The 225,478-nt window shown below is 66.8% G+C and carries 213 protein-coding genes and 1 tRNA gene (1 of these 214 cut by a window edge); 120 read left to right on the forward strand and 94 right to left on the reverse strand.

Features of this window, described 5'->3' with window-relative positions:
- Positions 1-123: 123 nt before the first annotated feature.
- A complete protein-coding gene (locus AC5P68_RS08325; protein ID WP_414497946.1) occupies positions 124-1,341 on the reverse strand; it encodes an MFS transporter in 1,218 nt (405 codons plus the stop codon).
- A 75-nt stretch (positions 1,342-1,416) separates the two neighbouring features.
- Between AC5P68_RS08325 and AC5P68_RS08330 the strand changes: the two genes are divergently transcribed.
- The 15 genes from AC5P68_RS08330 (at position 1,417) to map (ending at position 14,213) form a co-directional block, all read left to right on the forward strand.
- Positions 1,417-1,866 (forward strand): winged helix-turn-helix transcriptional regulator, encoded by a 450-nt coding sequence (locus AC5P68_RS08330; RefSeq protein WP_005408672.1) that lies wholly within the window; start codon positions 1,417-1,419, stop codon positions 1,864-1,866.
- Between the two features lie 73 nt (positions 1,867-1,939).
- Positions 1,940-3,067 (forward strand): metallophosphoesterase, encoded by a 1,128-nt coding sequence (locus tag AC5P68_RS08335; protein WP_049433037.1) that lies wholly within the window; start codon positions 1,940-1,942, stop codon positions 3,065-3,067.
- A gap of 131 nt (positions 3,068-3,198) precedes the next feature.
- On the forward strand, positions 3,199-3,882 hold the full coding sequence (locus AC5P68_RS08340) for a response regulator (protein WP_049404780.1): 684 nt from the start codon (positions 3,199-3,201) through the stop codon (positions 3,880-3,882).
- Positions 3,879-5,258, forward strand: a complete 1,380-nt coding sequence (locus AC5P68_RS08345) for a sensor histidine kinase (RefSeq protein WP_231522556.1) — start codon at positions 3,879-3,881, stop codon at positions 5,256-5,258. Before AC5P68_RS08340 ends, AC5P68_RS08345 begins: the two co-directional genes overlap by 4 nt.
- Before the next feature lie 79 nt (positions 5,259-5,337).
- Positions 5,338-6,174 (forward strand): alpha/beta hydrolase, encoded by an 837-nt coding sequence (locus AC5P68_RS08350; RefSeq protein WP_049404776.1) that lies wholly within the window; start codon positions 5,338-5,340, stop codon positions 6,172-6,174.
- Position 6,175: 1 nt separating this feature from the next.
- Positions 6,176-6,535, forward strand: coding sequence for an EamA family transporter (locus AC5P68_RS08355; protein ID WP_111109013.1), 360 nt, complete (start codon positions 6,176-6,178; stop codon positions 6,533-6,535).
- Positions 6,532-6,930, forward strand: a complete 399-nt coding sequence (locus AC5P68_RS08360; protein ID WP_005408666.1) for a DMT family transporter — start codon at positions 6,532-6,534, stop codon at positions 6,928-6,930. Before AC5P68_RS08355 ends, AC5P68_RS08360 begins: the two co-directional genes overlap by 4 nt.
- Before the next feature lie 10 nt (positions 6,931-6,940).
- Positions 6,941-8,143 carry a DegT/DnrJ/EryC1/StrS family aminotransferase gene (locus AC5P68_RS08365; protein ID WP_049404773.1) on the forward strand — a complete coding sequence of 401 codons (1,203 nt, stop codon included), beginning with the start codon at positions 6,941-6,943 and terminating at the stop codon, positions 8,141-8,143.
- Positions 8,144-8,317: 174 nt separating this feature from the next.
- The gene (locus AC5P68_RS08370) at positions 8,318-9,034 is read left to right on the forward strand and encodes an MtnX-like HAD-IB family phosphatase (protein WP_005408664.1); all 717 of its coding nucleotides are present in this window, start codon (positions 8,318-8,320) and stop codon (positions 9,032-9,034) included.
- Between the two features lie 63 nt (positions 9,035-9,097).
- On the forward strand, positions 9,098-10,498 hold the full coding sequence (locus AC5P68_RS08375; RefSeq protein ID WP_005408663.1) for an aspartate aminotransferase family protein: 1,401 nt from the start codon (positions 9,098-9,100) through the stop codon (positions 10,496-10,498).
- A gap of 29 nt (positions 10,499-10,527) precedes the next feature.
- Positions 10,528-11,592, forward strand: coding sequence for a GNAT family N-acetyltransferase (locus tag AC5P68_RS08380; protein ID WP_164208163.1), 1,065 nt, complete (start codon positions 10,528-10,530; stop codon positions 11,590-11,592).
- Positions 11,593-11,595: 3 nt separating this feature from the next.
- On the forward strand, positions 11,596-12,480 hold the full coding sequence (locus tag AC5P68_RS08385) for an arginase family protein (RefSeq protein ID WP_231522557.1): 885 nt from the start codon (positions 11,596-11,598) through the stop codon (positions 12,478-12,480).
- 300 nt (positions 12,481-12,780) lie between these two features.
- Entirely contained in the window at positions 12,781-13,140 is a 360-nt protein-coding gene (locus AC5P68_RS08390) for a bleomycin resistance protein (RefSeq protein WP_024958234.1), read from the forward strand.
- Positions 13,141-13,207: 67 nt separating this feature from the next.
- Positions 13,208-13,420 (forward strand): ParD-like family protein, encoded by a 213-nt coding sequence (locus AC5P68_RS08395; RefSeq protein ID WP_005412680.1) that lies wholly within the window; start codon positions 13,208-13,210, stop codon positions 13,418-13,420.
- A gap of 10 nt (positions 13,421-13,430) precedes the next feature.
- Positions 13,431-14,213, forward strand: coding sequence for a type I methionyl aminopeptidase (map, locus tag AC5P68_RS08400; RefSeq protein ID WP_181453457.1), 783 nt, complete (start codon positions 13,431-13,433; stop codon positions 14,211-14,213).
- On the opposite strand, the gene AC5P68_RS08405 is transcribed toward map, so the two are convergent.
- Entirely contained in the window at positions 14,210-14,824 is a 615-nt protein-coding gene (locus AC5P68_RS08405) for a LysE/ArgO family amino acid transporter (RefSeq protein WP_049404764.1), read from the reverse strand. The two genes, map and AC5P68_RS08405, sit on opposite strands and share 4 nt — an antisense overlap.
- Before the next feature lie 106 nt (positions 14,825-14,930).
- Here AC5P68_RS08405 and AC5P68_RS08410 point away from each other — a divergent pair, with 106 nt between their 5' ends.
- From AC5P68_RS08410 to AC5P68_RS08430, 5 genes are all read left to right on the forward strand, one after another.
- Positions 14,931-15,827 carry a LysR family transcriptional regulator ArgP gene (locus AC5P68_RS08410; RefSeq protein WP_012479551.1) on the forward strand — a complete coding sequence of 299 codons (897 nt, stop codon included), beginning with the start codon at positions 14,931-14,933 and terminating at the stop codon, positions 15,825-15,827.
- A 78-nt stretch (positions 15,828-15,905) separates the two neighbouring features.
- Positions 15,906-17,306, forward strand: coding sequence for a TolC family protein (locus AC5P68_RS08415; RefSeq protein ID WP_049404762.1), 1,401 nt, complete (start codon positions 15,906-15,908; stop codon positions 17,304-17,306).
- Positions 17,299-18,312, forward strand: a complete 1,014-nt coding sequence (locus AC5P68_RS08420) for an HlyD family secretion protein (protein WP_033834499.1) — start codon at positions 17,299-17,301, stop codon at positions 18,310-18,312. The genes AC5P68_RS08415 and AC5P68_RS08420 overlap by 8 nt, the downstream gene beginning before the upstream one ends.
- On the forward strand, positions 18,297-19,484 hold the full coding sequence (locus AC5P68_RS08425; RefSeq protein ID WP_033834498.1) for an ABC transporter permease: 1,188 nt from the start codon (positions 18,297-18,299) through the stop codon (positions 19,482-19,484). Before AC5P68_RS08420 ends, AC5P68_RS08425 begins: the two co-directional genes overlap by 16 nt.
- Positions 19,481-20,608, forward strand: a complete 1,128-nt coding sequence (locus tag AC5P68_RS08430) for an ABC transporter permease (protein ID WP_111109007.1) — start codon at positions 19,481-19,483, stop codon at positions 20,606-20,608. The genes AC5P68_RS08425 and AC5P68_RS08430 overlap by 4 nt, the downstream gene beginning before the upstream one ends.
- Positions 20,609-20,736: 128 nt before the next feature.
- Here the strand turns inward: AC5P68_RS08430 and AC5P68_RS08435 are convergent, their stop codons facing one another.
- Both AC5P68_RS08435 and AC5P68_RS08440 read right to left on the reverse strand, forming a co-directional pair.
- A complete protein-coding gene (locus AC5P68_RS08435) occupies positions 20,737-21,105 on the reverse strand; it encodes a glycine zipper 2TM domain-containing protein (protein WP_032965667.1) in 369 nt (122 codons plus the stop codon).
- A 165-nt stretch (positions 21,106-21,270) separates the two neighbouring features.
- A complete protein-coding gene (locus tag AC5P68_RS08440; RefSeq protein WP_231522601.1) occupies positions 21,271-23,493 on the reverse strand; it encodes a methyl-accepting chemotaxis protein in 2,223 nt (740 codons plus the stop codon).
- Between the two features lie 280 nt (positions 23,494-23,773).
- On the opposite strand from AC5P68_RS08440, the gene AC5P68_RS08445 reads away from it, so the two are divergent.
- Entirely contained in the window at positions 23,774-24,133 is a 360-nt protein-coding gene (locus tag AC5P68_RS08445; protein WP_033834496.1) for a barstar family protein, read from the forward strand.
- Positions 24,134-24,162: 29 nt separating this feature from the next.
- On the opposite strand, the gene AC5P68_RS08450 is transcribed toward AC5P68_RS08445, so the two are convergent.
- Positions 24,163-25,155 (reverse strand): glycosyltransferase, encoded by a 993-nt coding sequence (locus tag AC5P68_RS08450; protein ID WP_049404756.1) that lies wholly within the window; start codon positions 25,153-25,155, stop codon positions 24,163-24,165.
- Positions 25,155-26,432, reverse strand: coding sequence for an O-antigen ligase family protein (locus AC5P68_RS08455; protein ID WP_033834494.1), 1,278 nt, complete (start codon positions 26,430-26,432; stop codon positions 25,155-25,157). The genes AC5P68_RS08450 and AC5P68_RS08455 overlap by 1 nt, the downstream gene beginning before the upstream one ends.
- Before the next feature lie 226 nt (positions 26,433-26,658).
- Here AC5P68_RS08455 and mutS point away from each other — a divergent pair, with 226 nt between their 5' ends.
- The 4 genes from mutS to AC5P68_RS08475 all read left to right on the forward strand — a co-directional run bounded on the left by mutS (position 26,659) and on the right by AC5P68_RS08475 (position 33,826).
- Positions 26,659-29,328 carry a DNA mismatch repair protein MutS gene (gene mutS / locus AC5P68_RS08460; RefSeq protein ID WP_414497944.1) on the forward strand — a complete coding sequence of 890 codons (2,670 nt, stop codon included), beginning with the start codon at positions 26,659-26,661 and terminating at the stop codon, positions 29,326-29,328.
- Positions 29,329-29,566: 238 nt separating this feature from the next.
- Complete coding sequence (locus AC5P68_RS08465) at positions 29,567-31,285, forward strand: wall associated protein (RefSeq protein WP_288418434.1); 1,719 nt, start codon at positions 29,567-29,569, stop codon at positions 31,283-31,285.
- Positions 31,286-31,465: 180 nt separating this feature from the next.
- On the forward strand, positions 31,466-33,109 hold the full coding sequence (locus AC5P68_RS08470) for a catalase (RefSeq protein ID WP_005408605.1): 1,644 nt from the start codon (positions 31,466-31,468) through the stop codon (positions 33,107-33,109).
- A gap of 108 nt (positions 33,110-33,217) precedes the next feature.
- Positions 33,218-33,826 carry a DUF937 domain-containing protein gene (locus AC5P68_RS08475; protein WP_049404750.1) on the forward strand — a complete coding sequence of 203 codons (609 nt, stop codon included), beginning with the start codon at positions 33,218-33,220 and terminating at the stop codon, positions 33,824-33,826.
- 38 nt (positions 33,827-33,864) lie between these two features.
- Here the strand turns inward: AC5P68_RS08475 and AC5P68_RS08480 are convergent, their stop codons facing one another.
- Both AC5P68_RS08480 and AC5P68_RS08485 read right to left on the reverse strand, forming a co-directional pair.
- Positions 33,865-34,272 (reverse strand): RNA-binding S4 domain-containing protein, encoded by a 408-nt coding sequence (locus tag AC5P68_RS08480; RefSeq protein WP_005408603.1) that lies wholly within the window; start codon positions 34,270-34,272, stop codon positions 33,865-33,867.
- A 9-nt stretch (positions 34,273-34,281) separates the two neighbouring features.
- The gene (locus tag AC5P68_RS08485; RefSeq protein ID WP_005408602.1) at positions 34,282-34,521 is read right to left on the reverse strand and encodes a hypothetical protein; all 240 of its coding nucleotides are present in this window, start codon (positions 34,519-34,521) and stop codon (positions 34,282-34,284) included.
- A gap of 62 nt (positions 34,522-34,583) precedes the next feature.
- On the opposite strand from AC5P68_RS08485, the gene AC5P68_RS08490 reads away from it, so the two are divergent.
- Complete coding sequence (locus AC5P68_RS08490; protein ID WP_231522583.1) at positions 34,584-36,044, forward strand: MATE family efflux transporter; 1,461 nt, start codon at positions 34,584-34,586, stop codon at positions 36,042-36,044.
- Positions 36,045-36,113: 69 nt separating this feature from the next.
- Here the strand turns inward: AC5P68_RS08490 and AC5P68_RS08495 are convergent, their stop codons facing one another.
- From AC5P68_RS08495 to ffh, 10 genes are all read right to left on the reverse strand, one after another.
- The gene (locus AC5P68_RS08495) at positions 36,114-36,521 is read right to left on the reverse strand and encodes a DUF1801 domain-containing protein (protein WP_033833379.1); all 408 of its coding nucleotides are present in this window, start codon (positions 36,519-36,521) and stop codon (positions 36,114-36,116) included.
- Positions 36,522-36,559: 38 nt separating this feature from the next.
- Positions 36,560-36,994, reverse strand: a complete 435-nt coding sequence (locus AC5P68_RS08500; protein ID WP_062606757.1) for a DUF1801 domain-containing protein — start codon at positions 36,992-36,994, stop codon at positions 36,560-36,562.
- An 80-nt stretch (positions 36,995-37,074) separates the two neighbouring features.
- A complete protein-coding gene (locus tag AC5P68_RS08505; protein ID WP_062606755.1) occupies positions 37,075-37,455 on the reverse strand; it encodes a DUF6404 family protein in 381 nt (126 codons plus the stop codon).
- Positions 37,456-37,537: 82 nt separating this feature from the next.
- Positions 37,538-37,939: a 50S ribosomal protein L19 gene (rplS, locus tag AC5P68_RS08510; protein WP_005408597.1), complete on the reverse strand. Its 402-nt coding sequence runs from the start codon at positions 37,937-37,939 to the stop codon at positions 37,538-37,540.
- 154 nt (positions 37,940-38,093) lie between these two features.
- The gene (trmD, locus tag AC5P68_RS08515; RefSeq protein ID WP_024956747.1) at positions 38,094-38,852 is read right to left on the reverse strand and encodes a tRNA (guanosine(37)-N1)-methyltransferase TrmD; all 759 of its coding nucleotides are present in this window, start codon (positions 38,850-38,852) and stop codon (positions 38,094-38,096) included.
- Positions 38,853-38,860: 8 nt separating this feature from the next.
- Entirely contained in the window at positions 38,861-39,373 is a 513-nt protein-coding gene (rimM, locus tag AC5P68_RS08520; RefSeq protein WP_231522585.1) for a ribosome maturation factor RimM, read from the reverse strand.
- A gap of 44 nt (positions 39,374-39,417) precedes the next feature.
- A complete protein-coding gene (rpsP, locus tag AC5P68_RS08525; protein ID WP_005408594.1) occupies positions 39,418-39,678 on the reverse strand; it encodes a 30S ribosomal protein S16 in 261 nt (86 codons plus the stop codon).
- A gap of 97 nt (positions 39,679-39,775) precedes the next feature.
- On the reverse strand, positions 39,776-40,588 hold the full coding sequence (locus AC5P68_RS08530; RefSeq protein ID WP_231522586.1) for an aminotransferase class IV family protein: 813 nt from the start codon (positions 40,586-40,588) through the stop codon (positions 39,776-39,778).
- Positions 40,585-41,661, reverse strand: a complete 1,077-nt coding sequence (locus AC5P68_RS08535) for an NAD(P)H-dependent flavin oxidoreductase (RefSeq protein WP_111109002.1) — start codon at positions 41,659-41,661, stop codon at positions 40,585-40,587. Before AC5P68_RS08535 ends, AC5P68_RS08530 begins: the two co-directional genes overlap by 4 nt.
- A 91-nt stretch (positions 41,662-41,752) precedes the next feature.
- Entirely contained in the window at positions 41,753-43,129 is a 1,377-nt protein-coding gene (gene ffh, locus AC5P68_RS08540; protein WP_005408591.1) for a signal recognition particle protein, read from the reverse strand.
- 122 nt (positions 43,130-43,251) lie between these two features.
- On the opposite strand from ffh, the gene AC5P68_RS08545 reads away from it, so the two are divergent.
- Positions 43,252-44,046 carry a cytochrome C assembly family protein gene (locus tag AC5P68_RS08545; RefSeq protein WP_059033588.1) on the forward strand — a complete coding sequence of 265 codons (795 nt, stop codon included), beginning with the start codon at positions 43,252-43,254 and terminating at the stop codon, positions 44,044-44,046.
- A 100-nt stretch (positions 44,047-44,146) separates the two neighbouring features.
- Here the strand turns inward: AC5P68_RS08545 and AC5P68_RS08550 are convergent, their stop codons facing one another.
- The 4 genes from AC5P68_RS08550 to radA form a co-directional block, all read right to left on the reverse strand.
- Positions 44,147-44,611, reverse strand: a complete 465-nt coding sequence (locus tag AC5P68_RS08550) for a YbjP/YqhG family protein (protein ID WP_231522587.1) — start codon at positions 44,609-44,611, stop codon at positions 44,147-44,149.
- A 92-nt stretch (positions 44,612-44,703) separates the two neighbouring features.
- Positions 44,704-47,010 (reverse strand): tetratricopeptide repeat protein, encoded by a 2,307-nt coding sequence (locus AC5P68_RS08555; RefSeq protein WP_231522588.1) that lies wholly within the window; start codon positions 47,008-47,010, stop codon positions 44,704-44,706.
- Positions 47,011-47,058: 48 nt separating this feature from the next.
- Positions 47,059-48,915 carry an ATP-binding protein gene (locus AC5P68_RS08560; protein WP_231522589.1) on the reverse strand — a complete coding sequence of 619 codons (1,857 nt, stop codon included), beginning with the start codon at positions 48,913-48,915 and terminating at the stop codon, positions 47,059-47,061.
- A gap of 121 nt (positions 48,916-49,036) precedes the next feature.
- Positions 49,037-50,413 (reverse strand): DNA repair protein RadA, encoded by a 1,377-nt coding sequence (radA, locus tag AC5P68_RS08565; protein ID WP_231522590.1) that lies wholly within the window; start codon positions 50,411-50,413, stop codon positions 49,037-49,039.
- 150 nt (positions 50,414-50,563) lie between these two features.
- Between radA and AC5P68_RS08570 the strand changes: the two genes are divergently transcribed.
- Entirely contained in the window at positions 50,564-52,621 is a 2,058-nt protein-coding gene (locus AC5P68_RS08570) for a putative bifunctional diguanylate cyclase/phosphodiesterase (RefSeq protein WP_231522591.1), read from the forward strand.
- 494 nt (positions 52,622-53,115) lie between these two features.
- On the opposite strand, the gene cyoD is transcribed toward AC5P68_RS08570, so the two are convergent.
- From cyoD to cyoA, 4 genes are read right to left on the reverse strand one after another with little or no spacing between them, the layout of a single operon-like run.
- Complete coding sequence (gene cyoD, locus AC5P68_RS08575; protein ID WP_005408584.1) at positions 53,116-53,457, reverse strand: cytochrome o ubiquinol oxidase subunit IV; 342 nt, start codon at positions 53,455-53,457, stop codon at positions 53,116-53,118.
- Entirely contained in the window at positions 53,457-54,095 is a 639-nt protein-coding gene (gene cyoC, locus AC5P68_RS08580; RefSeq protein ID WP_005408583.1) for a cytochrome o ubiquinol oxidase subunit III, read from the reverse strand. The genes cyoD and cyoC overlap by 1 nt, the downstream gene beginning before the upstream one ends.
- Positions 54,092-56,089 (reverse strand): cytochrome o ubiquinol oxidase subunit I, encoded by a 1,998-nt coding sequence (cyoB, locus tag AC5P68_RS08585; protein ID WP_005408582.1) that lies wholly within the window; start codon positions 56,087-56,089, stop codon positions 54,092-54,094. Before cyoB ends, cyoC begins: the two co-directional genes overlap by 4 nt.
- Positions 56,090-56,091: 2 nt before the next feature.
- Positions 56,092-57,132, reverse strand: coding sequence for a ubiquinol oxidase subunit II (gene cyoA, locus AC5P68_RS08590; RefSeq protein WP_049454086.1), 1,041 nt, complete (start codon positions 57,130-57,132; stop codon positions 56,092-56,094).
- Positions 57,133-57,485: 353 nt separating this feature from the next.
- Between cyoA and AC5P68_RS08595 the strand changes: the two genes are divergently transcribed.
- Genes AC5P68_RS08595 through AC5P68_RS08605 form a run of 3 tightly spaced genes read left to right on the forward strand, consistent with a single transcriptional unit; the run spans position 57,486 to position 58,831 of the window.
- A complete protein-coding gene (locus tag AC5P68_RS08595; protein WP_033833370.1) occupies positions 57,486-58,097 on the forward strand; it encodes a GyrI-like domain-containing protein in 612 nt (203 codons plus the stop codon).
- Between the two features lie 39 nt (positions 58,098-58,136).
- Positions 58,137-58,481, forward strand: a complete 345-nt coding sequence (locus AC5P68_RS08600) for a hypothetical protein (protein WP_111173107.1) — start codon at positions 58,137-58,139, stop codon at positions 58,479-58,481.
- A gap of 23 nt (positions 58,482-58,504) precedes the next feature.
- Positions 58,505-58,831: a hypothetical protein gene (locus tag AC5P68_RS08605; RefSeq protein ID WP_005408578.1), complete on the forward strand. Its 327-nt coding sequence runs from the start codon at positions 58,505-58,507 to the stop codon at positions 58,829-58,831.
- A gap of 75 nt (positions 58,832-58,906) precedes the next feature.
- Here AC5P68_RS08605 and AC5P68_RS08610 read toward each other — a convergent pair whose 3' ends face one another.
- From AC5P68_RS08610 to AC5P68_RS08630, 5 genes are all read right to left on the reverse strand, one after another.
- Entirely contained in the window at positions 58,907-59,266 is a 360-nt protein-coding gene (locus AC5P68_RS08610) for a TonB family protein (RefSeq protein ID WP_033833369.1), read from the reverse strand.
- A complete protein-coding gene (locus AC5P68_RS08615; RefSeq protein WP_395760179.1) occupies positions 59,267-60,217 on the reverse strand; it encodes an RHS repeat-associated core domain-containing protein in 951 nt (316 codons plus the stop codon). It abuts the gene before it with no gap.
- A gap of 280 nt (positions 60,218-60,497) precedes the next feature.
- Positions 60,498-60,573, reverse strand: a tRNA-Thr gene (locus AC5P68_RS08620).
- A 50-nt stretch (positions 60,574-60,623) separates the two neighbouring features.
- Positions 60,624-61,628 carry a 2-hydroxyacid dehydrogenase gene (locus tag AC5P68_RS08625; protein WP_414497943.1) on the reverse strand — a complete coding sequence of 335 codons (1,005 nt, stop codon included), beginning with the start codon at positions 61,626-61,628 and terminating at the stop codon, positions 60,624-60,626.
- A gap of 97 nt (positions 61,629-61,725) precedes the next feature.
- Positions 61,726-64,596: an autotransporter outer membrane beta-barrel domain-containing protein gene (locus AC5P68_RS08630; protein ID WP_049404728.1), complete on the reverse strand. Its 2,871-nt coding sequence runs from the start codon at positions 64,594-64,596 to the stop codon at positions 61,726-61,728.
- Between the two features lie 255 nt (positions 64,597-64,851).
- Here AC5P68_RS08630 and AC5P68_RS08635 point away from each other — a divergent pair, with 255 nt between their 5' ends.
- From AC5P68_RS08635 to AC5P68_RS08655, 5 genes are read left to right on the forward strand one after another with little or no spacing between them, the layout of a single operon-like run.
- The gene (locus tag AC5P68_RS08635) at positions 64,852-65,361 is read left to right on the forward strand and encodes an RNA polymerase sigma factor (protein WP_080052359.1); all 510 of its coding nucleotides are present in this window, start codon (positions 64,852-64,854) and stop codon (positions 65,359-65,361) included.
- Entirely contained in the window at positions 65,358-66,326 is a 969-nt protein-coding gene (locus AC5P68_RS08640; RefSeq protein WP_111173106.1) for a FecR family protein, read from the forward strand. Before AC5P68_RS08635 ends, AC5P68_RS08640 begins: the two co-directional genes overlap by 4 nt.
- A gap of 14 nt (positions 66,327-66,340) precedes the next feature.
- Positions 66,341-69,127, forward strand: coding sequence for a TonB-dependent receptor domain-containing protein (locus tag AC5P68_RS08645; protein WP_414497941.1), 2,787 nt, complete (start codon positions 66,341-66,343; stop codon positions 69,125-69,127).
- A gap of 46 nt (positions 69,128-69,173) precedes the next feature.
- Entirely contained in the window at positions 69,174-70,130 is a 957-nt protein-coding gene (locus AC5P68_RS08650; protein WP_414497940.1) for a hypothetical protein, read from the forward strand.
- Complete coding sequence (locus tag AC5P68_RS08655; RefSeq protein ID WP_414497939.1) at positions 70,127-70,846, forward strand: hypothetical protein; 720 nt, start codon at positions 70,127-70,129, stop codon at positions 70,844-70,846. Before AC5P68_RS08650 ends, AC5P68_RS08655 begins: the two co-directional genes overlap by 4 nt.
- Before the next feature lie 82 nt (positions 70,847-70,928).
- Here the strand turns inward: AC5P68_RS08655 and AC5P68_RS08660 are convergent, their stop codons facing one another.
- The 7 genes from AC5P68_RS08660 to murJ form a co-directional block, all read right to left on the reverse strand.
- Entirely contained in the window at positions 70,929-71,594 is a 666-nt protein-coding gene (locus tag AC5P68_RS08660; protein ID WP_414497938.1) for a lysoplasmalogenase, read from the reverse strand.
- Entirely contained in the window at positions 71,591-73,474 is a 1,884-nt protein-coding gene (locus tag AC5P68_RS08665) for a M61 family metallopeptidase (RefSeq protein WP_414497937.1), read from the reverse strand. Before AC5P68_RS08665 ends, AC5P68_RS08660 begins: the two co-directional genes overlap by 4 nt.
- Positions 73,475-73,697: 223 nt before the next feature.
- A complete protein-coding gene (gene ispH / locus AC5P68_RS08670) occupies positions 73,698-74,648 on the reverse strand; it encodes a 4-hydroxy-3-methylbut-2-enyl diphosphate reductase (protein ID WP_005408565.1) in 951 nt (316 codons plus the stop codon).
- Positions 74,649-74,675: 27 nt separating this feature from the next.
- Complete coding sequence (gene lspA, locus AC5P68_RS08675) at positions 74,676-75,200, reverse strand: signal peptidase II (protein ID WP_005408564.1); 525 nt, start codon at positions 75,198-75,200, stop codon at positions 74,676-74,678.
- The gene (ileS, locus tag AC5P68_RS08680) at positions 75,200-78,031 is read right to left on the reverse strand and encodes an isoleucine--tRNA ligase (RefSeq protein ID WP_495216948.1); all 2,832 of its coding nucleotides are present in this window, start codon (positions 78,029-78,031) and stop codon (positions 75,200-75,202) included. Before ileS ends, lspA begins: the two co-directional genes overlap by 1 nt.
- On the reverse strand, positions 78,028-78,975 hold the full coding sequence (locus tag AC5P68_RS08685) for a bifunctional riboflavin kinase/FAD synthetase (RefSeq protein WP_049404718.1): 948 nt from the start codon (positions 78,973-78,975) through the stop codon (positions 78,028-78,030). Before AC5P68_RS08685 ends, ileS begins: the two co-directional genes overlap by 4 nt.
- A gap of 75 nt (positions 78,976-79,050) precedes the next feature.
- Complete coding sequence (gene murJ / locus AC5P68_RS08690) at positions 79,051-80,655, reverse strand: murein biosynthesis integral membrane protein MurJ (protein WP_032965638.1); 1,605 nt, start codon at positions 80,653-80,655, stop codon at positions 79,051-79,053.
- A gap of 117 nt (positions 80,656-80,772) precedes the next feature.
- Between murJ and rpsT the strand changes: the two genes are divergently transcribed.
- On the forward strand, positions 80,773-81,042 hold the full coding sequence (rpsT, locus tag AC5P68_RS08695) for a 30S ribosomal protein S20 (RefSeq protein WP_005408560.1): 270 nt from the start codon (positions 80,773-80,775) through the stop codon (positions 81,040-81,042).
- A 215-nt stretch (positions 81,043-81,257) separates the two neighbouring features.
- On the opposite strand, the gene cgtA is transcribed toward rpsT, so the two are convergent.
- The 3 genes from cgtA to rplU all read right to left on the reverse strand — a co-directional run bounded on the left by cgtA (position 81,258) and on the right by rplU (position 83,078).
- Positions 81,258-82,310: an Obg family GTPase CgtA gene (gene cgtA, locus AC5P68_RS08700; RefSeq protein ID WP_164208177.1), complete on the reverse strand. Its 1,053-nt coding sequence runs from the start codon at positions 82,308-82,310 to the stop codon at positions 81,258-81,260.
- Positions 82,311-82,487: 177 nt separating this feature from the next.
- Positions 82,488-82,751 carry a 50S ribosomal protein L27 gene (gene rpmA / locus AC5P68_RS08705; protein WP_005408558.1) on the reverse strand — a complete coding sequence of 88 codons (264 nt, stop codon included), beginning with the start codon at positions 82,749-82,751 and terminating at the stop codon, positions 82,488-82,490.
- A gap of 18 nt (positions 82,752-82,769) precedes the next feature.
- On the reverse strand, positions 82,770-83,078 hold the full coding sequence (gene rplU, locus AC5P68_RS08710; protein ID WP_005408557.1) for a 50S ribosomal protein L21: 309 nt from the start codon (positions 83,076-83,078) through the stop codon (positions 82,770-82,772).
- Between the two features lie 318 nt (positions 83,079-83,396).
- Here rplU and uvrA point away from each other — a divergent pair, with 318 nt between their 5' ends.
- The 3 genes from uvrA (at position 83,397) to AC5P68_RS08725 (ending at position 87,620) form a co-directional block, all read left to right on the forward strand.
- The gene (uvrA, locus tag AC5P68_RS08715; RefSeq protein ID WP_024957497.1) at positions 83,397-86,390 is read left to right on the forward strand and encodes an excinuclease ABC subunit UvrA; all 2,994 of its coding nucleotides are present in this window, start codon (positions 83,397-83,399) and stop codon (positions 86,388-86,390) included.
- Positions 86,390-86,797 carry an acyl-CoA thioesterase gene (locus AC5P68_RS08720; protein WP_033833359.1) on the forward strand — a complete coding sequence of 136 codons (408 nt, stop codon included), beginning with the start codon at positions 86,390-86,392 and terminating at the stop codon, positions 86,795-86,797. Before uvrA ends, AC5P68_RS08720 begins: the two co-directional genes overlap by 1 nt.
- A 97-nt stretch (positions 86,798-86,894) precedes the next feature.
- Positions 86,895-87,620 carry a hypothetical protein gene (locus AC5P68_RS08725; RefSeq protein ID WP_033833358.1) on the forward strand — a complete coding sequence of 242 codons (726 nt, stop codon included), beginning with the start codon at positions 86,895-86,897 and terminating at the stop codon, positions 87,618-87,620.
- Between the two features lie 70 nt (positions 87,621-87,690).
- Here the strand turns inward: AC5P68_RS08725 and AC5P68_RS08730 are convergent, their stop codons facing one another.
- The gene (locus AC5P68_RS08730) at positions 87,691-88,137 is read right to left on the reverse strand and encodes a copper chaperone PCu(A)C (RefSeq protein ID WP_033833357.1); all 447 of its coding nucleotides are present in this window, start codon (positions 88,135-88,137) and stop codon (positions 87,691-87,693) included.
- Positions 88,138-88,171: 34 nt separating this feature from the next.
- Here AC5P68_RS08730 and AC5P68_RS08735 point away from each other — a divergent pair, with 34 nt between their 5' ends.
- From AC5P68_RS08735 to AC5P68_RS08750, 4 genes are all read left to right on the forward strand, one after another.
- Entirely contained in the window at positions 88,172-88,948 is a 777-nt protein-coding gene (locus tag AC5P68_RS08735; RefSeq protein ID WP_033833356.1) for an enoyl-CoA hydratase/isomerase family protein, read from the forward strand.
- 140 nt (positions 88,949-89,088) lie between these two features.
- Positions 89,089-89,997, forward strand: a complete 909-nt coding sequence (gene tesB / locus AC5P68_RS08740; protein WP_033833355.1) for an acyl-CoA thioesterase II — start codon at positions 89,089-89,091, stop codon at positions 89,995-89,997.
- Between the two features lie 4 nt (positions 89,998-90,001).
- Positions 90,002-90,508 carry a pathogenicity-like protein gene (locus AC5P68_RS08745; RefSeq protein WP_495216952.1) on the forward strand — a complete coding sequence of 169 codons (507 nt, stop codon included), beginning with the start codon at positions 90,002-90,004 and terminating at the stop codon, positions 90,506-90,508.
- Between the two features lie 106 nt (positions 90,509-90,614).
- Positions 90,615-91,832, forward strand: a complete 1,218-nt coding sequence (locus AC5P68_RS08750) for an RNA polymerase sigma factor (protein ID WP_033833353.1) — start codon at positions 90,615-90,617, stop codon at positions 91,830-91,832.
- Between the two features lie 51 nt (positions 91,833-91,883).
- On the opposite strand, the gene AC5P68_RS08755 is transcribed toward AC5P68_RS08750, so the two are convergent.
- Positions 91,884-92,444, reverse strand: a complete 561-nt coding sequence (locus AC5P68_RS08755; RefSeq protein WP_033833352.1) for an EF-hand domain-containing protein — start codon at positions 92,442-92,444, stop codon at positions 91,884-91,886.
- A 156-nt stretch (positions 92,445-92,600) separates the two neighbouring features.
- On the opposite strand from AC5P68_RS08755, the gene AC5P68_RS08760 reads away from it, so the two are divergent.
- Together AC5P68_RS08760 and AC5P68_RS08765 are read left to right on the forward strand one after the other, a co-directional pair.
- Positions 92,601-93,356, forward strand: a complete 756-nt coding sequence (locus AC5P68_RS08760; RefSeq protein ID WP_005408547.1) for an arginyltransferase — start codon at positions 92,601-92,603, stop codon at positions 93,354-93,356.
- 38 nt (positions 93,357-93,394) lie between these two features.
- Positions 93,395-94,609 carry an endonuclease/exonuclease/phosphatase family protein gene (locus AC5P68_RS08765; protein WP_164208179.1) on the forward strand — a complete coding sequence of 405 codons (1,215 nt, stop codon included), beginning with the start codon at positions 93,395-93,397 and terminating at the stop codon, positions 94,607-94,609.
- 72 nt (positions 94,610-94,681) lie between these two features.
- Here the strand turns inward: AC5P68_RS08765 and purT are convergent, their stop codons facing one another.
- Positions 94,682-95,869, reverse strand: coding sequence for a formate-dependent phosphoribosylglycinamide formyltransferase (purT, locus tag AC5P68_RS08770; RefSeq protein WP_231522633.1), 1,188 nt, complete (start codon positions 95,867-95,869; stop codon positions 94,682-94,684).
- Positions 95,870-96,006: 137 nt separating this feature from the next.
- Here purT and AC5P68_RS08775 point away from each other — a divergent pair, with 137 nt between their 5' ends.
- From AC5P68_RS08775 to AC5P68_RS08795, 5 genes are read left to right on the forward strand one after another with little or no spacing between them, the layout of a single operon-like run.
- Positions 96,007-96,888, forward strand: a complete 882-nt coding sequence (locus tag AC5P68_RS08775; RefSeq protein WP_005408544.1) for an SPFH domain-containing protein — start codon at positions 96,007-96,009, stop codon at positions 96,886-96,888.
- A gap of 45 nt (positions 96,889-96,933) precedes the next feature.
- On the forward strand, positions 96,934-97,113 hold the full coding sequence (locus tag AC5P68_RS08780) for a type II toxin-antitoxin system antitoxin (RefSeq protein WP_005408543.1): 180 nt from the start codon (positions 96,934-96,936) through the stop codon (positions 97,111-97,113).
- On the forward strand, positions 97,110-97,289 hold the full coding sequence (locus tag AC5P68_RS08785; RefSeq protein WP_049431768.1) for a DUF4177 domain-containing protein: 180 nt from the start codon (positions 97,110-97,112) through the stop codon (positions 97,287-97,289). The genes AC5P68_RS08780 and AC5P68_RS08785 overlap by 4 nt, the downstream gene beginning before the upstream one ends.
- Positions 97,290-97,292: 3 nt before the next feature.
- Positions 97,293-97,886 carry a PH domain-containing protein gene (locus AC5P68_RS08790; RefSeq protein WP_024956285.1) on the forward strand — a complete coding sequence of 198 codons (594 nt, stop codon included), beginning with the start codon at positions 97,293-97,295 and terminating at the stop codon, positions 97,884-97,886.
- A gap of 9 nt (positions 97,887-97,895) precedes the next feature.
- Entirely contained in the window at positions 97,896-98,705 is an 810-nt protein-coding gene (locus AC5P68_RS08795; RefSeq protein ID WP_495216955.1) for a M15 family metallopeptidase, read from the forward strand.
- 368 nt (positions 98,706-99,073) lie between these two features.
- Here AC5P68_RS08795 and AC5P68_RS08800 read toward each other — a convergent pair whose 3' ends face one another.
- From AC5P68_RS08800 to AC5P68_RS08815, 4 genes are all read right to left on the reverse strand, one after another.
- Positions 99,074-99,445 (reverse strand): DUF423 domain-containing protein, encoded by a 372-nt coding sequence (locus AC5P68_RS08800; RefSeq protein ID WP_033833348.1) that lies wholly within the window; start codon positions 99,443-99,445, stop codon positions 99,074-99,076.
- Positions 99,446-99,548: 103 nt separating this feature from the next.
- The gene (locus AC5P68_RS08805) at positions 99,549-100,622 is read right to left on the reverse strand and encodes a polyketide cyclase (RefSeq protein ID WP_111188054.1); all 1,074 of its coding nucleotides are present in this window, start codon (positions 100,620-100,622) and stop codon (positions 99,549-99,551) included.
- A gap of 234 nt (positions 100,623-100,856) precedes the next feature.
- Positions 100,857-101,498 carry a response regulator gene (locus tag AC5P68_RS08810; protein WP_005408537.1) on the reverse strand — a complete coding sequence of 214 codons (642 nt, stop codon included), beginning with the start codon at positions 101,496-101,498 and terminating at the stop codon, positions 100,857-100,859.
- Entirely contained in the window at positions 101,498-102,694 is a 1,197-nt protein-coding gene (locus AC5P68_RS08815; protein ID WP_005408536.1) for a sensor histidine kinase, read from the reverse strand. Before AC5P68_RS08815 ends, AC5P68_RS08810 begins: the two co-directional genes overlap by 1 nt.
- A 150-nt stretch (positions 102,695-102,844) precedes the next feature.
- Between AC5P68_RS08815 and AC5P68_RS08820 the strand changes: the two genes are divergently transcribed.
- From AC5P68_RS08820 to AC5P68_RS08840, 5 genes are read left to right on the forward strand one after another with little or no spacing between them, the layout of a single operon-like run.
- Positions 102,845-103,441 (forward strand): GNAT family N-acetyltransferase, encoded by a 597-nt coding sequence (locus AC5P68_RS08820; protein WP_005408535.1) that lies wholly within the window; start codon positions 102,845-102,847, stop codon positions 103,439-103,441.
- Positions 103,387-104,232 carry a septum site-determining protein MinC gene (minC, locus tag AC5P68_RS08825; protein ID WP_049403214.1) on the forward strand — a complete coding sequence of 282 codons (846 nt, stop codon included), beginning with the start codon at positions 103,387-103,389 and terminating at the stop codon, positions 104,230-104,232. Before AC5P68_RS08820 ends, minC begins: the two co-directional genes overlap by 55 nt.
- Before the next feature lie 37 nt (positions 104,233-104,269).
- Positions 104,270-105,079, forward strand: a complete 810-nt coding sequence (minD, locus tag AC5P68_RS08830; protein ID WP_005408533.1) for a septum site-determining protein MinD — start codon at positions 104,270-104,272, stop codon at positions 105,077-105,079.
- A gap of 2 nt (positions 105,080-105,081) precedes the next feature.
- A complete protein-coding gene (gene minE, locus AC5P68_RS08835) occupies positions 105,082-105,342 on the forward strand; it encodes a cell division topological specificity factor MinE (RefSeq protein WP_005408532.1) in 261 nt (86 codons plus the stop codon).
- A gap of 46 nt (positions 105,343-105,388) precedes the next feature.
- Entirely contained in the window at positions 105,389-105,868 is a 480-nt protein-coding gene (locus AC5P68_RS08840; RefSeq protein ID WP_049430359.1) for a hypothetical protein, read from the forward strand.
- Between the two features lie 87 nt (positions 105,869-105,955).
- Here AC5P68_RS08840 and AC5P68_RS08845 read toward each other — a convergent pair whose 3' ends face one another.
- The 3 genes from AC5P68_RS08845 to AC5P68_RS08855 form a co-directional block, all read right to left on the reverse strand.
- A complete protein-coding gene (locus tag AC5P68_RS08845) occupies positions 105,956-107,185 on the reverse strand; it encodes a DUF819 family protein (protein ID WP_005408530.1) in 1,230 nt (409 codons plus the stop codon).
- 141 nt (positions 107,186-107,326) lie between these two features.
- Positions 107,327-109,405 (reverse strand): alpha/beta hydrolase family protein, encoded by a 2,079-nt coding sequence (locus AC5P68_RS08850; RefSeq protein WP_049430360.1) that lies wholly within the window; start codon positions 109,403-109,405, stop codon positions 107,327-107,329.
- A gap of 225 nt (positions 109,406-109,630) precedes the next feature.
- Positions 109,631-111,595 carry an OPT family oligopeptide transporter gene (locus tag AC5P68_RS08855; RefSeq protein WP_005408528.1) on the reverse strand — a complete coding sequence of 655 codons (1,965 nt, stop codon included), beginning with the start codon at positions 111,593-111,595 and terminating at the stop codon, positions 109,631-109,633.
- A gap of 277 nt (positions 111,596-111,872) precedes the next feature.
- Here AC5P68_RS08855 and AC5P68_RS08860 point away from each other — a divergent pair, with 277 nt between their 5' ends.
- The 3 genes from AC5P68_RS08860 to AC5P68_RS08870 all read left to right on the forward strand — a co-directional run bounded on the left by AC5P68_RS08860 (position 111,873) and on the right by AC5P68_RS08870 (position 115,487).
- Positions 111,873-112,415, forward strand: a complete 543-nt coding sequence (locus tag AC5P68_RS08860) for a hypothetical protein (RefSeq protein WP_224481830.1) — start codon at positions 111,873-111,875, stop codon at positions 112,413-112,415.
- An 89-nt stretch (positions 112,416-112,504) separates the two neighbouring features.
- Entirely contained in the window at positions 112,505-113,653 is a 1,149-nt protein-coding gene (locus AC5P68_RS08865; protein ID WP_033833345.1) for an acetyltransferase domain-containing protein, read from the forward strand.
- A gap of 79 nt (positions 113,654-113,732) precedes the next feature.
- Complete coding sequence (locus tag AC5P68_RS08870; protein WP_033833344.1) at positions 113,733-115,487, forward strand: peptide MFS transporter; 1,755 nt, start codon at positions 113,733-113,735, stop codon at positions 115,485-115,487.
- Positions 115,488-115,542: 55 nt separating this feature from the next.
- Here AC5P68_RS08870 and AC5P68_RS08875 read toward each other — a convergent pair whose 3' ends face one another.
- Positions 115,543-117,510, reverse strand: coding sequence for an alpha/beta hydrolase family protein (locus AC5P68_RS08875; protein ID WP_242899264.1), 1,968 nt, complete (start codon positions 117,508-117,510; stop codon positions 115,543-115,545).
- Positions 117,511-117,677: 167 nt separating this feature from the next.
- On the reverse strand, positions 117,678-118,313 hold the full coding sequence (locus AC5P68_RS08880) for a LysE/ArgO family amino acid transporter (RefSeq protein WP_033833342.1): 636 nt from the start codon (positions 118,311-118,313) through the stop codon (positions 117,678-117,680).
- 138 nt (positions 118,314-118,451) lie between these two features.
- Here AC5P68_RS08880 and AC5P68_RS08885 point away from each other — a divergent pair, with 138 nt between their 5' ends.
- From AC5P68_RS08885 to AC5P68_RS08945, 13 genes are all read left to right on the forward strand, one after another.
- Positions 118,452-119,357, forward strand: coding sequence for a LysR family transcriptional regulator ArgP (locus AC5P68_RS08885; RefSeq protein WP_005408522.1), 906 nt, complete (start codon positions 118,452-118,454; stop codon positions 119,355-119,357).
- Between the two features lie 169 nt (positions 119,358-119,526).
- Complete coding sequence (locus AC5P68_RS08890) at positions 119,527-119,973, forward strand: GNAT family N-acetyltransferase (RefSeq protein WP_288416747.1); 447 nt, start codon at positions 119,527-119,529, stop codon at positions 119,971-119,973.
- A gap of 229 nt (positions 119,974-120,202) precedes the next feature.
- Complete coding sequence (gene mqo, locus AC5P68_RS08895) at positions 120,203-121,891, forward strand: malate dehydrogenase (quinone) (protein ID WP_414497857.1); 1,689 nt, start codon at positions 120,203-120,205, stop codon at positions 121,889-121,891.
- 364 nt (positions 121,892-122,255) lie between these two features.
- On the forward strand, positions 122,256-124,448 hold the full coding sequence (locus AC5P68_RS08900; RefSeq protein WP_495216956.1) for a TonB-dependent siderophore receptor: 2,193 nt from the start codon (positions 122,256-122,258) through the stop codon (positions 124,446-124,448).
- Between the two features lie 190 nt (positions 124,449-124,638).
- Positions 124,639-126,282 (forward strand): malonate decarboxylase subunit alpha, encoded by a 1,644-nt coding sequence (gene mdcA, locus AC5P68_RS08905; RefSeq protein WP_149500797.1) that lies wholly within the window; start codon positions 124,639-124,641, stop codon positions 126,280-126,282.
- 10 nt (positions 126,283-126,292) lie between these two features.
- Positions 126,293-126,613, forward strand: a complete 321-nt coding sequence (gene mdcC, locus AC5P68_RS08910; protein WP_014646339.1) for a malonate decarboxylase acyl carrier protein — start codon at positions 126,293-126,295, stop codon at positions 126,611-126,613.
- Positions 126,610-127,518 (forward strand): biotin-independent malonate decarboxylase subunit beta, encoded by a 909-nt coding sequence (locus tag AC5P68_RS08915; protein WP_288415912.1) that lies wholly within the window; start codon positions 126,610-126,612, stop codon positions 127,516-127,518. The genes mdcC and AC5P68_RS08915 overlap by 4 nt, the downstream gene beginning before the upstream one ends.
- Positions 127,519-127,520: 2 nt before the next feature.
- Complete coding sequence (gene mdcE / locus AC5P68_RS08920; RefSeq protein WP_288415919.1) at positions 127,521-128,225, forward strand: biotin-independent malonate decarboxylase subunit gamma; 705 nt, start codon at positions 127,521-127,523, stop codon at positions 128,223-128,225.
- Positions 128,218-128,859, forward strand: a complete 642-nt coding sequence (mdcG, locus tag AC5P68_RS08925; RefSeq protein ID WP_033833336.1) for a malonate decarboxylase holo-[acyl-carrier-protein] synthase — start codon at positions 128,218-128,220, stop codon at positions 128,857-128,859. The genes mdcE and mdcG overlap by 8 nt, the downstream gene beginning before the upstream one ends.
- 35 nt (positions 128,860-128,894) lie before the next feature.
- A complete protein-coding gene (mdcB, locus tag AC5P68_RS08930; protein WP_111173088.1) occupies positions 128,895-129,710 on the forward strand; it encodes a triphosphoribosyl-dephospho-CoA synthase MdcB in 816 nt (271 codons plus the stop codon).
- Entirely contained in the window at positions 129,707-130,627 is a 921-nt protein-coding gene (mdcH, locus tag AC5P68_RS08935; RefSeq protein WP_033833334.1) for a malonate decarboxylase subunit epsilon, read from the forward strand. The genes mdcB and mdcH overlap by 4 nt, the downstream gene beginning before the upstream one ends.
- Positions 130,628-130,731: 104 nt before the next feature.
- Positions 130,732-132,099 carry an SLC13 family permease gene (locus AC5P68_RS08940; RefSeq protein WP_288415917.1) on the forward strand — a complete coding sequence of 456 codons (1,368 nt, stop codon included), beginning with the start codon at positions 130,732-130,734 and terminating at the stop codon, positions 132,097-132,099.
- Between the two features lie 105 nt (positions 132,100-132,204).
- A complete protein-coding gene (locus tag AC5P68_RS08945) occupies positions 132,205-132,924 on the forward strand; it encodes a GntR family transcriptional regulator (RefSeq protein ID WP_005408509.1) in 720 nt (239 codons plus the stop codon).
- A gap of 71 nt (positions 132,925-132,995) precedes the next feature.
- Here the strand turns inward: AC5P68_RS08945 and AC5P68_RS08950 are convergent, their stop codons facing one another.
- Positions 132,996-133,328 (reverse strand): hypothetical protein, encoded by a 333-nt coding sequence (locus tag AC5P68_RS08950; protein WP_049430377.1) that lies wholly within the window; start codon positions 133,326-133,328, stop codon positions 132,996-132,998.
- Positions 133,329-133,771: 443 nt separating this feature from the next.
- Positions 133,772-134,167, reverse strand: coding sequence for an SMI1/KNR4 family protein (locus AC5P68_RS08955; RefSeq protein ID WP_049430378.1), 396 nt, complete (start codon positions 134,165-134,167; stop codon positions 133,772-133,774).
- Between the two features lie 342 nt (positions 134,168-134,509).
- Between AC5P68_RS08955 and AC5P68_RS08960 the strand changes: the two genes are divergently transcribed.
- The gene (locus tag AC5P68_RS08960) at positions 134,510-135,457 is read left to right on the forward strand and encodes a nucleoside hydrolase (protein WP_049430380.1); all 948 of its coding nucleotides are present in this window, start codon (positions 134,510-134,512) and stop codon (positions 135,455-135,457) included.
- Between the two features lie 4 nt (positions 135,458-135,461).
- Here AC5P68_RS08960 and AC5P68_RS08965 read toward each other — a convergent pair whose 3' ends face one another.
- The 6 genes from AC5P68_RS08965 to AC5P68_RS08990 all read right to left on the reverse strand — a co-directional run bounded on the left by AC5P68_RS08965 (position 135,462) and on the right by AC5P68_RS08990 (position 141,390).
- Positions 135,462-136,721: an MFS transporter gene (locus AC5P68_RS08965; protein ID WP_288419820.1), complete on the reverse strand. Its 1,260-nt coding sequence runs from the start codon at positions 136,719-136,721 to the stop codon at positions 135,462-135,464.
- Between the two features lie 78 nt (positions 136,722-136,799).
- Positions 136,800-137,813 carry a hypothetical protein gene (locus AC5P68_RS08970; RefSeq protein WP_288419821.1) on the reverse strand — a complete coding sequence of 338 codons (1,014 nt, stop codon included), beginning with the start codon at positions 137,811-137,813 and terminating at the stop codon, positions 136,800-136,802.
- A gap of 125 nt (positions 137,814-137,938) precedes the next feature.
- Positions 137,939-139,252, reverse strand: a complete 1,314-nt coding sequence (locus AC5P68_RS08975) for a sensor histidine kinase (protein WP_288419822.1) — start codon at positions 139,250-139,252, stop codon at positions 137,939-137,941.
- Positions 139,249-139,989 carry a response regulator gene (locus AC5P68_RS08980; protein WP_111108434.1) on the reverse strand — a complete coding sequence of 247 codons (741 nt, stop codon included), beginning with the start codon at positions 139,987-139,989 and terminating at the stop codon, positions 139,249-139,251. The genes AC5P68_RS08975 and AC5P68_RS08980 overlap by 4 nt, the downstream gene beginning before the upstream one ends.
- Positions 139,990-140,046: 57 nt before the next feature.
- Entirely contained in the window at positions 140,047-140,592 is a 546-nt protein-coding gene (locus tag AC5P68_RS08985; protein WP_288419823.1) for a redoxin family protein, read from the reverse strand.
- A 3-nt stretch (positions 140,593-140,595) separates the two neighbouring features.
- Entirely contained in the window at positions 140,596-141,390 is a 795-nt protein-coding gene (locus AC5P68_RS08990) for an alpha/beta fold hydrolase (RefSeq protein ID WP_049453220.1), read from the reverse strand.
- A 341-nt stretch (positions 141,391-141,731) separates the two neighbouring features.
- On the opposite strand from AC5P68_RS08990, the gene AC5P68_RS08995 reads away from it, so the two are divergent.
- From AC5P68_RS08995 to AC5P68_RS09015, 5 genes are all read left to right on the forward strand, one after another.
- The gene (locus tag AC5P68_RS08995) at positions 141,732-142,376 is read left to right on the forward strand and encodes an HvfX family Cu-binding RiPP maturation protein (protein ID WP_033833325.1); all 645 of its coding nucleotides are present in this window, start codon (positions 141,732-141,734) and stop codon (positions 142,374-142,376) included.
- A gap of 95 nt (positions 142,377-142,471) precedes the next feature.
- A complete protein-coding gene (locus tag AC5P68_RS09000; RefSeq protein ID WP_033833324.1) occupies positions 142,472-142,948 on the forward strand; it encodes an HvfA family oxazolone/thioamide-modified RiPP metallophore in 477 nt (158 codons plus the stop codon).
- 56 nt (positions 142,949-143,004) lie between these two features.
- Positions 143,005-143,850, forward strand: a complete 846-nt coding sequence (locus AC5P68_RS09005) for an HvfB family MNIO-type RiPP peptide maturase (RefSeq protein ID WP_231522624.1) — start codon at positions 143,005-143,007, stop codon at positions 143,848-143,850.
- Positions 143,843-144,577, forward strand: coding sequence for an HvfC family RiPP maturation protein (locus tag AC5P68_RS09010; RefSeq protein ID WP_495216958.1), 735 nt, complete (start codon positions 143,843-143,845; stop codon positions 144,575-144,577). Before AC5P68_RS09005 ends, AC5P68_RS09010 begins: the two co-directional genes overlap by 8 nt.
- 115 nt (positions 144,578-144,692) lie before the next feature.
- Positions 144,693-145,331, forward strand: coding sequence for a ferric reductase-like transmembrane domain-containing protein (locus tag AC5P68_RS09015; protein WP_005412581.1), 639 nt, complete (start codon positions 144,693-144,695; stop codon positions 145,329-145,331).
- 55 nt (positions 145,332-145,386) lie between these two features.
- Here the strand turns inward: AC5P68_RS09015 and AC5P68_RS09020 are convergent, their stop codons facing one another.
- The 5 genes from AC5P68_RS09020 to AC5P68_RS09040 all read right to left on the reverse strand — a co-directional run bounded on the left by AC5P68_RS09020 (position 145,387) and on the right by AC5P68_RS09040 (position 149,696).
- Positions 145,387-146,523 (reverse strand): metallophosphoesterase, encoded by a 1,137-nt coding sequence (locus tag AC5P68_RS09020; protein ID WP_033833320.1) that lies wholly within the window; start codon positions 146,521-146,523, stop codon positions 145,387-145,389.
- A 134-nt stretch (positions 146,524-146,657) separates the two neighbouring features.
- Positions 146,658-148,196 carry a TerC family protein gene (locus AC5P68_RS09025; protein ID WP_024956986.1) on the reverse strand — a complete coding sequence of 513 codons (1,539 nt, stop codon included), beginning with the start codon at positions 148,194-148,196 and terminating at the stop codon, positions 146,658-146,660.
- Positions 148,197-148,238: 42 nt separating this feature from the next.
- Positions 148,239-148,463, reverse strand: coding sequence for a helix-turn-helix domain-containing protein (locus AC5P68_RS09030; RefSeq protein ID WP_005408494.1), 225 nt, complete (start codon positions 148,461-148,463; stop codon positions 148,239-148,241).
- Complete coding sequence (locus AC5P68_RS09035; RefSeq protein WP_005412578.1) at positions 148,463-148,930, reverse strand: DUF2975 domain-containing protein; 468 nt, start codon at positions 148,928-148,930, stop codon at positions 148,463-148,465. The genes AC5P68_RS09030 and AC5P68_RS09035 overlap by 1 nt, the downstream gene beginning before the upstream one ends.
- Before the next feature lie 184 nt (positions 148,931-149,114).
- Positions 149,115-149,696 (reverse strand): NMCC_0638 family (lipo)protein, encoded by a 582-nt coding sequence (locus AC5P68_RS09040; protein ID WP_012479409.1) that lies wholly within the window; start codon positions 149,694-149,696, stop codon positions 149,115-149,117.
- 129 nt (positions 149,697-149,825) lie between these two features.
- On the opposite strand from AC5P68_RS09040, the gene AC5P68_RS09045 reads away from it, so the two are divergent.
- Complete coding sequence (locus tag AC5P68_RS09045; protein WP_005408491.1) at positions 149,826-150,137, forward strand: ArsR/SmtB family transcription factor; 312 nt, start codon at positions 149,826-149,828, stop codon at positions 150,135-150,137.
- 24 nt (positions 150,138-150,161) lie between these two features.
- On the forward strand, positions 150,162-151,556 hold the full coding sequence (locus AC5P68_RS09050) for a DUF2867 domain-containing protein (protein ID WP_414497856.1): 1,395 nt from the start codon (positions 150,162-150,164) through the stop codon (positions 151,554-151,556).
- Positions 151,557-151,594: 38 nt separating this feature from the next.
- Here AC5P68_RS09050 and AC5P68_RS09055 read toward each other — a convergent pair whose 3' ends face one another.
- Positions 151,595-152,026, reverse strand: a complete 432-nt coding sequence (locus tag AC5P68_RS09055; RefSeq protein WP_005412573.1) for a pyridoxamine 5'-phosphate oxidase family protein — start codon at positions 152,024-152,026, stop codon at positions 151,595-151,597.
- 284 nt (positions 152,027-152,310) lie between these two features.
- On the opposite strand from AC5P68_RS09055, the gene AC5P68_RS09060 reads away from it, so the two are divergent.
- Both AC5P68_RS09060 and AC5P68_RS09065 read left to right on the forward strand, forming a co-directional pair.
- Complete coding sequence (locus tag AC5P68_RS09060) at positions 152,311-152,745, forward strand: hypothetical protein (protein ID WP_033833318.1); 435 nt, start codon at positions 152,311-152,313, stop codon at positions 152,743-152,745.
- A 35-nt stretch (positions 152,746-152,780) separates the two neighbouring features.
- Complete coding sequence (locus AC5P68_RS09065) at positions 152,781-153,287, forward strand: PaaI family thioesterase (RefSeq protein ID WP_414497854.1); 507 nt, start codon at positions 152,781-152,783, stop codon at positions 153,285-153,287.
- Between the two features lie 9 nt (positions 153,288-153,296).
- On the opposite strand, the gene AC5P68_RS09070 is transcribed toward AC5P68_RS09065, so the two are convergent.
- The 4 genes from AC5P68_RS09070 to AC5P68_RS09085 all read right to left on the reverse strand — a co-directional run bounded on the left by AC5P68_RS09070 (position 153,297) and on the right by AC5P68_RS09085 (position 158,542).
- Positions 153,297-155,039 (reverse strand): GGDEF domain-containing protein, encoded by a 1,743-nt coding sequence (locus AC5P68_RS09070; RefSeq protein WP_414497853.1) that lies wholly within the window; start codon positions 155,037-155,039, stop codon positions 153,297-153,299.
- Between the two features lie 162 nt (positions 155,040-155,201).
- A complete protein-coding gene (locus AC5P68_RS09075; protein ID WP_288419834.1) occupies positions 155,202-156,227 on the reverse strand; it encodes an AI-2E family transporter in 1,026 nt (341 codons plus the stop codon).
- Positions 156,228-156,334: 107 nt separating this feature from the next.
- Entirely contained in the window at positions 156,335-157,387 is a 1,053-nt protein-coding gene (locus AC5P68_RS09080) for a sensor domain-containing diguanylate cyclase (protein ID WP_288419835.1), read from the reverse strand.
- A 147-nt stretch (positions 157,388-157,534) separates the two neighbouring features.
- The gene (locus AC5P68_RS09085) at positions 157,535-158,542 is read right to left on the reverse strand and encodes a LacI family DNA-binding transcriptional regulator (RefSeq protein ID WP_414497852.1); all 1,008 of its coding nucleotides are present in this window, start codon (positions 158,540-158,542) and stop codon (positions 157,535-157,537) included.
- 95 nt (positions 158,543-158,637) lie between these two features.
- Between AC5P68_RS09085 and AC5P68_RS09090 the strand changes: the two genes are divergently transcribed.
- The 5 genes from AC5P68_RS09090 to AC5P68_RS09110 are packed head-to-tail and all read left to right on the forward strand — an operon-like array spanning position 158,638 to position 163,270.
- A complete protein-coding gene (locus AC5P68_RS09090) occupies positions 158,638-159,690 on the forward strand; it encodes a sugar phosphate isomerase/epimerase family protein (protein ID WP_024956976.1) in 1,053 nt (350 codons plus the stop codon).
- Positions 159,691-159,717: 27 nt separating this feature from the next.
- Positions 159,718-160,935: a nucleoside permease gene (locus AC5P68_RS09095; RefSeq protein WP_049453200.1), complete on the forward strand. Its 1,218-nt coding sequence runs from the start codon at positions 159,718-159,720 to the stop codon at positions 160,933-160,935.
- Between the two features lie 12 nt (positions 160,936-160,947).
- The gene (locus AC5P68_RS09100) at positions 160,948-162,072 is read left to right on the forward strand and encodes a Gfo/Idh/MocA family protein (RefSeq protein ID WP_033833421.1); all 1,125 of its coding nucleotides are present in this window, start codon (positions 160,948-160,950) and stop codon (positions 162,070-162,072) included.
- Between the two features lie 19 nt (positions 162,073-162,091).
- On the forward strand, positions 162,092-162,955 hold the full coding sequence (locus AC5P68_RS09105) for a sugar phosphate isomerase/epimerase family protein (RefSeq protein WP_111108443.1): 864 nt from the start codon (positions 162,092-162,094) through the stop codon (positions 162,953-162,955).
- Positions 162,956-162,973: 18 nt separating this feature from the next.
- Positions 162,974-163,270, forward strand: a complete 297-nt coding sequence (locus tag AC5P68_RS09110) for a c-type cytochrome (RefSeq protein WP_005412561.1) — start codon at positions 162,974-162,976, stop codon at positions 163,268-163,270.
- 30 nt (positions 163,271-163,300) lie between these two features.
- Here AC5P68_RS09110 and AC5P68_RS09115 read toward each other — a convergent pair whose 3' ends face one another.
- The 5 genes from AC5P68_RS09115 to AC5P68_RS09135 all read right to left on the reverse strand — a co-directional run bounded on the left by AC5P68_RS09115 (position 163,301) and on the right by AC5P68_RS09135 (position 168,036).
- Positions 163,301-164,059 (reverse strand): 3-keto-disaccharide hydrolase, encoded by a 759-nt coding sequence (locus AC5P68_RS09115; protein WP_049403331.1) that lies wholly within the window; start codon positions 164,057-164,059, stop codon positions 163,301-163,303.
- Complete coding sequence (locus AC5P68_RS09120; protein WP_049403241.1) at positions 164,059-164,634, reverse strand: gluconate 2-dehydrogenase subunit 3 family protein; 576 nt, start codon at positions 164,632-164,634, stop codon at positions 164,059-164,061. Before AC5P68_RS09120 ends, AC5P68_RS09115 begins: the two co-directional genes overlap by 1 nt.
- Complete coding sequence (locus tag AC5P68_RS09125) at positions 164,634-166,319, reverse strand: GMC oxidoreductase (RefSeq protein WP_231522620.1); 1,686 nt, start codon at positions 166,317-166,319, stop codon at positions 164,634-164,636. The genes AC5P68_RS09120 and AC5P68_RS09125 overlap by 1 nt, the downstream gene beginning before the upstream one ends.
- Before the next feature lie 27 nt (positions 166,320-166,346).
- The gene (locus AC5P68_RS09130) at positions 166,347-167,252 is read right to left on the reverse strand and encodes a hydroxypyruvate isomerase family protein (RefSeq protein WP_033833417.1); all 906 of its coding nucleotides are present in this window, start codon (positions 167,250-167,252) and stop codon (positions 166,347-166,349) included.
- A gap of 202 nt (positions 167,253-167,454) precedes the next feature.
- Entirely contained in the window at positions 167,455-168,036 is a 582-nt protein-coding gene (locus AC5P68_RS09135; RefSeq protein ID WP_024956969.1) for a single-stranded DNA-binding protein, read from the reverse strand.
- Positions 168,037-168,328: 292 nt separating this feature from the next.
- On the opposite strand from AC5P68_RS09135, the gene AC5P68_RS09140 reads away from it, so the two are divergent.
- The 4 genes from AC5P68_RS09140 (at position 168,329) to AC5P68_RS09155 (ending at position 174,868) form a co-directional block, all read left to right on the forward strand.
- Entirely contained in the window at positions 168,329-169,360 is a 1,032-nt protein-coding gene (locus tag AC5P68_RS09140; RefSeq protein WP_019337078.1) for a LacI family DNA-binding transcriptional regulator, read from the forward strand.
- Positions 169,361-169,491: 131 nt separating this feature from the next.
- Positions 169,492-170,394 carry an ABC transporter ATP-binding protein gene (locus AC5P68_RS09145; RefSeq protein ID WP_057502649.1) on the forward strand — a complete coding sequence of 301 codons (903 nt, stop codon included), beginning with the start codon at positions 169,492-169,494 and terminating at the stop codon, positions 170,392-170,394.
- A 12-nt stretch (positions 170,395-170,406) separates the two neighbouring features.
- Complete coding sequence (locus AC5P68_RS09150) at positions 170,407-173,991, forward strand: ABC transporter permease/M1 family aminopeptidase (protein WP_231522618.1); 3,585 nt, start codon at positions 170,407-170,409, stop codon at positions 173,989-173,991.
- A gap of 475 nt (positions 173,992-174,466) precedes the next feature.
- A complete protein-coding gene (locus AC5P68_RS09155) occupies positions 174,467-174,868 on the forward strand; it encodes a hypothetical protein (RefSeq protein WP_111188036.1) in 402 nt (133 codons plus the stop codon).
- Positions 174,869-174,895: 27 nt separating this feature from the next.
- On the opposite strand, the gene AC5P68_RS09160 is transcribed toward AC5P68_RS09155, so the two are convergent.
- From AC5P68_RS09160 to AC5P68_RS09185, 6 genes are all read right to left on the reverse strand, one after another.
- Positions 174,896-175,198 (reverse strand): hypothetical protein, encoded by a 303-nt coding sequence (locus AC5P68_RS09160; RefSeq protein ID WP_049403246.1) that lies wholly within the window; start codon positions 175,196-175,198, stop codon positions 174,896-174,898.
- The gene (locus tag AC5P68_RS09165) at positions 175,195-175,659 is read right to left on the reverse strand and encodes a GNAT family N-acetyltransferase (RefSeq protein WP_414497849.1); all 465 of its coding nucleotides are present in this window, start codon (positions 175,657-175,659) and stop codon (positions 175,195-175,197) included. The genes AC5P68_RS09160 and AC5P68_RS09165 overlap by 4 nt, the downstream gene beginning before the upstream one ends.
- 150 nt (positions 175,660-175,809) lie before the next feature.
- A complete protein-coding gene (locus AC5P68_RS09170) occupies positions 175,810-176,196 on the reverse strand; it encodes an SseB family protein (RefSeq protein ID WP_049403248.1) in 387 nt (128 codons plus the stop codon).
- 121 nt (positions 176,197-176,317) lie between these two features.
- Positions 176,318-178,033: an alpha-amylase family glycosyl hydrolase gene (locus tag AC5P68_RS09175; protein ID WP_414497848.1), complete on the reverse strand. Its 1,716-nt coding sequence runs from the start codon at positions 178,031-178,033 to the stop codon at positions 176,318-176,320.
- Positions 178,033-179,520 carry an MFS transporter gene (locus AC5P68_RS09180; RefSeq protein ID WP_414497847.1) on the reverse strand — a complete coding sequence of 496 codons (1,488 nt, stop codon included), beginning with the start codon at positions 179,518-179,520 and terminating at the stop codon, positions 178,033-178,035. Before AC5P68_RS09180 ends, AC5P68_RS09175 begins: the two co-directional genes overlap by 1 nt.
- Positions 179,517-181,709 (reverse strand): glucosidase family protein, encoded by a 2,193-nt coding sequence (locus AC5P68_RS09185; RefSeq protein WP_495216961.1) that lies wholly within the window; start codon positions 181,707-181,709, stop codon positions 179,517-179,519. The genes AC5P68_RS09180 and AC5P68_RS09185 overlap by 4 nt, the downstream gene beginning before the upstream one ends.
- 237 nt (positions 181,710-181,946) lie before the next feature.
- Between AC5P68_RS09185 and AC5P68_RS09190 the strand changes: the two genes are divergently transcribed.
- Together AC5P68_RS09190 and AC5P68_RS09195 are read left to right on the forward strand one after the other, a co-directional pair.
- Positions 181,947-183,998: a glycoside hydrolase family 97 protein gene (locus AC5P68_RS09190; protein WP_414497846.1), complete on the forward strand. Its 2,052-nt coding sequence runs from the start codon at positions 181,947-181,949 to the stop codon at positions 183,996-183,998.
- A 216-nt stretch (positions 183,999-184,214) separates the two neighbouring features.
- Positions 184,215-186,968, forward strand: coding sequence for a TonB-dependent receptor (locus AC5P68_RS09195; protein WP_414497845.1), 2,754 nt, complete (start codon positions 184,215-184,217; stop codon positions 186,966-186,968).
- A 249-nt stretch (positions 186,969-187,217) separates the two neighbouring features.
- Here the strand turns inward: AC5P68_RS09195 and AC5P68_RS09200 are convergent, their stop codons facing one another.
- A complete protein-coding gene (locus tag AC5P68_RS09200; RefSeq protein ID WP_414497844.1) occupies positions 187,218-188,831 on the reverse strand; it encodes an alpha-glucosidase in 1,614 nt (537 codons plus the stop codon).
- A 214-nt stretch (positions 188,832-189,045) separates the two neighbouring features.
- Between AC5P68_RS09200 and AC5P68_RS09205 the strand changes: the two genes are divergently transcribed.
- Entirely contained in the window at positions 189,046-190,044 is a 999-nt protein-coding gene (locus AC5P68_RS09205) for a polyprenyl synthetase family protein (protein WP_005415617.1), read from the forward strand.
- 145 nt (positions 190,045-190,189) lie between these two features.
- Here AC5P68_RS09205 and AC5P68_RS09210 read toward each other — a convergent pair whose 3' ends face one another.
- On the reverse strand, positions 190,190-190,981 hold the full coding sequence (locus AC5P68_RS09210; protein ID WP_414498096.1) for a dienelactone hydrolase family protein: 792 nt from the start codon (positions 190,979-190,981) through the stop codon (positions 190,190-190,192).
- A gap of 133 nt (positions 190,982-191,114) precedes the next feature.
- Between AC5P68_RS09210 and AC5P68_RS09215 the strand changes: the two genes are divergently transcribed.
- Positions 191,115-191,708: an SMI1/KNR4 family protein gene (locus AC5P68_RS09215; protein WP_414498095.1), complete on the forward strand. Its 594-nt coding sequence runs from the start codon at positions 191,115-191,117 to the stop codon at positions 191,706-191,708.
- Between the two features lie 94 nt (positions 191,709-191,802).
- Here AC5P68_RS09215 and murD read toward each other — a convergent pair whose 3' ends face one another.
- From murD to AC5P68_RS09230, 3 genes are all read right to left on the reverse strand, one after another.
- A complete protein-coding gene (murD, locus tag AC5P68_RS09220) occupies positions 191,803-193,212 on the reverse strand; it encodes a UDP-N-acetylmuramoyl-L-alanine--D-glutamate ligase (protein ID WP_049430426.1) in 1,410 nt (469 codons plus the stop codon).
- Positions 193,193-194,545, reverse strand: a complete 1,353-nt coding sequence (gene murL / locus AC5P68_RS09225; RefSeq protein ID WP_049430434.1) for a UDP-N-acetyl-alpha-D-muramoyl-L-alanyl-L-glutamate epimerase — start codon at positions 194,543-194,545, stop codon at positions 193,193-193,195. The genes murD and murL overlap by 20 nt, the downstream gene beginning before the upstream one ends.
- 70 nt (positions 194,546-194,615) lie before the next feature.
- Positions 194,616-197,210, reverse strand: coding sequence for a bifunctional aspartate kinase/diaminopimelate decarboxylase (locus AC5P68_RS09230; protein ID WP_049430435.1), 2,595 nt, complete (start codon positions 197,208-197,210; stop codon positions 194,616-194,618).
- Between the two features lie 75 nt (positions 197,211-197,285).
- On the opposite strand from AC5P68_RS09230, the gene AC5P68_RS09235 reads away from it, so the two are divergent.
- On the forward strand, positions 197,286-198,158 hold the full coding sequence (locus tag AC5P68_RS09235) for a PhzF family phenazine biosynthesis protein (protein WP_049430436.1): 873 nt from the start codon (positions 197,286-197,288) through the stop codon (positions 198,156-198,158).
- Between the two features lie 131 nt (positions 198,159-198,289).
- On the forward strand, positions 198,290-199,168 hold the full coding sequence (locus tag AC5P68_RS09240; protein WP_005408444.1) for a PhzF family phenazine biosynthesis protein: 879 nt from the start codon (positions 198,290-198,292) through the stop codon (positions 199,166-199,168).
- A gap of 158 nt (positions 199,169-199,326) precedes the next feature.
- Here AC5P68_RS09240 and AC5P68_RS09245 read toward each other — a convergent pair whose 3' ends face one another.
- On the reverse strand, positions 199,327-199,758 hold the full coding sequence (locus AC5P68_RS09245) for an OsmC family protein (RefSeq protein WP_005408443.1): 432 nt from the start codon (positions 199,756-199,758) through the stop codon (positions 199,327-199,329).
- Between the two features lie 372 nt (positions 199,759-200,130).
- Between AC5P68_RS09245 and AC5P68_RS09250 the strand changes: the two genes are divergently transcribed.
- The 4 genes from AC5P68_RS09250 to AC5P68_RS09265 all read left to right on the forward strand — a co-directional run bounded on the left by AC5P68_RS09250 (position 200,131) and on the right by AC5P68_RS09265 (position 202,394).
- The gene (locus AC5P68_RS09250; RefSeq protein WP_005408442.1) at positions 200,131-200,529 is read left to right on the forward strand and encodes an HU family DNA-binding protein; all 399 of its coding nucleotides are present in this window, start codon (positions 200,131-200,133) and stop codon (positions 200,527-200,529) included.
- Between the two features lie 295 nt (positions 200,530-200,824).
- Entirely contained in the window at positions 200,825-201,133 is a 309-nt protein-coding gene (locus tag AC5P68_RS09255; protein ID WP_005408441.1) for a DUF3861 family protein, read from the forward strand.
- Positions 201,134-201,184: 51 nt separating this feature from the next.
- A complete protein-coding gene (locus tag AC5P68_RS09260; RefSeq protein ID WP_231522613.1) occupies positions 201,185-201,715 on the forward strand; it encodes a hypothetical protein in 531 nt (176 codons plus the stop codon).
- A gap of 82 nt (positions 201,716-201,797) precedes the next feature.
- Positions 201,798-202,394, forward strand: a complete 597-nt coding sequence (locus tag AC5P68_RS09265; protein WP_049430438.1) for a YceB family lipoprotein — start codon at positions 201,798-201,800, stop codon at positions 202,392-202,394.
- A gap of 38 nt (positions 202,395-202,432) precedes the next feature.
- Here the strand turns inward: AC5P68_RS09265 and AC5P68_RS09270 are convergent, their stop codons facing one another.
- Positions 202,433-202,975, reverse strand: coding sequence for a type 1 glutamine amidotransferase domain-containing protein (locus AC5P68_RS09270; RefSeq protein ID WP_033835569.1), 543 nt, complete (start codon positions 202,973-202,975; stop codon positions 202,433-202,435).
- A gap of 162 nt (positions 202,976-203,137) precedes the next feature.
- Entirely contained in the window at positions 203,138-203,605 is a 468-nt protein-coding gene (locus AC5P68_RS09275; RefSeq protein WP_012479369.1) for an SET domain-containing protein, read from the reverse strand.
- 208 nt (positions 203,606-203,813) lie between these two features.
- On the opposite strand from AC5P68_RS09275, the gene AC5P68_RS09280 reads away from it, so the two are divergent.
- The 6 genes from AC5P68_RS09280 to AC5P68_RS09305 are packed head-to-tail and all read left to right on the forward strand — an operon-like array spanning position 203,814 to position 209,445.
- Complete coding sequence (locus AC5P68_RS09280; RefSeq protein ID WP_005408436.1) at positions 203,814-204,269, forward strand: SUF system Fe-S cluster assembly regulator; 456 nt, start codon at positions 203,814-203,816, stop codon at positions 204,267-204,269.
- Between the two features lie 17 nt (positions 204,270-204,286).
- A complete protein-coding gene (gene sufB, locus AC5P68_RS09285; protein WP_005408435.1) occupies positions 204,287-205,762 on the forward strand; it encodes a Fe-S cluster assembly protein SufB in 1,476 nt (491 codons plus the stop codon).
- Positions 205,759-206,163 (forward strand): hypothetical protein, encoded by a 405-nt coding sequence (locus AC5P68_RS09290; RefSeq protein WP_049430440.1) that lies wholly within the window; start codon positions 205,759-205,761, stop codon positions 206,161-206,163. Before sufB ends, AC5P68_RS09290 begins: the two co-directional genes overlap by 4 nt.
- 2 nt (positions 206,164-206,165) lie before the next feature.
- Positions 206,166-206,930 carry a Fe-S cluster assembly ATPase SufC gene (sufC, locus tag AC5P68_RS09295; protein WP_033835567.1) on the forward strand — a complete coding sequence of 255 codons (765 nt, stop codon included), beginning with the start codon at positions 206,166-206,168 and terminating at the stop codon, positions 206,928-206,930.
- Positions 206,930-208,192 carry a Fe-S cluster assembly protein SufD gene (sufD, locus tag AC5P68_RS09300; RefSeq protein ID WP_231522612.1) on the forward strand — a complete coding sequence of 421 codons (1,263 nt, stop codon included), beginning with the start codon at positions 206,930-206,932 and terminating at the stop codon, positions 208,190-208,192. Before sufC ends, sufD begins: the two co-directional genes overlap by 1 nt.
- Entirely contained in the window at positions 208,189-209,445 is a 1,257-nt protein-coding gene (locus AC5P68_RS09305; protein WP_033835565.1) for a cysteine desulfurase, read from the forward strand. Before sufD ends, AC5P68_RS09305 begins: the two co-directional genes overlap by 4 nt.
- Here AC5P68_RS09305 and AC5P68_RS09310 read toward each other — a convergent pair.
- On the reverse strand, positions 209,376-210,089 hold the full coding sequence (locus tag AC5P68_RS09310) for a transposase (protein ID WP_231522611.1): 714 nt from the start codon (positions 210,087-210,089) through the stop codon (positions 209,376-209,378). The genes AC5P68_RS09305 and AC5P68_RS09310 overlap by 70 nt on opposite strands.
- Before the next feature lie 229 nt (positions 210,090-210,318).
- Here AC5P68_RS09310 and AC5P68_RS09315 point away from each other — a divergent pair, with 229 nt between their 5' ends.
- From AC5P68_RS09315 to AC5P68_RS09375, 13 genes are all read left to right on the forward strand, one after another.
- Positions 210,319-210,858: a GNAT family N-acetyltransferase gene (locus AC5P68_RS09315; RefSeq protein WP_231522610.1), complete on the forward strand. Its 540-nt coding sequence runs from the start codon at positions 210,319-210,321 to the stop codon at positions 210,856-210,858.
- Positions 210,855-211,187: a non-heme iron oxygenase ferredoxin subunit gene (locus AC5P68_RS09320; protein ID WP_005412525.1), complete on the forward strand. Its 333-nt coding sequence runs from the start codon at positions 210,855-210,857 to the stop codon at positions 211,185-211,187. The genes AC5P68_RS09315 and AC5P68_RS09320 overlap by 4 nt, the downstream gene beginning before the upstream one ends.
- 201 nt (positions 211,188-211,388) lie before the next feature.
- The gene (locus AC5P68_RS09325) at positions 211,389-211,793 is read left to right on the forward strand and encodes a hypothetical protein (RefSeq protein WP_005408427.1); all 405 of its coding nucleotides are present in this window, start codon (positions 211,389-211,391) and stop codon (positions 211,791-211,793) included.
- 152 nt (positions 211,794-211,945) lie between these two features.
- On the forward strand, positions 211,946-214,252 hold the full coding sequence (locus tag AC5P68_RS09330; protein WP_005408426.1) for a TonB-dependent receptor: 2,307 nt from the start codon (positions 211,946-211,948) through the stop codon (positions 214,250-214,252).
- Between the two features lie 68 nt (positions 214,253-214,320).
- Positions 214,321-215,040, forward strand: a complete 720-nt coding sequence (locus AC5P68_RS09335) for a tetratricopeptide repeat protein (protein WP_227415301.1) — start codon at positions 214,321-214,323, stop codon at positions 215,038-215,040.
- Positions 215,041-215,050: 10 nt separating this feature from the next.
- Positions 215,051-215,728: a Fe2+-dependent dioxygenase gene (locus AC5P68_RS09340; protein ID WP_231522609.1), complete on the forward strand. Its 678-nt coding sequence runs from the start codon at positions 215,051-215,053 to the stop codon at positions 215,726-215,728.
- Positions 215,729-215,892: 164 nt separating this feature from the next.
- Positions 215,893-216,291 (forward strand): hypothetical protein, encoded by a 399-nt coding sequence (locus AC5P68_RS09345; RefSeq protein ID WP_005408423.1) that lies wholly within the window; start codon positions 215,893-215,895, stop codon positions 216,289-216,291.
- A 146-nt stretch (positions 216,292-216,437) separates the two neighbouring features.
- Positions 216,438-218,858 carry a TonB-dependent receptor domain-containing protein gene (locus tag AC5P68_RS09350; protein ID WP_231522608.1) on the forward strand — a complete coding sequence of 807 codons (2,421 nt, stop codon included), beginning with the start codon at positions 216,438-216,440 and terminating at the stop codon, positions 218,856-218,858.
- Positions 218,859-219,088: 230 nt separating this feature from the next.
- Positions 219,089-219,727, forward strand: coding sequence for a PepSY-associated TM helix domain-containing protein (locus AC5P68_RS09355; RefSeq protein ID WP_099529796.1), 639 nt, complete (start codon positions 219,089-219,091; stop codon positions 219,725-219,727).
- Between the two features lie 26 nt (positions 219,728-219,753).
- On the forward strand, positions 219,754-220,272 hold the full coding sequence (locus AC5P68_RS09360) for a DUF2271 domain-containing protein (protein WP_005408420.1): 519 nt from the start codon (positions 219,754-219,756) through the stop codon (positions 220,270-220,272).
- Between the two features lie 122 nt (positions 220,273-220,394).
- The gene (locus tag AC5P68_RS09365) at positions 220,395-221,198 is read left to right on the forward strand and encodes a DUF4198 domain-containing protein (protein WP_005408419.1); all 804 of its coding nucleotides are present in this window, start codon (positions 220,395-220,397) and stop codon (positions 221,196-221,198) included.
- A gap of 53 nt (positions 221,199-221,251) precedes the next feature.
- Positions 221,252-222,223: an FAD:protein FMN transferase gene (locus tag AC5P68_RS09370; RefSeq protein ID WP_033835582.1), complete on the forward strand. Its 972-nt coding sequence runs from the start codon at positions 221,252-221,254 to the stop codon at positions 222,221-222,223.
- The gene (locus AC5P68_RS09375) at positions 222,220-223,824 is read left to right on the forward strand and encodes a sulfite reductase subunit alpha (protein ID WP_231522607.1); all 1,605 of its coding nucleotides are present in this window, start codon (positions 222,220-222,222) and stop codon (positions 223,822-223,824) included. Before AC5P68_RS09370 ends, AC5P68_RS09375 begins: the two co-directional genes overlap by 4 nt.
- A 193-nt stretch (positions 223,825-224,017) precedes the next feature.
- On the opposite strand, the gene AC5P68_RS09380 is transcribed toward AC5P68_RS09375, so the two are convergent.
- The 3 genes in view from AC5P68_RS09380 to AC5P68_RS09390 are tightly spaced (at most 34 nt apart) and all read right to left on the reverse strand, a layout consistent with a single transcriptional unit that may run on beyond the window.
- On the reverse strand, positions 224,018-224,626 hold the full coding sequence (locus AC5P68_RS09380; RefSeq protein ID WP_231522606.1) for a HutD/Ves family protein: 609 nt from the start codon (positions 224,624-224,626) through the stop codon (positions 224,018-224,020).
- A gap of 34 nt (positions 224,627-224,660) precedes the next feature.
- Positions 224,661-225,386 (reverse strand): murein L,D-transpeptidase catalytic domain family protein, encoded by a 726-nt coding sequence (locus tag AC5P68_RS09385; protein ID WP_231522605.1) that lies wholly within the window; start codon positions 225,384-225,386, stop codon positions 224,661-224,663.
- A 17-nt stretch (positions 225,387-225,403) separates the two neighbouring features.
- Positions 225,404-225,478: the final stretch of a L,D-transpeptidase gene (locus AC5P68_RS09390; RefSeq protein ID WP_087803688.1), read on the reverse strand. The gene runs 1,011 nt beyond the window's last position; only the last 75 of its 1,086 coding nucleotides appear in the window; its start codon lies beyond the right edge, outside the window; the stop codon is at positions 225,404-225,406.

The raw sequence follows: 225,478 nt of genomic DNA on the forward strand, positions 1-225,478 counted from the left end.
ACTATGGACGGTCAAACGGGCATTTTTATGGTGGTTCATCCGGGCTCTTTGGGGTCTGGAGAGGTGTGGTAACCACCATTTTCCAAAGATGTCCCGGATGAACAACGTACAGAGAGATCACAACTAACAGTCGACTCTACCGGTTCGCGCGCCAGCCGATGCATTGAACGCCCCCACCCGCCACGCTGCCCACCACAGCAGCGCCAGCAACGCGATGCCAGCCCCCAGCAGGCACACAGCGGGCCAGCCATGCCGCACCTGCATCCAGGGCCCCGCCGCCGCTCCCGCACCGCTGCCCACCGCATAGAACAGCATGTACAACGCCACCAGGCGCCCATGCTGTTCTGCCGGTGCACGCAGCAACGATGCCTGGTTCGAGACATGCAGTGCCTGGCCGCCCAGGTCGAGCACGACCACACCCAGCAACAGCAAGGACAGCGAATACGGCAGGCCCAGCAGCGGCCACCACGCGACCAGCATCAACAACAGCGCGCCGAGGCTGACCCGATGCGCGAAACCACGGTCCATCCAGTGTCCGACCCGCGCCGCCATCAGCGCACCGACCACGCCGGCCAGGCCGAGCGCGCCGATGGTTGCGGTCGACCAGTGCAGCGGCGGTGCCGACAGCGGCAAGGGTGCCGCCGCCCAGAACACATTGAGGCCGGCAAACAGCAGCAATGCCAGCGGCCCGCGCTCGCGCAGCGTTCGATCGCGGCGCAGCATGCCCAGCATCGAGCCCAGCAGCTCGCGCCAGCGTGGAGGGACCGACGGCACCGGTACTGCGGGCAGGCGCCGCCACAGCAGCGCCGCCAACGCTGCCATCACCACCGCTGACAGCAGGTAGACCCTCTGCCAGCCAAAGGCCGCCGCCACCGTACCGGACACCACGCGCGCCAGCAGCAGGCCGATGAACACGCCGCCCTGCACCACACCGACCACGCGACCGCGCTGCTCGGGCCGTGCCAGCATGGCGGTATAGGCAATCAGGCCCTGGGTCAGCGCGGTGCCCAGCAGGCCTGCCAGCAGCATGCCCGACAACAGCCAGCTCGCCGTGCGTGACGCCGCCAGCCACAACAGGGCCAGCACCAGCGCGATCAACTGCAGCCGCAGCAGGCGTCGCCGGTCGCCGCGGTCCGCCAGCGGCAGCAGGCCAAGCAACGCCAGCACGCTGCCGGCCTGGGTGGCAGCCAGCACTGCGCCGGCCACGGCCCGGTCCATCGCAAAGGCGCGTGCAAGCTGATCCAGCAGCGGCTGCGCGTAGTAGACGTTGGCGACGCTGGCGCCGGCGGCAGCCGCAAGCAGGACCAGCAGCGGGCGGGGAAGCGATGTGGCACTCATCATATGGTTGCAATTTGAAACCAGATGCAGGCTATCGCCATTGGTTTTAAACTGCAACCACATTCGGAGATACCCAGCATGCACGCCGACAGCCCCTGCCCTGTAGCCCGCAGTGCCGACCTGCTCGGTGACCGCTGGGCATTGCTGGTGATCCGCGACGCCTTCGACGGCATCACCCGCTTCGGTGATTTCCAGCGCAGCCTCGGCGCGGCGCGCAACATCCTCAGCGACCGCCTGCGCCGGCTGGTCGAGGCCGGCATCCTGCAGCTGCAGCCAGCCTCCGATGGATCGGCCTACCAAGAGTACGTGCTCACCGCCGCAGGCCTGGAACTGTTCCCGCTGCTGGTCGCACTGCGCCAGTGGGGGGAGCGCCATCGCTTCGGTGCAGGCGAAGCCCATTCGCAGCTGATCGAATTGGCGACGCGGCGGCCGCTGCCCTACATGCAGCCGCGCGGGCGCGATGGCCAGCCGCTTCAGCCCACTGCCACCCGTGTGCGCAAGCTCAAGGACGACGGGCGCGACACCTGATCCGCCCATTCGCGCACACCGACGGACGCCCGCGCCGGTTAGCATCGGATCTTTCCGCCGCTGGATGCCGCCGATGTCGCGCTGTCGCCCTTCCCTGCTGACCGCCCTGCTGTTGCCGCTGCTGGCCTGCGCCACAGCAACCACGCAGGCCCGTGAGGTTGCCGCGCCCGCCGACCACGTGCAGGCCGATGGCCCCTATGTGTTCCGCCAGGGCAACCAGCTGCAGGCCAGTTGGATCTGCGACGACAAGGTCGAGTCGCACACACTTGCCACGCAGGCCGCAGGCGCCGACATCGCCCCGCGTTGTGGCTACGAACACAGCGTGCACGTGGCCGCCCCGAATGCGCCTTCGGTCTCCGTGCTGCCGGCCGTGCCGCGCATCGTGGCGCTGTCCGACATCCACGGCCAGTACGGGCTGCTGGTGCGCCTGCTGCGTGCCCACCAGGTCATCGACGCACAGGACCGCTGGGCGCTGGGCAAGGACACCCTGGTCATCGCCGGCGATGTGTTCGACCGCGGCCCGCAGGTAACCGAAGCCTTCTGGCTGCTGTATGGCCTGCAGCAGCAGGCGGCCGCCGCCGGCGGCGCGGTGCACTTCGTGCTCGGCAACCACGAGACCATGGTGCTGTACGACGACCTGCGCTACGTCAACCCGAAATACCTGCGCAGCGCCCAGCTGCTCGGTCGCAGCTACCCGCAGCTGTATGGCGCCGACTCGGTAATCGGCCAGTGGCTGCGCACCCGCCCGGTGCTGCTGAAGATCGGCGATAGCCTGTTCCTGCACGGCGGCATCTCGCCCGAGGCGGTGCAGCTGGCGCTGGACCCGGCACGCACCAACGCGGCCTATCAGGCCTCGCTGGGCCTGCCCAAGGCCGAAGTGAAGGCCGACCCGGCCACCGCACCGCTGTACGACGGCAAGACCAGCCCGATCTGGTACCGCGGCTATTTCGATGGCCGCCTCGACACCGCGGGTGTGCAGGCTGTGCTCGACCGCCTGCAGCTCAAGCGCATCGTGGTTGGCCATACCTCGATGCCGCACGTCAGCAGCTTCCACGGCGACCGCGTGATCGCCATCGACAGCAGCATCAAGAACGGCGAGAACGGCGAACTGCTGTTCATCGAGGGTGGCAAGCTCAGCCGTGGCCTGCTGGATGGTTCGCGGGTGCCGCTGGCGCTCGGTGAGCCGGGCCTGCAGGACTGAATGGAGGGACAGCGCGACGGTGCCGGGAGGTGCCGACGCGCTCCACCTGCAGCCGGTTTGCGGCTACCCTCGGCAGCCGAGAGGCCCACCCCGTCCATCCGGTGGGCCTGACCGTTACAGGAGCCCCGCGCATGCGCGTTCTGATTGCTGAAGACGACCCGGATATCGCCTCCGGCCTGTGCGCCTCGCTGCGCCGGCAGGGGCACGTGGTCGACCACGTCGACAACGGTGCGCACGCCGATGCTGCATTGGGCTCGACGCAGTACGCGCTGCTGGTGCTGGACCTGGGGCTGCCGCAGCTGGATGGCCGCGACGTGCTGCAGCGCCTGCGCCAGCGCGGTGATGGCCTCGCAGTGCTGGTGGTGACCGCCCGTGACGGCCTGGCCGAGCGCGTGCGTGTGCTCGACCTGGGTGCCGATGACTACCTGGTCAAGCCGTTCGCGCTGGACGAGTTCGAAGCGCGCGTGCGCGCCCAGCTGCGCCGGGTCACCAGCAATGGCAACCCGGACCTGCGCATCGGCCGCCTTCGCATCGACCTGGCCGGGCATCGGGTGTGGATCGACGACCAGTCGCTGGAACTGACCGCACGCGAGTTCGGCCTGCTGTCGGCACTGGCAGTGCGCGCCGAGCGCATCGTGTCACGCGCGCAGTTGGTGGAAGCGCTGTGCGACTGGGGCCAGGACCTGACCGACAACGGCCTGGACATCGCCCTGCACCGCCTGCGCCGCAAGCTGCAGCCCGGCGGCATGGGCATCCGCACCGTGCGCGGGCTGGGCTACATGCTGGAAGACGCGCAGGACAACAGCACCCCGTGATCAGTGGACCGCCCAGCCTGCGCCGGCGCCTGCTCGCCTTCCTGGCGCTGCCGATGCTGGGTCTGCTCACCTTCAACACGATCCTGGCCTATTACGTTGCGCTGGACTATTCCAACCGCATCCACGACCGCAACCTGATCGACGACACGCATTCGTTCGCGCAGATGCTGAGCACCATGCCGGTGACCAGCGACCTGTCGCCGCAGGCGCGCTTCCTGATCGAGTACGACCCCGACGGCCATCGCTACTTCAACGTCGACAGCAGCCGCATGGGGACGCTCAGCGGCAATGCCGACTTCAGCCCGTATGCCCCTTCGCAGGACTGCACCGGCGTGCATCCGGCCCTGTACGACGGCAACCTCAATGGCCAGCAGGTGCGCATGGCCACGGTCTGCACGCAGGCGATGAACGATCCGCAGGACCAGCTGGCGGTGACCGTGGCCGAGAGCATGGCCGACCGCCGACAGCGCGCGCGCGAGATCCTGATGATCATCATCCCGCTGATGACCATGCTGGCGCTGGGCACCGCAGCGCTGGTCTGGTTCGGCGTGACCTACGGCCTGCGCATCCTCACGCCACTGAGGACCCGCCTGGCGCAGCGCCGTGGCGAACTGGCACCGATTTCCGATGCCGACGTACCGGAAGAGATCCAGCCACTGATCAGCACCATCGACGATCTGTTTGCCCGCCAGGCGGAAATGATCACCCTGCAGAACCGCTTCATTGCCGATGCCGCGCACCAGCTGCGTTCGCCGCTGGCGGGCATGGCCCTGCACGTGGACCAAGCTCTGGCACACGGTGATCCCGATACGGTGCGCGAGGCGCTGCAGCACATCCGCCGGCTCAACCAGCGCACTGCCCGGGTCAGCACCCAGCTGCTGGCGCTGAGCCGGGCGCAGACCGTGCCCGATACCGTGGAAGCACTGGACCTGGGCGAGCTGGTGCCGCAGTGGGTTGGCATGCGCGTGCCGGAAGCGATCCGCGATGGCATCGACCTCGGCTACCGCGGCAGCCCCCGTCCGCTGCGTGTGCTCGGCAACGGCGCCATGCTGCAGGAGGCCCTGGACAACCTGATCGACAACGCCCTGCGTTATGCCGGCCGCAATGCCACCGTCACGGTGGGCGTGCATGCGCTGGACGACAATGATGTCGAACTCTATGTGGAAGACAACGGCCCCGGCGTGCCCGACGACGTGATGCCACGGCTGGGCGAGCGCTTCTTCCGGGCGCCGGGCACCGCTGCCAGCGGCACCGGCCTCGGCCTGGCCATCGCGCACGAGGCGGTAGAGCACTTCGGCGGCCGCCTGAGCTTCCTCAACCGCCCGGGCGGGGGGCTCAAGGTCGCCATCACGCTGCCGCTGCTGAAGGCCCCCTGACCCGGCCCGGCGCGCTGAAAGGCTGGTGAAAATCGCGCTTGCGATCCTGCCATCCCCACTGCCGTCCCGGAGCCGCCAGGTGACCGAATCGCACGACTTCTTCCTCCCCGGTGGCCCCCAGGGCGTGCTGCTGGTCCATGGCCTGACCGGCACCCCGGCGGAAATGCGCATGCTGGGCAAGGGGCTGAACAATGCCGGCTTCACCGTCCACGGCGTGCAACTGCCCGGCCATTGCGGCACCGTGGATGACCTGCTGGCGACCACCTGGGAACAGTGGTACCAGGGCGTGGAAGATGCGGCGGCCGCCCTGCGCGGCAAGGTCGACCAGCTGTTCGTGGGTGGCCTGTCGATGGGCGCGGTACTCTCGCTGGCGTTGGCGGCACGTCGCCCGGAGTGGGTGTCCGGCGTGGGCGTGTACGGCGCCACTTTCCGTTACGACGGCTGGAACATTCCCGCCGTGGCCCGCTTCTCGTTCCTACTGCCGTGGTTCAAGCGCTTCAACATCGGCCGCGACCGCATGTTCATGGAAGAACCGCCGTACGGCCTGCGCGACGAGCGCCTGCGCGCGCAGGTCAGCGCCGCAATGCTGTCCGGCGACAGCGCGGCTGCCGGCCTGCCGGGCAACCCCTGGCATGCGCTGGCCGAGATGCGTGCGCTGAGCAACTGGACCCGCCGCCACCTGCACCAGGTCATCGCACCGTGCCTGGTGATGCACGCCCGCGAAGACGATGTGGCCAGCATGGGCAACGCTGAGCTGGTGATGTCGCGGGTCAGCGGCCCGAAGGAACTGGTGGTGCTGGAAGACAGCTATCACATGATCACCATCGATCGCGAACGCCGCGATGTGATCCGTCGCAGCGCGCGCTTTTTCACCGAGATCGGTGAACGCACGGGCGTGCTCAAGGCGGTGGCCTGAGATGGGGGTACTCGCCACCCTGCTGTGGCTGGCCAATGTGGTACTCGATACCGGTGGCCAGCTCGCCTTCAAGGCCGCCGCCAGCGATCCGCAGGAAGGCGAAGGACTGCAACGCTGGAAACACATGCTCAGCCGCCCTTGGCTGTGGATCGGCATCGCCTGCTACGTGCTCGAGTTCGTGGCCTGGATTGCGTTCCTGTCGCTGGTGCCGCTGTCCAAGGGCGTGCTGCTGGGCTCGATCAACATCGTTGCGTTGATGATCGCCGGTCGTTTCCTGTTCCGCGAGAAGCTCACGCCGCTGCGGGTGGCCGGCATGCTGCTGGTCACCGCGGGCGTGGCGGTGGTGGGGGCCGGCTCATGAGGCGCCTGTATGTGATCGGTTTCCCGCTGCTGATGGCCTTCGACACGCTGGCCCAGCTGTGCTTCAAGTACGCCGGTGACGCCGCGCTGCCGGTCGAGGCCAACACCGCCTGGCTGCTGCGCGTGCTGTCGCAGCCGTGGGTGTACGGCGCCATCCTCGGCTACGTGGGCGCGTTCTTCACCTGGATGAGCCTGCTGCGCCATGCGCCGATCGGCCCCGCGTTTGCCGCCTCGCACCTGGAAGTGATCAGCGTGCTGCTGCTGTCGGCGTGGCTGTTGAACGAGCCGCTGACCCTGCACCATCTGTTAGGTGCGGTACTGATCGTGGCCGGCATCGTCTGCCTCGGCCGCGCTGAAGCGGACGACCCGCACAGTCCCGCCGAAAGCGCGTCGTGAGCGGGCTGCGATGAGCCTGTTCGCGCGCGAACTGCCACCTACCGCTGGCCTGCCGATTCAGGCCAGCGATTTCCTGCCCGGTGGTGGCGACCTGCGCGAAGTCCTGGCCAGCCAGCTCGCCACACCGCCACTGCAGCTGACCTGTTCCGGCACGCACGCGCTGCTGATCGCGCTGCGTACGCTGCGCAAGCGCGCGCCAAGGCGCGACACCGTGATCATGCCGGCCTATACCTGCCCGCTGGTGCCGATCGCGGTGCACAGCCTGGGCCTGCGCGTGCAACTGTGCGATACCCGTCGTGGTCACTTCGACTTTGATCCCGGCCAGCTCAGGCGTCTGGCCGATGCGCGCACGCTGGCGATCCTGCCGACCCACCTGGGCGGGCGCATCGCCGATGTCGAACTGGCCTGCGAAGTCGCCCGCAACGCCGGCGCCTGGGTGATCGAGGACGCCGCACAGGCACTCGGCGCACGGGTCGGCAACAGCAGTGTCGGCCTGCGTGGCGATATCGGATTCTTCAGCCTGGCTGCTGGCAAGGGCCTGAGCCTGCATGAAGGCGGCCTGCTGGTCAGCCGTGACGACGAACTGCGTGCCGGGCTGGCCGAACATGCCGTCCAGCACGTTCGCCCCAGCCTGCGCTGGGAGCTGCTGCGCAGCGTGCAGTTGATCGGCCTTGCTGCCTGCTATCGCCCTTCGCTGCTGTCGCTGGTGTATGGCAATCCATTGCGCAGTGCGCTTCAACGCGACGATCTGGAAGAAGCGGTCGGTGACATTTTCCCGCTTGATATACCGCAGCACCGGGTCAGCCACTGGCGGCAGAACATCGGCGCGCGTGCCGCGTGGCGCTTGCCGGCGTTCCTGCAGGCCGGTCGCCTGCGTGCGTTGCAGCTGCGCGTGCAGCTGGCACAGCTGCCAGCCGTTGAGGTGGTCGACGGCCTCGCCGGCAGCGGTGGCACCTGGCCACTGCTGATGCTGCTGCTGCCCAGCCAGCGCGCCCGCGATGCCGTGCTGAAGGACCTGTGGCCACGTGGTCTCGGCGCCAGCCGCATGTTCATCCATGCCCTGCCCGGCTACGCGTACCTGCGCGGCATCGTGCCGCAGGACGACATGCCCAATGCACGCGACTTCGCCGCACGCATGCTGACCCTTGGCAACAGCGCCTGGCAGACCCGCGAAGAGACTGCCGAAATACTGCAGGTCCTGGCCCGCGCCTGACCCGAACGTGCACGCGTGGCCTGCCCTCCGCGCATTCATCCGTGCACCTTCCTGAACGTTTTCCCAGCCTGTCAGAAGAGCCTTTCAACAGGAAAGGAACGAGAAAGGCGGCCTGCCTACATTGAGCCTGCCCCGGCATCGGGCCGGGCGTTTCTTTCATCGACGGACCTGCCCATGCACTGGAGCATCCTGTGTGACTTCGACGGCACCATCAGCCTCGAAGATGTCATCGACTCGCTGCTGGAAAAGTACGGCCAGCCGGGCTGGCAGGAACTGGAAGACCAGTGGAAAGCGGGAAAGATCGGCTCGCGTGAATGCATGCAGGGCCAGGTGCGGCTGCTGAAACTGGACCCGGCCACGCTCGACGCCCATCTGGACCAGGTACAGATCGATCCGGGCTTCGCCGCCTTTGTCAGCCGTGCCGAACAGCTGGGCCTGCCGCTGCGGATCGTCAGTGACGGCCTGGACTATGCGATCCACCGCATCCTGGCCAACCACGGCCTGTCGCAGCTGCCGGTGGTGGCCAACCACCTGCGCTGGTGCGAAGACCATTGGGAACTGGAGTCGCCCTACCAGGCCGAAGGCTGCCGCAGTGGCACCTGCAAGTGCACCTGCGCCGCGCAGGCGCGCGCCAACGAAGCACCGCGCGTGCTGATGATCGGTGACGGCAGCTCGGATTTCTGCGTGTCCGAAGACGCCGACTTCGTGTTCGCCAAGCGCCGCCTGATTACCCATTGCACGAATGCCGGCATCGAGCATGCCGCCATCGACACCTTCCACGATGCAGTCGCACTGTTGCCGCGCCTGCTCGATGGCAGCCTGCTGCAGCCACGTCGCATCGACGCCCGCCCGCAGCCCGCCGCACTGCCCCCACTGCTGGCCACCGCCTGAGCACTCCCTCCAAGCACGCTCCCCCGTCGCCCCTTTCGAACGTCCTTCACGGAACCGAACTGCATGAACATTTTTGACAAGAACGCCGACGCCGCTGCCTCCGACGCGCAGCTGCTGGCCGACGAAGCCCGCTACAGCTCCTTCGGCGATACCGTCCACTACGTCGACCCGCCGAAGATCTTCCAGCGCGGCGAAGGCAGCTACATGTTCGACGGTGCGGGCGTGCCCTACCTCGATCTGCAGATGTGGTACTCGGCCTGCAACTTCGGCTACAGCAACAAGCGCCTGAATGACGCGCTGAAGGACCAGATCGACACCCTGCCGCAGGTCGCCAGCCAGTACCTGCATCCGACCCGCGTGCAGCTGGCCAAGACCATTGCCGTGGACATGCACGAAAAGTTCGGCCTCGACGGTCGCGTGCATTTCAATGTCGGCGGCGCGCAGGCCATTGAAGACTCGCTGAAGATCGTTCGCAACGCGCGCGGCGGCAAGAGCCTGATGTTCGCCTTCGAAGGCGGCTACCACGGCCGCACCCTGGGTGCCTCGTCGATCACCTCCAGCTACCGCTACCGCCGCCGCTACGGCCACTTCGGCGAGCGCGCGATGTTCATCCCGTTCCCGTACCCCTTCCGTCGCCCGAAGGGCATGACCCCGGACGAGTATTCCGACCACTGCGTGTGGCAGTTCGAGCGCCTGTTCGAAAGCGAGTACAACGGCGTGTGGGACCCCAAGGTCGGCCAGGCCGAGTACGCCGCGTTCTACGTCGAGCCGATCCAGGGCACCGGCGGCTACGTCATTCCGCCGCGCAACTTCTTCACCGGCCTCAAGCGCGTGCTGGACAAGTACGGCATCCTGATGGTGGTCGATGAAATCCAGATGGGCTTCTGGCGTACCGGCAAGCTGTGGTCGATCGAGCACTTCGGCGTGACCCCGGACGTGCTGGTGTTCGGCAAGGCGCTGACCAACGGCCTGAACCCGCTGTCTGGCCTGTGGGCACGCGAAGAGCTGATCAACCCGACCGTGTTCCCGCCGGGTTCCACCCACTCCACCTTCAACTCCAACCCGCTGGGCACCCGCCTGGGCCTGGAAGTGTTGAAGCTGGGCAAGGAAATGGACTACGAGCGCACCGTGCCGGAAAAGGGCGCATACTTCCTCGACGGCCTGCGTGGCCTGCAGAAGCGTCACCCGGAAATCGGCGACGTCGACGGCCTGGGCCTGGCCCTGCGCGCCGAAATCTGCCAGGCCGACGGCTACACCCCGAACAAGGAACTGCTGGACCGCATGGTCGACATCGGCCTGGCCGGTGACCTCCTGCACGACGGCAAGCGCATGGGCCTCGTGCTCGACGTAGGTGGCTGGTACAAGAACGTGATCACCTTCGCGCCGTCGCTGGACATCAGCTACGAAGAGATCGACCTGGCGATCACCCTGCTCGACCAGGCGCTGACCAAGGCCAAGGGCTGAGACTGGATGGGCTGCCGGTTCCCGTGCCGATGGAGATGACGTCACGCGCATCCAGCACCGCGCTGGAACCGGCCGCGCTGCTGGAGGGCTTCCTGGCCCACCCGCCGCTCGGATTCGAGGCAGGCCGCCTTCCCAGCGGCCTGCCGACGTTCCGTGCGCCGCTGGACCTGACCACCACGATGGACGACGCGCTGCGCAGCAAGCTGCTCGGCCTGCCTCTGTCGCGCCTGTGGCGGCCTTGGATCACCTGGAAGACCCGCTTCGTCGGTGCCACCAGCACCGAGTACACCCCGCTGCCGGCGCACGTGGCGCCGGAGGCGCTGGCCGAGGACGTGACGCGTCACGCGATCGGCGATACCCGGCTGCTGGTGGTCAAGGACCTGGCCATCGATTCACCGCTGCTGGACGACGCGGCCAATGCGCACAGCGCGGCGTTCCTGCAGGCCTTGCTGGCGCGCGGCTTCGTTGAACTGGAAGGCATGCCGCTTGCCTGGGTGGCGATCGATTTCGATTCGCTCGATGGCTACCTCGGCCGCCTGTCGCCCTCGCGCCGCAAGAACATCCGGCGCAAGCTCCGTTCGCGTGATGACCTGCAGATCGACTGCATCGCCACCGGTGATCCGGCCCTCGCCGACCCGCAGCTGCAGGCCGAACTGTATGCGCTGTACCTGGGCGTGTATGCGCAGAGCGCGGTGCATTTCGACCAGCTCGACCTGCCCTACTTCCAGCATCTGCTGGCCGACAACCAGGGCCAGGGACGGATGTTCCTGTATCGCCACCAAGGGCAGCTGATCGGCTGGAACCTGTGCTACATCCACACCGGAAAGCTGGTGGACAAGTACATCGGGCTGGCCTATCCGCAGTCGCGCGAGCACAACCTGTACGCGGTCAGCTGGATGCACAACCTTGAGTACGCGCTGCAGCACGGCCTGAGCCACTATGTGGCCGGCTGGACCGACTCGCGGATCAAAGCCGAGCTGGGCGCCCGCTTCACCTCCACCCGGCACGCGATCCACGCCCGTTCCCCGCTGCTGCGCGCTGCCCTGCGCAAGCTGGCGCCGCATCTGCAGGGCGAACCTGATGGAGGCGGCTGAGCGATGCCGTTGCGTTCTCCGTTGATCCTCGACCTGGACGGTGGCGTGCTGCCGCTGCCCCAGGCGCAGACCCTGGCCCTGCCGCAGTGGCACGACCCTCTGCGCTTCGCCTGCAGCAATGCCACCCTGCACCGTTTCGCCGCCGAAGTGCTGGCGCCGCTGCCCGCGCAGCTCGGCACCGTGATGCTGGGCAGTGGCGACTTCCATCATCTCAGCCTGCCGCTGTTGCGCCGCATGCGCACACAGGCGCCGTTCCAATTGGTGGTGCTGGACAACCATCCGGACAACATGCGTTTTCCGTTCGGCATGCATTGCGGCTCATGGGTGAATGCCGCCAGCAAGCTGCCGCAGATCTCGCACACCCATGTGCTCGGCATCACCTCCAGCGACATCGGCCTCGGCCATGCCTGGGAGAACCACTGGCGCCCGCTGCTGGGCGGTCGCTTGACGTACTGGTGCATGGACGTGGATGTCAGCTGGGGCCATCGCCTCGGCATGGGCCACGCGTTCCGCCGCTTCGAGCACCCCGAAGCGCTGGTGGCCGCGTTCGCTGCCGAACAGGCCAAGTCGCCGCAGCCGGCCTACCTGTCGATCGACAAGGACGTGTTCGCCGAGGACGTCGCGCGCAGCAACTGGGACCAGGGCCGATTCCAGCTGGAAGACGCACTGGTGGTGATCGAGGCGCTGCGTGCCGGCGGCCTGGTCGGCAGTGACATCACCGGGGAAGTGTCGCTGGCCAACTACCAGAGTCGCTTCAAGCGCTGGTTGTCGTCGCTGGATGGCCAACCGGACATCAGCGCCGAAGATCTTCCTGCCTGGCAGGCGCGTCACCAGCAGGTGAACCGCGAACTGCTGGCGGCAATCGCCGCCATACCAACGGCCTGCTGATCGCGCCGGTCGTGCCAGCCGCTGGCCGGCATGGCTTCGGTAGTGCCAGCCATTGGCCGGCATGGCTTCGGTAGTGCCAGCCGTTGGCCGGCATGGCTTCGGTAGTGCCAGCCGTTGGCCGGCATGGCTTCGGTAGTGCCAGCCGTTGGCCGGCATGGCTTCGGTAGTGCCAGCCGTTGGCCGGCATGGCTTCGGTAGTGCCGGCCGCTGGCCGGCAATGCCAACCAAGGTTGGCATCTACCGGACCAATGCCGGCCAGCGGCCGGCACTACACTGGACTCCCGTCCCGGAGCCCTCGTCATGCCCCAGACCGTCATTCCGCAGCTGCGCATGCGCCACGCCGACACCACCCTGCCGTTCTACGTGCAGGGGCTGGGCTTCGTGGTCGACTGGGAACACCGCTTCGAACCCGGCTTCCCGCTGTTCGCCCAGCTCACCCGCGACGGCCAGACGATCTTCCTTACCGAACACAGCGGCGACTGCGAGGTCGGCGGCGCGGTGTACTTCATCGTTGACGACGTCGACAGCCTGCACCGCGCCTTCGGTGCCGCCAACGTCCCAATCGAGCAGCCCCCGCATGACACCGAATGGGGCAGCCGGGAAATGCTGCTGCGCGACCCGGATGGCAACCGGCTGCGCTTCGCCACCCACACCGACTGAATGACGTTGGCTTGAGATGGACATACGAAACATATACGATTCGTATATTCATACTTCGAGGCCATCCATGGGCATCGTCAACATCGATGACACCCTGCACGACCAGCTGCGCCGTGCCTGCACCGTCTCCAGCCGCTCGATCAATGCCCAGGCCAACTTCTGGATCCGGGTCGGCATGCTCTGCGAGCTGAACCCCACGCTGAGCTTCCAGGACATCGTCGCCAGCGAGCTGCGCGCGGCCGGTGTGCAGCCGCCGCTGCTGCCCCCGGGCCAGGTCTGAGCCGATGGGCATCATCAAGCGCCCCGACGAGATCGCGCTGATGGCCGAATCGGGTCGCCTGCTGGCGCAGGTGTTCGCCGCACTCGACCAGCTGCCGCTGCAGGGCCGCAGCACGATGGAGGTCAACGATTTCGTCGAACGCATGATCGTCGATGAACTGCAGGCGCGGCCGGCCAGCAAGGGCCAGTACGGCTTTCCCTACGTGCTCAATACCTCGATCGACAACGTGATCTGCCACGGCGTTCCCAGCACCACCGACGTGCTGCGCAACGGCCAGATCGTCAACCTCGACATCACCCTGGAGAAGAACGGCTACATCGCCGACTCCAGCACCACCTACCTGGTCGGTGAGGTCGACTACGCCGCGCGCAGGCTGGTGCAGGCCGCCTACCAGGCGATGTGGAAAGGCATCGCCGCGGTGCGCCCGGGCGCACGCCTGGGTGACATCGGCCACGCCATCGCCCGCCACGCGCGCAGCCACGGCTACAGCGTGGTGAAGGAATACTGCGGCCACGGCATCGGCCAGGAAATGCACGAGGAACCGCAGATCCTGCACTACGGCCACCCCAACACCGGCATGGTGCTGGAAGAAGGCATGGTGTTCACCATCGAGCCGATGCTCAACCAGGGCAAGCCGGCCATCCGCCAGCAGCCGGACGAATGGCCGGTCTACACCCGCGACGGCAAGCTGTCGGCGCAGTTCGAACACACCGTGGCGGTCACCGGCAGCGGCGTGCGCGTGCTGACCCTGCGCCCGGGCGAAACACCGTTGTGCGCGGTGGATGCCGCCTAGAGCGGGCGCAACAGCAACAGCATGGCAAGGCAGAGCATGAACATCGCCACGCCTGCATCCAGCACCCGCCACGCAGACGGCCTGCGGAATACCGGCTGCAGCAGCCGCGCGCCATAGCCCAGTGCACAGAACCAGATCACGCTGGCTGCGCAGGCGCCGGCTGCAAACGCCCAGCGCAGATCGCCCGGGTAGCGCGTGGACAGGCTGCCCAGCAGCACCACCGCATCCAGGTAAACGTGCGGATTGAGCAGAGTGAAGGCCAGACAGGTCAGCAGCACCTGCCGTCGATCGCCACCGTCCACGTCACCCGCCGCCAGTGCACTGCCACCGCGCCACGCACGCATCCCGGCCTGCAGGCCATACCAGAGCAGGAAGACCGCACCACCGATGCGCAGCACCTGCAGCAGCAACGGCCACTGCAGCACCAGCGCGCCCATGCCGCCCACGCCGGCCAGGATCAACGCGATATCCGCGCCGGCGCAGGCCAGCACCACCCTGCCCACATGACGTTGTTGCAGGCCCTGGCGCAGCACGAAGGCATTCTGTGCGCCGATGGCGATGATCAGGCCGGCGCCCGCGAAGAGGCCGGCGACGGTAGCGGCAATCCACATCGGGACAGGCCAGGCAGCGAGGGGACGCGCAGGGTGCGGCCAACAGCCTTGTTTAGACAAACTGATTTTTCTTTATCCTGTGCAGGAAAACTGAAGAGGCACCGGCATGGACCTGGTACACCCGCAACTGGCCGCGTTTGCCGCGGTGCTGGAGGAAGGCAGCTTCGAGGCTGCGGCACGCCGCCTGTCGATCAGCCCATCAGCACTGTCGCAGCGGATCAAGGCTCTGGAAGACCGGCTCGGGCAGGTGCTGGTGGTGCGCCAGGCGCCATGCCGCCCCACCGCCGCCGGTGAGGCGCTGCTGCGCCGGGTGCGACCGATGCAGGCGCTGGAGGCCGAGGCATTGGCCGAGCTGCTACCCGAGCGTGGCAGCAGCGACGCTGCGCGCACCCCGATCCCGCTGGCGGTCAATGATGATTCGCTCGATACGTGGTTCGTGCCGGCCATCGCCGACCTGCACCAGCGCCATGGTTACCTGTTCGACCTGCGCATGGACGACCAGGACCACACCCTGCGGTTGCTGCGCGACGGCAGCGTGCTGGGTGCGGTCACCGCCGAAAGCCAGCCGGTGAAGGGCTGCAACGTGCACCCGCTCGGCGCCATGCGCTACCAAGCGATTGCTTCGCCCGGCTTCGCCCGCCAGTACTTCAGCGATGGCATGGACGCCACGGCACTGGCACGCGCGCCGATGCTGGTGTTCAACCGCAAAGATGAACTGCAGTGGCGCTTCGTGCGTCGCCTGACCCGCGCGCGGCTGCAGCCGCCGCTACACTACCTGCCCTCCTCCACCGGTTTCGTCGAAGCCGCCGCGTGCGGACTCGGCTGGGGCCTGGCCCCGGAAACCCTGGCCGCGCCCGCTGTGCGCGCCGGCCGCGTGGTGGTACTGGAACCCCGCCGCTGGCTCGATGTGCCGTTGTACTGGCAGCATGCCGCCGTGCGCTCAAGCACGCTGCAGCACATCACCCAGGCGCTGCGTACTGCGGCCAGCGGCACCCTTCGTTGAGGAAAGACCGATGACCGCAGACCCGGGCTTCACACCATGCGCACTACCGTTTGCGCACTTCTTTACCACTGGGACGGCATGGGCGTGATCGGCCGACGTACAAGGATGCACAGCGCGAAAGTCGCGTTGACCCTGGCAGCCTGCCTGCCGCTTGCGGCGGCAGCGCAGAGCAGTGCCGATGCACCCGCACTGGACTGGGAACAGGCGCGGCAACGCCTGGAGCAGGTCTCCGATGCGCTGGCCGCTGCCGATGCAGCCGTTCGCAACAAGCAGGACCTGCAGGACGCCACCCGGCTGCTGCGCCTGCCGGAGATCACCGGCGAAGTGCGCCGCCTGCAGTTCCAGAAGACGCTCACTCTGCCGCTGGGCTCACTGGCGCCGGTGGCTGAAGCCTTCGGCATCGATTCGCCGCTGTCGTTCACCGAGCGCGACTGGCGCACCCGTCCAGTGGTCACCGCGGTGCTGCCGCTGTACACCGGCGGCGTGATTCCGGCCGCGCAGCGTGCGGCCAGTGCCGCCCACGAACAGGCCAGCGCCGAGCGCGAAGCACAACGTCAATCGCTGATCGTGCAGCTGGCCCAGGCCTACTTCGGGCAGCGCCTGGCCGAGCAGGCGGTGGACGTGCGCCGTGACGTGCGCGATGGCCTCAACCGCCACCTGTCCGATGCAGAGAAGCTGGAACGCGAGGGTTTCGCCACCCGCGCGCAGCGCCTTCAGGCCACCGTGGCCCGCGACAAGGCCGAGCGCGAATACCAGAAGACAGTGAACGACCTGGCCACGCTGAAGGCCGCGCTGGCCACGCTGCTGCGCAGTGGGGGCGAGGTGCAGCCGGTTTCGCCGCTGTTCGTGCAGCGCGTGCCGCTGGAACCGGTAGCCAGCTTCGAGCGTACTGCGCAGGCGCGCCAGCCGCAGATCGCACGCCTGCGGGCCATGGTGGCGCAGGCCGAACAGGGCGTGCGCGTGCAGCAGGCCAAGCTGAAACCGCAGATCTTTGCCTTCGGCCAGTACGACTTCCGCCGCCGCGACGAAATGCTGACCGATCCGGACTGGGCGTTTGGTATCGGCCTGAAGTACACCTTCCTGTCGCCGAACTCGCGGCCGGCACAGATCAGCGCCGCGCGCGCGCAGCTGGACCAGGCCGAAGCGGGCCTGCGCGAGGCCGAGAACCAGGTCGCGCTGGGCGTGCGCAAGGCCTGGAACGAACTGGAGACCGCGCGCCAGCAGTACGTGCTGCTCGACAGCAGCATCACCCAGGCACAGGAAAACCTGCGCCTGCAGGAGCTGGCGTTCCGCGAGGGCCAGGCCACCTCGCTGGATGTGATCGACGCGCGGCTCGGCCTGGGCGGTGCCCGTGTAGAGCGCGCACAGGCCGCCTACCAATACGATATTGCGCTGGCGCAGTTGCTGGAGGTCAGTGGACAGATGGACCGTTTTGAAGAATTCCGGCGCCGTGCGGACGAGGTGATCGACCATGAGTGATGTGCTGCACGACGATGCGACAACACCCCCGGCCAAGCGCCGCCTGGGCCCGATCCTGGTAGTGGTGCTGCTGGTCGCGGTGGTGCTCGGCCTGTGGCTGGCCTGGCGCAGCCCGGCCGACCAGATCCAGGGCATGGCCGACGCGGACACCATCAACGTGGCCGCCAAGATCACCGCGCGCGTGGCGGAGTTGAAGGTGCGCGAGGGCGACCGCGTGCAGCCCGGGCAGGTGCTGTTCCTGCTCGACAGCCCCGAAGTGGCCGCCAAGGAACAGCAGGCCCACGGCGCGTTGGCCGCCGCACAGGCGGTGGCCGACAAGGCCGACGAAGGCGCGCGCAGCGAAGACATCCGCGCCGCCGAAGCGAACTGGAAGCGCGCCGAAGCCGGTGCAACGCTGGCCGAAGCCACCTACCAGCGCGTGCAGAACCTGTTCAACGAAGGGGTGATGACCCGGCAGAAGCGCGATGAAGCGCATGCCCAGGCCACCAGTTCGCGCGAACTGGCCCGTGCCGCGCGCGCGCAGTACGACATGGCGTTGGCCGGCGCACGCGAGCAGGACAAGCGTGCCGCGCAGGGCCAGGTGCAGCAGGCGCAGGGCGCGGTGGCCGAAGTCAACGCCGCCCGTGCCGAAGTCGAAGGACGCGCGCCTGTGGCGGGCGAGATCAACAAGCGCATGGCCGACCCGGGCGAACTGGTGCCGGCCGGCTACCCGGTATTCACCCTGGTCGACATCGATCGCATGTGGGTGGCGATGAACCTGCGCGAATCACAGATGCAGGGCCTGAAGATCGGCAGCAAGCTGCAGGGCAACGTGCCGGCACTCGGCCTGGACGGCGAGTTCGAGGTCTACTTCATCAACCCTGCCGGCGACTATGCGACCTGGCGTACCACCCGCCAGTCGTCCGGCTACGACGTCCGCAGTTTCGAGGTGCGGGTGCGCCCGGTACGCCGCATCGAGGGCTTCCGCCCCGGCATGAGCGTGCTGTTTGCATGGCCCCAGCACTGAGCCCGGACCGCAACGGCTTCGCTGCTTCGTGGCGGCGCGAGCTGCAGTCGCTGCGCGGCAACCGTGCCGACCTGCTGCTGGTCACCGTGCTGCCCCTGCTGATGCTGGCGGTGATGGCGTGGATGTTCTCGCCGTCGGTGATGCGCGACATCCCCATTGCCGTGGTCGACCTCGACCACAGCAGTGACAGCCGCCTGCTGCTGCGCATGCTCGATGCCAGCCCCGGCGTACGCATCGCCAGCCAGCCGGCGGACCTGGAGGACGCGCGTTCGCAGCTGCGCAGGCTGGACGTGTTTGCCATCGTACTGGTGCCGCGCGATGTCACCCGGCAGGCGCTGCGTGGACGCCAGGGCACGGTGTTCGCCTATTACAACGCCACCTACATGACCACCGGCCAATCTGCGTCGCGCGATATCGGCGACGCAGTCTCGGCCTGGAACGCACGCCTGCTGCGCGAACGCATCGGCCTGCAGGTCGGCCCCGGCAAGCTGCGTGCGGCACCGATCGCGGTGCAGTCGGACATCCTGTACAACCCTGCGCGCAGCTACGAGTTGTTCCTGCTACCGCTGATCTTCCCAGCCGTGCTGTCGCTGGTACTGGCACTTGCGGTGGCCGGCAGCCTCGGCCGCGAGATCCGCGACGGCACCCTGCCCGCCTGGCTGGGTCGAACGCCGTGGTCGGCGATTGCCGGCAAGGTCGCGCCGTACATCCTGCTGTTTTCGCTGTATGGCGCGCTCGGCATCGGTTACCTCGCCTGGCTGCGCGGCGATGGTGTGGCCGGCAGCGTGCTCCTGCTGCTGCTCGCACAGCCACTGTTCTACCTGGCCACGGCCGCCTACGCGTTGTTCTTCGTCGGCGTCACCCGCGACATGGGTACCGCGCTGTCCGCGGTCGGCCTCAGCATCGGCACCGCACTGGCGTTCTCCAGCGCTACCTTCCCAGTGCTGGATGGCCCCCTGTTCACCCGCATCTGGCATCAGCTGCTGCCACTCAGCGCCTACATCAAGCTGCAGACCCAGCAGCAGTTCATCGGTTCGCCGCTGCAGGTTTCGGTGTGGCCGTTGGCCACATTGCTGCTGATGGCGGTGGTGGCAGGAGGCATTGGCGGCCTGCGCCTGATCGCCTTTGCGCGCACGCCGAAAGCCGCGCAGCCTGCGGGAGCTGACGCATGAGCGTGCTCTGGCGCAGCCTGCGGCAGACCCTGATGGCGGTGCTGTGCGACCGCTACGCGATCGTGGTGATGGTCGGTGCGGTGATCCTGTATTCGTTCTTCTATCCAGCCGCCTACCGGCACCAGGTGGCCGGCAACCTGCCGGTGCTGGTGGTGGACGAAGACCATAGCGCGACCAGCCGCGAACTGCTGCGCAAGCTCGATGCGCTCCGCGTCGCACACGTGGTCGGGCAACCGGCGGACATCGACAGTGCGCGTCAGCAGCTGGAAGCCGGCCATGCCGAAGGCATCGTGCTGATCCCGGCCAACCTGGAGCGCGACATCCTGCGCGGCCACCCGGCCAAGCTGGTGCTGCTCGGCAACGGCGCCTACCTGGGCCGTGCCAGCTGGGTGCTGGGCAGCGTGGCCGATGCACTGGGCGCGTTCGGGCGTGACGCCGTGGTCGGCCAGGCCGCCTTCATGGGCGCGCCACAGGCGCCGCCGGTCACCCTGGTGCAGCGCCCGCTGTACAACACCCAGGAAGGCTATGGCAGCGCCATCGTGCCCGGTGTGGCTGAGCTGATCGTACACCAGACCCTGCTGATGGGCATCGGCGTGCTGCTCGGTGGTCGTCGTCTTGCACTCGGCCGGCGCCTGCGCTTCGACCTCCCGACCCTGGCCGGCATGGCGATGGGCTTCGGCCTGATCGGCCTGTTCGGCCTGTTCTGGTACGCCGGGTTCACCGCCTGGGTGCAGGACTATCCGCGCGGCGGGAACCCACTGGGCCAGCTGCTGGGCGGCACCCTGTTCATCGCCGCTACCGTGGTTTTCGGTCTGTTCGTCGGCAGCTTCTTCCGCATCCGCGAACGCGCCTTCCAGTACATCATCGCCACCTCGATCCCTCTGTTCTTCCTGGCCAACCTGTCGTGGCCGGCAGTGATGACGCCGCAACCGCTGGTCTGGCTGGCGCAGCTGCTGCCTACCACCTCCGGCATCAACCTGATGGTGCGGCTGAACCAGATGGACGCCAGCCTGGCCGACGTCAGCCACGAACTGATCACCCTCACCGTCCTGCTGCTGCTCTACGGCAGCCTCGCCACCTGGCGCCTCCTCGCAAAAAAGGGGACGGAGGGGATTAAGTCGTAAACGGCAAGGTTGGGGGATTGCGACTTAATTCCCTCCGTCCCCTTTTTTCTGCAACGAAGAACGCCGGCGTGGGGCCGGCGTTCGGGTACTGCGGTGTGGAAGGGGAAACGGGGGCCTTCGGCGATCGATCAGCGGTAGACGCGTTCGCAGCGACGTTCAACCACGCGGTCACCGTTCTTCTGCTGCTGGTTGCCTTGGATCTGGCGGCCGGCCGCACCACCGGCCACAGCGCCGGCCACCGTTGCAAGCTTCTTGCCGTTACCGCCGCCCACCTGGTTGCCCAGCAGGCCGCCGATCACTGCGCCGGTAGCGGTACCCGTGATGCGGTTCGGATCGCGCGAGTTGCGCTGCACTTCCACGTTCTTGCAGACCACGCGACTGCCGTCGTTGAACTTGCGTCCCTCATCGCGCGGCCCATACGTCTGCGCACCGGCCACCGACGAAGCCGCCAGCAGCGTGCCCAGCACAAGCAATCGGGTCGAGGTCTTCATGGCCATCTCCTGAGTTCCGGTATGGCGCAAGTGTCCTCCTGCGGTTGGCAACCGGAAGTGAAATGCGCGTGTCCGCCGCCTCATCGGCCATCGCGCGTTCAGGAAGAAATCCGAGCCCATCACGATCAGCCAGCGTGATAGGCGCTGTCTTCCTACCGGCATGGCCCTCTGCTAGAACTCTTCCCAACCGCCCGCATTGGCGGCCAGCGTCGGTTCCATCCGCGGCGGCAGCACCGCCGGCCGGCGTACCGGTGCAACCGATGCCGCCACGGCTGCCAGCGCCGGGCGGACCGCTGCGGCGGCGGTCACCGCCCCCGTGCGGAACACCGAAACTGCTTCGGCCAGCAGGTTGGCCTGCTCCTCCATGGAGCGTGCCGCCGCGCTGGCTTCTTCCACCAGCGCCGCATTCTGCTGCGTGGTCTCGTCCATCTGCACCACCGCCTGGTTCACCTGTTCGATACCAGAGCTCTGCTCCTGCGAGGCGGCAGAGATATCTGCCATGATGTCGGTCACGCGCTGCACCGAGGCCACGATCTCGCCCATCGTGGTGCCGGCCTGACGAACCAGCGCCGATCCATCGGCGACCTTGCCGACCGAATCCTCGATCAGGCCCTTGATCTCCTTGGCCGCACCGGCCGAGCGCTGCGCCAGCGTGCGCACCTCACTGGCCACCACCGCAAAGCCCCTCCCCTGCTCGCCGGCACGCGCAGCTTCCACCGCCGCGTTCAAGGCCAGGATGTTGGTCTGGAACGCGATGCCGTCGATGACACTGATGATCTCGGCGATCTTCTTCGACGAGGCTTCGATGGCCGACATGGTGGTGACCACCTGGCCGACCACCTCGCCGCCCTGTGAGGCGACGCCATGCGCACCGATGGCAAGCTGGTTGGCCTGGCGTGCGTGCTCGGCGTTCTGTTTCACGGTGGAGGTCAGTTCCTCCATCGACGCAGCCGTCTCTTCCAGGTTCGCCGCCTGCTGCTCGGTGCGCCGCGACAGATCGGTGTTGCCCGAAGCGATCTCGCCTGCCGCCAGGTTGATGCTGGACGCGCTGGACTGGATACGGCCGACAATCTGCTTGAGCTGATCGACGGTGGCGTTGCAGTCATCACGCATGCGGGCGAACACGCCGTGGAAGTCGCCCTGCATGCGTACAGTGAGGTCACCGCGCGAGATCGCCTGCAGCAGGGTCGACACCTGCACCAGGTTCTCGTCGGTGGTCTGCATCAGGCGATTGAGCCCGGCCACCATGTCGCGGAAATCATAGGCGAAGCGATCTTCATCGCCGCGCAGGCTGAAGTCGCCGGCGGCTGCGGCCGTCGCCAGCCGGCGGATCTCACCGTTGATCGCCGACAGGCTGGTCTTGGTTTCGTCCATGGCCTGGGTGATTGCGGCCTTCTCGCCCGGCAACGGATCCATGTCCACTGACAGATCACCGCGGGCGTAATGCTTCATTACTTCGATCAGCCGGTTCTGCACCTGCACATGCGAGCCGACCAGCGCATTGGTCTCGTGCACCATGCGCCCGTAGTCGCCAGGAAAAGCACTCTCGTCCATGCGATAGCTGAGGCTGCCCGCGTCGTGCTGGCGGGCCAGTTCACCCTGCGCCGCCATCACCGACTGCAACTGCGCCTGCATGCGCTGCATCGACCTGAGCAGCTGCGTCACCTCATCGTTGCCGGACGCGTCGATGCTGTTGTCCATCCGCCCGTTGGCGATGCCGTCGGCCAGCTTCACCGCACCTTCCAGCGGGCGGGTCAGGCTGCGGGTGATGGCCCACGCGGCCAGCGAGCCCAGTACCAGGCTCAACGCGCCGAACACGATCGACAACGTGCCGGTCCAGGATTCGGTTGAACGGTATTCCTCGCGACTGCGCTCGGTCAGTGTCTCCTGATGCCGCAGCAGGGTCGAGATCGCCTCATTCCATGCGGTGGCCAAGCCGTGCTCGGCGAGCAGTTCCTTGGCCGCGCCGTCGAAATCACCGGCCTTCATGCGCTCGTGCAGATGCTGGGTGGAGGCGTCGGTGGCCTTGCGTGCCGCGTCGATTTTCGCCACCAGGGCATCACCAGTGGCGTCGCGTGGAATCTTGATGTACTTGGCCCAGATACCGTCGTAGGTCTGCGACAGCTCCTGCGCCTTCTGATAATCCTTGTCGAAATCCTCACCGCGCTTGATCACCATCAGCCGGCGATGCATCAGCACCGCGTTGTTGGTATCCAGCATGTCGTTCAACAGCCGCATCTTCACCATGTTGACGTCCACCACTTTCTCGAACTGGGCGGACTTCAGGTGGTTTCCGTACAGCACGAGGCCAACGATGGCCACGATGAACAGCAGCAGCAAACCGAACCCGGCACCCAGCCGGGATCCCACTCGGAGGTTGCGTAAGGCGAGCATCTCAATTCCCTTGATCATGGCCGTATGAAGGGTGACGGCGCAGCGGAGGGAAACTTTACGGGACTTTATATATGGACCGATCCAAATATATGGAACTGTGCAGGCAGTCAGAAAATGCAGCGACCAATAATGGCGCCACATCATTACCGAATGCCACTGACACGCCAGCGCCCGATGAAAATTACACAAATTGACACCATAATCACGCCTACCCCATCCAAGGCGGCCCGGATTATCTGCGCCGGACACAACCGTCGCCCGGGCGGGCTACAGTCTGCAGATGACACGGATCCCACACATCGAAGGCGCGTCCATCAACGACATCATGGCCAACGAAGACTGGCAGCTGGGCGCAAGCCTGGACGCGCTTGATGACCCGCTGCACGGCAGCTACGGCGCGCTCGCCGGTCATGCCGCCACCACGATGGTGTGGCGTGACATCGCCCACGGCCGCGAGGCACTGGGCCGCGAGACCACGCGCGCCTGGCTGCGGTCCAAACTCGATCAGGACGGCAGGTTCAACGGTCCGGTCATCCAGCCTCAGTTGACGGCACTGTCGATTGGCCAGGGACAGGCCTACTTCGAGATCGTCATGGAGATCTTCGGCAGCCATCCGCAGATCACCCTGGTGCCAGGCTGAGCACTCTGCAGCAACCAGCCCCCATCAGCTCAAAGCTTGGCCAGGGCCTCGCCCAGACGGCGTGGGAACGCCACTTCGCTGGCCAAGTGCCATGCGCGTGCATTGGCGCCCAGCCGGGTCCACTCGGCCTCATCCATCGCCAGCGCACGCTCGACGGCCTGTTCCAGCGCCTTCTCATCCACATGCCAGGTTCTGGACAGATGGCAGGGCTCGCCCTCGTGCGCGGCGACCAGGATACCGCGGCTGTCGTCGATCATCTGGTTCATCGGCGCGCCGTCGCAGGTGATCACCACCGCGCCGCAGCTCATCGCTTCCACCAGGTAATGGCCCCAGCCTTCGGTCTGCGACAGGCACAGGTGAAACGCATGTTCGTTCTGCAGGCGCTGCACCTCCTGGTCGGGCAGCCGCTCGCGGACGATCCGCAGGTTCGCGGCCCCGCCCTCATCTTCGTCCGAAGGGCCGCCGCGCAGGATGGTCAGCAAGGGCCACTCAGGGTGCCGCTTCCAGACATTGACGAGTGCAGCCGTCCCCTTCATGCGACTGGTACCGGCCGCATGCAGGAAGCTGCGCGGTCTGCGCGGCACCGCTGGGTCGTAGCGGTCACGGCTGCAGAAACCAACTTCCAGCGCGCGCATGCCCAGTGCGTTGAAGATGCGCGTGGCTTCTTCGGTCTTGGTCAACAACGCATCGAACCGCGGCAGGATCCGCAGGCTGCGTGCGGACACCCATTCCGGATTCGGAATCAACAGATTGACCTCGGCCAGTCCAAAGCTTGCCGGCCGGACATGCTCCAGCGAGATGTTGATGTCGAACCGGGCCGGCGTGCGCCCCAAGCTGAGCCACGAGGCCAGCAGCCTGCGCAGGCGCATCCCGCGCAGTTTCCAGGCACCACCATTGCGCACCGCGTCCAGACGGCTGACCGTCACCGTGTGCCCGAGCTGCTGCAATGAGCGCTCGATCACCTGGATGTCATGGGACAGGCCACGCTGGTTGTCGGCGGCCAGTAGATGGATATGCGCCATCAGGACGGACTCCCTGGCCGATGCAGGTTACGCGCCGGCAAGGCGGTCGCCATCATGAAGCCCAGCACCAGGTAGAAATAGAACGAATGCGGCATCGCCCGGTAGAACACGTTGTCCGTGAACGCCGAAAGCGCATAGACGATGACCACGGCAAGTCCGGCGATGGCGATCGTCGCGGTGATGTCGTCGGCGTGGCCGAGGCGCCGCACGAAATGAATGCCGGGCAGGATGAAGACCAGCAGCATGATCAGCAGCAACGGCACGCCACCGGTCACCGCCGCTTCCAGGTACTCGTTATGCGGGTGGTTGTAGCGGAAGATCGACTCGGACACCTCGCCGCGGGCGATGCCCTCACGTGCATAGGTACCGAACTGGTTCAGGCCCACCCCCGCCACGGGATGCTCGGCGAAGGCGTCGACCGCCACGCCCCACATGGCGATGCGCTCGCGGACCGAGCCGACCTCCTTTTCCTGGTTGAAGCCGGAGATCTCGCCACTGACCTCACCGAAGCGCTGGATCACCTCGTGGTTCAGCACCGAGGTGGCGCCGACCACGCCGATGGCCAAGGCACCGACGAAGACCAGTGCCCCCCGCCAGCGCCGGGTTCGCCGGACGTGCACCACAATCACCATCAGCATGGCGGGAATGAACGCCAGGATCGGCCCGCGACTCTGCGCCAGGATCGAACCGTAGACGCCGACGGCGATGGCCACGCCGTGCAGCCAGCGTTCGGCCGGATGCACATTGGGCTGGATCAACCGGATGACCGAGAACAACGCCATGCACAGCGTCACCATGGTGAACTCGATGGCCGTCCATTCGCCGCCACTGAAACCGTGCGCGCGTTCAAGACCCATCACGTGGTGCTGCACGATGCACGACCCGCCGAAGACTAGGGTGGAAACGGCGAAGATCTTCCAGATCAGGCGCCAGTCCAGCGCAGTGGCGAACACAGCAGCGGTACCCAGGTAGAGCAGTGTCTGCGCCGGCAGATCCAGCTCGTTCCAGCGCAGCCCGTGCCAGAGGATGCTGTAGAAGGCATAGGCCAGGCGCAGGAAGCAGACGATCACGATGAACCGGGCGATGCGGTAGCGCAGGCGGACATCGGGCTGGCGGCGAATCAGAACCACGCCGGTGACCAGCAGGGCCAGCAGCAGCACCGCCTTCAGCAAGGTGTAGGGTGCGGAGCCGGCAAGCGGAACGATGGCGACCAGGATGCTCAGCAGGACGGTACGCCAAGTGTAACGAGGTTCGGCGGCCATGCAGGCTGCAGTCATGCTTGTTCTTTCCATCAACGCCCGCCCGGGGACAAGTCGCCCCGTTTTCCATGGAGGCCGCTTGGCGGAGATCGCCGGGGCTGACACTACCGTGGGACCCTGGGGAAATCAACCAAAGTGCCGGGGCAGGGGCGCAGGCGTTGGCACACGGACAGCCTCCAGGCCCAGCGCGGGTGCCGCGGATCATCGACCGCCCCAGGTCGCTACACTAATGACCTCTCCGGCCATGCCTGCGCGTGGTCACGCCCCGACGCCCTGCCCAAGACGCGAAACGCCCCAAGTGACTGATACAAAAGACAACACCAGCAACGCCAAGGCGTCCAAGGATCACACCCCGCTGATGAAGCAGTTCTTCGCAGCCAAGTCCGACTACCCGGACCTGCTGCTGTTCTTCCGCATGGGCGACTTCTACGAGCTGTTCTACGACGACGCGCGCAAGGCCGCGCGGCTGCTCGACATCACCCTGACCCAGCGTGGCAGCTCCGGCGGCGCGCCGATCCCGATGGCCGGCGTGCCGGTGCATGCCTACGAAGGCTACCTGGCACGGCTGGTGGCGCTGGGCGAGTCGGTGGCGATCTGCGAGCAGATCGGCGACCCGGCGCTCGCCAAGGGCCTGGTCGAACGCAAGGTGGTGCGCATCGTCACCCCCGGCACGGTCACCGACGAAGCGCTGCTGGACGAGCGCCGCGACACCCTGCTGATGGCGCTGTCGCGCAGCAAGCAGGGCTACGGCCTGGCCTGGGCCGACCTGGCCGGTGGTCGCTTCCTGGTCAACGAGGTGGAAACCGACGACGCCCTGGAAGCCGAGCTGGCACGGCTGGAGCCGGCCGAGCTGCTGGTGCCCGACGAGGAGAACTGGCCGGAGTTCCTGCGCCAGCGCACCGGCGTGCGCCGCCGTGCGCCTTGGCTGTTCGACGCGGACAGCGGCCGCCGCCAGCTGCTGAACTTCTTCAAGCTGCACGATCTGAGCGGCTTCGGTATCGATGACAAGCCCCGTGCCACCGCCGCCGCCGGCGCCCTGCTCGGCTATGTCGAGGAAACCCAGAAGCAGCGCCTGCCGCACCTGACTTCGATCGCGATGGAAACCGCCGGCGAGGCGATCGCGATGAACGCCGCCACCCGCCGCCACCTGGAATTGGACACGCGTGTCGACGGTGATACCCGCAATACCCTGCTGGGCGTGCTCGACAGCACGGTGACACCCATGGGTGGGCGCCTGCTGCGCCGCTGGCTGCACCGCCCGCTGCGCCTGCGCGAGGTGCTGGTGCAGCGCCACCACGCGGTGGAAACCCTGATCGATCGCGGTGCGGACGCCGACATCCGCGAGCAGTTCCGCCGCCTCGGCGATCTGGAACGCATCCTCACCCGCGTCGCGCTGCGCTCGGCGCGCCCGCGCGATTTCTCAACCCTGCGTGACGGCCTGGGCCTGCTGCCGGCGGTGCGCGAAGTGCTGGCCCCGCTGGACTCGCCGCGCCTGCAGGCCCTGCACGCGGCGCTGGGCGAACACGACGCGTGCGCGCAGCTGCTGGCCAGCGCCATCGCCGAGATGCCGCCGCTGAAGCTGAGCGACGGCGGCGTGCTGGCCGATGGCTTCGATGAAGAGCTGGACGAGCTGCGCCGGCTGTCCACCCATGCCGACCAGTTCCTGGTCGACCTGGAACTGCGCGAGCGCGAGAGCAGCGGTATTCCCACCCTGAAGGTGGGCTACAACCGCGTCCACGGCTACTACATCGAAATCAGCAAGGGCCAGTCCGATCGTGCGCCGGTGCACTACACCCGCCGGCAGACGCTGACCAATGCCGAGCGCTACATCACCGAAGAACTGAAGGCATTCGAGGACAAGGTGCTGTCCGCGCGCGACCGTTCGCTGTCGCGCGAGAAGTACCTGTACGAGCAGCTGCTGGACACCCTTGGCGGGGAGCTGGAACCGCTGAAGCAGTGTGCCGCTGCGCTGAGCGAACTGGACGTGCTGGCCGCCTTCGCCGAACGCGCGCAGGCGCTGGACTGGGCGCGCCCGGAGCTGCAGGCCGAGCCGTGCCTGAAGATCGAACGCGGCCGCCATCCAGTAGTCGAAGCGGTACGCGAACAGCCGTTCGAACCCAATGACCTGGACCTGTATCCGGACCGTCGCATGCTGGTCATCACCGGTCCGAACATGGGCGGTAAATCGACCTACATGCGGCAGAACGCGCTGATCGTGCTGCTGGCCCACATCGGCAGCTTCGTGCCGGCCAGCCGGGCGGTGATCGGCCCGATCGACCGCATCCTGACCCGCATCGGCGCCGGCGACGACCTCGCCCGCGGGCAGTCGACCTTCATGGTCGAGATGGCCGAGACCAGCTACATCCTGCACCACGCCACCGCCCATTCGCTGGTGCTGATGGACGAGATCGGCCGTGGCACCTCCACCTACGATGGCCTGGCGCTGGCCGACGCGGTGGCCCGCCACCTGGCCTACCAGAACCGCTGCTACACGCTGTTCGCCACCCACTACTTCGAGCTGACCGCGCTGGCCGACGAACAGCACGAGGGCGGCCGCAGCGGCATCGCCAACGTGCACCTGGACGCGGTCGAGCACGGCGAAGCGCTGGTGTTCATGCACGCAGTGAAGGACGGCCCGGCCAACCGCAGCTTTGGCCTGCAGGTGGCCGCACTGGCCGGCCTGCCGCGCGCCACTGTGGCGCAGGCACGGCGTCGCCTGGCCGAGCTGGAACAGCGCGGCGCTGAAAGCCACGCCGCCGAGCTGGCGCCGCAGGCGCTGGATGCCCCGCAGCAGTTCGGGCTGTTCGCGGCGCCATCCAGCAAGGCGCAGGAAGCGCTGGCGGCGATCGATCCGGACGAGTTGACCCCAAAGCAGGCACTGGAAGCGCTGTATCGGCTGAAGGCACTGCTGTAAGTGCGCCTGGCCAGGGGGCACCATGCCCCCCTGGAAGCCACCGCGGAGAATCCTGCATACTCGGCCACGCAGACCGCCACAGGGGAACTGGGGCGCCGTTCCGCACAGTCACTGAAACTGCGATCCCAGCGGCATGCAATGGGGCCGGGCAACATGCCGCGGCATCGAAGCGAGGGGATTCGATCACGAGGGAACGAACATGCGGCGTACGGTTCTAGCGTTGTTGCTGGTGTGTGGCGTGGCCGATGCACAGGAATTCGTAAGCAGCGAGCGTACCTACGACGAACGCCTGCGGGGTGCGCGGGTCGCGGCGCTCGGCGATGATCTGTTTGGTGATTCCCTAAACAGGAAGGATGGCACGCTGCAGTTCTCGCAGACCGATGTCGTGGTGCCGACCAGCAGTGGAATGCGGGTCGCATTCACCCGCACAACGCCGAAGCAGAAACAGGGACTGGATCGCGCTGCCGCCCCGCTGGGGGCGTCCTGGGAGATCGATGCCCCCTACATGATGGGCTCCTACGATCAACGCCGGGGCTGGAACGCGGCGGGCGGCGGCCGCTGCAGCGGCAGCAACCTGTCCCCGACCGAGTGGGTGGGCCCGTCACCGGACTTCAACACCCGGGTCATCCCGAAGCACACCTATTGGAGCGGCATCTTCATCAACCTCCCTGCGGTCGGTTATGAATCCCTGTTGCTGAAGGAAGCAGGGGCAAGCCTGCCCCAGGATGGGGCAACCTACATTGGTACCTCGGCCAGCCAGTGGCGCGTCAGCTGCCTGCCAGCCATCAGGAATGGAACCGGCGAAGGTTTTGTGGTGCGGACTACCGATGGCACCCGTTACTTCTTCGATTGGATGGCGGTCCGCGACCAGCACGACGTGCTGGCCAACGAGTACTATCGTGATGGCAATGGCAATGGCACATCGCAGCCCTACCTGCTGGTTCCGGTCGTCGATGTCTTCCTCTACGCGACACGTGTCGAGGACCGCCACGGCAACTGGGTCAGTTACAGCTACGACGGTGCCAACCCGACCCGCCTGCTGGCGATCATTTCCAATGACGGAGCCCGGATCGATATCGACTATGACGCGCAGGGCAAGATCGGCGCCGTCCGGGCCGGGGATCGCACCTGGCGTTACAACTACGTCGACAGCTACTGGGGGCGCACGCTCAACGAAGTCGTACTTCCCGACCAGTCGCGCTGGACCTTCTCCACCGACCGCCATGTGGGCGCCATGCCGTGGACGATGGTGCCCCCCGTCCTGAATCCAGGCTTCTACATGAATTCCTGCGCGCAGAATGCAACGGGATTCCGCTCGGAAGATGCCGGCGACCCGGCCTTCAACGATGTGATCACCATGCGCCATCCCAGCGGCGCACAAGGGGTGTTCTCGCTTCGCCAGTTGATCCACGGATCGGACAACACGCCTGGCAGCTGCGGCATCATCGGCACTAGTTCCTCCAACTTCGGGTTTGGCTCATTCGGCATTCCCAATGCCTACATGGCCAAGTCGCTGGTATCCAAGACCCTGTCCGGGCCCGGCATCCAGCCCGCCTCCTGGACGTACACATACTCACCACACTGGTCATTCACCGGTGGCTGCACCTCCAACTGCGTTTCAACAACCTGGGAAAACCGGCCCGACGGCGTGCAGGCCGAGTATGTCTTCGGCAACGACTACACCGCCAACATCGGCGACCTGCAGATCGAGCGCCTTCGCCGTGCCGGCTTGGTGGTACAGGAAACCCGGTATGTGAAGGCAGGCGCATCGGGGCCCTACCCCGCACGCTATGGAACGCAACTGGCGCCACGCGGGAATCCGCTGACCACCCAGATCCGGCCGATGCAGGACACCCAGCTGCACCGGGACGGGATGCTTCATCGTCGTTATGTGGATGCATTCGACGGCCTAGCACGCCCGGTGCGCATCGTCGAATCGAGCACTGCTGGCCCATGATCGGAGCGTGTCGGGACGCGAGCCGCCGGGCGACCGGAACAAGGCCCCGGCAATGAATTCCCGACAATCGATAGACAGAAGCTATAGAAGTGAATGATTCATTCGATTATTCATTTCATCTGGCCATAGCTAAAGTCGAGTGAAGATGTTCCACCCCGTCTTCACCCGCAGGAGCCAGCCATGAGCCAGTCCGATAACAACAGCCCCAAGTGCCCGTATCACACCGCGCCGTCGCCGGCGGAAGGCGCCCAGCAGCAGCGTGAACTGAGCACCACGCCCAAGCAGAAGCACGGCGATGATCCGGTCACGCCGATGACAACGGCCTTCGGCGCACCGGTGGTGGACAACCAGAACAGCAAGACCGCCGGCCCACGTGGCCCGCTGCTGATGGAAGACGTCTGGCTGCTGGAGAAGCTGGCCAACCTCAACCGCGAGATCATTCCCGAGCGCCGCATGCACGCCAAGGGCTCGGGCGCGTTCGGTACTTTCACCGTCACCCACGACATCAGCAAGTACACCCGCGCCAAGCTGTTCGAGAAGGTCGGCAAGCAGACCGAGATGTTCGCGCGCTTCACCACGGTGGCCGGCGAGCGTGGCGCCGCCGACGCCGAGCGTGACATCCGCGGCTTCGCGCTGAAGTTCTACACCGAAGAAGGCAACTGGGACCTGGTCGGCAACAACACGCCGGTGTTCTTCCTGCGCGACCCGCGCAAGTTCGCCGACCTCAACAAGGCCGTGAAACGCGACCCGCATACCAACCTGCGCAGCGCGCGCAACAACTGGGACTTCTGGACGTTGCTGCCCGAAGCCCTGCTGCAGGTGACCGTGGTGATGAGCGACCGCGGCATCCCGCGCAGCTTCCGCCACATGCACGGCTTCGGCTCGCACACCTACAGCTTCACCAACGCCGACAGCGAGCGCTTCTGGGTGAAATTCCACTTCGTCAGCCAGCAGGGCATCGAATCGCTGACCGACGCGCAGGCGCAGATCCTGGTCGGCCATGACCGCGAAAGCCACGGCCGCGACCTGTTCGCCGCAATCGAGAAGGGCGACTTCCCGAAGTGGAAGCTGTTCATCCAGGTCATGCCCGAGCTGGAGGCGGAAACCTACCGCATCCATCCGTTCGACCTGACCAAGGTGTGGCCGAAGAGCGACTACCCGCTGATCGAAGTGGGCCAGTTCGAACTCAACCGCAACCCGGTCAACTGGTACCAGGACGTCGAGCAGTCCGCGTTCGCACCGAGCAACCTGGTGCCCGGCATCGGCCCGTCGCCGGACAAGATGCTGCAGGCACGCCTGTTCGCCTATTCCGATGCGCAGCGCTACCGCTTGGGCGTGAACCACCACCAGATTCCGGTGAACGCCGCACGCTGCCCGGTGCACAGCAACCACCGCGACGGTGCGATGCGCGTGGACGGCAACTACGGCGGCCTGCCGCACTACGAGCCGAACAGCTACGGCCAGTGGCAGGAACAGCCGCAGTACCGCGAGCCGCCGATGAAGATCCGCGGTGACGCCGACTTCTGGAATTTCCGTGAGGACGACGCCGACTACTTCAGCCAGCCCGGTGCGCTGTTCCGCAGCTACAACCAGGCACAGAAGGACCGCCTGTTCGCCAACACCGCCCGCGCCCTGGGCGATGCGCCGGACTTCATCAAGCAGCGCCACATCGACAACTGCAGCAAGGCCGACCCGGCCTATGGCGCTGGCGTTGCCGCAGCGCTGAAGGCGCTGGCCAGCCAGCCGTCGGATCCGTTCAAGCCGGCGCAGCCGGAAGCGGACTTCCCCACCGCGACCCCGGGCGCCGAAGACATCGAGCTCTGATCGCCCTGCCCCGTGAACAGCACGCCGCCTCCCCTTGAGGCGGCGTCGCCGTTTTAACGGTCCGCGTCGTACCTTCTGCACGCCCCACCCCAATCAAGGATTCCGCAGATGAGCCTCACCGACGAACTTCTCGCCAAACTGCAGGGCGCACCGCTGCAGCAGGTGTCGCAGCAGCTCGGCATCAGCGACACCCAGGCTTCCGGTGCGATCAGTGCCGCGCTGCCGGTGTTGATGGGCGCGCTGGGCAACAACGCCTCGCAGCCGCAGGGCGCGCAGGCGCTGCTCGGCGCGCTGCAGAACAACCACAGTGGGCTGGACCTGGGCAGCGTGCTCGGTTCGGTGCTGGGCGGCGGTGGCGGTGGCGGTGGTGCCGCCAGCGATGGCGCCGGCATCCTCGGCCACATCTTCGGCGGCAACCAGCAGAAGGTGGAAACCGGCCTGGCCCAGGCCACCCAGCTCGACAGTGGCCGCACCAGCCAGCTGCTGCAGATCCTCGCACCGATCGTGATGGCTTTCCTCGCCCAGCGCCTCGGTGGCGGCCAGGCCGACGCCGGCTCGCTCAGCCAGGCCCTCGGTCAGGAAAAGCAGCAGGTGCAGCAGCAGGGCGGTCTTGCCGGCGGCCTGCTCGGCAGCCTGCTGGACCAAGATGGTGACGGCCAGCTCGGCGTGGGCGATCTGCTGAAGATCGGCGGCAGCCTGCTGGGCGGCAAGCGCTGAGCCAAGGGGGCGCCGGATCCGGTCTGGCGCCCTGCTGCTTACAACGCGTCGATATCGCCGAGCGCGCGGATCAACCGCCGTGCGCGCTTGTCCGGCTTGTGCTCCGGCGGCTGGAAACCATCGCGCGCCGCGATGCGCAACGCGCGCTGTTCGGCACGGCGCGCCTTCGAGGCCTCACTCTCGGCATACAACTGCTGCGCCGTCGGCGCCGGCCCGCGCTGGTCGCTCAGGCCCAGCACCTGGATCTCGAAATGCTCTTCGCCGCGGTCGACCTGCAGCTGCTCACCGACGCGCACTGCGCGTGAGGATTTCGGGCGCTGCCCGGCGACGCTGACCTTGCCGGTCTCGATGGCCTGCTTGGCCAGGCTGCGGGTCTTGAAGAAACGGGCCGCCCACAGCCAGATGTCCAGGCGGACACTGGGCGACAGCGGGGAAAGCTCGGTCATCGGCAGGGACTACTCCGTTCGCTTGTTCAGGGGACGCGGGTTGTCGGGGTCGGTGCGGCAGCCACTGCCCCCGATCAGGGTGGGAACGCCGGCGGAAAGATCCTGGCGCTGGCTGCCGACCAGGCACTCGGGGCGGTCGGTTGGCCGCACCTGGGTATCGCCCAGCCGGTCACCTGTCGAACATGCGGCCAGCGCGGCGCCGATCAAGGCCAGCGCCAGCCTTCGCTTCACCTGCAGTCGTTGACGCATTGCCACATCCCGCAAACCGGCTTGGTGCTAGTGTGCGCCTCCCGGGATTCGATCACCACTCCATGGCCAAAGCGCCGCTTGACCTGACCTCCGGCCCGATCGGCCGCAATCTCCTGTTGTTTTCCCTGCCGATCCTGGCCGGCAACATCGCGCAGTCGCTGAACGGTTCGGTGAATGCGGTCTGGGTCGGGCGCTTCCTCGGCGAGGCGGCACTGACCGCCACCGCGAACGCCAACAACATCATGTTCTTCCTGATCGGCTCGGTGTTCGGCTTCGGCATGGCCTCGACCATCCTGATCGGCCAGGCGATCGGCGCGCGCGACATCCCGCAGGCGCGGCGCGTGGTGGGTACCAGCGCCACCTTCTTCATCGGCCTGTCGGTGATCATCGCCATCGCAGGCTGGTTCATGGCCCATCCGCTGCTGGCGGCGATGGGCACGCCGGCCGCCTCGCTGCCATTGGCCGAGGCCTACCTGCAGATCATCTTCCTGGCGATGCCGACGCTGTATGCGTTCGCCTTCCTCACCGCCGCGCTGCGCGGCGCCGGTGACTCGCGCACGCCGTTCCGTTTCCTGATGGTGTCGGTGGCACTGGACATCGTGCTGAACCCGGTTCTGATCTTCGGCATGGGGCCGTTCCCCGCGCTGGGCATCGCCGGCTCGGCCTGGGCCACGCTCGTCGCGCAGACGCTGTCGCTGGCCGGCCTGCTGCTGTACATGCGGCACAAGCGCCACACGTTGTGGCTGGGCCGCGCCGACATGCGCCTGTTCAAGCTCGACCTGACCATCCTGAAAGCGCTGGTGCTCAAGGGCGTGCCGATGGGCCTGCAGATGGTGCTGATTTCGCTGTCGGTGATCCTGCTGATGACCATGGTCAACCAGTACGGCACCGACACCGCCGCCGGTTACGGCGCTTCCCTGCAGCTGTGGAACTACCTGCAGATGCCGGCGATGGCGATTGGCGCGGCGTGCTCTTCGATGGCGGCGCAGAACGTCGGTGCACAGCGCTGGGACCGCGTACGCGGCACCGCACGCCAGGGCGTGCTGTTCAATTTCCTGCTGACCGGCGCGCTGATCCTGCCGCTGGTCCTGTTCGATCGCCAGCTGCTGGCCCTGTTCCTGCCGCCGGCCAGCCAGGCGCTGGACATTGCCCGTCACCTCAACCACGTGGTGATCGGCTCGTTCCTGTTCTTCGGCGTCAGCTTCGTGATCTCCGGCGTGGTGCGCTCCACCGGCGCGGTGATCCCGCCGCTGCTGATCCTGGCCGGTTCGCTGTGGGGCGTGCGCGTGCCGTTCGCCGAGCTGCTGCAGCCGTATTGGGGCGCCGATGCGATCTGGTGGAGTTTCCCGGTCAGCTCGCTGGCGTCGATGCTGCTGTCGTTGGCGTACTACCGCTGGGGCGGCTGGCGCAAGGCGAAGATGATGGGCAAGCCCTCGCACGCCGAGGAACTGGCCACGCCGTCGGAAATTCCGGCCTGCCCGCCGTCGCCGGTGGCCGACCCGGATGCCGCACCGATGCGGTAGTGCCGGCCGCTGGCCGGCAACCTCAAGCCTCTCCAGCAGCATCGCGGCACAGCCGGCCAGCAGCCGGCTCTACCGCTTCTTCTTCGCCGCGTTGAACATGGCCGCCGCGCGCATCAGCGCCTTGAACGCGGCGGCATCCGGCATCGCGCCTTCATGGATATTGATCGCGCGCCGCGTGTTGCCCTCCAGGCTGGCGTTGAACAGGCCTTTGGGGTCGGCCAGCGCCGCGCCATTGGCAAACGTCAGCTTCACCGCCTGCTTGTAGGTCTCGCCGGTGCACAGGATGCCGTTGTGCTCCCACACCGGTGTACCCCGCCATTTCCAGGTTTCCTGCACGTCGGGCAGCGCCTCATGGATCAACGCACGCACGCGTGCCAGCGCTTCGCCACGCCAGTCGCCCAGTTCGGCGATGCGCGCATCGATCAGTTCGGCGGCCGGGGTTCCGGCATCGGCCGGGTTGGGTGCATGCGTGGCCATCAGCGGCTCTCGTCGGCAAGGAGATCAGAACGGTGGGCTTACATGTGTTCGCCGGGCAATGCCGCGGCCTGGCGCACCCAGTCAAGAAACCGGGCTTCATCCAGTACGCCATCCTGTGCAATGTGCAGGTAGCGCGTATCGGCACTCCTGGACGGCTCCGGCGGCACCGGTTTCAGCGCAGCGCCGCGGAAGAACGCCACCTTGATATAGCGGGTGAAGCAATGGAAGCTGAGAAACCAGCCTTCGCCCGCGGCCACCGCATACATCGGCGAGTTCCACTTCACCGCCTTGTGCACCCCGGGTACGGCCTGTTCGACCAGCGCATCCAGCCGTGCGCCGATCGGCCGCTTCCAGTCCGGCATCGCCGCGATATAGGCCTGCACCGTGGCATCGCCCTCGCCCTTGGCGATCTGCGGATTACCGCCTGACAACAGCTTGTGCGCAGCGGAAGGTGCGGTTCGCTTGGCAGGCATCGCACGGCACGTCCATCGGGATGATGCCGGCAGCCTACCGCGGCCTGTGCCGGGCGGTCACGGCGCAGTGCGCCATCGGCTCAGTCCGCCTGCCCCGCGCGGAACTGGCGCCACTCCGGCAGCTTGCGGTGCCGGCGCAGCGCGCGCATCAGCGCCGCCATCACCATGCCGAACAGCGCTCCGGCCAACAGCCCGGCCACCAGCAGCAGCGCCAGCGGACGCTCACTGCCCTGCCACAGCATCAGCCACATCAGCGCGGTCCAGAACAGCCCGAACAACAGGCCCTGCACCAGCGCATTGGTACCGAAGCCGGCCAGGATCGGCGGTGGCAGTGCGATGCCCATGCGCCACAGCAGGCGATGCAGCAACGGCGCCGACTGCACACGCGCCAATCCCTTGCCGTCGAGGAAGCGCAACGCCGACTGGATCACGGCGGGATAGCGCGGGTTGATGTCGTTCATCACCTGATCGTGGCCGATGCGATGCCGGAAACGCAAACGGCCACCCGAAGGTGGCCGTCGCGGCAACAACCGAAGTTGTTTATCAGGCCTTTTCGGCCAGACGGGCAGCCTTGGCGGCAGCAGCGGCAGCCAGGTCTTCCTTGATGCGGGCAGCCTTGCCTTCCAGGCCACGCAGGTAGTACAGCTTGCCGGCGCGGACCTTACCACGACGCTTCACTTCGACCGAGTCGATGATGGCGCTGTGGGTCTGGAACACGCGCTCGACGCCGTAGCCGTGCGAGATCTTGCGCACGGTGAACGAGGAGTTCAGGCCGGCGTTCTTGGTGGCGATGACGACGCCTTCGTAGGCCTGCACGCGCTCGCGGCTGCCTTCCTTCACCTTCACGTTGACGACAACGGTGTCGCCCTGGCTGAACTTCGGCAGTTCACGGGTGATCTGGGCGGATTCGAATTCCGCGACGATGGACTTGTTCAGCTTGCTCATGGGTTACACCGATTCTTGTTCGGGTGGGCGTGTCATGTAGACAACGTGGGCTCATGCAGTCACCGGACTGTGCTGCACGTTTGTTGTGGGTACTGCGCGCGCCGGCCTGGGCTGGCGGTAATTGGCCATGATAGCCGATAAAGTCGGCCCTGCGCTAGGGGTCGGCCTTCTGTTTCTGGGCCTGACGGCCCTGTTCCAGCAGCGTGCGGTCGGCCTTGCCCAGCGCCTGTTCATCCAGCAGGTCCGGGCGCCGCTGGGCGGTACGGACCAGCGACTGCTGGCGGCGCCACGCGGCGATGGCCGCATGGTTGCCTGAGCGCAGCACGTCCGGCACGTCGCCCAGAGGGTGCTGGGCCGGCTGGCTGTAGTGCGGGCAGTCGAGCAGGCCCAGATCACCTTCGAAGCTGTCCTGGGCCGCTGATTCAGCGTCATTCAGGGCCCCGTCCTGCAGGCGGGCCACGGCGTCGATGATGACCGCGGCACCCAGCTCGCCACCCGACAGCACGTAGTCGCCGAGGGAGATTTCCTCGTCGACATTGGCTTCCAGGAAACGCTCGTCGATGCCCTCGTAGCGGCCACAGAGCAGGACCATGCGCGGCAGTGCCGCCAGTTCCCGTACCTTGGCCTGGGTCAACGGCGCCCCCTGCGGGCTGAGGTAGATCACCCGCGCCGGGGTCGGATCAGCATCGCGGATCGCCTGCAGGCAGGCCTGCAACGGTTCGATCAGCATCACCATGCCCGGGCCGCCACCGAACGGACGGTCGTCCACCCGGCGGTAGTTGCCTTCGGCGTAATCACGGGGATTCCAGCCATGCAGGCTGAACAATCCCTTCTCCTGCGCGCGCCCGACCACGCCCAGTCCAGCGGACTGGGCGAGGAACTCGGGGAACAGGGTGATGACGTCGAAACGCATGCTCACACTCAGAACTCGGGATCCCAGTCGACCACGACCAGGTTGGCCTCGAAATCGACCGACTTGACGAAGTCCGGCTGCACGAACGGGATCATCCGCTCGCGGTCACCCCGGACCACCACCACGTCATTGGCGCCAGTGCTGAACAGGTGCGAGACCTGGCCCAGGGCAACGCCCTCGGTGGTCTTCACGTCCAGGCCTTCCAGGTCCACCCAGTAATACTCATCGGGCTTCGGCGGTGGCAGGGCACTGCGGGCCACGTAGATCTCGGTGCCGCGCATCGCTTCGACGGTATCGCGGTCCTCGACGCCGGGGAAACGGGCGACCAGGTGCTTGCCACTGTCGCGGCCACGCACACCTTCAATCGTGGCTTCCACGCCGGACGGGCTGCGCACGATCCACGGCTGGTAACGGAAAATGGCGGAACGTGGCTCGGTCCAGGACTCGAGCTTGATCTCGCCGCGCACACCAAAAGCGCCGACAACCCTGCCCAGCAGGATGCGGCGCTCGATATCTTTCATCTGCTTCAACCAAGAGGGCCACGCCGAAGCGTGGCCCCTCAGGATCAGGCCGCAGCGGCCTGGGACTTGGTCGCTTCCTTGATCAGGTTGCGGACCTTGTCGGTCGGCTGGGCGCCGTTCTTGACCCAATGGTCAACGCGGGCCAGGTCCAGCTCGATGCGCTTCTCGCCGCCCTGGGCGACCGGGTTGTAGAAACCAACGCGCTCGATGTTGCGGCCGTCGCGCGCGCTGCGCACGTCGGTGACGATGATGTGGTAGAACGGACGCTTCTTGGCGCCGCCGCGGGTCAGTCGAATCTTGACCATGGTGTTTTTCCTATTGCCCAGTCGCCAGGATGGCGAGGTAAGCGGGCGATTATAGCGGTAGAGTCCGGCCGAGCCAACCCCGGGCGTTCGCTTGGGGTCAGATCCCTTTTGCGCCGCAAAAGGGATCTGACCCCAGCCCCTGCCAAGCCACCGCCGCCAGCACCACCCTGCCCTGTTCAGCCAGCGCCTGCGAGCTTGGCAGGAGATGCCCGTCGATGGCCTCCAGCGCCCACAGGCCGCTGGCGTTGCAGGCAAAAGCGGCCTTCACACTGCCCAGTTCAGCCAGCGCCAACGGCCGCGTCAACTGCGCATCGGGCCAGTGCCGCTTCAGCAGCGCCTCGGCCGTACCGCGCAGGGCCGGCGCCTGCGGCCAGAGCAGCCGTTCACCATCGTGCACGGCCAGGTTCCAGGTGCTGCCTTCACTCACGTCGCCATCAGCGGTCACGAACAGCACATCGTCGAATCCTTCGGCCATCGCCGCGCGGCGCTCGGCGAACAGGCCAAACGTGCCCACGTGCTTGATCCGCGGCATTTCGCGCTGCCAGACCACGCTGCGCACGCGCTTGGGCGCGACCAGGGCCACCGGCGCTGATACTGCCACCAGCACGTCCACCGGCACCGCCGCCAGCGGGTTGCGGAAATCGAACCGGCGCGAGTACACCGTCACCCGCAGCGAGGCATCGGCCAGGCCGGCCTGTTGCAGGGCCTGTGCCATCCAGGTCTGTACCTGCACCGTATCCAGCTCGCTGCCGAACAGTTCACGCGTCGCCTGTGACAGCCGCGCCAGATGCAGGTCCAGTCCCTGCACCGCGTGGCCGCGCACCTGCAGCGAGGTGAAATGGCCGTAGTTGACCAGCGCCGGCAGCAGATCCTCGACCTGTGCCGGCAGGCCGTTGCAGGTCACCGTCATCGCAGCAGCGCCTGCGCCTGGCTCCACATGCCGCGCAGCACGTCGGCGGCCGGCTGTGCCGGCGCCATCCACGCCGACTGCCCGGCCCAGGCCTGCATCGCCGCCAGGCGGTTTTCCTGCGCGGCCTGCTTGCGCATCGGCGCGGTCAGCCCGCGCTGCACCGGGTACGGGCGTGGCGGCGGGGCGCCTTCTGCGGCAGCGGCGCGCACATAGGCGGTCGCCAGGCCGCGGCCCAGGCGGCCGCTGAAGGCGCGGGTCGGCCAGGTGTCTTCCGGTTCGCTGGCGGCCAGCCCATCGGCCCACGCCGAGGCGATCGCGGCTTCGGGCGTGCGCAGGAACGCGGTGCCGATCTGCACCGCGCTGGCCCCCAGCGTGAGCGCGGCGGCGATACCGCGGCCATCGGCGATACCGCCGGCGGCAATCACCGGGATCTGCAGGTGATCGGCCAGGCGCGGCAGCAGCGCGAACAGGCCGACCAGCTGGCGCTCGGCCATCGCCGGATCGAACGCACCGCGATGGCCGCCCGCTTCCATGCCCTGCGCCACCACCGCATCGGCACCGGCGTCCTGTGCTGCACGCGCTTCGGACAAGGTGGTCGCGCAGGCGATCCAGGCAATGCCGGCATCCTTCAGCTGCTGCACGTGGCGTGGCAGCAGCACGCCCATGATGGTCGAGGCCACCGCCGGACGTGCCGCAAGCAACGCAGCGAACTGTTCTTCGAAATCGGCGGGCGTGGCGTCGGCGGCGCTGGCCGGCACGTCCGGGCCCCACTGGGCCAGGAAAGCGCGGCTGGCGGCCTCGGCGGCGACGTCACGGGTCGGCACCGGATCCGGCACCCACAGGTTCACCTGCGCCGGGCCATTTGAAGCGGCGCGGAAGTCATCCATCCAGCGGCCGATATCGGCGGCCGGCGACAGCACCGCACCCATCGCGCCCATGCTGCCGGCATTGGCCAGCGCGGCCGACAGCGGCACCGGGCAGGCACCGGCCATCGGTGCCAGCAGGATCGGAAGCTGCAATGAAAAACGCCGACAGAAGGTGTCGGCGCGTTCAAGAATCGGCGATGCATTCACGCGACATACCTGTTGGAGAAGTCGCCATCCAGCATACGCCAGTCATTGTGACCGGGGCTGCGTCGCAATGCGCGCCGGCCCCGTCGCTGCATCAACGGAACGGCATGCCGCGGCCGCCCATGGCGCCCATCATGCCCTTCATGCTGCGCAGCATGCCCTTCATGCCGCCGCCGGCCATCTTGCTCATCATCTTTTCCATCTGCATGTACTGCTTCATCAGCTTGTTGACGTCAGCCGGCGTCACGCCCGAGCCCTTGGCGATGCGCGCGCGGCGCGAGCCGTTCAGCAGGTTCGGGTTGCGCCGTTCCTTCTTGGTCATCGAGCTGATGATGGCGATCATGCGCGGCACTTCCTTGCCCTGGCTGACCTGCTGCTTCAGATGGTCGGGGATATTGCCCAGGCCCGGCAGCTTGTCCATCAGGCCGCCGATGCCGCCCATGTTCTGCATCTGCTCGAGCTGGTCACGCATGTCGTTCAGGTCGAACTTCTTGCCCTTGGCAACCTTCTCGGCCAGCTTGGCCGCCTTGTCCTTGTCGACCTGCTGCTCGACCTGCTCGACCAGCGACAGCACGTCGCCCATGTCGAGGATGCGGCTGGCGATACGGTCCGGGTGGAACACGTCCAGGCCTTCCGGCTTTTCGCTGACGCCGACGAACTTGATCGGCTTGCCGGTGATGTAGCGCACGCTCAGCGCGGCACCGCCACGGGCGTCACCGTCGGTCTTGGTCAGCACCACGCCGGTCAGCGGCAGGGCGTCGCCGAAGGCCTTGGCGGTGTTGGCCGCGTCCTGGCCGGTCATGGCGTCGACCACGAACAGGGTTTCGGCCGGGTTCACCGCAGCGTGCAGGGCCTTGATCTCGGCCATCATCGCTTCGTCGATGGCCAGGCGGCCGGCGGTATCGACCAGCAGCACGTCGACGAACGACTTGCGCGCGTCGTCGATGGCGGCACGGACGATGGCTTCCGGCTTCTGGTCGGCACTGGACGGGAAGAACAGCACGCCGACCTGCTCGGCCAGGGTCTTCAGCTGCTCGATCGCGGCCGGACGGTAGACGTCGGCCGAGACCACCATCACCTTCTTCTTGCGCTTTTCCTTCAGGTGCTTGGCCAGCTTGCCCACCGTGGTGGTCTTGCCGGCGCCCTGCAGGCCCGCCATCAGGATGATGGCAGGCGCGGGCACATTGAGGTTCAGGTCGCTGGCTTCGGCGCCCATCACCGCGGTCAGCTCGTCGCGCACGACCTTGATCAGCGCCTGGCCCGGGGTCAGCGACTTCAGCACTTCCTGGCCGACCGCTCGTACCTTGATGCGCTCGATCAGGGCCTGCACCACCGGCAGCGCAACGTCGGCTTCGAGCAGCGCGATGCGCACTTCGCGGGTCGCCTCGCGGATGTTCTCCTCGGTCAGGCGGCCACGGCCACGCAGGCGCTCGATGGTGCCGGAAAGGCGCTGGGTCAGGGACTCGAACATGCGGCGCAACCTGTCTGAAAGCGGGGGACAATAAGGCAGACAGTATAACGGGTCCGGCTGTCTCCCCGGACTGCGGCCACGGGGCCGTCGCCACCACCGCAGGGGTGTGCGAAACTGCAACGATGACAATCGTTCTCATCGCCGTCCTGCTCTACCTGGCTGCCAGTGCCCTGCTGGTGCGCGCGCTCGGCCGCGATGAAACCACCGGCTCGCCCACCTGGCTGTGGCCGGCCCTGCCGGCGATGCTGCTGCATGGCAGCTACCACGTGATGGTGGCGATGCGCACCAACGGCGGGCCGGACATGCACTTCTTCGCCGCGCTGTCGCTGGTCGGCCTGGGCATGGCCTGGCTGACCTCGCTGGTCGGCGCGCGCGGACGCATGTCGGCACTGGGCGTGGTGGTGTTCCCGCTGGCTGCCGTGCTGCTGCTGGCCTACCACGGCTACGGCCACGAACCGAGCAAAGTGCTGGGCTGGCGCCTGGCCAGCCACGCCTGGCTGGCGCTGCTGGCCTACGCCACGCTGAGCATCGCCGCGCTGCTGGCAATCATGCTGTGGCTGCAGGAACGCGCACTGCGTCGCCGAGAGTTCCGGCCGTGGCTGCGGGCGCTGCCGCCGCTGGCCGACCTGGAATCACTGCTGTTCCGGGTGATCACCGTCGGCTTCGCGCTGCTGACCCTGACCCTGGTCACCGGTGTGCTGTTCGTCGATGACCTGCTGGCACAGAAGCTGGTGCACAAGACTGTGCTGAGCGTGCTGTCGTGGATCGTGTTCGGCGTGCTGCTGGTCGGCCGCCGCCGCTACGGCTGGCGCGGCATGAAGGCGGTGCACTGGACGCTGGCGGCAATGCTGTTGCTGCTGCTGGCGTTCTTCGGCAGCCAGTTCGTGATCGAACTGGTGTTCGGGCATACGCGATAGAAGCGTGCCGACCAACGGTCGGCATCCACCCCAACATCACCCGGTAGTGCCGGCCGCTGGCCGGCAACTGGACCACGCCATGCGTGGATGCCGCAGACGATCAGGGCACCGGCTGGGCCAGGATCTTCCGCACCGAACGGCCACTGTTGGTGAGGATGTCATCGACCTGCCAGCAACCCTGTCCCTGACGCACCATCGGCAACCGGGTCACGTAGGCCTTCTTCCATACCGAATAGCGCATCTCGACCTGGCCGGTGGTCGCAGAGGCCTCTTTCCAGCTGTAGCGCACCGGACTGTCGATGTCGCCGTCCTGCGCATCCAGCCACGGGTCCGAATCGATCGTGCAGATGCCTTCCTCGCGCTGCTGGCAGGCACGCTCATCACGCAACGCCTTGCCGAAGGCCGGGCTGACCAGCGCAGCCGGCGGCTCCAGCAGATCACCGTTGCCGGTCGTCGCCTCGTAGAAGGCGCGGGCCACAGCCGCAGGCTCCCGGCAGGCGGGAGCAGCCTGCACGGTGGGGGCCAGCAGCATCCCGGCGATCACGAACATCCCTGTCTTTCGCATGTATTTCTCCTTGAGGGAGTGCCGGCCGCTGGCCGGCACTACAGGATATCCCGGCGCTGCCGGCCAGCGGCCGACACTACCCGATACCCGGCTTACAACCCGTAACGCTCGATCACGTCCAGGTGCGGCTGGCGATCCTGGTCGCAGGCTTCGGCCAGGCGCAGCCAGCAATGCGGATGCGGCCACGTCGCAGTCTGCTGCTGGAGGAAGCGGTGCAGCGCCAGCGGTGCATGGTCCTGCGGCTGGGCCACGGTGAACAGCAGGCCGGGCAGCGTGCCGTCTTCCACATCGGGGTCGGTGACGGTGTAGTCCGGGCGGCTGTGCGACCACACCTTCCAACCCTGTGCTTCGGCCGCCTCGACGAAGACGTTCCAGGCCTCTTCGCCCGGGTGCGCGCCATCGATCATCCAGCTGCGGGCGAAGCCGCCGCGTTCCAGCACATGCACCTGCGCATAGGTCGGGATGAAATGCTCGCGTGCTTCCTCCTCCTCGGGTGCCGGATGCACCAGCGCGGCATCGAACACCACCCAGTCGCCCACCTGCTGGGCGCGGTTGGACGGCGCGTTCTCGACGATGCGCGCGGTCACCGGTCCGCTGCGACGGGCGTAGTACTCCATCGGCTCACCGTTCTCTTCGCTGCGGATGATCACCCAACCCCACGGCTCTTCGACCACGCCTTCCTGGCTGGACAGCTCCATGCCGATCGCCTTCGCCGAGCGACGCACGGCGTCCCAATCCCGCGCCGCGCTGGCGGCACTCATGTGGTCCCAATGCGCGGCATTCGGCTCTTCCAGCAATTCAACCAGCTGCGCATAGCAGGCCTGTGCTTCGCTGAAGCGGCCGGTTTCCATGTACATCCGCGCCAGCGTGCCGCGCGCGCCGTGCGAGCCCGGAGACAGCTCCAGCAGGGATCGGGCCGCCTGCTCCAGCGCCGGCCAGTCGGACACGCGGCGTGCACGCTGCACCTCGCACCAGTGCGCGAACACCGGCACGCTGCCACGGTAGAGATCGGCCAGCTGGCGCAGGCCATCGTCGTCGCCCTGCTCGGCCAGCCAGCGCATCAGCGTGTAGGCCGCGGGACCATCGTGCTGCGCATGGCCGCGTACGAACCGCCACAGCAGCGCGCGCGCCTCGGGCTGCGCGCCGCAGGCATTGAGTGCGCTGGCCGCCATCTCGGCCAGCGCCTCGTCATCGGGCAGCTCGGCATGCGCCTGCAGCAACCACTGCGCTTCGCGCTCGGGATCGCGCGACTGGTTCTGTTCGCCCTGCGCGTCCAGCCATGCCAGCAGCTCGCCCGCCGGCACCGGCAGCGGTGCGACATCCGGCAACGCGTCGATGCGCGCGGCCAGGCCGGCCACCAGCGCCGCAGCACCACGATCCTGGCGCAGCAGCGCCAGATGGGTGCGGGCCAGTTCCAGCTGCCGCAGTGCCACCCAGCGCGCGCCACGCTGCAGCGCCAGCTCCAGGCTCAGCGCTGCCACTTCGATCATCAGGCGATGCGATCCGACCCGGGCAAAGTGCTCGATGATCGTGTTGAAGCGCGTGCCCAGATCCCAGGTGTTGCGCGCAGGATCCCGCTGGCAGAGCGCGGCGGCGGTGTTGGCCCACAGGCGCCAGTAGTTCGGGGTCAGCTCGCTCCACGGCACCAGCTGCTGCAGCGCCTCTTCGTCGCGGCCCAGCTGGGCCAGCGCCCAGGCCTTGGACAGGCGGCGCGGCACCGTGCAGTTGGCCGGCTCGTACTCTCCGGACGCCGCAACTTCGGCCTCCCGCTTTTCGATCAGTGCCAGTGCCTCATCGGCACGGCCCATTCCCAGCAGGATCTTGATCTGCATCTCCGGGAAGCTGTCGAACACTTCCTTGCCACAGGCCTCCACGGCATCGGCCTGCGCCTGCAGGTAATCCAGCGCCGCCTGGCCACGACCATCATCGAGCAGCGCATCGGCCTTCTCGCAGCTCAGGCACTGGAAACACGCCCAGCTTGGGTCGATGCGACCCAGTGTTTCATCGCAGACCTCGATGCGCTCGGGCACCCAGCCCGGGCCATCGATGTTGCCATAGCAGGCAGCCAGATCCTGGGTCACGCAGATCGACTGCGGGCATTCCAGCGTGTCATCACGGTGCGCACGTTCGAACAGCGCCACCGCTTCGCCCAGCGCGCTCTCGCCTTCGACGCGGTTGCCGACGCGGTTGCGCAGCGCCCAGTGGCCGACATAGACGTCGACCCACGGGTTGTCCAGCGCCTTGCCCAGCGCACGCGCTTCGGGCAGCAATGCATCGACGCGGTCGATCTGCAGTTCACTCACCTCGTCGGCGAGACGGTTCAGCAGGTGCGCGTTCTGCGCCTGGCCGGCCTGGCGCAGGTCACCCTGCAGTTTTTCGACCCAGTTCCAGATGTCCATGGGGTAAGTGCTCCTGTCTAGCGAAGGCTGGATGAGAAGGTACGGTGCTCAGCGCAGCATCTGCTGCAGGGCACCGGCGATATCGGTAAAGGCGCCGTTGAGATCCGGGCCGGGCGTAGCGTTCGCGCGTGCCAGCGGGCGGCCCTGCGCGGCGACGATGATCTTCAGTGAGCGCAGCAGACGGGCTGCGGCTTCGGCCTGTGGATGCCCCTCGCGCTGGGCGCGCAGCAGCGCCTGCACTGCCGGGTTGTCGAGATTGAGGTACAGCCGCGACGGCGCGCGCGACTCGATGCGTGCGGTGAACTGCCGGGCCAGGCGCAGCGCGGCCATCGACACGCGCTTGTCGTTCTCGTCGTCTTCCAGGCGCTGCTTCAGCTCGGCTTCGCGGTCGGGCACCACCACCACCGGCAGCGACTCGGGGCTGAAGCGTGCCGGCAGCAACTGTTCGCCGTCGCCCAGCTGCTCGCGCAGCCATGCCAGCTGCGCCTCGTCGAGGCTGTCATCGCTTCGGAACAGTGCACGGTTACCCTGCTCGGTCCCCAGTTCAACCAGGCGCAGGCCCTTGGCCTGGGCCCAGCGACGCAGGAACGGCACGACTGCATAGCGGTGGCCATGCGCGACCGGTACCCCCATCGCGCGGAACAGCATCTCCTCGAAGCCACCGCCATTGTCGAGAATCACATGCACGGCACCACGCGCCGGCAGCGCACTGGCCGGCAGGTCGCCCTGCGAAGTCGGCACGCGCACGTGCTCCAACAGCAGGTCGAACAGGCGGTCATCGCACAGCGCCGCGCCCAGCAAGGCCTCATTATGGCGCGTGAGAACGCGTCGCCAGGCTTCCGGCTGCTGCCGTGCGACGTCGGCCAGGCCATCAATCAGCGCCTCCAGCAGCGCGTGCTGCACGGCCCGGTACTGGTCATCGCGCTGCAGGTCTTCGCGGCTGGCGGTGGGCGTCAGCCGCGAGGATTCGATCACCCCGCCGATGAAACCGGCCCACGGCGGCAGCAGGTCGCGCGCATCGTCATCCAGCAGCATGCCGCGCACGAACACCGAAAGATTGCGGTTGTCACTGGTGCCGTAGGTAGCGCCGTCCTGGACCCACAACAGGCCGGTGGCATCGCTGTCGCCATCCGCGCGCAGTGGCACGGTGACGATCGGCTCGAAATCGTGCTCGAAGCGCGCAGCGAACTGCAGCGCCTGGCGACGCGCCTGTACCGGATGCACGACGACGTCACCCTGGCTGCGCCACGGCGGCGGCTCGGGGTTGAGCGCCTCGGCCGCAGCACCGATGAAGATCGGCTCGGACAGCAGCGCGCAATAGCGGCCCAGCACCTCGTGCAGGCGCGCCTCGTTGGCCAGCGGCAGGAAATCCGGATGCAGCTCCAGTTCCACCTCGGTGCCAACCGCGCGCGCCGGCATTTCGCTGACGGTGTACTGCTCGGCATTGCTGGACACGTACAGATGACCCAGTTCCGGCGTCTGGTACGAGGTGGTACGCACGCTGACCCTGCGCGCCAGCACGAAGGCCGACAGGAACCCGAGGCCGAACATGCCGATCAGGCCTTCATCGTCCTCCCCGCCCTGGCGCAGGCCCCGGGTGTAGCCGACGCCCACGGTAGCCAGGTAGTCATGGATTTCCTGGCGGGTCAGGCCGGCACCGGTATCGGTGATGCGCAGCAGGCCGGCAGCGGCATCGACCTGCACCGAGATGCGCGACGGCACTTCGATGCCAGGCTGCTCGATGCGGCGACGGATGATCGAGTCATGCGCGTTCTGCACCAGCTCACGCAGCGCCACCACCGGGGTGGAATACAGGTGCTTGCCCAGCACCGTCATCAATCCATTGAGATCGACCCCTGCGCGACGGATTTCGGCGTTGGGGGCGGTGAGCGTGGTGTCCTGCATGTAATCGTTTACTCCTGGGCACGGAAAGACGCCAGAGGGCGCCTTCGTCGAGCGGGAAAAACTAGCACAGGCAGGCTGACCGCTGCCGTATATGACGTTTGTAGAGGCAGGGCCCCGCGCATCACGCCGCGTCGATGGCCTCGGACAAGCGCTCCACCGCGATCACTTCCATGCCCTTCACCGAACCGCTCTTGGGCGCGTTGGCCTTGGGCACGATGGCGCGCTTGAAACCATGGGTGGCCGCCTCGCGCAGGCGGTCCTCGCCGTTGGGCACCGGGCGGATCTCACCGGACAGGCCAACCTCGCCAAAGGCAATCGTCTTTTCCGCCAGCGGCCGGTCCTGCAGCGAGGACAGCACCGCCAGCAGCACCGGCAGGTCGGCCGCGGTCTCCTGTACGCGGATACCCCCGACCACATTGACGAACACGTCCTGGTCGCCGACCAGCACGCCGCCGTGACGGTGCAGCACGGCCAGCAACATGGCCAGGCGGTTCTGCTCCAGGCCGACCGCGACACGGCGAGGGTTCGACAGCGGCGATGCATCGACCAGTGCCTGCACCTCCACCAGCAGGGGCCTCGTGCCCTCGCGGGTGACCATCACGCAGCTGCCCGGCTGATGGGTGCTGCCGCCGGACAGGAAGATGGCCGATGGATTGGAGACTTCCTTCAGGCCCTTGTCCCCCATCGCGAACACGCCCAGTTCGTTGACCGCACCGAAGCGGTTCTTGAACGCGCGCAGCAAACGGAAGCGGCTGCCGCTCTCGCCTTCGAAGTACAGCACCGCATCGACCATGTGTTCGAGCACGCGCGGGCCGGCGATGCCGCCCTCCTTGGTCACGTGGCCGACCAGGAACACGGCGGTGCCGGTCTCCTTGGCGAAACGCACCAGCCGCGCCGCGCTCTCGCGCACCTGGCTGACCGAACCCGGCGCGGCGGTCAGGCTCTCGGTCCACAGGGTCTGCACCGAATCGGCCACGATCAGCCGCGGGCCCGCCCTGGAGGCATGCTGCAGGACCGACTCGACGCCAGTCTCGGCCAGCGCGTTGACCCCATCCAGTGGCAGTTCCAGCCGGTGCGCACGACCGGCCACCTGTGCCAGCGACTCCTCGCCGGTGACGTACAGCACCGGCAGTTCGGCCGCCATCTTCGCCACTGCCTGCAGCAGCAGGGTCGACTTGCCGATGCCCGGGTCACCGCCGACCAGCACCACCGCGCCCTCGACCAGGCCACCGCCGAGCACGCGGTCGAACTCGCCGATGCCGGTGCTGACCCGGCGGTGCTCGGTCTGCTCCACGTCCTTCAGCGCGGTGATCTTCGGCGGATCGATCTTGCCCGCCCAACCCGCCCGGCGCGACGCCGGCGCCTTGGCCGCCACCGCGCTCTCCAGCACGATTTCCGACAGCGAGTTCCAGGCGTTGCACTCGGTGCACTGGCCCTGCCACTTGCTGAATTCGGCGCCGCATTCATTGCAGACGTAGGCGGTGCGGGCTTTGGCCATCGGATGATTTCCAGCAACGGGAACAGGCGTGGCAGGATAGCCGAGCCGGGTCGCAGGTGCTGCGACCGCTCAAGTCCCGCCTGCCCGCGCCGATAGCTGTCGCGGGCGTGCGCCTTGCGGGCGCCCCCTCCCTCCCCCTCTGGATTCAACATGACTGGCAGTTACAGTCAGAGCCTGGTCGCCATCTCCCTGCTGGTGGCCATTCTTGCTTCGTACACGGCGCTGGACATGGCCGGCCGCCTGGCCACCGCCGAGGGCCGCGTGGCCCGCTGGTGGCTGGCCGGCGGCGCGGCGGCGATGGGCCTGGGTATCTGGTCGATGCATTTCATCGGCATGCTGGCCTTCGACCTGACGATTCCGGTCGGCTACGACCTCGGCATCACCCTGTACTCACTGGCCGTGTCGATCGGCGCCTCGGCCTATGCGCTGTGGCTGGTGTCGCGGTCCAGCCTGCCCTGGCGACGTCTGCTGGCCGGCGCCGTGCTGATGGGCCTGGGCATTGCCACCATGCACTACCTGGGCATGGCCGCGATGCGCATGCAGCCGGGCATCGACTATCACCCGGGCTGGTTCGCTGCCTCCATCGCGGTTGCCATCGGCGCCGCCGGTGCGGCGCTGTGGATTGCCTTCCGCCTGCGTGCCGAGCAGCGCAACACCACGCGCCTGCGCCTGCTCGCCTCACTGGTGATGGGCCTGGCCATCGTCGGCATGCACTACACCGGCATGGCCGCGGCGCGCTTCCCGCAGGGCAGCATCTGCGGCGCGGTCGGCAGCGGCGGCATCGACACGCGTTGGCTGGCGGTGCTGGTGATCGTCACCACGGTGGCGACCCTGGGCATCGCCCTGGTGGCCTCGCTGTTCGACCGGCAGATGCGCGTGCGCACCGGGCTGCTGGCCGATTCACTGGCACATGCCAACGACAGGCTGATCCAGGCCGCCCTACACGACCCGCTGACCCAGCTGCCCAACCGCATGCTGCTGCAGGACCGCATCGAGCAGGCCATCGAGAAGGCACGGCGGCGCAACCAGGCGGTGGCGGTGATGTTCTGCGACCTGGACGGCTTCAAGGCGGTCAATGATGCGTACGGACACCAGCTGGGAGATCGCCTGCTGGTGGCGGTGGCGCAGCGTATCGGCGGCCTGCTGCGGCCACAGGACACCTTCGCCCGCCTCGGCGGCGACGAGTTCGTGATCGTGCTGGCCATCGATGTTCCCGACGATGCAGTGGTGGTCGCCGAGCGGATCATCGCGGCGGCGGGCGAACCGTTCCTGCTGGATGCAGCCGAGCTGCAGGTCAGCGCCAGCCTGGGCATCGCCCTGTATCCGGCTGATGCCGGCAACGAGCGCGAGCTGATGGCACACGCCGATGCGGCGATGTACCACACCAAGGAGACCGGCCGGAACGGCTATACGTTCTTCACCCCCTCGATGCAGCTCAGTGCCAACCGCCAGCTGCGCCTGCTGCAGGACCTGCGCAAGGCCATCGCCCGCGACGAGCTGGTGCTGCACTACCAGCCCAAGTTCCCTGCCGCCGGCGCACCGGCCACCGGCGCCGAAGCGCTGCTGCGCTGGCAGCATCCCGAGCTGGGCCTGCTGGCGCCGGATGTGTTCATTCCCATCGCCGAACGCAGCGGTCTGATCCTGCCGATCGGTGACTGGGTACTGGACCGTGCCTGTGCACAGCTGCGCGCGTGGCACGATGCCGGACATTCCGAATGGTCGATGGCGGTGAACCTGTCACCGTTGCAGTTCGCCTCACCGGCGCTGCTGGACAGTGTGCGCGCGGTGCTGCAACGGCACCGCATCGAGCCGGCGTGCCTGACACTGGAGATCACCGAGACCACGGCGATGAAGGACGTGGACGCCAGCCTGGCGATTCTCAACGACCTGACCGCGATGGGCGTGCACATTGCCATCGACGACTTCGGCACGGGCTATTCCAGCCTGCTCTACCTGAAGCGCATGCCCGCCACCGAACTGAAGATCGACCGCGCGTTCGTGCACGATCTGGAATGCAATGAAGAGGATGCCGCCATCGTCTCGTCGATCATCGCGCTGGGGCGCACCCTGCAGCTGCAGGTGGTGGCAGAGGGTGTGGAGACGCAGGCACAGCGCGAGTACCTGAGCGAACTGGGGTGTGATCAATTGCAGGGTTACCACCTGGGCCGACCAATGGACGCCGAGGAGTTCCTGCGCCGGGTGGGGTGAGACCCCATCCACGCATGGCATGGATCTCCTGGTAGCGCCGGCCGCTGGCCGACTTCCCGTAATTGCCGGCCAGCGGCCGGCACTACCACCCTGTGCCGGCCATGCCGGGTGGGATGAGGCCGATGGCTTTGGGGTCGGATCCCTTGCCGCAGGCAAGGGCTCTGACCCCATCCCCGTACAGCGTGGATCTCCTGGTAGGGCCGGCCGCTGGCCGCCTTCCCGCAACTGCCGGCCAGCGGCCGGCACTACCCCCTGTGCCGGCCATGCCGGGTGGGATGAGGCCAATGGCTTTGGGGTCGGATCCCTTGCCGCAGGCAAGGGCTCTGACCCCATCCACGCATGGCGTGGATCCTGGTAGAGCCGGCCGCTGGCCGGCTTCCCGTAATTGCCGGCCAGCGGCCGGCACTACCACCGCGCGTGCCATTCCCGGTGGGCGCGACAAACAAAAAGGCCGCCCGAGGGCGGCCTTTCTGCGTGGCGACGTCGCGCGGACGTCAGTGCATCATGTGCACGTTCATGTTGTGCATGACCCACAGGGTACCGACCACGATGATGCCGATCACCACCACGGTGAAGGCCGCAGCGTTGACGTTCCAGCGGCTTTCCGAAGAGCGGTCCAGGTGCAGGAAGAACACCAGGTGGACCAGCATCTGCAGCACCGCGGTGATCGCGATCACCACACCGTTGACGGTGCGCGAGAAATCACCCGACATCACCATCCAGAACGGGATGACGGTCAGCACCACCGCCAGCACGAAGCCGATCAGGTACGACTTCACGGTGCCATGGCTTTCGCCGCCGGTGCCGTGGTCGTGTGCATGGTTGTCATGTGCCATTACAGCGCTCCATTGAGGTAGACGACGGAGAACACGCCGATCCAGATCAGGTCCAGGAAGTGCCAGAACAGGCTCAGGCACGCCATGCGGGTCTTGTTGGTCGGGGTCAGGCCGTACTTCTTCAGCTGCACGAACATCACCAGCAGCCACAGCAGGCCGGCGCTGACGTGCAGGCCGTGGGTACCGACCAGGGCGAAGAACGCCGACAGGAAGGCACTGCGGTCCGGACCGTAGCCCTGGTGGATCAGGTGCTGGAACTCCCACACTTCCATGCACATGAAGCCGAAGCCCAGCAGCCAGGTGATGCCCAGCCACAGGTACATCTGGCCCATCTGCTTGCGGTGCATGGCGATCATGCCCAGGCCGAAGGTCAGCGAGGAGGTCAGCAGCAGCGCGGTTTCCCATGCCACGAACGGCAGTTCGAACAGGTCCTTCGCGGTGGGGCCACCATCGGTGCCGCCTGCCAGCACCACGTAGGTGGCGAACAGCGAGGCGAAGATGAGGCAGTCGCTCATCAGGTACACCCAGAAACCGAAGACGGTGTTGCCGCCGGTGTCGTGGTGCTCGTGGTCGTCATGGCCATGGGCCGCCGCATGCGCGGCGTGCCCGTGGCTCAGGGTCGAGGTATTGGTGCTCATGCCTTCAGCTCCGACTTCACCAGGCCCTGGGCTTCCAGGTGCTTGCGGTGTTCGTTCTCGATGCGTTCCACCTCGGCGGCCGGGACCCAGTAGTCCACGTCCTGGTCGAAGGTGCGGTAGATGAACGTGGCGATCATGCCGACGAAGCCGACGATGGCCAGCCACCAGATGTGCCAGATCATCGCGAAGCCGAACACCAGGCTGAAGGCACCGATGACAACGCCCGTGCCGGTGTTGCGCGGCATGTGGATGTCGGTGTACTTGGCCGGCTTCGGCCAGGCTTCACCACGCTGCTTGCGCTCCCAGAAATCGTCCAGTTCGGTGACTTCCGGCAGGGTGCCGAAGTTGTAGAAGGCCGGCGGCGAAGAGGTTTCCCACTCCAGCGTACGGGCATCCCACGGGTCGCCGGTCAGGTCGACGGTCTTCTTGCGGTCGCGGATCGACACGGCCACCTGGATGATCTGGCACAGGATGCCGGCGCCAACGATGAAGGCACCTGCGGCGGCGATCAGCAGCAGCGGCTCGTAGGCCGGGTTGACGGTGCTCTGCAGGCGACGGGTCATGCCCATGAAGCCCAGCACGTACATCGGCATGAAGGTCACGTAGAAGCCGATGAACCAGCACCAGAACGCGCACTTGCCCCAGAACTCGTTGAGGCGGAAGCCGAACATCTTCGGCCACCAGTAGGTGATGCCGGCGAACATGCCGAACACCACGCCGCCGATGATGACGTTGTGGAAGTGGGCGATCAGGAACAGGCTGTTGTGCAGCACGAAGTCGATGGCCGGGATCGCCAGCATCACGCCGGTCATGCCGCCGATGACGAAGGTGACCATGAAGCCGATGGTCCACAGCACCGGGGTGGTGAAGTGCACGCGGCCGCGGAACATGGTGAACAGCCAGTTGAAGATCTTCACGCCGGTCGGGATCGAGATGATCATCGTCGTGATGCCGAAGAAGGCATTGACGTTGGCACCCGAACCCATGGTGAAGAAGTGGTGCAGCCACACGATGAACGACAGCACGCCGATGCAGGCGGTGGCGTAGACCATGCCCTTGTAGCCGAACAGCGCCTTGCGCGAGAAGGTCGCGATGACTTCGGAGAACACACCGAACGCCGGCAGGACCAGGATGTACACCTCCGGGTGACCCCAGATCCAGATCAGGTTGATGTACAGCATGGCGTTGCCGCCACCGTCATTGGTGAAGAAGTGCGTACCAAGGTAACGGTCCAGGGTCAGCAGCACCAGGGTGATGGTCAGCACCGGGAAGGCAGCGACGATCAGCACGTTGGTCACCAGGGCGGTCCAGGTGAACACCGGCATCTGCATCAGCTTCATGCTGGGGGTACGCATCTTCAGGATGGTGATGAAGAAGTTGATACCGCTCAGCGTGGTACCCAGGCCTGCGACCTGTAGACCCCAGATGTAGTAGTCCATGCCGACGCTTGGACTGTATTCGATGCCCGACAACGGCGGGAACGCCAGCCAGCCGGTGGCAGCGAACTCACCGATCCACAGCGACAGCATGATCAGCACAGCGCCCGACACGAACAGCCAGAAGCTGAGCGAGTTGACGAACGGGAACGCGACGTCGCGCGCACCGATCTGCAGCGGCACGGCCAGGTTCATCAGGCCGGTGATCAGCGGCATCGCCACGAAGAAGATCATGATCACGCCGTGGGCGGTGAAGATCTGGTCGTAGTGGTGCGGTGGCAGGTAACCCTCGGACCCGCCGACGGCGAGCGCCTGCTGGGTACGCATCATGATGGCGTCGGAGAAGCCGCGCAGCAGCATGACGAAGGCGACGATGAGGTACATCACGCCGATCTTCTTGTGATCCACCGAGGTGAACCACTCCTTCCACAGATAGCCCCACAGCTTGAACTTGGTGATCAGGGCCATGACGCCCAGGCCACCCAGCACCGCGCCGACCAGGGTGGTCAGCACGATCGGATCGTGGGGGATCGACTCAAGAGAGAGTTTTCCCAACATGTTCATTCTCCCGAACCCGCGTGGCCAGCATGGCCAGCGTGTTCGTGTTCGGTGGCATCCAGGTTTTCACCCGATTCCTTGGAATCATGCGCGTCACTGGGGGCATGCCCCTCGTGCGCTTCATGGCTGGCGGCATCGGCAGCGGCGGCACCGGCGTGCGAGTGCTTCATGCCGTAATGCTTGTTGTCGCCCATGTGCTTGGCGATGACCCAGTCGAACAGGCCTTCTTCGGTCTTGCCGAAGTAGGTGACCGGATACCACTCGGCGTTGCGTGCTTCACCCAGGGCCTTGAACGAGGCCTTGTCCAGGGTCTGCTCACCGGCACGGACCTGGTCCACCCACTGACGGTATTCGGCATCGGTGACCGAGTAGGCGGTGAAGTGCATCTTGGCGAAGCCTGCGCCACTGTAGTGCGAGGACATGCCCGGGAATTCACCGGTCTCGTTGGCGATCAGGTGGAGCTTGGTCTCCATCGCAGCCATCGAGTAGATCATGCTGCCCAGGTGCGGGATGAAGAAGGCATTCATCACCGAATCGGACGTGATCTTGAAGTTCAGCGGCGTGTTGACCGGGAACTTGATTTCGTTGACGACCGCCACCTTCTCTTCCGGATAGATGAACAGCCACTTCCAGTCCAGCGAGATCGCCTCGATGGTGACCGGCTTGACGTCCGATTCCAGCGGACGATACGGGTCCAGCGCGTGCGACGAACGCCAGGTCAGGACCGCCAGCACCAGCACGATCATGCAGGGAATGGACCACACCACCACCTCGATCGCCGTCGAGTGGGACCACTTCGGCTCGTAACGGGCCTTGGTGTTGGAGGCGCGATACTTCCACGCGAAGGTCAGGGTCATGATGATGACCGGGATGACGACCAGCAGCATGAGCACGGTGGCCGTGATCAGCAGGGTCTTCTCATCCTGGCCGATCTGGCCCTTCGGACTGAGGATGGCCACGGCATCGCAGCCGGTGAGCATCACCAGCAACGACAGCAGCAGGCCCGGGCGCAACCAGCGCCCAAGGGTTTTCAACGGAATCATCGGTCGATCCAATTGCGAGGGAATGCCGTTCCCCGTCCTGCCTGTTCCGGCCAAAGCCGGTCCCACCGGTCCGGAAGACAGGTAGGGAGGTGGGTCGAGTCAGCCTTTCAATTTTAGGCCGTCACCCACCATTTAAGAAAGGCATTGACATTGATCGAGCGCAGGAAAGGCCCGATTCTGGCTGCGACACGTTGTCGCACCGCGCGGGCATGACGGGGCGCATGACCCAGGGCGGCATTCCGGCCCTGGACGTTCGCGGGCCGTTCGCCCTCGTTCGGCAAAGTCACCTGAATCGGTTCAGGCGTGCTGACGGGTGCCTGGCATGGGATGCTCGGCACAGGAGGAAGACCCCGATGGACAAGATCGACTTCAAGAACCGCGACCGGGCACTCTATCACCCGCCCGCCGGCCAGTTCGTACCGGTCGATGTACCGCCCCTGCCCTACCTGATGGTCGATGGTCGCGGCGACCCGAACACTGCCCCGGCCTACCTGCAGGCGGTGCAATGGCTGTACTCGGTGAGCTATGCACTGAAGTTCGCCCTGAAGGCCGGGGGCCAGGACTACGTGGTGCCACCGCTGGAAGCGCTTTGGACCGCCGAGGATCCGTCGAGCTTTGTGGCACGCCGCAAGGATGAGTGGAGGTGGACGGCGATGATCCGCACGCCGGATGGGATCCGTCCAGCGCAGTTGGAGGCTGCCATTGCCAAGGCGGCGAAGAAACTGGGCGACGTTCCGGCCAGCCTTCGCCACGAAATTCTCGAAGAAGGCCTCTGCCTGCAGACGCTTCACGTAGGCGCCTACGATGAAGAGGGTCCGGCCCTGGCCCATCTGCACGACGAACTGATGCCCGCACTGGGTTACACCTTTGCCGGCCCCCATCATGAGATTTACCTGAGCGACCCGCGCAGGACCGACGCGGCGCGGTTGAAGACCGTGCTGCGGCAGCCCGTCCGTGCGGAATGACCGCCTGCGAGCACCGCTCTGACAAGGAGCAGAAGATTCATGCCCCTGATTGATCGTTTACTGCGCTGGACCACCCTGCCCACCGGGCGCCGCGCCTTCGCGCTGCTGTGCAGCGTGTTGTTGCTTGTACTGGCCTGCAATCCCGACCTGCTGCCGCTGCTGTCGCTGATCGATGCACTGGGGATGGATGTGGTGGTGTTGCTGCTGGCCGCACAGGTAACGGTGGTACTGCCCTGGCTGCGGGAACGCACCGGGCGATGGTTCGGGCTGGCCATGCGGATCGCGGCCGGGGTGCTGGCCGGGGTGATCGGCGGCTATCTGCGGCAACTGGTGATGCTCGTGCTCATCAGATCCGGCACCTGCTGCGCTATATATAGGGCTTGATCCTCCGGGCCTGCAGGGAAGACATGAAACAGCTCGCTATCACACTCGGTGCACTGCTGCTGTCCGGCAGCGCATGGGCCGATACACACCAGACCGGAAAAATCACCAAACTGGTTGTCGAATCCACGTTCGTTTCCGTGTGGCTGGAAGGCCAGCCCACCAACAACGAGTGTGCTTCCGACGGGCGCTGGACAATCGATCTGGCCAGCGACAAATCCGGACGGGAAAAGTACGCGGCCATCCTGTCGGCGGCGTCATCGCGGACACCGATCGGCTTCCACGCACTCACCAGCGAAGGTTGCGGCGTGTTCGGAGCAAAGAAGATCTACTATTTCGATCTTGCTTATTGAGGCAGATCTTCTCCCCAACTCGCGCTGCCCCATGGCGGGGATTGCCAACGCCTTCCATGGCCTGACCGGGCTCATTCAATCCAGACGTTGGAAATCGAATGTGACCTTCCTGGTGCAGCGGGAGGGGACCGGAGGGAAACGCCACTTCGCCACGGCAACCAAGGCTGCGCGCTCATAAGCAGCATTGTCGACCCTGCCCCGGTCCAGCGCTTCAAACTGTGACCGCGTGATGACGGGATTTGTCACCCGCCCATCCTCTTCAACGACGACGGTCGCCACGACAGAGCCACGCACCTGCATCTCGGTCGCGGCGGGAACGACCGGCGCAATGGACTCCACCGGACTGCTTGCCGCCTGGCAAGGCCCAGGGAGCTCCTCACCGGCGTGACATGAGGCACTGGACAAGGCCAACGCAAGCATCAGAACGCGGTTCATTCAACACTCCCGATTGCTGGTGGGGGAGCAGACATTAACCGTGCCGTTCGTGTCGCTGTAGCTCTTCCGGGCAGGCTCCCCCAGCTCACGCGCAGCCCGGGTCTCCACCCCCGTAGCCCGCGCCTCCTCCGAAGATACGCCGACTCGGATCTGCATCACGCCGTTGCTCTCCGAGTTGGACTGTGGCGCAACAAGCGAAGCCTGGAAAGCGGACAATCCAACCCGATCATGCTGGGCAGCATGGCTCACCTCGTGACCGCCCCCCAGAGCAGGAGACTGGATCTCCCCGGAGGATTTGACGCGAAGTCCAGAGGTGACATCAATGCTGATGATTCTCTTGTTCTCGTCATATCCAAAATCACCATTGCGATTGAACTGTATGGTGTAGGTCTCATCGGATAGGAGAATCTGCTTCAGTTCAGAGCTGATGGTTTCTGACTTCATCCAATGGTTGAGCACGGCAGCACCATCACGCAGCGTCGCTCCGCCTTCAAATGCGTACTTGACGATTCGCCCATCTGGATCGGTGAACCTGTAAGGATTCCCGTTCGCATACCTATACCGGTTGAACTGCCCCACCGGCTGCTCATACGCCGTGACCGGATCAACCGACAGGAACACCCCCAACTGCGGATCCATGTAGCGCTGCTGCATGTAGATCAGGCCCGTTGCCGAGTCGCTCACGTGCCCGGTATACCCCGGCCCGTCCGTGACCTGACCACCGACCACGGCCCCGTAGGGCTCGTAGTCATAGCGCTTGATCACATTGCCGTTGGCATCGCTCTCAGCCACGACCGAGCCCAGGGCGTCAGTGTGGATGTACGTCACAGTGGTCTGGGCGACTGCGGTTGGCGACAGGCCAAGGCCGATCAGCAGCACACAACACAGCCAGGCGCCTGATGCCCCCAGCTTGCGAATTCGATCTCCACATCTCCTGAAGCGGGTAAACACGCCGCCTGCAGTTCCCCCGAACCTGCGCATCCTTCCAATCTCTGAAAGAGCCTTGAAGCAAGGCTGGGTATTCATAGCACAGGAATGACCGGCTGCAGTTGCCAGGTCAGGAACTGTGCAAGGAGCCAAGCGCCTGGGAAGCCGGAGGGGCGGGTAGATCGCGAGACTCAGAAATCGCGACCTGCCAGCCATGGGCTGGCACTTCTGGGGTTGCCGGCCAGCGGCCGGCACTACCAGAGCATAAAAAAAGCCCCGACCAAGGCCGGGGCTTTTCTACAACTGGTGCCGGAAACAGGAGTCGAACCTGCGACCTACGCATTACGAATGCGCCGCTCTACCAACTGAGCTATTCCGGCGGAGCCCGCGATTTTACGGGCTGGGCGCCCCGGCGGTCAATCCACCCGGCTCAGTCCGCCTCTACCCGGTTGGCACACACCCGCCCAGCCGCGAAATCCTGCAGGTTCCCCAGCGTGATCGCCGAGATCTCCTGCAGCGCCTCCACGGTGAAGAAGCCCTGGTGGCCGGTCACCAGCACGTTGGGGAAGGTCATCAGGCGCTGGAAGGCCTCGTCGTCGATGATCTCGCCGGACAGGTCCTGGAAGAACAGCGCGCTTTCCTGCTCGTACACGTCGATGGCCAGGTGGCCGAGCCGGCGCGACTTCAGCCCGCGGATCACTGCATGGGTATCCACCAATCCGCCGCGCGAGGTATTGACCAGCATCGCGCCCGGTTTCATCCGCGCCAGCGAGGCGTCATTGATCAGGTGCTGGGTATCGGGCGTCAGCGGGCAGTGCAGCGAGACGATGTCAGCGCGCGCCAGCAGTTCATCCAGCGCCACCATCTCGCCGATATCTGCGAAGGCCGCCGACGGATACGGGTCGTGCCCCAGCACCGTGCAGCCCATGCCCTTGAAGATGCGCGCGGTGGCCAGGCCGATCTTGCCGGTACCGACGATGCCGACCGTGCGGCCATGCAGGGTCCGTCCAAGCAGTCCGCCGAGCATGAAGTTGCCTTCGCGCACGCGGTTGTAGGCACGATGGGTCTGGCGGTTGAGGGTCATCACCAGCGCCAGTGCATGCTCGGCCACGGCTTCGGGCGAATACGCCGGCACCCGCGCGACGAACAGGTCCAACGCTTTCGCAGCGGCCAGGTCCACATTGTTGAAGCCCGCACAGCGCAGCAGCACCGCACGCACGCCCAACGCGTGCAGCGCGCGCAGCACCTGCGCATCCAGCCGATCGTTGACGAACGCGCAGACCGCGGCGCAGTCCTGTGCCAGCGCTGCGGTATGCACATCCAGCGCGGCATCGAAGTAGACGAACGTGTAACCCTGCCCCGCCGCCTCACGCAGGTTGGCTTCGTCCAGGAAGCGACGGTCGTAGGGTCGGGCGCTGAAGACGGCGATCTGCATGGAAGAACCTGGATGGAATGCCATGCCGACCATACCGCAGCCACGCGTCCGTGGGGATGGCACCGGCGATGCGAACATCGCCGGTGCCCTGTGCCACTCAGAACTTGTAACCCAGCCCCAGCATCACGCCGTTCTGGATCTGCCCGTCACGACGCTCGCCCACGTAGTCGGCCATGATCGACAGGCGTTCGCTGGCGCGGCTGGTCACGCCCAGGTTCCAGGCCAGCACCTGCTCGCCCACGGCCTGGCTGCTTGCCCCGAACACCAGATCCGGTGCTGCGGCGAAGCCGGTGCTGTAGCGCGCCTGCGAGTCGCCCAGTTCCTTCTGCCAGACCACGCGGGCACGCGGGGTAATGCGCTCGCCGTTGTTGCCTTCGAAGGTCCTGAACAGCTGCAGGCCGGCGCCCACGCGGATGCTCTCCAGGCTGCCGCTGCGACCGACCAGTGCACCCGCGCCCTGCCCTTCATTGAAGCGCGTGGCCGAGGTACGCGCGTAGTCCACCACCGGCAACAGCGGCTGGATCACCAGGCCCTTGCCCGTGGTGAATGAGAACGCATGCTCCACCCGCGCGGAGATCGCATCGTTGCTGTACTTGGCACGCAGCGGCTGCTGCAGGCCATCGATACCGCTGACGCTGCGGCGGGTGTCGTGACGCAGGTCTGTGTAGCGCACCGCCGCCGAGAGATAGCCGCGCGAATAGGTCGCGTCCAGGTAGCCACCCACGTCCAGCGCGCGCACGTCACCACTGAAGTCGGAGCCGTCGCGGCCCTTGGTCGACATATCCGCCGCGGCCACGCTGACGCCCAGGGTGACGCGGTCATCGGCAACGCGGGTATCGGCGCCGACGACGATGCCGCCGATGTTATGGCTCAAGCCTGCCACGCCACCGTCGGCATCGATGCGGCCGTGGCTGGCGAAACCGCGCGCCCACAGGCCATGGTTGCGACCAGGGCCACTGCCTTCACCGCCGCCCGCCGCCGGCTCGACCAGATGCATGGCCAGCTGGTTGAACAGGCTGCCGTGGCGCATGCCCGGCTGCGCCGACACCGACTGCGCGGCCTGCGAGGCCAGGCCGTCGGCATCACCGCCACTGCGCATCGCGGCCTGGTGCTGCTGCACCACGTTGCCGATGCTGCCCACCAATGCGTTGTCGGCCAGGCGCAGGGTCGCGTGCGCGTCACCGCGCAGGGCACCGGCCTGCTGTGCGATCACATCACGGTCGGCGAACTGCAGGGCGCCGAGCAGCGACTTCAGGCCACCATCCCTGCGATCGGAAGCAGTCGCCAGCGCGCGGCCCAAGCCATCGCCGGAAGTGCCGTTGGTGAACAGGCCCAGCTGGTCGAAACCCGGGTTGGCGGTCAGCCACAGGCCGTCAGCGGCCTGCTTCACGTTGAAGCTCAGCAGCGAGTTGTGGCGCGGGCGGAACACTTCGCCGCCGGTGATGCTGGCGCTGTAGCCGGTGTCACCCAGGCGCACGACCTCTTCGAAGCCGCCCTGGTAGATCGGGCCCTGCACCAGGTCACGGCGGAAGTCCTGGCCGTAGTAACCCTGCGCCACGTTCAGTTCGAGGAAGGCCCCTTTGGAGATCACCAGCGCGCCGTCGGTCTGCTTACTGTCGAAGAAACTGCCTACACGCAGGCGGCCACTGCCCGCCCCGCCGTTCTCGGTCACATCGAACAGCACCTTCCCGCCCGGCATGATGTTGACGTAGCCATGGGTGACCAGATCGCCGCCGCGCGGCATCAGGGTCCCGTACACGCGCAGGCGGTTGAAGCCGTCCTCGCGCCAGGACGGGCGGGTACCGCTGGCCAGCGCACTGAGATCCATAGCGGTGCCGGCCACGTCACCATTGCCGACCAGCATGCCTGCGCCCATTACCCGCACCTCCGAAGCGCGCAGGGCGCCGCCTTCCAGCGCGATGGTGCCGTTGTCGACCAGCATGAAGTCGGCACCGGTGGTCGCGGAGGTCCGCCATGTCGCGCCATTGGTCACGCGGATCACGCCCATGGAGTTGTCCAGCGTGGACGCATCCAGATCGCCCAGGCGCAGCTTCGACAGCAGCAGGGCCTTGTAGTACGGATCGTTCTGGTAGTCCTGTACCGAGTTCGCGCCGATGCCCTGCGGACCATTGCTGGACGCGTTGTAGATGCTCTGCGCCAGGTTGATGTAGCTGGATTGCCAGTTGGTGTTCCAGCGCGCGAAGTCATCATCGACGAAGGTCTGCAGCTGGCGACCGGTGCGCAGGTAGCCCGGATTGATGTCGCCGCTCACGTTGGCGGTGACATTCAATGTATCGCCCGGATCGCGGTAGCCCTTGGCGGTGATGACCCTGTTGCTGTAGATGTCCTGGCCCGGGAACGACTCCAGCTTGCTGCCGCTGCCATCAGGATCGAAAGTGACCGAGGCACCCGTGGTGCGCGCCGGATCGCGGAACACCAGCAGGCCGTTGGGCTGCACGACTTCATACATGGCCTTGTGCAGCAGCCCGGCATCGATGCCGCCGCCGTAGTTGCCGGTGTAGATCTGGGTCATCCGCGGCGATGGCGTGTAGATCACCTTGCCGCTGTTGCTGGCCGCGTGGATCTGTACCGAATCGACGATCGGCAGATCACCGGCCAGATAGCGTTCGACGCCACCGGACTGCATGATCGAGCAGGACGAAATGCAGTGGCCGGACACGATGGTGTTCAGGCCGGACGTGCGGATCACGCCCTGCAGCCACTCGCCGGCGATCAGCGCGCCACCATTGGAGGTGCGCAGCACCACTTCGCGGATCGGCCGGCCCTCGGCCTGTGCCTTGGCCAGCAAGGCGGGCAACGACACCACATCGGCATAGGTCACCCCGCCGCTCAGGAAGATGCGATCCCCCTGCACGTGATAACTCATTGCCATGACGTCATCAGCCGCCGCGATGGCGCCAACGGCGATCAGCCCGGCCAGGGCCAGGCTCAACTTCGAATGCTTCATACGTTCTCTCTCTCCACCCGCAACACGCGGGTAAGGAGTCAAACGGCAAAGCGCCGGAATCTCCCCCAGCCCGGTCGGCCGGAAAAAATGAATGCATTCACAATGAGAGAGGGGCACCACACACTCTTCCCCATCCGGTCATCGTCGCGTAAAACTCGAAGGCGCACCCGCCAACGTCAGCCGAGGCCAGCCCTGTCCGTTCCGTCCCCCCTGATCCACCACGCGCCGGAGCCACCCGCGCCTGCGGACGCCTTCATCGCGTTCGTACGCGAGGAACGCGCGCCACTGTGCGCGTTCCTGCGCACACGGGGCGTCGGGCCGGAGGATGCAGAGGACATCGCGCAGGACTGCATGGAGCGGCTGATCCGCTATCGCGCGCACGGCACCGACGAACTGCGCCTGCTGCTGTATCGTATCGCGCGCAATCGCCTGGCCGATCGCGGCCGATCGCCGCAGTCGCGACCGCACCTGTCACTGGCCGAGCATGATGGTCACGACGAGCCCACCAGCCCGTCGCCGGACCCCTTGCGCCAGGCAGAGTCCGGGCAGATGTTGTCCCTGCTGCGGCAGGCCCTTTTCAAATTGCCCGAGCGTGCGCGCGAGGTGTACCTGCTCAACCGGATCACCGGCATGAGCTATACGCAGATCGCGCGGCACTGTGGAATTACAGCCAAGACCGTGGAAAAACACATCGCCCGCGCCCTGCAGGGCCTGCGCCAGGAGTTGGGACCGGATCCGCTCCACAACGACGGGGATACCGAATGAGCAGCCACCGGCACACGGAAGACGCCTCGCTGTTCGCACGCGCCAGCGCCTGGGTGGCGCGGTTGGAGGCCCCGGACTGCACCCCTGCCGAACGCGAGTCGTTCGAAGACTGGCTGGCTGAAGACCCTGCCCATGTCAAAGCCTGGGCGCAGGCCGAAGATCTTTTCCAGCAGGGCCAGGGCCTGGCTGCGGACCCATGGCTGCGGACGGCTGCGGCGCGTGCGGCACGGCCTGCCCGACGCCGCTGGCTGCCTGCTGCGGCCGCGGCCGCTGGTATCTGCCTGGCCATCGGCGTGGGCTGGATGGTAGCGGTGGATGGCAACCCAGCCCCGCAGCGCTTTGCCAATGACACGCATCAGGCGCAGCGGCTGACCCTGCCCGATGGCAGCGTAGCCATGCTCGATGCCGGCACGACGCTGCACGCACGCTTTGGCTGGCGCCACCGCGAGCTCGACCTCGAACGCGGCCGCGTGCAGTTGCAGGTCGCGCCATCGAACAAAGCACTGCAGCTGCGCGCCGGCACCAGCACCATCCGCGATATCGGCACCACCTTCCAGGTCGAGCGCCTGCACGATGGCCTGGTCGAGGTCGCGCTGCTGGAGGGTGCGGTGGAAGTCAGCAACGGCGCCGCCCAGCACACCCTGGGCCCTGGCCAGCAACTGCAGGTACTCCCCTCCGGGCGCATCCAGCCCGGTCCAACGCTGTCCTCCACGGCAGCCGCCGAGGGCTGGCTGCATGGGCAGCTGGTCTTCGATGCCACCCCGCTGTCGATCGTGGTCGAACGCATGAACCGCTATGGCCATGCACCGCTGGTGATCGCCGACCCGGAGATCACCGATCTGGCAGTCAGCGGCACGTTCCGCGCAGGCGACGCACAGGAGTTGCTGTCCGCGCTGGAACTTGGCTGGTCCATTGCTGGCCAGACGCGCCCGGATGGCGCGCTGGAACTGCGCCGCACGTACTGAGGAGGCCTGCGGTGATGGCAGGACCAGGCGCGCTGCAGTGGGGGCTGCTCCGCCCCCTGCTGTGCCTGGCGCTGCTGGTCGCCGCGCCGCCTGCCGCCCTCGCAGGCGATCCGGCTGCCACCCACGACTACCGCATCAACGCTGGCCCGTTGCCCTCGGCATTGCAGCAATGGGCACGGCAAAGCGGCATCGCTCTGGTGTTCGATGCCCGGGAACTGGCGGGGCTCCATGCCAACGGCACCCATGGCCAGGCCGATCCAGCATCGGCCCTGAAACAGCTGGTCGCCGGCATGCCGGTGACCATCCTTCGAACACCGTCCGGTGGCTTCGTGGTCCGCCGCATCCGCGTCGCGCCCGCCGTCGCGCCGCCGGTTCCGGCAACGGTGGCGCCGCGCCCGCGCATGCCCCCGCAGTCGCCCCCCCAGGTGGACCTGGCGCCGATCCATGTCACCGGCAGCCGGTTGCCGCGCACCTCCGTGCAGACCACCCTGCCGGTGACCACGATCGATCGCGCAGATATCCTGCGCAGTGGCTACGGCAGCCTGTTCGACCTGCTGCGACACCTGCCGGGCATGAACGGGCTGCCAGCGATGAGCAGCGCACGCAGTGGCGATTCGCAGTACCTGCCTGTCGGTGCGGCCGCCACCACCAGCCTGGATGGCATGGGACCGCGCGCCACCCTGTTCCTGGCCAATGGCCGGCGCCTGCCCCGTTATCCGATGGTGTCCCTGGAACAGGGCGGGCTCACCGACCTGGGCGGCATTCCACTCAGCTTTGTCGAACGCATCGAACTGGTGCGCGGCGGTGCTTCGGCCATCTACGGTGCCGATGCCATGTCCGGCGTGGTCAACATCATCCTCCGCGACCAGGCCGACGGTCCGGAGGCAACGCTGCAGACCGGTCTGAGCAGTCGTGGCGACGCCGGCCAGTACCGCGTGCAGGCCGCCACCGGAGGCCTGCGCGGGAGCGGCGACCGCTGGTTCGCAGGCATCGACCTGCATCGCGTCGATCACCTGGCGGGAGACCAGCGTGACTGGCACGCCGAGACGTCGCAGTACCTGATCGGCGCCTTCCGCGATGGCGACTACTGGCCCGCTACGCGCTGCGACGGACCATTGAAACGACGCAATGGCGCCTGCTGGTTCGACAGCTCGCGCCCTCGTTCGCTTCAACCGGCCTCCGATACCGCCTCGGCCTATCTGCGCTACCGGCATGAGCGTGGCCAGGGACGCTACGTCTATGCCGAAGCCCGCGCCAGCCACAACCGGCAGCGTTTCGATCTGGGCCCGACCGCCGTCGCCCTCGGCCTGTACGGCTACACCTTCAACAGCGTCCTGCGCGAAGCCGGCAATGTGCGTCCCCAGGTACGTGCCACCGACGCCGATCTCACCCTGGGCATCGGCCGGGACCAGGGCAGCCACAGCTGGGACGCCGGCATCAGCGCGCAGCGCAGCGACGTCACCCTGGCCACGCCGGGCACCGTGCGCGCCGAACCGTTCATCGAGGCGGCGCAGTCGCTCAGGTTCCTGCCAGGCTTCGATGCATTGCCCGCCGATGAAGCCACTTCGCTGTTCCCATCGATCCGCAACCGTGGACTTACCGAGCAGTGGCAGGGCTGGTGGGGCATACAGCGCGCATTGATGCCGATGCGGGGCGGCAATGCGCAGCTGGCTACCGGCATCGATCTGCGCCACGAACGCTGGACGTCGCACCCGGACACCCTGCTGAGCCAGGGCGATCTGGCACTGGGGCTGCCGCAGCAGCAGCGGCGCCTGTCGCGGCAGAGTGGCGGCGCGTATGCGGAACTGGGCCTGCCACTCACGTCGGAACTGCGCATGGACCTGGCCGCGCGCTGGGACTACGACGGCGACTACACGGCATTCTCGCCCCGTGCCGGCCTGCGCTGGACGCCAACACCGCACTGGTCGTTCCTGCTGGCCAGCGGCCGCGGCTATCGCGCGCCCAGCCTGTTCGAACAGCGCCGCCCGCCAGGACAGTTCGGCACCCTTACCCTGCCCGTCTCAAGCGCACTGCCACCTTGTGCACAGAGCGAGCCGGACGGCCGCTGCGTGGTCACTGCGGATGTGGAGGAGAACAACGCGCTCAAGGCCGAGAGCTCACGCAGCCATTCGCTGGCGGCGACCTGGTCACCCAGCGATGCGTTCTCGCTTTCGCTGACCCACAACATCGTCGAGCTGCGCAACGAGATCCTCGCGCTGCAGCCGACCGATGCCGTGTGGAACCGTGACACCTGGCAGTTGGATGAGGATGGCAACCTGAGCAGCCTCCGCCTGTCGTTCGACAATATCGGCCGCACCACTTCCCGCAACTGGGTGCTGCGTGGCGAATACCGGATCGACACCGGCAGCACCGGCCAGTGGTTGTTCTCGCTGGACGCGCTGAAGCAGCAGGAGCTGCGCCGCCGTCGGGACCACGAGCCGGCGATCGACCTGCGCGGGCATGTCACGCCCGAGATGGCGGCGGTCCTCAACGTGCAATGGCAGAACAGCAACTGGGACATCGCCCTGCGCGGCAACCAGGTGGGCCGCACCCGCGCATGGCTGCCCGGCGCCGAGTGCCCGCAGCGGCAGATCGAACAGAACCACTGCATGAATCCGCGCCAGCTGCGCTGGAACCTGCACCTGGCGCGCCGCCTGGGCACACGCGTCATCGCGGCGCTGGACGTGCACAACGTGCTTGATGCGCAACCGGTGAACTACCTGGTCGGCAATGGTGGGCAGATGCCGGGGCTGGACGATCCACTGGGTCGCTACTACCTGCTTACCCTGCAGTTCCGCTGAGCGTAGTACGCTACGCGGCCTGTTCCACCGGTCTGCCACCTTCCCCATGAAAGCCTATCTCTGGTTCTGGGGCGCGTTCCTGCTGTTCTTCGCGTTGCCCTTCCCCTGCATCCTCTATTTCGGAACCTCCTGGCCGGTGGCGCTGGCTGATCGCAGCGCGCCATGGCTGTCCCTGCTGCTGCTTGTGCTGTCGCTGGCTGCATGGCTCTCTCTGCTGTTCGCGTTCCTGCATTTCCTGCTGCTCGGCCCACCGCGCGCCCTGCATCGCGTCCGCTCGATCCTCGCCGATGGCGAACCGCGCGATGCGCTGATCGAACACGCTGAACAGACCGGCGTACAGGTGCGTGGCTTCGCGCAATGGAAACTGCAGCTGTCCTTCAAGAACCTGTCCGGCACGCCGATCCACGAACAGCTGCTGGTGGTCGACAGCAAGCCGCAACTGCAGCGCTTCGGCGTCGGCAGGCACGTCGATGCACGCCTGAGCCGGGTGCCGGGCGCGTTCCCGAACGTGGTACTGGACGGTGCCCAGCCCGAACTGGATGTCGCCAGCCTGTGGCGGCGAAGCATCGGCGCAGCGCTCTGCATCGTCCTGGTAGCCGCTGCCTATGTGGCGGCCTACCGGCTGCAGAGCGAGGGCCTTGGCTGGACCTTCCTGTCCTTCGGCCACCCGCTGCTGGTGTGCCCGCTGGTGCTGTGTGGGTACATGTTGGGGCTGCGCCTGCTTGGCCGCCTGCTGCAGGCTGATGCGCGCGGCGACGCGTTGAAGTACCGCGGCATCGGCGTGGAGGCCAGGGTGCTGAAGGTGCGTCAGACCGGCACCTACCTCAACGAACAGCCGCAGGTGGAGTTCCAGCTGGAGTACACCGATCGCGACGGCCGCGTGCAGCAGGTGAGCGTGCGCCGCTTCATCCCGCTGATCGATCTAGCCAACATCCCGCGCGAAAACGTGACCCTGCTGTACGACCCGGATGACCGTGGCAACGTGCGCCTGGAGGGCGTATGAAACAGCCGCCCTCCACCCACACCGTGTTCCTGGTACTGCTGCTGGTTCTGGCGGGCGTGGCCGTTGCCGGCGGCGCCCTGCAGACCATCAGCGAAACGCTGGGGCATTCGGTACAGCCGGACCGGTTGCCACCCTCCGTCCCGTCTCAGTCGCCGCGCGAGCAACCCGCATCGCTTGTGCCGTCCCCGGCCGCCTTCCCCGCGGCGAGTACCGCTGCGGCGCCCGAGCGCAACAATCGCCTGTTCGATGCGGACTACCTGCTGGCTGCCCGCCAGGCACTGGAGCAGCTGCCAGCACTGGCCGGACAGCGGTTGACGGTGTTCCACAGCATCCACTTCTATGACGATGGCCGCATCAACCTCGATCTGGTCGACCCGCAACAGCCGGGCCACGTCGACAGCTACCACTTCGAACGTGGCCAGTGGCGCAAGGGCAATCCGGTGAACCCGCAGCAGTTCGCGCCGACCATCAGCCTGCAGCGCAGCAGCACCCCCCTGGCCAGCATCGATTTCGAGGCCGTGTCGCGCGTGGCGCAGGCACTGCAGGAACAACGCAACGCGCTGCAGAACCCCGCATCCGAAGTCGGCCACGTCTACGTGATCGTGCGCAAAGGCGGCAAGCTGGTGTGGCTGCCGGATGACGTCGCCGGTGACCGCGAATCCGTGCGCCTGCAGTTCGATGCGCAGGGCACCCTGCGCGGCGTGAACCGCCGATAGGCTACAAAAAAAGGGGACGGAGGGGATTAAGTCGCATGTGCCTTGGTGCGGATTGCGACTTAATCCCCTCCGTCCCCTTTTTCTATTTCACCGAGCGGGCGATGGCGTACTGCGCGCCGTAGTACGTGGACAGCACCAGCAGGCTGGCCAGCGGCAGACCGCCGGCGAAGCGGTCCCAGGCCAGCAGTGAATCGCTGGCGACGAACAGCAGCGCACCGGCGGCCGCCCAGCGCGCGCTGCTGGCTTCCACGGCAGCGGGCTGTGGCCGGCACCACTGGCGTGCCAGTGCCAGCACCGCCATCGAGGCCAGCACCACCACATACGCCAGCACCGGAATGCGCATCGGTGCGGGCAGGTGCGGCCACAGGCCAAGTACGTTGAGCACGGCAAACGTCGCCAGCAGGACGCTGGCCGCCAACAGCCCACGCCCCGCACGCAGGCCGTCGCGGAAGGCGACGATATAGCAGAGGTGGGCCAGCAGGAACGCGACCAGGCCCGGTACGAACGCATCCATCGGCAGCATCAACGCGATGTCACCCACGCACGACAGCAGCATGCCGGCCAGCACCGCGCGTCGATAGAACGGCTGCGCGGGATCATGCAGGCGCCAGACGATGGCAGCGAGCAGCAGCGTGGTGGTCGGCTTGGCCAGCCAATGCAGCCAGCGCCCGTCACCGTGCAGGAACGCGCCGACGATGGCCAGGATCGCCATCAGCAGGATCACGCCATCGCGGGCGCGCGGCTTCATCGGGCCTTCCACAATTCTGCAAGGCGGTCAGGCTTGCCGGCGATACGCTCCAGCACCGGGTACTGCAGGCCACCGTGGTAGGCGATGCTCATCGTTTCGATGCGGTCGAACTGCTTCACCAGCAGCACGATCGGCGCCTTGTCCTTCCCTGCCGCAGCCACCGCGTCCTTCAAGCGCTGGCTGCTGTACTCACGGCCGCCAACCGCGATCACCTTCATGCCCGGTGCAAGACCGGCGTTGAACGCCGGGCTGTCCCAGATCACATCGCCGACCGTACCGCTGTCGAGCACGGTCGCGCCCAGCGAATAGGCGAGCAGTGCCGCCTTGGCGCGTTTTTCCTGTGCCTTGTAGGCGTCGTTCGGCGTATCGCGGTAGACCAGCTTCCAGCCTGCCAGCTCCAGGCCGCCGGTCAACGAACCGTGGCCGTCCAGGCGCCCGCGCAGGAACGTCGCCCAGTCGTACGGCGCGATGCCGTTCAAGGTCGCGACCACATCATCGAAGGTGTACGGGTTGACATCCCAGTCGCCATTGCCGACGCCGAAGAACGCACGCGCGAAGTCGTCCAGGCTGCGGCGGTTGCCGCTCAGTTCGCGCAGCTTGCCCTCCACTTCAAGCCACAACATCTGGCCGCCGGAGTAGTAGTCCTCGCTCATCTGGTAGTTGCGGTAGGGCAGCGTGCGGCGCTGGGCGATGGTCGGATCGTTGGTAGTGTCCTGCAGCGGCCGCCAGGCCAGGCCCGGTCGGCCACGGTCGTAGGTCGCGGCCACATTGGCCAGCATGTCGCGCGCCTGCGCGGTCGACCACAGCCCCGAACGCGCCGCCAGCACCTGGCCCCAGAACTGGGTCTGGCCCTCGTACACCCACAGCAGGCTGTCGCCCATCGGCACGTTGAAGTTGGCGGTGGCCAGGTCGGCGCCGCGACGGTACTTGCCGTTCCAGGAATGGGTGTACTCGTGCGGCAACAGATCGCGCATCCACGCGTTGCTGTCCCACTCGGTGAAGTAGCCCGGGTCAGCGCTGTTCTCGCTGGAACGGTGATGCTCCAGGCCGATGCCACCGAGGCGGTCGGTCAATGCCAGCAGGAACTCATAGTGGTTGTAGTGGCGCGCACCGTAAAGCTTGTCGGCCTGCTGCACCAGCGCGCGATGCATGGTGATCTGTGCCTCGCTCGGCTTCAGCGATTTGGCGTCGTCGGCAAACACATTGAGGTGCACCGGCACCTTCGCGCCCGGGTCGAGATCGATGCGCTGGTAGTGCTCGCCGGCGAACAAGGGCGAATCGACCAGATGGTCATACGAGATCGGCTTGAACACCACGGTGTCACCGTCGCGCCGCGCGGTTTCCAGCGCGGTTGCGAACGACCAGCCCCTGGGCAGGGTCACGCTGGCCTGCGCCTGCAGGTTGCGCGCATCGACGTCGGCCGGATACAGCGAATTGGCGTTCCACTGCAGGTTGAGCATTTCCGGGGTCATCACCACCCGGCCCTGGCTGCCGCCCTGCGAGGACAGGAAGTCGAAGTGGGCGACGATCTCGCTCACGCCCTCGGGCACGTTCACCTTGAACGCATAGACGTTGAACTGGTCACGCTGCCAGGCCAGCGGCTTGCCGTTGGCGGTCACGCGCAGGCCGGCCAACTTGTCGATCGGGCCGGTGGGCGAATGGTTGCCGGGAATCCACTGCGGGTACAGCAGGGTCATCGGGCCGGGCTTGGCCGGCACCGTAGCGGTCACCTTGAAGATGCGCCGGGCCAGATCGCGCGCGTCGACATCGATGCGCAGCAGGCCGGGGGCCTCAGCGTTCGCCGGTGGCGAGGTCTGCGCCAGTGCAGGCGTGGCCGCCAGCGCGAACAGCAACGACATCGCCAAGGCTCGGGTCTTCATCGGGCAGGTTCCAACAGCGGAGAATCTTCCGATGCTAGGCCTGTAACGTGCCCTGCCCCATGGCCAAAGGTCATGGGCGGGCCGCCCATCCTTGCGTGCGAAAAAGCGTGCGAACCAAGGTCCGCACCCACCATGTGCCGGCTCGCACCCACCGTGTGCAGGTTCGCACCCGCCAGAGCAGTTCCAGTAGATCCACGCCATGCGTGGATGAGGCGCTTCCCGGTCAGTCGACCAGGCGCAGGCGCAGTTCCTTCGGCAGCGCGAACACCATCGATTCCGGTTCGCCGTCCAGCTCGCCCACGCCGGTGGCGCCCAGTTCGGCCAGGCGCGCCAGCACGCCATCGACCAGCACCTGCGGTGCAGAGGCGCCGGCGGTCACGCCGATGTGCTGCTTGCCTGCCACCCATGCCGGGTCGATCTCGTGCGCGCCGTCGATCAGGTACGACTCCACGCCCTCACGGCGGGCCAGCTCGCTCAAGCGGTTGGAGTTGGAGCTGTTCGGCGAACCGACCACCAGCACCAGGTCGCAGCGCTTGGCCAGATCCCGCACGGCATCCTGGCGGTTCTGCGTGGCGTAGCAGATGTCGTCGTTCTTCGGGCCCTGCATCGCCGGGAAACGCTCGCGCAGCGCATCGATGATGCCGCGCGTGTCATCCACCGACAGCGTGGTCTGGGTGGTGTAGGCGAAGTTTTCCGGCTGGTTGATCTGCAGCGTGGCAACCTGCTCCACGTCTTCCACCAGGTAGATCTGGCCGGTGCCGGCTTCGCGGTTCCACTGGCCCATGGTGCCTTCCACCTCCGGGTGACCGGCGTGGCCGATCAGCACCACGTCACGGCCGGCACGGCAGTGGCGGGCGACTTCGAAGTGGACCTTGGTCACCAGCGGGCAGGTGGCGTCGAACACCTTCAGGCCACGGCGCTCGGCTTCCTGGCGCACGGCCTGGGACACGCCATGGGCGCTGAAGATCACCGTGTTGTTGTCCGGCACTTCGTCGAGTTCCTCGACGAAGATCGCCCCGCGCTGCTTCAGGTCGTCGACCACGAAGCGGTTGTGCACCACTTCATGGCGAACATAGATGGGCGCGCCCAGCGTTTCGATCGCGCGCTTGACGATCTCGATCGCACGATCGACACCGGCACAGAAACCACGCGGGTTGGCGAGCAGCACATCCATCAGTTCAATCTCCCGGCAGCGGCCGGCTTACGGTTTCGGATTGGCATTATCCGCCTTTTTGGCGGACTTGCCGTCGAACAGGCCAAACAGGGCGATGCCGATGGCACCCACCACGATGGCCGAGTCGGCGATGTTGAACGAGGGCCAGGTGTAGCTGCCCACGTACCACTGGATGAAGTCGACCACGTGGCCGTGCACCTGGCGGTCGATCACGTTGCCGATGGCGCCGCCGATGATGAGCGCATACGGCACCGCGGCCTTCCAGTTGCCGCGCGCGGTGCCGCGCAGCCACCACGCCATCAGGCCGCTGATGGCGATCGCCAGCGCGGTGAAGAAGTACTTCTGCCAGCCACCGGCGTCGCTCAGGAAACTGAACGCGGCGCCGGTGTTGTAGGTGCGGTACCAGTTCCAGAAGCCGTCGATGACCACCACCGGCTGGAACTCCGGCAGGCTCGACAGAACCCAGGCCTTGGACCACTGGTCCAGGCCGATGATGGCCGCCGACAGCAGCAGCCAGACCAGGGCGTTCGGATGCGGACGGGGCGCGGCCATCAGAACCAGCTCCGCACTTCGCCGGCGCCGGTCACGTTGCTCACGCAACGGCCGCACAGTTCCGGATGATCGGCGTTGCTGCCGACGTCGGCGCGGTGGTGCCAGCAGCGCACGCACTTGGCCTTGGTGGTCGGCTGGGCGCTGACGAACACCTCGTCGGTGGTCGCCGGGCGCACCTGCACGTCGCCACTGATGAACAGGAAGCGCAGTTCATCGGCCAGCGGCTGCCACTTCGCGGCCTGCTCCTCGTTGGCGGCAATGGTGATCTCCGCTTCCAGCGCGGCACCGATGGCGCCGTTGGCACGCATCGGCTCGAGCACCTTGGCCACCTGCTCGCGCACAGCCAGCAACTGGTCGAAGTCGGTGGCGTTGAGCTGGGCATCGGCCGGCAGCGGCGCCAGGCCGTCGTACCAGGTGGTGAACAGCACATGGCCGGCATGCTCGCCCGGCAGGTAGCCCCACAGCTCGTCGGCGGTGAAGGTCAGGATCGGCGCCACCCAGCGGGTGAACGCTTCGGCGATGTGGTACATCGCGCTCTGTGCCGAACGGCGACCGTGCGAATCGGTCGGCATCGTGTACAGGCGGTCCTTGGTCACGTCCAGGTACAGCGAGCCCAGGTCCACGCTGCAGAAGTTCAGCAGCAGCTGCACGATCTCGGCCATGTTGTAGCCGTCGTAGGCCGCCTTGATCTTCTCCTGCAGCTCCCACGCGCGATGCACGATCCAGCGGTCCAGCGCGACCATCTGGTCGAGCGGACGCAGGTGCTGGGCCGGATCGAAACCGTCCAGGTTGCCGAGCAGGAAGCGTGCGGTGTTGCGCAGGCGGCGGTAGGCATCGGCATTACGCTTGAGGATCTCCTGCGACAGCGACATCTCGTTGCTGTAGTCGGCCGAGGCGATCCACAGGCGCAGGATGTCCGCGCCCAGCTTGTTCATGATGTCCTGCGGCTCGATGCCGTTGCCCAGCGACTTGGACATCTTGCGGCCGTGCTCATCCACGGTGAAGCCGTGGGTCAGGCACTGCTTGTACGGGGCGCGCTTGTCGATCGCCACGCCGGTCAGCAGCGAGGACTGGAACCAGCCACGGTGCTGGTCGGAACCTTCCAGGTACAGGTCGGCCGGCTTGCCGAAGCCACGCGCGGCGAGCACGCCTTCATGGGTCACGCCCGAATCGAACCAGACGTCGAGGATGTCGGTGACCTTCTCGTAGTCGGCGGCTTCAGCGCCCAGCAGTTCGGCGGCATCCAGCGAGTACCACACGTCGATGCCTTCGGCTTCGACGCGGTCGGCGACCTGCTGCATCAGCTCCACCGAACGTGGATGGATCTCGCCGGTCTGCCGGTGGGTGAACAGTGCGATCGGCACGCCCCAGGTGCGCTGGCGCGAGATGGTCCAGTCCGGGCGACCGTCGACCATGCTCTGGATGCGCGCCTTGCCCCAGGTCGGGAACCAGCCCACGGTGTCGATGGCGGCCAGCGCATCGTTGCGCAGGTTGGCCTTGTCCATCGAAATGAACCACTGCGGGGTGGCGCGGAACACCACCGGCGTCTTGTGGCGCCAGCAGTGCGGGTAGCTGTGGCGGATCGGATGGAACGCCAGCAGCGCACCGTTGTCGCGCAGCACGCCGACGATGGCCTCCTGCGCCTTCCACAGGTGCTGGCCAGCCAGCACCACGTCACCGGCCGGCGGGGTCGATTCCAGGTACACGCCACGGCCGTCGATCGGGGTCACCTGGCCGGCGTTGTACTTGTCCAGCAGGCCGTACTTCTGGCTGACCACGAAGTCTTCCTGGCCGTGGCCGGGGGCGGTGTGCACCGCACCGGTACCGTCCTCGTCGGAGACGTGGTCGCCGTTGAGCACCAGGATCTCGCGCTCCGGGTAGAACGGGTGCGCCAGCAGCTGGTTCTCCAGCGCCGCACCGGTGGTTTCACCGTGCAGCACCACGTTTTCGACGCCATAGCGCTGCAGCGCGCGCTCGGCCAACGCCGCAGCCAGCACCAGCCAACGGCGCTTGCCGTGGTGCGCCGGGCCTTCGGCCAGCACGTAGGTGATCTCCGCGCCCAGCGACACCGCCAGCGAGGCCGGCAGCGTCCACGGGGTGGTGGTCCAGATCGGTACGGCCACGTCCACGTCGGCCGGCACGCTCACGCCGAACGCCTGGCCGATGGCCTGCGCATCGCGTGCGGCGTAGGCCACGTCGATCGCCGGCGATTCCTTTTCCTGGTACTCGATCTCGGCCTCGGCCAGCGCCGAGCCACAGTCGAAGCACCAGTACACCGGCTTGGCACCACGCACCAGGTGGCCGTTGGCCACGACCTTGGACAGCGCACGGATCTCGTTGGCTTCGAAGTCGAAGCTCAGGGTCTTGTACGGGTTGTCCCAGTCACCGGTCACGCCCAGGCGCTTGAAGTCCACGCGCTGGATGTTGATCTGCTCTTCGGCGAACTCGCGGCACTTCTGGCGGAATTCAACGGCGTCGAGCTTGGTGCCGACCTTGCCCCACTTCTTTTCCACCGCGATCTCGATCGGCAGGCCATGGCAGTCCCAGCCCGGCACGTAGGGCGCATCGAAGCCGGCCAGGTAGCGCGACTTGACGATGATGTCCTTCAGGATCTTGTTGACCGCGTGGCCCAGGTGGATGCGGCCGTTGGCGTACGGCGGGCCATCGTGCAGCACGAACAGCGGGCGGCCGGCGGCGTTGTCGCGCAGCTGCTGGTAGAGCCCCTGCTCTTCCCACCGCGCCAGAATGCCCGGCTCGCGCTTGGGCAGATCGCCGCGCATCGGGAATTCGGTGGCTGGCAGGTTCAGGGTGGTCTTGTAGTCCTGGCTCACGCAGTGGCTCGCAATCTATGTTCGGAAAGGATGGCGCGCGCCTGTTCGGCGTCGCGGTGCATCTGGTCGGTCAGCGCCGCCAGATCATTGAATTTCTCTTCGTCGCGCAGCTTGGCGACGAACTCCACATCGATGTGGCGCCCGTACAGGTCGCCCTGGAAATCGAACAGGTGGGCTTCCAGCAGCGGCTCCACGCCCTCCACCGTCGGGCGGGTGCCGAAGCTGGACACTGACGGCCACGGCTGGTCGAACACGCCATGCACCCAGGTCGCGTAGATGCCCGACAGCGCCGGGGTCTTCGGGAACCGCAGGTTGGCGGTGGGGAAGCCCAGCGTACGGCCGAGCTGGCGCCCGCGCACCACCCGGCCGCTGATCGCGTACGGACGGCCCAGCAGGTCGTTGGCACGGGCGAAGTCGCCCTGCTGCAGCAGCTGGCGGATGCGGGTGCTGGAAATGCGTTCGCCATGCAGGTCGACCGCTTCAATTTCGCCCGCAGTGAAACCCAGTTCGGCACCCATTTTCTGCAGCAGAGCCAGGTCGCCACGGCGGCGGTTGCCGAAGCAGAACTCTGGGCCGATCCAGACCTCACGCGCACTCAGGCGCTTGACCAGCAACTGGCGCACGAAGGCCTCGGCCGGCATCGCTGCCATCGCCGCGTCGAATCGCAGCAGGCCGACCGCATCGACACCGAGCTCGCGCAGGATCTCGACCTTGCTGCGCGCCAGGGTCAGCCGCGGCGGCGGTGTGCCCTGGGCGAAGAACTCACGCGGCAGCGGCTCGAACGCCACGGCCACGGCGGCCACGCCCAAGGCGCGCGCGCGGGCAACCGCGTGGCGGACCAGCGCACGATGGCCCAGGTGGAGGCCGTCGAATGCACCGATACAGACCACGCTTCCGTTGGGGAACAACCCCCCGCCCTCGACGCTTCTGAACAGCCTGCTCATCAACTCTCGTTCCGGCCCGACCGGGGCCGCCGCTTCAATGGTGTAACCCTGAAGTATAGCCGCCACAAGCCGCGATCAATGCCCACGCAGATCGCGCGGGCGGAAGCCCATCGCCAGCATGGCTACCGCGTAGGTGGCACCGCCACCGCCGACCAGCAGCGACAGGCTGCCGATCCGCTCCCACACGCTCATCGCCGAGAAGCCTGGCAGCCAGTGCAGCAGGGCCAGCAGCACACCAACCATGGCCGCACAGGCCAGCAGCAGTCGCAGCAGATAGCCGCCCCAGCCCGGCCGGCGCTGGTAGACGTCGGTCTTGCCCAGCCAGTACCACAGCAGGCCCAGGTTCAGGTAACTGGACAGTGCACTGGCAATGCCCAGCGCCAGATGCAGGCCCGGCTGCTTGCCGATGGCCGCCATCACGCCCTGCGCCTTCAGCTCGTCCGGCACCATGACCTGGTACAGCACCGCCAGCAGGGCGAAGTTGAACACCATGTTGGCCACCAGCGCGGCCACACCCGCGCGCACCGGGGTCTTGGTGTCCTGGCGTGCGTAGAACGCTGGCAACACCACCTTCAGCAGGGCGAACGCCGGCAGGCCGAAACTCAGGCCGTACACCGACAGCGCGGTCATGCGGGTATCGAAGGCACTGAACTGGCCGTGCTGGAAGATGGTCGCGATCAGCGGTTCGGCCAGCAGCAGCAGGCCCAGCATGGCCGGCACCGAGATCAGCAGGGTCATGCGCAGGCCCCAGTCCAGCGAGCGCGAGAAGCCTTCGCGGTCGGTGCTGACGTGGTGACGGGCCAGCGCCGGCAGGATCACCGTGCCCAGCGCCACGCCGAACACGCCCAGCGGCAGCTCCAGGAAGCGGTCGGCCAGCGACAGCCAGGACTGCGAGCCATCGGTCAGCTTGGCCGCGATGACGGTGTCCAGCAGCAGGTTGATCTGCGCCACCGAGGAGCCGAACAGGGTCGGCACCATCAGCGTCATCACCTTGCGCACGCCCGGATGGCTCCAGCCCCAGCGCGGCAGGGTCAGCAGGTTGATGCCCTTCAGCGAGGGCAGCTGGAACAGCAGCTGCAGGATGCCGGCAGCCAGTACCGCCCAGCCCAGCGCCAGGATCTGCTTTTCCGGGGTGCCGCCCAGCCGCGGGGCCAGCCACAGCGCGCCGGCGATCATGCACAGGTTGAGGATGACCGGGGTCAGCGCCGGCATGGCGAAGCGCTGGAAGCTGTTCAGCGCGCCGCCGGCCAGGGCGGTCAGCGACACGAACAACAGGAACGGGAAGGTCAGGCGGAACAGGTCGACCAGCAGGCCCTGCTTGACCGGATCGGTATCAACGCCACTGGAGAAGACCGAGGCCAGCTGCGGCGCGAAGATCAGCGCCAGCGCAGTGACCAGCATCAGCACCCCGCCCAGGGTGCCGGCGGTGCGGGCCATCAGTTCACGCAGCTCGGCGTGGCTGCGGGTCTCCTTCACTTCCGTGAACACGGGCACGAAAGCGGTGGCGAAAGAGCCTTCGGCGAACAAACGCCGCAGGAAATTGGGTACCCTGAAGGCGACCCAGAAAGCATCAGTGATGGCGTTGGTGCCGAACGTGGTGGTCACCACGAAGTCCCGGACAAGTCCGAGAACGCGCGAGACCATGGTCATGCTGCTGAACGACAGCAGGCCCCGCAACAACTTGGGTGAACTCACTCAGCGTCCCTCTTGACAATCGACTTGACGTGCATTTCTTACGCCATCATACTAGCTAGCTTGCTGTTCCCATAACACCGATTTTTTCAGGAAACCACCACCGTGGCCAATATCAAGTCCGCCAAGAAGCGCGCCAAGCAGACCGTCGTGCGCAACGCGCGCAACGTGGCTCAGCGCTCGATGCTGCGCACCGCTGTCAAGAAAGTGATCAAGGCGCTGGACGCCAACGATGCCGCCGGCGCCGAAGCCGCCTTCGCCGTTGCCCAGCCGATCCTGGATCGCTTCAGCGCGCGTGGCCTGATCCACAAGAACAAGGCTGCTCGCCACAAGAGCCGCCTGAACGACCGCATCAAGGCCCTCAAGGCCGCCTGATCCGGCGTTGCCGCCCTGCCCTTAGGGGCCGGGCAGCAGACAAGAACCCGGCCCCGGCCGGGTTTTTTGTTGCCAGCGATCCACGGGGTCCGCGCGATCCGGTAGTGCCGGCCGCTGGCCGGCAACCCCGAGGAATGCCGGCCAGCGGCCGGCACTACCGGGGAACAAAAAAAACCCGGCCAAAGCCGGGTTTTTCGCATGGAACCACAACAGCATTACTGCGCGTCGCGGGCTTCCTGCTCTTCTTCCTTCTGGCGATCGAAGAAGGCCATGATCCGGCTCATGATCGGGAAGGTGCCTTCGCGACCCAGCGCGGAGACCAGGAACCACGGCTCCTTCCAGCCCAGGTCGGCGACGATCTGCTCGGCCGCAGCCTTCGCTTCATCCTCGAACATCAGGTCAGCCTTGTTCAGCACCAGCCAGCGCGGCTTCTGCAGCAGTTCCGGATCGTGCTTTTCCAGCTCGCGCTCGATGGCGCGCACCTGCTCGACCGGGGAAATACCTTCCACCCCACCCTCCATCGGCGAGATGTCCACCAGGTGCAGCAGCAGGCGGGTGCGCTGCAGGTGGCGCAGGAACTGCGCACCCAGGCCGGCACCGTCGGCCGCGCCTTCGATCAGGCCCGGGATGTCGGCGATCACGAAGCTGCGGTAGTTTTCCACCTTCACCACACCCAGGTTCGGGTACAGCGTGGTGAACGGGTAATCGGCCACCTTCGGCGTCGCCGCCGAAACGGCACGGATCAGGGTGCTCTTGCCGGCGTTGGGGAAGCCCAGCAGGCCGACGTCGGCCAGCAGCTTCAGCTCCAGCTTCAGCGTGCGCTCCTCACCCGGCTCGCCCGGCAGCGCCTGGCGCGGCGAGCGGTTGGTCGAGCTCTTGAAGTGCATGTTGCCCAGGCCACCGCGGCCGCCCTTGGCCACCAGCAGGCGGTCGCCGTGCTGGGTCAGGTCGCCGATGACTTCATCGGTGGCAACGTTGATCACCACGGTGCCGACCGGCACGGTGATGGTCAGGTCTTCGCCGCCCTTGCCGTAGGCCTGGCGGCCCATGCCGTTCTCGCCACGCTGCGCCTTGAAGATGCGGTCATGGCGGAAGTCGACCAGGGTATTCAGGTTTTCGTCGGCGCGGATGTACACGCTGCCGCCCGCACCGCCGTCGCCGCCGTCCGGGCCGCCGAGCGGAATGAACTTCTCGCGACGGAAGCCAATGCAGCCGTTGCCGCCGTTGCCGGCGAACACTTCGATTTCTGCTTCGTCTACCAGTTTCATTGTTTCGATGCCTGCGATGGGCGCGGCCTGCCGGCCGCCACCTTGAATGTTATGCCTGCCGATGGCCGGCAGCCCGGCCTGGCCGGTCTTGCTTCAACTCTAACGAAAAGCCCCGCCGAAGCGGGGCTCTTCATGCAGCACCCCCATGCCGAGGCACGGGCGCCGGCGATGCCTGGATCAGGCGTCGGCCGAGACGATGCTGACGGTGCGACGCTTCTTGGCGCCCTTGACCGAGAACTCCACCTTGCCGTCCACGAGGGCGAACAGGGTGTGGTCACGGCCCAGGCCAACGCCGGTGCCCGGGTGGAACTGGGTGCCGCGCTGACGCACGATGATGTTGCCGGCTTCGATGGCCTGGCCGCCGAAGATCTTGACGCCCAGGTACTTCGGGTTGGAGTCGCGACCGTTGCGCGAGGAGCCTACGCCCTTTTTATGTGCCATGACTGCTTCTCCTGATGCTTAGCCGGCGATGCCGGTGATCTCGATTTCGGTGTAGTACTGACGGTGACCCTGACGCTTCATGTGGTGCTTGCGGCGACGGAACTTGATGATCCGGACCTTGTCAGCACGACCCTGGGACAGGACCTTGGCGGTGACGGCAGCGCCCTTCAGCGCATCGCCCAGCTTCACGCCGTCGCTGTCACCCAGCATCAGGATGTTGTCAAACTTGATCTCGCTGCCGACTTCGACTTCGAGCTTTTCAATGCGGAGCTTCTCGCCCTGCGCCACGCGGTATTGCTTACCGCCGGTGACCAGTACTGCGTACATGACCAGGCCTTCCTCTGTAGTTATTGTGGTCTGAGCTGCCGCCATCGAGGGCGGACAGGAGCGGAATTGTACGCAGATCAGCGGGCGCGGGTCAAGTCAACCCCTGAACGTCGAAGGAGACGGCACCGGAAAGGGGTCAGAACCCTTTTCACGCCGTCAGCCAGGGATCTGACCCCTGGCTGACGGCCTGTCTCACAAGGTGAGACACCGGGCTGGCATTGTCGCCCATTGCCCCCATCTGGTCACCTCGGTAGGCTGACCGATTGCCGTTCCCTGCTGGCCCGGCACCCAGCCAACGCCCCCACAACCGGATCCCCCATGGCGATGGATTTCATCCGCATCCGCGGCGCGCGGACGCACAACCTGAAGAACCTCGACCTCGACCTGCCCCGCGACAAGCTGATCGTGATCACCGGCCTGTCCGGCTCGGGCAAGTCCTCGCTGGCGTTCGACACCATCTATGCAGAAGGCCAGCGCCGCTATGTCGAGTCGTTGTCGGCCTATGCGCGCCAGTTCCTGAGCGTGATGGAAAAGCCGGACCTGGACCACATCGAAGGCCTGTCCCCGGCCATCTCGATCGAGCAGAAGTCGACCTCGCACAACCCGCGTTCGACCGTCGGCACGATCACCGAGATCTACGACTACCTGCGCCTGCTGTACGCCCGCGTCGGCACCCCGCGCTGCCCGGACCACGGCTATCCGCTGGAAGCGCAGACGGTCAGCCAGATGGTCGACCAGGTGCTGACGCTGGACCCGGAACAGCGCTACATGCTGCTGGCGCCGGTCATCCGCGACCGCAAGGGCGAGCATGCGCAGGTGTTCGACCAGCTGCGTGCGCAGGGCTTCGTCCGTGTGCGCGTGGACGGCGAGCTGCATGAAATCGACGCGGTGCCGCCGCTGGCACTGCGCCAGAAGCACACCATCGAGGCGGTGATCGACCGCTTCCGCCCGCGCGAGGACATCAAGCAGCGCCTGGCCGAGAGCTTCGAGACCGCGCTGAAGCTGGGCGACGGCATGGCCTCGGTGCAGAGCCTGGACAACACCGAAACCGCGCCGACGCTGTTCTCCTCCAAGTATTCCTGCCCGGTCTGCGATTACTCGCTGCCGGAGCTGGAACCGCGCCTGTTCTCGTTCAACGCACCGATGGGCGCCTGCCCCGGCTGCGATGGCCTGGGCATGGCCGAGTTCTTCGACCCCTCGCGCGTGGTGGTGCATCCCGAACTGTCGCTGGCCGCCGGTGCGGTGCGCGGCTGGGATCGTCGCAACGCCTATTACTTCCAGCTGATCGCCTCGCTGGCCAAGCACTACAGGTTCGACGTCGACGCGGCGTGGAACTCGCTGCCGGCCAAGGTGCAGCAGGCCGTGCTGTACGGCAGCGGCGACGAAGCGATCACCTTCACCTACTTCACCGAAGCCGGTGGCCGCACCCAGCGCAAGCACCGCTTCGAGGGCATCATTCCCAACCTCGAACGCCGCTACAAGGAAACCGAGTCGCCGGCGGTGCGCGAAGAACTGTCCAAGTACATCAGCGAGCAGCCGTGCCCGGAATGCCACGGCGCGCGCCTGAACAAGGCGGCTCGCAACGTGTTCGTGGCCGACCGCCCGCTGCCGGACCTGGTGGTGCTGCCGATCGACGAGGCGCTGAAGTTCTTCAGCGAACTGAGCCTGCCGGGCTGGCGTGGCGAAATCGCCGCGAAGATCGTCAAGGAAATCGGCGAACGCCTCGGCTTCCTGGTCGACGTCGGCCTGGATTACCTGACCCTGGAGCGCAAGGCCGACACCCTGTCCGGTGGCGAGGCACAGCGCATCCGCCTGGCCAGCCAGATCGGCGCCGGCCTGGTCGGCGTGATGTACGTGCTCGACGAGCCGTCCATCGGCCTGCACCAGCGCGACAACGAACGCCTGCTCGGCACCCTCACCCGCCTGCGCGACCTGGGCAACACGGTGATCGTGGTGGAGCATGACGAGGATGCGATCCGCCTGGCCGACTACGTGCTGGACATCGGCCCGGGCGCGGGCGTGCACGGCGGCGAGATCGTCGGCCAGGGCACCCTGCAGGACATCCTGGAAGCCCCACGCTCGCTGACCGGCCAGTACCTGTCCGGCAAGCGCGCGATCGAGATTCCGGCGCGCCGGCACAAACCGAACCCGAAGATGACCCTGCACCTGCGCGGGGCCAGCGGCAACAACCTGAAGGGCGTGGACCTGGCGATCCCGTCGGGCCTGCTGACCTGCGTGACCGGCGTGTCCGGCTCGGGCAAATCGACCCTGATCAACGACACCCTGTTCTCGCTGGCCGCCAACGAGATCAACGGTTCCTCGCACCCGATCGCCCCGTACAAGGAGATCGATGGCCTGGACCTGTTCGACAAGGTGGTGGACATCGACCAGTCGCCGATCGGCCGCACCCCGCGTTCCAACCCGGCCACTTACACCGGCCTGTTCACTCCACTGCGCGAACTGTTCGCACAGGTGCCTGAAGCGCGCGCGCGTGGCTATTCGCCGGGCCGCTTCAGCTTCAACGTGCGCGGCGGCCGCTGCGAAGCCTGCCAGGGCGACGGCCTGATCAAGGTCGAGATGCACTTCCTGCCGGACGTGTACGTGCCGTGCGATGTCTGCCATGGCAAGCGCTACAACCGCGAAACGCTGGAGATCCTGTACAAGGGCTTCAACATCAACGACGTGCTGGAAATGACCGTCGAGGATGCGCTGAAGCTGTTCGAGCCGGTGCCGTCGATCGCGCGCAAGCTGGAAACGCTGGTCGACGTCGGCCTGAGCTACATCAAGCTGGGCCAGAGCGCGACCACGCTGTCTGGTGGTGAAGCGCAGCGCGTGAAGCTGTCCAAGGAACTGTCGCGCCGCGATACCGGCCGCACCCTGTACATCCTCGACGAGCCGACCACCGGCCTGCACTTCCACGACATCGAAGCGCTGCTGGGCGTGCTGCACAAGCTGCGCGACGAGGGCAACACGGTGGTGGTGATCGAGCACAACCTGGACGTGATCAAGACCGCCGACTGGATCGTCGATCTGGGCCCGGAAGGCGGGCATCGCGGTGGCACCATCCTGGTCACCGGCACGCCGGAAGACGTGGCGGCCTGCCCGCAGTCGTACACCGGCCAGTTCCTGGCCCGCATGCTGCCATCCACCAGCGCGCGCCCGGAACAGCCGGCCGCCGTGGCCAACAAGCCCGATGCCCGCCCGCCGCGCAAGGTGAAGCCTGAGAAGCCGGCCAAGGTGGCGAAGAAGGCGGTGGCTGCCAAGAGCACCGGCAAGGCCAGCAAGAGCACGACCAAGAAGAAGGACGCCTGATGAGCAGCGAACACAAGATCCTGGCCCGCATCCCGATCAGCGTGCGCTGGCGTGACATGGACAGCATGGGCCACGTCAACAACGCCAAGTACATTTCCTACCTGGAGGAAGCGCGCGTGCGCTGGATGCTGGGCGTGGACGGCGTATCGATGACCGACCGCATCGCACCGGTGGTGGCCGCGACCAACGTCAATTACCGGCTGCCGATCGTGTGGCCCAACGACATCGTGGTCGAACTGTTCGTCGAGCGCCTGGGCAACAGCAGCGTGACCATCGGCCACCGCATCGTCGATCAGCAGGACGATTCGAAGCTGTATTCCGATGGCAACGTGGTGGTGGTCTGGATGGATACCCAGACCGGCAAGAGCGCACCGCTGCCGGAGGCGATCCGCAGCGCCTCTACCTGACGCGCCCTGGTGGGTGCCGACCTTGGTCGGCACGCTTTGGCTGCAATGAGGTTGCCGGCCAGCGGCCGGCACGACCGACACTGATCAAAGGACTGACATGATCCACAAGACCGAACTGCGCGACCTGCTGCCCGGCATGGTCCCCTTCCCCACCGACGTCTTTCCCGCCGACCAGGCCTGGCTCGGCCAGCACCTGCTGCCGCTGCTGAAGATCGACCTGGGCGTGCTGCGCCCGGAACTGGCTGGCCAGGTGGCAACGATGCTGTGCCCGATCGAGCCGTACGACGGCTGCATCGGCGAGACCACCGAAGACCACCACAACGATTTCACCGGCACCAACTGGATCGCCTTCGAACTGACCGCCGGCAACCAGATGCGCTTCCTCGGCAACGAGGGCTATTTCATCGGCGATGCGGTACAGGACAAGGACGCACAGGAACACATCGCGCAGATGCGCGAGAGCTACGCCAAGGCCCGCGACTACCATGCCACGCACGGTCGTCTCGCCTGCTACTCGCGCTACGGCAAGGGTGAGGCCAGCGAGCGCGATTATCTGGATACGCTGGGTGGCCCCATTGGTTTCGGCAACTGGACCGAGACCGCGGAGATTCCCGCAGCCTTCGAACTGGGCTTCACCGAGGCGGCCGATGACCCCAACGCTGCGGACGATGCCGAAACGGTGATCATCACCCGCAATGGCAACAAATTCTTCGCCGTGGCCGACGTAGCCGGCTACAACTGGTGCGCCACCGGTGCCGACGCGATCGTGATGCTGTACGAGCCGGTCAGCCGCACGGTGCTGTTCTCTTACGACTGGTCGTAAGCCTGTTTGGTAGTGCCGGCCGCTGGCCGGCATACCGAGTTGCCGGCCAGCGGCCGGCACTGCCATCCCGCTACGGCGCGGCCTTGCGCACGGTCAACGTCGCACTCGCTTCGCTACCACCTTCCAGCTGCAGCCGCAGCGGCAGCACCTGCCCTTCCTTCAACGCACCCTTGCCCTGCATCAGCATCAGGTGCAGGCCACCGGGTTTGAGCTCGGCACGCGCGCCGGCTGCCAGCGGCAGGCGCTCGATCGCGCGCATCCGGCTGACCCCGTCGACAATCGTGGTCTCGTGCAGCGACACATCACCGAAGCTGCTGCTGGTCGCGCCGGTGATCGCCATCGCCTTGCTGCAGCCGTTGTGGATGACGCCGTAGCCGGCGGTCATCGGCATTGCCGGATTCGGAGGCAACCGCGCCCAGCCCTGCTCCACCGTGACGCACGCCGGTTCGGCGGCCGAGGCCGATGCTGCGGTCGCACACAGGACCCACAGTACGCCAACGAATGGTTTGGTTATCATCGCCCAGGTTCCTTCTTCGCAACGAGACCGCAGCATGACGACGCTCATCGAGGTGATCAACCATGGCCCCATCCGCGAACTGCGCCTGGCACGGCCGCCGGTCAACGCACTGGACACCGAACTGTGCCGGCAGTTGATCCATGCCATCGAGCTGGCCATGGCCGAAGACGCGCATGGCATCGTGCTGTCTGGCAGCGAGCGCGTCTTCACCGGCGGCATGGACGTGCCGCACCTGCTCTCGCATGGCGATGACAAGCACAAGTTGTTGGACACCTGGAACGCCTTCTTTGGCGCCGTGCGCACGCTGGCCGAGAGCCGCATTCCGGTGGTCGCGGCGATCACCGGCCACGCCCCGGCGGGTGGCTGCGTGCTGGCCCTGTGCTGCGACTACCGGGTGATGGCGCGCAGCGCCGATCCGTCGCGGCCGTATGCCATCGGCCTGAACGAAGTGCAGGTCGGCCTGATCGCGCCGGAGGGCATCCAGCGCCTGCTGCGCCGTGCGGTGGGCGTGCACCGCGCCGGCGTGCTGCTGACCACCGGTTCGCTGGTGCCGGCCGAACAGGCGCTGCAGATCGGCCTGGTGGATGAGCTGGCCGAGGGAGACCTGGTGGTGGCACGCGCCATTGCCTGGCTGCAGAACCTGCTCAAGCAGCCGCGCCAACCGATGCTGCTGACCCGCGCCATCGCCCGCGCCGACCTGCATGAGGCGCTGCACCCGGACCTGATCCAGCTGGCCCGCTTCGTCGAGGCCTGGTTCGCCCCGGATGCGCAGAACGCGCTGCAGGCCCTGGTGGCCCGGCTGGGCAAGTAAACGGTAGTGCCGGGCGCTGGCCGGCAACCAGGCAATCCTTCCGGGACGCCTGTGGTTGCCGGCCAGCGGCCGGCACTACCGATGATGGGCTGGCCTGCACCGGTATAATCGGGGCCTCTTCACTGCTGTGGCCGCCCCCCTTGAACGACACGCCCGAACCCGTCGTCTCCGAGCTGATCGACCTGCTCACGCTGGAGCGGCTGGAGGACAACCTGTTCCGCGGGCAGAGCCGCGACATCGGCACCAAGTACGTGTTCGGCGGGCAGGTGCTGGGCCAGGCGCTGGCCGCAGCGCAGGCCACGGTCGACAATGGCCGCCACGTGCACTCGCTGCACGCCTACTTCCTGCGCGCCGGCAACATCGACCACCCGATCGTCTACGACGTGGACCGCACCCGCGATGGCGGCAGCTTCTCGGTGCGCCGGGTCACCGCGATCCAGCACGGCAAGGTGATCTTCTTCTGCGCGGCCTCGTTCCAGCAGGCCGAAACCGGCGCCGAGCACCAGCACAAGATGCCCGAAGTGCCGCAGCCGGAAGACATCGAACCGAACCGTCCGCTGCCGGCCGAAGTGCTGGAGCGGCTGCCGATCAAGGTACAGCGCTGGCTGTCGCGCGGTGGCCCGTTCGAGTTCCGCCACGTGTACCCGCGCGACGAACTGAACCCACCCAAGCGCCCGCCCTACCACCAGGTGTGGCTGCGCCTGAGCGAACCGGTGGGCGATGCGCCGGAGCTGCACCAGGCGCTGCTGGCCTACGCCTCCGACTTCCACCTGCTGGGCACGGCGACCTTCCCGCACGGTATCAGCTACTACCACCCGCACGTGCAGATGGCCTCGCTCGACCACGCCATCTGGTTCCACCGCCCGTTCCGCGCCGACGACTGGCTGCTGTATTCGCTGGACAGCCCCAGCGCGCAGGATTCGCGCGGCCTGGCCCGCGGCCAGTTCTTCACCCGCAATGGCGTGCTGGTGGCCAGCACCGCGCAGGAAGGCCTGATCCGCGTCGTTCCCGACCAGGCCACGGCCGCTGCCGTGCCAGCCAAGGAGTAACCCCATGCGCCAGATCTTCAGCAGCCAGCGCGTGGAAACCGTCGAAGGCGTGGCCGAGCTCCTGCGCGAGCATGGCATCGACGTCAAGGTGACCAACGGGCGCTCGTACAAGACCCGCCGCCGCGGTCAGTTCAGCTATACCGACCTGGGCAACGCCAACGCCTATCCGGCGGTGTGGATCGTACGCGCCGACGACCAGCCGCGCGCGCGTGAAATCCTGCGCGAGGCGCGCCTGCTCGACACCACCCGTCGCGACCACCCGACCGCCGAGTTCGCCTTCCGCGCGCCGGAACCGGGTAGCGGCGGCCGCAGCTGGGCCTGGCGCATCCGCATCGCCCTGCTGGTGGTGATCGCCGGCGTGGCGCTGGTGATCGGCCTGCGCCATCGTGGTGCCCCGGCACCGGTCGCACCGGCCCCTGCCCCGCAGGCCCAGCCGCAGCGGGCACAGCCGGCACCGCAGGCCGCGCCGGAAGAGGAAGAAGTGCGGGTCCGCATCCAGCCCTCCAAGTAACGCACGGGTAGTGCCGGCCGCTGGCCGGCACTACCGCACAGAAAGTCGGTCACATTGGGCGCGCGGCTCCGTCATGGGACACAATCCCCGCAGGAGAGCCGCCGCCATGACGACGTTCGCCGCATCGATCGACCAGACCCTGGAACGCGAACTGCCGGCCGCCGCCAGCGGTTGCCAGCACGCCTATGGCCGCATCGTGCTGGCCTGCCAGAACACGGTCACCGCCATCGCGCTGGCCATCACCCGCGACCGCCAGGCCAGCGAGGACATCGCGCAGGAGGCTTTCGTCAAGGGCTGGCAGCAGCTGCACCAGCTGCGCAGTTCGACCAGTTTCCTGCCCTGGCTTCGGCAGATCACCCGCAACCTGGCCCGCGATTGGCTGCGTGCACAACGTGGCCGGCCGCTGACCGGCGAGGCCGCCGAGGTGGCGATGGGCATGGCCGCCGACCCTTCACCGGGCGCGGCCGACCGGCTGCAGCGGGTGGAAGAAGAGATCGCCGCCGAGGACATCATCTCCGCGTTGCCGGCCGACAGCCGCGAAGTCCTGCTGCTGTACTACCGCGAAGGGCAGCGCTCGCAACAGGTCGCCGATCTGCTCGGGCTCAGCGATGCGGCCGTGCGCAAGCGCCTGTCACGTGCACGTGCCCTGGTGCGCGACGGCCTGCTGCAGCGCTTCGGTGAGTTCGCGCGCAGCAGCGCGCCGAGCGCCGCATTCGCTACGGCGGTGGTTTCGATGGTACTGGTGGCCGCGCCCGGCACGGCCAGCGCAGCGATCCTGCTCGGCACCGGTGTCGGCGTGGGCGGCAGCAAGCTGGGCCTGGGCGGCGTCAGTGCCGCAGGCGGGGCAGCCATGGGTTCACTGACGGCCGCCGCCAGCCAGCTGCACCTGATTCCCGCCAGCGACTGGGCCACCGTTGCCGGTGGCGTCATCGGCGGCATCATCGGCAGCTACCTGGGTGGCCGCTTCCTGCTGCGCTTCGCAGACACCCAGCAGGAACGAACAGCAGTGCGACGCTTCGTGCACCTCAATACGTTCACCGCGATGGTCGTCTGCACCAGCCTGCTGATCTCGCTGATGCTGCAGGTGCCAATCTGGCTGCAACTTGCGATTCTCGTCATCGGCCTGGGTACGGTGAGCTACCAGTGCCTGGTGCCGCTGCAGCGCGTGATGGCACCCATGATCGCGCGCGATTCAGCGCGGCGCGGCCGCAGCGGAACCAACTGGAAATACGAATCCGTGTACGGGCGCACCGGCATCATCGGGGCGAACGTATTCGTGATCGGCCTGGTGGTATATGCGCTGATGCGCAACGGAAACGTGTAACGGACAACGCCGGCAGTACGCCGGCGTTGTCATCGATCACTGCATTGAACCTCAGCGCTGCGGCTTCGGCGCAGCGCCATCACGCGGACCGCCATGGCGCGGGCCACCGTGCATCGGGCCCTTGGCGGCGTCGAACTCGGCCTTGCTCAGCTGGCCGTCCTTGTTGGTGTCGGCGGCAGCGAACCAGGCGTCACGATGCTGCTTCATGCGCAGCTCGCGGTCGGCCTTGTCCAGGTAGCCGTCCTTGTTCAGATCAAGCTGGTCGAAGCGCGCGGCCAGGCGCGGATCGGCCTTGGCTTCCTCGCGGCTGATGCGGCCGTCCTTGTTGACGTCCAGCTTGGCCCAGCGCTCACCGCCGTGGCCACGTCGCCCATGCTGCCAGCGCGGCAGCTCATCGCGCGAGAGCTTGCCGTCCTTGTTCTTGTCCAGCTCGTCGAACTTCGCGGCCAGGCGCGGGTTGGCGGCGGCCTCGCTGCGGTCGATGACGCCGTCGCCGTTGGTGTCCAGCCTGGCCGGGCGCTGCGCGGGCGTGGTCGGGGTGTCGGCCGCGAGCGCGATACCGGAAGCGGAGGTGCCGAGCAGCAGGGCCAGCAGCAGGGGGGTACGGATCATGAGGTCACTCCTGGAGATGGGAACAGCGTCGGGGTGATCACTTCACCCTCGGGGGACAACAACGCCCGGGCGCGACGTCGGTTGACGCTACTGCCGATTCCATTCATCCGCCGGACAGTCGCCGCCACTGCGACAACCTGGGGCTATGCTGTGCCCATGGCGATACATGGCGACAGAGACGACGAACTGCGACTTTTCCAGACCGGCGAGCACCCCTGCGGGTACTGGTCGGACCGGGTGGCACGCGACCTGGTGCTGGACCCGAACGACCGCCGCCTCGGTGCGCTCTATCCGCTGGCACTGAGCTGGGGCTTCCGCCGCAGCGGCGACCTGGTCTACCGGCCGCATTGCGCGCACTGCCAGGCCTGCGTGGCGGTGCGCATCCCGGTGGCGCGCTTCGCTCCGGACCGCAGCCAGCGCCGCTGCGCCGCCCGCAATGCCGACCTGGAGGTGCGGATCACCGCCGCCACCGCGCGCGACGACCTGTTCGCGCTGTACCACCGCTACCTCACCCACCGCCACGCCAACGGCGGCATGGACGACCATGGACCGCACGAGTTCGAGCAGTTCCTGATAGGCAGCTGGTCGCACACCCGCTTCATGGAAATGCGCCTGCCCGGCCACGACGGCCAGCCCAGCCAGCTGCTGGGGGTGGCGGTGACCGACGTCACCGAGCACGGCCTGTCGGCGGTCTACACCTTCTTCGACCCGGACCACGCCGCGCGCGGGCTGGGCACCTTCGCGATCCTGCAGCAGATCGAATGGGCGCGCCGCGAGGGGCTGCCGCACGTGTATCTGGGCTACTGGATCCGCGGCCACCAGAAGATGGACTACAAGCGTCGCTTCCATCCGCTGGAAGCCTACGATGGCCGCCGCTGGCACGATTTCGACAACGATCTGGACGGGCGCTGACAAACCGCTGACACCGGGCCGGGTGCACAATACGGCCCATGAACATGACCCGCCGCCATCCCCTGATCCTCGCCCTGGCCCTGCTCTGCGGCGCCACGGCCCCCGCCTTCGCCACGTCCCCTGCGATGACCGAAAAGCCGTCCGCTGCGCTGCGCCTGGCCACCTACAACACCTCGCTGTACTCCGATGACGCCGGCGGCCTGATCAAGGAGCTGGAAGGCGACAGCGAGCACGCGCGCAAGATCGCCGCGGTGCTGCAGCAGGTGCGCCCGGACCTGGTGCTGCTGAATGAGTTCGACTTCGACGACGCCCATCGCGCCGCCGACCTGTTCCAGAAGCGCTACCTGGAAGTGGCCCAGCCCGGCGGCGGCAAGCCGCTGCACTTCGCCTACCGCTACCTGGCACCGGTCAATACCGGCGTGCCCAGCGGGCTGGACCTGGACAACAACGGCGTGGTCGGTGGCGAAGGCCGCAGCCGCGGCAACGATGCATGGGGCTACGGCCTGCACCCGGGCCAGTACGGCATGCTGGTGCTGTCGCGCTACCCGATCGATGAAGCCAAGGTGCGCAGCTTCCAGCTGCTGAAGTGGAGCGCGATGCCCGGTGCGATCCGCCCGGTCGATCCGCGTACCGGCAAGAGCTTCTACAACGACCACGTGTGGTCGCAGCTGCGCCTGTCGTCGAAGTCGCATTGGGACGTGCCGGTGAAGACCCCGGCCGGCGTGGTGCATGCGCTGGTCTCGCACCCGACCCCGCCGGTGTTCGACGGTCCGGAGAAGCGCAACGCGGCGCGCAACCACGACGAACTGCGCCTGTGGCAGGAATACCTGTCCAAGGGTGACAAGCCATGGCTGTGCGACGACAAGGGCCAGTGCGGCGGTCTGGCGCAGGATGCGCGCTTTGTGATCCTCGGCGACCTCAACAACGACCCGGCCGATGGCGATGGCCGCCATGAGGCGATCGTCGAGCTGATCGAGAACGCCCGCGTGCTGCGCTACCCCACCCCGCGCAGCGTCGGCGGCGAGCAGACCAGCCTGGCCTATGCGGCCAAGGGCATCGAGCGCAAGGGCGCACCGTTCCACGCCACCGGCGATTTCGGCCCGAAGTCCGGCACGATGCGCCTGGACTACGTGCTGCCCTCGACCGGTTTCGAGTACGTGGGCAGCGGCATCTTCTGGCCGGCCAATGAGAGCCCGGAAGCGAAGATCGCCGACGGCAGCGACCACCACCTGGTGTGGGTGGACGTGCGGTAGAGCAGCGTACCGACCAACGGTCGGTACGCACCGGGTTTCGGTAGGCGACGACCGTTGGTCGTCGCTCCTTTTTTACGGGCGCAGTTCGACGCCGATGGCGTCGGCGGCATCACGCGCGATGGCGCGTGCTTCGTCGATGGTTGCCGCGCGCGCCAGGGTCACGCCCACGCGGCGGTGGCCATGCACGCTCGGCTTGCCGAACAGGCGCACGGCGGTGTCCGGCACCTGCAGCGCGGCGGCGACGTTGTTGAAGTACGGCACGCCCTCGCCGTGCGCCAGCAATGCGCACGATGCCGACGGGCCGCTCTGGCGAATCACCGGAATCGGCAGGCCAAGGATGGCGCGCGCATGCAGCGCGAACTCGCTCAGTTCCTGCGATACCAGCGTCACCAGGCCGGTGTCGTGCGGGCGCGGCGACACTTCGCTGAACCACACCTCATCACCCTTCACGAACAGCTCGACACCGAACAGGCCCCAGCCGCCAAGGTCGTCGGTGATCGCGCGCGAAATCTCTTCGGCACGCGCCAGCGCGGCGCTCGACATCGACTGCGGCTGCCAGCTTTCGCGGTAATCACCCTCCTTCTGCAGATGGCCGATCGGCGCGCAGAACGAGGTGCCACCGGCATGGCGCACGGTCAGCAGGGTGATCTCGTAATCGAAATCGATGAAGCCTTCGACGATGCAGCGGCCGGCACCGGCACGGCCACCGGTCTGCGCGTACTCCCACGCTGGGGCGATGTCCGCCTCGCTGCGCAGGGTGCTCTGGCCCTTGCCCGAGGACGACATCACCGGCTTGACCACGCACGGCAGGCCGATGGCGGCCACGGCAGAACGGTATTCGGCCTCGGTATCGACGAAGCGGTACGGCGAGGTCGGCAGGCCCAGGGTCTCGGCGGCCAGGCGGCGGATGCCTTCGCGGTCCATGGTCAGGCGCGCAGCGCGCGCGGTCGGGATCACCCGCAGGCCCTGTTCCTGTTCCAGCTGGACCAGGGTTTCGGTGTGGATGGCCTCGATCTCCGGCACCACCAGGTGCGGCTGCTCCTGGGCGACCAGCGCACGCAGGGCCATCGCGTCGAGCATGTCGATCACGTGCGAGCGGTGCGCGACCTGCATGGCCGGCGCATCGGCATAGCGATCGGCGGCGATCACCTCCACGCCCAGCCGCTGCAGCTCGATGGCCACCTCCTTGCCGAGTTCGCCCGAGCCCAGCAGCAGCACGCGGGTGGCGGAGGGGGACAACGGAGTTCCTAGCTTGGCCATGGCGGTTCCAGCAGCGATGTGAAGGCGGGTGGGCATTCTAGCTGGCCGACCGCCCCGGCCACGGCATCCGACGAACGGTAGTCGACAAGTGATATCACTTTGATATCTTCACTCCGAACCCTCAAGGACGTACCGCCATGAAAGAGAAGTCGCTGTCTTCCCTCAACGGCCTCGGCACGCTGGCCGGCGCCCTGCTCGTCGCCCTCGCTGGCGCCGCCCTGTTCGTACTGGGAGTGGCAGCCAAGGCCAGTGCCGGCTCGCCCAATCTGTTGCTGATGCTGCTGGGCGCCCTGCTGGTGGCGCTGGGCGTGTTCATCCTGGCAGGCCTGTACACCATCCAGCCCAACCAAGCCGCCGTGCTGAGCCTGTTCGGCAAGTACGTGGGCACGGTCAAGGACAACGGCCTGCGCTGGAACAACCCCTTCTATGCCAAGCGCCGGGTCAGCCAGCGCGTGCGCAACTTCGAGAGCGGCAAGCTGAAGGTCAACGAGCTGGACGGTAGCCCCATCGAGATTGCCGCAGTGATCGTCTGGCAGGTGGTCGATGCCTCCGAGGCGGTCTACAACGTGGACGACTACGAGAGCTTCGTGCACATCCAGTCCGAATCCGCGCTGCGCGCGATGGCCACCAGCTACCCCTACGACCAGCACGAGGATGGCCAGCTGGCCCTGCGCAGCCACGCCAGCGAGATTTCCCAGCACCTGAAGAACGAGCTGGCCGAGCGTCTGGCCGACGCCGGCGTGCAGGTGATCGACGCACGCATCAGCCACCTGGCCTACGCCGCTGAAATTGCCCAGGCCATGCTGCAGCGTCAGCAGGCCAACGCGGTGATCGCCGCTCGCACGCGCATCGTGGCCGGTGCAGTCGGCATGGTCGAAATGGCCCTGGCCGAACTGCAGAAGAATGGCGTGGTTGAACTGGACGAGGAACGCAAGGCGCACATGGTCAGCAACCTGCTGACCGTGCTGTGCTCGGACCGCGGCACCCAACCGATCGTCAACGCCGGTTCGCTTTACTGAGCCATCCTCGCAACGGGGCGCCCCACCGCCCCGCCAGGAGTTTTCATGAGTGAGAAGAAAGCCTATCCGCTGCGCATCAATGCCGAGGTCCTGGCCGCGGCACAGCGCTGGGCTGACGACGAGCTGCGCAGCCTCAACGCGCAGATCGAATACGTACTGCGCGACGCCCTGCGCAAGGCAGGACGCCTGCCGAAACCCACGCCATCGCCGGAGGACAAGGAATGAGCAAGCGCTGGAGCTACCAGACCATCGAGGTCAAGACGTCCATGATGGGTGTACTCAAGCCCGAGGACATCCAGGCCGAACTCAGCCGCCAGGGCCAACTGGGCTGGGAACGGGTCAACATCATCATCCCGGCGCCGATGCGCCCGGCGATGCTGGTGTTCAAGAAGGAGGCCTGAACCATGGGCGGCAGCGACCCGAAACCCTTTGACGTGGCCGAGAGCTCGCCGCTGCGCGTGCTCTGGATCGTGCTGCCGCTGCTGGCTGCCTTCGTGGCCTGCCTGTATGCACAGCTGTACAAGGCACCGGCGAGCGCACCCTGGATCGAAGTAACGCTGTCGCCGCCCTGGTTCCGGATGGGCGGCAGTGCGGCATGGAGCCTGCTGGTGATTGCCCTGCTGGGCATTGGACTGGGCACGGCCTTCTTCCGCCGCCGGGTGGAACTGGCCGGCGATGTGCTGGACGTCCGTTCAACGATGTACCGGCGGCGGGTGCCGGTGGCGCAGTTGCGGCTGGACCAGGCCGAGGTGGTCGACCTGCAGCGTGACCGCCGCTATGGCATCCGTGTCAAAACCAATGGCTATTCAATGCCGGGCTTCTACTCGGGCCACTTTCGCCTGCAGGGAGGCGGCAAGGGCTTCGCCCTGGTCACCGACCGTGCGCGGGTGCTCGCCCTGCCGGTCAGTGATGGCAGCACGCTGCTGCTCAGTGTGGACCGGCCGCAGGCGCTGCTCGATGCGCTGCGCAAGGTGGCCGCGTCGGCGCCACGGCAGTAAGCTGCGGCGATGCAACGACGCGCCCCCCTGCTGATCAATACCGAGGCCATCGAGCTGTGGCCCGCCCACCTGTTGCGCGCACGCTGCAACCTGGATGCACGCCTGCTGTCGCAGGCGCAGTGGGTGCTGCGGCGCAAGCGTGATGGCCGCTATCTGGCGGTGGTACTGGCGCAGGGTGTGCACCCCATGGTGCCGCGCCTGCCGCGCGAACCCGGGGTCGAGGAAGCACTGGCACTGCTGGATGCCGCGGCTGCACGGCCCTTCGGCGCCGGACTGGAAGATCAGTGGCTGCCGCTGGCCGGGTTGCAGCAGCGCCTGCAGCAGCTTGGCCTGGATGGACAGCGCTATGCCGACGACAGCGGCCTGCCGCTGGAATCCGAGCCGTGCCTGCTGCACTTCGCCGGTCGCGACCGCTTTGCACGTCCATTGTGGCTGCGCCGTGGCGCCGCGCAGGGCTGGCGACGGATGCGACTGCACGCGGCACGGGATGGAATTGCGCTGGATGCCATCTCCGGCTTCCGCAGCCATGCCTACCAGTTGGGCATCTTCGAACGGAAGCTGGCGCGCGGCTTGAGCGTGGCAGAGATCCTGAAGGTGAATGCCGCACCGGGTTTCAGCGAACACCACAGCGGCCACGCGCTGGACATCGGCACACCGGGCGACGCCCCGGCCGAAGAGTCGTTCGACGCCACCGATGCGTTCGCGTGGCTGCAGGCGCATGCCGGCGGGCACGGCTTCCATCTGAGTTACCCGCGCGACAACCCGCACGGCATCGTCTACGAACCGTGGCACTGGTGCTGGAGACCGGCCAACGGCTGAGCCCCTCATGGCGAAAGCCTGGAGCGGTCAGCGCATAGCCGCGGGATGGAACAAGAAGGCAAAGACAGAAGCCGGTCGCTTCGCTCGAAGCCTCTACAACGGATCAGCGCGCGGCTGTTGGGTCCGCCTTCAAGCGAGCCGAGCACCGCAGGTCCGGCGAGGGCGAAGAGGTGCGGGTGTCTGAGCGCAGCGAGTTCCCGCACCGCCCCTCGACGGGCCGAGGAGCGCAGGGGACCGGTGCGCAGCGCCGGCTCGCGGCCGGCGGCGCGTTTCTTTTGGTTACTTTTCTTTTCGCGCGAAAAGAAAAGTAACGCCCATGAACCATCACGATCGCATCGGCATGGATCGGAGCGACAGCCCTGCGACCGTCACCGCCTCAACGCATTGATCGCCAGCAACACCCATCCGGCCATCATGCTGGTGCCCCCGATCGGCGCCATCCGCGTCGGCCACTGCCACAAGGCACCGCCCACCAGGCTGCCGGAAAACAGCAACACGCCCAGCAGCAGCACGTACAGCGCCAGGTGCGCGGTCGCCCCCTGCGCACGCGGGCCAAGCGCCACCAGCACCGCGCCATGCGCGAACGCATACAGTGCCGCCATGTTCAGGTGCTGCTGTGAAAGCGGGTCAGCCACACCGTGCGATGCGTAGGCGGACAGGCCGATCGATGCCGCCGCCAGCAGCGCACCAAGGCAGGCCAGCAGGGAAGGCTTACGTGCGCGACGTTCCAGGTTGAACATGGGGGCTCCTTGCACAGCGCCCTTTCCGGGCGCCAGATGAAAAAAAACGCGCCGCAATGAGCGGCGCGTTTTCGTGTCCAACACTACATGGGTCAGCCGAGGCTTACTTGACGGCCCAGTAGATGTCGTAGGTACCTTCCGGGGTGAACGACTTGTCGATGCCATCCTTCCAGGTTTCGTACGGACGGTCGATCACTTCGTTGCCGGAGGTCACAGCCCAGGCGCGCAGGCCGTTGCGGGCAACGTCCAGACCCGCCATGTGGCCGGTGTAGGCCGCATGTGCCGAGCGGTGCGGAGCCACGTGCACGTACTTCACCGGAGCGCCACCGTCGATCTTGACGGTCAGGGCCTCAGCGGTGGCACCTTCAGCACCCTTCTTCTTCACCGGCTGGGCGATGTCGAAGGCGTACTTCTCCTGGCCGAAGTCGGTGGTGATGATGCGGAACGGACCGGCGGCTTCAAGGCCATTGGCCTCCATCACGCGCTTGATCCACTCCTGGTTGTCCTTGATGGACTTGGTGATCGTGTCCTGACCGCGGTCCACGTTACCGGCGTTGACGACCAGCAGATCCTCAGCCGGCACATCGACGATGGCCAGATCGGTCAGCGGGGCTTCCGGCGTGCGGTAGTCGACGTTCGGGACGGTGGCCAGCATGTTGGCCATGCGCGACAGGCCCATCTTGATGTCGTCGCCGATCTGGCGGCTGACATACAGGCCTGCATAACGGCCGAACAGGTCGAAGCCGTACTTCACCGAGTAGTCCTGGGTGATCTTCACGTTGCGGCCACCCTTGCCGGTCGGCTCCAGGGTGAAGGTGGTGACCTTGTCGTGACCCTTGGTGGCGTCTTCGATGGCGATCGCAACGCGCTTGTTCTCTTCGGCGTCGGTGATCTTCCAGGAGCCGGTGCCCAGGTCCTTGGAGGTGAAGTCCAGGGTGGCACCCTTGCCGGAGACCGGGCCGGACAGCTTCAGTTCAACGGCGGGATCGCGCAGTACCAGCGGGTTCCAGTCCTTGAAGCGGCGCAGGCTGCTGACCGTGTCGTACACGATCGTCATCTTGCGGTTGGTCTCGATGCTTTCGGTGATGTGACGCTCGCCCGGCAGACATACGCCAATGATGACGAACAGGCCAGCCACGATCCCCAAGGCGATCAGGAACTCGATAATACGGGTCATTCAGAGAGTCTCCGGGGCCGATCCCACGGCCGGGTTGATTGAAGCGAAGCGCCAATCCTAGCAGGCTTCGCGGGCATTGTTTATCGGGATTGGCGCACCGGTTTCCCTGCCGGCTGCGTATTTGTATGGACAAAGAATTCGAAGGGTAACGCATACCGCTACCCGGCAAGTAGGGGGGCACCTTGGCCGGAACCCCCTGCCACCACCCAAGTCTTTGTACCGAAACGATTTTCCTCAGACCAGCTGGAGTTCGAACGCCTTCAGTACCGCGCGCGTACGGTCGCGCACACCCAGCTTGGAGAGGATGTTGGACACGTGGTTCTTGATGGTGCCCTCGGCCACGCCCAGCGAGTTGGCGATCTCCTTGTTGGAGAAGCCGCTGGCCATCAGCCGCAGGATCTCGGTCTCGCGGTCGGTCAGCGGGTCCGGGCGGTCCAGGCTGACGAACTCGTTGCGCATGTGCTCCAGGCCCGACAACAGGCGCTGGGTCACCGCCGGCTGTACCAGCGAACCCCCTTCGGCCACGGTACGGATGGCACCGACCAGCTGTGCCAGGGTCACATCCTTGAGCAGGTAACCCTTGGCACCGGCCTTGAGGCCAGCCAGCACCAGCTGATCGTCATCGAAGGTGGTGAGGATGATGGTCGGCGGCAGCTGTTCCTGCCGCGACAGCACCTGCAGCGCTTCCAGTCCGGACATCACCGGCATGCGCATGTCCATCAGGACCACGTCGGGGCGCACCTGCGGGATCAGCTCGACCGCCTGCCGGCCATCGCCGGCCTCGGCCACTACCTCGATGCCATCGTCGAGCGCCAGCAGGGAGCGGATTCCCTGCCGCACCAGGGTTTGGTCATCGACCAGGCAGACGCGAATCATCAACGTACTCCTTCAGGAACCTTGGTAAGGGCGGCCACCAGCACCGTTGCCGGCACCGTTGCCCGCAGGCGGAAGCCTTCACCGGGACGGGTCTCGATCTGCAGCTGGCCACCACATTGTTGCAGGCGCTCGCGCATGCCGCGCAAGCCATTGCCCACATTGACCATGTCCGCGCCGACACCGTCGTCGCGGGCCTCCACCACCACCCGGTCCGGGGCTTCACGGTACACCTTGATCCACAGGTGGCGCGCACCGGCGTGGCGCACCGCGTTGGTGATGATCTCCTGGGTACAGCGCAGCAGGACGTGGGCCCGCTGGGGGTCCTCCACGTTCAGCGGATCCTCGATCTCCAGCTGGATGTCCAGCGAGGGCACGTTCTCGGTCAGCGGGCGCAGCGCCGCGGCCAGGTCGATCGCGCCGGTCTCGCGCAGCTGGCTGACCACCTCGCGCACGTTGCCCAGCAGCAGTTTGGCCAAGGTATGGGAGCGCTTCACGTGCTCCAGCGCCTGCCCTTCGGCCAGGTGCCCGGCCACTTCCAGGTTCAGGGTCAGCGCGGTCAGCTGGTGGCCCAGCAGGTCATGCAGCTCGCGCGAGATGCGGGTGCGCTCATTGACGCGGGCACTCTCGGCAAGCAAGGCGCGGGTGGCACGCAACTCTGAATTGAGCCGGCGCTGTTCGTCGCGCGCCTCGGTCTGCTGCCGGGCAACCAGGCTGGTCACGAAGATGAACATGGAAAAGCCGCCGTACAGCAGCGACTGCATCACCGCTTCGAACAACGGGAAGCGCAGCAGCAAGTAGTAGACCGGGGCCACCGCCAGTTGGCTGACCAGCAGCCACAGCACGCCCAGCCGCACCGACAGCATCCACGGGATGACCCCGGCGGCCACCATCATCAGGATGCTGCCCAGGCCCGAGCCGCTGAGGAAGCTGACGCCCAGCGCCGAAATCGTCAGCAGCAGCAGCAGGCCGCGGTCCAGCCAGCTGGTGGGGCTGTCGCTGCGCAGGATGCGGGTCAGCCAGTAATAGGAGGTGCCGAAGGACAGGTAGGCGACGAACAGCAGGACCGCCCAGCCACCCATGTCACCGCGGCTGTGCAGGTTCTCGAACTGCGAGTACGCCAGGGGCAGACCGACCATGACCCAGGTGAACAGGCCGGCCAGGCGAAGGACGCGGGTATGGCTGAGGACTCCCAACATGCCAGCACTCTACGGGCCCGGCCTGCACACCGCACCCCACGGAAGTCATGCCTGCCCGGTCGCCTGTTCATGCCGCAGCCCACCCCGGGCATGCAATAATCGTGCGCAGGGTCCCTTGATGGACCAACCGCGTTACCCCACGGAGTCACAATGTCGATTGTCATCCGCGACGTGCGCGAGCACGAGCTCGATTCCGTCCTGGCTTTGAACAACAACGCTGGCCTGGCCATCCTTCCCCTGGATGCGGCCCGTCTGCGCCTGTTCTATGAAACCGCTGAGTATTTCCGCGTCGCCGAGCGCGACGGCAACCTGGCCGGCTTCCTGATCGGCTTCGGCAGCGACAGCCAGCACGACAGCAGCAACTTCGCCTGGTTCAAGCAGCAGCTGGACACCCCCTTCTTCTACATCGACCGCATCGTGGTCGCCAGCCGCCGCCGCGGCGGTGGCGTCGGCCGTGCGTTCTATGCCGACGCGCAGAGCTTTGCCGAGCTGCGCTACCCGCAGATGACCTGCGAAGTCTTCCTCGACCACGGCGCCGATGCCGCCCTGCTCTTCCACGGCAGCTTCGGCTTCCGCGAGCTGGGCCAGAACACCATGGCCCAGGTCGATGTGCGTGCCAGCATGCTGGCCAAGGAACTGTGCAGCTACCCGTGGGTCCAGGAGACCTACGGCGGCAAGCTGCCGGATGTGGCATGGACACGCGCCCGGCAGCTGCCGGCGCAGGCACAGCGGCCGACGGGGACCTGAGCGTGGCGGTGAATTTCGATTACGAACAGGCCGGTGAACTGAAGATCGGCCAGGTGGGCATCGCCAACCTTCGCATCCGTACCCTTGATGTCGAACGCCTCGTGCAGGAAATGCGCGAGCGCGTGACCCGTGCGCCGAAGCTGTTCGGCCGCGCGGCGGTGATCCTCGATTTCGGCGGCCTGAGCCAGGTTCCGGACGTGGCCACTGCACAGGCGCTGGTCGATGGCCTGCGCAGCGCCGGCGTGCTGCCGGTGGCGCTGGCCTATGGCACCAGCGCGGTCGACCTGCTCTCGCAGCAGCTCGGCCTGCCGCTGCTGGCCAAGTTCCGCGCCCAGTACGAACGTGCCGAGGCCGAAACGGCCCCGCCGCCGCCCGCACCGGAACCGCGCCGCGCCGCGCGTGCCGAACCGAAGCCAGCCCCGGCCGCACCGGTAGCCAAGATCGCCGATGCAGCCGCGCCGCAGCCGGGCCGCATGCAGCTGGGCAACGTGCGTTCGGGCCAGCAGCTGTACGCGGAGAACTGCGACCTGACCGTGATGGCCACCGTCGGCGCCGGCGCCGAGGTCATCGCCGATGGCAGCATCCATATCTACGGCACCCTGCGCGGCCGCGCGCTGGCAGGGGCCCAGGGCAACACCGCGGCACGCATCTTCTGCCGTGATTTCCATGCGGAACTGGTGGCCATTGCAGGCCACTACAAGGTACTGGACGATGTTCCGGACAACCTGCGCGGCAAGGCCGTGCAGGTGTGGCTGGAACAGGACCAGATCAAGATCGCTGCGCTGGACTGACGCAGCCCCAAACTAATGCAGAACCAGGAGAAGTCCTTTGGCTGAAATCATCGTAGTCACCTCCGGCAAGGGCGGCGTGGGCAAGACCACTTCCAGCGCGAGCCTGGCCTGTGGCCTGGCGCGGCGCGGCAAGAAGGTGGCGGTGATCGACTTCGACGTCGGCCTGCGCAACCTCGACCTGATCATGGGGTGCGAACGCCGCGTGGTGTACGACTTCGTCAACGTCGTGCATGGCGAAGCCACCCTCAAGCAGGCCCTGATCAAGGACAAGCGCTTCGACAACCTGTATGTGTTGGCCGCCTCGCAGACCCGCGACAAGGACGCACTGACCCAGGAAGGCGTGGGCAAGGTCCTGAAGGACCTGGCCGCCGATGGCTTCGATTACATCATCTGCGACTCGCCGGCCGGCATCGAAAAGGGAGCATTCCTGGCGATGTACTTCGCCGACCGCGCCGTGGTGGTGGTGAACCCGGAAGTGTCCTCGGTGCGTGACTCCGACCGCATCATCGGCCTGCTGGACTCGAAGACCCACAAGGCCGAATCCGGCCAGAACGTGCCTGCCTTCCTGCTGCTGACCCGCTACACCCCGCTGCGCGTGGAAACCGGCGAGATGCTCAGCATCGCCGACGTCGAGGAAGTGCTGGGGCTGAAGGCCATCGGCGTGATCCCCGAATCGGGCGATGTGCTCAATGCCTCCAACAAGGGCGAACCGGTGATCCTGGATGTCGAATCCGCTGCCGGCCAGGCGTATGACGACGCCGTCGCGCGCATCCTCGGCGAAGATCGCCCGATGCGCTTCACCAGCGTCGAGAAGAAGGGCTTCTTCAGCAAGCTGTTCGGAGGGTAAGCATGGGCCTGTTCGATTTCCTCAAAGCGAAGAAGACCACCGCCGAAACCGCAAAGAACCGCCTGCAGATCATCATTGCGCAGGAACGCAGCCACCGCGGTGGCCCGGACTACCTGCCGCTGCTGCAGCGCGAGCTGCTGGAAGTGATCAAGAAGTACGTGAACATCGACGTCGATGCGGTGAAGGTCGACCTGGTGAAGGATGGCCAGCACGATGTGCTGGACATCTCCGTGGCGCTGCCTGAAGGCCCGGACAAACCCTGATGCCCCGCCCCGCCCGTGCCTGCATGGGCGGGGCCGCGTGACCTGCATGACCGATACGACAACCGCCGTGGACATCACCTGCGTGGGCGACATCGCCTTCGCCGACGCGCAGTGCCTGCTCGCCGCGCATGGCCTTCGCCTGCACCACGTGGCCGCAGGCGAACCGATTCCCGGCAGCTACTGGGGCGAGCCCGAGGCGGGCATCATCGCCAGCAATGTCTATGTGCGCGATGACACCCCGGTGCATTCGATGCTGCATGAAGCCTGCCACCTGATCGTACTGCCGCCGGAGCGGCGCGCGCAGGTGCACACCGACGCCACCGATTCGGTGGCCGAGGAAGATGCCACCTGCTACCTGCAGATCGTGCTGGCCGGGCGTTTGCCTGGTGTCGGCAGTGCGCGGTTGATGGCCGACATGGATGCCTGGGGGTACACGTATCGGCTGGGGTCGACACAGGCGTGGTTCGAGCAGGACGCCGAAGACGCGAAGGCGTGGTTGATCGAACGTGGGTTGCCGGTGGCGTAACGCATCGGTAGTGCCGGCCGCTGGCCGGCAACCTCATGAACCCGTGAAGCATTACCTGGTTGCCGGCCAGCGGCCGGCACTACCCCATCATCCCTGCCCTGCCAGCGCGCGCAGGGTGATGCCGACGATGTAAGCCAGGTACGTGCCGGTGGCGTAGCCCATCGTGCCCAGCAGCACGCCCACCGGCGCCAGTGCCGGATGGAACGCCGCGGCCACCACCGGCGCCGAGGCCGGTCCACCGATGTTCGACTGCGAACCGATGGCGAAATAGAAGAACGGCACCTTCAGCAGCTTGCCCAGGCACCACAGCAGCACGATGTGCACGGCAATCCAGATCAGGCCGAGCAGGAACAGCCACGGGCGGTCCAGCAGCGCCAGCAGATCCATCTGCATGCCGATGCAGGCGATCAGGAAGTACAGCAGCAGCGAGCCCAGGCGCGATGCGCCCGCGCCTTCCAGCGTGCGCGCACGGGTGAAGCTCAGGCTCAGGCCCAGCGTGGTCGACAGCACCACCACCCACACGAACGGCGCGTCCAGGCTGAACTGCGAGGCCCAGCTGACGTTGGCCTTGAACCATGCTGCCAGCGGCGCGCCGATGGCGTGCGAGAGGCCCACGCCGCCGAAGGCCACCGCCACGATCAGCATCAGGTCGGTGAGGCTGGGAATGCGCTCGTGTTCGGCCTGGAAGCGCGCGATGCGCTCCTTCAGTTCATCGATGGCCGAAGTATCGGCGCCACTGCGCGCGTCGATCTTCGCTGCCCGCCCCGCCAGGAAGATCAGTGCCGCCATCCACACGTAGCCGACACCGACATCGACCACCGCGAACTGGCCGAACGTGGTCGCATTGACGTCGAATACTTCGCGCATTGCCAGCATGTTGGCACCGCCACCGATCCAGCTGCCTGCCAATGCGGCCATGCCGGCCCAGGTGTCACCGGCCACGGTTTCCGGATGCAGCGCGCGCATCGCCAGGAACGCCACCACCGCACCGAGCATGATGCTGGCCGAGGCGCCCAGGTACATCAGCACCAGCTTCGGGCCCAGCCGCAGGATGCCCTTGATGTCCACCGCCAGGGTCAGCAGGATCAGCGCTGCCGGCAGCAGGATGTCGCGTGCGATCGGGTTGTAGAGCTTGGTGTTCTGCCCATCGATCAGGCCGACGGTGTTGTAGATGCCGGGAATCAGGTAGCACAGCAGCAGCGCCGGCACGAACGTGTAGAAGCGCTTCCACAGGCCCTGCTCGCGCGAGGCGGTCCAGAACACGGCGCCAAGGGTGGCGGCGATCAAACCGAAGACGACGATGTCGTTCTGGATCATGCAGGTGCTCTGGGTAGAGCCGGCCGCTGGCCGGCTGCTGTTGGCGGCGGATCATGAGGGTGTGCCGACCAACGGTCGGCCCCCACCGGTAAAGCAGATGGCGAAACAAAAGCGCCGCCCCGAAGGGCGGCGCTGCAGTCATCAGTTGCCGATGTGCTGCTTCAGCCAGGCATTGACGGTGTCATGCCACAGGATGCTGTTGTTCGGCTTCAGCACCCAGTGGTTTTCATCCGGGAAGTACAGGAACTTCGATTCGATGCCCTGACGCTGGGCAGCGGTGAACGCGGCCAGGCCCTGCTCGACCGGAATGCGGAAGTCCTGCTGGCCGTGGATGACCAGGATCGGCTTCTTCCAGTCCGCCACGTGGTTGACCGGGTTGAACTTCTCGTAGTTCGCGGCCTTCTGGTACGGCGTGCCGCCCTGCTCCCACTCGGTGAACCACAGCTCTTCGGTGGCGTAGCCCATCATGCGCTGGTCGAACACGCCGTCGTGGTTGACCAGGCACTTGAACGGGCTGTTCCAGTTGCCGGCGATCCAGTTGACCATGAAGCCGCCGTAGCTGGCGCCCAGCGCACAGGCCTTGTCACCGTTGAGGAAGGAGTACTTCTTCAGCGCCGCGTCCCAGCCCTTCTGCAGGTCTTCCAGCGGGCGGTCGCCCCAGTGCTGGCTGATCGCATCGGTGAAGGCCTGTCCGTAGCCGGTGGAACCGTGGAAGTCGATCATCACCACGGCGTAGCCCTGGCCCGCGTAGGTCTGCGGATTCCAACGGTAGCTCCAGCCATTGCCGAAGCTGCCCTGCGGGCCACCGTGGATCAGGAACGCGACCGGGTAGGACTTGCCTTCCTGGTAGTTGTGCGGCTTGACCACATAGCCATGCACGGTGTCGTTGTTCCAGCCCTTGAACTCGAACTGCTCGTAGTCGCCGAAGCTGACCTCCTTCAGCACCTCACCAGCGGCCGGGGTCAGCGCGCGCAGTTCGCCGATGGCCTCGCCCGCAGCCGGCAGCAGGCCGACCAGCACCTGGTCGTTGCTCTTCAGGCTGTTGCGGGTGATCGCCACGCTGTTGCCGGCCACATCCACCGAGGTCACGCTGCCGTCGCCGATCAGCTTGGTGGCCTTGCCGCTGGCCACGTCGATCTGGAACAGCGGGTGTTCGCCAAGGTCATCGGCCGTGGTGTAGATGCTGGCACCATCGGCGGACAGGGTGATGCCGCCCGCCGAGCGATCCCACTGCGGCGCAATTTCGCGGGTCTTGCCGCTGGCCAGGTCCATCGCCATCAGGCCGAAGCGGTCGGCCTCGAAGCCCGGGCGCTTCATCGCACGGTAGAACAGGGTCTTGCCGTCCGCACTGAACACAGGGCCGGCATCCCAGGCCGGGTTGGAGGCGGTCAGGTTGACCGGTGCCTGCTTGCCGGCGGCGTCGAAGCGGTACAGGTCGAAGTTGGTCGACCACGGCTCCTGCTTGCCGGCCACGCGGATGCTGGCCACCACGCTGGCGCCGTCCGGCGACCACGCGAAGTCATCATTGCCGCCGAACGGCTTGGACGGCGCATCACCATCGATGGTCGCGCTCAGCGCCGACGCGCCCTTGACCGCACCGGCCTTGGCCGTCGGCAGCGGAGCGACGAACAGGGTGTTGCGGCGACCGTCGTTCCAGGTGTCCCAGTGGCGCACGAACAGCGAATCCCACACCTGGCCGCTGGCCTTGGCGTCCTTCTTTTCCTTCAGTTTCTTCTCGGTGCAGGCCAGGTCCGAGGCACAGTCCTGGAACACGCCGGCGCTGAACAGCACGCGGTCGTCCTGCGGCGACACGTGGTAGCTGTCCACGTCGACCGGGAAATCGGTCAGCTGGCGCGGAGCACCGCCGCTGATCGGCTGCGCGTACAGCTGCTGGCTGCCGTTCCTGGCACTGAGGAAATACACGGTCTGGCCATCGGCCGACAGCGAAGCGGAATTGACGTTCCAGCCGGCCGGGGTGATCTGCTTCGGCGGCGCTGCATCGCGGGTGCGCAGGCTGCGCGCGAACAGCGCGGTGGAGGCCTTCAGGTTGGCATCGACGCTGCGCTTGGCGAACACCACGGTGCCACCGTCAGCGGTCAGCACCGGCGCGGAGACGCGGTCCATGGCCACCATGTCGCGGACTTCCAGGCCACGGGCAGCGGCGACGCTGGGCAGGGCGGCCAGCAGGCTCAGTGGCAGCAGGGCATGACGCAGTTTCATCGGGGTCTCCGCAGGACGGCAAAAAACCGATGGTAGGCCCGTGCGGCCGGGGCTGCCAAGGCCATCGGTCATGGCTGCAGACGGACAATCGCCAGAAACAGCAAACCCCGCCGAAGCGGGGTCTGCGGTAGTGCCGGCCGCTGGCGGCAGCCAAGGGTATCACGGGATTCCGGGATTGCCGGCCAGCGGCCGGCACTACCCGTTGAACCCAGGGGCAGAGCCCCCTTACGCCTTGGCGTACTTGCCGGTGCGGTAGATCAGCCAGCCGACCAGGAACAGCACGGCCAGGCCGATCCACTGCGCGCCCGGCAGGTGGAAAGGCACGGCCAGCACGTCGGCGCGGCTGCTGACCACGATCGGAATCGCGATGGCGATGCCCATCAGCGCTTCGCCGGTGATCAGGCCGGCGGCGAACAGCACGCCCGGCTTGTGCACGCGGTCGCGGCCTTCTTCGTCATCGGCGCGCACCTTGTGGAAGCGCTCGACCAGGTGGGCGATCAGGCCGCCGAGGAAGATCGGCACCATCAGTTCCAGCGGAAGGTAGATGCCGATGGCGGCGGCCAGCACCGGCACGCGGAAGCGGGCGTTGCGCGCCTTCAGCCAGCTGTCGAAGGCGATGATGGCGGCACCGACCACGGCACCGATGCCGATGAAGGTCCACGGCAGTTCACCACCGAACAGGCCCTTGGCCACCGAGGCCATCAGGTTGGCCTGCGGTGCGGCCAGCGCGTTCGGGTGCAGCTCGGACTTCACGCCGATGCCGTAGGCGGTGGCCAGCAGGTTCAGCACCGGGGCCATGATCAGCGCACACGAGAAGGCACCGATGCCCAGCATCAGCTGCTGCTTCCACGGGGTGGCGCCGACGATGTAGCCGGCCTTGAGGTCCTGCAGGTTGTCACCACCAACCGCAGCGGCGCAGCACACCACCGCGCCGATCATGATGGCGGCCACGGCGCCCAGCGGCGCGCCGCCGGCACCGACCGGCTTCAGGCCGTCGGCGCCCAGCAGCACGACCAGCACGGCCGAGGCGAACAGGATGGTGGAGATGGTGATGCCCGACACCGGGTTGTTGGACGAACCGATCAGGCCGGCCAGGTAGGCCGAGACCGAAACGAACAGGAAGCCGGCGACGATCATGATGAGGGTCATCGGGATCGACACGTGCCACTGGCCGACGATGGCCTGGTACAGGGCCAGCAGCGGCAGCACGAAGACCACCAAGGCCACCAGCATCCACTTCATCGGCAGGTCGCGCTCGGTGTGCGCCAGCACCGGGCCACCGCTCTTGCGGGCGGCGGCAAAGCCGCTCTTGACGCCGTTGAGCAGCGACTTGCGCAGCGAGATCAGGGTCCAGATGCCACCGATCAGCATCGCGCCGACACCCAGGTAGCGCATCTTCGCGCCCCAGATGGCGAACGCCGCCTCGGTGGACGAAGCCGCGGCAACCGACGCGGCCAGTGCCGGATCGGTGTTCATGAAGAACGCCTGGTAGATCGGAATGGCGATGTGCCAGGTCAGGATCGAACCGGACACCACCACGATGCCGACGTTGAGGCCGACGATGTAGCCCACGCCCAGCAGTGCCGGCGACAGGTTGGTACCGATGAAGGCGGTGACCTTGGAGCTGCCGACGTAGGCCGAAGTGGCCCAGGCATCCGGGATCAGGCGCATGCCGCTTTCCGCGGCCAGCTTGACGAAGGCACCGATCACCGCCGACAGGCCGAGGATCTTCAGGCCCGGGCCCGGATTCTCACCGGCCTTGAGCACTTCGGCCGCAGCCTTGCCTTCCGGGAACGGAAGCGGGTCTTCGACGATCATCGAACGACGCAGCGGCACCGAGAACAACACGCCCAGCAGGCCGCCGAGGCCGGCGATGCCGAGCACCCACCAGTACTTGAAGTCCGGCCAGTAGCCCATGATCACCAGCGCCGGGATGGTGAAGATCACACCGGCGGCGATCGACGAACCGGCCGAAGCGCCGGTCTGCACGATGTTGTTTTCAAGGATGGAGCCACCGCCCAGCAGGCGCAGCACGCCCATGGAAATCACCGCGGCGGGAATGGCGGTGGCGATGGTCAGGCCTGCGAACAGACCGAGGTAGGCGTTTGCGGCCGACAGCACCACCGCCAGCACGATGGCCAGGGCCACTGCGCGGAAGGTGAGCTGCTTGGGCGCAGCGTCGTGGTTCATGGAAGCCCCTGCTGGCAAAAAATCCCTTGCACGCTAGCGTTCAGGAGGCAGCAAGTCCAGTGCGGTTCGGGAGGGTTGCGGCCAGGTCGGCAGTGAGATAGTCGCTTCCAGCCAAACTCGGCCAACGCATCAAGCGCATGGGGCACATGCCGGAGGGCTGCCGGGCCTCGCGGTCTCTTTGTCCTGTAGGGGCCCGGCCAACCAGTACTGCAGCATTCCAGCCATCATCGTTTGAAGTGCCTCAACGCCCCGTGCATCGTGTTCATGATCTGAACCGATGACGCTGAGCCGCCCGATGAACAACCCACTGCGGATCCGCCCGATCAAATTACCGGTCGTGGCTGTCGTGACCCTGACCTGCCTGATGCCGCTTTGCGATTACGCATCTGCCTGGAGCCGCATTGGCGCAGTCGAGATCACCGACCACGCCGGCAAACCTTGTTTCGGACTACCCAGGAAGGAGCGCAAGCGTATCGGTAAAACTCCGGAGGTGTTTGGTGTGGAGGTGCATGACGCAATTACTCCACCGCTGCGGCGGCAATGGTCGTTCTACTTTGCCCATCCCGCATCAATCCCACTTCCACCCGGAGCCTGCGTGGTCTACGGAGAAGTGCCAGCCAACGCCATTTCAAGGCAGACGGCGATGCCGCTGCAGCCCGGACGCCTGTACGACGTTTCGCTGTCGGCCACCAGGACCGGCGCCACGCAACACCACAGCGCCCGATTCTGCTTGAAGGCCAACCCCGACGGGAGCCTGCGAGCGATCCAGGTCCACTACGACGAGGCGCTGGGCTGGAGCCCCTCGGTTTGCCTGCCCTGAGCCGACGCGCGCTCGTCGGAACCGCCCAGCACGCGCTGGAAAGACGCAATTGTTATGTTATATCCTGTCACGCCGACCGAACCTCGCACGTGGCCCCTTCCCCCACTACCCGCCTGGCCTCCATCGACCAGCTGCGCGGCACCGTGATGCTGTTGATGTTGCTCGACCACGTGCGCGAGACCTTCTTCCTGCAGCACCAGGTGAGCGACCCGATGGACGCGGCGACGGTCTCCCCCGCGCTGTTCGCCTGCCGTCTGCTGGCCCACCTGTGCGCACCCGTGTTCGTCCTGTTGACCGGCCTGTCGGCCTGGCTGTACGGCCAGCGCCAGGCGGATCCGCGCCGGGCCACGGCCGCGTTCCTGCTCAAGCGCGGGCTGTTCCTGGTCGTGCTGGAACTGACCCTGGTGAATTTCGCCTGGACCTTCCAGCTGCCGCCGGAAACCCTGTACCTGCAGGTGATCTGGGCCATCGGGCTGAGCATGATCGCGCTGGCCGGGCTGCTTTGGCTGCCACGCCCGGCCCTGCTGGTGCTGGCAATCGCGGTGGTGGCCGGGCACAACCTGTTCGACGGCTTGCGGGTGCAAGGCGATGGCCTGCTGGCGGTGCTGTGGAAAGTGCTGCACCAGCGCGACTGGATCGAGGCCGGCGCACTGCGCCTGCGCACCTCCTATCCGGTGCTGCCGTGGATCGGGGTGATCGCCCTGGGTTATCTGATGGGGCCCTGGTTCGCCCGCGAGCGCGCGCCGGCGCAGCGCCATCACTGGCTGCTGTGGGCAGGCGTCGGCGCGCTGGCCCTGTTCGCCTTACTGCGGTTCGCCAACGAGTACGGGGATGCTCCTTGGCAGTACCAGACCACAGCACTGCGCACCTGGCTGAGCATCCTCAACATCACCAAGTACCCGCCGTCATTGCAGTTCCTGCTGCTGACCCTGGGCGTGGGGTTGTTGCTGCTGCGCCTCTACGAATGGCCGCCACTGGCGCGTGCGCTGCGCCCGCTGGCCGATATCGGCGCCGCGCCGATGTTCTTCTACCTGCTGCACCTGTATGTGTTGAAGGCGCTGTACCTGGGCGCGCTGGCGGCCTGGGGGCCGACCCATGGCGAGTTGTATGCCCTGGATTCGGTCAGCGGCCTGCTGCTGGTGGCCTGTGCGCTGGCGGTGGTGCTGTACCCGCCGACCCGGGCATTCGCGCGGTTCAAGGCGCGAAGGCGTGACCTGCCGTGGTTGCGGTACCTGTGATCGCCCAGGCCAGTCCGGCAATCCACGCATGGCGTGGATCTACTGAAAGCGGATCGGGCCACAGGCCTATAATTCCGCGATGAATTCCACCGCTATCGCTTCCGACGACTTCCTGGGCCACCCCAAAGGCGTCTATGTCTGCTTCTTCACCGAAATGTGGGAGCGCTTCTCCTTCTACGGCATGAAGGCGCTGTTGCTGCTGTACCTGACCAAGTACCACCTGTTCGGCGACAAGGCCGGCCTGGACCTGCTCGGCGCCTACGGTGGCCTGGTGTACTGCATCCCTGTATTCGGCGGCATGCTGGCCGACCGCTGGCTGGGCATGCGCCGGGCCGTGCTGTTCGGCGGCATCCTGCTGGTACTCGGCCACCTCGGCATGGCCTTCGAAGGCCACGCTGCGTACCGGGTGAACGGCGAAGTGGTGCGCGACACCTCGGCACTGGCGGTGACCTACCTGTCGCTGGCGCTGATCATCATGGGCGTCGGTTTCCTGAAACCGAACATCTCCACCATTGTCGGCAAGCTGTACGCCAAGGACGATCCGCGCCGCGATTCGGGTTTCTCGCTGTTCTACGCCGGCATCAACCTGGGCGCGCTGTTCTCATCGCTGGTGTGCGGCTTCCTCGGCGAGGCCTACGGCTGGAAGTACGGTTTCGGTGCGGCCGGCATCGGCATGCTGGCCGGCCTGGCCATGTTCCTGTGGGGCCAGAAGTACCTGCAGGGCCACGCCGAGCCGCCGCAACCGGCGGCGTTGAAGCAGAAGGTGCTGGGCCTGCCGCGCGAATGGCTCATCTATCTGTGCGCAGTGCTCGGTGTGTTGCCGGTGGCGTGGCTGATGTGGGCGGCCGGCAACGGCGCGTTCGCGCTGGGCGGTGAAATCAGCCTGGCACTGATGTTGATGGTGGTGGTGCTGGGCGGCGTGCTGGTCTGGTTCGCCTGGTTCACCGGCAGCAAGTGCACGCCGGTACAGCGCCAGCAGATGATCGCGCTGATGGTGCTGATCTTCATGGCGCTGGTGTTCTTCACCATGTACGAGCAGTCCTACGGCTCGTGGGTGACCTTCACCGACCGGCTGCTGACCAAGGACATCGTGCCCTCGCTGGTGATCACCGGCGGTACGCCGCTGCCGTGGTCGATCCTCTCACTGCTGCTGGCACCGCTGGGCTTCGTGGTCAGCGCGCGGTTGTCCGAGCGTCGTCCGGGTTCGGCTGCGCCGCGCACGTTCTTCGCCGCCATCGTCGTGCTGATGCTGGTGCTGCTGGTGCGCGACTGCCTGGTGATTCCGCAGACCGCCGGCTCGCTGACCTATCTCGGCGGCCTGTTCCTGGTGCTGCTGGCACCGGCCTTCGCCGCACTGTGGACGTGGATGGACCGCCGCGGCTGGGAACCGGGCAAGCCGGTCAAATCAGCCTGGGGCCTGGTGATCGGCGCACTGTCGTTCGTGCCGCTGGCACTGGCCGCGCAGCAGGTGGGCGCTACCGGCGAGATGGCCAGCGTGTGGTGGCTGGTGCTGGCCTACTTCCTGCTGGCCAGTGGCGAGATGTGCCTGTCGCCGGTCGGCCTGTCGGCGGTGACCCAGTTGGCCGTGCCGCGGGTGATGAGCCTGATGATGGGCACCTGGTTCCTGGCCACCGCCTTCTCGGAGACGCTGGCCGCGCTGTTCGGCAAGCTGGCCGCGATCGAGGTGCCGGAAGGCGAATCGCTGGACATGGTGGCCGCCGCCGGTGCCTATGCGCACCTGTTCTGGCTGCTGATGTGGATCGGCCTGGGCTGTGCGCTGGCCGCTTTCATTGCCGCACCACTGTTGAAGAAGATGATGCACGGGGTGAAGTAAGCCCACGCACAGGCAGGAACCGGGGCGGCGGTTGGATCATCCGCTGCCCTTTGCGTTACGGCGCCCTGCCCTTGCCGTCCGCAGCCGCAGTCGTGGCGGTCTTGCCACCCAGGCTGCGCGACAGGAACGCCAGCAGCTTGCCGTAGTACTCGCTGCGATGGGCCTGGGTATAGAAGCCGTGCCCTTCGGTCTTGTAGTACAGGCTTTCCACCGGCGTACCGGCACGCTTGAGCGCCGCTTCCATGCGTTCGGTGTGCTGGATCGGGGCGCGCTTGTCCTGACCCCCGGCCGCCAGGAACACAGGCACCTTGATCCGCTCGGCCAGGTTGACCGGCGAGACCGCGCCCAGCGTGGCCGGATCACCCAGCCACTCGCGCAGGTAGCTCATTCCGGAATCGCGGTCCTGGATATCGCCGCCAGTAAACATCAGCGGCAGGTCGTAGACGCCCACATAGCCGGCCGCGCACTGGTACAGCCCCGGTTCGCGCGCGGCGCCCATCATCGCCGAGTAGGCGCCGTAGCTGGCACCGTAGATGCAGATGCGCCGGGTATCGGCGATGCCTTCGCTGATCGCCCAGCGCGTGGCGTCGGTCACGTCGTCCTGCATCGCGCGCCCCCACTGTTTGAGTGCTGCCCGGCTGTGCGCACGGCCGTAGTTGCCCGAGCCGCGGAAATTGATCTGCAGCACGGCGTAGCCGGCAGCGGCCAGCAACTGGTTCTCGTGGTCGAAACTGCCGTTGTCGAATATCCCGATCGGCCCACCATGCGGCACCACCACCATCGGCAGGTCACGGCCAGTGCTGCCATGCGGGACTGTCAGGAATCCATGGAGCTCCAGCCCGTCACGCGCCTTCAGCAGGACCGGCCGCACCGACGCAGTGGTCTCCGGATCAATCCATTCGCTGCGCGCCATCAGGAAGCGCGCCTGGTTGCGGTCGCGGTCGTAGAGGTAGAACTCGCCCGGATTGGAACCGGACCCGGTTTCCACCAGCAGCCGGCGACCGTCGCGGGTACTGGAGGTGATGAATACTGCATGCCCGGGGAAGGCCGCCTCCAGGCTGCGGTACAACCGTGCCTCGTCCGAGCTTTCGTCGAAGAACCGGGTATGCGGCGTGTTTCCCAGGAACAGCGCGCCGACCGGCACGGTGCTGCCCGGGCTGCGGATCAGTCGTGCCGGATCGACAACCTCATCGCGCAGCACGACCTTGCGCTCCTGCGTGGCCGGGTTCCAGCTGACGATGGCATCGGGGCCGCTGGCCTGCTCGCTGAGCAGGTAGGCCAGCTGGCCGTCGGCGGAAAAGCCCAGCGCCGCCTCGCTGCGACCACTCCGTTTCTCATCGTTGACCAGCGCCCAGTCGCCACTGTTGCGGTGGTAGAGCCGATGGACGTTGTCAGTACCGGCGCCCTGTACGAAACGTACGTCGCCGCGGGCATCCACCACATAGGAGGCACCCGGCATCGGCGCGCGGGCCAGCAGCCGCTGCTTGCCGCTTGCCAGTTCCAGCTGGGCCGCATAACCGTTGGCATCCAGCCGCGATCCGCCTACCGCGATGACCACGTGCGCATCGTCGCCAGGCAGGGCGTCACTGAGGAACGCCGCGGCCGACGTCCGGTACTTGGGCCGCACGCGCAGGCCAAGGTCGCGGTAGCCCACCAGTAGTTCCGGTCGTCCGGTGCGTGCATCCAGTGTCAGCAGCTCGCCGGTGGCCCACGGCGCGTCGCGGGTACCGAACTTCTGCGCCAGACCGAACATCACCTGATCGTTGTTGACCCAGTGCAGGCCGAAGACATGCGAATTGAGTGGTGGGCGCAGGTTGCCCACCGGCGTGTTGTCGTCAGTACGAAGGATGATCACAGCGGTGAAGCCGTCCGCAGGCACGGTCGCGGCCAGATAATCGCCCCCGGGAGACAGCATGACATCGCCGAACTTGTCCGCTCGCACATAGGCGCCCAGATCGATCGCAGCAGCGGTTCCACACCACAATCCCGCCACGATGATGGCGGCCAGCCAGCGCTTGTGCATCCTTCTCTCCCCCTGCCTGGACCCCTTGTCCCGGCTGGCCGATTCTAGGCAGGCCAGTGCCCGGCCCGCCAGTGGCGCACAAAAAACGACGGCACCGTTGCCGGTGCCGTCGTTACCACTACCTTGGAGAGAGAGTCAGGACGTGGGTTCGGGGGGCGTGCGCGGGGTCAGTGGACCCCGCGCACCGCCAATGTGAGGGCCAGGATGCTGAGGATCACCGCGATGGTGCCGTCGAGCACGCGCCAGGTGCTGGGCTTGGTGAACAGCGGCGCCAGCAGGCGCGCGCCCAGGCCCTGCGCGGTCAGCCACAGGCAACTGGCGGTGACCACACCGGCAGCGAAGGCCATGCGGGCGTTGCCGAAGTTCTCGGCGATCGAACCGATCACCATCATGTCCAGCCAGAAGTGCGGGTTGATCAGCGAGAAACCGACTGCGGCCATCAGCACCGCGCGGCGGCTGCCGTCGTCGCTGTCAGCCTCGCCCATGCCGCCGCCACCGGCGATCGCGCGGCGCGCCGACTTCATCGCGTACCAGGCCAGGAACGCCACGCCGGTCCACAGCACGGCGGTGGTCAGCCACGGCAGCGTCGAAGTGAGCGTGCGCAGGCCGGCCACGCTGGCAAAGATGAAGATCGCATCGATGGCCGCACAGGTGGCGACCACCGGCACGATGTGCTTGCGCAGGATGCCCTGGCGCAGGATGAAGGCGCTCTGGGCGCCGACCACGGCGAACAGGCCGATGCCGGTAGCTGCACCAGAGAACCAGGCACCGAGGCCGGTGCTGGCGGAGATGACCGAGAACATGGGATTCACTGCCTTTACTTGCTTGGGGGGACGGTGCCTCGCGAAGGCGGACAGCACCGGAACGAGCGCCATTGTCGCGCCGCAACATGAAAAAGACGAGCTAAACTTCCTAAACCAACATTAGCGGAACTTAATTCGATGCGTATCGACCATGCCCAGCTGCGTGCCCTGGCCGCAGTGATCCGCGAAGGCAGCTTCGACCGCGCCGCGCAGTCGCTGAATGTCACCCCGTCCGCCATCTCGCAGCGGGTCAAGGCGCTGGAGGACCGGATCGGCCGGCTGCTGGTCAAGCGCGGCACCCCGGCCACCGCCACCGCCGAGGGGCAGTTGCTGGTGCAGCTGGCCGAGCAGACCGCCCTGCTCGAGCACGATGCGCTGCACCGGATGGGCCTGGCCGACGAGGACCTGCCACAGGCCAGCATCCCGGTGGCGGTGAACCACGACAGCCTGGAAACCTGGTTCCCGCAGGCGGCCTACCAGTTCGCGCAGACCACCGGCACCACGCTGGACCTGCGCGTGGAAGACCAGGACCACACCGTGGAGCTGCTGCGCCAGGGCACGGTGCTGGGCGCGGTGACCACCCTGGACGAGCCGGTGCAGGGCTGCCAGATCCATGCGCTGGGCAGCATCCGCTACGCCGCCACCTGTACCCCCGAGTTCCGCGAGCGTCATTTCGCCAAGGGCGTGACCGCGCAGGCGCTGGCGCAGGCCCCGGTGCTGGTGTTCAACCGCAAGGACGACATGCAGTCGCGCTTCGCCCGGCGCATGGCCGGCGACGACCTGCCCAGCACCGCGCCGACCTGGTGGATTCCGTCCACGCGCGCCTTCGTGCAGGCCAACCTCGGCGGCATGGGCTGGACGATGAATCCGTTGCCGCTGGTCAAGCGGCACCTGGACGCGGGCCGCCTGGTCTACGTACGGCAGCGCGCATGGGAAGACGTGCCGCTGTACTGGCAGCATTGGAAGGGCGACGTGCAGACCATGGCCTTGCTGACCCGCGCGGTGCTGGAGGCCTCCTCGGCACTGATCCGGCGCAAGCGCTGAAAAGGGGACGGAGGGGATTAAGTCGTATAAGGCCCAAGCGACACATCGGGCAAAGACGACTTAATCCCCTCCGTCCCCTTTTTGCTCCATCCAATCTCCATCAACCCTCCACGCCGGGTCCATGCGTGATGCGGATACTGGTCGGCCGATCAATGCAAGGAGGCCCTGCATGCCTGTATTCGTCCGCGATGCGCGCCCCGAAGATGCCGCCGCCTGCATCGACCTGCGCGGGCGCACCCGCGAAAACGCCTTCAGCGCCGCGCAGTTGGCAGAGCTGGGCATCACCGAGGGCAGCTGGGCAGCCGGCATCGCCCAGGGCGATTCGATCGGCCGCGTCGCCTGGGAGGGCGAGCGCATGGCCGGCTACTGCTTCGCCGACCGCGACAGCGGCGAGGTGCTGTTGCTGGCCCTGCTGCCCGAGTATGAAGGCCGCGGCATCGGTCGGCAGCTGCTGCAGGACGTGGTCAGCCTGACCCGCGATGCCGGCCACCAACGCCTGTTCCTGGCCTGTTCGGCCGACCCACGCTCGCGCTCGCATGGCTTCTACCGGCGCCTGGGCTGGCGCCCGACCGGGCAGGTCGACGAAGCCGGTGACGAGATTCTTGAGCTGGTCTGAGTGAAGCTGTCGCCAGGGATGGCCCGACGCTGGCAAGGCTTCGTTCGCCGGGTATCACCCGGCGCCAGCGGGTGAGGATGGCGCGAAACGCCGGATGCTGCGTTGCATCAAAAACAGACCGGATCCGGTTAGAATCGCATATGGATGCTGCAAGGCGTTGTTTCTTCACGCCCTTTCCCTGTCCCACGCGCATCCTGACCCCTTCCCCTCCGCCAACGATCCCGCCCCCATGAAGAAATTTGGCAAGGCTCTTCTCGCCCTGCTCGTGCTGCTGTTGCTGGCCGCCGCGCTGTTCCTGTACTGGCCGCTGACCCAGCGCTCGGTGCCCGCCGCCAGCAACGACAAGCCCGTCGACGTTGTGCTGGTCGGCGCCGGCATCATGAGCATCACCCTGGCCACCTACCTGCAGGAACTGCAGCCGGACTGGAACATCCAGGTCTACGAACGCCTCGACGGCGTCGCCGGTGAAAGCTCCGACGGCTGGAACAACGCCGGCACCGGCCACTCGGCCTTCGCCGAACTGAACTACACCCCGGAACTGCCCGACGGCAGCATCGAGACCAAGCGCGCGGTCGGCATCGCCGAATCGTTCGAGGTCTCGCGCCAGTTCTGGTCGCACCAGGTGAAGGAAGGCCGGCTGGGCCAGCCCAGCGACTTCATCAACCCGACCCCGCACATGAGCTTCGTCTGGGGCGATGACAACATCGCCTACCTGCACAAGCGCCAGCAGGCCCTGGTGAAGAATCCGCTGTTCTACGGCATGCAGTACTCCGAGGATCCGGCCCAGATCAAGCAGTGGGCCCCGCTGCTGATGGAAGGCCGTGACCCGAAGCAGAAGGTTGCCGCGACCTGGATGCCGCTGGGCACCGACGTCAACTTCGGCGTGATCACCCGCCAGCTGACCGCCGGCCTGCAGCGCAGCCCGAACTTCAGCCTGCACCTCAACCACGAAGTGAGCGCGCTGCGGCAGAACGCCGACAAGAGCTGGAACGTGACGGTGAAGGACCTCAAGGCCGGTACCGAGTCCACCACCCACGCCCGCTTCGTGTTCATCGGTGCCGGTGGCGCTGCACTGAAGCTGCTGCAGATGTCCGGCATTCCGGAATCGAAGGACTACGCCGGCTTCCCGGTCGGTGGCCAGTTCCTCGCCTTCCAGGGCCAGGACGTGACCTCGCGCCACGGCGTGAAGGCCTACGGCATGGCCGAGACCGGCTCGCCGCCGATGTCGGTGCCGCACCTGGATGCGCGCAAGCTGGACGGCAAGCCGGTGGTCCTGTTCGGGCCGTTCGCGCTGTACAGCACCAAGTTCCTCAAGCACGGTTCGTGGTGGGACCTGTACTCGTCGGTGAACCACAACAACGTCGGCCCGATGCTGGAAGTGGGCAAGGACAACCTGGACCTGGTGCAGTACCTGATGGGCCAGGCGCGCCTGAACGATGCCGACCGCCAGGCCGAGCTGGTCAAGTACTTCCCCACTGCCAAGCCCGGTGACTGGAAGCTGGTGACCGCCGGCCAGCGCGTGCAGATCATCAAGCGTGATCCGCTGAAGGGTCCGGTGCTGCAGTTCGGTACCGAGATCGTGACCGACAAGGACCACACCCTCGCCGCCCTGCTCGGCGCTTCGCCGGGTGCGTCGACCTCGCCGCCGATCATGCTGGACCTGATGGCCAAGGCCTTCCCGGACCAGATGAAGGCCGGCTGGGAAGCCCGCCTGCGCGAGATCGTTCCGTCGTACGGGCACAAGCTCAACGACAGCGCCGCGCTGGTCAACGAGATCCGTACGCTGACCAGCCAGACCCTGCATCTGCCGTATCTGGAGGTGCCGGTGGATGCGAACGCGGCATCGCCCGCTGCGGCTGCAGTGCCGGCAGCGGCCAAGGAAAAGCGCAACGCCAACGAGGAACTGCAGGCGCTGTAAGCCCGCAGTTTGCTTTCGATGCAGACGGACGGCCACCTTCGGGTGGCCGTTTGTTTTTGTGCGAGGTGGGTCGGATCCCTCCCGCACGGAAGGGCTCTGACCTGCACCTGGGCGCCGATGATGGGGTCAGAGTGGGTCAGAACCCATTACCTGCGGCGACGGGATCCGACCCCGGCCCGCCACTGCTCTGCGCCGGAAAGCCCCTGCGAATGACGCGAATTGTAATGTTGTTAAGAATTATTTACATTTGCGTCCTGTGCAGTGATCGCACCTCCCCAGATGGACCTGACCGTGCCCGAAGCCGCCGCCCCGGGTGCTGGACGACTGTTGCCGCCCTTCCCCGCTTCCGAGCCTCGAGCCCACCATGTCCCTGATCCTCCGTAACCGCCTGCCCCGCCGCGCGTTGCTGCCGGCTGCCCTGCTTTCGTCGCTGACCCTGCTGGCCACGCCCAGCGCGTTCGCCGCCGCCGATGGCACTGCCGATGCCAAGACCCTGGACCGGGTCAGCGTCCGCGCCGAACAGTCCGCACCACCGTCGAGCACCACGCGCCTGCCGATCACCCTGCAGGAGACCCCGCAGTCCGCCACCGCCATCAGCCTGCAGCGCCTGCAGGACGAATCACTGTTCAGCATCAACGATGTGATGCGCAATGTGACCGGCGTGAGCGTGTCCTTCTATGACACGCAGCGCCCGCTGTACTACGCGCGCGGCTTCGCCATCACCGACTTCCAGGTCGATGGCATTCCCACCTACAGCGGCTCCACCAACCAGGAGTACGACACCGCCTTCTACGACCGTATCGAAGTGATCCGCGGCGCCAACGGCCTGCTCAGCGGCTCCGGCGTCCCGTCGGCCACGGTCAACCTGCTGCGCAAGCGCCCGGGCAAGGAATTCGATGCGTCGTTCGCGGTCAGCGCCGGCAGTTGGGACTACCGTCGCATGGAGGCCGACGTGACCGCGCCGCTGACCGCCGACGGCCGCTTCCGCAGCCGCGTGGTCGCCGCCTACACCGATCGTGGCCTGTATTACGACCGCTACGACGAGAACAAGATGGCCGGCATGGCGGTGCTGGAAGGCGACGTCACCGACAGCACCACGATCACCCTCGGTTACCAGAGCCAGGACAACAACCCCACCGGCTCGACCTGGGGCACCGTGCCGTTCTTCGACAACCAGGGCCATTTCGCGCACCTGCCGCGCTCGACCAACCTGTCGCCGAAATGGAGCTACTGGAAGCGCGAGAGCAACACCGCCTTCGCCAACCTGGAACAGCGTTTCGGCGACAACTGGCTGCTGAAGATCAACACCGCCTATACCCGTGGCAACGTGCAGAACGTGCGTCTGTACGGCACCGGCAACCCGGACCCGGTGACCGGCTCGGGCATCTACCTGCGCGCGGCCGCCGGTGATTCGAAGGACACCCGCCGCAATGTCGATGCCTACCTGACCGGCAGTTTCGATCTGTTCGGCCGCGACCACGACGTGACCCTCGGCGCACAGTGGTCGGACCTGGAAGGCACGACGAATACCCTGGCACTGAACTTCCCGAGCGACTGGGCGCGCTGCGGCGGCGAGCGCTGCTACTACATTCCCAACGTGTACAACTGGAACGGCGACATCTCCGAGGTGACCTACCGCCGCACCGGCGCGCGCCGCGTGGCCAAGACCACGCAGAGTGGCGTCTACCTGGCCACCCGCCTGCGCCTGGCCGATCCGCTGTCGCTGATTGCCGGCGCACGCCTGAGCCGCTGGGAAACCCTCACCCGCTCCTACAACGCCGCTGGCACCTACACCGGCACCAGCGGCGCGTACAAGGTGAGCGATGAAGTCACTCCCTACGTGGGCCTGGTCTACGACATCACCCCGAACGTGTCGGCCTATGCCAGCTACACCGAGATCTTCAACCCGCAGAACTTCAAGGACCGCAACGAGAACCTGCTGGCACCGGTGCAGGGTTCGAACCTGGAAGCGGGCATCAAGACCCAGTGGCTGGACGGCCGCCTGACCGCCAACGCCGCCGTGTTCGAGGCCAAGCAGGACAACTACGCCGTGCGCGACATGGGCGTGCCGGAAGGTTCGCTGAGCGATGGCACCTCCGCCTACATCGGCGTCAACGGCACCAAGGCACGCGGCTGGGAAGTGGACGTCAACGGCGAGATCCTGCCGGGCTGGACGGTCAATGCCGGCTACACCCACGTCAAGGTCACCCGCGCGGCTACCGACCTGCTGTACGCCAACCCGCCAAAGGATCTGTTGCAGCTCAACACCCAGCTGCAGCTGCGCGGTGCGCTGGAACGCCTGAGCGTTGGCGGTGGCGTGCAATGGCAGAGCAAGGTGCAGGGCTACAACATCGCCTACCCGCTGGGCGGCACGGTGACGGTGAACCAGCCGGCCTACATGCTGGTGCAGTTCAATGCCAACTACCGCATCAGCGACAGCTGGACCGCAACGCTGAGCGTGCGCAACGCACTGGACAAGACCTACTGGGCGAATCTGGACTACAACAACTACGGCGAACCGCGCTTCGTGTCGGCCAGCCTGCGCTGGAAGTTCTGAGCAACCCGCGAACCGGTGGGTGCCTGGTGGGTGCCGACCGTTGATCGGCACGCCCTCCGCCACGACCCACCGTCGCGGCATACCTGAATGGGCCCGCCTCCGCGCGGGCCCTTCCTTTTGCTGCACTGCAGGTTGCGGCGCCCTTCGTAATTATGTCGTAATTACATCGACACCAATCGGAAGCCGGTCGATGAACCCGAGCTGGGATACGTTGGAACGCAGCCGCCAGGCCCGCCTGGAACGTGCCGCGCCGTGGGCCCGGGGACGCGAGGTCGCCGCCGGCGACGTAGGCGAGCTGCTGCATGCACTGCTGGAGCCAGGCGACAAGGTCTGCCTGGAGGGCAACAACCAGAAGCAGGCCGATTTCCTCGCCCAGGCCCTGGCCGATCTTGACCCGGCCCGCGTGCACGACCTGCACATGGTGCAGTCGGTGCTGTCGCTGCCGTCGCACCTGGATGTATTCGAGCGTGGCATCGCGTCGAAGCTGGACTTCTCGTTCTCCGGCCCGCAGTCAGTGCGGTTGGCCAACCTGGTGGCTGAAGGGCGCATCCAGATCGGTGCCATCCACACCTACCTGGAACTGTTCGGCCGCTACTTCATCGACCTGACCCCGCGCGTGGCCCTGGTCGCCGCGCAGGCCGCAGACCGGCACGGCAACCTGTACACCGGGCCGAACACCGAAGACACGCCGGTGATCGTCGAAGCCACCGCCTTCGGTGGCGGCATCGTCATCGCCCAGGTCAACGAGATCGTCGACACCCTCCCCCGCGTCGACATTCCCGCTGACTGGGTCAACTTCGTGGTGCAGGCGCCGAGGCCGAACCATATCGAACCGCTGTTCACCCGCGACCCGGCGCAGATCTCCGAGATCCAGGTGTTGATGGCGATGATGGCGATCAAGGGCATCTACGCCGAGTACGGCGTGAACCGCCTCAACCATGGCATCGGCTTCGACACGGCGGCCATCGAACTGCTGCTCCCCACCTACGCCGAATCGCTCGGCCTGAAGGGAAAGATCTGCCAGCACTGGGCGTTGAACCCCCACCCGGCACTGATTCCGGCAATCGAATCGGGCTTCGTCAGATCGGTGCATTCGTTCGGTTCGGAACTAGGCATGGAGAAGTACATCGCCGCGCGAGGCGATGTGTTCTTCACCGGCGCCGATGGCTCGATGCGTTCCAACCGCGCCTTCTCGCAGACCGCCGGCCTGTATGCCTGCGACATGTTCATCGGTTCCACATTGCAGATCGACCTGCAGGGCAACAGCTCCACCGCCACCCGCGACCGCATTGCCGGCTTCGGTGGCGCACCGAACATGGGCTCGGACGCACGCGGCCGGCGCCATGCCAGCGAGGCCTGGATCAAGGCCGGCCAGCAGGCCGCGCGCCCGGGTGAGATGCCGCGTGGGCGCAAGCTGGTGGTGCAGATGGTGGAAACCTTCCGCGAGCACATGGCGCCGGCCTTCGTCGAGCGCCTCGATGCCTGGGACCTGGCCGAACGCGCGAACATGCCGCTGCCGCCGGTGATGATCTACGGCGACGACGTCAGCCATGTGCTGACCGAGGAAGGCATTGCCAACCTGCTGCTGTGCCGCACCCCTGAGGAGCGCGAACAGGCGATCCGTGGCGTGGCCGGCTATACCGCCGTGGGCATGGGGCGCGACCGCGCGATGGTGGAGAACCTGCGCGACCGCGGCGTGATCCGCCGTCCCGATGACCTCGGCATCTCCGTGCGCGATGCCAGCCGTGACCTGCTGGCGGCGCGTTCGGTGAAGGACCTGGTGCGCTGGTCCGGCGGCCTGTACGACCCGCCCAAGCGCTTCCGCAACTGGTAAGGGGCTGAGCATGGAAACCCTCGACTATCGATTCGAAGGGCACACTGCGGTGCAGTTTCCGCGCGATGCGGTGCTGGTCGGCGTGCTGGCCTCGGGCAACCTGGAAATCCTGCTGGAGCCGGCCGCACTGGACGGCGCGATGACGGTGCGCATCATCACCGCCGCGAAGGGCTTCGGCAGCGTGTGGCAAGCGGTGATCAGCGACTTCGCACAGCGTCATCCGCTGCGCGATGTACGCATCTCGATCAACGATGCCGGTGCGACCCCGGCGGTAGTCAGCCTGCGCCTGGACCAGGCCGTGGAAACCCTGCGTGCTGGAGATCCACGATGAACCGGACGCAGCGCTACAGCTACTACGAAGCCGCTGCGCGCGAGCGTATCGCCAGCCTGGTCGATGCCGGTTCCTTCAGGGAATTCCTCGGCCCGGCGCGGCGGATGATAAGCCCGCACCTGGCACAGCTCGACCAGCCCGCGGCGTTCGACGACGGCATCGTTGTCGGCGAAGCCACGCTGCGTGGCCGACGCGTGCTGCTGGCCGCGCAGCAGGGTGAATTCATGGGCGGCGGGGTGGGCGAAGTGCACGGCGCCAAGCTGACCGGGCTGCTGCGTCGTGCAGCCGAAACACATCCCGAAGGCGTGCTTCTGCTGCTGGACACCGGTGGTGTGCGCCTGCACGAAGCCAATGCGGGGCTCATCGCCATTTCCGAGATCATGCGCGCCACCCTGGACGCGCGTGCAGCGGGTGTGCCGGTGATCGCGCTGATCGGCAGCGGCAACGGCGCCTTCGGTGGCATGGGCATCGTCGCCCGCTGCTGCACTAGGGTCATCATGTCCGAAGAGGGGCGCCTGTCGCTGTCCGGCCCGGAAGTGATCGAAACCGTGCGTGGCGTGGAAGAGTTCGATTCCCGCGATCGCGCGCTGGTCTGGCGCGTAACGGGAGGCAAGCACCGCTACCTGATCGACCAGGCACAGGTGCTGGTGCCCGATGCCATCGAGGCCTTCGCGCAGGCGGCCAGCAACGCGCTGCAGCCTGATACCAGCAGCACCGATCCGGATACTGCACTGGCTGCGCTGCAGGAACGCCATGCGGCATTGAAGGCGCGCGTGCAGGCCTGGGGCGATTGCCGCGATGGCCTGGAGATCTGGGCCCGCCAAGGCATCGCAGCCCCCGAGCGACTACCGCTGCTCGACACCGATGAGTTCCTCATCGCCACCGCCGACCGGAGCCTGCCATGAGCATGCCGCTGCAGACCCTGCTCGATGCGTTGTTCCCGCATGGGCATGCCATTGCGGTGAATGATTCGGTGCTGACCGGCAGCGCTGCCACCGAGGATGGCGAGGTGACCGTGATCGGTACCGCCGACAAACTCGAAGTCGGCGTGGACCACGCACTGGCACTGGCCGAAACCGTGCTTGCCAGCACCGGCGCACATCCACAGCGACCGATCGTGATGCTGGTGGATACCTCCGGACAGCGCCTGGCGCGGCGCGACGAACTGTTGGGCATCAATGGTTGCTTTGCGCATCTCGCGCAGACGCTCGATCTGGCACGCCGCCGTGGTGCGCGCCTGATCACCCTGGTCTACGGCGAATCCGTCAGTGGCGGCTTCCTCTCATTCGGCCTGATGGCCGACCACATCCACGCCCTGCCCGATGCACAGGTGCGGGTGATGGACCTGCGCGCAATGGCGCGGGTGACCAAGCAACCGCTGGAGAAACTGCAGGCGCTCAGCCAGACCTCGCCGGTGTTCGCACCGGGCGTGGAAAACTACGTGGCGATGGGCGCGGTGGATTCGATCTGGAGCGGCGAGCTGGCCGCACACCTGCTGCAGGCGCTGCGCACGCCCACCGATGGCGACCGCCGCGCCGTGCAGGGTGCCGAACGTGGCGGTCGCATGCTGGCCGCACGCGTGGCTGCAGCCGTGAGCCAGGGCGATGCCTGAGCGGCTGCCACGCCATACGCTGGTCTGGTTGCCAGCGCACGCCCGCTGGCAGGCGGACATCGCCGCGCATGAGCCGCGCTTGGGCGACTGGTTTGCGCAGGGGTTGCCCGCCATCGTCGCCCGGCGAGCCGCCGACGATGCCGATCCCCGCCTGCGCCTCGGCGTGCCGCTGCCACCCGCCGAGGGCAAACTGCGCCTGGCCCTGCGCGTGCCGGCACACGATGTGCTGCGCACCGCAGCGCCACCGACACTTCAGGCGGTGCTGGAAGGCGACCTTGTGCAGGACTGGCAGCGCCCGCTGCAGGCATTGCAGGACATCGCCGCAGCGCGTGTATTCGGTGCCTTCGCATGGCAGCACCTCACGGGCCTGCACTATGTGCACGCGCGCTCGGACATCGATCTGCTGTGGCGGATCGACACCGCCGCACAGGCCGATGCCCTGGTCGCACGGCTGCAGGCATGGGAGACCGAACACGGCCGGCGGGTCGATGGCGAATTGTGCCTGGTGGATGGTGGCGCGGTGAACTGGCGCGAATACGCCGGGCGCAGCCGCGAGGTACTGGTCAAGCGCCTCGATGGTGCCGCACTGGAACTACGTGATGCGTTGTTCGCCTCCACCGGGGTGAGCGCGTGACCGCCCTCGTGCAACCGGCGGTCAGGCCAGCTGCCGTGGACAGCGCGCGTCTGGGGCGCCTCGCCATCGCCAGCCTGCACGCCGAACTCGCCCTTGCACCCAAGCCAGGGTTGGTCACCCCCTTCGACAGCGGCAGCCACCACGACATGGACGCCGGCACGTTCCTGCGCAGCCTGTTCGCGCTGCGCCACTACTTCGTCGCCGTGGCCGACGCCGGTGTCAGCGCGGCGCCGTTCCAGACGTTGCGCCGGCACGGCATCGCTGCGGAGATATCGATGCTGCGCGCGACCGCCGGCATCAATACCCATCGCGGCGCGGTCTTCAGCCTTGGCCTGCTGGTGGCGGCTTCCGCTGCCTGTCGGGGCCGCGCGGGCGGTGCCATCGCAGCCGAGCAGGTCTGCCAGGAAGTGCGCCGCTGGGCTGCCGAGCTCGCCGGCGCACCGCTGGATGCGAACAGCCCTGGCCAGCGCGCGCGCGCACGGCACGGCGTGCAGGGTGTGCGCGAACAAGCGGCCGCCGGCTACCCGCTGCTGCGCGAGGTGGCACTGCCTACCCTGCGCCACGCGCTGGCCAGCGACCTGTCACGCGAGGCCGCGATGTGCCAGACCCTGGTGCAGCTGATCGCGTGCGTGGATGACCTCAACCTGCTGCACCGTGGCGGCGCCAACGGCCTGCGCTGGGCCCAGCAACAGGCGCGAGGCTTCCTCGATGCCGGCGGCGTCTTCGTACCCGGCTGGCAGGCACGCCTGCACAGCATCGGTAATGGATTCGTCGCACGCCGGCTGAGCCCCGGCGGCAGTGCCGACCTGCTGGCCTGTGCCTGGTTCCTGCTGCAGCAGGAGGTCGCATGAGCCTTGCCCTGCTCTGCCCCGGCCAAGGTGCGCAGCATGCGGCGATGTTCGGCCGCGTGCGCGATCTGCCCGCCGTGCGCGACGTACTGGAGACCGCCAGCGCAGTGCTTGGACGCGACGTGTTCGCGGCAGCTGCTGACGAATCGCGCTTCGACAATGCTCTGGCGCAGCCCTTGCTGTGTGCAGCCAGCCTCGCGCATTGGCAGGGCCTTCGCGAAGCGGTGCCTGCACCGGTGCTGGTGGCCGGCTACAGCATCGGCGAGCTCGCCGCGCACGCCATCGCCGGCAGCTTCGATGCCACCACCTGCCTGGCGCTGGCTGTGCAACGTGCGCAGTTGATGGACAGCGCCAGCCCCGCCGATGCAGGCCTGCAGGCAGTGCTCGGGCTGGACCGCCGCAGCCTGCAGTCGCTGTGTGATGCGCAGGGCACCTACGTGGCCATCGCCAACGGGCAGGACCATTTCATCGTGGGCGGCACGCACGCCTCGTTGCAGCGGCTGGCCGATGCAGCGCGGGCGCAGGGCGCGGACATCCGTGTGCTGCCGGTGCGCGTGCCCGCACACACACCATTGCTGGCGGCGGCGGTCGCACCGTTCGCTGCCGCACTCGATGCATCGCCACTGCAGGCCCCACGCCTGCCGCTGCTGGCCGGCATCGATGCGCGACCGGTGCGGGACCGCGCAACGGCAGTCAGCACGCTGTCGTTGCAACTGACGCAGACCATCGAATGGGCGCAGGTGATGCGCCAGGCCTTCGAGCGCGGCACGCGCGTGTTCCTGCAGCTGGGCCCGGGCAACGCGCTGGCGCGCATGGTCGCGCCGGCCTACCCGTGCTGCGAGGTGCGCGCTGTGGAAGAGTTTCAGAGCCTTGAAGGCGCCGCGGCCTGGGTCCGCAGCGCGCTGGAGCGGCTGCAGTAACGGGTTCGAGCAGTACGTATCACGCAACAGGCCGTACGTCGCCTTACCCCGGGATGGCGGGTCTCCATCCGCGCTGTACGTGAGTCACGTGTCTGGGAGGGCGCATGAGTCCACAAATCGCAACGATCATCGGTCTGGTGATCATGTTCATCGTCGCCACCGCGATGCCAATCAACATGGGTGCCGTCGCTTTCGCGCTGGCCTTCATCGTCGGCGGGCTGTGGGTCGACATGGGCGGCAAGGAGGTCCTGGCTGGCTTTCCCGGCGATCTGTTCCTGACCCTGGTCGGCATCACCTATCTGTTCGCCATCGCGCAGAAGAACGGCACCATCGACCTGCTGGTGCACTGGGCAGTAAAAGCCGTGCGCGGCCATATCGTGGCCATTCCGTGGGTGATGTTCGTGATCACCGCAGTCCTCACCGCGTTCGGTGCGCTGGGCCCGGCGGCGGTCGCGATCATCGGTCCGGTCGCGCTGCGCTTTGCCAAGCAGTACAACATCAATCCACTGATGATGGGCCTGCTGGTCATCCATGGCGCGCAGGCCGGTGGCTTCTCGCCGATCAGCGTGTACGGCAGCATCACCAACGGCGTGGTGCAGAAAGCCGGGCTGGAAGTGACCGAGATGGCGGTATTCCTGACCAGCCTGGGCTTCAACTTCATGATGGCGACGATCTGCTTCTTCGCGTTCGGCGGCATCGTCCTGCTGCGGCGTGGCTCGATCACCGCGGCCGGAACGATCGGCAATGCCGAGCTGGCGATGGCCGGTGGCCCGCAGGCATCGTCGCGGCAATTCGCCATTGAAGGCCATGGCGCGCTGGTCGCAGCTGGCGGCGGCACGCTCAGCAATGATCCGGCGGCACTGGATGCGGTGAGCCTGACCCGCGAGCGGTTGTTCACCCTGATCGGCCTGCTCGGCCTGGGCGTGGCCGCGCTGATCTACAACCTCAACGTCGGCCTGGTCTCGATCACCGTGGCTGTCGCGCTGGCACTGCTGTCGCCACAAAGCCAGAAGGGCGCGGTGGATGGCATCAGCTGGTCCACCGTGCTGCTGATCTGCGGTGTGGTGACCTACATCGGCGTGCTGGAACATGCCGGCGCGGTGGACTTCATCGGCAATGGCGTGTCCGACATCGGCATTCCGCTGCTCGGCGCGCTGCTGGTCTGCTACGTCGGCGGCATTGTCTCCGCATTCGCCTCGTCGGCTGCGGTGCTGGGCGCCACGATTCCGCTGGCGGTACCGTTCCTGATGCAGGGTCACCTCAGCGCCGCCGGCGTGATCTGCGCGCTGGCGGTGTCGTCCACCATCGTCGATGTCAGCCCGTTCTCCACCAATGGCGCACTGGTGGTGGCTTCGGCAGCCAAGGAGGAACGCGAGACCCTGTTCCGCCGTTTCCTGGTCTACAGCGGCCTGGTGGTAGCCCTGGGGCCGCTGCTGGCCTGGCTGGTATTCGTGGTACCGGGCTGGATGTAACCACCCAACGGTAGTGCCGGCCGCTGGCCGGCAATCCCATGAAGTCATCCAGCGATCATGGGTTGCCGGCCAGCGCCCGGCACTACCTGGCGGTACACTTCCTCCATGGCCATTGCCCCTGCCCCGCGGTCACCGAAGAAGCGCGCACCTCTGTACGAAGAGGTGGCCGAACACGTGCGCGAGCGCATCTATGACTACCGGCTGCCGCCGGGTGAGTGGATCGACGAGCCCGCGCTGTGCGAAGAACTGGGCATCAGCCGCACACCGCTGCGCGAAGCGCTGAAGCTGCTGGCCGCCGAAGGTCTGGTGCAGATTGACGCGGGTCGTGGCAGCAGGGTCACCCGACTGACGCTGGAAGACCTCAACCAGCTGTTTCCGGTAATGGCGATGCTGGAAGGCCGCTGCGCGCACGAGGCGGTCAGGCACATCGACGATGCCGGCGTGCAGCAGCTGGAAGACCTGCATGCCGCGATGGAAACCGCGGCAGCCGAGGGCAACATCGCCGAGTACTACCGCAACAACTACCTGATCCACGAAACCGTGCAGCACTACGCCGGCAACCCGTGGCTGATCCGCATCACCCACGATCTGCATCGCATCCTGAAGATGCATCGCGGCCGCCAGCTGCTGACACCGGGGCGCACCGCGCAGTCGCTGGCCGAACATCGCGAGCTGATGGAGTGCTTCCGCCGCCGCGACGCGCAGGCTGCCGAACGCACCATGGAGCGCCATCTGCTGAGCCAGGGCCAGGCTCTGGCCGCCTATGTGGCAGCAGGCGGGCTGTTGAACGTGCCGGCGCCGTTGCCGACCGAAGGCGGCGGTTGAGCGGATGAGGTTGCCGGCCAGCGGCCGGCACTACCAGGACGTGACCTTGGCCGGCACCCTGGAACGTCTCATCAATCGCCGCCACCGCAGCTGCCGCCGTCACCACCCCCACCGCTGTCGCCGCTTCCGCAGTCGGAGCTGCTGTAGCTGTGATGGCTGTGGTTGTCACTGGAATAGCCAACGGAGGTGTCATGGCTTCCGCCGCCATCCCCCCGGCTGCCCGAGCCATCGGCCGTGGCCACCGCCATGCACAGGATGGCGCCGACCAGCGGCAGCAGCCAGACCAGCAGCAACTGCACCGTCCGGCCGCCTGCCGACACCTCTTCGCGCCCCAGCACCACGAAGGTGGCGACGAGGTTCAAGCCCAATACCAGGGCGACCAGGACCAGGGTTACCACCAGCATGGCGCAGCTCCTTGAGCAGGGGGGCATACCCACCGCGACTGATCCATTGGTTGCAGCGCGGCTTTTTTCATCGAATTTCCGTTCGAATAAATATTCTGCGGGGCTATCGATAAATGTTGACCAGGCATTTTAGTCAGACCTGCAGGAATTCTACAAAGCATCTTGCACGAGCCGGACATCCTCCGGTTCGCTTAGCAATTCAAGATGTCTGATATAGCAGCTGGCCGCTCCCGACCTACTCCCTCTACACCTTTCTATCTCCAGCTACTTCGGCCCATCACGCAGACTTCTGACAATCCTATTCCAGTAGCGCACAGCCTCGAAATGCTGCTCTCTCGTCAACCAGGCTTTATTCTCAGGGCTGACCGGATCACCACCAACGATAACGGGTCTAAGCTCGAACAGCTCCATGCCTTTAGGGCGTTCGTGCTTATCCAGGCCAATCATTCTCGCTCTGCCAATTGCACGAATAAATCTGGAAGGTCGGCCGCTACCAAGATGGCGTATTGACGATCCATGCCTATAAAAGGAATCATTACTACCGGCATAGCGACATCCCACATGTCGAATCCATATGCTTCTCCTCCCCCGCTGGAGCCGAACAAAAATACACCGGGCGCATCCGTCTCGACTTCATATTCACGATTGAAATCAACCAGCTCTTCTGCCCTCCAAAAAATGATGTAGTTATCGCCAATGAATCCTTCGCCGCCGTCGTGAGTCTTAAGGAATTCAAGGTAGCTCTTAGGGAGTGCCGTTCTCAATCCTTCTGGCAGGCTATCAATGGCCGAAAGTTGAGCTGGGCCATTGAGCTGCCCTTCTGTTAGTTGATATTTCATCGCTATCTTCCTGAAATTCTCTGCAATTGTTTCCACCAAGGAGTCACCTCCAGCCAATGAGCCAGGTGCGCTCTTCAAATACGGAAGTGCTGCCGTTCTCTGCATAGTAGGTGTCGGCAATGCAAAGTGGCACTGGCTCATCATCGATGAAGATGGTTCGGAGTCTGGCAGGACAGCTCTCAAACGGTTCGAGTCGATACCCTACCTTGAAGGCGATGATATGCCCCCACCGGCGCCCCGGTTCGCTCTGCCTGTCATGAAGATGGGACAATGTAGGGCGCGCCGGCCTGCTTCCGGGCCGCCGGCGCCCCCCGCACCACACGGAAGAAGAAGAACAACAACATGCTGAAAGTCATTTTCGATACCGACCCGGGCGTCGACGACGCCCTGGCCCTGCTGTACCTGCACAAGCACGCCCAGATCGACCTGATCGGCGTCACCACCACCTTCGGCAATGCCTCGGTGGAGTCGACCACGCACAATGCGCTGTACCTGAAGCAGGCCTGGGGCTTTGCCGCCCCGGTCGCACGCGGTGCCGGCGGCCCGCTGCAGCCGGAAGCCACCCCGGAAGCCTGGCCGGTTCACATCCATGGCCACAACGGCCTGGGCAACCACGCGGTGCCGGCCGAACTGGACGTGGCCGCCGACGCGCGCCCCGCCCACCAGCTGATCATCGACCTGGTCCGCGCCCATCCGGGCGAGGTGACCCTGGTCGCGGTCGGCCGCATGACCAACCTGGCCCTTGCCCTGCAGCAGGCGCCGGACATCGCCGGCCTGGTGCGCGGCGTAGTGATCATGGGCGGCGCCTTCCACGTCAACGGCAACATCACCCCGGCCGCCGAGGCCAACATCTGGGGCGACGCCGAAGCGGCCGACGTGGTGTTCACCGCCAGCTGGCCGGTCACCGCCATCGGCCTGGACGTGACCACCCGCGTGGAAATGGACCGTGACGGCCTGGACAAGCTGGCTGCGATCGGTGGTGCCGATGCCGAACTGGTGCGTGCGCTGTCGCAGGATTACGTGGACTTCTACCTGCAGGCCGGCCACAAGGGCATGGTCGTGCACGACTGCTGCGCCTGCATCGCGCTGACCCGTCCGGAGCTGTTCCAGTTCGAGCGCGCCAGCGTGCGCGTGGCCACCGACGGCGTCGCCCGCGGCATGACCATTCCTAAGCCGGAAGGCCTGGCGTTCGGCCCCAGCGTGTGGGACGGCCACGTGGTGCAGTCGATTGCCATCGGCGTCGATGCGGCCGCCGTGCTGGCCGACATCGAGCAGACCCTGAAGGTCTGACCCGCTAGCGCTTGGCCCTGCCCGGGACCGTCTCGGGCAGGGTCCACAGCACCGGCAGCACCAGCACCGCCACCAGCGCGATCATCGCGCCCGGCGCCGCCGCCCAGCCGCTGCGTTCCACCCACCATTGCGCCAGCCAGGGCGTTGCCCCGCCGAAGAAGGCCGTGGCCATGGTCACGCCCAGTGCCAGCCCACTCACCCGCCCTTCGCCGGGGAACTGCTCGGCCGTGGCCGGGGCCGCCACCGCGCTCACGCCACCGGCCACGCAGGCCAGCAACACCGCGGCCAGCGCGATGCCCAGCGGCGTCGCCTGCGCCATCCACGCGAACAAGGACAGCGGCAGCAGCGCTGCCAGCACGGTCAGGCCCAACAGCACCGGCCGTCGTCCGACACGGTCGGACAATGCGCCGCACAGGGGCGTGATCGCGATCACCGCCACGGCCGCAATCGTCGACAGCCACAGCGCATCGCCCTCATCGTGGCCCCGCGCATGCAGGAATGCGGGCACATAGGTGATGCCGACGTAGTAAGTAATCGAGCCCAGCGCCGAGATCGCGAACGTGCGCGCCACCGCCAGCGGATGGTTGCGCAGCACATGCTTCAGCGGCGTCGCGGGAATGCTGCCCTCGCGGCGCTGCCGCTCGAACTCCGGCGACTCGTGCATGCCCGAGCGCGCGACCAGGATCACCAGTGCCAGCGCCGCGCCAACGAAGAACGGAATACGCCAGCCCCAGCTGTCCAGCTGCGCGGGCGCGAGCAGCGCCACGGTAACCGCAGAGATCGCCACCGCCAGCAGCGCACCCACCTCGCTGGCTGCGGACGCCAGCGAGGTCACCAGGCCACGTCGCTGCGCCGGTGCGCTTTCCAGCAGGTACGCCACCACCCCGGTGTATTCGCCGCCCACCGAAAACGCCATCACGCAGCGCAGTACCAGCAGCAGCACACCCGCCGTCGTTCCGGCCATGGCCGCTGTCGGCAGCAGTGCAGTGGCCAGCATCGCCGCTGCCATCAACGCCATCGATGCCAGCAGCATCCAGCGCCGGCCGAGTCGGTCGCCCAGGTGGCCGAAGCACAGCGCGCCCAGCGGACGCATCAGGTAGGACACCGCGAAGCCGGCCAGGGTGGCCAGCAGCGCCTGTTCGCCGCCGCCGAAGAACACCCGCGACAACACCGTGGCGAAGTACAGGTAGAGAGTGAAGTCGTACCACTCCACTACCGTGGACAGGCCCGCCACCCACATCGAGCGCTGCCGCGCCGCGGTCATTGCGTATTCGCCTTCAACAGCCTCGATCCCGGTTGCGCAGGTTCGGGGCAGGATGTCATGGCCGGGGTGAAATACCGGTCATCGGCTATCCGTCGCCTGCATGTACTGGGTTTCATGGCCGGTGAAGCGCTCACCGTCAAAGCCAAAGCAGAACCGCCCTTCCTCGAACACGCGGTAGACCAGCAAGGCGCCATCAAGGCAGAACTGCGGCTGGTCCACGCCCGTTTCCAGTGTCCCGTAGCCGGTTGCGTCTCCGCCCTTCCCCGCCGGCCCGGTGAAGGCATCGATCGGCAATGGCGTCGCCCTGCCGGTGCGGGTATCGACCAGCACCAGCGTGCGCTGGAAGTATTCGGAACGATCATCGACCTGCACCAGCAGATAGTGCTGGTTGAAATTGGGCGCCTGGTGCTGGAGCGCATCTTCGATGGCTCCGCGGTGCCGCGCATCGCAGAAGTCGACCGGGCTGTAGCGGTAGCTGCAACCGTCGTGGTCGTAGGGCAGGTTCATGCCGGAATAGCTGATGCTTCCCTCGCTGTCCACGTCGTGGCCCAGTTCCGGGGTGCTGCACAGCAGCCACGAACGCTGCACATCCTCCGGGTCGGCCAGCAGCTTCGGCTCGCGACCCTCCTCGTAAGCCGCGCCACCCGGGAATTCCTGCCCGAAGCGCTGGCGGACGATGGGACGTGCCTTCTCCAGCGGCAGGCCGATCCTGGCCCCACGGAACGAAACGAACGTCATCGTCGGCAGGATCACCTCCTCCACCGGCAGCCCCTTCCATTGCCCCTGCACGCAGAACGTGGCGATTTCGTTCTCCTCGTCCTCCTTGCAGGGTTTCGGTGCATTCGTGGCCAGCCAGGGGTGGGCCGGGCGGGCGGTCTGCTGATCGATGTACCAGCCGTCCAGCGCGCAGGTCGGCAGGGCATCGAGCAGCGGAGAGAGGTCTGTTGCGGTGGCCGGGGCGGCAAGCGGTGCGCCCGCTGCGGGTGCCCCGGTCGGCGCATCCGGTGTGCGCTGGCAGGCCGCCAGCGCGAGTAGACCGACCAGCAGCGCGGCGTGGCGCGGGCGCCGGATTGAATGCTGCGTTCCCTGCATTGCGTGTTTCCTGGTTTCGACACTCCCTGCAGATGATCGCCGATCCCGAAGCCGTGCAGGAACGTCGCAGATCCCACATCGGGGTCAGAGCCCTTCGCTCCCGCAAAGGGATCCGACCCCGCCCGTTACCCCGGCAGCTGCAGTTCCGCCCGCAGGCCGCCGCCCTCGCGGTTGTGCAACCTCAGCGAGCCGCCCAGCGACTGTGCCAGCTGCACCGCGATGGCCAGGCCCAGGCCAGTGCCGCCGGTATCGCGGTTGCGCGAGCTTTCCAGCCGATGGAACGGCGCCAGCACTGCCTGCAGCTGGTCCTCGGGAATGCCAGGGCCACGGTCGGAAATGCTGATCCACACTCTGCCGGCGTCATCACGGCCCGCCTCGACCTCGGCGGCACCGGCGTAACGCAATGCGTTGTCGACCAGATTGCCGACCACCCGGCGCAGCGGCTGCGGCCAGGTCTGCACGACCAGTCCAGCGGGCGCACCACCGCTGACCGGCTTGCCCATGTCCTCGTAATCGCCGACCACACTGGCCAGGAACGCGCCCAGGTCCATCGACATCGGTGCGCCACTGGCGACGTGGCTGCTGCGCGCATAGGCCACGCCCTCACGCACCAGTTGACCCAGGTGGTCGAGGTCGTCCAGCAACCGCTGCTGGGTGCTGTCTTCAGGCAGGGTCTCCACCCGAAGCTTCATGCGCGTGATGGGGGTCTGCAGGTCATGCGAGATCGCGGCCAGGATCTGCAGACGCTCAGTGACATGGCCACGAATGCGTGCCTGCAGTGCGTTGAGCGCGGCCGCCGCGCCGCCCACTTCCGCCGGGCCATCTTCAGGCAGTTCGGGCCCGTCCTTGCCCGGCTGCAGATGCTCCACCGCATGCGACAGCTGCTGCAGCGGGCGCATGGCCAGGCGCACCGCCAGCCACGCGCACACCAGCAGCAGCGCCAGCTGCACCAGCAACACGGCGGGCAGCCAGCGCGCCAGCGGCAGGCCCGACGGGGTGACCTCGATGGTCAAGGGAGTGCCGTCGTGCAGGCGCAGTTCCACCTCGAACCGCTCCGGCAGGCGAGCCACCTGGCGCGCCTCCAACGGATAGCGGCGCTGCAGGCTGTCGTCGATGATCGCGGTGACCTGGCGTGCACGATCGGTCTGCAGTCCCGGCCCGGCCGCAGCCGGGCGCAGCAGGTAACGGTAGGTGCGCCGCTCCAGCCGCGGCACCCAGGCCGCGCGCTGGCCTGCGGGCAGGTGCTCCAGCAGCGCGACACTCACGGCCACGTCTTCATCGAGGTTGCGCAGCATCATGCTGCGGGTGGACTGGTAGCGTTCGAAGAACAGCAGGCCGAAAGACAGTGCGTGGGCCAGCGCCAATCCACCCAGCAGCACCAGCAGCAGCCGCGCCGACAGCGTGCGCGGCCAGCGTGGGCGGTGTGCGGTGGTGTTCATTCGTCCGGCCCCAGCAACTGCACCGGCACGCTGAACACATAGCCTTCGCTGCGCACGGTCTTGATGTAGGTCGGCTCGCGTGCGTCGTCACCCAGGCGCTGCCGCACGCGGCTGACCAGCAGATCGATCGAGCGGTCGAACAGTTCGGCATCGCGGCCCTGGGTGAGGCTGAGCAGCTGGTCACGGCTGAGCACCCGATTGGCGTGATCGAGGAACACGCGCAACAGGCGGAACTCGGCGCCACTGAGCGGATGCACGGTGTCCTGCGCATCCAGCAGATGGCGTGCGGTGGTGTCCAGGCGCCACTCGCCGAAGGCCAGCTGGCGACCTGCTTCGCTCACCTGCAGATTCGGCGGCAGCATCTGCGTGCGGCGGATCACCGCATTGATGCGTGCCAGCAGTTCGCGCGAAGAGAAGGGCTTGGTCACATAGTCATCAGCGCCCATTTCCAGGCCGATGATGCGGTCGGTCTCGTCGTCGCGGGCGGTCAGCAGCACCACCGGCACCGCACGATGCTTGCCGGCGCGCAGGTTGCGGCACAGGCTCAGGCCGTCCTCGCCCGGCATCATCACGTCCAGCACCACCAGGTCCACGGCATGGGTATCCATCAGCGCGCGCATGGCCCGGCCACCGTCGGCCTGGCTCACGCGCAGGCCGTTGCGCTGCAGGTAATCGGCCAGCATCTGACGGATCTCGCTGTCATCGTCGACGACCAAGATATGCGGTACGTGGTTCATTGCGTTCTCGATGAAGACGGAGGTCAGGGCCGCGCTGCGCGGCCATGGTAGCGCGGCTCAGGCGTTGGCCAGCAGGCGCTGGATCTCGCTTTCGGTACGTGCGTAGTCGCCCTCGCCGTAATGGCGGTAGACCAACCGCCCCTGACGGTCGAGCAGGTACAGCGCGGGCCAGAAGCGGTTGCGCCAGGCGTTCCAGATCCGGTACTGGTTGTCCTGCACCACCGGCCAGGTGATGTCCAACCGTGCGATGGCCTTGCGCACGTTGCCGGGCAGCCCTTCATAGGCGAACTCCGGCGTATGCACGCCGATCACCCTCAGGCCCTGCGACGCGTAGCGTGCATGCCACTGGTGGACATGCGGCGCCACGTTGAGGCAGTTGCTGCAGGTGTAGGTCCAGAACTCGACCAGCACCACCTGCCCCCGCAACTGCTCCAGTGTGAGCGGTGGGCTGTTGTGCCAGGGTCCGCCACCGTCGAACCCGGCGGCGGGAACGGCCTGTGCCGGCTGCGCATCGGCCTCCGGACTGGGCCAGGCCATCAACAGCGCAGCCCCACCCAGCACGCCCATCAGCAACGGCAGCACGTACGCACGCAGTGCGGCCATCGCTCAGCCCCCCTGCTCGGCCAGTGGCAGTTCCGCCGGCTTCACCCCCGCCGCTTCCAGGATGCTGTCGGCCACCTGCGCCGGATGCGAAAGCAGCGACACATGGCTGCTGCCGATCGATTGCAGCTGTGCACCGATGCGACGTGCGGTCGCGGCCTGCAGCTGCGGCGACAGCATGCGGTCATCGCGGCTGAGCACGTACCAGCTCGGCTTGCTGCGCCACGCCGCAACGTTCACCACCTCGCCCAGCGCGCTGGCCTTCAACGGGACCTGCGTGCTGTACAGCAGTGCGGCCGATTTTTTCATCACGTCCGGCGCGAAGTCCTGGGCGATGGCATCAGCCGGCAAGGTCAGGTACCCATCCCTTTCCCGCAGTCGGGTCAGACCCGGACCGACCGGGAAACCTTCGCCCTGTTGCGCCGAAGACTGCCCTGCATCCGGTGCGAAGGCCGCCACGTACACCAGCGCCTGCACCTTCGGGTCATTGCCCGCTTCGGTGATGACCGTGCCACCCCAGCTGTGGCCGACCAGCACCACCTTGCCAGGCGCGGCGGCAATCGCGCGGCGGGTGGCGGCGACATCGTCGGCCAACGAGGTGAGCGGATTCTGTACGGCCACCGCCGGCAGCTTCCAGTCATGCAGGGTACTGATGACCTTGCTCCAGCTGGAGCCATCGGCGAAGGCGCCGTGCACCAGGATGACGGTGGGCGGTGCAGCGGTATCGGCCTGGCTAGCGAAGGCGGGGGCGGCTGCGCCGGCAAGGGCGAGAGCAGCGGCAAGCAACGAGGTACGGATCATGGGTGGCACTCCGGTGTTGGGAGTGGCCATTTCCGCCTGCCGGTGTATCACCGCTGTTTCTCCGCGGCGCGGAGTTGTACCGGACTGTAGGGCGCAGGCGGGTTTCTACAGTGGGATACATTCGGGCGCCGGTCCTGGCCGGGCGCTACCGGGTGGATATCGCTCCCCGCACGCGGGCGCGCAACGCCCCGATGTGCGTCAACGCATCGTCTTTGTATCTGACTGTACGAAACCCGGCCGCGGCCACAGTCGCTGACAAAATCCCGGGCAACGGCACACGTTGCCGATACCTGCGCCGCCTGGAATGGCCTCCATCGACCACTGGCCCGCAGGACACCACCATGATCAGCACCGCCTCTTCCATGTATACCCCCCGCCTGGACGCCGTCGGCCGCTGGCTCTCGCCATTGGCGCTGCGCACCCTGCTGGCCTGGGAGTTCTTTGAATCCGGCCGCGAGAAGCTGGGCGGCCAGAACTGGTTCGCCGACCTGGAAGGCCGCTTCCCGTTCCCGTTCTCCGCCCTGCCCGCCTCGCTGAACTGGCAGCTGGCGACCTGGCTGGAACTGGTGGGCGCGGTGATGCTGCTGCTCGGCCTGGCCACGCGCTCGGTGGCCTACGTCTTCTGGGTCCTCACCATCGTTGCCATCGCCGCCGTGCACTGGCCCGACCAATGGAACGGCCTGGGTGAACTCTGGCAGGGCTATGCGATCACCGACCAGGGCTACGGCAACTTCAAGCTGCCGCTGCTGTTCCTGGCCATGTTGCTGCCGCTGATCCTCAACGGCGGTGGCGCGCTCAGCGTGGACCGGCTGTTGGCCGGCTCACAGCATGCCGCTGTCGGCAATGACGGCCTGGGCTGGGGCGTCAGCCTGATCGCCCTGCTGCTGCCGGTTGCGGCGCTGCTGCCCGGCATCGGCTTCGGCGGTGCCCTGCTCGGCGGCGTGCTGCTGCTGGGCTATCTGCTGCGCCGTCGCCACGCCGCCTGAGCTGATTCCCCTGTTCCCGCGCCTTTCGCTTTCCGTCGCCTCCTCGGCGGCGTCCATCCCGCACGCCCCGCGTGCTTTCCCAAGGAGTCATCACCATGTCCATCTCGACCAGGAACACCCCCTCCTCCCGCCTGCCGCGCATTGGTGCCATCGGCATCGCCCTGGCCGGTGGCCTGCTGCTGGCCGGCCAGGCCGCAGCGATCCAACCGCTGGCGATCAGCGCGGTGGCCATGAGCGCCGCCGCCGAAGGCAAGTGCGGCGAAGGCAAGTGCGGGGCCAACAAGGCCACCACCGGCAAGCCCGCCGGCAAGGCCAAGGTGGCCGAGGGCCAGTGTGGCGAAGGCAAGTGCGGCGACGCCTCGTTTGCCCGCACTGACCGCGACCACGATGGCAAGGTCTCGCGTGCCGAGTTCAACGCTGTGGCCGCCAAGCGCGCCGCCGAGTTCGACCGCATCGACACCGACCACGACGGTTACATCAGCGAGCAGGAAGCGCACGACTACCTGCGCAGCGTCTACACCGCCAACGGCAAGCCGATGCCGAAGGGCCTGTTCTCCCGCGTTGCCGATTGATCGACGTTCACCCGGCGCTGCCTTCAAGGCGGCGCCCTCTCTCTGGAGCATCCACCATGTCCCTGCCCCTGCCCACCCATGCCGCCGGTCTTGGCCTGCGCCGCGGCCTGATCGACGAACTGCTGGCCATGCCGGCCGGAGCCATCGACTTTCTCGAAGTCTCTCCCGACAACTGGATCGGCATCGGCGGTGCACGCGGCGCTGCGCTGCGCCAACTCAGCGAGCGCCACTCCTTGACCTGCCATGGCCTGTCGCTGTCGCTGGGTGGTCCTGATCCGCTGGACCGCACACTGCTGGCACAGACCCGTGCCTTCCTCGACCTGCACCAGGTGCAGCTGTACAGCGAACACCTGAGCTACTGCGCCGCCGGCGGCCATGTCTACGACCTGCTGCCGCTGCCGTTCACCGCCGAGGCCGTTCACCATGTCGCTGGTCGCATCGCCCAGGTGCAGGACATGCTGGGCCGACGCATCGCAGTAGAGAACATCTCCTACTACGCCGTTGCCGGCGCGGACATGAGCGAGATCGACTTCATCAACGCCGTGCTCGCCGAAGCCGACTGCGACCTGCTGCTGGACGTCAACAACGTCTTCGTCAACGCCTGCAACAACGGTTACGACGCCTTCGAATTCCTGGCCCGCGTGCCGGCCCACCGTATCGCCTCGCTGCACGTAGCAGGCCACTTCGATGAAGACGATGGCTTCAAGATCGATACCCACGGTGCGCCGGTGAAAGGCGTGGTCTGGGCACTGTTGCGCGAGGCCTATGCGCGGGTGGGCGTGCGCCCCACGCTGCTCGAACGCGACTTCAATTTCCCCCCGCTTGCCGAATTGCTGGCCGAGGTCGGGCAGATCCGCCAGGCGCAGGCCGAGGCACGTTGGCCCGAGGTGACCCATGGCTGAGTCGCTGGCGACCCTGCAACGGCGCTGGGCCGATCGTGTGCGCGACCCTGCAAAGACCGCACCCGATGGCATCGAGGCGCGGCGGATGGCGGTCTACCGCCGCCTGTGCATTGACAGTCTGGACAGCCTGCTGGCGGGCAGCCTGCCGCGGCTGAAGTCGCAGCTGGGCGATGCCTGCTGGCGCAACACCGTCGAGCACTACTACGCGAGGCACGCCTGCCGCACGCCGTTGTTCCCGCAGATCGCGGGCGAGTTCGCGGCCTGGCTGGCGGTGCAGGACACGCTGGCGCTGCCGGGCTGGGCAGCGGAACTGGCGCACTACGAGAGCACGCAGCAGTCGCTGCACATTGAAGCGCGTGACGGCGGGCGGCCGCTGCAGCGCGCTCCCGTAGGCAATGATGTGCTGGCGATTTCGCCGTTGGTGCGGGTGCTTGGCTACCAGTGGCCAGTACATGAGGACGGGGCGCTGGAGCCGGTGTTGAGCACGGCTCCCACGCTGCTGGTGATCCAGCGCCTCGCCGATTTCAGCCTGCAGACCGAGGAACTGTCACCGCTGGCCTACGCGCTGCTGTCGGTGTTCGGTGACGACAGCGCGTCGGTGGATGAAGCACTGCAGCTGCTGTCCGAAACACATCGCGTGGCAGCGGACGCATTGCGCATGGCCTGCGTGCCTGTTCTGGGCGAGCTGTGCGCGGCGGGCGTGCTGGTTGCATTGCCTGCTTTCTGAGGTTGCCGGCCAGCGGCCGGCACTACCCGTTCCTTGGCCGGCCAACGGCCGGCACTACCCCTTCCTTGACCGGCCAGCGGCCGGCACTACCGTCCCCCTACTTCGAGGTCTCATCATGGCTCCTTCCAACACGTCCTTCCTGCATGGCTGGCGCCTGTTCGTGGCCGTAGCGGTGGTCCTGATCGCCTTCGCGCTGGCGGCCTTCGCCCTGTATCCCGATGCAGCCGAAGGCAGCCGAGCCGCGATCCGGGTCACTGCGCGCACATCGTTCCTGCTGTTCCTGGCAGCGTTCACGGCATCGTCGTTCGCCAGCCTTCTGCCCGGCCCGTTCACCCGCTTCCTGCTGCGCGAACGGCGCATCATCGGCCTGTCCTTCGCGTTCTCGCACCTGTTGCATGCAGTCGCGATCACCAGTTTCGGCGTCCTCAACCCGGCGTTCTGGCCAGCACGATCCGCGCTGGCCAACCTCCCGGGCACGGTGGGCTACATTGCCATCCTGGTGCTGGCCATCACCTCGCACCGGGGGCTCGCCCGGCGCATGGGACCCACCGCCTGGCGTCGCCTGCACGTCACCGGCATGTGGATCATCGCGGCGGTGTTTACCTACTCGTACTTCAAGCGCGTTCCGGGCAACTTCTGGTATGCGGTGCCGTCGGCGCTGCTGTTCACCGCCTTTGTGGTGCGCTGGATTGCCAAGCGGGCGCAGGCGCTGCGCCGAAGTGCGCATGTGCGGCCGCCGCTGCGGGCGGCCTGAGGGGCTGGGGCCAGATACCTTTACCTGCGAAAATGGGATATGACCCCACTTCAGGTCAAGGCGCGCGGCGCAGCGTGATCAGGGTGATCTCCGAGGGCACGCCGATGCGCGCCGGGAAACCGGCCCAGAGGCCCGCACCGTTACCCACGTACAGCGTCATCCCATCCACGTCGTAGCGGCCGGAGACAAAACCGCCATTGGCTCGCTTCACCAGCTGGTCCATGCCGATGATCTGCCCGCCGTGGGTATGCCCAGAGAGCTGCAGCTTCACGCCGCGCGCGGCCGCCTCGCGCGCATTGCGAGGGCGGTGATCGAGCAGGATCACCGGTGCAGAGGGATCGGCACCGGCCAGCGCGGTCTCCAGATCCGGCAGCGGCAGGCCATAGCGTGCCGCCACCGGATCGGTGACGCCGGCGATGGTCAGCGCCGCATCGCCGCGCCGCACCTGCAGGTGGCTGTTCTCCAGCACCTGCATGTGCAGCGCACGGAACGCCTGCATCCACTCTTGGTACTGCGCGTAGTACTCGTGGTTGCCGGTGATGGCGACGACGCCGTCCGGTGCATGCAGGTCAGCCAACGGGCGTGCGTCCTCGCGACGCGCCTCGACGCTACCGTCGATCAGGTCGCCGGTGATCACGATCAGGTCCGGCGTCAGTGCGTTGCTCTCGTCCACAACCCTGCGCACCCAGTCGCCCGTCAGCAGGCGGCTGGCATGGATGTCGGTCAGCTGCAGCACGCGATAGCCGTCGAACGCAGCAGGCAGATCCTTGATCGCCACGTCGATCTGCCGAGGCTGGGGCACGGCCATGCCCTGGCTGATGCCATAGCCACTCACAAGCAGCGCCAGCAGGCCGGCCAACGGCCGCAGCTTCGAGGCGCGCAGGACCGATACGATGCGCGGCCAACGCAGCAGGTGCGAAAGCAGCAGGCCGGCATCCAGTACCAGCATCATCAAGGCCAGCAGCAGTACCGCCGTGGAGCCGGTGGCCAGAACGGCGATGGCCAGCTTCGGGATCTCCGGCGAGGCCATCGTGCCCCAGAAGGTGGCGACGATGCGCAGCTGCACGGCCACGCCCACCAGCAGCAACGACAGCACGACCTTCATCCAGATGGGCATGCGCAGTGGCCAGAACAGGCGCCAGGCCACATACAGGCCCATCAACAAACCGATCGTACTCAGCACTGCAACCATCCATGACAGAAAGGGGGCCCGCCATGGTGACGGCTGCGGGTCGTGTTGTGTAGAGCCGGGCCCATGCTCGGCTGCTCAGGAAGCCGTCGAGCATGGCTCGACGCTACAGAACCTCGATCGCGCATGGCTCGACGCTACGGATGCCCCAGGCGCTCCACCCGCAGGCGGGCGATGCGACGCTTCTCCATCGCCAGTACGGTGATGCGAACATCCGCAATCTCCACCGCGTCACCGATGTCCGGCAGGCGCCCCAGACGCTCCAGCACCAGGCCGGAGATGGTCATGTAGTCAGCACTGCGCGGCAGCGATACGCCGGCCAGCCGCTGCAGGTCGTCCAGGGTCAGGGCACCGTCGGCCTCCCATTGGTCCTCGCCCTGCGCGACCACGCCATAGCGCTCGTCCTGGGTATCGACCAGGTCACCGGCAATGGCCGCCAGCAGGTCGTTGGCGGTCACCAGGCCTTCCACGCTGCCGTACTCGTCCACCGCCACCGCCAACGGCACCGGGTGCTGGCGGATCAGTTCCAGCGCCTGCAGCGCGCTGGCACTGGACAGCACGTACTGCGGCTCGCGCAGGTTGCCTTCCAGCTGCAGCGGCCTGCCCTGCAGCAGGTCGGCCAGCAGGTCGCGGCTCTGCACCACGCCACGCAGGCTGTCCAGGTCGCCATCACCCACCAGCAGGCGGGTGTGCGGCGACGCCACCAGGCGTGCCACCACATCCTCCTGCCCACGGGCCAGGTCGATCCACTGCACGTCGGCACGCACCGTCATCACGCTCGACACCGGGCGATCGGCCAGCCCCAGCACGCTGCGGATCATCTCGTGCTCCGCCGGCTGCAGGCGCTCTTCGGCATCGACGTGTTCGTCCGCGCTTTCGTCGTCGTGGCCATTGGCCGGGCGCGCGCCCAGCATGCGCAGCACGGCGTCGGCGGTGCGCTGGCGGAACGGCTGGCGGCGTTCGTTGCGCTCACGGTTGAAACGCACCCACTGGTTGAACGCCTCGACCAGGATCGAGAAGGCAATCGCCGCGTACAGGTAACCCTTCGGAATCTTGTAGCCCAGGCCCTCGGCCACCAGGCTGAAACCGATCATCAGCAGGAAGCCCAGGCACAGCACCACCACCGTGGGATGCTTGTTGACAAAGCGCGTCAGCGGCTTGCTGGCCAACAGCATCAGCGCCATCGCGATGGTCACGGCGGCATACATCACGCCCAGGTTGTCGACCATGCCCACCGCGGTGATCACCGAGTCCAGCGAGAACACCGCGTCGAGCACCACGATCTGTGCCACCACCATTGCGAAGCTGGCGTAGACCTTCTTGCCATCCTCGTGGTGTTCGCGGCCTTCCAGCCGTTCGTGCAGCTCCATGGTGCCCTTGAACAGCAGGAACAGGCCACCGCCCAACAGGATCAGGTCACGCCCGGAGAAGCTGTGGTCGAACAGCGTCAGCAGCGGCTCGGTCAGTTTCATGATCCACGCCAACGCCGCCAGCAGCACCAGCCGCATCAGCAAGGCCAGCGCCAGGCCGATTACCCGCGCGCGGTCACGCTGGTGCGGCGGTAGCTTGTCGGCAAGGATCGCGATGAACACCAGGTTGTCGATGCCGAGAACGATCTCCAGCACGACCAGGGTTGCAAGGCCCATCCAGATCGAGGGGTCAGCCAACCATTCCATTTCAGGTCCGTTTCGTCAGTAGGTAAGGAAAAGAGCGACCGCTCAGTCAGCGTCCTGTGCCTGCGCCGGGTCGTGCCCGAGCAGGTCGCCGGGCGTGCACTGCAGCTCGCGGCAGATCGCATCAAGGGTGGAAAAGCGGATGGCGCGCGCCTTTCCGGTCTTCAGGATCGACAGATTGGCCAGGGTGATGTCGATGCGCCCGGCCAGCTCGGACAGGGTCATGCCGCGTTCCTGCAGCATGCGGTCCAGGGTGATGACGATCGCCATCAGATGACACCGTCGAGGTCGTCGCGCATCGCTGCGCCCACGGCGAAGACGCGCGCCAGCACGAACAGCATCAGCACGGCCACCAGGCCAGTGATCGACATGCCACCGCCGACCTCCATCCAGGTGAAATCCGGGCCCATCCAGGCCGAATAGGCACCGATCAGGATCGACAGCAGTTCCATTGCCAGCATCAGCCAGGCCATGCGCTGCAGGCGCCGTGCATTGGCGTGGGTGAACGGCCGCTCGCGCGCCGCCGACTTCAGCAGCCTCAGCAGATGGCGCAGGAACAGCAGGCACAGCACCAGCAGCGCGATGATCGCGCCCAGGCCCAGGCAGAAGTGCAGGAACAGATCATTGCCGTGCGCGGCAGCGGCCTCGGCGTCATGCACGCTGTCGAGCAGCCAGCGGCGGTCGTGGGCGACCAGCGGCACCGCCAGCAGTGCGGCCAGGATGCCCAGCCAGCACATCGCCCGGACGGCCTGTACGGCGGCCTGGGCCAGGGCAAACAGGCCTCGCGCGGGTCTGGCGCGGGCGGGACGAGCGGTCAAGCGGCCTCCGGTGTTGGGGTGGACGCGCCGCCCCGGGATGGATTTATCGATAAACGATATATCACACGCTGCGTGAAAGGCTGAACCGCAGGCGTGGCGCCTGTCAGGGCCCGGGCGCGCCCCGCTCCAGCATCGCCTCACCCGGCGTCGCAGAGGCCATCGCCTGCACACCGGCATCGGCGGCCTGTCGCGTGACCAGGCGGAAGCGCACCTGCAGCTTGCCCTGCCCCGGGGTGGCCCAGCCGTACTGGATCGCCACCTGATCGGCCGACAGCGGCCCACGTCCCGGCAGCGAGCGCACCTGCAACGGCATCGGCGCGGCCTGCACCAACCGGGCGAATCCCTTCTGCACGACCGCCGCGTCGGCCTTTTCGGCGTAGACCGTGCACGTGCCATCGTCAGCCCAGCTCACCGCATAACGGCCACTGGCCAGGGGCACCATCCAGGCCACGCCCGATTGCCCCTGCAACAGCGCGGCGGCTTCGGCGGGCTGCAGCGGCGACAGCCCATTGGATTCCATCAGCGACTGCAACCGCGCCGGGGCCCCGATGTGCTGCATGCAGGCGGTATCGAACAACTCGCTGAAGGGATCCTGCGCCGGAGCCTTGGCCTTGGGCGTGCGCGCGGGTTGCGCCGCCGCCAGGGTGGGCAGCAGGGCCAAAGCCAGCCAGAACGCAGGACGCATCGGGATTCCACGCTACGGAAAACAGCAGGGAGGATGGCAAAGCCCGGGCTTGCCGCGCAATGGGTCATGGCTTGACAGCCGCCACCGGCGGGAGCAGTATCAGTTAACGAATTAGTTAATTAGCTCGCCATGGACCGCATCTTCGAAGCCCTTGCCTCCACCGCCCGCCGGCAGATCCTGGCCTATCTCAGTGCCGGCGAACTCAGCGCGGGCGAGCTGGCCGAGCGCTTCGACTTCAGCAAGCCGGCGTTGTCCAGCCACCTGCGCATCCTGGAGGAAGCAGGACTGATCGAACGCGAAAAACGCGGCCAGTTCGTGTACTTCAGGCAGGTACCCGACCGTTTGGCCAACACGTTGTTCTCGTGGGCGGCCGAAGTCTGCCCGGTAGGCGGCCCGCTCAAGCGTGAAGCCCGCGCCCGTCGCAAGGCCCCCGCCCGCTGATCCGCCCCGCCAAGGAGCATGACGATGCCTGGTTCGACCCGCGATCGCCGTTCGTTTCCAGCAGTGCAGCTTCCGGCACAGGACGGCGGCAGTCCGACCGAAGTCACCCTGATCGCGCAGCTCGGCATCGGTGCCGGTGACGCGCTGGTGAGTGACGCCGGCCAGCGTCAGCGCCACCACCCGGCGTTCATCGATGCGTTGGATGAACCTTCGGCGCGACTGGGTGGCATGCACCTGCAGCACGGGGATGCCTCCTCGCTGTACAGCTTCACCGTCGGTGCCGGTGGCCACCCGTTTCATCGCCATGCAGGCCCGCGCATGTTCACCGCCATCGCCGGCAGCGCGGGAGCCGAGCTGCGTTTCGCCATCGCCTCCGACACGCAGCTGGCAGCAGATCCCGGTGCCTTCGCGCGCACGCTTCGGCGCATCCGCATCCCACCGGACTGCCTGTTTACCGTGCGCTTCGGCGGCGGCACCTGGCACCAGTTCGCGTCGAACCATCCTGCACATCCAGCGCTGTTCGCGTTGTCCTGCCACAGCAATGAACTGGCCGGCGCGATGAGCGAGCAGGCGCGTGCACAGGTGCAACGCAATGCCGCCGATATCCCCAGCCTGACCGAGGTGCTTCCGGAATCGCACTGGCCTTCGGGCACTTCGCTTGCGGCGGCACCGCTGTTGCAACTGTCGCTGCAGGCGGCGCCTCCCAGCCTGTGCGCCCACCTATGCGCGCGTACCCGTGCCCTGCTCGGCCCGCTGCGCCGCATCCCCATGCGGCCGCTGCGCGGGTTCGTCGAACGTGCCACACCGGCCTATCCCATCCGTTCGCGGCCCGCCGCCACCGATGGCCTGCTGCCCACAGCGCTGCCGCACAGCCACTACCAGGACCTGACCACCCTGTGCCTGGAACCCTCGCAGGTGGTCCACCGCTCCGCGTCGGCACTGCTGGCCGATGTACTGGACGGCTTCCTGCGCAATCCGCCCAGCGGCGTAGGCCATCTGATGGCGCTGCGAAACCGACTGGTGGCGCCGTTGCGGTTGCGCACGTCGCCGCTGGGATGCCCGGTGTCGTCACTGCTGTCCACCGATCGCAGCCGGTTGTTCGCTGGTCGATTTCCGGTGCTGGATTCGCACATCGATACGCAGGACAACGACGCCGAAGTCCTGCTCGGCGCCGACGATCGGCACCTGCGTTTCCGCAGCAGCGTGCGCGTGCAGCGGCGTAGCGATGGACATGTCGAGATCAGCCTGGGCTCTCGCGTGCAGACCCTCAATGCGTTCGGCGGCATGTACATGGCACTGATCGACGCCGGGCACCGGCACTATGTCGCGCCGGCACTGCTGCGGCGTGCGGTGGAACACGCCTTGGCACCGGAGCTGGCCAATGTTGGGGATCCGGCAGCACACCCTGCGCACTGCTGACCCTGGAACACGATGCGCCGGGCCCTGCACGGTTCCGCTCAGATAACGATTTCGCCCTCGTCCTCGCCATCCCAGTAGTGGATGCGGCTGGCGCGCACGTGAATCAGCACCAGTCCCGGTGTATCCACGCCCTGTTCGAACCATCGCTCCAGGTCCTTCACCCAGTGCTGGCTCATCGTGGCCCGGTCGCGCACCAGCGCTGCCCTTCCCTGCACGTGCACGAACAACGGTGGCTTGCCCAGCAGCGACTTGCTGCCGGAAAAACCCAGCGCGACGGCGGGGTCAGCTTCAATCTCGCGCACCATGTCGGTGTCTTCGGTGGTGAAGAACCAGCTGTCACCGTCATAGTCCACGTCGCCGTTGTTGCTCATCGGACGACCGGCAATCTCTCCGCCGGCGTGGGTCTGCAGCATCGTGAAATCGATGCCGGCCATTTTCCTGGACAGTTCAGGCAGGGTGAGCTGGGTCATGTCGTCGTCCCTCGTCGGATGGAGTCCCAGCGTCTGCGCAGAGCGGTGACCGAAGCGTGGATGGGCAGTTGCGACCTCTTCACAGAAAACGCGATAGGGCGCATGGCACGTGTGTGACGCATTCCTCACCACCACACCCGCGCTAACCGCGGATGGAGGAACGGTCCTCCACGCCGCGACACGCCTCTAACAGGGCATTGCCCGAGAATCGCGCAACCTCGCGATGCATCCGGCATGGCCGCCGGCATCACCGGGGCTCCCCTCCGCAACCGCATGGCCCCCACATGGACCTGTTCGCCTGGCTCGCGTTCGGCTGCTACCTGTTGACGTTCTTCATTGTCTCGCTGTTTGCTGCGGCCTACCTGAAACGCTCCGACTTCATGCCCTACCACGGCCAGGCCGTGGGCCTGCCATGGAAGGAGGTCGAACCGCGCATGCAGTTGCTGCTGATGGCACTCATCCGCGTGGTCGGCGCCGGTTGGATCGCACTGGCCGGCGCTGGCGTGATGCTGGCCTGGTTGATCTTCTTCGGCGGACACTTCGCGCTGCCGCAACTGCTGGCCTTCCAGTTGTTCTGCCTGTTCGCCACCGTACCGCCGGTACTGGTCGCTTCCGGCGTGCGGCGACGCACCGGTGCGCGTACACCGGTGCCCGCCGGCGCCGCGGTGGTGCTGCTGTCGGTCATCGGATTCGTGCTGGCCCTGTTGGCACTGTCCTGATGCGTGCTCCCTCCTCTCCCTCCATCGAGGCTCCCATGAATCCCGAATCGATCTTCTACAGCGTGGTCAACGGTGATCTGCCGCCCTCCCAGGCGGGCACCCTGCTCGGCTGGCGATTCGTCGACTACGACGACGCACTGCGCCGCATCCATGTCGAGTTCGACGCCGGGCCGATGCTGACCAACCCGATGGGCAACGTGCAGGGAGGCTTCCTGTCGGCGATGCTGGATGACTGCATGGGGCCGGCGATCTACGCCACTCTGCCCGCCAACCGCATCGCGGTCACGGTGGAATCCAAGACCAGTTTCGTCAGTCCAGCACGACCAGGGCGCATCATCGGTTGGGGCGAAGTCGAGCACAGCAAAGGGAGCATCGCCTTCGCGCGTGGCTGGCTGACTGACCCGGCAGGCAACGTACTGGCCACCGCCACCGCCACCTTCCGCGTGGGTGCGCTGCGCTGGCGTGGCTTATCGGTACCACGTCCCATCGCGCGCCGGATGATCGCGCGGACGCTGCGGCGGGTGCATGCACGCATCGGCTGAGGCGTGCCCTCAGCGCATGATGCGACCGCCCCCCGCCACCCGTACCCGATCACGCCCATGCGCCTTGGCCCGGTACATGGCCGCATCGGCGGCACGCAGCAGGGTGCGCCAGCCCAGCGCGTCGGTGCCGCCCTCGGCCACGCCGAAACTGGCGGTCACCCGCAGCACGGTGCCGCCGGCCAGCGCGATGTCCATCTGCTGCAGGGCCAATCGCAATGACTCGGCCAGCTGCCGGCCACCGGCCAGATCACCGTCGGCCAGCAGCACCAGGAATTCCTCGCCGCCATAACGGGCGATGCTGTCGCTGCGGCGCAGGTGGCGCTGCAGCAGCTGTGCCACCTGCACCAGCACCTGGTCGCCGGCAGCGTGCCCATGGCCGTCGTTGATGGCCTTGAAGCGATCGACGTCAAGCAGGATCACCACCGCGCTGTTGCCACCGTCGGCATGGCGCTGCTGCACCCTCTGGTCCAGCGCGCGCCGGTTCAACAACCCGGTCAGTTCATCGGTGCCGGCCAGCTGGCGCAGCTCGCTGGTCAAGGCCGAGCGCTCGCGCGACTTCTCGCGCAGCACTTCGATGGCATCGAACAGGCGCTGCATCTCGGCCAGCGGGTGGGTCACATGCTGCTCCGGGCCGGGGGCTTCCGAGGCGATCTGGATGACCTGCTTCTGCGCCTGCAGCAGCGGCCGCAGGATCTGCAGATGGGCAATGCGCAGCGCCACGCCCAGCACCACCAGTGTGCCCAGCGCGGTCGCCACCAGCACGGCCAGGCGCATGGCCTCGCGATTGCGGGTGCGTTCAAAGCGGGCGATGGACACGCTCAGGTAGCCATCACGCAGCGCCTCAAGCGACTGCAGGGTCGGCACGTAGCGCGTGGTGAATTCGGCGGCGGTCCACGGCGGCGGCAGGCCTCGGCGGCCATCTTCGATCAACTGCTCGATCATCGGCAGCGATTCGCCGAAGAACTGCCGACGCGCCATGTCCCAGTGCCATGACAATTCCGGGTCACTGCGGAACACCGACTCGTGGCTGCCCGCCAACCGCCACAGCTCCAACAGGCGACCCTCGGTCTGCAGTGCAGCGCGTACCTGTTCCTCCCGCCATGCCCCTGGCACCGCCACCGGCGCCATCACATTCGAGGCCAGGCGGCCACCATGCTCGCGAAGATCGATCAGCACCTCGCCCTGCATCGCCGGAATCGCTGCTTCACGGTCGGCGCTGACCAGCACGTTGATCTGTGCCGAGGTCAGCAGGTGCAGGCGATCGACCACGGCGAACATGCCACTGATCGCACGCTCCACCTCCTCCACGCGGCGTGCGTCATGGGGCTGCGCCACGACCCGGTCGACCGCAGCCCGCGCCGATTGCAGGCGACGTTGCGCGTAGGCCAGCAGCACTTGCTCGTCGACCACTCCCGGATCAGCCTTGAACACGGTGTCCAGCTGCAGCAGGGCAGCGTCGACCCGCTTGCGCGCGGCCGCCAGCTGCGCGGCCAGCCGTGCCTGCTCGGCCGCATCGGCCAGGTCGGCCCCCAGCAGGCTGTTGGCGGGGCCGCGTTCGGCCGACACCAGGTTGGCCAGGTCGAAGGTCTGCCGCAGCTGGCGCAGGCTGGCCAGGTTGTCCTCGGCGGCCGTGAAGCCCAGCGTGCCCTGCACCAGTGCGATGGCCATCAGCGGCAGCGTACAGACTACGAACAGCCCAGCCAGGATCCAGACCCAGGTCCGCAATCCGATGGGCGACGCCTTGCGGGCCATGCACATTTCCCCTGTAGTGCCGAACACTGTAACGGCCGGCTACAAAGGCGCCAAGCCACTCGCGGGCCAACCGTGGCGGTGGGTATACCCTGCCGACCGCGAACGCACCGACAAGGCCGTGCGGGCATTCGAACCGGGACAACTACGTCATGCCCAGCCGCGTCAGATCCAGCGCTGGTCGACCAGTTCGCGCTTCACGTAGGCATAGAACACCGGCGCGGCGACCAGGCCCGGCAGGCCGAAGGCCGCCTCCATCACCAGCATGGCCAGCAGCAGCTCCCAGGCACGCGCCTGGATCTCGCCACCGACGATGCGCGCATTGAGGAAGTACTCCAGCTTGTGGATCACGATCAGGTACAACAGCGCGGCCACGGCCACATAGAACGAGACCGACAACGCAACGATGGCAATGATGGTGTTGGAGATGATGTTGCCCACCACCGGCAGCAGGCCGGCGATGAAGGTGATCAGCACCAGCGTCTTGGAAAGGGGCAGGTGCACGCCGAACAACGGCAGCACGCCCAGCAGGAAGATGGCGGTGAAAATGGTGTTGAGCAGGGAGATCTTCACCTGCGCGAACACCACCTGGCGGAACGCGGTGGCCAGGCGGCTGGTGCGCCCGATCAGCTCCTGCGCCAGCGGCCCCATCTTCGGCAGCGGCAGTTCGTCGTACAGCGCGATCATCGCGCCCAGCACCATGCCGATCAGTACGCGTACACCCACCTGCACCACCGAGGTACCGGCCACGCCCAGCTGGCGCTGGTGCTCGGCGGCCCAGTCATTCAGCGCCGCACGCAGCGCCGGCATGTCTTCGGGGATATACGGCTGCAGCAGCGCGGGAACCTGGTGGCGCGACGAATTGAGGATATCCATCAGCCGTGCCAGCAGCGCGTCCGGCCCACCGGTCTCGTTGCGGAAGAACGAGGCCACGCCGATGCCGGCCAGCACCAGCGCGCTGATGATGATTGCCGACAACACGATCACCGCGATCGCCCGCGCCCGCCCCGGCGGCAGCTTGCCTTCCACGGTGGACGCCAGCACATGGGTCAGCTGGAACACCAGCAGGCCCGACAGCAGCGTTACCACCAGGCCGAGCTTCAGCGCCAGCCACATGCCCAACAGCATCATCAGCCAGGCCGCGATCCTCGCAACGGGGGGCTTGGGCTGGGCAACGAGGGCGTCTTGCATGGGCGGCGCGTCCGGGCGGGGTGGCCCATGGTAGAGGATTGGCGTGCCGATTCCGCGTGCAGGATGAACGGGCGTTTCGGCCTTGTTCGGCGGCAGCCGTGCCGCACTCACTCGCCGTAGCTGGCTGTGTTCTTGCCCTGTCGCTTGGCGTGGTAGAGCGCGCGGTCGGCCAGTGCCAACCAGTCCTCGACACTACCGCGACGCGGCGTCGCGGCAATGCCGATACTCACGCTGAACTCCACGCCCGGCGTGGCCTGCCGCGCGGCCTCCAGCAGGTGCAGGCGCACCCGCTCGGCCACGTGCATCGCATCGACGGGCGCGCAGTCGCGCAGCAGCACCACGAACTCATCGCCCCCCAGCCGCGCGGGCGTATCACCTGGCCGGGCAAAGGTGCGCAATGTCGCCGCGATATGCCGCAGCACCTCGTCACCGGCGCGGTGGCCATGCGAGTCATTGATGCGCTTGAAATCATCCACATCGAGCATCAGCAGGCAGGCAAAGCCGCCCTGGCCCTGGGCCCGGTCCAGCGCCTGCTGCGCACGCAGGATCAGGAAGCCACGGTTGGCCAGCTCGACCAGCGGGTCCATCCGGCTGAGCCGCTGCAGCTGACGGTTCTGCGATTTGACCCGGCGCGCCAGCTGCCAGCTGAGAATGCTGAGGCCGATGCCATACACGAACAGGAACGGGACACTCAGCACGATCGTGCGCTGCGAGGTGACCGGTTGGTAAGGGAAGCCGAGCAACCACCAGGTGAGTGCGAAGCCCAGCAGCAGGGCCAGCGTGGCGCGCATCGCCAGGCGCACGCCACCGGCAGCGATCTTGTCGGCCACCAGCAGCGCGGCGAACAGTGCGCTGGGCACCGCGCTCAACGCCATGAAGGCGATCCAGCCACCGCCGAAGAAGGAGTCGGCCACCATGCAGCGGAACTGGACGACCGCCGGCTGGCGGGAGCGCTGGGTCAGCAGCACTGCCAGTGCCGGCCACGCCAGCGCGTTGAGCAGCAGCAGGACCCACGCCAGCCCGCCATCCTGGCGTTCAAGCATGATCGAGGCGATGGGGATCGCTCCCAGTCCATTGCCGACGAAACGCATCCAGCCGATGCGACGTGCCGCGCCAATGCCTTCGACCGCGCCTTCCGCCGAATCGGTGAAGAATGGCATTGCCGCCCCCCTTGCGCGATCGCACCTGCTGCTACGGCCCTTGCCGGGCTGCCTGCGATGAGTCTGACAGCTCTGCGTCAATTCGGGATCAAGGTTGCACGACATCGCGCGGGCCGGCTGCCACGCTCCCGCGGCCCCACCCCGTGGTCACCCGCGTCGGGGCGCAGCCGTCGATCCCCGCACCATCAGGCTGAAATCCAGCGTCTGTTGAAGCGGAACATCCACCTGTTCGATGATGGCGAGCAGCAGGTTGACCGCGCGCGCGCCGATTTCCCGCATCGGCTGCCGGATGGTCGTCAATGGCGGCGTGAGGTAGCGGGAAGACGCCAGGTCATCAAAGCCGACGATGGACAGGTCTTCCGGCACGCGGATGCCCAGCTCCCGGCAGGCCGCCAGGGTGCCCAGCGCCATCTGGTCGCTGAAGCAGAAGATCGCCGTTGGTGCGGACGTGCCGTCCAGCAGCGCCATGGCAGCCGCATGGCCGGATTCCACTGAAAAATCCCCGGGCACGATGCTCAGCTGGCGCAGGCGGCCGCGCGCCTTGCCGGCCGCCCGCACCCCTTCCAGGCGCTGCTGGTGCAGGGGATTGTCCGGCGGCCCACCGACCACGGCGATCCGTTCATGGCCCAGTGCGTACAAGTGCTCCATGACGGCGCGTGCGGCGGCGGCATTGTCGATGTGCACACTGGGCAGGCCCAGCGCGGGATCGAACTCGCAACCGTTGACCACCGGCGCGGCAGCCCCCCTCTGCTGGACAATCTCGCGCGCCGTCGGTGGCAGGCGATGGCTAAGCACGATCATGCCGTCGGCCTCGTTGCGCCGGAGCATCTGAGCGTAGCGCTCCTCGCGGTCGGGTTGGTCCTGCGTATCGCCCAGCAACACCGCATAGCCGACAGCCTGCGCGGCGTCTTCCGCCCCTTGCAGGATCTGCGCGAAGAACGGGTTGGCGATATCCGGCACCGTGACCAGGATCTTGCCGCTGCGCTGGGTCTTGAGCGTGCGGGCGACCGTGTTGGGCACGTAGCCCAACGCCGCGGCGGCCTGCTCGATGCGCGTGCGCGTGGCCGGCAGCACTTTGTCCGGCCGCGAAAGTGCACGCGACACGGTGCCGGCGGAGACGCCGACGTGCTTTGCGATGTCGTAGATGGTGGCCATGGCGTTAGTTCTCCCGCCCGCTGTGCAGTGCACAACAGGTCCTGCGTGCGCCCCTGCTAGGATAATGCAATCGATTGCATCGAGGGCGAATCACGTTGAAGACGCTCAAGGGTCCAGCGCTGTTCCTGGCGCAGTTCATCGGCGACACGGCTCCTTTTGATCGGCTGGACACGCTGGCCGGATGGGCCGCGGGTCTGGGCTATTCTGGCGTACAAGTCCCCACCACGGCGCCCCACCTGTTCGATCTGGCCGAGGCCGCGCGCAGCCAGGCGTACTGCGACGACCTCGCCGGCATGCTGGCAGGTCATGGCGTGCAGATCACCGAGCTGTCCACCCATCTGCAGGGGCAGCTGGTCGCGGTCCATCCGGCCTACGACAGCCTGTTCGACGGATTCGCACCCGCGGACAAACGTGGCGATCCCACGGCCCGCCAGGCCTGGGCGGTGGAGCAGCTTCTGTTGGCCGCCAAAGCCAGCCAGCGGCTGGGGCTGACCGCGCATGCCACGTTCTCCGGCGCATTGGCCTGGCCCTATTTCTATCCCTGGCCGCAGCGCCCACCGGGACTGGTGGAAGAAGCCTTCGCCGAACTCGGCCGCCGCTGGCGCCCGATCCTCGATGCCTTCGATGCCTGCGGCGTGGATCTCTGCTTCGAGATCCACCCGGGCGAGGACCTGCACGATGGCGCGACCTTCGAACGCTTCCTCGATGTGGTGGATCATCACCCCCGCGCCAAGATCCTGTACGACCCCAGCCACCTGCTGCTGCAGCAGATGGACTACCTGGGTTTCATCGACCGCTACCACGCGCGCATCGGCATCTTCCACGTCAAGGACGCGGAGTATCGCCCCAGCGCAAGCAGCGGCGTGTATGGCGGCTACCAGGACTGGATCGAGCGTCCGGGCCGCTTCCGTTCGCTCGGTGATGGCCAGATCGACTTCAAGGCGATCTTCTCGAAGTTCGCCCAGTACGACTTCCCCGGCTGGGCGGTACTGGAATGGGAATGCTGCCTGAAGCACCCCGAGGACGGCGCACGCGAGGGTGCCGCCTTCATCCGCGACCACATCATCCGCGTGACCGACCGCGCCTTCGACGACTTTGCCGACAGTGGCACGGACGCCGCATCACTGCACCGCATGCTGGGAATCTGAGCCAAGACCGCCCCGGGAGGGCAAGCCATGACGCACGCCATGTCGCGCCTGGGCGCGATGATGTTTCTGCAGTTCTTCATCTGGGGGGCGTGGTTCGTCACCCTCGGAACCTACCTGGTGCAGGGCCCGCTGCAGGCCAGCGCCAGCCAGGTGGCCACCGCCTTCCTCAGCCAGTCCATCGGCGCGATCGTTGCGCCGTTCCTGGTCGGCCTGATCGCCGACCGCTACTTCGCGGCGCAGCGCATCCTCGCGGTGCTGCACCTGACCGGCGCGGTGCTGATGTGGCTGGCGTCCACCGCCACCAGCTTCAGCGTGTTCTCGGCCTGCGTGATGGGCTACATGCTGCTGTTCATGCCGACGTTGGCACTGGCCAACAGCGTGGCGATGCGGCACATGCAGTCGCCCGAGAAACAGTTCCCGCTGGTACGCGTGGCCGGCAGCATCGGCTGGATCATTGCCGGTGTGCTGATCGGCTGGCTGGGCTGGGAACAGGCCCATCGGCTTGAACTCACCTTCCGCATGGCCGCGCTGGCATCGCTGGTGCTGGGCCTGTATGCATTCACCCTGCCGCACACGCCACCGCTGGCGCAGCAGCGCGATGCCGGACTGGGGCAGATCCTGGGGCTGGATTCGTTGCGACTGCTGAAGTCGCGCGCCTACCTGGTGTTTTTCCTGGCGTCCATCGCCATCTGCATCCCGCTGTCGTTCTACTACAACTTCACCAATCCGTATCTCAACGACCTGGGCGTGCGCGGCGCAGCAGGCCTGCAGTCGCTGGGCCAGGTCTCCGAAGTGCTGCTCATGCTGGCCATGCCGTTCCTGTTCGTGCGGCTGGGGGTGAAGACCATGCTGGCGGTCGGCATGGCCGCCTGGGTGGTGCGCTACGCCATGTTCGCCTTCGGCGATGCGGGCAGCGGCTTCTCGCTGCTGGTGATCGGCATCGTGCTGCACGGCATCTGCTACGACTTCTTCTTCGTCACCGGCCAGATCTACACCGATGCGCATGCCGGCCCCGCCGCGCGCAGCAGCGCGCAGGGCTTCATCACCCTGGCTACCTACGGCGTGGGAATGCTGATCGGCACCTTCCTGTCCGGCGCGGTGGTGGAGCACTTCACCACCGAGGCCGGCCCCGACTGGCAGCAGATCTGGCTGTTCCCGGCCGGCGTTGCACTGGTGGTGTTGATCGCCTTCTTGCTGCTGTTCCGCGACCGGCCGACGGTCACGGCCGCGCCCTCCACACCCTGAGGATCCCCGTCGATGCCCAAGCTTGGAATCGCCATCGTCGGCGCTGGCATGATCGGTGCAGTGCATCGTCGTGCGGCACTGCTGGCCGGTGCCGAGGTGCGCGGCGTAGCCGCCTCGTCAGCGCAGCGCGCGCATGAGGCCGCGCAGTCCTGGAATGTCCCGCGCGCCTACCGCGATATCGAGGAGGTGATCGCCGATCCGCAGGTACAGGTCGTGCACGTGTGCACGCCCAACCATCTGCACCGCGCCATGGCACAGGCTGCGCTGGAAGCCGGCAAGCACGTGATCTGCGAGAAACCGCTGGCGACGACGCTGGACGATGCACAGGCGCTGGCGGCGCTGGCCGCATCGACCGGATTGGTTGCCACGGTGCCCTTCGTCTACCGCTACCACCCAGTGGTCCGGGAGGCGCGCGCACGCATCTCCCAGGGCGATCTGGGGCCGTTGCACCTGATCCACGGCAGCTACCTGCAGGACTGGCTGCTGGATCCGGCCAGCAACAACTGGCGCGTGGACCCCGCGCTGGGAGGCACGTCGCGCGTGTTCGCCGACATCGGTTCGCACTGGTGCGACCTGGTCGAATGGGTCAGTGGCGAGGGCTTCGCCGAAGTGAACGCGGCGTTCTCCACGGTAATCGCCGAGCGTGGCGCCGTCAGCGGGCAGAGCTTCAGCACGCCAACGGCCGCCAGTGCGATGCAGGCTGTCACCAGCGAAGACGTGGCCGCAGCGATGTTCAGGACCGGCGCCGGCACGCTGGCGTCATTGACGGTCAGCCAGGTCTCGGCCGGACGCCACAACCGCCTCTGGTTCGAGATCGATGGCGCCAAGGCCAGCGTGGCCTTCAACCAGGAGGATGCCGAACGACTCTGGATCGGCCTGCCCGATCAGCGCGAGGAAACCTTCATGCGCGGCCCCGGTGCCGGCAGCGCCGAACAACGCCGCCTTTCCATGCTGCCGGCCGGGCATGCACAGGGCTACGCCCAGTGTTTCGAGGCGTTTGTGGCCGACACCTATCGCGCCATTGAAGGCGAGCGGCCGCAGGGCCTGCCCACCTTCGAAGACGGTCTGCGCTCGGCACGGATCGTTGATCGCGTCATTGCATCAGCCAGGTCACGTACCTGGACCACCATCGGTTGAATTCCGGGAGGATCTGTTGATGAAAGCTCTTTTCCGTAGAAGTGCAAGTCTCGTCCTGCTGCTCGCTGCCCTGCCCGCCTTCGCGAGCGAAGCCGCCACCACGCAGAAGCCGATCGCGGTGCAGATGTACACCCTGCGCAATGCAGGCTCGCTCGATCAGCAGTTGAAGATCGTCCACGACGCGGGCGTCCGTGCGGTGGAAACGGTCGGTACGCAGAACACCAGCGCCACCGAACTCAAGCAGCTGCTGGACCGGTATTCGATCAAGGCGGTTTCGTCGCACGTGCCACTGGCCGAGCTGCGGGGCAACCTGGATGGTGTGGTGACGTTCAACCGGTCGATCGGCAACAGCACGCTGGTGGTGCCTTACCTGGACCAGAAGGACCGCCCAACCGATGCCGCGGGCTGGACCGCATTGGGCAAGGAGCTGGGCCGCATCGCCAAGCAGGTGCGCGGCAAGGGCATGCGCCTGGCCTATCACAACCACGATTTCGAGCTGGCCGACTTCGACGGTCAGACCGGGCTGGAGCTGCTGTTCGCAGCGGCCGGGCCCGACCTGCAGACCGAGCTGGACCTGGCCTGGGTTGCACGCGCGGGCCTGGACCCGGCGGTGATGCTGGGAAAATTCCGTGGACGCGTGTTTGCGGTGCACGCCAAGGACAATGCGCCGAAGGGCCAGGCCCAGGATGAAGGCGGATTCGCCGCGGTGGGCCAGGGCGTGCTGGACTGGAACGCGATCCTGCCCGCCGCTGCGGCGGCCAAGGTGCAGTGGTACATCGTCGAACACGACCAGCCACGCGACCCGGCCAAGGTCATCCAGACCGGCGCGGACTACCTGCGTGAACACCTGCCCGCCAACGTGCCCACCCGTGCACGGCGCTGACGCATCAAGGAGCCCCACATGAAGATGATCCTGGCAGTGGCCCTGGCTCTGGGCGGCATGAGCACTTCAACGGCAGCCCGGGCCAAGGACGATCCTGCCGCCGGCGCGAAACTCTATGCCCAGCACTGCACTGCCTGCCACGGTGCTGAACGCGCCGGCGTACCGCCGACCTTCCCAGCGCTTACCGACGTCGGCAAGCGGCTTCAACCCGCCCAGGTCAAGGACAAGATCAGGAAGGGCGGAGGATTGATGCCGCCCTTTGCCCAGCTGTCGCAGCAGGAGATCGACGACCTCGCCAGCTATCTGGCGAAGTAGGCGGCCGGCGACCACGCCGGCCGCGTGCCGCTACAGTTCGCGCACCCAGATGTTGCGGTAGCTGACCCTGGAGTCATGCTCCTGCAGATAGAGCGGCGCGCACGCATGGGGTGCGTACGAAGGCGCACCGATGTACTCGGTCCTGCCTGCCAGCACGGTGTCGTCCTGCACGAGTACGCCGTTGTGCAGCACGGTGATGCGCGCGGGCGACGTCAGGCCGCCGCCCTGCGAGAAGCGCGGTGCCTTCCAGATGATGTCGTAGACCTGCCACTGGCCCGGTGCGCGCGAGGCGTTCACCCGTGGCATGGCCTGCTTGTAGATCGAACCCGCCTGGCCGTTGGCATACGTCGGGTTGTTGTAACTGTCGAGCACCTGCAGCTCATACAGTTCCTGCAGGAAGATGCCGCTGTTGCCCCGGTTCTGGCCGTCGAAGCCCTTCGTCTCGGTGGGGGTACGCCATTCGACATGCAGCTGGACATCGCAGAAGCGTTGCCGGGTGCGGATGCCCTTGCTGCCCGGAACGACGGTCATGGCGCCATCGGCAACCTTCCAGGGCACCCGCCCGCCCTGCTCTGCCTCCCACGCCGAGACATCCTTGCCATCGAACAGCACGATGGCATCGGAGGGGGCCTTGCCTGGCGGCGTGGCCACGAATGCGGGCACGGGCGTCCACACTTCGGTCTTCTTCGGGTCACGCGCAGCGTCGGCGCCGTCCTGAGCGAATGCAGATGCAGCGGCCAGCAGGCCGGCCGTGATCAACGCAGGGCGGAGCATCAGGGTGGTGTCCATCAGCTGGTCCCCCACGCGGGCGTACCGGGGACATAGGCCAGGTCACCGTCGTAGCGGCCCGGCACGGCGACGTACTGCAGCACACCGGTCGCCCCGACCTTTGAAGTGAAGAAGCCGAAGATGGCCAGCTGCTTGATCATCGTGAAGTAATGCGGCATGGCCTCGCCTTCCTCGGGAGTGCCGGTCTCGGTCACGTCGGCATTGCGTGCCTTGGCTTCGGCGTCCAGCCTTCGCAGCAACCCGGTGCGGGCTTCCGGCGTGAGCGATACGAAACGGCCACCGGCGCGCGTGTCGATGTCGGCCAGGCCGGCGCGGAACGTCGCCTGCTGCCGGGCGGTGTAGCAGTCGCTGACGAACGTCGCCATGAACGCACCGGCACCCGCGTCCTTGGCCCCGGGCGTCCTTGTCTGCGGCAGGATGGTTTCGGCGATCTCGTCCAGCATGCCGATGTCGGCATCGGAGAACGCGGGCATCGCCCCGGCAGCCGGCACCTTGCCATGCACCAGCGCAGGCAGGCCAACCATGGCCGCACCGGTTGCGGCAACGATCATCTTCAACAGTTCGCGGCGATCCATCAGAGGTTCCCCGCTTTCAGTTCGCGTACCGCATGGTCGGCCGCGCGCGCGGTCAGCGCCATATAGGTCAGCGAGGGATTCACGCAGGCGCTGGAGGTCATGCAGGCACCGTCGGTCACATAGACATTGGGGGCATCCCAGACCTGGTTGTGCGCATTCAATACCGAGCTCTTCCGGTCACGTCCCATGCGTGCGGTCCCCATCTCGTGGATGCCCTTGCCCGGGGCATAGTCGTTGTCGTGCATCTTCACGTCCTTGACGCCGGCCGCCTCCAGCATCTCGGCGGCATCCGCGGCCATGTCCTTGCGCATCGCCAGTTCATTGGCGCGCATGGACACGTCCATCGCCAGCACCGGCAGTCCCCACTTGTCCTTGCGGTCGTGGTCCAGGCGGATCGTGTTGTCGTGGTGCGGCAGCATTTCACCGAACCCGGTCATGCCGATGCGCCAGTCACCCGGCACGGTCAGTGCCTCCTTCAGATCGGCACCGATGTTGAGCTCGGCGATCTCGCGCGACCATCCGGTGCGGCTGGCACCGCCCTGGTAGCCGAACCCGCGCAGGTAGCCGCGCTTGTCGGCCGCGACGTTGCGGAACCGCGGAATGTAGAAGCCGCAGGGACGGCGGCCGAAGTAGTACTTGTCTTCGTAACCCTCGACCCGGCCCGAGGCGCCGGCCCCGAAATGATGGTCCATCACGTTGTGCCCGAGCTCCCCCGACGAGGAGCCCAGCCCCCCTTCCCAGACATCGGTGGCCGAATTCATCAGCAGCCACGTCGAGTTGAACGACGACGCGTTGAGGAAAATGACCTTGGCCGTGTACTGGTAGGTCTGCCCGGTCTCAGCATCGATGACCTCCACGCCGCGCGCGCGCTTGCGGTCCTTGTCGTAGAGCACTTCCTTGACGATCGAGAACGGCCGCAAGGTCAGGTTCCCGGTCTTCATCGCCGCTGGCAGCGTCGCCGCCTGGGTCGAGAAATAGGCACCGAAGGGACAGCCCAGGATGCACTTGTTGCGGTACTGGCAGTTCACGCGCCCCTGCTCGGGCATCGGCTGGGTGATGTTGGCAGTGCGCGAGTGGATCATGTGCCGCGTTCCGCCGAAGGCCTTCTTGATGCGCGCGGCCACATCCTTCTCGACGATGTTCAGGGGAATCGGAGGCAGGAACTCGCCGTCCGGCAGCACGTCCAGTCCTTCGCGCGTGCCGGCGATGCCGGCGAACTTCTCTACATGGTCGTACCACGGCGCGATATCGGCGTAGCGGATCGGCCAATCGGTGGCGATGCCGTCCTTGAGGTTGGCCTCGAAATCCAGATCGGAGAAGCGATAGCTCTGCCGCCCCCACATCAAGGAACGACCACCGACGTGGTAGCCACGGAACCAGTCGAAGCGCTTGGTCTCGATGTAGGGCGATTCCTGTTCGTTGGCCCACATCCCTTCCAGGTTCTCGGCCAGGCCGTAGTCGCGCATCAGCACCGGGAACTCGGCCTTCATTGCCTGCGTTGGCCGGTTGCGGTGCGGGAAATCCCACGCCTCCTTCATCGCGTTGACGTAGTCCTTGACGTGCTCGATGTTGCGCCCGCGTTCCAGCATCAGGACCTTCAGGCCCTTCTCGGTCAGCTCCTTCGCCGCCCAACCGCCACTGATTCCCGAGCCAACAACAATGGCGTCGTAGTGATTATCTGCCATGGGTTTCTCACCTGGGTGGATATCGTTTCAGACGTCGCAGAGGCGGATCGCCTCGCGCAATGAGGCAACGGGATCGGGCGCTGCAGGCGTGAACTCCTGCGCCAGATACCCCTTGAAACCGGTGTCGCGGATCGCGCGACAGATGGCTGGATAGTGGAGCTCCTGCTGGTCTCCGATCTCGTTCCGGCCAGGCACGCCTGCGGTGTGGTAGTGCTTGAAGCAGGCGTGATGCTTGCCGATGGTGGCGATGATGTCGCCCTCCATGATCTGCATGTGGTAGATGTCGTAGAGCAGGCCGAAATTGTCCGAGCCGAGCCGCTGGCACAGCTCCACACCCCACGCGGAGTGGTCGCACAGGTAGTCGCGATGATCGACCTTGGAGTTGAGCAGTTCCATCACCAGCACCACGCCGCGCTTCTCGGCATGCCCGAGGATGCGCTTGAGCCCGGCCTCGGCATTGGCCATGCCGTCCTGCGGGTCCATACCGTTGCGGTTGCCGGAAAAGCAGATGAGGTTTCGATAGCCGGCATCGGCGACCAGATCGATGTGCCGCGTGTAGCGTTCCACCAGCTGGTCGTGGAACTCGCGGCCGGCAAAGCCCTTGGTCAGGCCCAGTTCCGCGCCGTTGCACATCGAGCTGTACACGCCATTCGCCTTCAGCGTGGGCCAGTCTTCCGGGCCGACCAGGTCGATCGCGGCAAAGCCGATGTCCTTCACCGTCGTGCAGAGCTGGGCAACGGACAGCTGCGGGAAGGTCCAGCGTGCGACGGAATGCTTCAGGTTGCCCTTGAGTGGCGCCGTGGCGGCGAATGCGGGCAATGCGCCCGCGGTTGTCGCGGCCCCCAGGCCAATGCTGCCGGCAACTGCGATGCGCAGCGCATCGCGCCGCGTGAGCCCCCTCGAAGGAGCCGGTCTGATCGAATGGATGGACATCCACCTTCCGGCCTCCCAACCGGTATCAAACGCAACGATTCACAGCAATGCAATCGATTGCACCATAGGGGAGGAAATTGTCTGTTTGCAAGTCGCGGTGCACGAAAAACTGATGGTGCGAGGCACAACGCAGATGGCATCGCGCAAAAAGAAAAGCCCCGCATGAGCGGGGCTTTCTTTTCTGCTGCGAACGAGCGTTCGATCAGAACGGAATATCGTCGTCAGCGAAGTCATCCATGGGCGGCGCCTGCTGCGGCTGCGGACGCTGGTTGCCACCCTGGTTGCCGTAACCGCCGCCCTGGTTGCCGCCCTGGTTGCCATAGCCGCCGCCCTGGCCACCACGCTGGCCGCCACCGCCACCACCGCCGCCATACTCCTGGCGCGGCGCCTGCTGGCGCTGCGGACGATCGCCGCCGTAGTTGCCACCACCGCCGCCGCCACCGCCTTCACCGCGGCCGCCCAGCATCTGCATTTCATCGGCAATGATGTCGGTGGAGTACTTCTCCACGCCGTCCTGGCCGGTGTACTTGTCGTAGCGCAGGCTGCCTTCGACGTAGACCGAGCTGCCCTTGCGCAGGTACTCGCCGGCGATCTCGCCGAGCTTGCCGAAGAACACCACGCGGTGCCATTCGGTGCGCTCCTGCTGGTTGCCATCCTTGTCCTTGCGGACGCTGGTGGTGGCCAGGCTGATGCGGGTGATCGCCATGCCGCCCTGGGTGTACTTCACGTCCGGGTCGTTGCCGAGATTGCCGACCAGGATGACTTTGTTGATGCCGCGCGCCATAGGTACCTTCGTCCGTTGTCCAGGGGCAGACCGCCAGTGATAGCACAGCCCCGGGCGGGGGTGCAGTAGGCGAGGCCGCCCCTGTTGAAATTTGGGGGAATGCGAGAACGATGCATCTTAGCATTGCCGCCGCCATCCGCCCGATCAGAAGACCCCGGCCGCGCAGGAGGATTGAACTGATTTCCTTGTCCGGCAATGACTTACCCTCGCTTCAGTGGACATCCGGAGGGGCATTGCCGTCTGCCCATGGCATCATGCCCAGGCTCCTCCCCCTGCCCCCTCCCGCGTTCCCATGACGATCAAAGGCAAAGCCACCTCCCTGGACATCGCCCACCTGGCCGGGGTCTCCCAGCCGACCGTGTCGCGGGCCCTGCGGGGCAGCCCGATGGTCAACGCCGAGACCCGCGAGCGCATCCTGCGCATCGCCCGCGAGCTGAACTACAAGGTCGACAAGAACGCCTCCAGCCTGCGCCTGCGCAATGCCGGCACGCTGGCCCTGCTGTTCTTCGAGGACCCGACCAACGACGACTCGCTGATCAACCCGTTCTTCCACTCGATGCTGGGCTCGATCACCCGTGCCTGCGCGCTGCACGGGCAGGACCTGCTGGTCTCGTTCCAGCAACTGTCCACCGACTGGCAGGCCGATTACGAGGACAGCAACAAGGCCGACGGCATCATCCTGCTCGGCTACGGCGACTACCACGAATCGCGCGACCGCCTGCAGCGGCTGGTCGAACAGGGCACGCACTTCGTGCGCTGGGGCGCCGCCCTGCCCGGCCAGCCCGGCGTGTCGATCGGCAGCGACAACTTCCAGGGCGGGCATGACATCACCACCCACCTGCTGCAGCAGGGCTGCCGCCGCATCGCCTTCCTCGGCCATGCCTCCAGCCATTACCCCGAATTCCAGGAGCGCTACCGCGGCCATGTCACGGCCCTGCAGGACCACGGCCTGGCCGCCGAACCGGCGCTGCAGCACGATGCGATCACCACCGAGGCTTCCGGCCAGGAGGCCTGCCAGGCGCTGCTGGCGCGCGGCGAACCGATCGATGCGATCTGCGCCGCCAGCGACCTGATCGCCATCGGTGCGATGCGCGCCCTGCGCGAGGCCGGGCTACGGGTGCCGCAGGACGTGGCGGTGACCGGCTTCGACGACATCCCGCTGGCGGCCTCGGTGTCTCCGGCGCTGACCACCGTGCAGCAGGACACCAAGCAGGCCGGCCAGCTGCTGGTGGAGCGCCTGCTGACGCTGATCGGCCGGCAACCGGTGGAGGGCCAGAGCATCCCGGTGAAGCTGGTGGTGCGGGAATCGTCGCTGCGCCGGTAAGCGCCACCAGACCTCCCGCCACGCCTCAACGTGCGACGGCGGAATTCTCCCCCCATGACCAACGGCGGATGCGCACGGAAGCCGATGCGCGGATAACGCGCAGACATCGCCCATGGAAAGGTGTACGTCGCATGCTGAAGATCGATTCGCTGTCCAAGACGTACGCCAACGGCGTGCATGCCCTCAACAACGTCACCCTGGACATCCCGCGCGGCATGTTCGGCCTGCTCGGTCCGAACGGCGCCGGCAAGTCGTCGCTGATGCGCACGCTGTCCACCCTGCAGGAAGCCGACAGCGGCACGGCCACCCTCACCATTCCAGGCGAGGCGCCGATCGACGTACTGCGCGACAAGGACGCGGTGCGCCGCCGGCTGGGCTACCTGCCGCAGGATTTCGGCGTGTACCCGAAAGTCAGCGCGCTGGACCTGCTGGAACATTTCGCGGTGCTCAAGGGCCTGACCCAACGCGCGCAGCGCCGCGAGGTGGTCGATGGACTGCTGCAGCAGGTGAACCTGTGGGACGCGCGCAAGCGCAAGCTCGGCACCTACTCCGGCGGCATGCGCCAGCGCTTCGGCATCGCCCAGGCGCTGCTGGGTGACCCGCGGCTGGTGATCGTCGACGAGCCCACTGCCGGCCTCGATCCGGAGGAACGCAACCGCTTCCTCAACCTGCTGGCGGCCATCGGCGAGAACGTGGCGGTGATCCTGTCCACCCACATCGTCGAAGACGTGACCGATCTGTGCCCGACGATGGCGATCATGAACAAGGGCCAGGTGCTGCTGACCGGCCGCCCCAGCGAAGCGATCGACGCCCTGCAGCACCAGGTCTGGCGCAAGCAGGTCGATCCTTCGGAACTGGCCGACCACGAGGCACGCTACGTGGTGCTGTCCACCCGCCTGGTCGGTGGTCGCCCGGTGATTCACGTACACAGCGCCAATGACCCCGGCGACGGCTTCGCCGCCGTAGCCCCCGACCTCGAGGACGTGTACTTCCAGCGCCTGCGCCTGCAGGCCCGTGCCCGCGCGGCAGCCTGAGCGGAGCACGCCATGATCCTCAACTTCTTCCGCTTCGAGCTGCGCGAGCAGCTGCGCTCCCCGCTGCTGTGGCTGCTGGCCGGGCTGTTCGCCCTGCTTGCCTTCGCCGCCGCCTCCAGCGACGCGGTGCAGATCGGCGGTGGCGCCGGCAACGTGCACAGCAACGCGCCCACCGTGATCGCACAGATGCTGGGCATCTTCACCCTGCTCGGCATGCTGGTCACCGCGCTGTTCGTCAGCAACGCGCTGTTGCGTGACTTCGAACTCGGTACCGCTGAACTGATCTTCGCCAGCCCGGTGAAACGCCGCGACTACCTGGGCGGGCGCATCGCCGCCGCCCTGGCGGCAGGCCTGCTGGTCTACGTGCTGATCGCGTTCGGCCTATGGCTGGCACCGTTCATGCCGTGGGTCGATCCCGAACGCATGGGCCCGATCAGCTGGCAGGGCTATGCGTGGACGTTCGCAGTCATCGTCATTCCCAACCTGTTGTTCACCACCGCGCTGCTGTCGCTGCTGGCGGCGCTGACCCGCTCGATCCTGTGGGTCTACATCGGCCTGGTGGCCTACCTGGTGCTGTATGGCGCCAGCGCGGCCCTGCTGCGCGACATCGACAACACGTGGATCGCGGTGCTGAGCGAACCGCTGGGCATGCGCGCACTGGGCCGCACGATCCGCTACTGGTCCACCGCCGAGCGCAACAACGGGATTCCCGAGCTGGCCGGTTACCTGCTGGCCAACCGCGCCCTGTGGTTGGGCGTGGCTGCCGCGCTGTTCGCCGCCACCTTCGCGCTGTTCCGCACCGAACGCAGCGGCAGTGGCCGTCCGCGCTGGGGCCGCAGACAGGCGCAACCGGCTGCCGATGCCAGCGTGGTCCGCCCCACCCGCGCGACACTGCCGCGCGTGATACCGGCGTTCACTGCCAGCACGGCGTGGCAGCAGTTCCTGCGCCAGGTCCGCTTCGATACACGCGGCGTCCTGCGCAGCGTGCCGTTCATCGTGCTGCTGGTATTGGGCCTGGCCAACTTCCTGCCCAGCGCGCTGTTCCGGCAGACCCTGTACGGCACCTCGATCTGGCCGGTCACCTCGCAGATGATCATGGGCCTGCAGGGGGCCTTCAGCTGGCTGCTGGTGATCATCGTGCTGTTCTTCGCCGGTGAGCTGGTCTGGAAGGAACGCAGTGCGCGCATCAATGAAGTGACCGATGCCATGCCGGTGCCGAACTGGGTGCCGCTGCTGGCCAAGTTCACCGCACTGCTGGCCGTGATCATCTGCTTCCAGGCCGCCGGCGCGCTGGCGGCGATGGGCGTGCAGCTGGCCAAGGGCTACACGCATCTGGAGCCGCTGCTCTACCTGCGCAGCCTGGCGCTGGATTCGGTGGTCTACATCCTCATGGGGGGTCTGGCGCTGGTGCTGCAGGTGCTCACCAACAACAAGTTCGTCGGTTACGCATTGCTGATCGTGGTGATGATCGGCCAGGGCGTGCTCGGCCTGCTCGACTACACGCAGAACCTGTACAACTTCGGCAGCTGGCCCAACGCGCCCTATTCGGACATGAACGGCTACGGCCACTTCCTGACCGGGCAGCTGGCGTTCCAGGGCTACTGGGCGCTGTTCCTGCTGACCTTGATGTGCCTGGCGTCGGCCTTCTGGGTACGAGGTGTCAGCCAGAGCCTGCGCCAGCGCCTGGCCCTGGCCGGCCGTCGCCTGCGCGGCCCGACCGGTGCCTTCGCCGCAGTGGCCGCCCTTGCCTTTGTCGCCGTGGGCGGCTGGCTGTACTGGAGCACCAACATCCGCAACGAGTTCATCTCGCCCGACCAGCAGCTGGATCTGCAGGCCCGCTACGAGCGCGAGCTGTCGAAGTACCGCAACCTGCCGCAGCCCCGCATCGTGGCGGTGGACAACCGCGTGGACCTGTTCCCGGAATCGCAGTCGATGGTGATCGATGCAAACTGGACGGTGCGCAATACCCACGCCACGCCGATCCAGGACGTGCACGTCTCGATGGGCGATGACAAGCAGCTGGTCGCGGTCGACCTGGGTGGGCAGACACTATCGATGCATGACGCCGATCTCGGCTACCGCATCTACCGCCTGCAGAAACCGCTGCAACCGGGCGAAAGCCGACGTGTCCATTTCCGGGTGGTGCAGAAACCCAATGGCATCACCGCCGGCCAGGCACCGAGCAACATCGTGGGCAACGGCACGTTCTTCAACAGCCGCGTACTGCCGTCGTTCGGCTACAACGAGGGCGCGGAGATCACCGACCGCAACGAGCGGCGCAAGCGCGACCTGGGTGAGCCGCGGCGCATGCCCAAGCTGGAAGACCAAGCCGCGCGTGCCAACACGTACATAGCCAACGATGCCGACTGGCTCGACTTCCGCACCACGGTCTGCACGGCACCGGACCAGGTGGCGTTGGCGCCGGGCTACCTTCTGAAGGAGACCACGGTAAATGGCCGGCGCTGCTTCAGCTATGCCATGGATCGACCGATGCTGAACTTCTACGCCTATCTGTCGGCGCGCTGGGAGGTGCGCAAGGCAAAGTACAAGGACATACCGATCGAGGTCTACTTCGATCCGGCGCACGGCTACAACGTGGACCGGATGATCGAAGCGGTGCAGAAATCGCTGGCCTACTACGAGGCGAACTTCACCCCGTACCAGCATCGCCAGGTGCGCATCATCGAGTTCCCAGGCTATGCGCGCTTCGCGCAGTCGTTCGCCAACACCATCCCCTACTCCGAGGCCATCGGTTTCATCGCCGACCTGCGTGACCCGGACAAGGTGGACTACGTGTTCTACGTGACCGCGCACGAGATCGCACACCAGTGGTGGGCGCACCAGGTGATCGGTGCCAACGTGCAGGGCGCGACGGTGCTGTCCGAATCGTTGTCGCAGTACTCTGCGCTGATGGTGATGGAGCAGGAGTACGGCCGCCAGCACATGCGCCAGTTCCTCAAGCGCGAACTGGACGGCTACCTGTCCGGCCGCGGCGGCGAGGCCATCGAGGAACAGCCGCTGGAACGTGTGGAGAACCAGCAGTACATCCACTACCAGAAGGGTTCGCTGGTGTTCTACCGGCTGCGCGAGGAGATCGGCGAGCAGGCGCTTAACCGCGCATTGAAGCGCTTCCTGCAGGACAAGGGGTACCAGCAACCGCCGTACACCACCTCACGCGAGCTGCTGGACTACATCCGCGCCGAGACCCCGGCCGACCGCCAGCAGCTGGTCACCGACCTGTTCGAGAAGATCAGCTTCTACGACAACCGCGTAATGGCCGCCAGCGCCCGCAAGCGCGATGACGGCCGCTACGACGTGACCCTGGACCTGCACGCCGCCAAGCAGTACGCCGACGGCAAGGGCAAGGAGAGCGACGGAAAGATGGATGACTGGGTCGAGGTCGGCGTGTTCGCCAATGGGCCGTCGGGCAAGGAGCGCGACCAGAAGGTGCTGTACCTGCAGCGCCACCACATCACCAGTGCGGAGCCTAAGATCACGGTAACGGTGGACGAAAAGCCGGATGAAGCGGGCTTCGACCCGTACAACAAGCTGATCGACCGGGTGAGCGATGACAACCGGCGCAAGGTAACGATATGAGGTATGCGGTGGTGCCGGTAGCGGCCAGCACCACCGTCGACTGCGTGTATGGGAATGCAACGTGATCGCGATGATCCATGGCTGAAGGTTCTGCTTTAGCTCACTACCCCGACTGATCGCTGGCATCGCGCGTAGTCCATCTGCAGTGCCGAGCCATGCTCGGCACCATCTGCCTGAAGACTCTCCCCTGACGTCTGTCCCAGGCATAACCGCATCAGCAACGATGCCCCTTGTCGCACTCCGGCTCGCGCGCCCGCTTCCCGTCTCCTGACATCACGTTGATCCAGAATCCTTGCGCTTCGCGAGCAGACCGCTGATGCAAGGCGGATCGCCGCGCCCGCAATGTGGAGCTACGGAACAACCTCGAACACGAGGCGGGTCCACAGACATGATTCCTCATCCAAGGAGTTCCACTTGTGAGAAGCATCCAGGCTGGATCGTTGCGAATGGGTCCTGCCTCGCTAGGAGCAACACAATGAAGAAGTGGCTTCTGCTGGGAACGCATATCCTGATCGCCATGATCTCCTCCCTACTGGGAGGGCTATACGTAATCCAGACGTTTCCCAGCCTGCGGCAGCAGTACAGCAATGAACTTGCGATGTCGATCCAACTTCTTTTCGACGAACAGGGGCAGCCAAGGGACGAGGCCGACCTTCGCCGCAGAATCTCTCTGAACATCGCCAACAGCCTGCACCTTTCCGCCAGATCACCGGGCAGGTCGGAGACAGAACTCGAGCGCCTGAGAGCCCTCAGCCGTCGGGTACTGCAGCAGGATCTGCTGAGATATGTCGAGCAGTCGGATGCGCGGCGCAATGCGCTTGACGGGGCCGTTCATCTGACACGCGACCTGCCAACACACGGCTCGCCCCCCCGCTAATGCCAGGACACGCCCGGCATGAGGGCGTCAGCCGCCGGGCGACGCCGCGGCCTTCGGCCCCAGCAACGCCAGCAGCACATAGACCACGATCGAGGCGACGGTACCGAGCGCCGCCGGCAGCCCGAATGCCCACGCCGAACGGCGCTGCTGGCGCGCCCACTGGGCCAGATGCCAGGCCGCGCCCAGGTTGATCAGCCAGGCAATGACGAACACCGGCCACAGCACCATGCCCACCGCGCGCAGCAGGGGCATGGACACCAGCGCGGCAGCGATCGCCGCGATCAGGAAGATCAGGGCCGAGCGGGAATGGCGTGCCGTGGATACGCTCATGCGGCCAACCTGCGCACCATCACCAGCACGCGATAGCTGCGGTTGTCGGCTTCCTGCAGCGGCTTCCAGCCCAGCCGCGCATACAGCCCACCGTCCAGGGCCTCGGTCTGCAGGTAGAGATCGGAAACCCCCATTCGCACCGCCTGCGCCGCTGCTTGCTCCACCAGCGCGCCAGCCAGCCCACGCCCGCGATGGCTGTCGGCCACGAATACGCCGCCCAGCCAATGTTCGTACTGTGGGAACGCCTGCATTTCCCGCCGCTTGAGCTGGACTGCGCCAACCACCTGACCGTCATCGAATACGGCGATCAGGTGCGGGAAACCTTCGGCGTCCTGTGGCGGATTGAGCCGCTGCAGTTCCTGTCCCAGTGTCAGGCCGGCGTCCTGGCCCCATTCCGCGTGGTACCACTGGGCCAATTGCTGCCGTTCCGGTGCGTCGGCGGGTAGTCCCCTGAATTCCATGGCAATGCCTCGATCCCGATGTCACCCAAGGGGATCATGGACGGCGCCCGAAGGGAAGCCTTCTGTAGCGTCGAGCCATGCTCGACACATCAGGCCATGCGCGAAAGGCAGTCGAGCATGGCTCGACGCTACAAATGGCGCGACGGCAACTCAGCCCTGGGCGAAGTCCTTCAGGATCTCGCCAACGCCGCTGGGCGAGATCTCAAAGCCCAGCGAAGTACCCGGGTTGATCACCACGCCGTAGCCACCCGGCACGCGGCGCAGCACGTCCAGCATCAGCCAGCGGATCTGGTGTTGCGCCTGCTGGCTGTAGATGCCCACCCGCGATGGATCGGTGAACACGGCCACGTGCAGGGTACCCTGCTTGTCGAACAGCAGCGGGTCGAAGCCGCTGCCGTCCGGGGTGACCAGGCTGCCGGTCAGCAGCACCACCTCGCAAGCGACGAAGGCCTCCATGAAGGCGCGGATTGGCACCGCCCCGTCCATCGCCGCCTTCAGCAGGGTTTCGATCGGGGTCTGCGGGGCGAGGTCGGTCATGGCGATACGGCGCGGCGTGAGGGGTGCCTATTGTGCCGGATGCGGCCAAACCCGGTAGTGCCGGCCACTGGCCGGCACCTGCAGGTACCCGGAATCCGGGGCTGCCGGCCAGCGGCCGGCACTACCGCCCCAGACGCTGGTCCCGCGCCTTCTGGTCGGCCATCGCCTTGTCCAGCTCGGCCTGCAGCGCCGGCTGCTGCACGGCAGCGTCCAGCACATAGACCTTCACGCCGTGCGCGGGCACGTCGGCCTTCAGCAGACCGTTCACCTGCAACGAACCGCCGTCCAGCGCATCGCGCCAGCGGCCCGCCTGGACGTAACGCGACACAGTGAAGCTCTTTGCCCTGTCGCCCTTGTTCAGCAGCACCAGCGCGGTCTGCGCCACCTCGCCATGCTGCAGCACGCGCAAGAACACTGCCTCATCGCCCTGCAGGCGCTCGTTCACCTGCAGGCCGCGCTGCAGCGCCGGGGTGGCTTCGCGCAGCCTGGCGATACGCTGCAGCGGCGCGAAGATCGGGCTCTTCGGCGCCGCATCCACACGCGGCTGGCCGAAGTACGCACGATTGCCGGCGTGCTCGGCACGGCCACGCATGAAGCCCGTCTCCGAGCCGTAATAGACCACCGGAATGCCCCGCGCGGTGAACAGCCAGTTGTGCGCATCGATGAAGCCATCGTCGCTGGCCTGCAGGCGCGGCATGTCGTGGTTGTCGTAGAAGCTCATCAGCTCGTACGGGTTGGCGTACGGTCCGCCGCTCAGGTGCAGCGGCTCGGCCAGTGTCTCGAAGCCCTTGTTGGCGGTGCCGAAGGTCTGCTCCAGCGCGCCGCGCAATGGGAAATCGAGCACGCTCACGTTCGCGTTGGCGGGCCAGGTGTGCTCGGCGATGCGCGCGGCACCGTAGTCGAACGCTTCGCCGAACATGAACATGCCCGGATGCTCGGCGCGGATGCGCTTGACGAATTCATGCCACCACGGGTGCGGCAGCCAGCCGATGGTGTCGATGCGCAACGCGTCCACGCCCTGCGCGGTCCACTGCAGGTAGGCGCCGACCAGGTAGTCCATCACCGCCGGATTGTCCTGGTTGAAGTCCGACAGCTCGGCCAGGTTGCCGTCGAAGATCGAGCCGTCCTTGCTGTCGACCGGACCGATGTTGTTGTAGAACGCGTGCAACGGGTTGTGCTTCGGATCCAGTTTCTGCGGTGGCAGGTTCTGGTGGTCGGCGATCAGTTTTCCGTCCTTGTCGAAGATCTGCCCGAACTGGGGCTGCCGTGTCGGCATGGTCCAGGCCGGCGAACCGTGGTTGCCCACGATGTCCAGCACCACCTTCAAGCCAGCACCGTGCAGGCCCTTGGTCAGCCCGGCGAAGTCCAGGTCCCTGCTCGGCAGGTGCTCGTCGAGCTTGTAGAAATTGATGCCCCAGTAGCCGTGGTAACCGGTCTTGCCACGATCGGTCAGCGTGCTGGTACAGCTGATCGGCTTGCTGCCGGTAAAGGCCTCGTCCGGGTTGTCGACGATGGGTGTGATCCACACCGCACCGAAGCCCAGGTTGCGGATGTACTGCGCATTGTCGAGCACGCCACGGAAGTCGCCGCCGAGGTAGCCGATGTTGCCGTCCACCTTGTCCGGGCATGGCACCGGGATATCGAAGGTGCGGTGCGCGCCACCCTGGTCACGATGGTCGTTGGACGGGTCACCGTTGACAAAGCGGTCGGTGACCACGAAGTACACCGCATCGCTGGCGAACGGCTCGGTTGTGCCGACGTAGTCCGGGCGCGGCGCGGCCGCGGCCTGGCCGGCGAACAGGGCAAGGGAAACAGCAACAGCCAGGACACCACGCATCACACCACCTCCGGACGGGACGGAACCCGCAGCACGCACAGGCCGGCCAGGAACAGGCTGCAGCCGCCCAGCACCAGCACATGCATCGGCTGGCCACCCAGCCATGCGCGCAGGGCAAAGCCAAGCGCACTGGCCGCCACCAGCTGCGGAATCACGATGAAGAAATTGAAGATGCCCATGTACACGCCCATCTTCGACGCCGGCACGCTGTCGGACAGCAGTGCATACGGCAACGACAGGATCGAGGCCCAGGCAAAGCCCACACCCACCATCGACAGCAGCAGCCAGTGCGGGTCGCGGATGAACATCAGCGAGACCAGGCCGGCGCCACCCAGCCACAGGTTGACCAGGTGGCTCCAGCGCAGGCCGATCGCACGCACCATCGGCGGAATCAGCACCGCCGCCAGCGCAGCGAAGCCGTTGTAGGCGCCAAACAGCACGCCCACCCAGTTGGCACCTTCGTTGTAGGCGGCCGACTGTGGATCGGTCGAACCGAAGTGGGTACCGGCCACCGCAGCGGTGGTGTAGATCCACATGGCGAACAGCGCGAACCACGAGAAGAACTGCACCCACGCCAGGCGGCGCATGGTGACCGGCATTGCGCGCAGGTCGCCGACGATGGCGGCCAGCATATGCGTGGCCGGCAGCGTGCGCGCGGCCGCCAGCAGCAGGCCGTAGCCGGCGCACAGGCCTGCCAGCACGTACAGCATCCTGTCGCCTTGCCGCCAGGTGATCAGCAGCGCCAACAACACACCCAACCCAAGCCACAGGGTCACCCGCGTCCATGAAGCCGGGCCGTTGATCGCGGCCGCCGCGTGATGCGCCGGCGGCTCGGCATCATCGAACCCGGCCAGCTCCGCCGGTGAATATTCGCGGGTGCTGACCACCGTCCAGGTGATCGCCGCGAGCAGCACCACCGCGCCGAAGTAGAACGCATAGCGCACAGTGTCGGGCACTTCCCCGGCGGCCGCGGTGTTGGCAACGCCGAAGTGGGCCAGGATGAATGGCAGGAAGCTGGCGACGATGGCGCCCACGCCGATGAAGAAGCTCTGCATCGCGTAGCCGGCCGGACGCTGGTGTGGCGCCAGCTGGTCGCCGACAAAGGCACGGAACGGCTCCATCGATACGTTGATCGAGGCATCCAGCACCCACAGCGTGCCGGCCGCGATCCACAGCGTCGGCGAGTTCGGCATCACCAGCAGCGCCAGCGTGGTCAACACCGCACCGATCATGAAGTACGGACGACGGCGACCCCAGCGGGTCCAGGTGCGGTCGGACAGGTAACCGATCACCGGTTGCACCAGCAGGCCGGTCAGCGGCGCGGCAATCCACAGCCCGGGCACCGCGTCGATGTCCGCACCCAGCGTCTCGAAGATGCGGCTGGCGTTGGCGTTCTGCAGGGCGAACCCGAACTGGATGCCGAGGAAGCCGAAACACATGTTCCAGATCTGCCAGAACGACAGCTGCGGTTTGGCGGGACGATTCATCGTGCACCCTCTTCCATCGCCACCGGCGCCACCGTCAGCGCCTGCACCTGGGCCTGGTTGAGCACGCCCTCGCGGCCGCCCTTGCCCCCGGTGTAGTGCGCGAAATGTTCAAGCGCGCTCATGTTGAAGCCCTCTTCAAGCGCGGCCGTGCACTGACCCTTTGGCACCGTGAATGTTGCCGAGGTCGAGTCCTGCACGGCCACGCTGTGCGGCAGCGTGACCGTGTGCCGCTGCAACGGCTGCCCCGGGCACTGCAGCACCAGCTGCTTGACCGCAGCCGTGACGCCGGTGTTGATCGGCCCATTCGGGTTTCGATATTGCAGGCGCAGGCGAACCTGCCCGGCCTTGGCCGAGGTGAACGGCCAGCGCTGCGCACCCTTCAGCACCTGCTGCGGACCGACGCAGACCATTGGGCTGTGCAGCGATTCCAACGCGCCTTCGCGTCGGGTCAGGCTGAGGCAATGCTGCAGCCCATCGTCGCTGATCTGCACCTGGCCATTGCTGGCGACGACGGCCCTGCCGTCCTTCCACAGAACCTGCCCGGCTTGCACCGGAACGTTCCAACCCGTGCCCCTGCGCAGGGCCTGCGGTGCCGCCGGTGTTGCGGGCGCACGCGCGTTGGCATCCGCAGTCGTGGCAGCGAAGCCTGTTGCTGCCGGGGCAGTCACCAGCTGCACCGTGGTGGTCGTGCCGCGCGTGGTGGTCCAGCCCGCCACCAGCAAGCCATCGCCCACGCTCTGCGGACGCTCCAGCACATAGCGCTTGCCAGTGACTTCCAGGCTGATGCTGCGCTGCGTGCCGAACAGTTCCGGCACCAGCGCGGCCGGCAGCTTGGGCTGCACGCGGCCATCGTCCTGCACGCCGAACACGCCTTCGACCACCATCGACAGATACCCGGCCACCGACCACAGCTGGCGTTCGGAGTTGACCACCGGGCCGCTCAGCGCGCCTTCCTCGACATGCACGGCCTGGCTGACCAGCTCGTAGTTCTCCATGTTGGAACCGGCCAGCGCGGCGCCCCGCATCAGCGAACGGATCTCGGCGGCGATGCGCGGCGCATCGTCCAGCTGCCGCGCCGCACGCAGCGAGTACGCGCTGACAAACGGCCAGATCGCACGGTTGTGGTAGATCGGCTGCTGCGCTTCCTGCGGCCAGACCACGGGGCTGCCGGCTGGCCCCATCGGGTAAGCAGCCAGTGCACGGCGCGCGCGCTCGGGCGGCAGCACCTCGGCGAGGATGCCCAGCGACAGGCCCAGCAGATCGACCTTGGCGTACGGCACCGGGTGCGCGGCTTCGCCGATGTAGCTCATGTACTGGCCGATATCCTCGCGCCAGAAGCGCGCATCGATCTGCTGCGCCAACGCATCCGCCCACGCCTTGTAGCCGGCCGCGCGGGCGTCGCCGTGCTGGCCGGCCAGGCGTTCGGCCAGGCGCAATGCCTGGTAGTGCAGCACGTTGGTGGACAGTGCGTAGGAATCACCGATGAAGCGCACGTCCTCGCGGGTCCAGTCCGGATAGGTCTGCTCGCGCCAGTCCAGGAACGAGGTCTCGCCACGGTACAGGCCCACCTGCGCGTCGAACACCATCGCGCGGTCCTGCGCCAGCGTGCCCTTCAGCGCCTGCCAGACCTGGTCGGCAAACGCGCGATCCTCCAGCAGATGACGTGCCGCCAGGAACCACACCACGCGATCGCTGCTGATCGGCCAGCTGCCACCGGAACCGGTGTCCTGCGCCACGAACAGGCCGGGCGTGTGCCCGTCGCGCGTCACCGACAGCTTGAACTGCAGCGACTGCCGGGTGCGCTCCGGGTCCAGCCGCGCCAGCGCCAGATCGGCGGCGAAGCTGACATCGCGGGTCCACACATAGGGCCAGCGCGCGCCGGTCTGGAAGCACTCGCACGGCACCGGTCGGCCTTGGTCGAACGCGGGATCGCGAATCGCGTCCACGCGGTCCTGGTCCATCTCCTGCTGGGCCAGCGCGAACAACGCGTCGAACATCACGCTGCCGGTCTGGCTGCGCATCGGTGCGGCTGCGATCTGCACTGCGCCCTTCGGCGCATGCAGCACGAAGCTGCCGTTGGCAGCGGCTTCGGCGCGCGCATGGCGGCCGTCGAATTGCAGGTCGGCCGCCTGCACGGTCGATCCCAGCGCTGCCCCCAGGGCAGCGGTCAGGCAAATGATCTTCAGCATCGAAGCGGCGGACCGGCTTGCGCCCGTCGGCCTCCCTCCCTCTCTGCACGCGTTGTAGGTCCGCACCGTCGTTGCCGGCGGGCGGGCGCGGCCCCTCCCTCAAGGTGCCTTGGCCCCATGGTAGACGCGGGGCTGTCGGCTGCGTCCAGCTGCATACGTATTCATGGCGCCACGCGGTAGCGCGCCTGCTGCGCTGGCTTATGGTCCGGGTCTGCCAACGGCGCCTTGGGAGGGGAAATGCCGATGCCACACACGGTTGTACGCGTGCTGTTCGCGCACATGTTCGGCCTGGCCCTGTTGGGCGTGGCCACGCTGGCGCAGGCCGCGCCACAGGTCGCCAGCGTCGAATCACCCGGCAAGGTGCTCAAGGTCAGCCTCGTGCTGGACGGCGGCACCGCCCGCTACCGCGTCGAGCGTTTCGGCGAACCCGTGGTGGAGGATTCGAAGCTCGGCTTCGCCCTGCGCGACGGCCGCCTGGACCGCGATTTCGCCCTGCTTGGCCAGCAGCGGCGCAGCGTCGACGACAGCTGGGAACAGCCGTGGGGCGAGCGCCGGCTCACCCGCAACAACTTCAACGAGCTGACCGTGCAGCTGGCCGAAACCACCGGGAGCAAGCGTCGGCTGGATGTGGTGTTCCGCGCCTACGACGATGGCCTGGGCTTCCGCTATGTGTTCCCCGAACAGCCGAACCTGCACGAGGCGATCATCGATGACGAACTGACCGAGTTCGTCATCGCGCCTGAATCCACCGCCTGGTGGATCCCCGCCGGCGAGCCGATCCACTACGAATATCTGTACCAGCGCACGCCGCTGCGCGAGGTGCCGCTGGTGCATACGCCGATGACCGTGCGCAGCCGCGATGGCCTGCATGTGGCCATTCACGAGGCCGCTCTGGTGGACTACGCCGGCATGTGGCTGCGGCGCACCGAGGGGCAACGCCTGCGCGCGCAGCTGTCACCCTCGGCCGAAGGCTGGAAGGTGCGTCGTGCCCTGCCCTTCGCCACGCCGTGGCGCACGCTGCAGATCGCGGACCGCGCCGGTGGCCTGGTCGAATCGGACCTGATCCTCAACCTCAACGAGCCCAATGCGCTGGGCGATGTGAGCTGGGTGAAGCCGGCCAAGTACGTGGGCGTGTGGTGGTCGATGCACCTGGACAACGAGAGCTGGGCCACGGGGCCGAAGCACGCGGCCACCACCGCCAGGACGAAGAAGGTGATCGACTTCGCCGCCGCGCATGGCTTCCGCGGCGTGCTGGTGGAGGGCTGGAATCCGGGCTGGGACGGCATGTGGGTGGGCAACGGCTACGACTTCGATTTCACCCGGGCCACGCCTGATTTCGACATCGAGGCGCTGTCGGCGTATGGCCTGAAAAAGGGTGTGCACCTGATCGGCCACCATGAAACCGGCTGCGCCATCGAGCACTACGAGGACCAACTGGGTGCCGCGCTGGACCTGTACGCGCGCCTGGGCGTGGACCAGTTCAAGACCGGCTACGTCTGCGACGATGGCCAGGTCGACCGCCGCAATCCCACGGGGGGCCCGCTGTGGCGCGAGTGGCACGACGGGCAGTTCATGGCCCGCCACCATCTGAAGGTGGTGCAGGAGACTGCGCGCCGGCACCTGTCGGTGAACCCGCATGAGCCGATCAAGGACACCGGCCTGCGCCGCACCTACCCCAACTGGATCTCGCGCGAAGGCGCGCGCGGCATGGAGTACAACGCCTGGGGCCAGCCGCCGAACCCGCCGGAGCACGAGGTCAACCTGGTGTTCACCCGCATGCTGGCCGGGCCGATGGATTACACCCCCGGCATCCTCAGCCTGAAGGGCCGCCACGGCCAGGCCATCCCCAGCACGCTGGCCCGCCAGCTGGCGCTGTACGTGGTGCTGTACAGCCCGATCCAGATGGCCGCCGACCTGCCCGAGCACTACCTGCAGCACCGCGAGGCATTCCGCTTCATCGAGGACGTGGCGGTGGACTGGGAGCAGAGCCGCGTGCTCGATGGCGAAGTGGGCGACTACGTGACGATCGTGCGCCGCGACCGCAACAGCCGTGACTGGTTCCTCGGCAGCATCACCGACGAACACGGCCGCGTGCTGCCGGTATCGCTGGGCTTCCTGGAGCCAGGCGTGCGCTATCGCGCCGAGATCTACCGCGATGGCGAAGGCGCCGATTTCCGCAGCAATCCGTTCGCGTTCGCGCGCGAAACCCGCGAGGTGACCAGCGCCGATGCACTGACGCTGGTGCTGGCACCGGGCGGTGGGCAGGCCATTCGCTTCACGCCGCTGTGAATGCCCCGGTAGTGCCGGCCGCTGGCCGGCACCACCGCAAGCAGGATCTGAAAGCGATTACACCCCTGCAGACGCCATTGAATACGTATGCAGGGTGATTCCCGCGAAGAATGCGCTGCCTACCATAGCGGCGACGACAGCGGCCACCGCGTCGCACGTTCACGGCACCGCCGGGACGTTCACGAATCGATCTGCAACATTGCCTGGGAGGGGAAAATGTTGAACCACAAGCGCAGTGCGCTGAGTCTCGCGCTGGCCGTTGTGCTGGCGCCGACGCTGGCGTCGGCACAGTCCACGCAGAGCACCACCACGCCGGCCAGCACCGCCGCCACCAACCTGGATACGGTGCAGGTCACCGGCATCCGCCGCGGCATCGAGAGCGCGATCGCGGTCAAACAGGACGCCACCTCGGTGGTCGAGGCGATTTCCGCCGAAGACATCGGCAAGCTGCCCGACGTCAGCATCGCCGAATCCATCTCGCGCCTGCCCGGCCTGGCCGCCCAGCGCGTGGCCGGCCGTGCGCAGGTGATCAGCGTGCGCGGCCTGTCGCCGGACTTCGCCACCACCCTGCTCAATGGCCGTGAAGTGGTCAGCACCGGCGACAACCGCGGTGTCGAGTTCGACCAGTACCCGTCCGAGCTGGTCAACGGCGTGACCGTCTACAAGACCCCGGACGCGGCGCTGGTCGGCCAGGGCCTGTCGGGCACCATCGACATGCAGACCGCGCGCCCGCTCAGCTTCGGCGAGCGCGTGATCGCGGTCAGCGGCCGCTACCAGAAGAGTTCGCTGGGCCGCGCCGCCAACGTCGATCCGTACGGCAACCGCTTCAGCGCCAGCTACATCGACCAGTTCCTGGACAAGACCCTGGGCATTGCCATCGGCTACGCGCACAGCGACATGCCGATCCAGGAGAACCAGGTCGGCCTGTACGAACCGTGGACCACCGAACACACCGACAAGGGCGAGCGCCCGGGCGTGGGCGCCGGCACCTACTTCTCCGATGGCATCAAGGCGCTGCGCCGCACCGGCAACAACAAGCGCGACGGCGTGATGGCCACGATCCAGTTCCGTCCGAACAACAGCTGGACCAGCACCTTCGATGCGTTCCACACCGAAGCCGAGCAGATCGACACCGCCAACCAGTTCGAGCTGAACCTCAGCAACTACAACGGCAACTACACCCCGGGCCTGCTGGTCAGCAACCCGCAGATCAACGCCAACGGCTCGTTCACCGGCGGCACCGCCAGCGGCGTGTATCCGCTGGTGCGCGGCATGTACAACAAGCGCAAGGACAAGATCGATGCGTTCGGCTGGAACAACGAGTTCAACTTCGGCGGCGTCAAGCTGGTCGCCGACCTGAACTACTCCAAGGCCACGCGCGCTGAGCTGAACCTGGAAAACAACCTGCAGCTGACCCCGATGCCGCAGCTGGACACGGTCGGCGTGTCGATCCGCCAGAACGGGTTCTCGCAGATCAGCCCAGGGCTGAACTATTCCAACCCCGACGCGCTGTTCCTGACCAACACCATCTACGGTTCCGGCTACGGCAAGGTGCCGCAGGTGGAAGACCGCCTGAAGGGCGGCAAGCTGGCCGCGACGATTGCGCTGCCCGAGGCCATTGCCTCGTGGGCGCCAGACCTCGACATCGGCGTGAACTATGCCGACCGCCGCAAGGTGAAGACCCAGTCCGAAGGCAACATCCTGCTCGGTGCACAGGGTGATGCCAACATCGCCTCGGACCTGCAGTACCGCCCGGTCGACCTGAGCTTCGCCGGCCTCGGCACCATCCCGGCCTGGAACGTGCCGGCCGCGGTCGGTCGCTACATGACCTTCAACCCGGTCGACAACCTGGACTACCTGATTCCCAAGTCGTGGACGGTGCAGGAAAAGATCACCACCGCGTGGGCGCGCCTGAACATCAACACCGACATCGGCGTGGTCGGCGTGCGCGGCAACATCGGCGTGCAGATGCAGCACACCGACCAGAGCTCGGATTCGCGCTACTGGGACAGCTCGCAGCCGGCCGGCAGCAACGTGCAGCCGTACTCGAACGGCCGCACCTACAACGATTGGCTGCCGAGCCTGAACCTGGCCTTCCTGTTCCCTCACCAGCAGACGCTGCGCTTCGCCGCTGCAAAGCAGGTCGCACGCCCGCGCGTGGACCAGATGCGCGCCGGCCTGGAGTTCGGCGTGGACACCGGCACCGGCCGCCCCGGCGGCAGCGGCGGCAATCCGCTGCTGGACCCGTGGCGTGCCACCGCGCTGGACCTGTCCTACGAGAAGTACTTCGGCGAGAAGGCCTACGTGGCTGCCGCGATCTTCTACAAGGACCTGAAGAGCTACGTCTACACCCAGTCGGTCGACAACTACGACTTCACCGAACTGCTTCGCAACTACGTTCCTCAGCAAGGTGCGGCGCCGGTTCAGTACACCGGCACCTTCTCCGCCCCGCAGAACGGCAAGGGCGGCACGCTGAAGGGCCTGGAACTGACCGCATCGTTCCCGCTGGAGATGCTGGCCGACAGCCTGCGTGGCTTCGGTGTGCAGGCCAGCGCGACCTTCAACAAGAGCGACATCACCATCCTGGACCCGGAGAGCGCCTCCAGCGTGGGCAGTGATCCGATCAGCCTGCCGGGCCTGTCCAAGCGCGTGTACAACTTCACCGCCTATTACGAGCGCAGCGGCTTTGAGGCACGCGTGAGCCAGCGCCGACGTTCGGACTTCATCGGTGAGATCGGCAATTTCAACGGCAATCGCAGCCTGCGCTACGTGGTGGGCGAAAACGTGACCGATGCGCAGGTCAGCTACACCTTCAGCGACAGCAGCGCCCTGCGGGGGCTGACCCTGCTGCTGCAGGGCAGCAACCTGACCAACGAGCCGTACCGCACCTACGCCGGCAGCAAGGACCGCCCGCTGGAGTACATCGAGTGGGGCCGCACCTACATGCTGGGCGTGAACTACAAGTTCTGACCACGACCTGGTAGTGCCGGCCGCTGGCCGGCAACAGAAAACAGGAAGCAGGACTGGAAAACCCGCTGCGCAGGCAGCGGGTTTTCTTTTGCGCGAATGCCCATCCACGCAGAGCGTGGATCTACCTAGGGACACCCCAACCAGTAGATCCACGCCATGCGTGGATGCCCTTCACCGCAATCCCACCCACAAAAAAGGGACGGGGCGCTTCGGCCCCGTCCCCGCAAGTACCGCCACCGGAGAAAACGGTCAGCTGCGTCGGGCGCAATACACCGCGCGCGGCGGCAGCTGGAGTTCATTGCCCTGCACCGTGCCCGCATCCGGGCCCGGCACCGCCACCTGCTGCCAGTTGCCCGGCGGCAGCGGATGGCTCACCGCTTCGGCCGACAGGTTGAAGGCCAGCAGGAGGGTTTCATCTGCAAGCATACGCTCGAACAGCAGCACTGGCTCGGCGCTTTCGATGAACCGGATGCTGCCATGCAGGAGCGCCGGCTGGCTACGCCGCCAGGCCAGGAAGGCGCGGAACGCCGCCAGGACCGAGTGCGGGTCGCGCTCCTGCACGGCCACCGCCGCCGCCCGGTGCTCGGCCGGGATCGGCAGCCAGGGCGTGCCGGAGGTAAAGCCAGCCAGCGGAGCGTCGGTCCACGGCAGCGGGGTACGGCAACCGTCGCGGCCCTTGAAATTCGGCCAGAAGGTGATGCCATACGGGTCCTGCAGCGCCTCGAACGGCACCTCGGCCTCGGCCAGGCCCAGCTCCTCGCCCTGGTACAGGCACACCGAGCCGCGCAGCGAGCACAGCATCGCCACCAGCATCCGCGCCAGGCGCGGATCGGCCGGATAGCCGCCCCAGCGGCTGACCGCGCGTTCCACATCGTGATTCGAAACCGCCCAGCACGGCCAGCCTTCGGTCATCGCCGCTTCCAGCCGGGAGACCGTGTCGCGGATGTAGGCCGCGCTGTAGTCGTCCACCAGCAGCTCGAAGCTGTAGCCCATGTGCAGGCGGCCGTCCTGGGTGTACTCGGCGGTGGTGGCCAGCGAGTCTTCCGACGAGATCTCGCCCAGGCTCACCGCGCCCGGATACTCATCCAGCAGCGCGCGCAGCTGCTCCAGGAATGGCAGGTTCTCCGGTTGGGTGTTGTTGTAGAAGTGGTACTGGTAGGCGTACGGGTTGTCCGGACTGAAGCCGCGGCCCACGCGCTTGTCCGCCGGCTTGGGCGGGTTATCGCGCAGCTGCGCGTCGTGGAAGCAGAAGTTGATCGCATCCAGGCGGAAGCCGTCCACGCCGCGGTCCAGCCAGAACCGCACATTGTCCAGGGTGGCCTGCTGCACGTCCGGGTTGTGGAAGTTCAGGTCCGGCTGGTCGACCAGGAAGTTGTGCAGGTAGTACTGCTCACGGCGCGGTTCCCACTGCCAGGCGCCGCCGCCGAACAGCGACAGCCAGTTGTTGGGCGGGGTGCCGTCCTCGCGCGGGTCGGCCCAGACGTACCAGTCGGCCTTCGGATTACTGCGGTCCTGGCGGCTCTCGCGGAACCAGGCGTGCTCGATCGAGGTATGGCTCAACACCTGGTCGATCATCACCTTCAGGCCCAGGTCGTGCGCCTTGGCCAGTAGACGGTCGAAGTCGTCCAGGCTGCCGAACAGCGGGTCGACGTCGCGGTAGTCGGCGATGTCGTAGCCGAAGTCGGCCATGGGGGACTTGAAGAACGGCGAGATCCAGATCGCATCCACGCCCAGCGCGGCAATGTGGTCCAGGCGCTCGATGATGCCCGGCAGGTCGCCCACGCCATCGCCGTTGGCATCGAGGAAACTGCGCGGGTAGATCTGGTAGATGACGGCTCCGCGCCACCATGGATAGTGCGACATCGACAGCCCCCCTCCGGGCATGCGGGACCCGCCGGCAGCGGGCCGAAATCCTGATCCGGCAAGCTTAGCGGTGGCCTCGCGGGCATGGCGCAACCTGCATACGTATTCACGCGAAGGGCCGCGCAGGCCGGGCTGGAATTGCCGCTCGGGCCAGTTTGCGCCCGAATTCACGGCCAGCGCCTATAATCGATGGTGAGCCTGAAAGCCTGATCGCATGACCATCACCGAAGACACCCGTCCCGCCCTGGGCCTGCCCCAGATCCAGTCGCTTGCCGCGGCCGACATGGCCGCCGTCGACGCCCTGATCCGGCGCCGGCTGTCCTCGGACGTCGTGCTGATCAACCAGATCGCCGACCACATCATTTCCGCCGGCGGCAAGCGCCTGCGCCCGATGCTGGTGATGCTGGCCGGCCACGCGGTCGGCCAGGCCGGCCCGGAGCACCACCAGCTGGCGGCGATCATCGAGTTCATCCACACCTCTACCCTGCTGCACGACGACGTGGTGGACGAGTCCAGCCTGCGGCGTGGCCGCAGCACCGCCAACGCGCTGTGGGGCAACGCGCCCAGCGTGCTGGTGGGCGACTTCCTGTACTCGCGCAGCTTCCAGCTGATGGTCGAGCTGGAGCGCATGCCGGTGATGCAGATCCTGGCCGATGCCACCAACCGCATCGCCGAGGGTGAAGTGCTGCAGCTGCTGCATGTGCACAACCCGGACACCGATGAAGCCGCCTACCTGCGCGTGATCGAGCGCAAGACCGCGGTGCTGTTCGCCGCCGGTACCCGCCTGGGCGCACTGGCCAGCGGCGTGGACGAAGCCACCCAGCAGGCCCTGTTCGACTACGGCATGCACCTGGGCTACGCGTTCCAGATCGCCGACGACGTGCTGGACTACTCGGCCAACGCCGAGGAGCTGGGCAAGAACCTGGGCGACGACCTCGCCGAGGGCAAGGCCACGTTGCCGCTGATCCACGCGATGGCCCACTCCGATGACGCTACCCGCGAGCGCCTGCGCACCATCGTGCAGGACGGCGACGCCTCGGCGATGCCGGAAGTGCTGGCCGCGATCCGCGTCACCGGCGGCCTGGAGTACAGCCGCCGCCGTGCCGAAGAATACGCCGAAGCCGCCGAGCGTGCGCTCGACGGCCTGGGCGACAATGACGCCGTGGCTGCCCTGCGCGGCCTGGCCCGCTACGCGGTGCAGCGCTCGCATTGATCGGTTGAGGTGTGCCGACCAACGGTCGGCACGGAAACGCCCGCATTGACCGCATCCGGTAGTGCCGGCCGCTGGCCGGCAACCTCATGATGCTGCCGATGTGATCGGGAATGCCGGCCAGCGGCCGGCACTACCGCTGCGCGGATCAACGTTTCTCGAAGCGCTCCTCGAAGAATTCATCCAGCGCCTTCCACGCGCGCTTGGCCGCCCGCTCGTTGTACTGGCACCCCGGCGGGCTGTTGGCATCGCGCTCGGCGAAGCAGTGCACGGCACCGCTGTAGTTGGTGAACTCCCAATCGACCTTGGCCGCATCCATTTCCTTCTGGAACGCGGCGATGTCCTCGGCGGTCACGCTCTTGTCATCGGCCCCGTTGAGCACCAGCACCGAAGGATGGCTGCCACCGGCCTGCGCCGGCAGCGGCGAACCCAACCCACCATGCAGGCTGACCACACCGGCCAATGGCGCACCGGCGCGAGCCAGTTCAAGCACGGTGGTACCGCCGAAACAGAAGCCCACCGCACCGATCCGGCTGGCATCCAGCGGCACCTTGCCGGCCTGCGCCTTGAGCACGTTCACCGCTTCCAGCGCACGTGCGCGCAGCAGCGGCCGGTCGTTGCGCAGCTTGCTGGCCACCGGCCCCGCCTCCGCATCGCTCTTCGGCCGCACGTCCTTGCCGTAGACATCGGCCACCAGCACCACGTAGTCGTCGCCGGCCAGCTGCTTGGCCTTCTCGACCGCCGACTCGTTCACACCCTTCCAGTTCGGCACCATCACCAGGCCAGGTCGCTGGTCATGCTCGCCATCGTCGTAGACCAGCACACCACTGAAGGCCGTGCCCTGGTGTTTCCACTCCACCGGCTGGGTCTTCATCGCCGCCCACGCCGGCATCGCCGCCAGCCCCAGCATCACCGCCACACCGCATCGCCAACGATTCATACGCCTGCTCCGCAAGAAAAAAGGGGACGGAGGGGATTAAGCCGTATTCGCCCCTCCCGCGTCGCATTCTGCATTGGCGACGTGACGCAGGTGTGGTTGGATACGACTTAATCCCCTCCGTCCCCTTTTTCGCATGAACCTTGTTGACCGCTTTCTGTCTGGCCTGATCCCACGCCTGCCCGCCGACGATGCCCCGCAGTGGGCTCACGTCCAGGGCGCCAGCGCAGAAGACCTGCAGCGCCTGCGCATGCAATGGCCGCAGGTGCCTGACAGCCTGGTGGAACTGTTGTCCCGCGTGGATGGCACCCATTTCCGCGAGTACCCCGGCGGCGGGGTCTGCGTGCTGATGCTCGGCTCGGACGTGGAAGACGGCGGCTACCCGTACTACCTGCGCTCGGTCGCGCAGATCTTCGAGGACCAGCAGCAATGGGACGACAGCATCCGTTCCATCTACGAAGAGTGGCTGGATGACGAGCCGGAGATCCTGGGTGAAGGCATCGACGCGGATCTGCCGATGAACCGCCGCCTGTGCTTCTCGCACTGCATGAACAACGGCGGCACGTCGAAGCTGTACCTGGATTTCAATCCCGCACCGGGCGGCACCGTCGGCCAGGTGGTGCGCTACCTGCACGACCCGGACAGCTACGCGGTGATCGCGCCCAGCTTCGATGCGTATCTGCAGCAATTGATCGACGGCGGCTACGCGTTCATCGACGAGGAACAGTAGATCCACGACATGCGTGGATGGATTTCTCCGGAGGGTTGCCGGCCAGAATCCCGTTGGGGTTCGATCCCTTTCCTGCGGAAAGGGATCGGACCCCTCAGGCGATGCCCAACCCCGGAATCGCGCTGATGCTGTCCGGGTCGAATCCGGCCAGCTCGGCGAAATGACGGCCACGCGCCACGTAATCCCGGTACGCACCAAAGCTCGGTGCGCCCGGCGACAGCAGCACCACCCCACCGTGCTCCCCCAGCGCGGCGCGCGCCAAAGCCATCGCCTCGGGCAGATCACCTGCAGCGTGCAGACCGAAGCGACCGGCATCGGCCAGCGGCTGAAGCATGGCGTGGATGCGCGGGCCGTTGCTGCCCATGGTCACGATCTCCACCGGCGGCACATCGTGGGCCATGTGCTGCATGAAATCGGTCCAGTCCAGGCCACGGTCGTGCCCGCCCACCAGCAGCGCGATGCGCTGGCCGGCGAAGCACTCCAGCGCAGCCAGGCTGGCATGCGGCGTGGTGCTGATCGAATCGTTGACGTAGGTCAGGCCATCGGCCACGCCGATGCGCTGCAGGCGGTTCGGCAGCGGACGGAAGTCCTGCACCGCCGGCGCCAGCACCACCGCGTCCAGCCCCAGCGCTTCCAGCGCGGCCAGCACCGCGCACAGGTTGCCACGGTTGTGGCGGCCCGGCAGCGGCGTGTCGCGGGTATCGAACACGGCCTGTTCGCCGCGATGCACGATGTCACCGCGCATGTGCCAGCCCTGCGGCTGGTTGAACCAGACCACTTCGCTGTCGGGCAGCGACAGCGCAGCCAGGTGCGGATCGGCGGCATTGAGCACGGCGATGCGCGGTGCGGCTTCAGTCACCAGCCGCAGCTTGTCTTCGATGTAACGCTGTTCGCTGCCATGCCAGTCCAGATGCTCCGGGAACAGGTTCAGCACCACCGCCACCTGCGGGCGGGCGCCACTGCGTGCCACTTCGCCGGTCTGGTAGCTGGACAGTTCCACCGCCCAGTACTCGGGCGCGGGCTGCGGGTCCAGCACTTCCAGCAGCGGCAGGCCGATGTTGCCGACCAGGCCGGTACGGTGGCCGGCGGCACGCAGCAGGTGCGCGACCAGCGCGGTGGTGGTGCTCTTGCCCTTGGTACCGGTCACGCACACGGTGTCGTGCACGATGCCATCGTCGGCCGCGTGTTCGGCGAACCACAGCGCGGTGCCACCAATGAAGCGGGTGCCCTGCCCTTCCGCCGCCAGCGCGATTGGCTGGTAGGGGCTGATGCCGGGAGACTTGATCACCACGTCAAACGCGGCCAACGCTTCAGCGGAAGGCTCGCCACGCACGTCCAGGGCGCCCTGTGTTTCAACGCGTGCGGCCTCGACTTCGGCCGCCGGGCAGAAAAGGCTCAGCGGCAGCGTGGGCAGGCGCTCACGCAGTACCGCAAACGCGGCGCGGCCCTCACGGCCCCAGCCCCACAGCGCAACGCGCTTTCCTTCAAGCTTCGAAATCTTCACGCACCCGTTCCCACAGCGCAGCCGGAACCCGGTGCTCGCCCTGCAGCTGCAGCAGCGGTGCCAGTTCCAGTTCGGCGGCATCCAGCTGCGGCTGGATCTCGTTGCAGAAGCGCTTCACCAGCACGTCTTCCTTCCACTCCGGGCGCTGCGCCAGGGTCGCCATCGCCGCACGCGATTCGCGGCCTTCGCCCACGCACTCGAACGGCTTGTGGTCCTGGAATTCCAGCAGCGCATCGAAGCCACCGGCCTGCTCGGCATCATCCAGCAGGTTGCGGCCGAAGATGCGCACCAGGCGCGTCTTGGGCATGAACGGGGCCAGCGCCAGGAACACGAAGTGGCACTTCGGGCAGACGCCGCACCAGCGGTTCACCGGGCGCTCGCCGAGGATGTGGAAGTTGCGGTTGCAGCTGGAGAAATGCGCGTCGTAGAAGTCACTCTTGGCGAACTGGCGGGCCACCGCCAGCTCGGACATCGGGCGCAGCAGCGAGTAGTACTGCAGGTCCGCCGCCACGTACTTCTGCACATGGCTGCCGAACGCCTGCTCGCAGGCCCAGCCCTTGGACCACTGATGATTCACTTCGCCGGTGCCTGGAATCTGGCTGCCGTAGCTGGCCGAGCGCTCGTTGGAGAACACCACCTGGTCCACGCCGTGCAGCAACGCGGCCAGCACCATGATCGCCGAGTTCACCACCGTCACCGGGATATGGCCGTTCCATGCGCCCTGGCGATTCAACTCGAACAGTTCAGGTGCCAGCGTGCGGCCCAGGTTCAATGTCGGCAGGCCGGTGCGCTCGGCGCACGCACGGATCAGCTGCGAGCCACCGATCCAGGTCACGGTCTCGTCCACGCCGGCACGGCGCAGCGCTTCGATGCTGACCAGCGAATCCTTGCCGCCGCCGATGGCCACCAGCGCGTGCGGCTGCAGGCCCAGCGACGGCGCCTGCACGACCTCGCCCTGCACTGGCAACCGGAAGCGGCCGCGCAGGTTCAGGCCATTGCGGTAGGCGAATTCGCCCAGGCCGTTGAGGTAAATGGTCTCCACCAGTGCGGCGGTATCGGCATCGATGCTGTAGCTGTCGATGCTGACCGTCTCCGGCACGCCCGCCTTGTAGTAGCTGACACCGGCGATGAGGTGCAGCAGCTGCAGCGCGCGCTGCACGGCGGCGGTACGCGCCTCGTCCAGCACGAACGGGGCGCCGGGCACGGTGATGGTCTCCACCATCTCCGGGCCGTCATCAAAGGCATAGACCAGCCTGGCCACGCCGGTCTCCGCGGCGAATTCGCAGCGGACGAAGCGGAAGCGGGAAATCTGGTGTTTGTCGAAAGCAGTCATGGTGTATCCGTTCAGGCACGGGCCCGCGCGAGGGCGCGGGGCGTGTCGGTGGGCGGGTGCAGGGCGGCGATCATTCGATCACGTCTTCGCGCGGCAGCATCCGCTGGTTGTAGGTGTTGGCCATCGAATAGCCGTAGGCGCCGGCATCGGCGATCAGCATCACGTCGTCCGGCGCGGTCGACACCGGCAGCTTGCGGCGCTTGCCGAACACGTCGCTGGACTCGCAGATCGGGCCGACCACATCGAATGCGGCCTCAGCGTAGCCACCCTGGCGGCTGAGGTTCTCGATGTCGTGCCAGGCGTCGTACAGGGCCGGGCGCATCAATGCATTCATGCCGGCATCCAGGCCGACGCGGCGCACGCCGTCCTTTTCCACCACCTGGGTGGCGTGGGTCAGCAGCACGCCGGATTCGGCTACCAGGTAGCGGCCCGGCTCGATCGCCAGGCGGAACGCCGGATGCAGCGCCTTGACCTCGGCCAGGCCCTCGGCCCAGGCATCCAGGTCGAACGGCTCGTCCTCGGCGGAATACGGAATCGGCAGGCCGCCGCCGATGTCGATGGTCTGCACGCTGCCGATGCGGCGGGCGAAACCGGCCAGCTCATCGCACATCAGGCGCCAGTGCTGCGCGGTCTCCACACCGCTGCCCAGGTGCGCGTGCAGACCGACCACGCGGCTGCCCAGATCAGTGGCCGCGCGCACGAACTCATCGACACGGGCGATCGGCAGGCCGAACTTGGACTCCTTGCCACCGGTACGGACCTTGGCGTGGTGGCCTTCGCCACGGCCCAGGTCGACGCGCAGCCACAGCTCGCGGTTGCGGAACAGGTCCGGCCAGCGCTGCAGTGCCTCGACGTTGTCGACCGTCACGGTCACGCCCAGCGCGAATGCGGCTTCGTACTCGCTGCGCGGGCAGAAGCTGGGAGTGAACAGCACGCGCTTGGGCGACAGTTCCGGCAGGTGCTGGAACACATGCTTCAGTTCGCCATGCGACACGCACTCCAGGCCGAAGCCTTCGGCTTCCAGCAGCTGCAGGATGGCGGGGTGGCTGTTGGCCTTGATCGCGTAGTAGCGCTGGTCGATCGGCTTGATCGCGGCCAGCGCGCGGGCGCGGGCGCGCACGGTCGGCAGGTGGTAGACGTAGCGCGGCGTACCGGCATCGGCCAGCTGCAGCAGGTGCGCACGCTGGCCCCGCCACCACGGCGTGCCACGCGGGCGCACGGTGCCGGCGATCTCGCGCCAGCGCGGGCCGAATACTTCGGTCTCTTCCACCGGCATCGCGCCGCTGTCGATCAGCTCGGCGTGCAGCACCGGCAGCAGGCCATCGGCATCGGCCTCGTCGATGACGAAGGTCAGGTTCAGGTCATTGGACGACTGCGAGATCATGTGCACGCGCTCGCGGCCGAAGGTCGCCCACACGTCCGACAGCTTGTGCAGCAGCGAACGCATGCCACGGCCCACCAGAGTGATCGCCGCACACGGCACGATCACCTTCACCTTGCAGATCTGCGACAGGTCGGCCGACAGCGCGGCCAGCACATCGGTATTGACCAGGTTCTCGGACGGATCCAGCGACACGGTGACGTTGGTTTCGGCCGAACCGATCAGGTCCACCGACAGGCCGTGCTTCTTGAACAGATTGAACACATCGGCCAGGAAGCCGACCTGCTGCCACATGCCGATGCCTTCCATCGACACCAGCACGATGCCGTTGCGGCGGCTGATCGCCTTCACCCCTGGTACCGGCGCGGCGCTGCCGTCGATGCTGGTGCCCGGCAGTTCCGGGCGCTCGGTATCGAGGATGGCCATCGGTACGCCGGCATCGCGGCACGGCTTGATCGAGCGCGGGTGCAGCACCTTGGCGCCGGTGGTGGCGATTTCCTGCGCCTCGTAATAGTCCAGGCGCGTCAGCAGGCGCGCGTCCGGCACATCCTTCGGGTTGGCACTGAACATGCCCGGCACATCGGTCCAGATCTCCACGCGGCTGGCACCGAGCAGCGCACCGAAGTATGCCGCCGAGGTATCCGAGCCACCGCGGCCGAGGATGGCGGTACCGCCATCGGCGTGCCGCGAGATGAAGCCCTGGGTGATCAGCAGGCGGGTCGGCTGCGCGCGGAAGCGCTGCACCCATTCCGCGTCGGCGCGCCACTGGCAGTTCACCGACAGGCGCTGCGACCAGTCGCTCTGGTTCGGCTGCGGCGGCATCGCGTCCAGCCACTGGCGCGCATCCATCCAGCCCATGTCCAGGCCCGACGCGTGCAGGTAGGCCGCCCCCAGGGTGGAGGACAGCAGCTCGCCCTGGCCCAGCACTTCGGCCTGCCAGTCGAGCGGACGGGTGGCTGCACGCGCGTCGTCGAGCAGGCCCTGCAGCGCGGCCAGGCGATCGGCCAGCACCTCGCGGCCCAGGCCGAGTTCAACCAGGAAGGTCTCGTGGCGTTCGACCAGCGCCGCCACGCGGTCCCGGCTGTCGGGCGCGCCATCGGCGATCGCGGTCAGTTCGTTGGTGACCCCGGACAGCGCCGACACCACCACCAGCACGCGCGAGCCGGTCTCTTCCGCGCGTTTTTTCGCCAGCTTCCCGATCGTGTCCCAGCGGTGACGACGCGACACCGAGGTGCCGCCGAACTTCAGTACGATCCAACGATCGACAAGGGGGGAAGCTGACATGGATTGGCTATGTAGAATGTGGGGAAGCCGCCCTCGGGGGCGGAACCTTTGATTCTAAGCGCAATATCCCCGTAGATGGCCGTCCTCCGTTACCTGCAGCTCGATGTCTTCGCCCCCCGCCCCGGCACCGGCAACCCGTTGGGCGTCATCCTGGACGCCGACGGGCTCTCCAGCAGCCAGATGCAGGCCCTGGCCGCCTGGCTGAACCTGTCCGAGACGGTGTTCTTCCTGCGCCCCAGCACGCCGGGCGCCGACTACCACATCCGCATCTTCACCCCGACCCGCGAGCTGGCCTTCGCCGGCCACCCCAGCGTCGGCGCCGCCTGGGCGGCGGTGACCTGCGGCCTGGCGCAACCGCACGACGGTGCCCTGCTGCAGCAATGTGCGGCGGGGTTGCTGCCGGTACGGGTGAGCGGCCCGGCTGAGGCACTGCAGATCCAGCTGGCCAGCCCACCGGCGCGGCGACTGGACACAGCGGCCGACGGGGCGCCCGAAGCGCTGCTGCCGCTGGCCGACAGCGGGCACGCGCCCGAACTGTGGGACAACGGCGCACGCTGGTGGCTGTTGCCGCTGCGCGACGCCGCCGCAGTACGCAACCTTGTGCCGGACATGGCCACGCTGGCCGACTGGAGCCTCGCCAGCGACGCGACCGGTGTGGCCGTGTTCGCCGACGAGGCCGGCGACGACCACACCCGGGTGGTGCGCGCCTTCTGCCCGGCTGATGCAGCCGCCGTGCCCGAAGATCCGGTGACCGGCAGCGCCAATGCGCTGATCGGTGCCTGGCTGCGCCAGCGCGATGCCCTGCCCGGCCGCGAGGGCCGCTACGTGGCCAGCCAGGGCCGCGAAGTCGGCCGCGATGGTCGCGTACAGGTCGAGGTTGATGCGCAGGGCACGGTGTGGATCGGCGGCCAGGTGCAGTGCGTGATCGATGGCAGCATCCGCTGGTAGCCCACGGAAGAAAGGGGACGGAGGGAATTAAGTCGCTTATGGCACATGGGGCAAAAGCGACTTAATTCCCTCCGTCCCCTTTTTGGTGCCCCGCGCTACGCTATGCGGCCTGTTTACTGGAGTGCCACCTGATGACCACCCGCCGTTTCCTGCAGCTGGACGTGTTCTCCCCGCGCGCCGGCGCTGGCAATCCGCTGGCCGTGGTACTCGATGCCGAGGGCCTGGACGACGCCAGCATGCAGGCCATCGCGCGCTGGACGCGCCTGCCCGAAACCACCTTCGTGTTCCCGCCACAGGTGCCGGGCGCCAGCTATCGATTGCGCATGTTCAGCCCGCAGAAGGAAGTACCGTTCGCCGGCCACCCCAGCGTCGGTACCGCGCACGCGGTGCTGCAGGCGGGCCTGGCCGCAGCGGTCGACGGCGTGCTGGTGCAGGACGGCATTGCCGGCGCGCTGCCGCTGCGCGTCAGCGGTGAGGGTACGCAGCAGCGCATCGCCATCCGCACCCCGCGCGCGCAGCTGGCCGAGACTGCCGAGGCGACCGATCCTCGCCTGCAGGCCGCGCTGAAGGACTGGCCGCTGGGCACACTGCCGCCGGCACGCATGCAGGGCGGCCGCAGCTGGTGGGTGGTGCAGGTGGCCGACGAGGCCGCATTGCGCGCGCTGCAGCCAGACTGGGATGCAGTGGCCGCACTGGCTGAATCCACCGACAGCATGGGCGTGTTCGCCTATGCCTTCAGCGATGGCAGCGAGGGTTTCGACCTGGCCGTACGTGCCTTCGTCGGCAATGGACGCCGCTTCGAGGACGCCGCCTCGGGTGCGGCCAATGCGGTGCTGGCCGCGTGGCTGGACCTGCGTGACGCGCTGCCGCGTGGACGGACGCCGTTTGAAGTCAGCCAGGGCCGTGAAGTCGGCCATGACGCGCGCCTGACCCTGCTGGTCGACCAGGACGGCGAGGTCTGGTCGGGCGGCCAGGTGCAGACGGTGATCAGCGGCACCATTGATTGGTAAACACCATCGAGGTGGAGCCGAAGGCAGCGGCAGGAGCCGCTGCCAACGTCGGACGCGACGGCCCGGAGGGTGGCGGCCAGGAAGGCCGCCATAACGCTGGCCGGCTGTTACCTGGACCTCGACATCATGCGGTTGCCGGCCAGCGGCCGGCACTACCCTCAGCCCAGCTCGGCTTCCAGGCTGATCGGCACCGCGCTCAGCGCCTTGGACACCGGGCAGTTCTGCTTGGCGTCATCGGCAATCGCACGGAACTGCGTCGCGTCGATACCCGGCACCACTGCCTTCACCTTCAGCCGGATCTGCGACAGCTGCGGGCCGCCCTCCAATGACAGATCGACCTTGGCTTCGGTATCCAGCGAGGTCGGGGTAAAGCCGGCTTCGCCGAGCTTGGCCGACAGCGCCATGGTGAAGCAACCGGCGTGCGCAGCAGCGATGAGCTCTTCCGGATTGGTGCCCTTTTCGTCGCCGAAACGGCTGTTGAAGCCGTAGCGTGTCTTGTCCAGCAGCCCGCTCTGCGGCGTGCTCAGCTGCCCCTTGCCCGACTTCAGATCGCCTTCCCAGTGCGCGGTGGCGTGTCGCGAGATTCCCATGTGCTGCTCCTGCGTGACGGTGATGAACGGTCACCCTCGCACGGGAGGCGTTAGCCCTGCGTCGCTCCGCCGCACGCCGCAGGTCGCCCTCCGAACCCGGCGCGTGGACACTTTCTCACCAGCCGGAAACGCGTTTTTCTCTTGTTTTCAGTGGTTTCGCGCATTCCGCCGATGGGCGGGCGTGGGCCGTCGCGCGCGCTGCCACACCCCCGTCCCCCGCTGCGCGCCATGTACTGAATCGGCCTGGATATGAAAAAACATGCACTTTCCGCGCTTCGGGCTATTGGCGGCGCCCAAGAGTTGCCCTACATTGCGCTTGCCGACGGGGTTCGGCGCCGACCAAACAACCAACCGTTCACGGAACAGGAAACCATGGCAAAGACCGCTAAGAAGGCTGCCCCGAAGAAGGCAGTGAAGAAAGTCGCGACGAAGGCAGCCGCCAAGCCGGCCGCTCCGAAGCCGATCAAGGAAGTGCTGACCAAGTCCGGCCTGGTTGCACACATCGCTGAAGCCTCCGGCGTCGTCGCCAAGGACGTCCGCGCTGTGCTGGCCTCGCTGGAAAGCGCCGTTGCCTCCTCGGTGCACAAGAAGGGCGCTGGCTCCTTCACCCTGCCGGGCCTGCTGAAGATCACCACCGTCAATGTGCCGGCCAAGCCGAAGCGCAAGGGCATCAACCCGTTCACCAAGGAAGAGCAGTGGTTCGCTGCCAAGCCGGCCACCACCAAGCTGAAGGTGCGTCCGCTGAAGAAGCTGAAGGACGCCGCGCTGTAAGCGCGCGCCCCAACGCGGATTCCGACGGGACGGCTCTGGCCGTCCCGTTTTCTTTTGCACGTTCCCGGCAGTAGGTCCACGCCACGCGTGGATGCGCTGCCCCGGGGCATCCGCAACACAGCGTTGCCGCATACTGGAAAATCCGCGTTCAAGCCCGTCGCCATTAGCCAGGCGCGGCCTGGGCAGGCCCTGGAACGTACCGGGTGGAACACTGCGTGCAGCCCCGGCCATCGCCGCCGGGCACGGCCTTGCCTAAGGTGGGCACATCCTCCACAGCTACGGCGAGCATCCCCTCATGGCCAGCCCCTCCACCCGCTACCGGATCTCGGTGACCCCCATCGAAAAGGACGGGTTGCAGTGCACCGGGCGCTGCACCATCGAACTGGAACATCGCGCAAGCCGCGACCTGATGCGCCTGCTGGAAGCGGCGCCCCGCACCGCTGGCATCAGCGGTGACGAACGCGCGACCCTGGTGATCGCCACCCAGCTGCTGCGCGACATCGTGCAGCGCCACGCAGAGACCGATGGACATGCGTTGGCCGCCATCGCCGGGCAGGTGCTGCCGGCACTGGATGCGCTGGAACAGTTGCCCTCCTCCCGCTGATTCCCGCGCAGCCGATACACTGTCTCCCCCACATCGCCTCGGGGAGGAGGCATGCGCAGGACGCTTTTCCTGATCGCGCCCCTGGCGCTGCTCGGCTGCTCCAGGCCTGCGGCAGCGCCTGATGTTGCGCCAGCGCCAGCTGTCGCCAGCGCCGGAACGCAGGGCATCGCCGGCACCGAAGCGGCGCCCCTGCAGACACCGGCGATCGATCCGCTGTTCGCTGCGGTCGCCGCCGACGCCCAACCACCATCGGTGATGCTCAACCGCTACGTGATCGCGCTGCTCAACCGCAACCGCAGCGCCAGCGACGCGGCATGGGCGATTCCACCGGCCGATCCTCACCGCGCAGATGACGCTGCCATACGCCAGCTGCAGGGCGTGCGTACGCTGCGACTGTACAGCGAGCCCCCGGTGGCGCGCGACGGCCAGCATCCTCCCCAGCTGCTGGAGGTGCCGGTGCGGATCCGCGCGGTCACCACGCAAGGCACCTTCCGCTTCGGCGGCTGGTACCGCGTGCAGCCCAGTGCTGATGGCCGCGGCTGGCAGATCCAGTCGGCGCAACTGCGGCCAACGCTGGACTGAACCGTTGCAGCGGCATGCACGCGCGATTCAGCCGCCCCGGCTACTCTTTCCTCCATCCTTTCCCAGTCCAGCGGTCACCGCCATGCGCCTGCGTTCCCTGATGACCCGCGTCGCCGCCTCCACCGTGCTGATCGCCGCCGCGATCGGCGCGCAGGCCGCCCCATCCATTTCCGGCCGCGAACTGTCGGTCGGCGCCAGCGATGTGCAGCAGTATCTCGATGGCAGCTTCCCGCGCACCCAGGACGCGCTGGGCGGACTCATCGCCCTCACCATGAGCCACCCCCAGCTGAGCCTCCCGGCCGGCGAGCGCTTGAACCTTGGCATGGACGTGGCACTGGCCACTGCCGGTGGCAATCCGGCCAAACTGGGTACGGTGAAGCTCAGCAGCGGCCTGCGCTACGACGCGCAGACCCAGGGATTCCACCTGCAGCAGCCGAGCGTGGATGACTTCACACCGGCCAACCAGGGCGGTCGTCTCGACTCCCGTACCCGTGGCCTGCTAAACGCCTGGCTGAGCGACTACGCCCAGCGGGAGCCGATCTACAAGCTGGACCCGGCCGTGGCCGGCGTGCTTGGCGCGCTGCAGGTGCAATCGGCACAGGTGAAGAACGGCAAGCTGGTGGTCACCTTCAACCAGAACCTGGGCAACCTGGTGCCGGCAGGCGTGCTGGGCAAGTAAGGTAGTGACGGCCAGCGGCCGGCACTACCGGCAGCGCATCAGGCGGCGAGTGCCTTGACCACCGCCTCACTGAAGGCTGGGATGTCGTCCGGCTTGCGGCTGGTGATCACGTTGCCGTCGACCACGACCTCGGCATCGCGCCAGTTCGCCCCCGCATTGGTCAGATCCTGCTGCAGGGACGGCCAGGACGTCAGCTCGCGGCCATCGGCGAGGCCACTGTTGATCAGCAGCCACGGGCCATGGCAGATCGCCGCCACAGGCTTGCCGGCTTCGTCTACTGCGCGGACGAAGCCGAGTACAGCCTCGTCGGTACGCAGCGTGTCCGGATTGATGACCCCTCCCGGCAGCACCAGGGCATCGAAGCTGGCCGGATCGGCCTCATCCAGCGGAATATCCACTGCAACGGCGTCGCCCCAGTCCTTCTCTTTCCAGCCCTTGATCGTCGCCTCCTTTGCAGGCGACACGACGCTGACGCGCGCGCCTTCGGCTTCCAGCAGACGCTTGGGTTCGGTCAGTTCGGACTGTTCAAAGCCGTGGGTGGCAAGGATGGCAATCTGCTTGCCCTTCAATCGTTCTGCCATGGGTGCACTCCGGTTGGGGGTGCCGACAGAATGGAAGAACGGCCCTTGCACGGCGGTGACCCTGCCGTGCACGGCAGGTGGAGAGCCTCCGGGTGGTGCCGGCCGCTGGCCGGCACCTGGATTGCGCCTTGCCGGCCAGCGGTCGGCACTACCCGGTACCAGTCAGCGCTTGGGCTGCAGCATGGTGCCGGTGCACTTGGGCGAGCCGCAGCGGCACTCCCAGATCTTCTTCAGCTTGGCGGTGTGACGCTCGGCCAGGGTGATGCCGTAGTTGTAGGTCAGCTCTTCGCCGGCCTTGATGTCACGCAGCGCCTCGATGAACACCTTGTCGCCACGGCTGTCACCGTCCTCGTCTTCCTCGATCACCGCCTCGCAGTTCGGATCGCAGCTGTGGTTGATCCAGCGCGCATCGTTGCCCTTGTAGTTGGCATCGATCACCCAGTCATCGTTGAGGGTGAACAGGAAGGTATGGCCGCTTTCGACGTCGCCGCTGTCATCGGCATCAACGTCGCCGTGGCTGCGCAGCAGGCCCTTGTACTGGATCACGCGCTCGCCCTGCTTGATCGGGGCCACGGCGAACACGCCGTTGCCATGGATGGCGGACTTGCGGGCTTGGATCTTCTTCGGCATCGGCACGGGCTGTTTGCAGCGGATGGAACCGGGATTCTCGCCCATTCCGGGTGATTGCGAAAATCACCCCGTTGGCGCAGCATGGCGCCCCGGCGGTGACCCCGGTGCGTCGTCCCGGTCCGTCCCAGCGCCGGCTGAATGCCCGGGTTGGATGCCGGCGAATAAAAGCGTACAATTTCAGTCCGCTTTAAGAACCGCTCGCATTCCCATGTTGCGTGTCACCAAGCTCACCGATTACGCCACCGTGGTGCTGACCGTGCTTGCCGCCCGTCCGGGCGAGGTGCTCAGTGCCACCGAACTGGCCGAATTCACCGGCCTGGAGCCGCCCACCGTCAGCAAGGTGCTCAAGCCGCTGGCCCAGGCCGGCCTGGTCGAAGGCCTGCGCGGTGTCCGTGGCGGCTACCGCCTGACCCGCCCGGCCATCGAGATCTCGCTGTTCGAAGTGGTCGAAGCGATGGAAGGGCCATTGGCCCTGACCGAATGCAGCCACGACCACCACCAGTGCGGCATGGCGCCCAAGTGCGGCGCGCGCAGCAGCTGGCGGCTGATCAACGACGTGGTCTCCGAGGCCCTGCGCGATGTCACCCTCGCCCAGATCCTGCCCCCTCTTCCCCTTGCCGATGACGAACAGCGCCGCACCATCGCTGTCGACGTCGTCTCCTGATCCACAGGCAGCCCCCCATGGCCACCGAAACCATCGAAAACGTCGCCCACGACGACACCCCCAACCGCGAGATCCACGAGCAGCTCGGCCGCAAGTATTCGGCCGGCTTCATCACCGAGATCGAATCGGACTCCCTGCCGCCGGGCCTGGACGAGGACACCATCCGTGCCCTGTCGGCCAAGAAGGACGAGCCGGAGTGGATGACGCAGTGGCGCCTGGACGCCTACCGCCACTTCCTGACCATGCCGATGCCGGACTGGGCCAAGCTGGAGATCGCGCCGATCGACCTGCAGGCGCTCAGCTACTACTCCGCGCCGAAGGGCCCGAAGTACGCCTCGCTGGATGACGTGCCCAAGGAGCTGCTGGACACCTACGACAAGCTGGGCGTGCCGCTGCACGAGCGTGCCAAGCTGGCAGGCGTGGCGGTGGACGCGGTGTTCGACTCGGTGTCCGTCGGTACCACGTTCCGCAAGGAACTGGCCGAGAAGGGCATCATCTTCTGCTCGATGTCCGAGGCCATCAAGGAACATCCGGAACTGGTCCGCCAGTACCTGGGCACCGTGGTGCCGGTAGGCGACAACTACTTCGCCGCGCTCAATTCGGCGGTGTTCTCCGATGGCAGCTTCGTGTTCATTCCCAAGGGCGTGCGTTGCCCGATGGAACTGAGCACCTACTTCCGCATCAATGCCGGCCACACCGGCCAGTTCGAGCGCACCCTGATCGTGTGCGAGGACAAGGCCTACGTGTCCTACCTGGAAGGCTGCACCGCGCCGATGCGCGACGAGAACCAGCTGCACGCGGCGGTGGTCGAGCTGGTCGCGCTGGAAGACGCGGAGATCAAGTACTCCACCGTGCAGAACTGGTACCCGGGCGACGAGAACGGCGTCGGCGGCATCTACAACTTCGTCACCAAGCGTGCCGAATGCCGTGGCGCGCGCAGCAAGGTCACCTGGACCCAGGTCGAAACCGGTTCGGCGATCACCTGGAAGTACCCGTCCTGCGTGCTGCTCGGCGACGACTCGGTCGGTGAGTTCCACTCCGTGGCGCTGACCCATCACCGCCAGCAGGCGGACACCGGCACCAAGATGATCCACGTCGGCAAGCGCACCAAGAGCAAGATCGTCAGCAAGGGCATCAGTGCCGGCCGTGGCCAGAACACTTACCGCGGCCTGGTGCGGGTGGACCGCAACGCCGATGGCGCGCGCAACTACACCCAGTGCGATTCGCTGCTGATCGGCAAGCAGTGCGGCGCGCACACCTTCCCCTACATCGAGGTGAAGAACCCGGGCGCCACCGTCGAACACGAGGCGACCACCTCGAAGATTTCCGACGACCAGCTGTTCTACTGCCGCGCCCGTGGCATCAGCCAGGAAGACGCGGTGTCGATGATCGTCGACGGCTTCTGCAAGCAGGTGTTCCGCGAACTGCCGATGGAGTTCGCGGTGGAGGCCAAGAAGCTGCTGGAAGTCTCGCTGGAAGGAAGCGTCGGATGATGCGTACGTCTTTGCCCGCACTGTTGCTGCTGGGCCTTTCGCCCTGGGCCCTGGCCAACGCGTCCTGCACCCCCGAAGAACTGGTGGGTGCCACCCCGGTCAAATTGCCCGCCAGCACGGTCATCTCCGCGCCGAAAGAATTCTCGATACTGCTGACAACGCGGCAGGACGGCAGCTTCGGCGCGATCCGGGCTCGCCTGAGCTCGGGCAACCGTGAGCTGGATCGCGCCGCTGCCGAATCCATCCGACAGGCCTCCCTCGCAGTCTCCTGCCTGCAAGAACCCGGTGAAGAGATCATCGTGGTTTTCTCCGCCCTCCCCGCTCAACCTGGGCAGCCCGGCAACGGCACGGTGCAGATCGTCCGCATCGACCCCGCAGCCCCGAAACCTACCAAGCCATGACCATGCTGAAGATCGAAAACCTCCACGCCCGCATCGGCGACAAGGAAATCCTCAAGGGCCTGTCGCTGGATGTTAAGCCCGGCCAGGTGCACGCCATCATGGGCCCGAACGGCGCCGGCAAGTCCACCCTGGGCAATGTCCTGGCAGGCCGCGACGGCTATGAAGTGACCGAAGGCAGCGTGCAGTTCGAAGGCAGCGACCTGCTCGACCAGGACCCGGAAGCGCGCGCCGCCGCCGGCCTGTTCCTGGCGTTCCAGTACCCGGTGGAAATCCCGGGTGTGAACAACACCTACTTCCTGCGCGCCGCGCTGAACGCGCAGCGCAAGGCGCGTGGCGAGGACGAACTGGACTCCATGCAGTTCCTCAAGCTGGTGCGCCAGAAGCTGGCCGTGCTGCACCTGAAGGACGAGCTGCTGCACCGTGGCGTCAACGAAGGCTTCTCCGGTGGCGAAAAGAAGCGCAACGAGATCTTCCAGCTGGCCGTGCTCGAGCCGAAGCTGGCGATCCTGGACGAAACCGATTCGGGCCTGGACATCGACGCGCTGAAGAGCGTCGCCGACGGCGTCAACGCGCTGCGCGGCGCCGACCGCTCGTTCCTGGTCATCACCCACTACCAGCGACTGCTCGACTACATCAAGCCGGACGTGGTGCACGTGCTGGCCGATGGCCGCATCGTCAAGAGTGGCGGCCCGGAACTGGCGCTGGAACTGGAAGCGCACGGCTACGATTTCCTCAAGGATCGCGTGGTGCGCGAGGCGGCGGTCTGATGAGCGCCCTGCTCGACTCCATGGCCCAGGCCTTCTGCGGCAGCGACGCGCGCCGCGAAGTGCTGGACGCGGCCCTGCGTGACGGCCTGCCAGCCGCGCGCAACGAAGCCTGGAAGTACACCTCGCTGCGCCAGCTGGAACGCCGTGCGTTCGCGGCTGCACCACTGCAGGGCCCGGCGCTGGACGCCGCGCTGCTGGACGACATCCCGGCACCGCGCCTGGTGTTCGTCAACGGCCGCCTGGATGCCGCGCTGAGCGACGTGCAGAGCCTGCCGGCCGGCGTGCAGCTGCAGCCGCTGTCGGCCGCACTGGCCTCCGGCGAAGACGCCGTGCGTTTCCTTGGCCGCCGCTACCAGCGCAGCGAAGAGATCTTCGCCCGCCTGAATGCCGCGCTGGCCGATGAAGGCGTGGTGCTGCGCGTGGACGAAGGCGTGCAGGTCGAAGCGCCGCTGCAGCTGGTGTTCGCCAGCGTCGCCGGCGATACCGACCTGGCCTGGCACCACCGCCACCTGATCGAACTGCGTGCCGGCGCCAGCCTGGGCGTGGTCGAGCACCGCCTCAGCGTCGGCGATTCGGCCCACCTGGACAACACCGTGCTGCACGCCCATGTCGCCCGCGATGGCGTGCTCAAGCACGCCCGCGTGCAGGCCGGCAGCGCGCGCCAGACCAGCTTCCTGCGCACCGACGCCGTGCTGGCCCGCGACGCGCAGTACCACCGCGTCGATCTGGAACTGGGCGCCGCGCTCAGCCGCCATGAACTGAACGTGCGCCTGGAAGGCGACAATGCCCAGCTGACCGCCAACGGCGTGCTGCTCGGCAATGGCCGCCGCCACGTCGAAACCCGCCTGGGCATCGACCACATCGCACGCGATACGAGTTGCGAGCTGCTGTGGCGTGGCGTTGCCGCCAACCGCAGCCGCGTGGTGTTCCATGGTGGCATTCAGATCCGCGAAGGCGCCGACGGCACCGATGCGAACCTGTCCAACAAGAACCTGCTGCTGTCGGCCGACGCCGAGATCGATACCCAGCCGACGCTGGTCATCGACGCCGATGAAGTGAAGGCCGCGCATGGTGCCACTGTCGGCCAGCTCGATGCCAACGCGCTGTTCTACCTGCGCTCGCGCGGCCTGCCGCAGGCACAGGCGCAGGCACTGCTGAGCGCCGCGTTCTGCCACGAGCCGCTGAAGATCCTGCCGGAAGCCCTGCGCGAGCAGCTGGCACGCCGTTTGGACAAGGCCCTGGCCGAGGCGGGTGTGGCATGAACCTGTCCACCCCGCGCCCGATCGAAGAACGCACCGGCGCGCTCGATTGGGATCGCGTCCGCCTCGACTTCCCGCTGCTGATGCGTGAAGTGCACGGCAAGCCGCTGGTCTATTTCGACAATGCCAACACCGGCCAGAAGCCGGTGCAGGTGATCGGCGCGGTGGACGAGTTCTACCGGCGTTACAACGCCAACGTCAGCCGCGCGGTGCATGCACTGGGCAGCGAAGCCACCGACGCCTACGAAGGCGCGCGCAACACGCTGGCACGCTTCCTCAACGTGCGCCCCAGCGACCTGGTGCTGTGCAGCGGCACTACCTTCGCCATCAACCTGGTGGCGTATTCGTGGGCCCTGCCGCGATTGAAGGCCGGCGACGTGATCCTGATCACGCGCATGGAACACCACGCCAACATCGTGCCGTGGCAGCTGGTCGCACAGCGTACCGGCGCCACCATCCGCGTGGCCGAGATCACTCCTGACGGCGCACTCGATCTGGATGCGCTGCGCGCGGCAATGACCCCGGAGGTCAAGCTGCTGGCGGTCACCCACGTGTCCAACGTGCTGGGCACGGTCAACCCGGTGCGCGAGATCTGCCGTGAAGCGCGCAAGCGCGGCATCATCACCGTGGTTGATGGCTCGCAGGCCGTGCCGCACCGCAAGGTCGACGTGGCCGCGATCGGCTGTGACTTCTACGCCATCACCGGCCACAAAATGTGTGGTCCGACCGGCACCGGTGCGCTGTGGGCGCGCCGCGAGCACCTGGATGCGATGCCGCCGTTCCTTGGCGGCGGCGAGATGATCAAGGAAGTCAGCTTCGACGGCACCGTGTTCAACGATGCCCCGCACAAGTTCGAAGCCGGCACCCCGAACATCGCCGGCTTCATCGGCCTGGGCGTGGCCGCCGACTACCTGCAGCAGCTTGGCCAGGAGAACGTGGAAGCACGCGAGGCTGAACTGCTGGCGCATTTCACCGAAGAGCTGCGCCGCGTCGATGGCCTGCGCATCATCGGCGAAGCACCGGAGAAGGCCGCCGTGGTCTCGTTCCTGATCGACGGCGCACATGCCCACGACCTGGCAACCCTGCTCGACCTGGAAGGCGTGGCCGTGCGGTCAGGCCAGCACTGCGCGCACCCGCTGCTGCAGTACTTCGGCGTCGCGGCAACCTGCCGTGCCTCGCTGGCGTTCTACAACACCCACGCCGAGATCGAGCGCTTCATGACCGCGCTGACCAAGGTGCGCAAGCTGCTGGGCTGAGCCGGCACACCGGGGTCAGGTCCTTTCGCGACGCGAAAGGGATCTGACCCCACCAGCATTCCCGACAGCCGCCGTTGCGACTGCAATGCCCGCCGGATCGCCAGCAGATCCCCCGCCGGAATGCCCGCCTCGATGAACTCCACATAGCGCCTGCGCCGTTCATCCGCATCAGAACCCATCAGCTCGAATGCCGAATGCGGCTCGAGCAGCGCATTGGGCCTGCCACGCGCATTGGCGCGATAGCTGGACCAACGATAGTCGCCGGGATGCGCCACCTTCCCCGCCCGAACCGGGTTGAGCTCTATGTAGCGCTGGCAGGCCAGCAGATAGCGATCCGAATCCACCACCGTGGAGTGGAAGCGCCCCTCCCATAACGTGCCGGTGCGGCCCTGCCGATCATTCACCCGACGTACGTAGGCCCGGCTCACGGCCTGCATCATCGTTGACAGCCCGCCGCAGACATCAGGCGTTGCCAGAAGATGGACGTGGTTGCCCATCAACACATAGGCGTGAACCCGGCAATGCTGCTGGTGCGCGTGATGACACAGCAGGCGAAGGCAGGCGGCGCGGTCGCCATCGGTGAAGAACACGGGCTGGCGATTGTTGCCGTGCTGGACGACATGTTTGCGGGTATCCGGGTGCATCGACCCGTCGTGGCCTCGGCATGGCCTGCTCCTGGTAACAGGGGGTCAGAGCCCTTCGCTGCGCAAAGGGATCCGACCCCGAGCATCCGCCGATTCCGCGCCCGTGCCAGTCGGTCCATGGCCTGCCGTTGGGTCAGTAGACGCCGGGGGCAGAGCTCCTCCGCGTTGCGAAAGGGATCTGCCCCCTCCCCCCATTTGCGCCCGCCCACGCCCCACCTAGAATGGGGCCATGAGCACCCTGACCTTCCGCGCCGCCACGCCGGCCGACATCCCCGCCCTGATCGCCCTCGTCACCTCGGCCTACCGTGGCGACGCCAGCCGCGTTGGCTGGACCACCGAAGCCGACCTGCTGGATGGCGCCCGCATCGACGCCGAAGGCATCCAGGCCGACCTCGACCGCCCGCGCTCCACCATCCTGCTGGCCGAGCGCGGGGACCAGCTGGTGGCCTGCGCCCACGTCGCCGATGTCGACGGCAAGGGCTACTTCGGCATGTTCTCGGTCGATCCGGCCCAGCAGGGCGGCGGCGTCGGCAAGCAGCTGATGGATGCCGCCGAAGCACACGCCGCGCGCGAATGGAACGTACCGGTGATGCAGATGACCGTCATCGACGTGCGCGACGAGCTGATCGCCTTCTACGAGCGTCGTGGCTACCAGCGCACCGGCATCAAGAAGCCATTCCCGTATGGCGACGAACGCTTCGGCATCCCCAAGCGCGACGACCTGCGCTTCGAGATCCTGGAAAAGCCGCTGAACGGAGCCGCCGCGTGAGCGAGGCCTGGACCTTTGTCTGTGCCGGCAACGAGCTGCTGCCGGGTGAAATGAAGAGCGTGTTCGACGAAGTGACCGGCACGCCGATCGTGGTATTCAACCTCGACGGCGAGCTGTACGCACTGGAAGACCAGTGCACGCATGAAGAATTCGAACTGTCCTCGGGCGAGTTCAACACGACGGAAGGCAGCGTGGAGTGCGTGCTGCACGGCGCGCGCTTCGACGTGCGCGATGGCCGCGCCCTGTGCGCCCCGGCCTACAGCCCTGTGCCCAAGTTCCCGGTGAAGCGCGAGCACGACGCGGTCTGGACCCGCGACGACCGGGATTGAGGCGGCGCCCGGCCCGGAGAGCCCCCAGAGGGCGCCTCGCGGGAGAGCATGCACCCATGGGGCGGATCCACTGAAGTGCACTGGGGGGCCCTCCAAGGCCCTTCCAGGCCATCCAGATCGGCAACCCGATTGCGCATATGCGAATCATTATCGTTGATGTTATTCTACGTAACATCTTCGTAACGACATCGCCCCTGCGCCATGGCTTCGCCCGCGCCCACCGCCACGCTGTGCCAGCTCGCCCGCCAAGGGTGGCCACTGCTCGTGGCCGTGCTGCTGACGTTGCTGCTGGGCTGGTCGGCCTTGCACGAAGGGCGTGGCGGCGATCCGGCCGCGCACGGCTGGCAGGCACACGCTGAAGATCTGCTGCAGGCGATGCCGCTGCCGCAACCGCCAGCCGACGAATGCCCGCAGCACGCCGCACCAGCACCGGAGCCTCCGTTCGATGGCGAGGGCACCTCGCCCTGCACCGGTCTGGTCCCTGCACGCGCCGCTCTGGTCGCGCGTATCCCGCTATGGCGCTCCGATGCCCTGCGCTGGCAGTTGCATGATCCCGCGCTGCGGTTGAACCCCGGCCACGCACCGCCCGCACCGCACGCCAGCTGAGGCGCCCTGCGGCCGTTGCCGTGCGCCTGATTGCGTTTCCCGCCAGCCGAGCCTGGCTCGGCTCTACAGCACCCACTTCCCGCCTGTCGCCGCATGCCCATCTGCGCCGGCTCGCGCTCGCCCTTTCCCGATCCAAGCCACTACCCACAGTCATGACCCACATCACGTCCCGCAAGCACGCCCCGCGCGTTTCCCTGCTCGCCACCGCCACCCTGGCCGCGGGCTTTGCTCCGCTGGCTGCGCAGGCTGCCGACGGCGCCGACGCCGGTTCCCGCAACGCCACCGAGCTGGACAAGGTGCAGGTGCGCGGCAGCTGGTTCAACCCGTCCTCGCCGAAGTTCACCGCCGAGCTGCTGGACACCCCGAAGTCGGTGTCGATCGTGTCGGAGAAGCTGATCGCCGAAACCGGTGCGACCAACCTGCAGGATGCGCTGCGCATGGTGCCGGGCATCACCTTCGGTGCCGGCGAAGGCGGCAACCCGACCGGTGACCGCCCCTTCATCCGTGGCTTCGATTCGCAGAGCAACGTGTTCGTCGACGGACTGCGCGACGTCGGCTCGCAGACCCGCGAGATCTTCGACCTGGAGCAGGTGGAAGTGGTCAAGGGCCCGAGCTCGGCCTACGGCGGCCGTGACTCCGGTGGTGGCAGCCTGAATCTGGTGAGCAAGACGCCGAAGCTGAAGAACGAGACCAGCGCCAGCATGGGCATCGGCACCGACAGCTACGCGCGCGGCACCGTGGACGCCAACTACGTGCTGGGCGACGGCATCGCCGCCCGCCTGAACCTGATGAAGCACGAGTCGGACATCGCCGGCCGCGACGCCGCCAACGTCAGCCGCTGGGGCATCGCGCCGTCGATCGCGTTCGGCCTGAACGGCCCGGCGCAACTGATCGCCAGCCACTACCACATGCAGAGCGATGACCTGCCCGATGCGGGTGGCTTCCCCTACAGCAATCCGTTCTCCAGCGGCCCGAACGTGGCCAAGAACGGTGATGGCCGCCCGATGGTGCCGGACCGCAACAACTACTACGGTCTGGTCGACCGTGACTTCCAGCGCACCCGCGCCGACATCAGCACCCTGGATGCCAGCTACGACTTCGGTGGCCACAAGCTGCGCAACATCGCGCGCCTGGGCAACACCAGCAACGACTACCTGTGGACCCAGCCGGACGACAGCAAGGGCAACCCCAACCTGTACGGCACCTTGTGGCGTCGCACCAACACCCGTGCGGTCGACGTCAAGAGCTTCGCCGACCAGCTGGGCCTGACCGGTGCGTTCCAGACCGGCGCGCTCAAGCACAGCTACAGCGCGGGCGTGGAGTACAGCGACGAGAAGATGACCCGTGGCAGCTACCTGATGTCGCCGGGCACCGCCAATCCCCTTGAAAACAGCGCCAACAGCACTCGCTGCCAGGTGTCCGGCGCGGCCACCGGCTACAACTGCACCGACTTCAACAATCCGAACCCGAACGATCCATGGGCGGCCGGTCAGATCGTCTATCGCAGCGACAAGGCACTGGACGTCGAGCAGCGCACCAAGACCACCTCGGCCTACGTGTTCGACACCATCGAGCTCAATGAGCAGTGGATGATCAACCTCGGCCTTCGCTACGACGACTTCCGTACCACCCTGACCACTCCGGTGGCCGGCAAGGCACCGACCCGCGTGCGCAACAGCAACGACTTCCTGAACTACCAGGCCGGCGTGGTATTCAAGCCGGCCGCCAACGGCAGCATCTACCTGTCCTGGGGCACCTCCTCGACCCCGCCGGGCATGGACGGTGGCGACGGTTCGGACGGCCTGAGCGCCGCCGTGGCCGACCTCAAGCCGCAGGACACCAGGAACCTCGAACTGGGCACCAAGTGGGACCTGTTCGACAAGCGCCTGAACCTGACCGCAGCGATCTTCCACACCGTGATGAACAACGCACGCGTGACCATCGACAACGGCACCAGCCAGAACGCCGGCAAGAAGGAAATCAACGGCTTCGAGCTGGGCTTCACCGGACAGCTGACCGATGCCTGGAGCCTGTACGGCGGCTACACCTACCTGGACTCGGAACTGAAGGACAACGGTTTCGTCTGTGGCGCACCGGTGGGCCGCACCTGCCCGTCCAACGTCTACGTGCCGTCGCCGAACAACGGCAACGAGTTCCCGAACACCGCCAAGCACAGCGCCAACCTGTGGACCACCTACCGCTTCCCGATCGGCCTGACCATCGGCGCCGGTGCGTTCTACTCGGACAAGCAGTACGGTGACGTCGCCAACACCAAGTGGATTGCCAGCTACACCCGCTTCGACGCGATGGCCAGCTACGCGATCCAGGACAACATCAGCCTGCAGCTCAACGTGCAGAACCTGACCGACAAGACCTACTTCACCAAGGCCTATGCCTCGCACTACGCGAGCATCGCCCCGGGTCGCTCGGCCACCCTGGCACTGAACGTGAAGTTCTGATGTAACTGCGCTCCACCACGGCGGCAGGCTCTCCTGCCGCCGTTTTTGTTTCCGGCGATACTCACCCCATGGCAACCCGTACCCCCATCGACAGCGATGCTCTGGCCGCGCTGCTGCAGCACGATCCGCAGGCTGCCTTCGCACGCGTGCGCGACGCCGCGCAGGCCGGACAGGTCGAGGCACAACTGCTGCTCGCGCAGATGCACATGGAAGGCAAAGGCACCGCACAGGACGCCTCGGCGGCACGGCTCTGGTACGAAACCGCCGCCAACAACGGCGCGCCGATGGCGATGAACATGCTGGGCCGCTGCCACGAACTGGGCCAGGGCACCGCACCCGACCCGGTGCTGGCCGCGGTGTGGTACCGGCGCGCGGCCGACACCGGCTTGGACTGGGGCCTGTACAACCTGGCCAACCTGCTGGCCACCGGCCGCGGCGTGCCCCAGGACCGCGCACAGGCGCTGGCCCTGTACACCCGTGCCGCACACCTGGGCCATGCCAAATCGATGAACCTGCTGGCCCGCCACCTCGAAGACGGGCTGGATACCGCACCCGATCCGCAGGCAGCCCTGGCCTGGTACCAGCGCGCGGCCGAAGCCGGCGATTTCCGCGGCCAGGCGAACTACGCCTCGATCCTGCTGCAGGCCGGACAGGTCGAGCAGGCCGTGCACTGGCTGCGGCTCGCACTGGCCCACGGCAGCCCGGCGTTCATGGCGCACATCGTGCCGGAACTGGCCGCGTCGCCGCATCCACAGGTGCGCGCCCTGGTCGCGCCGCCGTCCCTCTGAGGAGTCCCGCATGCTGCTGCACATCCCCGACATTCTCAGCGCCGACCAGGTGGCCGACTTTCGCCGCCGACTGGATGCCGCCGACTGGACCGATGGCCGCGAAACCGTCGGCCATCTGGGCGCGCAGGCCAAGCACAACCAGCAGCTGCCCGAGGCCTCACCGCTGCGCCGCGAACTGGGCGAGATCATCCTCGTCGCGCTGGCCCGGCACCCGCTGTTCTTCAGCGCCGCGCTGCCGCTGAAATACCTGCCGCCGCGCTTCAACCGCTACAGCGGTGGCGGCACCTATGGCTTCCATGTTGACGGCGCGGTGATGAACCTGGCCAACGGCGAACAGCTGCGTTCGGACATTTCCTGCACCCTGTTCCTGTCGGCGCCGGACGAGTACGAGGGCGGCGAACTGATCATCAGCGACACCTACGGCGAGCACGAAGTGAAGCTGCCCGCCGGCGACCTGATCGTGTACCCGTCCAGCAGCCTGCACCGGGTGCGCCCCGTCACCGCCGGCGCGCGCGTGGCCTCGTTCTTCTGGGTGCAGAGCATGGTCCGCGACGATGTGCAGCGCCGCCTGCTATGGGAAATGGACGGCTCGATCGAGCGCCTGCGGCAGACCGGCGGCGACGCCGAGGCGGTGCTGCAGCTGACCGGCGTGTACCACAACCTGCTGCGGCGCTGGAGCGAGGTCTGAGCCCGGTCGGGCTGGCCTGCGACATTTTGGCAATCATTCTCATTTGCAACAGCTAACAGCTCTCATTACAATCACGCCCCGTTGATGCCGGCCGCTGCCGGCAGACCCCTGGGGACCCCTGCTTGCTGCGCCCGCTTCGCCCTCGTCCACTCATCCATCGCAAGATGGGCACCGCCATGCGCGGCCAGCGTCCTGCGCTGGCCAGCCTGCTGGCGTGGGTGGCGATGCTGGCCCTGCTGCTGGGCACCCTGCCGCTGCTGCCACACGGCCAGGCCGGAATGGCCGTGCAGATGCCGCTGGAAGAGCGCGGCGGCGAAGCCTTGCAGGAAGAGGCACCGGCCAAGCTGCGCCGCTGTGCTGCCGCTCCGGTGAAATCAGCCGAGAAGGCACGCCCGCCGTTGCTGCTGGCCAGCCAATGGCTGCGCACCGAGCTTGAACTCGTACCCGCCACGCCGGCCATGCCCGGCGTGCGCCCGGACTGGCCGCTGGCCGCTCCGGATACGCCCTGGGCCGATGCGCCCGGGCGCCGCCAGCAACGCGGCCAGGCGCCGCCGCTCGCCTGATTCACGGCCCCGCGTGACCGCCTGCGCGGTCGCGCCCGCGCGCCGCTGCCTGCTTCATCCCTGCCGCCCCTGACCGGGCCTCCCCGTGCATGCCGCGCCGTTCGCGCCTGGCATCGCACCACCCTGCATCCTTCGAGGTTACTGCCATGGCCCAGCGCCATCGTGTCCGTTCGTCCCTGTCCCGTACCCTGCTGACCAGCGCCGTACTGGCGGCCATGACCGCCCCTGCCTTCGCCCACGGTGACGCTTCCGGCGCGCCACAGACGCTGGACAAGGTGGTGGTCACCGCCTCCGGCTTCGAGCAGAAGGTGATCGATGCACCGGCCAGCATCAGCGTGGTCAGCCGCGAAGAACTCAGCAAGCGCCCCTACACCAACCTGGTCGACGCGCTGCGCGACGTCGAAGGCATCGACGTCGGCCTGGAGGCTACCGACAAGAACGGCCGCGCCACCATCTCCATGCGCGGCCTGCCGTCCGAATACACCCTGGTGCTGATCGACGGCCGCCGCCAGAGCAATGTCGGCCAGCTGTACCCGAACAACTTCGGTGGCGGCCAGTTCGCCTACCTGCCGCCGCTGGACGCGATCGAGCGCATCGAAGTCGTGCGCGGCCCGATGTCCACGCTGTACGGCTCGGACGCGATGGGCGGCGTGATCAACATCATCACCCGTCGCAACCAGGACCGCTGGCATGGCGCCGTAACCCAGGGCTTCACCGTGCAGCAGGACGACCAGTTCGGTGATGCGCACACCACCGACCTGTACCTCAGCGGCCCGCTGCTGAAGGACCGCCTCAGCCTGGCGCTGCGCGGCAGCTACTACGATGCCAAGGCATCGAACCCGGAGTGGGATGCACTGACCCTGCCCGACGGCAGTCTGTGGGAGCGCAGCATCGGCTTCGGCGGCGGTGGCAAGTCGGTGGCCAACACCAACTGGAATACCGGCGTGCGCTTGGACTTCCGGGTCAACGATGACCACGAACTGTGGCTGGACTACGACGTGTCGCGGCAGAAGTACGACAACAGCGAAGGCCAGACCGGCACGCTGGACAGCCTGGCCAGCCTGTGGCGTGTTGGCAATGCGGTCATCCCCAACCCGAACGGCAGCGGCACCGTCACCCGCCGCGTGGTGCAGCCGCGCGTCGGCTACACCGCCTACCAGCGCTATGAGCGCGATCAGCTGTCGCTGACCCACCAGGGCCGCTACAGCTTCGGCACCTGGCAGACCTCACTGACCCACAGCAAGAGCAGCAACCTCGGTCGTTCGCTGCCACTGACCCTGGACGAGCGCGCCAACCTGCAGACGCTGTGGAATGACGTCTGCCGCCGCACCGGTGCCGCCAACAACTGTGCGGCCGGCCGTGGCAATGCCCTGGCCGCGCTCAACCCGAGCGAGATGGCGCGCCTGCAGGCGTTCCTGCCGCGTCCGCTGCGCACCATGGAACTGGAGGGCTACGTGCTCGACACGATGCTCGACCTCGACTTCGGCGCGCACAAGCTGACCGTCGGCGGCCAGTACAACGACACCGACATGATCGACGGCGTGTTCGGCATGGATGGCGCCGGTTATCGGAGCAACACCAGGCAGAAGCACCGCATGTGGGCGCTGTTCGCCGAGGACAACTGGGCGCTGACCGATACCCTCACCGCTACCTTCGGCCTGCGCTACGACGACCACAACGTGTTCGGCAGCCACGTCAGTCCGCGTGGCTACCTGGTGTGGAACGCCAGCGATGCGTGGACCTTCAAGGGTGGCGTCAGCACCGGCTACAAGACCCCGCGACCGGACCAGTTGTTCCCGGGCATCACCGGCTTTGGTGGCCAGGGCGTGCTGCCGCTGGTCGGTTCCCCGAACCTCAAGCCTGAAACCAGCACCAACTACGAGCTGGCCGCCTATTACGAAGGCCAGCGCTGGGGCTTCAACGTCACCGGCTTCTTCAACACGTTCGAAGACAAGATCGCCAGCGGCGGAACGTTCCCGAACTGCGAAGTGGCGCGCGCCGGCAGCGGCTACTGCGTGGACATCGGCCCAGGCTGGGCAGCACTGGGCTACAGCACCTTCACCCAGAGCGTGAACATCGACAAGGCCGAGACCCGCGGCGCGGAACTGGCCGGTCATGTCGATCTGCTCGACACCCTGCAGCTGCGCGGCAACTACACCTGGACCAGGAGCGAGCAGACCAGCGGCCCCGACAAGGGACGCCCGATCTCAGGCACCACGCCGGCAAAGCACATGGCCAACGCAAGCCTCAACTGGCAGATCAACGAAGCGATCAGCCTGTCGCTGATCGGCGAAGGCCGCTACGACCGCTATCGCGACACCCTCATCGACAGTGCCGGCACCCGCCACGTGCGCTATTACGAGGACTACACGATCTTCCACCTGGGGGGCAGCTGGAAGGCTACGCCGTGGCTGACGGTCAATGCACGGGTCAACAACCTGTTCGACAAGGACTTCGTTTCGCAGTCTTGCCTGCTGCTCAATCCCAGCGAGTTCAGTTGCGTGGATGACTACGCGACCAAGGACCAGCGCCGCAGCTACTGGATTTCGTTGAACGCGAAGTTCTGATCGCCGCGCACCGGCAGTGCCGGCCACTGGCCGGCATTGCCCTGCCCTGGTGGGTGCCGACCTTGGTCGGCACCGCTTCATCCACGCATGGCCTGGATCTACCGATCGGTAGCGCCGGCCGCTGGCCGGCAACCCGCCAGACCTGCTCCAGGGATACAGAACGACACGCAATTGCGAGCTATTCTCATCAATGATGTAATGGGCAGTCCGCGTCCGCCTCGAACCGTGCCGTGAGCCGTCCTGCCTCTTCCACCGTGCAGCAGCAACAGAACCGTGGCTTCTGGCTGCGGACGCTGCACCAGTGGCACTGGATCAGCTCGGCGGTGTGCCTGATCGGCATGCTGCTGTTCGCGGTGACCGGCCTGACCCTCAACCATGCCGCGAAGATCGAAGCCAAGCCCGAGGTGCAGAACCAGCATCTGGAACTGCCGGCCGCGCTGCTTGGACAGCTCGGCACGCGCGAAGAGGGCAACGCACCGATTCCGCGCCCTGCCCGGCAATGGCTGGACACGCAGCTGGGCATCGCCATCGGCGGGCGACCGGCCGAGTGGTCGCCCGAAGAGATCTACCTGTCGCTGCCGCGCCCCGGTGGCGACGCCTGGCTGAGCATCGATCGCGAGACCGGCGCGGTGGAATACGAATCGACCTCGCGCGGCGCGGTGTCCTACCTCAACGACCTGCACAAGGGCCGCAACGCGGGCCCGGCGTGGGGCTGGTTCCTGGACCTGTTCGCCGTGGCCTGCCTGGTGTTCTGCATCACCGGCCTGTTCCTGCTGCACCTGCATGCGCGGCAGCGGCGCATGACCTGGCCGCTGGTCGGCCTCGGCCTGATGATCCCGCTGCTGATCGCCCTGTTGCTGATCCACTGACTTTTCCCCGTTTCCGGAGCCGCCCCATGCGCGTCACCCTGACCATCGCCCTCAGCGGCCTGCTGGCCACCTCGCCGGCCTATGCCACCACCCTCGACATCAACGTCGAAGTGCCCAAGCTCAACGTGGCCGAATACCACCGGCCGTATGTGGCCGTGTGGCTGGAAGGCGCCGACCAGAAGGTCGCGGCCAACCTCTCGGTCTGGTACCAGCAGACCAGCAACAGCGAAGGCCACGGCACCAAGTGGTTGCCCGACCTGCGCCAGTGGTGGCGCAAGAGTGGCCGCACCCTGCAGGTGCCGGTGGACGGCGTGACCGGCCCGACCCGCCCGGCCGGCAAGCACGCGCTGTCGTTCAACGACAGGCAGCCGGCACTGAAGCAGCTGGCCCCGGGCAACTACACCCTGGTGGTGGAAGCGGTGCGCGAAGTCGGCGGCCGCGAGCTGCTGAAGATCCCCTTCACCTGGCCAGCTACCGCCGCGCAGAACGGCAAGGCGCAGGGCGCCACCGAACTGGGCCAGGTCACCCTCGCCGTCAAACCATAACTGCCTGAGCCGGGGTCGGATCCGTTCCGCAGGAAGGGCTCTGACCCCATCGCCGTATCCCCCGGGGTCAGAGCCCTTTCCGATGGAAAGGGATCCGACCCCTTCCAACTGGAGTCTTCCGCATGAAGCGCACGCTCGTCCTCGCCGCCGCCCTGGCCGCTGCCCTTCCCTTCTCCGCCCTGGCCCACAAGGCCTGGCTGCTGCCCTCGCAGACCGTGATCGCCGGCAACGCGCCGTGGATCACCGTCGACGGTGCGGTCTCCAACGACCTGTTCTACTTCAACCACGTGCCGCTGCGCCTGGAATCGCTGGTGATCACCGCGCCGGACGGCAGCACCGTGCAGCCGCAGAACGCATCCACCGGCAAGTACCGCAGCGTGTTCGACATCGAACTGAAGCAGCCGGGCACCTACCGCATCGCGTCGGTCAATGACGGCCTGTTCGCCACCTACGAGCAGAACGGCGAGCGCAAGCGCTGGCGCGGCAGCGTCGCCACCTTCGGCGAACTGCCGAAGGACGCGAAGAAGCTGGAAGTGAGCCAGTCGGTCGGCCGCGTGGAGACCTTCGTCACCAACGGCGCGCCGAACGATACTGCGCTGAAGCCGACCAACCGTGGCATCGAGCTGGTCGCCGTCGGCCACCCGAACGATCTGTTCGCCGGCGAGGAAGCCACCTTCCGCGTGCTCGTCGATGGCAAGCCGGCGGCCGGCCTGGAATTCGAGATCGTGCGTGGTGCCACCCGCTACCGCAACGCACAGGACGAGCTGAAGGTCACCAGCGATGCCAAGGGCGAGATCAAGGTGACCTGGCCGGAAGCCGGCATGTACTGGCTGGAAACCGGCACCGAGGACAACAAGACGTCGGTGAAGCAGGCCGCCAAGCGCCGCCTGAGCTACGTCGCCACGCTGGAAGTGCTGCCGCAGTAATGACGTGGACCGCGATGCCGGGCAGCCCGGCATCGCACCCGCAACGCATCACCATGACCGACTCCCTGCTCGACATCGCCCGCCTCGGCGGCACCACCATGGGCACCACCTGGAGCGTGTCGCTGGTCGCGCCGCGCCAGCGCGACCTGCACCCGCTGCACGCCGGCATCCAGGCGCGGCTGGACGAAGTGGTCGCGCAGATGAGTACCTGGGAGCCCGGTTCGGACCTGAGCCGCTACAACCGCGCCGACGCGGGCCAATGGGGCGTGCTGCCGGCCGAGACTCGTTACGTTCTGGCCTGCGCACAGGCGATCGCGTCCACCAGTGGCGGCGCCTTCGATCCCACCGTCGGTCCGCTGGTTGCACTGTGGGGCTTCGGTGCACATGCCGGTGAACGCCGCCAGCCCGACGACGCTACCCTGCAGGCCACGCGCGATCGCTGCGGTTGGCAGCGCCTGCAATGGCAGGACGATGCGCTGCTGCAACCGGGCGGGCTGGAACTGGATCTCTCCGCGATCGCCAAGGGCTTTGGCGTCGACCATGTCGCTGCGTGGCTGCGCACACAGGGCATCACTGCCGCGCTGGTCGAAGTCGGCGGCGAACTGGCCGGCTACGGCCGCAAACCGGACGGCCAGCCGTGGCGCGTGCTGGTGGAGTCCGCGCCGGAAGAAGATGCGCACACCAATACCCCGCCGCGGGTGCTGGCGCTGGAGGGCAAGGCGGTGGCCACCTCCGGCGATCGCTGGCACCAGTACCAGGTCGATGGCGAGGCCTACAGTCACAGCCTGGACCCGCGTTCGGGCAGACCGGTGCGGCAGGTTGCGGCGGCAGTGACGGTGGTTGCCGATGACGCGATGCATGCTGATGCCTGGGCCACTGCGTTGACCGTGCTGGGCCGCGAACAGGGCATGGCGCTGGCCGAGCGCGAAGGCCTGGCTGCACGCTACCTGCAGCGTGCAGCAGACGGCCCGCAGGAATTCCTCAGCAGCGCCTTCCAGCGCCTGCTCGACGAGCAGAGCCCATGAGTACCCGGCCGTCGCGCGCGTGGCTCGGCAACGCGCTGGTCCTGCTTCTGCTGGCGCTGATCGGCTGGGCGCTGCTGCGCCTGCACCTCGGTGAAGCGTGGTGGCAGGGTGCGCCACCGGCGCGGCAGTCTCAGATCGCGGTACTCGCCACGGCGCTGTATGCGCTGGCCTGCGTTGCGCTGTGGTGGCGTGGGCGCCCGCGCGACGATGCCGCAAGCGGAGACTCCGCGCCCATCCTGCTGGCCTGGTCCAGCCAGACCGGCTTTGCCCGCGAACTGGCCGAACGCAGTGCCGAGGCCCTGCGCGGAGCCGGCGTGCCAGCGCGCGTGCGCGGACTGCATGAGGTCGACGCCGTGTTGCTGGCCGGCAGCCAGCGCGCGCTGTTCATCGCCAGCACCACCGGCGAAGGGGATCCGCCCGACCACGCCCTGCCGTTCCTGCGCGGGGTAATGGCCACGCCGCCCTCGCTGCAGCATCTGCACTACGGCGTGCTCGCACTGGGCGACCGCAGCTATGGCCACTTCTGCGGATTCGGTCACCAGCTCGACCAATGGCTGCGCCAGCACGGCGCGCATCCACTGTTCGATGCAATCGAAGTCGACAACGCCGATCCGGCGGCGCTGCGTCATTGGCAGCAGTTGCTGGGACAACTCGGCGGTAACGCCAGCGAACTGCCCGACTGGAGTCCGGCCGAGTACCAGCCGTGGACGCTGCTGCAACGCGAGCATCTGAACCCGGGCAGCCCCGGCGGCCCCGTGCATTGGTTGCGCCTGCAACCCCCAGCCGATGCAGATGCGCAATGGCAAGCCGGTGACATCGCCGAGATCGGCCCACAGCACGCATCGCACACCGTGCGTGCCTGGCTGGACACACAACGCTTTGACGCGGACATCGTGCTGGATGACGGACAGACGTTGCTGGCACGCGTCGCGCGCTCGCACCTGCCCTCATTGGTTCCCCCGGGTGATCTGCCTGCGTTGCTGGCGACCCTGCAGCCGCTGCCGCACCGCGAGTACTCGATCGCCTCGGTGATGGCCGACGGTGCGGTGGAGCTGCTGCTGCGCCGCCAACTGCGCGCCGATGGAACACCGGGCATCGGCAGTGGCTGGCTGTGCGACCACGCGGCCATCGACGAACCGGTGCAGCTGCGTCTGCGCCGCAACGACAATTTCCATGGCGTGCCCGCCGATGTGCCGCTGCTGCTGATCGGCAACGGCACCGGCATCGCCGGCCTGCGCGCGCATCTGCACGAACGTGCCCTGCAGGGCGCGCGCCGCACCTGGCTGCTGTTTGGCGAGCGCACCGCCGCGCACGACTTCCACTTCGGTGAAGAACTGCAGGCGATGCTGGCCGACGGCACGCTGGCGCGGCTGGATGCGGTGTTCAGCCGAGATGGCGGCGCGCATCGCTATGTGCAGGACCGGCTGCTGGCCGAAGCGGCAACGCTGCGGCAGTGGGTGGATGAAGGCACGACGATCCTGGTCTGCGGCAGCCTGCAGGGCATGGCCCCGGCGGTGGATGCGGTGATCGAGCAGGTGTTGGGTACTGCGGGCAAGGAAGCGCTGTTGCTGGCCGGTCGTTACCGGCGCGATGTGTATTGAGGTTGCCCCATCCACGCATGGCGTGGATCTACTGAACGCACCGACGCCCGCGAACCGCCCTCTTGTGGGTGCGAACCGCGTTCTGGTGGGTGCGAACCGCTTCTGGTGGGTGCGAACCTTGGTTCGCACCATGACGCGGCATCGGCGGCCGCAGCCACGCCATGCGTGGATGGCGCCCACCGGCGCCCAGGAATCATCCCGCTGCTGCACTGACCCGTATCGCCAGCAACTCGCCACCGCCCTGCAATGCGTGCCGCTGACGTTCGCCGGCCGCCAACCATGCGGTATCGCCCGCCTGCAACGCCGGCAGCCCGCTGTCGGCACCAAACTCCGCCTGACCGGCCAGCATATGCAGCGCCCAGGCCACGCCCGGTTCGCAGAAGAAGAACATCGCGCCCACCAGCGGCCGGTGCAGCAGTTCGGCCTGCAGCAGCTCGCGCTTCCACATCAGGTTGAAGTCGTGGGTGGTGCCATCGACCAGTTCCCCGTGCAGTGTCTCCTCACCAGCAAACCGCACTCGTCCGTGTGGCGGCAGCACTTCCGCCACGCGTCCATCGTCGAAGCGCAGACGCACGCCATTGCCCTGCAGCAACACCAGTTCACGCTCCACGCCGGGGAAGGCAGAGAACGCGGCATCCTGTTCGATTTCGGCCACCGACAGGCGCAGCGCCCAGTCATCCCCCTGCGCGGGCAGGCGCAGGATCTCGCGGGTCCAGCCCAGGCCGTTGCGCCAACGTTCGCGGCGGTAGTCCAGGCTGGAGATCACCTGGCTCGGAGTGTGCAGCAGGGAGTCGATGTTCATCGGCGCATTGCATCATGCCGCGCGCCGTCGTGCATCACCGCGTGGCGAGCGTGCCCTGGCCACCGCACCCGCCGGCCAGCAGCTGCGAGTGCTTCAGCCAATCCTGGTCGGGGTAGTAAGCAAACACCATCGTGCCGCCACGCAACGCATCGATCAGCGGCCTGGCCACCGACAGGCGCACCGCCGGGCAACCCAGGCTGCGGCCCAGCCGCCCCTGCAGCTGTGCGGTGGCCGGATTCACGTACGGCGCGCCGTGGATGACGATGGCCCGTTCCCGCGCCTTGTCGTTGAAGCCCGGTTCCAACCCCGCCAGGCGCAGCGAATACCCATTGCCGCCCATGTAGGTCTCCTGCGCAGTGAACGCGCCGAGGCTGGACATGAAGCTGCCATCGCGGTTGGAGAAGTGCTCGGTGCGGTTCTCGCCACTGTTGCGGCCATGCGCCACCCACTCCTCGAACAGCAGGCGCTGGTGGGCCAGGTCGAACACCCACAGGCGCGGCTCGGTGGACGGGCGCGAATAGTCGATCACGCTGAGGCGATCACCATTGATGCCCAGTTCCGGCCGCTGCAGCGCACAGCGCATGGCGTGCGCCGCCAGCTGCAACACGTGGCGGTCGGCCTTGGGCGCACTGCGCGACAGCAGGGCAGCCAGATCATCGGCGCTGGTGGCAAGGGCGGGCGTCTGTGCCAGCGCCGGGGCGCTGGCCGAGGTCGCCAGCAGGCCGAACGCGGCCAGCCGGCACAGGCGGGATGCAGTCATGGGCACAACGAGGGTACTCAGTTGCCCTTGAGGGTGGACCCTGGCGGCTCGGATTCCAAGACCGGCTGCATTCCGGATTCAGCCGGGCTTGG

Source organism: Stenotrophomonas sp. YJH_SMC_58 (assembly GCF_059369635.1).

What these genes read in the sequence shown, in the direction of transcription:
- AC5P68_RS08325 (WP_414497946.1), bottom strand. Translation starts at nt 1,341, where the DNA reads ATGATGAGTGCCACATCGCTTCCCCGCCCGCTGCTGGTCCTGCTTGCG.
- AC5P68_RS08330 (WP_005408672.1), top strand. Translation starts at nt 1,417, where the DNA reads ATGCACGCCGACAGCCCCTGCCCTGTAGCCCGCAGTGCCGACCTGCTC.
- AC5P68_RS08335 (WP_049433037.1), top strand. Translation starts at nt 1,940, where the DNA reads ATGTCGCGCTGTCGCCCTTCCCTGCTGACCGCCCTGCTGTTGCCGCTG.
- AC5P68_RS08340 (WP_049404780.1), top strand. Translation starts at nt 3,199, where the DNA reads ATGCGCGTTCTGATTGCTGAAGACGACCCGGATATCGCCTCCGGCCTG.
- AC5P68_RS08355 (WP_111109013.1), top strand. Translation starts at nt 6,176, where the DNA reads ATGGGGGTACTCGCCACCCTGCTGTGGCTGGCCAATGTGGTACTCGAT.
- AC5P68_RS08360 (WP_005408666.1), top strand. Translation starts at nt 6,532, where the DNA reads ATGAGGCGCCTGTATGTGATCGGTTTCCCGCTGCTGATGGCCTTCGAC.
- AC5P68_RS08365 (WP_049404773.1), top strand. Translation starts at nt 6,941, where the DNA reads ATGAGCCTGTTCGCGCGCGAACTGCCACCTACCGCTGGCCTGCCGATT.
- AC5P68_RS08370 (WP_005408664.1), top strand. Translation starts at nt 8,318, where the DNA reads ATGCACTGGAGCATCCTGTGTGACTTCGACGGCACCATCAGCCTCGAA.
- AC5P68_RS08375 (WP_005408663.1), top strand. Translation starts at nt 9,098, where the DNA reads ATGAACATTTTTGACAAGAACGCCGACGCCGCTGCCTCCGACGCGCAG.
- AC5P68_RS08380 (WP_164208163.1), top strand. Translation starts at nt 10,528, where the DNA reads ATGGAGATGACGTCACGCGCATCCAGCACCGCGCTGGAACCGGCCGCG.
- AC5P68_RS08385 (WP_231522557.1), top strand. Translation starts at nt 11,596, where the DNA reads ATGCCGTTGCGTTCTCCGTTGATCCTCGACCTGGACGGTGGCGTGCTG.
- AC5P68_RS08390 (WP_024958234.1), top strand. Translation starts at nt 12,781, where the DNA reads ATGCCCCAGACCGTCATTCCGCAGCTGCGCATGCGCCACGCCGACACC.
- AC5P68_RS08395 (WP_005412680.1), top strand. Translation starts at nt 13,208, where the DNA reads ATGGGCATCGTCAACATCGATGACACCCTGCACGACCAGCTGCGCCGT.
- AC5P68_RS08405 (WP_049404764.1), bottom strand. Translation starts at nt 14,824, where the DNA reads ATGTGGATTGCCGCTACCGTCGCCGGCCTCTTCGCGGGCGCCGGCCTG.
- AC5P68_RS08410 (WP_012479551.1), top strand. Translation starts at nt 14,931, where the DNA reads ATGGACCTGGTACACCCGCAACTGGCCGCGTTTGCCGCGGTGCTGGAG.
- AC5P68_RS08415 (WP_049404762.1), top strand. Translation starts at nt 15,906, where the DNA reads ATGGGCGTGATCGGCCGACGTACAAGGATGCACAGCGCGAAAGTCGCG.
- AC5P68_RS08420 (WP_033834499.1), top strand. Translation starts at nt 17,299, where the DNA reads ATGAGTGATGTGCTGCACGACGATGCGACAACACCCCCGGCCAAGCGC.
- AC5P68_RS08425 (WP_033834498.1), top strand. Translation starts at nt 18,297, where the DNA reads ATGGCCCCAGCACTGAGCCCGGACCGCAACGGCTTCGCTGCTTCGTGG.
- AC5P68_RS08430 (WP_111109007.1), top strand. Translation starts at nt 19,481, where the DNA reads ATGAGCGTGCTCTGGCGCAGCCTGCGGCAGACCCTGATGGCGGTGCTG.
- AC5P68_RS08435 (WP_032965667.1), bottom strand. Translation starts at nt 21,105, where the DNA reads ATGGCCATGAAGACCTCGACCCGATTGCTTGTGCTGGGCACGCTGCTG.
- AC5P68_RS08440 (WP_231522601.1), bottom strand. Translation starts at nt 23,493, where the DNA reads ATGCTCGCCTTACGCAACCTCCGAGTGGGATCCCGGCTGGGTGCCGGG.
- AC5P68_RS08445 (WP_033834496.1), top strand. Translation starts at nt 23,774, where the DNA reads ATGACACGGATCCCACACATCGAAGGCGCGTCCATCAACGACATCATG.
- AC5P68_RS08450 (WP_049404756.1), bottom strand. Translation starts at nt 25,155, where the DNA reads ATGGCGCATATCCATCTACTGGCCGCCGACAACCAGCGTGGCCTGTCC.
- AC5P68_RS08455 (WP_033834494.1), bottom strand. Translation starts at nt 26,432, where the DNA reads ATGACTGCAGCCTGCATGGCCGCCGAACCTCGTTACACTTGGCGTACC.
- mutS (WP_414497944.1), top strand. Translation starts at nt 26,659, where the DNA reads ATGCCTGCGCGTGGTCACGCCCCGACGCCCTGCCCAAGACGCGAAACG.
- AC5P68_RS08470 (WP_005408605.1), top strand. Translation starts at nt 31,466, where the DNA reads ATGAGCCAGTCCGATAACAACAGCCCCAAGTGCCCGTATCACACCGCG.
- AC5P68_RS08475 (WP_049404750.1), top strand. Translation starts at nt 33,218, where the DNA reads ATGAGCCTCACCGACGAACTTCTCGCCAAACTGCAGGGCGCACCGCTG.
- AC5P68_RS08480 (WP_005408603.1), bottom strand. Translation starts at nt 34,272, where the DNA reads ATGACCGAGCTTTCCCCGCTGTCGCCCAGTGTCCGCCTGGACATCTGG.
- AC5P68_RS08485 (WP_005408602.1), bottom strand. Translation starts at nt 34,521, where the DNA reads ATGCGTCAACGACTGCAGGTGAAGCGAAGGCTGGCGCTGGCCTTGATC.
- AC5P68_RS08490 (WP_231522583.1), top strand. Translation starts at nt 34,584, where the DNA reads ATGGCCAAAGCGCCGCTTGACCTGACCTCCGGCCCGATCGGCCGCAAT.
- AC5P68_RS08495 (WP_033833379.1), bottom strand. Translation starts at nt 36,521, where the DNA reads ATGGCCACGCATGCACCCAACCCGGCCGATGCCGGAACCCCGGCCGCC.
- AC5P68_RS08500 (WP_062606757.1), bottom strand. Translation starts at nt 36,994, where the DNA reads ATGCCTGCCAAGCGAACCGCACCTTCCGCTGCGCACAAGCTGTTGTCA.
- AC5P68_RS08505 (WP_062606755.1), bottom strand. Translation starts at nt 37,455, where the DNA reads ATGAACGACATCAACCCGCGCTATCCCGCCGTGATCCAGTCGGCGTTG.
- rplS (WP_005408597.1), bottom strand. Translation starts at nt 37,939, where the DNA reads ATGAGCAAGCTGAACAAGTCCATCGTCGCGGAATTCGAATCCGCCCAG.
- trmD (WP_024956747.1), bottom strand. Translation starts at nt 38,852, where the DNA reads ATGCGTTTCGACGTCATCACCCTGTTCCCCGAGTTCCTCGCCCAGTCC.
- rimM (WP_231522585.1), bottom strand. Translation starts at nt 39,373, where the DNA reads ATGAAAGATATCGAGCGCCGCATCCTGCTGGGCAGGGTTGTCGGCGCT.
- rpsP (WP_005408594.1), bottom strand. Translation starts at nt 39,678, where the DNA reads ATGGTCAAGATTCGACTGACCCGCGGCGGCGCCAAGAAGCGTCCGTTC.
- AC5P68_RS08530 (WP_231522586.1), bottom strand. Translation starts at nt 40,588, where the DNA reads ATGACGGTGACCTGCAACGGCCTGCCGGCACAGGTCGAGGATCTGCTG.
- ffh (WP_005408591.1), bottom strand. Translation starts at nt 43,129, where the DNA reads ATGTTCGAGTCCCTGACCCAGCGCCTTTCCGGCACCATCGAGCGCCTG.
- AC5P68_RS08545 (WP_059033588.1), top strand. Translation starts at nt 43,252, where the DNA reads ATGACAATCGTTCTCATCGCCGTCCTGCTCTACCTGGCTGCCAGTGCC.
- AC5P68_RS08550 (WP_231522587.1), bottom strand. Translation starts at nt 44,611, where the DNA reads ATGCGAAAGACAGGGATGTTCGTGATCGCCGGGATGCTGCTGGCCCCC.
- AC5P68_RS08555 (WP_231522588.1), bottom strand. Translation starts at nt 47,010, where the DNA reads ATGGACATCTGGAACTGGGTCGAAAAACTGCAGGGTGACCTGCGCCAG.
- AC5P68_RS08560 (WP_231522589.1), bottom strand. Translation starts at nt 48,915, where the DNA reads ATGCAGGACACCACGCTCACCGCCCCCAACGCCGAAATCCGTCGCGCA.
- radA (WP_231522590.1), bottom strand. Translation starts at nt 50,413, where the DNA reads ATGGCCAAAGCCCGCACCGCCTACGTCTGCAATGAATGCGGCGCCGAA.
- AC5P68_RS08570 (WP_231522591.1), top strand. Translation starts at nt 50,564, where the DNA reads ATGACTGGCAGTTACAGTCAGAGCCTGGTCGCCATCTCCCTGCTGGTG.
- cyoD (WP_005408584.1), bottom strand. Translation starts at nt 53,457, where the DNA reads ATGGCACATGACAACCATGCACACGACCACGGCACCGGCGGCGAAAGC.
- cyoC (WP_005408583.1), bottom strand. Translation starts at nt 54,095, where the DNA reads ATGAGCACCAATACCTCGACCCTGAGCCACGGGCACGCCGCGCATGCG.
- cyoB (WP_005408582.1), bottom strand. Translation starts at nt 56,089, where the DNA reads ATGTTGGGAAAACTCTCTCTTGAGTCGATCCCCCACGATCCGATCGTG.
- cyoA (WP_049454086.1), bottom strand. Translation starts at nt 57,132, where the DNA reads ATGATTCCGTTGAAAACCCTTGGGCGCTGGTTGCGCCCGGGCCTGCTG.
- AC5P68_RS08595 (WP_033833370.1), top strand. Translation starts at nt 57,486, where the DNA reads ATGGACAAGATCGACTTCAAGAACCGCGACCGGGCACTCTATCACCCG.
- AC5P68_RS08600 (WP_111173107.1), top strand. Translation starts at nt 58,137, where the DNA reads ATGCCCCTGATTGATCGTTTACTGCGCTGGACCACCCTGCCCACCGGG.
- AC5P68_RS08605 (WP_005408578.1), top strand. Translation starts at nt 58,505, where the DNA reads ATGAAACAGCTCGCTATCACACTCGGTGCACTGCTGCTGTCCGGCAGC.
- AC5P68_RS08610 (WP_033833369.1), bottom strand. Translation starts at nt 59,266, where the DNA reads ATGAACCGCGTTCTGATGCTTGCGTTGGCCTTGTCCAGTGCCTCATGT.
- AC5P68_RS08625 (WP_414497943.1), bottom strand. Translation starts at nt 61,628, where the DNA reads ATGCAGATCGCCGTCTTCAGCGCCCGACCCTACGACCGTCGCTTCCTG.
- AC5P68_RS08630 (WP_049404728.1), bottom strand. Translation starts at nt 64,596, where the DNA reads ATGAAGCATTCGAAGTTGAGCCTGGCCCTGGCCGGGCTGATCGCCGTT.
- AC5P68_RS08640 (WP_111173106.1), top strand. Translation starts at nt 65,358, where the DNA reads ATGAGCAGCCACCGGCACACGGAAGACGCCTCGCTGTTCGCACGCGCC.
- AC5P68_RS08645 (WP_414497941.1), top strand. Translation starts at nt 66,341, where the DNA reads ATGGCAGGACCAGGCGCGCTGCAGTGGGGGCTGCTCCGCCCCCTGCTG.
- AC5P68_RS08650 (WP_414497940.1), top strand. Translation starts at nt 69,174, where the DNA reads ATGAAAGCCTATCTCTGGTTCTGGGGCGCGTTCCTGCTGTTCTTCGCG.
- AC5P68_RS08655 (WP_414497939.1), top strand. Translation starts at nt 70,127, where the DNA reads ATGAAACAGCCGCCCTCCACCCACACCGTGTTCCTGGTACTGCTGCTG.
- AC5P68_RS08660 (WP_414497938.1), bottom strand. Translation starts at nt 71,594, where the DNA reads ATGAAGCCGCGCGCCCGCGATGGCGTGATCCTGCTGATGGCGATCCTG.
- AC5P68_RS08665 (WP_414497937.1), bottom strand. Translation starts at nt 73,474, where the DNA reads ATGAAGACCCGAGCCTTGGCGATGTCGTTGCTGTTCGCGCTGGCGGCC.
- ispH (WP_005408565.1), bottom strand. Translation starts at nt 74,648, where the DNA reads ATGGATGTGCTGCTCGCCAACCCGCGTGGTTTCTGTGCCGGTGTCGAT.
- lspA (WP_005408564.1), bottom strand. Translation starts at nt 75,200, where the DNA reads ATGGCCGCGCCCCGTCCGCATCCGAACGCCCTGGTCTGGCTGCTGCTG.
- AC5P68_RS08685 (WP_049404718.1), bottom strand. Translation starts at nt 78,975, where the DNA reads ATGAGCAGGCTGTTCAGAAGCGTCGAGGGCGGGGGGTTGTTCCCCAAC.
- cgtA (WP_164208177.1), bottom strand. Translation starts at nt 82,310, where the DNA reads ATGAAACTGGTAGACGAAGCAGAAATCGAAGTGTTCGCCGGCAACGGC.
- rpmA (WP_005408558.1), bottom strand. Translation starts at nt 82,751, where the DNA reads ATGGCACATAAAAAGGGCGTAGGCTCCTCGCGCAACGGTCGCGACTCC.
- rplU (WP_005408557.1), bottom strand. Translation starts at nt 83,078, where the DNA reads ATGTACGCAGTACTGGTCACCGGCGGTAAGCAATACCGCGTGGCGCAG.
- uvrA (WP_024957497.1), top strand. Translation starts at nt 83,397, where the DNA reads ATGGCGATGGATTTCATCCGCATCCGCGGCGCGCGGACGCACAACCTG.
- AC5P68_RS08720 (WP_033833359.1), top strand. Translation starts at nt 86,390, where the DNA reads ATGAGCAGCGAACACAAGATCCTGGCCCGCATCCCGATCAGCGTGCGC.
- AC5P68_RS08725 (WP_033833358.1), top strand. Translation starts at nt 86,895, where the DNA reads ATGATCCACAAGACCGAACTGCGCGACCTGCTGCCCGGCATGGTCCCC.
- AC5P68_RS08730 (WP_033833357.1), bottom strand. Translation starts at nt 88,137, where the DNA reads ATGATAACCAAACCATTCGTTGGCGTACTGTGGGTCCTGTGTGCGACC.
- AC5P68_RS08735 (WP_033833356.1), top strand. Translation starts at nt 88,172, where the DNA reads ATGACGACGCTCATCGAGGTGATCAACCATGGCCCCATCCGCGAACTG.
- AC5P68_RS08745 (WP_495216952.1), top strand. Translation starts at nt 90,002, where the DNA reads ATGCGCCAGATCTTCAGCAGCCAGCGCGTGGAAACCGTCGAAGGCGTG.
- AC5P68_RS08750 (WP_033833353.1), top strand. Translation starts at nt 90,615, where the DNA reads ATGACGACGTTCGCCGCATCGATCGACCAGACCCTGGAACGCGAACTG.
- AC5P68_RS08755 (WP_033833352.1), bottom strand. Translation starts at nt 92,444, where the DNA reads ATGATCCGTACCCCCCTGCTGCTGGCCCTGCTGCTCGGCACCTCCGCT.
- AC5P68_RS08760 (WP_005408547.1), top strand. Translation starts at nt 92,601, where the DNA reads ATGGCGATACATGGCGACAGAGACGACGAACTGCGACTTTTCCAGACC.
- AC5P68_RS08765 (WP_164208179.1), top strand. Translation starts at nt 93,395, where the DNA reads ATGAACATGACCCGCCGCCATCCCCTGATCCTCGCCCTGGCCCTGCTC.
- purT (WP_231522633.1), bottom strand. Translation starts at nt 95,869, where the DNA reads ATGGCCAAGCTAGGAACTCCGTTGTCCCCCTCCGCCACCCGCGTGCTG.
- AC5P68_RS08775 (WP_005408544.1), top strand. Translation starts at nt 96,007, where the DNA reads ATGAAAGAGAAGTCGCTGTCTTCCCTCAACGGCCTCGGCACGCTGGCC.
- AC5P68_RS08780 (WP_005408543.1), top strand. Translation starts at nt 96,934, where the DNA reads ATGAGTGAGAAGAAAGCCTATCCGCTGCGCATCAATGCCGAGGTCCTG.
- AC5P68_RS08785 (WP_049431768.1), top strand. Translation starts at nt 97,110, where the DNA reads ATGAGCAAGCGCTGGAGCTACCAGACCATCGAGGTCAAGACGTCCATG.
- AC5P68_RS08790 (WP_024956285.1), top strand. Translation starts at nt 97,293, where the DNA reads ATGGGCGGCAGCGACCCGAAACCCTTTGACGTGGCCGAGAGCTCGCCG.
- AC5P68_RS08795 (WP_495216955.1), top strand. Translation starts at nt 97,896, where the DNA reads ATGCAACGACGCGCCCCCCTGCTGATCAATACCGAGGCCATCGAGCTG.
- AC5P68_RS08800 (WP_033833348.1), bottom strand. Translation starts at nt 99,445, where the DNA reads ATGTTCAACCTGGAACGTCGCGCACGTAAGCCTTCCCTGCTGGCCTGC.
- AC5P68_RS08805 (WP_111188054.1), bottom strand. Translation starts at nt 100,622, where the DNA reads ATGACCCGTATTATCGAGTTCCTGATCGCCTTGGGGATCGTGGCTGGC.
- AC5P68_RS08810 (WP_005408537.1), bottom strand. Translation starts at nt 101,498, where the DNA reads ATGATTCGCGTCTGCCTGGTCGATGACCAAACCCTGGTGCGGCAGGGA.
- AC5P68_RS08815 (WP_005408536.1), bottom strand. Translation starts at nt 102,694, where the DNA reads ATGTTGGGAGTCCTCAGCCATACCCGCGTCCTTCGCCTGGCCGGCCTG.
- AC5P68_RS08820 (WP_005408535.1), top strand. Translation starts at nt 102,845, where the DNA reads ATGTCGATTGTCATCCGCGACGTGCGCGAGCACGAGCTCGATTCCGTC.
- minC (WP_049403214.1), top strand. Translation starts at nt 103,387, where the DNA reads ATGGACACGCGCCCGGCAGCTGCCGGCGCAGGCACAGCGGCCGACGGG.
- minE (WP_005408532.1), top strand. Translation starts at nt 105,082, where the DNA reads ATGGGCCTGTTCGATTTCCTCAAAGCGAAGAAGACCACCGCCGAAACC.
- AC5P68_RS08840 (WP_049430359.1), top strand. Translation starts at nt 105,389, where the DNA reads ATGACCGATACGACAACCGCCGTGGACATCACCTGCGTGGGCGACATC.
- AC5P68_RS08845 (WP_005408530.1), bottom strand. Translation starts at nt 107,185, where the DNA reads ATGATCCAGAACGACATCGTCGTCTTCGGTTTGATCGCCGCCACCCTT.
- AC5P68_RS08850 (WP_049430360.1), bottom strand. Translation starts at nt 109,405, where the DNA reads ATGAAACTGCGTCATGCCCTGCTGCCACTGAGCCTGCTGGCCGCCCTG.
- AC5P68_RS08855 (WP_005408528.1), bottom strand. Translation starts at nt 111,595, where the DNA reads ATGAACCACGACGCTGCGCCCAAGCAGCTCACCTTCCGCGCAGTGGCC.
- AC5P68_RS08860 (WP_224481830.1), top strand. Translation starts at nt 111,873, where the DNA reads ATGACGCTGAGCCGCCCGATGAACAACCCACTGCGGATCCGCCCGATC.
- AC5P68_RS08870 (WP_033833344.1), top strand. Translation starts at nt 113,733, where the DNA reads ATGAATTCCACCGCTATCGCTTCCGACGACTTCCTGGGCCACCCCAAA.
- AC5P68_RS08875 (WP_242899264.1), bottom strand. Translation starts at nt 117,510, where the DNA reads ATGCACAAGCGCTGGCTGGCCGCCATCATCGTGGCGGGATTGTGGTGT.
- AC5P68_RS08880 (WP_033833342.1), bottom strand. Translation starts at nt 118,313, where the DNA reads ATGTTCTCGGTCATCTCCGCCAGCACCGGCCTCGGTGCCTGGTTCTCT.
- AC5P68_RS08885 (WP_005408522.1), top strand. Translation starts at nt 118,452, where the DNA reads ATGCGTATCGACCATGCCCAGCTGCGTGCCCTGGCCGCAGTGATCCGC.
- AC5P68_RS08890 (WP_288416747.1), top strand. Translation starts at nt 119,527, where the DNA reads ATGCCTGTATTCGTCCGCGATGCGCGCCCCGAAGATGCCGCCGCCTGC.
- mqo (WP_414497857.1), top strand. Translation starts at nt 120,203, where the DNA reads ATGAAGAAATTTGGCAAGGCTCTTCTCGCCCTGCTCGTGCTGCTGTTG.
- AC5P68_RS08900 (WP_495216956.1), top strand. Translation starts at nt 122,256, where the DNA reads ATGTCCCTGATCCTCCGTAACCGCCTGCCCCGCCGCGCGTTGCTGCCG.
- mdcA (WP_149500797.1), top strand. Translation starts at nt 124,639, where the DNA reads ATGAACCCGAGCTGGGATACGTTGGAACGCAGCCGCCAGGCCCGCCTG.
- mdcC (WP_014646339.1), top strand. Translation starts at nt 126,293, where the DNA reads ATGGAAACCCTCGACTATCGATTCGAAGGGCACACTGCGGTGCAGTTT.
- AC5P68_RS08915 (WP_288415912.1), top strand. Translation starts at nt 126,610, where the DNA reads ATGAACCGGACGCAGCGCTACAGCTACTACGAAGCCGCTGCGCGCGAG.
- mdcE (WP_288415919.1), top strand. Translation starts at nt 127,521, where the DNA reads ATGCCGCTGCAGACCCTGCTCGATGCGTTGTTCCCGCATGGGCATGCC.
- mdcG (WP_033833336.1), top strand. Translation starts at nt 128,218, where the DNA reads ATGCCTGAGCGGCTGCCACGCCATACGCTGGTCTGGTTGCCAGCGCAC.
- mdcH (WP_033833334.1), top strand. Translation starts at nt 129,707, where the DNA reads ATGAGCCTTGCCCTGCTCTGCCCCGGCCAAGGTGCGCAGCATGCGGCG.
- AC5P68_RS08940 (WP_288415917.1), top strand. Translation starts at nt 130,732, where the DNA reads ATGAGTCCACAAATCGCAACGATCATCGGTCTGGTGATCATGTTCATC.
- AC5P68_RS08945 (WP_005408509.1), top strand. Translation starts at nt 132,205, where the DNA reads ATGGCCATTGCCCCTGCCCCGCGGTCACCGAAGAAGCGCGCACCTCTG.
- AC5P68_RS08950 (WP_049430377.1), bottom strand. Translation starts at nt 133,328, where the DNA reads ATGCTGGTGGTAACCCTGGTCCTGGTCGCCCTGGTATTGGGCTTGAAC.
- AC5P68_RS08955 (WP_049430378.1), bottom strand. Translation starts at nt 134,167, where the DNA reads ATGAAATATCAACTAACAGAAGGGCAGCTCAATGGCCCAGCTCAACTT.
- AC5P68_RS08960 (WP_049430380.1), top strand. Translation starts at nt 134,510, where the DNA reads ATGCTGAAAGTCATTTTCGATACCGACCCGGGCGTCGACGACGCCCTG.
- AC5P68_RS08965 (WP_288419820.1), bottom strand. Translation starts at nt 136,721, where the DNA reads ATGACCGCGGCGCGGCAGCGCTCGATGTGGGTGGCGGGCCTGTCCACG.
- AC5P68_RS08970 (WP_288419821.1), bottom strand. Translation starts at nt 137,813, where the DNA reads ATGCAGGGAACGCAGCATTCAATCCGGCGCCCGCGCCACGCCGCGCTG.
- AC5P68_RS08975 (WP_288419822.1), bottom strand. Translation starts at nt 139,252, where the DNA reads ATGAACACCACCGCACACCGCCCACGCTGGCCGCGCACGCTGTCGGCG.
- AC5P68_RS08980 (WP_111108434.1), bottom strand. Translation starts at nt 139,989, where the DNA reads ATGAACCACGTACCGCATATCTTGGTCGTCGACGATGACAGCGAGATC.
- AC5P68_RS08985 (WP_288419823.1), bottom strand. Translation starts at nt 140,592, where the DNA reads ATGGCCGCACTGCGTGCGTACGTGCTGCCGTTGCTGATGGGCGTGCTG.
- AC5P68_RS08990 (WP_049453220.1), bottom strand. Translation starts at nt 141,390, where the DNA reads ATGATCCGTACCTCGTTGCTTGCCGCTGCTCTCGCCCTTGCCGGCGCA.
- AC5P68_RS08995 (WP_033833325.1), top strand. Translation starts at nt 141,732, where the DNA reads ATGATCAGCACCGCCTCTTCCATGTATACCCCCCGCCTGGACGCCGTC.
- AC5P68_RS09000 (WP_033833324.1), top strand. Translation starts at nt 142,472, where the DNA reads ATGTCCATCTCGACCAGGAACACCCCCTCCTCCCGCCTGCCGCGCATT.
- AC5P68_RS09005 (WP_231522624.1), top strand. Translation starts at nt 143,005, where the DNA reads ATGTCCCTGCCCCTGCCCACCCATGCCGCCGGTCTTGGCCTGCGCCGC.
- AC5P68_RS09010 (WP_495216958.1), top strand. Translation starts at nt 143,843, where the DNA reads ATGGCTGAGTCGCTGGCGACCCTGCAACGGCGCTGGGCCGATCGTGTG.
- AC5P68_RS09015 (WP_005412581.1), top strand. Translation starts at nt 144,693, where the DNA reads ATGGCTCCTTCCAACACGTCCTTCCTGCATGGCTGGCGCCTGTTCGTG.
- AC5P68_RS09020 (WP_033833320.1), bottom strand. Translation starts at nt 146,523, where the DNA reads ATGGTTGCAGTGCTGAGTACGATCGGTTTGTTGATGGGCCTGTATGTG.
- AC5P68_RS09025 (WP_024956986.1), bottom strand. Translation starts at nt 148,196, where the DNA reads ATGGAATGGTTGGCTGACCCCTCGATCTGGATGGGCCTTGCAACCCTG.
- AC5P68_RS09030 (WP_005408494.1), bottom strand. Translation starts at nt 148,463, where the DNA reads ATGGCGATCGTCATCACCCTGGACCGCATGCTGCAGGAACGCGGCATG.
- AC5P68_RS09035 (WP_005412578.1), bottom strand. Translation starts at nt 148,930, where the DNA reads ATGTGCTGGCTGGGCATCCTGGCCGCACTGCTGGCGGTGCCGCTGGTC.
- AC5P68_RS09040 (WP_012479409.1), bottom strand. Translation starts at nt 149,696, where the DNA reads ATGCGTCCTGCGTTCTGGCTGGCTTTGGCCCTGCTGCCCACCCTGGCG.
- AC5P68_RS09045 (WP_005408491.1), top strand. Translation starts at nt 149,826, where the DNA reads ATGGACCGCATCTTCGAAGCCCTTGCCTCCACCGCCCGCCGGCAGATC.
- AC5P68_RS09050 (WP_414497856.1), top strand. Translation starts at nt 150,162, where the DNA reads ATGCCTGGTTCGACCCGCGATCGCCGTTCGTTTCCAGCAGTGCAGCTT.
- AC5P68_RS09055 (WP_005412573.1), bottom strand. Translation starts at nt 152,026, where the DNA reads ATGACCCAGCTCACCCTGCCTGAACTGTCCAGGAAAATGGCCGGCATC.
- AC5P68_RS09060 (WP_033833318.1), top strand. Translation starts at nt 152,311, where the DNA reads ATGGACCTGTTCGCCTGGCTCGCGTTCGGCTGCTACCTGTTGACGTTC.
- AC5P68_RS09065 (WP_414497854.1), top strand. Translation starts at nt 152,781, where the DNA reads ATGAATCCCGAATCGATCTTCTACAGCGTGGTCAACGGTGATCTGCCG.
- AC5P68_RS09070 (WP_414497853.1), bottom strand. Translation starts at nt 155,039, where the DNA reads ATGGCCCGCAAGGCGTCGCCCATCGGATTGCGGACCTGGGTCTGGATC.
- AC5P68_RS09075 (WP_288419834.1), bottom strand. Translation starts at nt 156,227, where the DNA reads ATGCAAGACGCCCTCGTTGCCCAGCCCAAGCCCCCCGTTGCGAGGATC.
- AC5P68_RS09080 (WP_288419835.1), bottom strand. Translation starts at nt 157,387, where the DNA reads ATGCCATTCTTCACCGATTCGGCGGAAGGCGCGGTCGAAGGCATTGGC.
- AC5P68_RS09085 (WP_414497852.1), bottom strand. Translation starts at nt 158,542, where the DNA reads ATGGCCACCATCTACGACATCGCAAAGCACGTCGGCGTCTCCGCCGGC.
- AC5P68_RS09095 (WP_049453200.1), top strand. Translation starts at nt 159,718, where the DNA reads ATGACGCACGCCATGTCGCGCCTGGGCGCGATGATGTTTCTGCAGTTC.
- AC5P68_RS09100 (WP_033833421.1), top strand. Translation starts at nt 160,948, where the DNA reads ATGCCCAAGCTTGGAATCGCCATCGTCGGCGCTGGCATGATCGGTGCA.
- AC5P68_RS09105 (WP_111108443.1), top strand. Translation starts at nt 162,092, where the DNA reads ATGAAAGCTCTTTTCCGTAGAAGTGCAAGTCTCGTCCTGCTGCTCGCT.
- AC5P68_RS09110 (WP_005412561.1), top strand. Translation starts at nt 162,974, where the DNA reads ATGAAGATGATCCTGGCAGTGGCCCTGGCTCTGGGCGGCATGAGCACT.
- AC5P68_RS09115 (WP_049403331.1), bottom strand. Translation starts at nt 164,059, where the DNA reads ATGGACACCACCCTGATGCTCCGCCCTGCGTTGATCACGGCCGGCCTG.
- AC5P68_RS09120 (WP_049403241.1), bottom strand. Translation starts at nt 164,634, where the DNA reads ATGGATCGCCGCGAACTGTTGAAGATGATCGTTGCCGCAACCGGTGCG.
- AC5P68_RS09125 (WP_231522620.1), bottom strand. Translation starts at nt 166,319, where the DNA reads ATGGCAGATAATCACTACGACGCCATTGTTGTTGGCTCGGGAATCAGT.
- AC5P68_RS09130 (WP_033833417.1), bottom strand. Translation starts at nt 167,252, where the DNA reads ATGTCCATCCATTCGATCAGACCGGCTCCTTCGAGGGGGCTCACGCGG.
- AC5P68_RS09135 (WP_024956969.1), bottom strand. Translation starts at nt 168,036, where the DNA reads ATGGCGCGCGGCATCAACAAAGTCATCCTGGTCGGCAATCTCGGCAAC.
- AC5P68_RS09140 (WP_019337078.1), top strand. Translation starts at nt 168,329, where the DNA reads ATGACGATCAAAGGCAAAGCCACCTCCCTGGACATCGCCCACCTGGCC.
- AC5P68_RS09145 (WP_057502649.1), top strand. Translation starts at nt 169,492, where the DNA reads ATGCTGAAGATCGATTCGCTGTCCAAGACGTACGCCAACGGCGTGCAT.
- AC5P68_RS09150 (WP_231522618.1), top strand. Translation starts at nt 170,407, where the DNA reads ATGATCCTCAACTTCTTCCGCTTCGAGCTGCGCGAGCAGCTGCGCTCC.
- AC5P68_RS09155 (WP_111188036.1), top strand. Translation starts at nt 174,467, where the DNA reads ATGAAGAAGTGGCTTCTGCTGGGAACGCATATCCTGATCGCCATGATC.
- AC5P68_RS09160 (WP_049403246.1), bottom strand. Translation starts at nt 175,198, where the DNA reads ATGAGCGTATCCACGGCACGCCATTCCCGCTCGGCCCTGATCTTCCTG.
- AC5P68_RS09165 (WP_414497849.1), bottom strand. Translation starts at nt 175,659, where the DNA reads ATGGAATTCAGGGGACTACCCGCCGACGCACCGGAACGGCAGCAATTG.
- AC5P68_RS09170 (WP_049403248.1), bottom strand. Translation starts at nt 176,196, where the DNA reads ATGACCGACCTCGCCCCGCAGACCCCGATCGAAACCCTGCTGAAGGCG.
- AC5P68_RS09175 (WP_414497848.1), bottom strand. Translation starts at nt 178,033, where the DNA reads ATGCGTGGTGTCCTGGCTGTTGCTGTTTCCCTTGCCCTGTTCGCCGGC.
- AC5P68_RS09180 (WP_414497847.1), bottom strand. Translation starts at nt 179,520, where the DNA reads ATGAATCGTCCCGCCAAACCGCAGCTGTCGTTCTGGCAGATCTGGAAC.
- AC5P68_RS09185 (WP_495216961.1), bottom strand. Translation starts at nt 181,709, where the DNA reads ATGCTGAAGATCATTTGCCTGACCGCTGCCCTGGGGGCAGCGCTGGGA.
- AC5P68_RS09190 (WP_414497846.1), top strand. Translation starts at nt 181,947, where the DNA reads ATGCCGATGCCACACACGGTTGTACGCGTGCTGTTCGCGCACATGTTC.
- AC5P68_RS09195 (WP_414497845.1), top strand. Translation starts at nt 184,215, where the DNA reads ATGTTGAACCACAAGCGCAGTGCGCTGAGTCTCGCGCTGGCCGTTGTG.
- AC5P68_RS09200 (WP_414497844.1), bottom strand. Translation starts at nt 188,831, where the DNA reads ATGTCGCACTATCCATGGTGGCGCGGAGCCGTCATCTACCAGATCTAC.
- AC5P68_RS09205 (WP_005415617.1), top strand. Translation starts at nt 189,046, where the DNA reads ATGACCATCACCGAAGACACCCGTCCCGCCCTGGGCCTGCCCCAGATC.
- AC5P68_RS09210 (WP_414498096.1), bottom strand. Translation starts at nt 190,981, where the DNA reads ATGAATCGTTGGCGATGCGGTGTGGCGGTGATGCTGGGGCTGGCGGCG.
- AC5P68_RS09215 (WP_414498095.1), top strand. Translation starts at nt 191,115, where the DNA reads ATGAACCTTGTTGACCGCTTTCTGTCTGGCCTGATCCCACGCCTGCCC.
- murL (WP_049430434.1), bottom strand. Translation starts at nt 194,545, where the DNA reads ATGACTGCTTTCGACAAACACCAGATTTCCCGCTTCCGCTTCGTCCGC.
- AC5P68_RS09230 (WP_049430435.1), bottom strand. Translation starts at nt 197,210, where the DNA reads ATGTCAGCTTCCCCCCTTGTCGATCGTTGGATCGTACTGAAGTTCGGC.
- AC5P68_RS09235 (WP_049430436.1), top strand. Translation starts at nt 197,286, where the DNA reads ATGGCCGTCCTCCGTTACCTGCAGCTCGATGTCTTCGCCCCCCGCCCC.
- AC5P68_RS09240 (WP_005408444.1), top strand. Translation starts at nt 198,290, where the DNA reads ATGACCACCCGCCGTTTCCTGCAGCTGGACGTGTTCTCCCCGCGCGCC.
- AC5P68_RS09245 (WP_005408443.1), bottom strand. Translation starts at nt 199,758, where the DNA reads ATGGGAATCTCGCGACACGCCACCGCGCACTGGGAAGGCGATCTGAAG.
- AC5P68_RS09250 (WP_005408442.1), top strand. Translation starts at nt 200,131, where the DNA reads ATGGCAAAGACCGCTAAGAAGGCTGCCCCGAAGAAGGCAGTGAAGAAA.
- AC5P68_RS09255 (WP_005408441.1), top strand. Translation starts at nt 200,825, where the DNA reads ATGGCCAGCCCCTCCACCCGCTACCGGATCTCGGTGACCCCCATCGAA.
- AC5P68_RS09260 (WP_231522613.1), top strand. Translation starts at nt 201,185, where the DNA reads ATGCGCAGGACGCTTTTCCTGATCGCGCCCCTGGCGCTGCTCGGCTGC.
- AC5P68_RS09265 (WP_049430438.1), top strand. Translation starts at nt 201,798, where the DNA reads ATGCGCCTGCGTTCCCTGATGACCCGCGTCGCCGCCTCCACCGTGCTG.
- AC5P68_RS09270 (WP_033835569.1), bottom strand. Translation starts at nt 202,975, where the DNA reads ATGGCAGAACGATTGAAGGGCAAGCAGATTGCCATCCTTGCCACCCAC.
- AC5P68_RS09275 (WP_012479369.1), bottom strand. Translation starts at nt 203,605, where the DNA reads ATGCCGAAGAAGATCCAAGCCCGCAAGTCCGCCATCCATGGCAACGGC.
- AC5P68_RS09280 (WP_005408436.1), top strand. Translation starts at nt 203,814, where the DNA reads ATGTTGCGTGTCACCAAGCTCACCGATTACGCCACCGTGGTGCTGACC.
- sufB (WP_005408435.1), top strand. Translation starts at nt 204,287, where the DNA reads ATGGCCACCGAAACCATCGAAAACGTCGCCCACGACGACACCCCCAAC.
- AC5P68_RS09290 (WP_049430440.1), top strand. Translation starts at nt 205,759, where the DNA reads ATGATGCGTACGTCTTTGCCCGCACTGTTGCTGCTGGGCCTTTCGCCC.
- sufC (WP_033835567.1), top strand. Translation starts at nt 206,166, where the DNA reads ATGCTGAAGATCGAAAACCTCCACGCCCGCATCGGCGACAAGGAAATC.
- sufD (WP_231522612.1), top strand. Translation starts at nt 206,930, where the DNA reads ATGAGCGCCCTGCTCGACTCCATGGCCCAGGCCTTCTGCGGCAGCGAC.
- AC5P68_RS09305 (WP_033835565.1), top strand. Translation starts at nt 208,189, where the DNA reads ATGAACCTGTCCACCCCGCGCCCGATCGAAGAACGCACCGGCGCGCTC.
- AC5P68_RS09310 (WP_231522611.1), bottom strand. Translation starts at nt 210,089, where the DNA reads ATGCACCCGGATACCCGCAAACATGTCGTCCAGCACGGCAACAATCGC.
- AC5P68_RS09315 (WP_231522610.1), top strand. Translation starts at nt 210,319, where the DNA reads ATGAGCACCCTGACCTTCCGCGCCGCCACGCCGGCCGACATCCCCGCC.
- AC5P68_RS09325 (WP_005408427.1), top strand. Translation starts at nt 211,389, where the DNA reads ATGGCTTCGCCCGCGCCCACCGCCACGCTGTGCCAGCTCGCCCGCCAA.
- AC5P68_RS09330 (WP_005408426.1), top strand. Translation starts at nt 211,946, where the DNA reads ATGACCCACATCACGTCCCGCAAGCACGCCCCGCGCGTTTCCCTGCTC.
- AC5P68_RS09335 (WP_227415301.1), top strand. Translation starts at nt 214,321, where the DNA reads ATGGCAACCCGTACCCCCATCGACAGCGATGCTCTGGCCGCGCTGCTG.
- AC5P68_RS09340 (WP_231522609.1), top strand. Translation starts at nt 215,051, where the DNA reads ATGCTGCTGCACATCCCCGACATTCTCAGCGCCGACCAGGTGGCCGAC.
- AC5P68_RS09345 (WP_005408423.1), top strand. Translation starts at nt 215,893, where the DNA reads ATGGGCACCGCCATGCGCGGCCAGCGTCCTGCGCTGGCCAGCCTGCTG.
- AC5P68_RS09350 (WP_231522608.1), top strand. Translation starts at nt 216,438, where the DNA reads ATGGCCCAGCGCCATCGTGTCCGTTCGTCCCTGTCCCGTACCCTGCTG.
- AC5P68_RS09360 (WP_005408420.1), top strand. Translation starts at nt 219,754, where the DNA reads ATGCGCGTCACCCTGACCATCGCCCTCAGCGGCCTGCTGGCCACCTCG.
- AC5P68_RS09365 (WP_005408419.1), top strand. Translation starts at nt 220,395, where the DNA reads ATGAAGCGCACGCTCGTCCTCGCCGCCGCCCTGGCCGCTGCCCTTCCC.
- AC5P68_RS09370 (WP_033835582.1), top strand. Translation starts at nt 221,252, where the DNA reads ATGACCGACTCCCTGCTCGACATCGCCCGCCTCGGCGGCACCACCATG.
- AC5P68_RS09375 (WP_231522607.1), top strand. Translation starts at nt 222,220, where the DNA reads ATGAGTACCCGGCCGTCGCGCGCGTGGCTCGGCAACGCGCTGGTCCTG.
- AC5P68_RS09380 (WP_231522606.1), bottom strand. Translation starts at nt 224,626, where the DNA reads ATGAACATCGACTCCCTGCTGCACACTCCGAGCCAGGTGATCTCCAGC.
- AC5P68_RS09385 (WP_231522605.1), bottom strand. Translation starts at nt 225,386, where the DNA reads ATGACTGCATCCCGCCTGTGCCGGCTGGCCGCGTTCGGCCTGCTGGCG.